Genomic DNA, 230,686 nt, shown 5'->3' with positions numbered 1-230,686 from the left:
CTGAGTAATGAATAATTCATCAGTGATATATATTTACCTTCTTTGATTTCACAATCTCGGCTGATGCCCTCTAAAGTAAAATGAAAGGCTTGCAATAGCTGCTGCGATTTTAAATTTTCTGTTTCTACTTCGGCGCTGATGCGGTGTAGCTTTAATTCATTAAAGGCATAGCTGAGTAAACCCTGCAATGCTTCCTGCATAATGCCTTTGCCCCAGTGTTGGGGTAATAACCAGTAGCCTAGTTCGGCGTTTTTGTGTTCCTGGCAGATATTATTCAGCCCTAATGCGCCAAGCGGCGTACCTGCCGATTCAATGGCCAGCCAACAGCCTGTGCCTTGCTCGGCAATGGATTGATACCAGCTCATTTGTTCCAGGCAAGCGCTTTCTGTTGAATATGAAATACCATAGTGTTTAATCACTACCGGGTTGGACAGGCCAGAAAAAACAAAGGCTAAATCATCGGGTCTGAATGTTCTTAAAGTAAGTGTATTTAGTTTTATATTCATTATGATTCCAATGTCATTGCGTGTTCGGCGCAGGCTGCATGAATGGCATTGCGTATATGCAGCCCGGTGGTATCAAATATCGGGATATCCACATCCTGCTGCTGAATCAGCATGGTAATTTCTGTGCAGCCCAGTATGACTCCTTCTGCACCTTGCTCAATTAATTGCTGGATGATGGCAATATATTCTTGTCTGGATGATTCTTTAACAAGACCATGGCACAGCTCCTGATAAATAATCTCGTGCACTCTGTTACGGCCCGCTTCATTTGGGGTGATCACTTCCAGCTGATGCAGGCTGGCTAATCTGCCACGGTAAAAATCTTGCTCCATGGTGAATTTTGTACCCAATAGAGCAATTTTTTTAATGCCTGCAGTTTTAATTGCCGCTGCAGTGGCATCTGCAATATGCAAAAATGGAATCTGGATTTTCGCTTCAATTTCAGCAGTTAATTTATGCATGGTATTGGTGCATAAGATCATCAAATCTGCTCCGGCTAATTGCAGGGAATAAGCAGCTTTAGCCATGATTTCGCCAGCTTTATCCCATTGCCCTGTGCTTTGCAGCGCTGCTATTTCTGCAAAATCCACACTCAGCAGAATGACTTTGGCAGAATGCAGGCCGCCCATTTTTTCTTTAATGAGCTGATTCGCTCTTTGATAGTAAATCTGGCTGGATTCCCAGCTCATGCCGCCTATCATGCCGATGGTTTTCATATTTCACCTTTAAGCCAACAAAGCCAATTCACCATGCAATAAAAAGAATGCCGTGATCGCCATCAGGCTGGCCATAATGCCGTTAAATAATTTTAATATTTTGGGGATCAGCAAATGCTGGCGTAAAGCATCGCCCAACCATGCCCAGATACAGATGCAGGGTAAATTAATCAGCGCACATAAAACGGCTAAGCCCGCTGCGGCGAGCATGCTATTTTGCTCAGCAGGCAAAAACAGAATCACGGTATTGATCACCATCACCCATGCTTTGGGGTTAATCCACTGAAATAGTGCTGCAGCTAAAAAGCTCATAGGTTTGGCGGCTTCTTTGCCTTCAGGCGATCCGGCTTTCCATATTTTCCACGACAGCCACAATAAATAAGCGCAGCCAAAGACGCCTAAAATTGGGCGTACTGTATTAATGCTGGCCATTACCCACGCAAGGAGTACGCCAACGATAAACACTTGAATGCCGTGGCCAATGCTAATACCTAATAAATGCGGAATGCTGCGGCGAAAACCAAAATTGCCGCCAGAAGCCGCCAGCATCAGATTATTGGGGCCGGGGGTGACGGACATCAGCGAGACATAGCTCAGTAAGGCAGGGTTAAACATAGGCTTGGCTCGTTATAGGTAAAAGGCAATTCATCATAAAAGCATCGTTATAAAGGTTACAGTGGCATTACTTGCTTATTTTTATGGGTACAATTTAGACATGACGGTCTTATCTGGTACTGATGATGCAAGTGGATACGCTTTACCAACAGCTGGCCGATGATTTTGCGCTGGCGATCAGCCACGGTTCTTTACCGCCAGGCTCCCGATTGCCATCGGTACGTAAAACAGCACAAAGCCGCAGGCTGTCTTTAAATACCGTCCTCACCGCTTACCGGATGCTGGAAGACCGTGGCCTTGTAGTGGTCAGGCCGCAATCTGGTTATTACGTGCGCAGCCATCTTCCTATGCTTCCGGCTGCAAAAGTTGCAGCAACACCCAGCCCGGCTCAAGGCCCGGCCGGTGAGGTGCTGGATTTAATCGGTGCCGCTTTATTGGCCCAGCAAACGCCGGGTTATATCAATCTGGCTTTAGCCTGCCCTAAGGGGGGCGATTTTTACCCCAGCAATAAGCTGGCGCGGATTATGGGGCAGGTGCTCAGGCAAAACCCGGGCATGGTCAGCAGCTATGCTTTGCCGCCGGGGTCGGAGCGATTACGCACCCAGATTGCCCGCCGCAGTGTGGAGCTGGGCATGTCTTTGCAAGCCGAAAACATCGTGCTTACCCATGGCTGTATGGAGGCCTTGCAATTGTCTTTGCGCGCCATCTGCGTGCGTGGAGACGCTGTTGGGATTGAATCGCCGACCTACTTTAATTTGTTGCCGCTGTTCAGCAGCCTGGGTTTAAAGGCGGTTGAAATACCGACTGATCCGCAAACGGGTCTGTCGCTTGATGCCTTGGAGCAATTACTGATTGATGGCCAGCTGCAGGCCATTGTGGCCATGCCTAATGTGCATAACCCTTTGGGCTGTAGCATGCCGCTGGAAAACAAACGGCGCTTGGCTGGCCTGTTAAAGCGTTATCAAATCCCCTTGATCGAAGACGCGCTCTATGCTGAACTGCAATTTGGTGAAGCCTTTGCGCCCGCTGTAAAAGCGTTTGACGAAGAGGGCTGGGTGGTCATTTGCGCCAGTTACACCAAAACGCTGGCCCCTGATTTCAGGATAGGCTGGGTAGAAGGCGGGCGTTTTACCGAGCAGATTCGTAAACTTAAATTCTCTTATTCTGTTGCCGAATCTTTGGTGCTGAGCGAAACGCTGGGCCTCTTTTTAGAATCAGGTGGTTACGATCATCATTTACGCCAGCTCAAACGCCGCTACGCGATTCAGGTGGATAAAGTACGCGCGCTGATTGCCGGGCATTTTCCGCAGGGCACCAGCGCCACCCAGCCTGCTGGCGGGTTTTTATTCTGGGTAGAGCTGCCTGCCAGCTGCGACAGCGTGAAATTGTTTCATCGCGCCATTGCCGAGAAGATCAGCATCTCGCCCGGCCCGCTGTATTCCCCCGGCGGCCGCCATACCTCGGCACTGCGTTTATCCTGTTGCCAGCCTTTGGATGAAAGCTATATCCGGGCTTTAGTGCGGCTGGGCGAAATGGCGCAGGACATCATGGATGAAGCGGCTGGCGCTTAAAATCAGATGCTTCTGTGAGTAAATCAGGATTAATTCATAGATTTTTGAAGTTCTATAAAAACCTGATCTGCTGCATCAACATTGATAAGGCCCAGCCGTGGGAATTCCAGATCGATGATGACATATAGGGCCAAAGACATAATAAAGGCAAAGGAAAAGGTGTGTAGCAGGCTGCGTTCCTTGTTATCCGACATATCGTAGCCCACCAAAAGTGCACCGGCAAAGCTTAGCCCCGCAAGCAGTAGGAACACGATAAAAGGAGGGTGGTTTTTTGTAGCCATTGCACGTGTGGTGGTGATATCGATCATGTCATTGAGTGCTGGTAAAAGCAGTGTGGCACTGGAAACAGGTTCGTTGGGTTTGCGGCTGGCAGTTAAAACTTTTTGCCATATTTTTGCCTGTAATGCGGCTGTTTCATCCATTTTTTGCTGGGTTTCGGCCTTGTTTTCCGCATTTTGGTAGCTGTTTGAGCGTAATTCAAGATAGCGTCGGAATAGTGCACGTATTTCGGGCTGAACATCGGCAGGCAACAGGTCTATACGCAAATAGGCCGTGCCGATGGCGTTGGCTTCTTGGGTTATTAAATGACGGCGCTCTTCAAATCGCGATGCTGCGCCTGAAAAAGTAAATGCAATGACCAGGCCAAGCAAGCCAAATACAGCACTTTCAGCAGCACCGACTCCGTTGGCTAGTCCGTTTGGGTCCCGTTTTAATTTGGCTAAACCCAGTCGTCGGCCAATTTCAGAGAAAATGAGGATGCCTGCAAAGATGCAAACCGTTGTCAATAAGGCGATGAGGGTGAAGGTCATTTTATTCCCCTTTAGATAGCGTTGCTATTGAGTGCAAAGGCAGCGAGTCTGTATGGATATCTATCGAATGATCATGAAGATAAAATCATCATATAATTGCTTACTTTACAATAACATATATTTTTGTTTTTGCACTTTTGTTTAATAGAGCTGCTGTCAGTTGTGAATTATTGTTTTCTTTGGAATTAATTGGTAAAAATAGATTTTTTTGATAAATAAATAATTTATTTAGTATTGATTGTAATTATTGTATGAATGATTTAATTTTCTTGGAGTATAAAGAACAAAATCTTTGCGAACCAAGTGCCAGGGAAAATCACATACTTTGCATTTAGTTTGTTTCTTGATTTTTTGTTATGTAGATATATTGGCTTTTACTTAAGTTTACAGGATGGTTAACACTCACGCTTCCTGCGTAAACGGACAGGAAGCGGTTGTGTGCCGATGTTTAATTCACGCTGTATTCCTTAATTTATTTTGGCAGTTTAAATAGCCAATGCTGGGAATGGGCTTGCGTTGGGTCGCCGCGGCTGATATTAAATTACACTGCGCCATCAATTTTGCAGCTATTTGCCCATGTTGCCAGCCTTTGGATGAAAGCTATATCCAGGCTTTAGTCCGGCTGGGCGAGATGGCGCAGGACATTATGGATGAAGCTGCAGGCGTTTAATCCACAGGATGCGTGGCGGCGGTAGAAAACCTCGCCTCGCGTGCATCCAGCTCTTTGCCGGTTGGCTGAGTCAGCAGGCCATATAGCTCCGGCCTGCGGCCACGTATCCAGCGCTGGCCTGTGCTCATATTGACGAGGTTTAAATCCAGCACTGCGGCCACCATGGCGTCCTGGGCCAACCAGGTTTCATGAATGATGCGGCCATAGGGATCAATAATCATGGCGTTGCCGGTGCGGATTTCCTCCTCATCCTGGCCTACACCATTGCTGAAAATAATAAACAGGCCGTTATCGTGCGCTCTGGCGGGCAGCCAGCGCAGCAACCATTCCCGGCCATTAGGGCCTTTGAATTCGGCTTCAATGGCGGCAGGATTAATGTGGCGTTGCTGCCATTTTTCCAGGGCTATGGGTTTCATGCCATGCGGGCTGCGCGAGTTTGTGCCACCGGTTTGATGCGGGGCAAGCAGCAGGCTGGCCCCAAGCAGCGCGCAGGCCCGCACGTTCTCAACTAAGTTGTTATCCCAGCAAATCAGGATGGCGATGCGTATTCCCCATGGCGTATTAAATACGGTGTATTGATTGCCGCGGTGAATAGATTCGTGCTCAAAAGCATGCAGCTTGCGGTGGCAATGTTGTGTGCCATCGGGCATGCACAGCACATAGCTATTATAAAAATGCCCATCCTCCCCCAGCTCTGTCAGCCCCGCGCCAATCGCCATTTGATACTGTTGCGCCAGCTTTGTGACCGATGTGATCGAAGGCCCATGCAGCGGCTCGGCTAAGCCCGCCACGCCTTCACGGCTCAGCTTTGTGACATGCCAGTAGCCCGTAATGCACATTTCAGGAAAAGCGAGCAGCTGCACACCCTGGCTGGCGGCTTGGGCGGCAAAATCGGCAATGCGGCTCAGGTTATAAGCCTTATCACCCGCACGATGCTGAAATTGAACAGAGGCAACATTTAAAGTGGTATTGGGCATGGTGGGCTGCGCCTTGGTGTGAATGAATAAAGCGATTTAACCGCGGTCTGTTTCATGCGTAAAATGAAATTTATGCCCATCATTGATAGAAAAATAGAATGGATATCAAATTACTGCGCTCCTTTATTACCCTTGCTGGGCTGGGGCATTTTGGCCGGGCGGCGGATGTGCTCTGTGTAACGCAGCCAACCCTGAGTAAGCAAATTGCGAATTTAGAAGCCGAGCTGGGTGCCAGATTATTTGAACGCGGCCGCCATGGCGCAGAGTTAACTGCGTTTGGAGCGCTGTTTTTGCCTGATGCTCAGCGCTTAATTCAGGATGCTGATCAAGTGTTGCTGCGTGCCAGAGAAGCCAGCCGGGGAGAGCGCGGGCGGCTGCGCATTGGTTTTGGTTTGTCTGCGCTCGAATTTGCCCCGCAAGCGATTGCTGCGTTTAGCCAGCGCTACCCTGATGTGGCGATTACGCTTAATGATTACTCCTCAGCAGAGCAGACGCAGCGCATTCTGGCTGGCGAACTGGAGCTGGGTTTTATTCGCTTGCCCTGCGATGCCGCTTTAGCCACGCTCCCGCTCTTTGCAGAGCAATTAGCCCTGGCGGTCCCTGCTATGGGCACATGGCAAGCGGTGCCGGATCAGCTGGCTGATTTAAACACGCTGGGTTTTATTGCACTCACTGCCACTCGCGGGCCAGGCCTTGCGGCGCACATTCAGCAGTGGTGCAATGCGCATCAATTTAATCCACGCATCACCCAATACAGCGAAGATATACAAACCATTCTGGCGATTGTAGCTGCCGGTTTAGGTGTGGCTTTATTGCCTTATCGGGCCGGACTGTTGCTGCCGCAGAATGTGCAGCTTTTACCCTTTAATGAGCCTGCGGCACACTGGCAAGTGGGTTTAGCCTGGCAAGCCGGGCGGGAAGACCCCGTTGTGAAGGGCTTTGTTGACCTGCTTGCCAAACCTTGAGTGGCTTATTTACGCGGCATCATCAGCCATAGTCCACAGAGGCTCAAACCCATGCCCAGCACGCGGGTGATTGAAAACGACTCGCGGAAAAACCACAGGCCTATGGGCAGCAGTAACAGCGTGCTGGCGGCATTGGTCATCAGGGAGGACATGCCTAAATGACCGCCAGCCCGGTAGAGCAATAAAAATCCCAGCTCAATACCCAGAATACCCAGCGCCACGCCACCGACGCTCCAGTTCAATACCTGCACACTGCGGCTGCCGCCATAGTAGTAAATACCGGGCAGGCATAATAAAAGCGCAATGCCGTAGCTGATCGATAAAGATAAAAAAGGGTTGATTTCATTCGGCACAAATTTAATTGAGAGGTGATAAATCACCGATCCGGCAATGGCCAGCAAAATGGCTAAAACATACATTTTTTTACTCCAGCGATATTGGATTTGCTTAGACTAGCTGAAGCATTAGTTGATAGGTAGACTGTAATAAACCATAGTGGCTATAAAATATTATTATGACTAATGATCTGGATACCGCATTGCTGCGTGCATTTGTGAGCGTGGTACGTAGTGGCAGCATCAACCGGGCCGCTATTTTGCAAGGCAAAACACAGCCTGCGCTCAGCCAGCAAATTCAGCGGCTAGAGCAGCAGCTTGGCCAGACTTTATTGCTGCGCTCGCCCAGAGGCATACGTTTAAGCCCGGAAGGTGAGGCTTTATTGCCCTATGCCGAGCGTATTTTAAGTTTAACCGACCAGCTTAGCCTCAAGCCGGTATTGCAAGGCGAGCAGCAGCGCAGTATTGGTCTGGCAGAGGATTTTGTCAGCGGCCACCTGAATCGGGTACTGGCCGATTTTGCCTGTGTCCACCCTCGTTTGCGGCTGCGGGTGGATGTGGCCGACAAACAAACACTGTTTGCGGCTTTTGAGCGCAAAGAGCTGGATGTATTGGTAAGCATGCCGCTTGCCGCAGCCGCAACGCCCGATCAGGCGCTAAGCATGCCCCTGAACTGGTTTGCGGCGCCTGGGTTTGATCTGCAGGCGGCCTCGATACCGCTGGTGATTTTTAGCCAGCCCTGTACTTGGCGTGATCGCATTTTAGAAACGCTGAATCGGGCCAATCAGCCATGGCATATTGTTTTTGAAAGCAGCAGCCTGGCGGCATTGCAGGCGGCAGCAGAAGCAGGCTTGGGGGTGACCGCCCTATTGGCAGATACCCCGCCACAGCATAGCCAGCTGATCACGGAACTCCCTCCATTGCCTGATGTAACTATCGCGGTGTATCGCCAGCAGGGCGATACAGACCCCATAAATCAGCAATTAGCGGGTTTGTTTTTACGGGAATTACAGAGGGGCTGAGGTTTTGAATTATAGTGATTTATTGGGCGAGGGGAATTTAAAAATGAAAACAGGCAAGTTAGGGAGGCGGGGCGGCCCAATGCCTGAAGCAATTGCGTCTTGCAAATGAATAAGGCGTATTGGGCCCGGGAAGGGCGCAATACGCACCGGCTGTAGATACGGCGCATTGAGAATGCGCCGTATGATGTTTAATTCACGCTGTATTCCTTAATATCCTTCGGCAGTTTAAACAGCCACAGGCGTGAAGGCGCTTGAGTTGGGTCGCCGCGGCTGATATTAAATTTCACCGCGTCGGCTGCAGCCGCTGCGCTATCAATTTTGCAGCCAGTTAGCTTGCCGTTGCTGATCACGCAATCGGTGGCGGTTTTGCCTTTGGCGTCTTGCAGGCTGGCTTTGATATCAAAGTCATTGTCATTCACGATGGCGATGGTTTTGCCGTCGATCATGGTTAAGCCTTCTGATTTCTCTGCCAGATAACCAAAGCCGCCAGCAAGGGCGTCGTAGTCAAACAGCTTGGTGCGTTTCACCATCTGGATACCAGCCAGATCGGCTGCCACGCCAAACTCCAGATCCCGCTTATCGCCCAAGGTTTTGCCGCTCAGATCGGTGGCGTTGCTGATATCGATCAGATAAACACTGCGGTGCATCAGGCCGTCTTTTTGAATGCCTTGTTCGATCAGCAGGAAGCGCGTGTCAGAAATCGCCAGCAGGTCGCCAATTTTCAGCTCTTTGCTTTTGCCATAGCTGGCGTCAATCGGGTAGGCAAACATGCGGGTGGCTTTGGTGGCCGGGTCGTATTCGGCAATCCGCGTAAACAGTGCCTTGGTCGATTTATTATTTTTGCTGTCGCTGATTTCTAAATTGCTTTGCACTGCGGCGTAGATTTTGCCGCTGGCAGGGGCAATGGCGATGCCTTCAAAGCCACGGTTTGCCTGGCGATTGGCCAGCACTGCAGGCAGGCCACCCGCACCAGGATAAAGCTTTTCTAAAATCTTGCCGGTTTTAGGATCAATGCGGATCAGGAAGGGGCCGTATTCATCGCAAATCCACAAGTCGCCATTTTTATCGACCACGATGCCTTCAGGATCGATGCCGTTTTTATCGGTGGCGAGCGTTTGCAGGGTATCAGACAGAGGCACTTCTTTACTGGAGCCGATTTCATTGGCAGCCGTTGGGCGACCTGTGGTTTTGCTGCCGTCGGTATTTAAAATATCAGTGACTGAAACAAGGCTGGCTACGCCGTCTTTTAAGCGCATTACGCCAAATTTAGGCGTGAAATCTGGGGCGGGGAATACTTTTGTGATATTGCCATCAGCCAGGTTTGGCGAATCGGCATTGGGGCCACGATCGCTCAATACATAAAATTCAATTGCGCCATCTTTGGTTTTTTCTTTAAAAGCCAGCGCCGAGCCCATGCTAAATGGAAAACCATTTGGGAAAGTGGCTTTCAGGCCCGCTAATGTGCCCGGATAGGCCACATTAAATTTAGGATCGACCACAATTTGATGCTTGGTTACGCTGATGTCGCCTACCTTGCTGGTATTGTCTTTGCCAAACTGACTGGCGAGTGTGGATTCAAAATGCTCGCTGGCCAAATTGCGGTCCCGCACCTTCAGGCCGAGCTTGGCCAGCTCTGTGCCAAATTCATTGCCATTTGCGGCTAATTTGATGCTGGATTCTGTTAATGATTTTAATAAATCGCGCTGGGTTGCTTCAAGCTTAATGCCATTAGCCGGATCGCCATCGCTATCCAGTGTTTGCAATAATTGGGCGATATTAATGGCTTTATCGTTAAAGCTACCGCTTAAATCAGCCGGGGATAATTTAGCGGTGGCAATGGCTTTACCTAATACCACGCCGCCAATTTTAAAGGTTATTTCGTCACCCACCTGATATAAATAAAAGCCATCGGCCTTGGTGTATTGCGTGCCTGGGTTGCTGGTGGTGCTGTATTCCAGGCCTTCTACTGCTGAGTCTTGAAATACGCCACTGATTATAAAGGGTTTGTTGTTTGTGCTGGTGGTGGTATCGGTACTGTCGCTATTGCATGCGGCTAATAGTGAGCTAAGCGCAATACTCAGCGCGATTGTGCTGCGTTTCATTGAATAACCCTTTTATTAAAATTAAATGGATAGTGCCATTTGATTATGACAAAGGGGTTAAAGTTAATTGTTTTAGTTGTGATATTTGAATTGATTCTAAATGAAAAATGAATGTGCTTTATATTTTTTAATACATTCTGGATTACTTATATATGTGGTGATTTTCAATAAAAAACGCCCTGCATAAATACAGGGCGTTTTGGCGGATTGCTTAATGCTTAATGTTTAGATGCGCCTTCTGCACCTACCCCTGTCATAGAGCGGATAAATTGTGGCAGGAATTGTGCACGTTCAGAATCTGCCTGTGCGCTCTTATCGGTCACAGAGAAAATCCATGTCATGAGAAACGCTAAAGTCATTGAGAAAATAGCCGGGTTTTTATAAGGGAATAATTCGCTGCCCTTAGCGTGGCCCAGAGTATCAACCCAAACGGCTGGCCCGAGAATAATCAATACCACGGCGCAGATCAGGCCGGAATAGCCGCCGATCACTGCCCCGCGGGTGCTTAAGCCTTTCCAGAACATCGACAAGAATAAAACCGGGAAGTTGGCCGAAGCGGCAATAGAGAACGCCAGACCCACCATAAAGGCGATGTTTTGCTTCTCGAACATAATACCCAGCAAGATGGCCACCACACCCAAAGCCACGGTTGCATATTTAGAAACACGGATTTCTGTGGCTTCATCCACGCGTCCATGACGCCATACACTGGCATAAAGATCGTGTGAAACCGCCGATGCGCCAGAAAGGGTAAGGCCGGATACAACGGCCAGGATGGTGGCAAAGGCTACGGCTGAAATAAATCCGAGGAATAAATCACCGCCTACAGCATGCGCAAGGTGCACCGCTGCCATATTAGAGCCACCCAGCAGCTTGCCTGCTGCGTCTTTATACGATGGATCGGTAGACACCAGCATAATCGCGCCAAAGCCGATAATGAAGGTCAGGATATAGAAGTAGCCAATAAAGCCTGTGGCTACAAACACGGATTTACGCGCAGCCTGAGCATCTTTTACGGTAAAGAAGCGCATCAGAATGTGCGGCAAGCCTGCTGTACCAAACATCAGGGCAAGGCCAAGAGAGATCGCATCAATCGGGTTAGAAACCAGGCCGCCGGGTGCCATGATGTTTTTGGCGGCTTTTGCTGCTGCTTTTGCTGCGTCAGATGCTTTTTCAAGTAAAGAAGCCGCATCGGGTGAGTGATTGGCTACCGCTTGTGCGGCTACATCAGATGCTGCCGTGGCTTTCACGGCAAGAAGCTGCGCGCCGGCTTCTTTTACGTGGACAGCCTGGGCAAACATGCCTTCAACACTGAAGTTCACATGTTTAAGCACCATAAAGGCCATAAAGCTGGCGCCGGATAAGAGCAGCACGGCTTTAATAATTTGTACCCATGTGGTGGCCAGCATGCCGCCAAAAATGACGTAAATCACCATCAGAATGCCAACCATAATGACGGCGGTGTTGTAATTCATGCCAAACAGCAGCTGAATCAGCTTACCTGCACCAACCATCTGGGCAATCAGATAGAGCGCCACCACAACCAGGGTGCCGGTGGCCGCAAAGGTGCGTACCGGGCCTTGCTGCAGGCGATAAGAGGCCACATCGGCAAAAGTGTATTTGCCTAAGTTACGCAGGCGCTCTGCTACGAGGAAGGTAATCACAGGCCAGCCTACCAAAAAGCCCAGCGAGTAAATCAGCCCGTCGTAACCAGTATCAAATACTAAAGCGGAAATCCCTAAAAATGATGCGGCCGACATATAGTCGCCCGCAATGGCTAAGCCATTTTGAAACCCGGTAATGCCACCGCCTGCAGAGTAAAAGTCTTTAGCAGAGCGGGTGCGGCTGGCTGCCCAGTAAGTGACACCCAGCGTAAACGCCACAAACAGAAAAAACATAATGATGGCGTGCCAGTTCATTGCTTGCTTGGTAACCGGCCCGTCAATACTGCCAGACGCCCATGCCGGCAAGCTGGCAAAGGCCAGCAATACTCCGCAGCCCAGCTGCTTTTGCAGTTTATGCATCATTGCTTTGCTTCCTCGATAATTTCACGGGTCAACTGATCAAATTCAGTGGCGCGGCGTACATAAATGCCGGTAAGTACAAAGGCCGATAAAATCACCAGGATACCAATCGGAATACCGATGGTGGTGACACTGCCTGCAGAAAGCGGGATCCCAAGTGTCTTGGGGGAAAATGCGATCACCAGAATAAAGCCGTAGTAAATCACCAGCATGACTGATGATAAAAGCCACGAGAGGCTGGTTTTCTTCTGGACTAATTCTGCAAATTTAGAATTTTGCTGAATGCGGTCGATGATAGTTTCACTCATGCTTAGACTCCTCCTTGAACAAGGTGGATCCCGGAAGGGACAACCGATACATAATGTAACGACAGCAACCCTTTGATGCTAATTGCAATTTTTGATGTACAAAATCAGCAAAACTGATGTTGCATTGCACTGGTATTGCTTGGGGCTTACTTTGTTTTGTGGATTTTATACAGGCAGACTACGGTATTTTTACCGGAATAAGCTGACAGGTCAGGCGTTTTTAAGCATACTTTCCGCATGGAAATCTACCAACTCCGCACTTTTATTGCCGTTGCACAGCAGGGGCATTTAACCCAGGCCGCAGAATTACTTCATCTCTCTCAGCCTGCCGTAACGGCGCAAATCAAGGCTTTAGAAGAGGAGTTTGGTCTTCCTTTATTTGAGCGCTTCCCAGGTGGCGTGCAATTAACCGAAGCGGGTAAGTTGCTGCAGCCCGATGCCGAGCACATTCTTGCCCTGGCAAGAGGCATGCAAAACCGCGCCAAAGCACTGGCAGGAGAGCCTAAAGGAAAAGTTAAAATTGGTACGATAGGCGTACCGGCGAGGCTGCGCTTAGGATCCTGGCTGGCTCATTTGCGCGAGAAATATCCGCTGATTTCGGCGCAAACCACGCATGGTATTTCTGTGAGTGTATTAAATGATGTGCGCAAAAAGGTGCTGGACGGTGGTTTTTATCTGGGGCGCAATCCCTATCAGAATGTCACAACTTTGCAGCTGACCGAAATAGGTTTCTGTGTTGCGCTGCCCCCCGGCATGGCTGGTGATCTGGCTAATGCGGATTGGAAAACCCTGGGTAAAGCACCCTGGCTGGGCTTGTCTCAATTTACCAGTCTGGCTGAAATCACTCTGGAGCTGTGGCGCAGTCAGAATATCGCACCAAAAATTGTGGGCGAGTTTGATGAAGAAGCAACTCTTGTCGAGTTGGTTAAAGCAGGAATGGGCGTGGCGATTCTGGCTGAGCGCACCGCAAAGCGCTTTGCCGCAGATGGCTCGATTGCCTTGTGGCGGGGAGGGGAGATTGCAGTACGGGTGCCCTTGCAGTTTATTTACTCGGCTGACAGAGAGCAGGATCCCTTAATTGCGATGCTGAAGGGCTCACTCAAAACAGAGTGGGATTTGCCCTGATAACTTTTAAATTTTTAAAATAAAAAAGCCAAACTGAGTTTGGCTTTTTTTGATGCTCTGGAAATACAAAAACCCCACCAAGGGCAGGGTTCGAGTATGAAGGCCACCGTACAAAAACTGAATTACTTCAGCTTGGTTTCCTTGTAGATCACGTGTTTACGAACCACGGGATCGTACTTCTTGATTTCCAGCTTTGTTGGCATTGTGCGCTTGTTCTTGGTCGTTGTGTAAAAGTGACCAGTACCTGCGCTGGATTCCAGCTTGATTTTTTCACGCATGATTTCTTACCTCAGCCTCAAACTTCGCCACGAGCGCGGAGATCCGCGAGGACGACTTCGATGCCTAGTTTATCGATAGTACGGAGTGCTGCGTTAGATACACGCAGACGAACGAAGCGGTTTTCGCTTTCTACCCAGAAACGACGGCTGTGCAGATTTGGAAGAAAACGACGCTTAGTCTTGTTATTGGCGTGGGAAACATTGTTCCCTGTCACTGGGCGCTTGCCGGTGACTTCACATACTCGTGCCATGGCGGGTAATTCCCTGACTTCTGAGAAAAACCGGATTTATAGCATAGATCCCCGCTTCGTTTCAAGAGCTATGTCACTTTACCCTTAGGGAATTGTATTTTTTTTGCTGCTGTTTTATCGCTTACAGCTAGGCTTTGCGCGGCTTGGCGGCAGGTTTGAGGGCTATTTGTAAATATGCAAAAATAATCGCGTAAATCAGGGGGCCTGAATTTGCATTTTGGCATTGAAAATCGTGCTTTTTCCCATGTCACTGGTTTTGGCTTCATCTTGTTCTATTTACTGAGAAAAATGCCTGTTGGCGGGGGCAAAAAAAGCCGCTTATCCAGGGAGAAGCGGCTCTTGTTGTGGCGGGCATTATTGCGCCGCACTGAGGGCGGGGGCGGTGATGGCCTTATTCGCTTGCAGGAGCCAGCACAGTGCGATTGCCATTGGTTTCCATACCACTGACCAGCCCTGCGGCTTCCATCTGCTCAATCAGCCTTGCAGCGCGGTTGTAACCGATGCGTAGCTGGCGTTGCACGGATGAGATGGATGCACGGCGGCTTTTGAGCACAAAGGCTACAGCTTCGTCGTAAAGCGGATCGCTTTCGTTGTTCGCATCGCTATTGCCGCCGCTTGCTGCAGCCTCGGCTTCAAAGCCACCATTTAAAATGCCATCAATGTAGTTGGGTTCGCCCTGCTGCTTGAGGTTTTCAACCACCTGATGCACTTCGTTATCGTCCACAAAGGCACCGTGCACGCGCAGTGGATAGCCGCTGCCTGGTGGCAGGAACAACATATCCCCCTGGCCCAGCAGGGCCTCTGCGCCCATTTGATCGAGAATGGTGCGGCTGTCGATCTTGCTCGATACCTGAAACGCAAGCCGGGTAGGGATATTGGCCTTGATCAGGCCGGTAATCACATCCACCGATGGGCGCTGGGTGGCCAGAATCAAATGAATACCCGCAGCACGGGCTTTTTGCGCAAGCCTTGCGATCAGCTCTTCAATCTTTTTGCCTGCCACCATAATCAGATCGGCAAATTCATCGACTACCACCACAATAAAGGGCAGGTGCTCAAGGCGTTCAGGATCTTCCGGTGTTAGCGTAAAGGGATTGGTGAGCGGTTTACCGGCTTTCTCGGCTTCGCGCACTTTTTGATTGAAGCCTGCTAAATTACGTACGCCAAAGGTACTCATCAGGCGATAACGTTTTTCCATTTCGGCCACACACCAGTTCAGCGCATTGGCCGCCAGCTTCATGTCAGTCACAACAGGGGCCAGGAGGTGCGGAATGCCTTCGTAAACCGATAGCTCGAGCATTTTCGGGTCGATCATAATAAAGCGCACTTCGTCTGCCGTGGCCTTGTAAACCAGGCTGAGAATCATGGCATTGACCCCCACGGATTTACCCGAGCCGGTGGTCCCTGCCACCAGCATATGCGGTGCCTTGCCCAGGTCGGTGACAATTGGCTTGCCGGTAATATCCTTACCCAGCGCAATGGTCAGCTTGCTGCTCATGGCGTGATAGGGCTCGGACGATAAAATCTCTGACAGGCGAATGATTTGCCGTGTAGGGTTGGGCAGCTCCAGCCCCATGCAGGTTTTATCCGGAATGGTTTCAACCACACGAATCGAAACAAGGCCCAGCGCGCGTGATAAATCCTTCATCAGATTAACAATCTGCGAGCCTTTTACGCCCACCGCAGGCTCAATTTCGTAACGCGTAATTACAGGGCCAGGGTAGGCCGCCACGACTTTGACTTCTACATTGAAGTCGGCCAGTTTTTTCTCAATCAGCCTTGATGTGAATTCCAGCGTGTCTTTGCTGATTGTTTCTTTAGCGGGTGGCGCTACCGTCAACAGCTTGATCGGTGGCAGTGCCTGGTTGCTGGCTATTACTGGTAAGTCTTCAGCATTAAACAGCGGCACTTGCGCGGCCTTTTGCTGCTCTTCCTGCGCTTTTTTGCTGAGTTTGGCGGCGATAGCAGGTGCTTCGGTATGGGCTGCTTCTATGCGGACCGGTGGCTTATCATCAAAGCGTTTTTTCTCTGAAGTGACCTTTTCGCTGCGCTGTACTTTGGCTTCACGGCCAATTTTCCGATCGCGTGATGCCTGAATGGCATCTTTTGCTTTCAGCGCGCTCAGCTCGATCAGGGTTCCCAGATTTTCCATCAAATACAGCCAGGATAAGCCGGTGAATAGCGAAATGCCGATGCAGATAGTGGCCAGTAAAAACAACGTTGCACCAGAAAAGCCAAAGCTGAGGTAAAGCCAGCTGCCCAGCGTTACACCTAATATTCCACCAGGGGCCTGTGGCAATACCGCATGGATACTGTGTAAGCGCAGCGCTTCAAAGCTTGAGCTGGCCAGAATAATCAGCAGAAAGCCGATACAGGCAAAGAGCACCGTAGGGCGGGCACCATCACTTACATGATCAATGCGGCGATAGCCCCATAAAATGGCGGCAAAGCAAAAGCCTACCCACCACCATGCTGAAAAGCCAAATAAGTAGAGCAGGATATCGGCAATCCACGCACCTACTGCTCCGCCGCGATTATGGATTTCGGGCCGGGTGGCGCTATGAGACCAGCCAGGGTCACCAGGGCTGTAGGTAGAAAGGACAAGGACGAGGTAAATAACCAAGACGACCAGAATAAACCACCATGATTCGCGTAAAAGAATGGCGATCTGCGGTGGCAAGGCGGCGCGGCTGGATACATTCGCGACGTTTTTTTTACGAAATATGGCCATGTTTGGCTTGGTTGCAATGAATATGCCACTAATTATAGCGGCAACATCCTGCAAACAGCAGTTGACAGTTTAATTTGGGTAATAAGCCATTCAATTGCTGCGAAGGATCACTCAAGAAAACGTTTTTGCCAGCCTGAATAGAGCGCATAGGTCTGGCTGGAGTAATCGTCTTTATCTTTAAACTGGCTGGCTTCCAGCGGGTCAAATACGTGGTAATGCGCCACATGATTGGGTGAGCGCATGATTTGCCATATTTTTTGAATGAGTGTGGTATTGGGGCCCCATTCAAAGGCTTCCTGCGCTTCGTAATATAAAAATACCGGCAGGATGGGGATCTTGGTTTCGATAGAAACGATAAATGCGCCATATAAAAACTTATCCCAGAGACGACGGCCTTTGCAACCGCCTTCAGGATAAAGCGCAATTGAATGCCCAGCTCTTACGGCGGCAATCATATTGAGCAGGGCGGCCTGCCGGGCATCTTTTTCTTCGCGTTTAACAAATAATGTACCGGCTGCTTCGGCGATTCTGCCGACAAACCACCAGTGACGCACCTCTTCTTTTGCGAGGTTTCTGACTGGAAAAAAGCCTGGAATGCCAACGTCTTCCAGGGCGGAAGGATGATTGGCAATTAAAATATACTGGGGTGGAAGCGGTTTTTTATGGTGCTGGTGTAAACGAAGCTCTACACCCAGAGCCCGGACAAAACAGCGGCACCATGCCTGAAATAATGAGGGGTACCAGGCTGACAAAAGCGCCATAGGCAGGCGTGCCAGTAAGAGCATCAGCAGGGTAAAGACACAGAGATCAAGCCAGGCAAGGGTAAGGCGCAGCCATTTGGCAAACCAAAGCATGGTGATGTCTCCGCAGGGCAATTGCGAATAAGGTTTTTCTTGTGTAGCTGAAGTCCAATCCTGTTGATTTAAGTGATGCTGTAAAGTTGTTGTTTGTGGCTAAGACAAAAAACCGGCCAGTTTGTTTTCCAGTACCCGCGGGTTTTCACCATTGGCAATGGTCACCAAACCTTCGACCAGCATTTCGCGGCGCCTGACTTCGGTCTGGATATGTTGTTTTAGCTTATGCGAAACAGGCAGAAAAATCAGGTTGGCCATGGCTACGCCGTAAATGGTGGCGACAAAAGCCACGGCAATCCCTGCACCCAGTTTGGATGGGTCGGTAAGGTTTTCCATAACATGGATCAGCCCCATCACCGCGCCGATAATCCCGATCGTAGGTGAGTAGCCGCCTGCGGCTTCCCAAATTTTGGCGGCAGAGCGGGCGCGGTCTTCAAATACATCGATATCCAGCTCTAAGGCGCGGCGAATAACTTCAGGCTCTGCGCCATCAACCACCATTTGCAGCCCGCGTTTTACAAAAGGATCTTTTTCGCTCTGAACATAGGCTTCAAGTGCTAAAAGGCCGCCACGGCGGGCTTGCTGGCCCCAGTTGACCAATACGCCCAGTTGTTTTTTGAAATCGTGCTGAGGGGGAAGAAAAACCCAGCGCACCATTTTTAAGCCAGCAATAAAGTGATCCTGCCTGGTTTGCAGCATCACCGCACCCAGCGTGCCGCCAGTGACAATCATAAAAGCAGTGGCTTGCATCAGGGAGGCCACATGCCCGCCCTCTAAAATTTGCCCGAGTACTATCGCCGTTAAGCCAAGTAAAATGCCAAATATACTGATTTTATCCATATCGCCTTATTGACCTGTCCAATCGCCTAAGCGCGCCCGCAGCCGGGCAATGGCCTGGCTGTGCAGCTGGCAAACCCGGGATTCGGTGACGCTGAGTACAGCACCAATTTCTTTGAGATTGAGTTCTTCGTCGTAGTAAAGCGCCATCACCAGCTTTTCCCGCTCGGGCAAAGCATCAATGGCTTCTATTAATTTTTGTTTGAAATGTGTTTCAGAGAGCTGATTGAGCGGATTGTGCGCCAGATCGGCTACATTATGTTCGCTATGATGATTTTCTTCATCATCTTCAAAATCATCTAAGTGGACAAGCTGATGGCCCCGCGCCTCGGTGAGCATATCCTGGTATTCTTCAAGGCTTAGCTGAAGATAGCTGGCCACTTCACTTTCCAGGGGCGCTCTGCCCAGGGTGTGGCCCAGCTTAACCAGTGCGGCTTCAATATCCCGCATATGTTTTCTGGCCTGGCGGGGCATCCAGTCTGCGCTTCTCAGTTCATCCAGCATGGCGCCGCGAATACGCTGAGAGGCAAAAGTTTCAAACAATACGCCTGCACTGGCGTCAAAGTTTTTGGCCGCTTCCATCAGGCCCATCATGCCAACCTGTATCAAATCGTCCACTTCCACGCTGGCAGGCAGGCGGCTCACCATGTGATAGGCGATCCGTTTGACCAGTGAGGCATGGCGAGCGACATAATCATCTTCGCTGCTGGCCTGTGTCTGACGATATAGAGAAAGTGCGCGTGGCGCTGGCATCTGTTTCTACTTTGAAGTGGCAAAATCAGTTTAGCTGAGAGCCTGGCGACTTGGGAGTAAAATCAGTTTGCTTTCTAATTGCTTAAAAGCACTTGCAAGAGCTCGGTCTAATCCTTCGGCAATATCATTTGCATTTGTGCCATTTATGGCTACATTTGCCGTAAGAATAGTATCGAGTATAACAGGGGAATTCGCTGAACTTAAGCGAATATGCAGTTTTGCTAATGAATAAGGCTGGGCCTGCAGATCGGTGTAGAGCGCAATTATTTCGCCGTTTAACTGATAATCTGCTGTTTGTTTTGAGGAAAGCGGTAAGACCTGGCCAAATAGCCCACTACTTGTAAGCCAGCTCTGGCTGCGTGCGGTGATCAGCTCAGCCGGGCTTGCCAGCCATTCGCGGTAAGGATCTTTTGCAAAACGCTGGGCGCTTTCTCTGTAAAAAAACTGACGTTCGCCAAAAGGTGCCTGGGCTGTCCAGGGCAGTATTTTCAGGCTGCCCTGAAAACGAAGCTGCTGTGCTGGCCCGCTGCGCTCTGTCTGTGGCAGGTAGTTTTCTTTGGGGGGGATGCTGCTGGCACAAGCACTTAACAGTGCGCAGCAGATCAGAGTGATCAATCGTTTCATTTTTTCTGCTCTTTTAAATGTAGGAGACATCAATTCGCTCAGGATGGGCTGTTATTTGTTTTTCTGAACGGGAAGCTGATACGGGGCGGGTGGTTTTCCCAGCAACAGGCCGGCAGGATTCGTGCGGGCAGATTCGCTGATCACCCGCAGATCTTCGCTGATTTGCTGCAGATTATTCATGGTGATATCAAGGCCGCCTTCGTGCTGAGCCAAAAGCTGATCAAGCCGGTTTAAGCTGCTTTCCATTTTTTGCAAACTGCCCGACAGGCTGGGGTTTTCCAGCAGGGTTCTTGCCTGCCTGGTGCTGGCGGCTAAATCAGCCGGCATACTGGCCCATGCCGGATCGGCCAGTAGTTTTTGAATGGACTGGTTGCTGACCCGCGCCTCTTGCATTAAACCGCTGGCCTCAGCGCTGAGCTCTGCAAAGGGTACTTTTTCCAGCTTTTCTAAAATGATGAGCATTTTCTGGGTGAGTGCCTGAACAGGCACATCATTCATTTTTTGATTGGCACTATCCAGAACGTGGTTCAAATTATTGATTAAGCCTTCAATGTCCAGCTTTTGCAGCTTAAGCGCCAGATTTTGAGTTGCGCTGACAAGCTGGGAAACGGTGCCGCGCGCAGAGGGGATATAGAGATTATCCGGCTTCCAGGTGATGGGCGCCGGGGGTGTGCCGGCAGGCTGATAATCAATTTCCAGATAGCTGGTGCCTGTTAAGCCTTGTGGATTGAGCCTGACGCGCAAGCCTTTTTCGATTTCCTTGTTTAAATAGGTTTGATCCGGGAAAGGCATATTTTTGCCGCCAAATAATTCCGGGCGCAGCTTTGCTTCAAGCAGCACATATTGCTGGCGCTCGCCAGGGGGCAGCTCTTGCTGATAGCGGGAATAAGTAAACCCAATATGACTGACCTCCCCGACAATTACGCCCCGGTATTTGACTTTGGAGCCAATATCAATGCCTTGCACCGATTCATTAAAATAGCTTTCCAATGTAATGGTTGTGCGGGTCCAGCGTCCTGCACCAAAGGCAATGGCCAGAATAATGCAGATACTTAGCGCGGCAAGGACAAAGACGCCCAGTCGGAAATGTTGTTTTTGAGCGCTCATGAATGAATATGCCGGTTAAAAAAATGACTGATACGTGGATCTGAGTGGCTGGCAAGTGTTAGGGGCGGGCCGATTGCTAATACGCCCTGAGTTTGCTTATCAAGCATGATGGCTCTGTCCGCAATGCTGAAAATACTCGCCAGCTCATGGCTTACCACAATAAAGGTGGTGTGCAGGCTGTGCGCTAATTGCAAAATTAAAGCGTCCAGTTCACCTGATGTAAACGGGTCGAGGCCCGCCGAGGGCTCGTCTAAAAATAACACCTGAGGGTCGAGCGCCAGGGCTCGGGCTATGGCCGCACGTTTTTGCATCCCGCCCGACAGGGCACTGGGCAAAAAATCGGCAAATGTTTCAAGCCCGACTAATCGAAGTTTTAAGCGGGCGATCGTTTCCCGGGCATCTGCATTGAGGGCTGTATATTCTGCCAGCGGCAGCATGACGTTCTCCAGCACTGTGAGCGAGCCAAACAGCGCTCCCGACTGGAACATCACCCCAATGCGGGCCAGAATACGCTGCCTTGTTTCTCCGCTGGCGTGGATCAGATCCTCGCCGCCGATCAGTACCTGGCCATGCGGGGCGGGCAGTAAACCAATCATATGTTTCAGCAGCGTTGATTTGCCGCAGCCTGATCCGCCCAAGATAGTGATGATTTCTCCCTTGGCAACGTCAAAGCTTACGTCACGTAAAATAATCCGGTCTCCATAACCGCATTGCAGTTGTTTTACCTGAATAATGGCTTCGCTCATTACCAGCCCACCAGGTAAAAAACAAAAGCAAATAAACCATCGCTGACCACAATCGCCACAATACTGCTGACAACGGCTTGTGTGGTGGCCGCACCTACAGCACTGGCACCGCTGCCTGCCTGTAAGCCGCGATAGCAACCAATCAGCGCGATTTCCATGCCGAACACAGCGGCTTTACACAACCCGCCAATAAAATCACCTAAATGCACAATGGTTGAAACCCGGCTGATATAAGTCTGGATGGGGATATTAAAACTGAGCATCACGACCGCAGCGCCCACAAGGCCGATGAAGACGGCACAGGCAGAAAGCAGTGGCGCCATCAGCGTGGTGGCAATCATTCTGGGCAGCACCAGATAGCGTACGGGGTTGAGCCCTAAAGTGATCAGGGCATTGAGTTCTTCGTTGACTTTCATACTGGCAAGCTCCGCAGCAAAAGCGGCGCCTGTGCGGCCTGCTAATAAAATGGCCATCATGAGCGGCGCCAGTTCACGCACGAGCGACAGGCCGACCAAATCGGCCACAAAGACTTCCGCGCCAAACTGACGCATGGGAATGGCCGACTGAAACGCCAGAATCATGCCCAATAAAATGGCGATCAGGGAGACAATCGGCAGTGCATCCGCGCCATTTTTGCTGGCGGTGGCCAGCACTTCTGTGATTCTCAGCTTTGAGGGTGAGCGCAGTATTTGCATCAGGGTGGCACTGAGCTCACCTGAATAGCTGATGGCATTCTTTAATGCCGTTTTGTGTTCTGCGGTGGCTTTTCCCAAGGCTGTGAGCCAGCCTGTTTCTGGCCGAGGCCCGGCTTTGTACAGTGGTTTTTCAACTTGGAAAACATCGAGCAACTCGGTAAAGGGTTGGGCCAGATGATGAATTTTGGCGCCTCCCTGAATCAGGGCATAAAAAAGGGCAACGCCCGCGCCATCACAATAAGTCACTCCACTTGCATCCACCTCATTGATGCCCGGCTGATGGATTTGTGGCCACAGCGGTGCCACCGTCTGCGCATCTAAGCGCCCGGACAGTTGCAGCATCTTGCCTTGGGGGGATGTTCGAATTTCCAGCTGAGCCATTGAATGGTCTTTTTGAGTTTTCTGCGGGGAAGGGCGGGCAGGCTATCGCAGCTTAAGTACGTTTAAATAGAATTTACATGGGCTGGCAGCTAATGAAAAGTTTAATTGTTGCAAACAGTGCCTGTTTTTAGCTTACAAAGTGTTCGGGTTTTTCTCATTATTGCTGTAAAAATGACCGTTCGGCTTACAGTTTGCGGCCACCAATTGACACTTATATCTTAATTGGCAACACTGAATAAAGCGCAAAAAGCCAACAGCACAAAGGCTGGGGACTATGCGTGAGGGGGCTTTGCTTTTCACGCTTGGGTATGGGGTTTTATATGGTAACTTTATCTTTTAGTAAGAAAAAAACCTTGGGTTTCCTTACTTTTATCTGCATTGGTTTGTGCGCAGGTCAGGCTCAGGCTAATTTGATTTCCGGTGGTTCGTTTAATGATCTGCCTGGATGTAATCCTTGTGCCAGCTCAGCCACGGGCGTTGAAGTAGGTAGCCGAGTGGGAGCTCCGGGTTACGGGGCATGGTCGGTGAACATGCCTGCTGGTGGTAATCCGGAAGGGTTCACATGGTCTTTTGTCACCAATGCTGCCGCTTCAAATAACCATACCATGTCTGCCTGGAATGGCGGCGGGCTTAATTCAGTTGTTTCATCCAGCCCGGATGGTGGTAATTTTTATATTGCTAATCCGATATGGGGTGCTTCTGTTCTTAGCCAGACTTTCTCTGGCCTGACTGTTGGGGCGGGCTATGATCTGAGCTTTTATCAGGCAGGTGCACAGCAGCAAAACTGGAGCTCAAGCACCACGCATGGCTGGCATGTCAGCTTTGGCAGCCAGTCGCAAGACTCGCAGACACTGACTACGGCCCCTGGTGTGTTCTCGGGCTGGAGCGCGGTCAATATGCACTTTATTGCGGGCAGTGCTAATCAGACGCTGTCGTTTTTGGTTACAGGCGGCCCGGTCGGGCAACCTCCATATTCATTATTGGACGGCGTAAATCTGGTTCCGACATCACCTGTGCCAGAGCCTGCTACGCTTATGTTAATGATAGCCGGAGCTGGCGGCCTCTTAGCCCGCCGCAAGCTGGCTGTTTCAGGCTAAGCTTTAAAATCAGGGTGTTGTTTTTAGAAAGGGCCTGTTTTTCAGGCCCTTTTTTGTTCTTTGTGGTGCTGAAGTGTGGATTTGCTTGTTGTTTTCGTTTTTTGCTTTAATTTTTGTCTGCAAAAGGAACTGAAAATGATCATGTCCTTGCAAAACGTGGCTTTGGAGTTACTTCGCCTGAGTGTGTGGTTTTTGCTGCTTTTGCTGCTGCTGGGAGGGGCAGAAATGCTGTTTGCCGCCCATAAAAGTAAAGGGCTCAGGCCTGCATACTGGCAGGATATTGGCTATTTCTTTGGCAATGGCTTGCTGTTCAAGCTGGCTGTTGTGCCTCTGTTGAGTATCAGCGCTTTGGCTTTGTCATTTCTGGTGCCGGGTAGTCTGCAAAACTGGGCGATTAGCTTGCCTGTGAGCATGCGCGCACTCTTGGGACTGTTTGTGGGCGATATTGCCTATTATTTTGTGCACCGGGCCATGCACCAGGTGCCGGGCTTGTGGCGCTTTCATGCGGTGCATCATAGTGCCGTGGTGCTGGATTGGCTGGTGAGCGCCCGCGCCCATCCTTTTGAAATTGTTTTTACGCGCTGGATCAGCTTTGTTGTGCTTTATGTGCTGGGCCTTGCCCGCCCGCAAGAGAGCGGGATGGCTGATTTATCAACCCTGCTGATTTTTGCTGCTGGCATCGTATGGGGGTTTTTTGTGCATGCCAATGTGCGCTGGCGTTTTGGGCCGCTGGAATGGCTGATTGCAACACCGGCTTTTCACCATTGGCATCATGCAAATGAAGCAGAGGGTCAGCGCGATCATAATTACGCCGCCATGTTTCCTTTGATTGATCGTGTATTTTCTACCTTGCATCTGCCATATACCCTGCCCAAGCGCTATGGTATTGATGAGGCGATGGAAGCGGATGTATCAGGCCAGCTGATGCATCCGTTTAAGCGTCACTAAGTTTGGGGTATTCAGGCATAAGCGGCAGGGGCACAGCTATACCGTTGCATTACGCTGTAATGGCTTAATGCTGAAGTTGCTCAGCCAGTAGCCGGCTGGATTCAACTAAGCGGTACAGAAAGCCTGTGCTGTCTGTGGTATTCAGCGGTTTTCGCCAGCGCAGCATGACATCGGCAAGCTGACGGAAAGCATGGCTGGAATCGGCATCCGGAAAAGCATCCAGCACGGTGCGGCCCAGGCGGGATGCACGTTTTAGTTTTTCGTCTTCAGGCACATAGCCGATCAGCTTCATTTGTACGGCATCGCCTAAGTACTGCCTGGCTACGCTTTTCAGGCGATTAAAAATCAGCCCGGCTTCCGTAATGGTATCGACACGATTAACCAGAATCCGAAAGTCCCGTCTTGCGTATTCAGTGCCGAGTAGTTTGATGGTGGCATAGGCATCGGTTAGCGATTCTGCGCTATTGGATACAATCACCATTACATCGTCGGCGGCAAGGCTGAGGCAGGGCACGCCATGGCTGGCGGACGGGCGGGTATCGAGCAGCAAAAATTCGGCATACTGGGTGAGCTGTTCAAATTCTGCGGACAGCCAGGTCAGCTCGCGCTCATTCAGGCTGCTTAAAACGCTTGCCCGCGCACTGATGGGCAGGATAGAAAAACCTGCTTCCGTGGTCAGTAGCGTATCTGCCAGTGTCACTTCACGGCGCAGTACATGATCCAGCTCGTGTTTTTGTTCCAGCCGCATGCGGTGGGCGGCATTACCCGAGCCGGTGAATTCATCTAATAAAATAACTTCCCGATTGCGCTCGGCCAGTGCTGCAGCCAGATTTATGGCAAGTGTGGTGGTGCCGCTGCCGCCGCGACCGCCATTGAGGCTGATGCTGCGGCAAGGCGTTGGGGCAATCATGGCCCGCAGGCCTGCGGCCTGATCAGACCAAAGACTAGCCACGGGAATGACTCGCATAGTTCATGCTGAAATCGAGCGGGCCATCCATGGTGCCGCCCTGTGCGCCCATAAAGAGCGGGAACTCATCAGGTTTCAGGGTAAAAGCGCTGTTTTGTGATTCCCCCCTAAAAGCGCGATCAACCAGGTAGGAGACATTGGCGCGGTGCAGATCTTCAGGCACGCGCTGGCCATTGGTTAAAAAGTGCAGGCGCAATTTATGCCGGATGGCCACATCCAGGCAGCCGCCCAGATTCATGGTTTCATCGAGTTTAGTCAGAATGCAGCCGGCTAAATGAGTATTGCGGTAGCGCCGTGCCACATCGTCCAGTGTGCCTGTTTGGGCATTGGCGGCGAGCAGCAGCAGGGTGGATACATTGTCTTCATCAAATAAAGCCAGTTGCTCGCTGATGCGCTGATCACGCTGCCCCATACCGACAGTATCGATCAGCACTAAATGCTTTTCGCTCAGATCTGCCAGGGTAAATTGCAAATCGGTTTCGTCTTTAACTTCGTGCACCGGCACACCGATGATGCGGCCGTAAATGCGCAGCTGATCGTGCGCACCAATCCGGTAGCTGTCGGTGGTGAGCAGGGCTACCGAATCTGGCCCGTGCAGGAGCGCGCAGCGTGCAGCCAGTTTGGCTACGGTGGTGGTTTTTCCCACACCTGTCGGGCCGATCAGGGCGTAGATTCCGCCCCGGTTGATCAGATCGTCATCCGTTGTGGCTGCGGCCAGATTATGCGTAAGCGCCGCTTTAACCCAGCGCATGCCTTGATCAAGGCTCATTTGCGCTGGCATTTTTTCGACAAGCTGGCGTGAAAGTGCAGGGCAAAATCCGGCGGATAAAAGCTGACGCAAGGCTTCGAGTTTTTCAGGGGCGTGGCGTGATAATTCGCCCCAGGCCATCCCTGCCAGCTGGCTCTCCAATAAGCCACGCAAGAGGCGGATTTCCCGGGCAATGCCATCCATTGCTTCTTTATCTGCCGGGCTTTGTGCAGGCGGTGCTTCATCGTCTTCAAAGCTGAAAGTAGGTAAAGCACGCTCTGGCGCAGGACGACGTGGTGGTGGCGCACTTGGCCTTGGCGCAGGACGGCTTGGTCTGGGCTGCTGGTACTCCGGATTGCTGTCGAGCGGTATCGGTGCGGCGGCAGGCTCTGGCTGGCGTGGCGCAGCAGCAGGGCGGTTGCTGCGTAAAACCATGGGCTCGTCGTGCATTATATGATCAGTGCCGGGCTCTTCATCGTCATCGTCGGGGATGGCGTAGGAGCGCGCGAGGGCCTTGCTGATGGGGGCTGCGGCCTGAGCGCTTTGTAATAGCTTGGCCCCATTTTGTGCGCCACGGCTGTTTTGCTGTGACGCAGGGCGTGGCTGTACGGCAACGTTATTCGTCAGGGCGGCCACATCGGCATCTGCGACGGCCATGATCTCTATGCCACCGCCAGACACCTGGCGGTTGGAAAGGATCAGCGCATCCGGGCCAAGCTCATCACGAACCTGACGCAGCGCGTCACGCGTAGTCGCTCCGTAGAACTTTTTTACGACCATATCCAGTTGCCGTCTGAAAACAAAAGATTATCCTCATGCAAGCTATTGTGCATAAAAGTGCAGTTTAGCGATGTGTATTTTAGTATGTTTTGTCAGTTTACTCTTAAGCATACTTGGCTCAATGAGGTATTTATTCTTAAATCTGTTTTGCGCTTTGTTTTTTGTATTTAATTTGCACCTAACATACCCACAATACGAATGGTTTTGCTGTCCGGAATCTCGGTATGCGCAATAACGCGTAATCCGGGAATAGAGCGGCGCAAAAAGCGGCTTAGCATGGGGCGTAGCTGTGCGGGCGCAATCAGCACGGTGCTCAGGCCCTGCTGCTCTAATTGCTCAGATAATTCAGAGGCTTGCTTGAGTACCCGCTCTGCTAAGCCCGGCTCTAAGCCTCCCTGCGAATTACCAGAGACTGCCGAGAGCAGAATGTTTTCGAGCTGTGGCTCCAGCGTCACAACTTGCAGCTCGTTCTCGCCAGGGAAAAGCTGATGCACAATAGCCCGGCCAAGCGCGACACGTACTGCCGCAGTCAGTTCGTCAATATTTTGGGTGCGGGTAATATGCTCAGCCAGTGTTTCCAGAATGCTGCGCAAATCACGGATATGCATGCCTTCTTCAAGTAAGTTTTGCAGAACTTTTTGCAAAGTACCTACAGGAATAATTTTAGGAACCAGGTCTTCCAGCAGCTTGGGTGCTTCTTTGCCAAAATGCTCAAGCAATTGCTGGACTTCTTCTCGGCCTAAAAGTTCGGCTGAATGGCTTTGTAGAATATTCGAAATATGGGTGGCCACTACGGTAGAGGCGTCCACCACGGTATAGCCAAAGGCCTGAGCCTGATCGCGCAAATTGGCATCAATCCAGACGGCTGGTAAACCAAAAGTAGGATCCTGGGTGGGCGTGCCAGGCAGCTGGCCAATGGCGTTGCCAGGATTGATCGCCAGCCACTGGGTGGCAAAGGCTTCACCCGTACCCACATCCACACCCTTGAGCTGGATGCGGTATTGATTGGGTTTGAGCTCCAAATTATCGCGAATATGCACAGAGGGCACCAAAAAGCCCAGCTCTTGCGCGATTTTCTTGCGGATGCCACGAATACGCCGCAGTAACTCGCCATCCTGATTCCGGTCGACCAGAGGAATCAGCCGGTAGCCTACTTCCAGCCCAACCGGATCAACAGGCTGCACATCGTTCCAGCTGACTTCCTGCAGTGGTGCTGCGGCGGCCGGAGCTCCCCCCGCAGCGGCTGGCCCTCCTGCTGCCCCCCTTTCTGCTGCTGCAGTTTGCAGTGCGCTGGTTTTATTGCGCTGATCCAGCTGCCATGCAATGCCGCCTAAGATGGATGCCATCAGTAAAAAAGCCGTATGGGGCATGCCAGGGATAATGCCCAGGACGCCTAAAACACCCGAAGTAACATACATGACCTGTGGCTGAGAAAACATCTGCCCCAGGATTTGTTCTGATAAATCTTCGCCGTCGCCTACGCGTGAAACCACAATACCGGCAGCTACAGAGATAATCAGTGAGGGGATTTGTGCGACTAAGCCATCACCAATAGTCAGCAGGGTGTAGGTTTTGCCCGCTTCTGCAAAAGGCAGACCGTGCTGCGCCATCCCGACGATCAAGCCGCCGATGATATTGATGACCATCACCATAATCCCGGCGACGGCATCACCCCTGACAAACTTGGACGCACCATCCATGGAGCCGAAAAAATTAGCTTCCTGCGAGATTTCTGAGCGGCGGCGTCTGGCTTCTTCTTCGCCAATCATGCCAGCGTTTAAATCGGCATCGATTGCCATTTGCTTACCGGGCATGGCATCCAGGGTAAAGCGTGCGGATACCTCGGCAATTCGCCCGGCACCTTTGGTAATGACCACAAAGTTAATAATGGTCAGAATAATAAAACCAACAACACCCACGGTTAAGTTATCGCCAATCAGTACGTGGCCGAAAGCTTCAATCACCTTACCGGCGGCATCTGCGCCATTGTGCCCTTCAGTCAGTACCAGCTTGGTTGAGGCAACATTTAAAGACAGCCTCAGCAGGGTGGTAAATAACAAAATGGTTGGGAAACTGGAAAACTCGAGAGGCTTACGGGTGTAAAGCGCCACCATCAGCACAATGATGGAAATCGCAATATTGAAGGTAAAGAAAAAATCGAGCACAAGCGCGGGCAGCGGCAGAACCATCATGCCGAGCACCATAAGCACCAGCGCAGGGCCGGCTAATTTGCTGTAATTAAAAGTACGCCACATGGGGCATTAAGCTCTGGGTAAATTAAGTAGACTCATGTTTTGCGTTTTTGTGCTGCTGTTTGAGCGCGGCGTTTTATGCTTCACCACCGGGGTCTAATTCGCTGGGTACAGGGAGTTCATCAGCCAGATTGGGCTCATCGCCACCATAATTTTGCCAATGTTTCAGCTGGTAGATATAAGCCAGCACCTCGGCTGCCGCAGTATACAGTGCAGCGGGGATCTCGGCCCCGAGTTCAGCGTGATGATAAAGCGCACGGGCAAAAGGCGGAGTGCGGATCACGGCCACTTTATGTTCTTTGCCCAGCTCGATAATCCGTTCAGCAAGTAAAAATGCCCCTTTAGCGACCACCTTGGGTGCACGCATGGCTTCGGTATATTGCAGGGCAACGGCGTAGTGGGTTGGATTGGTGACAATTACATTGGCTTTTGGAATCTCGCTCATCATCCGCTTTCTGGCCGCTTCGTGTTGCAACTGACGAATCTTGCCTTTTACTTCCGCCGAGCCTTCGGCGTCTTTACCTTCCTGCTTGACCTCTTCCTTGGTCATGCGCAGGCCTTTGTAATAATCCCAAAGCTGATAGGGGGCGTCAATTGCGGCCACAATAGCAAGCGAGCTGACGACCAGTAAAAGTGTGTGCTGCACCATGTCCCACATATAAGGCAGGCCAGCATCGAGTGGCATGGTGATCAGTTGCAGAAATTCTGCCCTCTCGTCCCATAGTACCCAGGCGGCTACACCGCCAATGAGGCTGGATTTAAGAATGGTTTTAACCATATTCACAATGCTTTTCAGTGTGAACATTCGTCCTAAGCCACCAATAGGATCCATTCTGGCAAAATTTGGGGCTAAAGCATCAAGAGTGAATAACCAGCCACCAACTAAAACAGGTGTAATGATGGCAATGAGTGCACAGGGCAAAATGATGGGCAGGCAGGCCATCAGCGCTTTATGGCTGGAGCTCATAAAATGCAGGAGCATCTGATTGGGATCCGCAATGGTGGCGCGGTTAAAAGTCAGCTCAGTAATAAAAATCATTTTTAAAGTTTGCAGCAGCTCAGGTCCCAGCTTGATGAGCGCAATAATGCCAACCATTAGAATGGAAAAAGTGGACAATTCTTGTGATCTGGGTACTTGCCCTTTATTTCGCGCCTCTTCAAGGCGCTTACCAGAGGCGGGCTCCGTGCGTTCTGCGTCTGAATCTTCAGCCATTCTTTCTCCTTAAAGCGCGATAAATACCTGCTTTATATGCTGATAAAAGCAGATCTGAATCCCGCTGGGCCTGAGTTTAGCATAGCGGTTTAATTGGGCTGGCACTGCAATTGCTTAAGTCTTGATTAACTTTATCGGGGAGCCAGGTCATGGCGAGCAATCTCACTGTTACAGCCAGTGCGCAAACGAGTCGTTCAACAGAATCACGTTCCTCCGTTTCTATGGGGGCAGATACCGCTGCTCAACCGTTTGCTAAAGTGCTGGAGCGTGAAGTGAATACCCGCCAGGAAGGCCAGTCAGCAGATTCGGGCGAGAAAAAAACAGTACAGGAAGAAAGCCATTCCCCGGTCGAAGAGCAACAGGCGGCTGCGAATGCCCAGCTGCTCCCTCCCTGGTTAGCCATGCTGCAGGCTCAGGCTGTAGCGCAAAATGCTCCCGTGCCTGAACTGCCGGAGGCGGATGTAAAACCGGATGGGCCAGAGCTGGATTTAACGGCTCTGGGCAAAGGCTTGCTGGTTAAAGGTGATACGAAGGAAGGGGCCGCAGATACGGCTGAAACGGGGTTAAATCCGCTTACTTCCTTAAGCACAGGGGCAGAGGCGGCAAAATTTGCCTCTTTACGGCAAAAAAACGCCGGAGCAGGCTCTGAATTGGCTTCGCCTGCGGAAGAGTTTTCAGCTTTACTTAACAGTGCTAAAGACAATACCGCACTTCCAAAAATAGATGCTGCTCCTCATATTGCATTCCGCACGCCAGTGGCTGAAGCAAAACCTGCCGTGCCGCAACACACAGTAGCGGAGCCTGTGGGCAGCTCGCGCTGGGGTGATGCGGTTGCGCAAAGGGTATCCATGATGCTGCAGGATCAGCATCAGCAAATTGATATGCAACTTAATCCGCCGCATTTGGGGCCGATGGAAGTACGGCTTACAATGTCAGGCGAGCAGGCGAGCGTGGTTTTTAGCTCGCAACACGCATCAGTGCGGGAGGCTTTAGCTGCCGCAACGCCAAGATTAACCATGCTGCTCGCTGACCAGGGTATTCAGCTGAGCAATGTACAAGTTGCTTCTGATTCCTTAAATCAGCATACACAGCAGCAACAGGCACAACAGCAAGCTCAGCAGCAGGCCAACAGTCAGTATATGGGGCAGCAACGCCAGCCCGGGTCGCAGCAGTTTGCCAAAGATTTGCCGGGAGTCTATGCCGATGGGCAAGCGCGGGTAATGACGGATGTTGCTCTGCCTGTGGCACGCAGTGGTTTAAATCTCTATGTTTAATTTGGAGCGGGTCTTGTTGTGTTACGACAAGACTCGCCGCTTACTACCTGTTTGTTAATGCTTTTTAAGCTATAATCAGCTCACTTAATTCCAAAGCCCGCGCCCCTCGCTTTTAATTGGGGCGCTTTGTTCTGGTCTGAATACTTCTTTTTTTATAAAATATTTCAATCCATTCAAGGTGATGTGATGTCCGATGCCAAAGTGGAAGCTGCGCCTAAAGCGAAGAAAAATATTCTTTTGTTCGCCGTAATCGGCTTATTAGTTGTGTTATTAATCATTGTGGGCGGTGTTGCTGCCTTTTTGCTTACTAAAAGCAGTGATCCTGCTGCGGATGAAGTTGCTGCAGAAGCCACCGCAAAAGATGAAGTTAAAAAGAAAAAGAAAGATCACAAAAAGAAAGAAGAGCATGCTGCTGTTTTTGAAAAGCTGCCGCAATTTACGGTTAATTTGCACTCAGAAGATGGCGATGGCATTTTACAGACCGATATTTCTTTAGAGTTGGGCGATGCGCATTTGGCCGAAAAAATAAAAGCAATGTCACCTAAGATTCAGGGGCAAATTAATAAGCTGTTACGCAGTAAAACGATTGCTGAAGTGAAAGCGCCGGATGGCACGGATAAGCTGGCAAAAGAAATTCGTGAAATTGTAAATAAAATTCTTGGCGCTGAAAGCGAAGATGAAGGCGTTATTTCAGTTAATTTCACTTCATTTATCGTGCAGTAAGCACAAATACTGCGCCTGTCTCTGTTTATTGCAGGGACAGGCGCTGTGGTTTTTTTTAAGATTATATTTAATTAACCGGTAATTCAGTTTATCCGGACTAAGGATTATGGCAGACGATATCCTTTCTCAGGAAGAGGTCGACGCGCTACTGCGCGGTGTGACCGGAGAAGAAGATTCTTCCGACGAAGAGGTCGATGCTTCTGCTGTCCGTGATTATGATATTGGCCGTCAGGAACGTATCGTTCGCGGGCGGATGCCCACGCTTGAAATTCTGAATGAGCGTTTTGCACGTAATTTGCGGGTGGCCTTATTTAACTTTATGCGCCGCAATGCTGAAATCTCCGTTGGCCCCGTCCGGGTGCAAAAGTACAGCGAATTCATTCGTAATCTGGTGGTTCCTACCAATTTAAATTTAATTCAAATGAAGCCGCTGCGCGGAACGGGTTTGTTCATTTTTGACCCCGATTTCGTTTTTCTGGTGGTGGATAATTTATTTGGTTCAGATGGCCGTTACCATGTGCGGGTTGAAGGGCGGGATTTTACTGCGACTGAACAACGAATTATTCAGCGGCTCTTAGAAGTTGTTTTTGAAGAATACGAAAAAGCATGGCAGCCCGTTTTCCCCTGTGAATTTGTTTATGTTCGCTCGGAAATGAATACGCAGTTTGCTAATATCGCTACCCCAACTGAAGTGGTGGTGGCCTACACCTTTAAAATTGAATTGGGTGCCGGGGGCGGTGATTTTCATATCTGCTTCCCCTATTCGATGATCGAGCCGATTCGGGATGTGCTTTACAGCACCATGCAGGCCGACCGGATTGAAGTCGATAACCGCTGGACCACGCTGATGCAAAAGCAAATTCAGCACGCTGAGGTTGATTTGGTTGCTACTTTAGGGAACGCCAAGGTCACTTTAGGTGAAATTCTGGAATTGCAGCTGGGCGATATTATTTCTTTAGAAATCCCCGAGGCCATTATTGCGGCTGTGGATAACGTGCCCGTACTTGAGTGCAAGTATGGCACCCTGAACGGGCAGTATGCCTTAAGAGTCAGCAAAGTACTTGGCTCTGCCGAAGCATTAACCGGCGCCGAGACAGAAAGTGAAGGAGAGACTGACAATGGCTGATGAAGATGAAATGGCAATGGACGATTGGGCCGCTGCCTTAGCCGAGCAGGAAGTAGCTGATGCTGCTGCCGCAGAAAAACCAGATATACAAGCCGCTGATATTTTTCAGCGCTTTGATGCCAGCACGCCGCTGAGCAATGCACCAAGCAATATCGATATGATTCTGGACATCCCTGTTTCCTTAACGGTGGAACTGGGGCGTACTAAAATTGCAATTCGCAGCCTTTTGCAATTGGCACAGGGTTCGGTTGTTGAGCTCGATGGTATGGCAGGCGAGCCGATGGATGTGCTGGTCAATGGCTGTTTAATTGCTCAGGGTGAAGTGGTGGTGGTGAATGATAAATTTGGTATTCGTCTCACCGATATTATTACGCCGGCTGAACGCATCCGCCGCTTACATAAGTAGTTTGAGAGTGTCGTTTTTTCTGCGCTTTTTCGCCTTGGCTTGCCTGCCTCTATGGGCCAGTGCCAATGCATCTTCCCCCGCTGCTGCCCCCTCTTCAAGCCTGATGTCCATTGCTCAGGTTACGCTGGCACTGGCTTTTGTCATTGGCCTGATTGTGTTTAGTGCCTGGCTGGTGCGGCGCTTGTCTTTGCTGCCCATGAGTAATGCACAAACGCTGAGAGTGGTGAGTGGCGTTATGGTGGGCAGCAAGGAGCGGGTTGTGGTGGTTGAAGTGGAAGGCCGCTGGCTGGTGCTGGGGGTAACATCCAGTGCGGTGAACCTGCTGCATACACTGGATGCACCTGAGCAAACAGAGCCTGCGCCTCATGCCTCGCCGTTCGCAGCCAGACTGGCCACAATATTACAAAGGAAAACGCCTTGAAGCGCTTGATGATCGTGGTGCCGGGCATATTGCTTGCCGGAGCTGTTTTTGCTGCAGATCCCGGTATTCCCTTTATGACGGCAAATGCGCAAACGGGTGGCACTCAATATAGTTTACCGATTCAAACCTTATTATTTTTAACTGCTCTGGGTTTTTTACCTGCGCTGTTATTAATGATGACGGCATTTACCCGCATTGTGATTGTATTGTCTTTATTGCGCCAGGCTTTAGGCACCATGCAGGCACCGCCTAACCAGGTCATTGTGGGAATGTCTTTATTCCTTACCTTTTTTGTGATGTCGCCTGTTTTTGATAAAATTTATCAGGTGGCTTATCAGCCTTATGCCGAGCAGAAAATAGGTTTTAATCAGGCGGTTGAAAAAGGGGTGGTGCCGTTAAAAGATTTTATGCTGAAACAAACACGGCAAAAAGATTTGGCGTTTTTTATTGATATTTCCGGAGCGCAAAAGCCCAATGGCCCGGAAGATGTGAGCCTGAGAACCTTAGTCCCTGCTTTTGTAACCAGTGAGCTTAAAACAGCATTTCAAATCGGCTTTATTGTTTTTATCCCTTTTATTATTATCGATTTTGTGGTGGCCAGTATTTTAATGGCCATGGGGATGATGATGGTTTCGCCGGTCATTATTTCTTTACCCTTTAAATTAATGTTATTTGTATTAGTGGATGGCTGGGCTTTACTGATGGGATCCTTAGTACAAAGCTTTTATATTGCAGGGTAGCAAATGACGCCTGAAACCGTTGTAACGGTGATTCAAAGAGCCATGGAAGTGATGGTGCTGCTGGGTGGGCCACTGCTGCTGACTGCACTGGTGGTGGGCCTTGTGGTGAGTATTTTTCAGGCAGCAACACAGATCAATGAAGCATCCCTTTCTTTTATTCCCAAGCTGCTGATTACCTTTTTAGTGTTTATTTTAATCGGGCCCTGGATGATTGAAACTGCTATGGATTACACGATCCGTTTATTTCAAAGTATTCCGCAGTTGATTGGCTGATGAACGATATCTGGACAGTCAGCCAGGCTCAGATTGATCTGTGGCTTGCTATTTTCTGGTGGCCATTTTGCCGTATCTTTGGCTTTTTATTAGCCGATCCGTTTTATTCCAGTAAAGCAATCAGTGTTAAAGTACGTGTCTGCGTTGCTATCTTTATTTCTTTGATTATTGCTCCTGTTTTACCTGCAATGCCCCAGGTGCCTGTGGTGTCGCCGGCTGGTATTCTGATTGTGATTAATCAGCTGCTGATTGGTATTGCAATTGGCTATATCGTGCGGATTATTTTTTCTGCTATGGAAATGGCCGGGCATTTAGCGGGTTTGCAAATGGGTTTAGGTTTTGCTTCGTTTTATGATCCGCTGCATGCTACCAGTGTACCAATTGTTGCTCAGTTTTTGAGTTTAATGACCATTCTGGTATTTCTGGCTTTAAATGGTCATTTAATGGTTTTACATACTTTGCTCGATAGTTTTACCAGCCTGCCTGTCCGGGCAGAACCCATCTCAGGTCTGGGTTTTAAATTGCTGGTTGATTATGGCGCGCTGATTTTTCGTGCAGGGGTTTTGCTTTCCTTGCCGGTGATTGGTTCTTTGCTGGTGACCAATCTGGCGGTTGGGATCATGACCCGCGCCGCGCCGCAACTGAATGTGTTTGCGGTGGGCTTTCCGCTGATGATGGGGATTGGTCTTCTTGCGATGTACTTATCTATGCCCTATATGCCTGCTCATATTGAGATGATGCTGAGCGACGGTTCAAAATTTGCTGCCAGAATGATGGCCGCTTTTGCCGGGAAGTAAGGGCTGTCAGAGGGCTGAAGTTTTTGCCTATCAGCAGCGTAGATTTTTACAATAATTCCCGAGCACTTTACTCGGGTATTCTCAGTGTTATAATCTGACTCATCAGAATCTATTTTCTTTGGAGCTATACCCCATGACCATGGCGATTGCCGACGTGCAAAACACGGTGGATACCCGCAATATTGCGATCAATAAAGTGGGCATTAAGTCCATTCGTCACCCAGTTAAAGTAGCGGATCGTACCGATGGCGTGCAGCACACTATCGCCATGTTTGATATGTATGTGTTTTTGCCTAAGCAATTCAAAGGCACGCATATGTCGCGCTTTGTGGAGATTCTGAACAGCCACGAGAAAGAAATCTCGGTGGATTCTTTTGAAACGATTCTGCGCGAAATGTGCGATCGTTTAGAAGCAGAATCCGGCTATCTGGAAATGCGTTTCCCGTATTTTATTAATAAAACAGCACCAGTTTCGGGCGTGCAAAGCCTGATGGATTACGATATCACTCTGGTTGGCGAGTTAAAAAATGGCGTGTTTGAGCAAAAGCTTAAAGTACTCGCGCCAGTGACCAGTCTTTGCCCATGTTCAAAGAAAATCTCTGCCTATGGTGCGCATAACCAGCGCTCACACGTTACTGTAACCGCAACGCTGGCTCAGAGCGTCTGGATTGAAGAAATCGTGACGCTGATCGAGCAGGAGGCTTCTTCAGAGTTATGGGGTTTACTCAAGCGTCCGGATGAGAAATTTGTGACCGAGCGTGCTTATGATAATCCGAAGTTTGTAGAAGATATGGTGCGTGATGTGGCGGCCCGTGTGCATGCAGACCCTCGTGTAAGCGCCTACGTGGTTGAATCAGAAAACTTTGAGTCTATCCATAATCACTCCGCCTATGCGCTGATTGAGCACGATAAACGCGAAGCCTGATTAGCAGGCAGGATATAAGCCAAGCCTCGGAAACGGGGCTTTTTTTGATTGGATGCACTATGTATATTATTTTGATTGGCTATTTATACGTGGTGATGATGTTTTCTATCGTGATGGGCAGCATCGCCAAAGGTTTGGTTGTTTTCTTTATCTTTGGCTTCATGCCTGCCGTGATTCTTATCTGGCTTAAACGTGGTAAGCAGATTGTGAAGGAGCGTAAGCGGGAAGAAGAGGAAGGCCTGTAGGGCGTACAAAATTCGCCATTTTTTTGCCTGTGGCCTGCACAGGCCTCGATCTGAATGTAAAAAAACCAGAGTCATCAGACTCTGGTTTTTTTTGTTTGCCCGCTCAAAAAACTAGCAAGGGCATTTACTGATTTTCCCAGCTCCCGGAAAGCGCGCTTCAAGACAGTATTGATAAAACTCTTTGCGCGTTTTAGCGGGTAATTCCGGGTGGTGGGCCTGCATATGTGCCAGATAATTTTCATAATCATGCACGCCCACCATCAAACGGCAGGTTTGCACCACCTTATAAGCATTGCTTCTGAAAGCGGAGCCGGGTTTTAGAAACTTAAGCATGGCTTGCCTCGCTGACTAATGGCCCGCCAGTTTCATGCACCGAGATATTTTTATTACTCAGTGCTTTGCGGATTTGAATAATGGCCGCCACCAGCATGGTCATGGCAACCAGCATAAAGAAGGCGCAAAGGGCCGTGTTGATCTGATTGTTAAACACAATCCTTTCCATGTCTGCAATGCTCTTGGCCGGAGCAAGCAGTGTGCCGTCGCTAATGGCGGTATTAAAGCGTTTTGCCTGTGCCAAAAAGCCGATTTTAGGGTTCTCATGAAAGATCTTTTGCCAGCCAGCCGTCATCGAGGTGATAAACAGCCAGATGGTTGGCAAAATGGTGACCCAGGCATAGCGCTGTTTTTTCATCTTAAAGATAACCACCGTACCAAGCAGCAGCGCCATCGTAGCGAGCATCTGGTTACCAATCCCAAACAGCGGCCACAGCGTGTTGATCCCACCCAGCGGATCAGTCACACCCTGATAAACAAAGAATCCCCAGCCTGAAACAGCTACAGCGGTGCCGATTAAATTACCAACCCAGGATTGGCTTTTTGCCATGGCAGGAATAAATACACCCACGGTATCCTGCACCATAAAGCGGCAAGCCCGCGTGCCGGCATCGACGGCAGTCAGAATAAAGAGCGCTTCAAACAAGATTGCAAAGTGATACCAAAAGCCCATCATGGCCGTGCTGCCGGTAATGGTACTGATGATATGCGCCATACCTACGGCAAAGGTTGGAGCGCCACCGGCGCGGGATAAAATCGAGTGCTCACCCACATCTTTGGCAATTTGTGCCAGATACTCCGGCGTAATGACAAAACCCCAGCCATTAATCACTTGCGATGCGCTTGCTGCCGTGGTGCCAATCAGTGCTGCAGGGGAGTTCATGGCGAAATACACGCCAGGCTCCAGCACCGAGGCACAAATCAGCGCCATCAGAGCCACAAACGATTCCATCAGCATCGAGCCATAGCCAATCATGCGGATATGGCTTTCTTTCTCGATCAGCTTAGGCGTGGTCCCTGATGCCACTAAGGCGTGAAAGCCCGAGATTGCACCGCAAGCGATGGTGATAAACAGAAATGGGAACAGGCTGCCGGCAAAAACCGGGCCGCTGCCATCAATAAAACGGCTGACAGCAGGCATTTTTAATTCTGGAGCAGCAAAGACAATCCCCACTGCAAGGCCCGCAATCACACCAATTTTTAAAAAAGTAGACAGGTAATCACGAGGCGCTAAGAGCAGCCACACCGGCAATACCGAGGCAATAAAGCCGTAAATAATCAGTGCCCAGGTCAGCTCCGTGCCACGCATGGTAAAGTGCGGTGCCCATTCCGGATTGGCTGCAATATCGCCACCAAATACAATCGCCGCCATCATCAGTACAAAGCCAATCAGCGAAATTTCGCCAATATGGCCCGGGCGCAGATAGCGCATATAGACGCCCATAAACAGCGCAATAGGAATGGTTGCGGCAATCGAGAATACGCCCCAAGGGCTTTCAGCAAGGGCTTTTACAACGACCAGAGCCAAGGCAGACAGAATAATAATCATCACGCCCAGAGCACCCAGCATCACAATCACACCAGCAAATGCACCTAATTCCTGCTTGGCCATTTCGCCTAAGGAGCGTCCGTCACGGCGGGTAGAAATAAATAAAACTAAGAAATCCTGCACTGCGCCTGCCAGCATTACGCCGACCAAAATCCAGATGGTGCCAGGCAAAAAGCCCATTTGAGCAGCCAGAATGGGCCCAACTAAAGGGCCCGCACCGGCAATGGCGGCAAAGTGATGGCCAAATAGCACCCATTTATTGGTGGGCACATAATCCAGACCATCATTGCGGCGCTGGGCCGGAGTAGGGCGGCTGTCATCCAGCTCGAAGATTTTTTCGGCGATAAATTTGGAGTAAAAGCGGTAAGCAATGCTGTAGCAGGAGATGGCGGCTAAGACCAGCCAGACTGCGTTAACATGCTCTCCACGGCTAAGCGCCAGCATGGCAAAGGAGAATGCACCGCCCAGTGCAACCAGCAGCCAGACCCCCCATTTTTTAAAATGATTCATCATCGTCCCTTGATTACTGTTCTTTTTGAATAACTTACGGCGTGGCCCATGATGGAACGATGCAAGTGATCGTCCCATAGGTGCTTTCCCTGGTTGTCAGTTAAAAATGGGGACTTTGCAGGAATATGCCAGAATTTTGTTTCAAACAGCTGTGAATGGAGTACTCAAACGCGATGCCATGACTTGAACGGGGCTGTTGTGATTTTGGAGGGTGTTGAAGTTGGGTATTGCTGATGGGCGTGGCTGAAGTATATTTATGCCCCAGCCACGCAATACGGCGGATTAGTGCGGAAATAAAAAGTGCGGCACAGCAATAAATCCTACCCCTGCAAGAATCAGTGTTACTTGCTGAGCGGTATCTTTTAGCTGAGGGCGTTTATGCAGGCCAGGGATGAGGTCGGCAATGGCGACATAAATCATGCTGGATGCGCCCAGCGCCAGCAGGTAAGGCTGCCAGTGAGTCACCGTTTGCAGCGACCAGTAAGCCAGGAGTGCACCGATCAGCGCGGCAAATGAGGACATGGCATTGAGCAGCAAAGCCTTGGTTTTGCTATAGCCAGAATGCAAAAGCACAATAAAATCGCCGACTTCTTGTGGCACTTCGTGCGCAATAATCGCCAGCGATGTAGCTATCCCCACGTTAATATCGGTCATAAAGGCCGCGGCAATCAGCGCGCCATCCAGAAAATTATGGAAGGTATCGCCAATGATTATCATCAGCCCGGCGCGGCCGTGGCCATGCCCGTGTGAGTGTTCGTGCGGCTCTAATTCTTCACATTCTTCGTGATGGCAGTGCCGCCAGATCACGAGTTTTTCCATAATAAAAAACGCCAGAATTCCTGCGAGCAGCGTTAAAGAAATGCTTGAGGCCGAGGGGCTGTGTGCATGTTCTTCGTGGGCTGGGCTTGCTGCATGCCCGTGTTCTTCATGGCTGAGCTCTGCAATGATCGGGCCGCCGTTGTTTGTCGTTTGGACAACTGCGGGCCGGTGATCATGTTCACCAAAGGCATGGGGAAGGATTTCCAGAAAAGATGCGGCCAGGAGGGACCCGACCGCAAAGCTGACTAATTTAGGAATCCAGCTGGGCCGCGCAGCGTAGGCAATGCACGCAGCAGCCAGCACACTCAGCAGGCTGCCCGCCACGCTGGCGGTCATAATCCAGGCAAGAACACTCATTTAAATGCTTTCAGAATATCTGTAGATGCAACAGTGTATCATTTCAGCATTCATCGGTCAGCCAAATTAAGCTGGCCATACGGCCTGTGCGCTGATCACGGCGGTAAGAAAAAAAGCGCTCAGAATCTGTGACCGTGCAAAAATTGCCACCATAAATTGCATTTACACCGCTGGCCTGTAGTCTTTGTCTGGCGAGCAGATAAATATCGGCCAGCCATTTTCCTGTGTTTTGGCTGGGTTTAAATGCGTCGGTTGAGCGATGATCGTGCGCTATAAATGCCGTACGGACTTCATCTCCCACTTCAAACGCATCTGGCCCAATGGCCGGGCCCAGCCATGCCATCAGTGTTTCAGCAGGCGTTTGCATTTGCCGGATCGTGGCTTCGATAACCCCGTTACAAAGGCCGCGCCAGCCTGCATGAGCCGCGCCAACTACCGTGCCTGCCTGATTACACAGTAAGACGGGCAGACAGTCTGCAGTCATCACAGCACATACTGCATTGGCCGTATGTGCTGTGATGGCGTCTGCTTCGGTGTTTTGATAGGCAGTAGCGGCATTTGCCACCTGCACACCGTGTACCTGCGTCAGCCAAACCGGGCTGGCAGGCAAATACTGGCGCACGATGGCCCGGTTGCGGGTAACGGCCTCAGGCGAGTCGTCAACATGGTTTCCCAGGTTGAGGCTCGCCCAGGGCGCGCTGCTGACACCTCCCTGGCGGCTGGTCGAAATAGCCTGCACCGTGGCAGGTGCAGGCCAGTCCGGCCTGATCCACATTGAGGGCAGAGTTTTATTCACGGACATACATGACTTCGCAATCACTGTCGTCAACATCCCAATCGTCGTCCCAGTCTTCTTCCAGCATGCCCGCGTCTAAGCGCAGTACATTCACCAGAATATCCATATCTTCTGGCAATGGTGCTTTCCAGGTCATGGTTTTGCCCGTTTCAGGGTGAATAAGCGACAGTTTGCGGGCATGTAATGCCTGACGTGCAAATTCACTCAGCGCAATACTGACTTCTGGCGAGTGTATTCTGGGTTTCCCGCCGTAAATCGGGTCGGCAGCAAGCGGGTGGTTGATGTGGGCCATGTGTACGCGAATCTGATGCGTGCGGCCAGTTTCAAGCTGGCATTCAACCAGGGTGTGCGCTGTAAAGTGCTCACGAATCTTGTAATGCGTTACAGCATGTTTGCCTGAGTAGACAACTGCCATTTTGATTCTTTCTTTAGGATGGCGGCCAATTGGAGCGTCTACTTTTCCGTCGTTAGAAAGCAAACCCTGGGCGATTGCCATATAGTGGCGCTTAACGGTACGTGCTTGTAATTGCTGTACAAGGCTGTTTTGTGCCATTAAGGTGCGTGCAATTACCATGAGCCCACTGGTATCCTTGTCCAGTCGGTGTACGATGCCTGCGCGGGGAATAGTTTTAAGCTCCGGGTAGCGGTGGAGTAAGCCGTTAAGTACAGTGCCTGTCCAATTGCCTGTGCCAGGATGCACAACCAGTCCCGGTGCTTTGTTCAGCACAAGTAAGGTAGCATCTTCATAAATAATATCTAATTCGATATCTTCAGGCTGAAAGGCACTTTCATCTGCTTCGGGTTGGGGTAAGACGCTAATCGTTTCACCACCCCATAATTTTGTTTTGGGGACGGCAGGGTTGCCGTTAAGAAAGACTAAGCCGTCTTTGATCCATGTTGAGAGTCGGTTACGGGAAAACTCGGGCAGCATCTTGGCTAAAGCAGCGTCCAAGCGCTCCCCTGCCAAATCGGATGGCACGGTCAGGACACGCGCCTGCTCGAAGTCGTTATAATCGTTTAATTCGTTTTCGGAATGCATCATGAATAAGATTCTACCGCGATTCATCGTCTCTGCAGTACTTGCCGGATTATTGGCAGCTTGCGCATCCACTCCTGATGAACAGGATGAAACCCGTGGCTGGACAGCCGAGAAGATTTTTACAGAGGCAAAAGCAGAGCAGGAAAGCCGCAATTTTGATCGTTCAAACAAGCTGTTTGAAAAGTTAGAAGCGCGTTTTCCCTATGGGCGGCATGCTCAGCAGGCACAAATAGAGACAGCTTATAACCATTATAAAAACCAGGAACCCCTCTTGGCTTTTGCGGCGATTGACCGTTTTATTAAGCAATATCCGGCGCATCCAAACATTGATTACGCTTACTATTTAAAGGGTTTGGTTAACTTTAATGAGGCGCAGGGCTTTTTGTCCAGCCTGATCAAGCAGGATATGTCAGAGCGCGATCCTAAGGCTGCCCGCGAATCATTCGATACCTTCCGCCAGCTTGTGACACGTTTCCCTGATAGCAAATATGCGGCCGATTCAACCGTGCGTATGGGCTATCTGGTTGGGGCTCTGGCCAGCCATGAATTACATGTAGCCAAGTACTACTACAACCGCGGTGCATTTTTGGCGGCAGCAAATCGTGGTAAATATTTACTGGAAACATATTCGGGCACTAAGCAGGTTGAGCCCGCTTTAGGCATTATGGCGCTGGCTTACGACAAGCTTGGTTTGGTCGAGCTGCGTGATGATGCAAAAAAAGTGTTGTTTAAAAATTATCCGCAAACCACCGTGCTGGACGAGAGTATTTTGTTCTCCGATGCTGACTGGTGGAAACCCTGGTAAGAAATATTTAATTTATTTTCGATCCGGGGGTTTACAGACTGAAATTTGCTCTGTAATATTCGGATCTCTTTCGGGGGGTATAGCTCAGTTGGTAGAGCGCTTGCATGGCATGCAAGAGGTCAGCGGTTCGATTCCGCTTACCTCCACCAGATTGAAGTAAGTCATAAAGCAGCATGGCTTACGATTAAAGAAGTATGTTCCCATCGTCTAGAGGCCTAGGACACTGCCCTTTCACGGCGGCGACCGGGGTTCGAATCCCCGTGGGAACGCCATGATTTAAAAGTTTTATCGTGCGGCTGTAGCTCAGTTGGATAGAGTATCTGGCTACGAACCAGAGGGTCAGGAGTTCGAATCTCTTCAGCCGCACCAATAGTTTATGTTCCCATAGTTTAGCGGTTAGAACACTGCCCTTTCACGGCGGCGGCCGGGGTTCGATTCCCCGTGGGAACGCCATCTAAAAAACCTGCCCATGTGGCAGGTTTTTTTTCGTCTGTAAAATTCAGCTTTAAGGTTTCCCGTGTAAGATTCTGGCGGGAAGCTCTCCTTTTTCAGGAACACAATCAATATGGCAGCGTTGGGTCGTTTTCTTTCGGTAGAAGGTATTGATGGCGCGGGTAAAAGCACTCAATTAGCCTGGATTGCGCAGTGGTTATCGCAAAAGGGTGTGGCGTTTGTTCAGACGCGTGAGCCTGGTGGTACTTCTTTGGGCGAAAAACTGCGTGAATTACTCCTGACTGAGCCCATGCATCTGGAGACTGAAACCCTGCTGATGTTTGCCGGGCGGCGTGAACACCTGGCTCAGGTGATTTTGCCTGCATTAGAGCGCGGCGAATGGGTGCTTTGCGATCGTTTCAGCGATGCAAGCTACGCCTATCAGGGCGGCGGGCGAGGTTTGCCGCGTGAGAAATTTCTGGCTCTGGAAGAATGGGTGCAGGGCAGCGGCCTACATAAAATCCAACCTGATTTAACCTTAATTTTTGATGTACCCTTGTCGGTCAGTCAGGAGCGTATGTCTGCCGGACGTGCACTGGATCGGTTTGAGCGCGAAGCGGCTGATTTTCACGCACGGGTACGTGCCGCATATTTAGAACGGGCGGCCAGTGAGCCTGAGCGGATTCGTGTGATTGATGCCAATCGCACCCTGGAGCAGATTCAAGCCGAGCTGGCAGAGATACTGAGCGCCATCCTTTAACGCGAGTGCCACGATGAAAACACTTTACCCATGGCAAGCCGCACCCTGGTCACAATTGATGCGCGAAATTGACCGCTTGCCTCATGCCTTGCTGATCACAGGTGAGGAAGGAATAGGGAAGAGGCGTTTTGCCGAATATCTGGCTCAGTTATTATTGTGTGAAGACAGCGCAAAAACGACAACACCATGTGGCGTATGTGATGGCTGCCGTTGGTATCTGGCAGGGAATCATCCGGATTTTCGCCTGGTTTCCCCCGCAGATACTGATGCAGAGGCGGGGGAAGATGCTAAACCCAAGCGTAAATCTCAGGTGATTGGTGTCGATGATATTCGTGATCTTGCTGATTTTGTCAATCTGACGGCGCATCGGCGCGGAATTCGTGTCACCCTGGTGTATCCGGCAGAGGCATTAAATATTGCAGCCGCAAATGCGCTTTTAAAAACACTTGAAGAACCCCCTTCTGGTGCGGTGTTTATTCTGGTTTCAAATCACTGGCGGCGATTATTGCCCACCATACGCAGCCGTTGCCGTGTGTTTCCTATGGCAACGCCTGATCAAACGGTGGCGACGGCATGGCTGGCGCAGCAGCAGGTAGTTAACCCCGCTCTGCATCTGGCGCATACTGGCGGTGCGCCCTTAGCCGCTTTAGAAGATGCCAGTGCTGAATGGCTGCCTAACCGGAAAACTTTTTTAGCCCATATTGCTAACCCGGCTGTTTTAGATGTACTGGCGGTGGCCGCAGAGCTTGAAAAAGCGAAGCTGGAGATGTCTTTAGTCGTGAGCTGGCTGCAAAAATGGGGTCACGATTTAATCAATATAAAAATGACTGGCAAACTTCGCTATTATCCAGATTGGGATAGCGATTTACGCCGTATTGCAACTCAATCGCCCGCCTTTTTTCATTACACTGACCGCTTAAACGAGGCGATGCGCCTGGCGCATCACCCCTTGAATCAGCGCTTAGTATTTGAATCTTTATTGTTTGCTTACTTAGATGCATTGCGTGGCAAAAGCAGCAGAGGAAGAAAATGAGTGAACCTATCAAAGCACCGGTTTCCCGTCCTGGTGTGTTATCGCTGAATATTAAAGAAAAAGCCGCTTTATATGCTTCTTATATGCCTTTTGTAAAAGGCGGCGGGATTTTCATTCCGACCAATAAAGCCTATGTACTGGGCGATGAAGTATTTATGCTGCTGTCGCTGCTGGATGATCCGGCCAAAATTGCGGTGTCGGGTAATGTGGTCTGGATTACCCCTCAGGGTGCGAATAATAATCACCAGCAGGGTATCGGCGTGAAATTCTCTGGCAATGAAGCAGGCAATCAGGCCAAAACCAAGATTGAAGGCTTGCTGGGCGGCTATTTGCAATCTGCCCGTACTACGCACACGATGTAATTCGGGTGCTTGTAAAAAGACCTGAGGTCTGCAGATACAGAGCGCACTGAGTCTGAAAGCAGAACACCGGGAAAAAACATCAAGGTTAAAAGCATTTGTCTGTAAAAGTTATGAAATACTTGAACAGATTAATGTTGCAGTTGTTTTTTCTTATGTTGTTCTGTGTTCGCTGTGATTTTAGAGTTGGCTTTTGTACCTGTGTCCTGATTTAAACCCCTGTTCATTTCTTTGAAGTTCTTATGTTTATTGATTCGCATTGCCATATTAATTTCCCGGATCTTGCCGCCAATATCGATCAGCACTTGGCTAAGATGGCTGAGAATAAAGTAACACACGCTTTGTGCGTGGCTGTAAATTTGCCAGAGCTGCCTTCTGTATTGGCTCTTGCTGATGCACATGCAAATATCTTTGCTTCGGTGGGAGTGCACCCGGATTATGAAGACACGCCAGAGCCAACGGTTGAGCAGCTTGTGGAGCTGGCTTTGCACAAAAAAGTAGTGGCGATTGGTGAGACTGGGCTGGATTACTACCGCTTGCAAGGCGATTTAGAATGGCAGCGTGAGCGTTTCAGAGTGCATATCCGCGCCGCAAAAATAGCGGGCCTGCCGCTGATTATCCATACCCGGTCCTCAAGTGAGGATACGATTCGTATCCTTAAAGAAGAAGGCGCGGCTGAAGCAGGCGGTGTATTACACTGCTTTACCGAGAGCTGGGAAGTGGCGCAGGCGGCGATGGAACTGGGGTTTTATATATCTTTCTCCGGCATCGTTTCATTCAAAAAAGCCGTTGAACTGCACGAAGTGGCGCGTTTAGTGCCATTAGACAGAATGCTGATTGAAACCGATTCGCCTTATTTAGCGCCAGTACCATTCCGTGGCAAGCAAAACCAGCCCGCCTGGGTGCGCCATGTTGCCGAATCGATTGCCGATTTGCGCGGCGTAAGCGTGAATCAAATTGCGGACGCGAGTACAGCTAATTTCTTTAAACTCTTTCACCGGGCCACTGTATGAAAGTAGAGGCGCTTTTACTGGGCACAGGTTCCAGCGGTGGCTCGCCAGCGCTGGGCTGCTCTTGCCCGACCTGCGCCTCGGCTAATCCTAAAAACAGCCGTACCCGAGCCTCTGCCGTGCTGCGTGCCGGGGGTAAAACATTTTTAATCGATACGGGGCCCGATCTGCGCCATCAGGCTCTGCGCGAGCAGCTTTTGCATGTGGATGCGGTGCTTTACACCCATCCACACGCCGATCATTTAAATGGTATCGACGATATTCGCGCGTTTTGCTGGTTGCAAAAAGCCGCCATTCCGGTGTTTGGTAACGAGTTTATGCTCGACCATATCCGCCAGCGCTTCCCCTATACCCTGTTTCCGCCAAATAATTTTTGGGATAAGCCAGTACTCACCTTGCATCCGGTAAACGACAGTACCTTTGAATTTGCGGGCATTGCTATCGAGCCGATTCCCCTGATGCATGGTAAATGGCCGATTTTGGGCTATCGCATCGGCAATGTGGCGTACTTAACTGATGTGTCAGAGATCCCCGAGTCCAGCATTACCAGGCTGCAAGGCTTAGACATCGTATTCTTAGATTGCCTGCGCCGCGTGCCTCACCCTACGCATTTTTCTGTTGATCAGGCCATTGCCGCCGCCAGGCAAATTGGTGCCAGGCAAACCGTGATGATCCACATGACCCATGAGCTGGAATACCAGGCACTCTCGCAAGAATTACCAGCGGGTATGGTGGTGGGGTATGACGGTATGCGTTTAGTCAGTGAAGCCATTTAACGATTAAAGCCGTATCCCCGCTGGAATTTTTACTGTGCTGCTTAATCATTGCAATCTGCTGTTAATTAAAGAGAAAAAGATGAAAAAGTTTTTATTGGCGGCCGCTGTTTTATTTAATTGTCAGGTTATTTACGCCGGTGATTCAGCAGATAATAAGCAAAGTGCTAAAAGTATTTTTAAGTCTGCGGATGAGTATTTTGCGAGCTTTGCCGGGCTGGAATGCAAAGGGCATTATATTAATGGTGCCAATAATGAGCAGTTGCTTTTAAGTTTGGCAATGGCAGAGGGAGGGCACGAGCTTGAAGGCGTGATTAAAGATGCTCGTTTTGAAAGCAAATTCTATGATTGCCGGGGCTTAACGGATAATGAGCTGTTGTGTATTGTTGATGCTGGAAGAATCAGTGTTCCTGTGTATTTTACATTTTCAAAAAACAGGCGTTCTGTTGAAGCTGATATAAGAACTAAAGAAGAGGGCGAGTTACATATCACCAAATATTTATCTGCAAAGTGTACAAAAGGAAATTAAAAGTTTTTATTTTTTGGTGCATGCTGTAGTTATTTATTTTTTAGAGTATCTGCATTAAATTTTAAGCGGGTTAGTATTGATTGGCGGGTGTAAGCTTGGCATTGTTTTACATGTTGCCGGGCATCACATCAGCCCGCCATAAAGCGGGCTGTGTTAAGGCGTATCAGAGGCCGGAATTTAAAGGTTTTATTTGACCAGCCTGGCAACGCCGGTTCAGCCATTCATCTGCCGACCATTTCCCCGCACCATAAATGGCTAATACGGCGAGCAATGCGCCCCAGAGATAATGATCTTTAAGGGCGATGGGCAGCAGGGCTGGGTAAGATATCACCGCCATTAGATTAAGTATAAATAAACCCGCCGCTGCAAATCGTCCTAAGCAGCCGCTAATCAGTAATACGGGCAGAATAAGCTCGCCCCCAGCGGCCATCATGGCGGCAATTTCTGGAGGGATAAATGGTACTTGATATTCAAAATTAAATAAAAATAAAGTACCATCCCAATTCCGTATTTTAGTCAGGCCAGACAGAAAGAATACCTGAGCCAGATAAATTCGTAATCCAAGATTAAATACCGGGCTTAAATATTGTATGCATAATGATTCGGCACAGCGATAGCCACTGTAGAGTTTGCAGAGTTGTTTTTTCATGGCGATCACCTGTCAAATAGACTTGAAATATAAGTACCGTTTTAATGCCTGAAATCAAATTAAAAATTATATATCTGCTTTTTTATTAAAGGCAGGTCCTGTTTTTGGGCAGAAATAACAGTATGCTTCGTACCTGCGGGAATGAAATACAGACACAGGTGGACTAATAAATTAATGAATCTGGCACACCAAACCACGGCTGAATAGCTGAATTAAAACTGGTCCGGCATCATATTCACCATCTTCAGTTGCAAGCATGGCACTTTCTATATTCTGGTTTTTTAACAGGCATTCTAAAAACAGCGTATCGCTGGCTGTGATTAATTGCCACTGATCACGCCATACCCATACCTGCTCGCCGCCTGCATTTAAATCGGCTGGTTTTTCGCCGTGGTGCATCATTAATATTTGGTAAATAGGCCATGCTGCCGATTTAATAATAGCGACGGCTGGATGCAGAGTAAGGCGTAATTGGCCAAATTGCTCCGGCGTATATAAGGCGAGCGTTTCAATGGCAATAAAATTGCAATCTTCACTGTAATGAGCCTGATGAATCGCCCAATCCAGCCTGGCCACATCGCTTAAATAGGGCAGATCGCTGACATGTGGAAAATCGCTTAAAAATTCGGGGAAGCTTTCACCATCCAGATGCAAATTACCTGCATGCGATTCGCTGTTTTCAACGAACACCCTTGCCATGGCGCTAAAGAATTCTGTACCGACTAATTCCACTACCGTAGGGTAGGTATTCGCAAGATTATTGCTGCGATTGGCCCATGTATTATTGCGATACACATCTAAAAAAGGCAGGCTGCGGGTCAATACTGATTGTGGCTGATAATCTGTGTTTTTATATATCTGGCTGAAGTCTTGTAATGCAGCAAGGTAATTCATACGATTGCCCCCATGCTGTGCGGATGGTGAGTAATTTGCGCTTTTAGTTTGCCATATTCATCCAGCAGGCCGGAGAGCGGCGGCAGATTTGTATCCCGCTCCAGCAGCACAGGTTTGGGGCCGGTGAGTTTAAGGGCGTCTTCCAGCAGCTTCCAAACCGCATCACAAACGGGCGCGCCGTGGGTGTCGATCACGAGGCCATCGCAATACTCAAAACCAGCCACATGGATCTCGGCCACGCGGTGCAAGGGCAGCCTTGCCAGCTCGGCCCTTGCATCAATGCCATGATTAAGCTGATTCACATGCATATTATTTACATCAAGCAGGAGACCGCAGCCGGTTCGGGCCACTAATTCGGCCAGCAGCTCTGCCTCGCTGAGCATTTCATCGCTAAAAGCAATATAACTGGAAACGTTTTCCAGCAAGATACTGCGTTTTAAGCGGCTTTGCACCAGATCGATATGGGCGCAAAGGTGATCAATCGCACCGGCATAACGTGGCACGGGCAAGAGATCGTTAAACCATACATCGCCATAACGGTTCCATGCCAGATGCTCCGAAATGGCGGCGGGCTGGATGCGCTCGGCTAATTCTGCCAGCTGTGTTAAATGCCGCGCTTCGGGCGGCTCGGCATTGCCAAGGCCCAAGCCTACGCCGTGCAGGCTGACGGGATAATCACGGCGTATTTTTTCTAAGGCGGCAGGCGCTGCACCGCCGCCAAAGTAGTTTTCACTATGCACTTCCCACCAGGCCACATTGGGCCGCGTGGCAAGCACTTCGGCCAGATGTGGAGACCGAAGCCCAAGGCCGGCCTGGATGGGAAGTGTTGTCATGATGCTTTCCTTAAGCCTTAGGGGCCATCAGGGAGCCTTGCATTTTTTCACAAGTGCCTTTTTTGACGGCTTTCCACTCGGCTTTATCCATGTCTTTAGTACCCTGGCCTGCACAAGCATGTCCGTTGGCAGCACAGTCGTTTTGGCCTGCTTTGGCTACGCCATAGCATTTTTCCATTTTTTTCATTTCTTCGGCGCTAGGCGAAGCATTTGCACTCATAGCGGCACAGCCGATTACGGCAGCCAAGGCGGAAGACAGCATCAGAGACGTTTTCATGGGTATTGCTCCTTGTGAGATAGGAAAACTCGTTCGCGGTGTTTTTCACCTGCTTACTGAGTCGGGGCAGCGTTTGAAATCTGACAAAATATTTTTAGCCTCAGCCGGGCAAACAAAAAAAAGACAGGCTGATGGCTATTCCCAGTGAGAAGGCGCACGTGCCGCTTCCCGCATAAAGTGTAGCTGACGATTAAAATTTCGACAGTTGTTGCATAACAAAAGGTGTAGCCGTAAGCGATAGCGCTGGTTGAGCGTCAGTGGGCCATCCTGTTGGGCGGATAATAAAATGGATGCCTGGCGGCAGTTCATCATGGCGCGTTTCCAACCCCATTTTTAAAGTAAATTTTCATACTTATACGTGCGTAATCATTCAGGCTGAGCATGAGCGGCTCAGGTAGTGCTGGTTATAAAATAGCGGCTTTGTGCTTATTCATCATGGCGTATTTCCAAACCAGTTTTTATCCAGGCAAATTCGCAAGCTCATACGGGCGCGATAGAGCATGGCTGAACAATTAGTCGCGGTAATCTCTAATTGCTGACAGATATGTTCAATCTCCAGGCCTAATTCTTCACGCATGGCGAACACCATGGCGGTGCGCTTTGGCATCAGCTGACTACAGCGTGTATACACCGCCCAAAATTGCTTGTCTTCCAGACTGGCCTCGGGTTTTTCCCAGCGCCTTGGCGCATCAGAGCCCCAATGGCCGGTTTTATTAAACAGCACATCAAAATCGCTGCTGTCTTCTTCACCTTCAATAGTGGATAACAGCAGCGGATCGCGGTAGATGCGGCGTTGGGTATCGATAATTTTGAATTTTAAAATACCCGTCAGCCAGGTTTTTAAAGACGATTGTCCATTAAAGGAATCGGGCTTTTCCAGTGCGGCCAGTAGTGTTTCCTGTACGGCATCTTCGGCGCTGCTGCTGTGCTGCAATTGGAAGAGCGCAAAACGGTAGAGATAATCTCTGAGTGGCTCCAGGTCTTCAATGCGAATAGCCATAAAGATTGCTCTGCAGGTTTGTGGGTTTGATTATATATTGCTTCTTAATCTTTTGTTATGATAATGATTCTTATTTGGTTTGTTTTTCCATGCTTTCTAAAGCCAGCAGCAGACTGGTTTTATGCTGCCTTGCCACTGTTTGCCAAGGCTGGCCAGAAACAGCGCCTTCCAGTGCGTAGAGTAAGTTCAGGCTTGCATGTGGATTTATTTGCTTAACTTGCAGATAGGCACGGACTGATCCCAAGTCATAAATGGCTTGTACCGAGCAAATGCCCGCAGCTTCAAGCATGGCTTGAGACTGAGGGCCAAGGTTCGCCAGATCGCTGATTTTTTGGCGCATGATGGCCTCGCATGGTGCTGGTTTCTGCAGGCAGCTAAGCCCCGGATGCTTATCTGCCTGCTTGTTTCAAGCGGCCCAATCAGGCGGTTTTCTCTTCCAAAATATACTTCGCGCCTTTGCCTTGTCCGAGGATTTTGACCAGATAGGGCATGGTTTCTCTGAGTGTTTTAGCCAGAGTCCAAGGCGGGTTTAAGATAAACATTCCACTGCCGTGCATACCAAAGCCATCTGCAGAAGGGCTTTGTACGCTCAGGGCCACATGCAGCCAGCTGTTGACACCCAGTTTTTTTAATTCTTCCGGCAGCTGTTTGGATTCTGCACGTTGCAGCTGCGGATACCAAACGGCATAGGTGCCAGTGGCAAAGCGGCTGAGCGCTTCGTGCAGCATATCGATCACATAATCGTAATCGTTTTTGTCTTCATAAGGCGGATCAATCAGCGTGACACCACGGCGTGGTGGCGGTGGCAGCACGGCTTTAATCCCTGCAAAGCCATCACCTGCAATCACTGCCACACGGCGGCCAGCCTCGGCGAAATTCTCTTTCAGGATTTTGCTGTCTGAGCTGTGCAATTCAAACAGGCGCAGGCGATCGGTCGGGCGCAGCAGCTGGTCGGCCACATAGGGCGAGCCAGGATAAAGCGTCAGCTTGCCATCAGGATTCAGGGCTTTTACTACATCCACATATTCGGCAATGGATTCAGGCAAATCGTCCCTCTCCCACAGGCGGGCGATGCCGCTTTCGAACTCGGCGTTTTTAGTGGCGTAGCCTTCCGTGAGCGAGTAAACCCCTGCGCCAGAATGCGTGTCGATATACCAGTAGGATTTATCTTTCTGATTAAAGTAAGACAAAATCTGCGTTTGAATATAGTGCTTCAGCACATCGGCATGGTTGCCTGCGTGAAAAGCGTGGCGGTAGCTAAGCATAACAATCTCTTTATTAACAAATCAGTAAAAGGGAGGGTGAAACCCACCCTACAGGTCGTTTTTTGGGGTTTTTCTGTCCAAGCAGAGGTTTATCCATTGTTGCAGGATCTGCCCGGATGAATAATGTTTTGCCCGCTGTTTCAGCCATATGGACAACTCAGGGCGGCGTTGTGTGGAAATGAGTTCTGCCAGTGCTTCCCCGCTTGCGGTTTCAACTACAAACTCGCTGCGTCTTTTGCCAAACAGCTCATACACGCCACCAGCATTGGTGGATGCCACGACCACACCCAGCGGCATGGCCTCCAGTACCACCAGCGGGCAGCCTTCAAAGCTGGAGGTCAGCAGCAGCACATCGGCGGCGGCGAGGTAATCACCCACATTGCTTTGGTGCCCTGCGAAGCTGATTTGCTGATCCAGCTGCATCGTTTTACTGGTGTTTTTCAGCCAGTCTTCCAGCGGGCCGTCGCCCACTACGGTAAGTCTGGCAGGGATGCCTTTTTTATTCAGGTACTCTAAAGTTTCCAGCCATAAATGGGGTTGTTTTTCTTCGGCAATGCGGCCTATGAAAAGGAGTTGCAGCGTGCGGCTGGCCATTTTCTCCGGATAAACTTTGGGCTGTTCTTCATCCACAAAATTAGGCAGAACTTGCCAGCCCTCAGTAATCGGCTGCTTTAACCAGCGTGCCAGCGAATCCCTTGCGTGTTCGGATACAAACACCAGTTCATTTAAGCGCCGGTAGATATATTGGCAAGCCCTGCGATGAATCGGGTTCATGGTGGCGAATTGGTCCAGCTCAAACAGCGGCCCGTGCACCCAGCCAATGACCCGCGTTTTTAAACCACGTGTAACGGCGTAGGCCATATACAGCGGCATTAAAAAAGTGGCGGGAATGAGGATATCGGCGTCTTTAATCTGCTGCCTTGCCGCGCGCCAGCCAGCCAGCCAGGTCCATGGTTTTTTGCCCTGCCAGGTGCCGGATAAATCGATCACCCTGGCCTGGCCGGTACGTGCAGCCCACAGATTGCGATTGCCGCCCAGCATCACAATGCTAACGTCCATGCCGCGCGCAATCAGCCCTTCAGACACCAGCGCCACACAACGCTCCACGCCACCCAGGCCCAGATCACGGACAAAAAATACAATTTTCATGACGGCCTCAAAAAAGGTCTGCAGACACAGAGCACACAGAGATAAAAAGCAGCACACAGAGAAAACATAAAACCAGGCTGCGATTTAATTTTTAGGTTTTCTCTGCATGCTTTGTGTTCTCATTTATCTCTGTGTCTACAGACCTTAGGTTCTTAATCCTAGGTTTTTAGTTTCTTAATCAGTTGCCAAGCCGTATCGCCGATCAAGCAGCGGATTTTCTGGCGTTTTAATTTGCCCAGTTCGCTGGCGGGTGGCGGCAGGGCTTTATTTAAGGCCTGTACCTTGCCCAGCAGAAACAGATTAACCCCAGAAGTGCGTTGCAGGGTATCGACCCATACTTCACCCAGCGGGCTGCGGCTTGCTGGCCAAGCCTCTGCCAGTTGCAGATAAAAATCACACATCCAGTCAAATTCAGCACGGCTGAGCTGGCGGGCGGGTTCGGCCAGCTCTACAAAGCGGCCTGCATGTTTTTGCATGGCAGCAGGCAGGGCGAAGCGGGCGTATTTGCTGCGGATAATTTGTGCGGTGGCACGCAGCTGATCCTTCTTACTTTGGGTGATTTGCCCGGCGTGGCAGCGGTAGCTCAGCAGCACTTCCGGTACCGTAGTAAAGGTTGCCCCTGCCTGCGCCAGCTCGCACCACAGCGCGTAATCTTCGGCATGCACCGCGTGTGGTGAATAAGGATGCGCTTTGAGCAGCGCCGTACGGGCAATCACGCTGGGGTGGGCAAAGGCCGGGTTAAACAGCAGCATGGCCTTGATTGCACCATCGGCAGATGGCGTCATCCACTCGCCACTTTTATCGCCAAAAAAACGAATCCAGCTGCCGCATATATCGGCTTGGGTGTCGTTCAGGCGCTGGAGTTGTTTTTCAATTCGCTGCGGATCGCAAATATCATCCGCATCCATGCGGGCAATCCATTCGCCCTGCGCCTGGGCTATTGCTTCGTTAAGCGTAGCAATCAGACCACGATTTTCTCTCGTGATAATAGAGAAGCGGGCATCTTTTGCCGCGTGCGCCTGCAAAATCGCCAGCGTGGCATCAATGGAGCCATCGTCTGTAGCGATACATTCAAAATCAGTAAAACTCTGGGCGCTGATTGAATCCAGCGTTTCTTGTAAATATGCAGCAGAGTTGTAGCAGGGCAAAACAAAGCTGACTTTTGGGGAAGAACTCATTTTTATCTCAATACATTTGATGTGTACATTGGTGGCCTAAGCTCTGGCTGTGGAAGATCCATCATCAGCATAAAACTCAAATCTTGAAACACTGAGGGGCACAAAGAACACGGAGTTTCACGGAGAAAACCTTTATGCTTTTCTCCGTGACCCTCTGTGTTCTCCTTTTCCTTCATGCTTAAAGGTTTGGGTTTTGCTCACGCAGTACTCGTTTTTATTCATTTTTACCAAGATTTAAACCATGCTCAGCATGGATTTTTCGTGCCCGCCACCAAAACGCCAGCACGATGAAGCCCTCTACGGTTAGCACGCTTTGTGCTGCACGCAAGCCGCCATGGGCAGAGCCTGGCACCCACAAGCACAATAAAGCCACATTTAGTAAGCCAGCTGCCACCAGTACACGGCTGAAATAGCGCTCAAAGCCAAATACCAGCAGGGTTTGCTGGCCATAAACCAGGGATAAAGCGCCGAGTAAAATCACGGGGGACAGCCAGACCATCACGTCTTGCGATTGCATGAGCAGGGCAAAAGTAGCTGTGATATTCGAGTCGGGCTTTAAAAACATGACGCTAAGCTGACTAAATAGCGGTAAAAACAGCATCAGCGCCAGCGTCATAACCAGCCCTGCACCACCTTGGATATACAAAGTTTTACGGATTAGCTGCAGGGCGGCAGGCTTGTCGTGCTTTGCTAGCTGGGCAATGCGTGGGTAAGTGGCTTGAAGCAGCGGACCAAGCAAACCTTGGGCGATATAAACCAATTTGCTGGCTGCGGTAAATAAGCCCACCTGTAAAGTTGCTGGGGCTGTAAACAGTCCTAGCAACACGGTGGTGGAATAGGTGTACAGACTTGTGGAAATGGCTGAGATAAAGAATGGCCAGCTGGAGCGTAAGGCATCTTTTAATTCGTGTAGCTCCACCCTTACCCACATCGGCTTGGGCGCTCCCCAGCCGCTAAACCACCAGATTAACCCTGCTAAAATTTGTGGTGCTGCTTGCAAAATAACCGCCAGCGCAACGTCTTGTGGCCCGCTTATCCAGTGCAGTAAAAAGCCCAGCATCACTACCCGTGTAAACACCGATAGTGCCGCACAGGCACGCAGTTTTTCCAGCCCTTGGAAATACCAATAGGGAAACAGCACCGAGCTAACGATATAGAGCTGGCTACATAGAAAAACATTGGCATGCTCTTTCCAGTTACCCAGCGTGTAAGTCAGTACCAGCAGGATCAGGCTGGATGCGATCATCAGCAGCGTTTTAGCCCACGTCACCCGCCAAAAGATGTGGGCCGCTGCTTGTGGATTATCTCGTACCTGCGCCAAATCCCTTACAGCGGACAGATTAAAGCCAAAATCAGTTAGCAAAACACCAAACTGAATAAAGGAAAAAGCCAGATTCATGATCCCAAACCCCTCTAGCCCCAGCTGCAAGGTGAGGAAGGGAAAGGTAAAGAAGGAAACAAAATAATTCAGCCCCTGCACCAAATACAGGGCAAAGATATTGGATTTAAGGCGGGAGTCTGGCGACATGATGCGTTTCTGGATGCGGGGGCAGAGATTGTACCGCAGACGTGTGGGCTTTATGGTGTTCATGCTTGGCAATACGACACTCACAATATTTAAAATCAGCAGGGTAGAACTTGGTGTAGGCTTTCATAAAAGCATCGAGTGGAAGCAGGTAATGCATTTATTACGCTTACAAATCACCAATTTCCGGGGCATCAGCCAGATTGATTTAAGCCTGGAGCGGGAACGCACCGCGCTGTTTGGCGAAAACAACTGGGGCAAGACCAGCCTGATTAGCGCGCTCACCCGCTGCTTAAGCGAGGCGGTGCCGCTGGATGCGCTGTTTACCCATGAAGATTTTCACCGCGTGGCCAATACGCGGGCGACGATTGCGCGGCGTTTAAATATCACGCTTTTTTTCTGTGGTGCAAGCGATGAGCCGCTGCCCGACCCTGCTTTGCAGGATTTAAGCTGGCAGGATGACGAAGGCAGGCCGTGGCTGGCTTTGCGTTTCTCTGCAGAGCGTTATGGCCATGGCGAGGTGCGCAGCCATCGCAGCTTTATTGATGCACAGGGCGCAGAGCGGCAACACGCGGCCAGCGATGAGCTGGCGGTATTGCTGATTCGCCATCATCCCGTGCTGCGTTTTCGCGATATGCAGCTCACCGATTGGTTAGAGCATCCGCGCCTCGCGCAAAAAAACCGCAGTGAAGATCCGCCTCAGCCTGCTTCCGCCGCAGTGCGCGCCGTATTCGAGCGCATCCTTACTCTGCCACATCAGCTGCACCCGCAGGAGCTGACTCAAGGCCTGGATGCCGTAGAGCAGTTTTTGTCAGAGCATGCCGAGCTGCTGCAAGCGCCCGTGCCCCTGCAGCGCCTCGCCAAGCAAATTGCCAGCACGCCATTTAATTTACGTGATGACGACAGCCTGCTGGATATTGCCGGGCGGGCCGGATCAAGCCAGCGGCGGGTAGCATTATTGATGCTGTTGGGGGCCTTGATTAATGCCCGTGGTGATTTGCCCTTACAGCAGGGGGCGCATCCGATTTTATTGATGGAAGACCCGGAAACGCATTTACACCCGATTCAGCTGGCAATGATGTGGGGGCTGATCGAGCAATTGCCGCTGCAAAAACTGATTACCACCAATCATGGCGATTTGCTGGCCAGTTTTCCCCATCAGGCCTTACGCCGTCTGGTGCGCCGGCATCAGCATGTGCACGTATATCAGGTGGGGGAGCAGGCTTTATCGGCCAGCGACGCGCGTAAGGTGGCGTTTCATATCCGTGCCAATCGCGCCAGCAGCATGTTTGCCCGGGTCTGGTTGTTGGTGGAAGGGGAAACCGAATTCTGGCTGATGCCGGAGCTGGCGCGGATTTACGGCGTTAATTTCCCGGTTGAAGGCATACGTTGTGTGGAATTTGCCCAAGCGGGTTTAACCCCGCTGATTAAATTTGCCGATCGCTTAGGGATAGTCTGGCATTTGATTGCAGATGGGGATGAGGCAGGGCAGCGTTATATTGCCAAGGCCAGAAGCCTGCTGAATGACCGGCCCGATGCCCTGCATATCACCGCACTGGCCAGCCGTGATATTGAGCATTATTTATGGGATAACGGCTTTGCCGATACTTACCGCAACGCCGCCAAACCCCGCGGCCCGCTGAATCACTGGCACCAGGCTGCAATGGACGCCGCACCGCCGCGCCCGGATGAAGAAATTATTCAGCGTGCGCTGCGCTTTCATTCCAAGCCAGGTATGGCACTGGAAATTGCTGAAGCAGCGGAAATTGCTGGGGCAGAAGCCATCCCGCAAGAGCTGCAGCAAATGTTTGATACTTTGCAGCAGTTGGCGAGCTATAGCGAATAAGGCTTAGTGGAGGTTTGGTTTTTAAACCTAAGTTTTGAAACAGGGAATGGCAGAGGTGCGGAAAAAATATTTGGATTGTGCCAAAGCCGCGGATTACTTTTTTTATATTGGCAATCGTCTTGAAAACAGTTGGATTTTGAGTTTTCCCAATTTTTATACATTTATTTACAAATTGATGACAAATTAATATTGACCGGTGTTTGTTAGCGTAATAACTTAGCAAGGATTGCTAAGGGTGATTGTTTTTTATAATTTAATTCTCTACATATCTTCATGATTTAGTAACAGATCTCATTTTTAAATTATGGCTTTTTATGTGCCATGGCCTTTATGCGGATTTTATATGGGAAATATCAATGAATATATTTTTAAAAATAATAATCGCTATATCGACACTATTATTATCTTCGGCTCTTTCTGCCTCAGAAACTGCCTCTGAGACGGAAGCCATTAAGCTGGATGCGGTGACGACAAGTGGAATAAAAGACGCCGATTGGAAGCCCTATGCCAGCATGCTGAAGGGAATGGATGCTTATGAAAAATTTAAATATCATGCGCCCACTGCGCCGTTAAAATTTATTATCAGGCCAGAAAACGGCAGGGCCCTTATTCCCGGGCTGGCTTTGCGGATTGAGGATGAGGGTAATTCAATCGCCGTGCCTATTGCTGAAGATGGTACTTTTGTCTTACCTAGAGACCAGGAATTAGCCGATAAAAAAGCAGAAATGGTACTGAATAAGCCTAAAGGTTATCAATGGACTGCACGCATTTTTAGTTCTAATTTGCCGGCTAATTCATGGCGTTTAGGCGATATGCGCTTGCAATGTGAGGTAATGATAGCGATTAATAAAGATGGATTACCATTTTATCAGCGGGCTGCTTTGCTGGCGATTAATCCTTGTCATTCCAGTGTAGTTAATTTTACCCGCGACTTACCACCTAAGGCTAATGAAATTATCGCCATCTATTCTGGAAAACGTGAAAAGGTGGAGCTATATGAAACAGATGGAAAACTAAGTTTTAGAATTCCTTTTGATGAGGAAAGATTTCCAGACGATACTTTATTTGAAGTTCAATATCCGGATCAAACGGCTATTAAATAAAGTATTTTATAAATTTATACAGGGCGGGGAAAACCTAATTTTATCAGCTTAAGATTAAAAATAGCCAAGGCCTGGTTTTGTATAGGGTGTGCAAGTCGTTTTTCTTGCGCACCGCTCTCTGTGTTCCAAAACTGGTCGTTGTACACCCTATAAAAGCCTACATGGCCTCTATTAACTCCGCTAATGCTTGTTTTAATAAAGCAGGCCGCAATGGTTTCGTTAAAAATAAATCCATCCCTGCATTAATACACAATTGTTTGTCTTCTTCTAAAGCATTTGCGGTGAGTGCCATAATAGGCAGGCGTTTGCCTGCAGGGTTGGCCTGTTCCTGGGCGCGGATAAAGCGGGTGGCTTCTAAGCCATCCATTTCCGGCATTTGCATATCCATTAAAACCAGATCTACTTGCTCTTTGGCAAGAAAGTCTAAAGCCAACTGGCCATTTTCTGCACTAAATACGGTATGTCCGTCATTTTCTAATAAGCGTGTTGCCACCAGCCGATTGGTCGGATTATCTTCTGCCAGTAATACACGCAATTTACGTGGCTGTGTTTGTGTATCAGTAGCTTGTGTATTAGCGTCAGGCATAATGCCTTGAGGAAGCGTCAGTGAAAACTTAAATTGTGAGCCAATACGTTGTTCACTATGGGCGATTAATTCCCCGCCCATGGCCTTCACTAAACGGCGTGCAATAGTCAGGCCCAGCCCTGTGCCCGTGTATTCCCGTGTAGAAGAGCCATCGGCTTGCACAAAAGCTTCAAATATATGGGGTAAGCGGTCTGCTGAAATACCGATTCCGCTGTCAATAACGGTGAAATCTATATGGTAATCAGATTGCTGTAATTGTGCTTTTACATGTAAAACCACTTGCCCGTGGTTGGTAAATTTAATGGCATTCCCAAGTAAATTGACTAATACCTGCCGCAGGCGTAAGCCATCCCCCAAGATCACAATATCGGGGTCTCCCTGGTAATCCAGTGTTAGTTTTAAACCTTTATTGCTGGCAGCCAGTTTGAACATTTGCTGCGTTTCTTGAAGCAGCACAGATAAATCAATTGGCCTTTTATGAATGGTGAGGCAATTGGCCTCCATTTTGGATAAGTCGAGCACGTCATTCACCAGCTCTAATAGTAAATCGGCTGAATTACAAATGACGCCTACGGTTTCTTTTTGCAGGGGGGACAGCGGGCTTTGTTCTAATAAGTGCGCCATACCTAAAATGCCATTCATGGGGGTGCGAATTTCGTGGCTTACATTGGCAATAAATTCGCTTTTTGCCCGATTGGCAAGCTCGGCATCATTTCTGGCTTTGGCTAAGTCTTCGGCCAGGCGTGTCTGATCTAATTCTAAAATAAGGCTTTCAACAATCGTATCGTGATAAGAGCGTGCGCTTTTCATCAGCGTGAATAAAAAGAATAAGCTCATTCCACCCAAGGTTAAATCCATTTGCGTAGGTTGCACACAGGCGTTAATGATAATGGGCAGCATCATCAGGCCTGCATAAATACGCATCGCAGGAATCATAGGGCCTAAGATGGGCAGGGAGCCCACGACTAAGCCTGAGAAAACAAAGGCGGTAAACATATTCAGTAAGATACTGCTGGTGAGCATGAAATAAATGCCACCAGAACACCAAATTACGCCTGTTGCAGCAACGCCCAGCAAGTGCACTTTGCGCCAATAAGTAAAATGGTGAGCTGCTGGGGTTTGCTGATATTTTTTAAAAATAGTGAGGCGATAAAGCGCAAGGCTGCAGCTTAGTACCAGCCAGCCCGATAAAATAAAAAGAGAGTGGTCGTTCCGGTGTGCAATAAATAATATGCAGGCCGCAATCATGCCGATAATTTGCCCGCTGTGAGCATTGCGGTAGCTAAGTGCTGTGGTTCGTTGCAATACGGCAGGATCGTTAATTTGCATGGATGCAGGCTTTAAAAGCGTTTTTGGGCCATCGTGTTTTACCGGCTACAGGCAGGTAACGATGCAATTTGTATCATTTTATGCTTAATTTAACACACGCATTAAATTACACAAGTTTTAAGCGTTTGCTGGGGCATGGCTGTCGCAGTTGCTGGCGGCCTCTTGGTTTGAATAAAACAAAGGCGCATAAAAATGCGCCTTTGTTTTATTTTGCAGAAAATTTTCCTGCCGTAATTTTCTGGCCCGGCTGTTTAATTAAATCCATTCGGGTTTTGGCTCTGCCATTTCCAGCTGTCCTGGCACATATCATCCAGGGTTTTTTCCGCTTTCCAGCCCAGTACGGCCAGTGCCGAAGCAGGGTTGGCGTAGCAGGCGGCGATATCCCCGGCCCGGCGCGGCACAATTTGATAGGGCACGGCTTTGCCTGAGGCTTTTTCAAAGGCTTTAACCATATCCAGTACAGAATAACCTGCGCCTGTGCCCAGGTTTACGGTGACTAAACCTGGCGCTGTTGCCAGCTTTTGCAGGGCTTTGACATGGCCCCGGGCCAGGTCAACTACGTGGATATAATCGCGCACGCCAGTGCCATCGGGCGTTGGGTAGTCGTTGCCAAACACGGATAGTTTTTCGCGTTTACCTACGGCGACCTGGGCTACAAAAGGCATGAGGTTGTTTGGAATACCCTGCGGGTCTTCACCGATCAGGCCAGAAATATGCGCGCCAACCGGGTTGAAATAACGCAGCAGGGCAAAATTCCAGCTGGTGTCCGCCCTGAAAATATCACGGACGATATCTTCAACCATCAGCTTGGAGCGGCCATAAGGATTGGTGGCTGACAGCGGGAAATCTTCGGTAATCGGCACAGCATGCGGGTCGCCATAAACGGTGGCGCTGGAAGAGAATACCAGGTTTTTAACGCCTGCATCCTGCATGGCTTCAAGCAGGCGCTGGGTGCCAACCACATTGTTGTCGTAATACATCAGTGGTTTTTCAACCGATTCGCCCACCGCTTTCAGGCCTGCAAAGTGGATGACGGCGCTAAAGTCATAGCGTTGAAACAGGGCTTTTAATGCAGCAGCATCACGCACATCGCCTTCCACATATTCGGCAGCTTGCCCGGTAATGGTGGCGATGCGGTTCAGGACTTCTGGCTTGGCATTGTAAAAATTATCAAAAATAACCGGTTTAAAGCCAGCTGCAAGCAATTCGATATAGGTGTGCGAGCCAATATAGCCCGCTCCGCCAGTCAGTAAAACATGCATGGAAAACTCCTGTTGATGTGCTGGTGCTTGCTATGAATCATGGGCAAGCACCCTTACAAATTGACTATTTCTTAGCGCCGTTCCTGCCGCCACAGCATAAAAGCCGCTGCAGACAGGAAAAGCAGGGTAGGGATAGAAACAACAATCGGCGGCGGCCAGTTATACAGATCGCCTAAATACACCACAATCTGATTGGCAAAGTGAAAGATCAGACCACAGGCGATGCCGATAAAAACACGTACACCCGCATTGCCGCTGCGGCGCTGGCTTTGGGCAAAGGGCAGGGCGATCAATACCATGGATAAACAGGCCAGCGGGTAAAATAATTTGCCCCACAGTGCAAGCTCGTAGCGTGATGTTTTTTGTTTATTGCGTTTTAAGTGATCGATATAGCTGAGCAAAGAAGTAGCAGACATCTGCGCAGGCTCTACCAGCAGCACGGCCAGCATGGCGGGGGAAATGGAGGTCTGCCAGTTAAATACAGCGGGTTTACTCAGTGCAATACCAGCGTGTTCGGGCAAAAACTGCGTCACCGTGGCTTTTTGCAGTGTCCAGTTGCCCTTGCTTTGAAAGCGGCCGTTATGTCCTTCGATCACTCTTTCCAGTGTCAGTGTTTTGCCAAACTCGTAAATGCGCGCATGCACAACGGTTAAGTCGGGCAGCATTTCGGCGATATTTACAATTTGCTTACCGTCTTTAATCCAGACGCCGGATCGAAAGTCACCCACAAGCATCGATTGCGTAGCGGCCAGCCGGTGCTGATTGGCCATGCGTTTACCCGCAGGTGCAATGTACTCGCCCAGCAGCAGGGTGATTGCGCCGTAAAATGCGCCAATCAGGCAAAGCCAGAGTAAAAGCCGTTTGAGCGATACGCCGGATGCGCGGATCACAGTCAGCTCGGATGAGCCGGATAAATGCGAAAGGCCAAAAATGCCACCTATCAGTACGGCAATGGGCAACAGCTCATAAGCATTAGCGGGTGCGCGCAGTGCCACAAAAATCAGTGCATCACTGAGGCGATAGCCGCCAACGCCCAGATCGGTCAGCTCGGCAATCAAATCAAAAAAGGTATAAAGACCCAGAAGGCCAATCAGGGCAAATAAAATAAACAGCGAGAGTTCGCGCATTAAATAGCGAGATAAGAGACTCATTTCAACTTCCCCGCAACTTGCCGCGCCAGGCAAACAGCCCCAGCGTAATCAACAGCGCTGCCGCATGCAGCGGCCACATCCCCAGCATAAGCGGGATTTTTCCATCGCTAAGCCAGGCCTGTGCAATATTGATGCAGTTGTAATAAAAGAAATAGGCAAAAACGGCGACCAATAAATTAGATGCGCGCCCGCCCCGTGGGTTAAAAAACGCCAGCGGAATCGCCGCGAGGCTAAGAATTAAGGCCGATACGGGGATCGCCAGCCGCCAGGCTAATTCTGCCTGGTGCTCTGGCAGCTTGCTGTTCCAGAGCGCCATCGTGCTGGTGGCCTGAGTAGACGGGCTGGAACGCGGGCTTTCACCTGCTTCGATACGCAGCCGTGCATTTTCAAATTCCAGTGTTTCATAAGCCGCAGTGCCGGGCAGGCCTTCATAGGATTTGCCTTTGGCGAGCCACAGCCAGCGGGAGCCATCACTATCCAGATAGAGGCCGCCTTTTTCTGCCAGAATCACGGTTAATTTTTCGTCGCGGCGCAATTGCACAAAGACATTATTGCCATTGCCGCCGGTGAAGTTTTCAACAAAATAAACGCGGTCTGCTGCGGGCGATTCTCTGAATACGCCGGGCGCTACCTGAGTGACTTCCTGGCGGGAAAGTGATTTTTCTTTGTACTCCTGGCCTTTTTCTAAGGCCCAGGGAGAGAGCACGGTAGATAACAGCGCAATAAGAATCACTACAGGTATGGTAAATTCGAGGACAGGCCGGATAAAGCTGAGGATAGAGCGGCCGCTGACAAACCAAATCACCATTTCATGGTCTTTCCAAAGCCGGGTCAGCACGGCCAGAATGGCAAAGAACAACATCAGTGATAAAAGGATGGGCAGATAGCGCACGGCAGCAAAGCCCATCATGGCCCAGACCGCAGAACTGGCGAGAGCACCAATGGCGGCCTGGCCGAGCAGGCGTACAATTTGCGTTGTCATGATTAACATGAGCAACACGAAGAAGGCCCCAAGGGCGACCCAGGACATTTCTTGAATTAGGCTTTTACGAAACAACATGGGCGTTTTTGACTTTGCGGGGGTACTAGGAAATAATCGAGCGAAATTTTCGCGGCCTTTAAACTTAGCAATAGGAAGCAATAATGGAATTTAGCATAAATCTATCTGTCCCCGAAAAAACAGCAGCGGATTGTCTGGTGCTGCCGGTATTTGGTACACAACTTTCTGCACTTGCAGCAGGTCTGGACAAAGACGGTTGGTTGGCAGAAACCTGCAATGAATTGGGCGATAGCGTTGGCTCCACTTTATATATTCCCTTGCCAGGCCGCCGTGTTTTATTAGTACAACTTGGCGACGAGCAAAAGCTTGATGCGGATGCGTTCCGCAAGGCAGCGCTTGCTGCTGCTAAAGCTTTAGTGGCTGGTAAATCCACTTCTGCAGATATTTTCCTGGCAATTGCCGCTGCCAAAGCACTGGGTCTGAAAGATGCGGCCGCTATTATCGCTCAAGCGCTGGTTTTTGAAAGCTACCGTTTTGTGCAGTTTAAATCTGAGCCTGAAGCGGCTCCGGTTTTAACTGCTGTAAATATTGCCGTAAGCAAAAAATCCGAAGTAGAAAAAGCCGGGAATGGCCTGCAAGCCGGTGTTGCTCTGGGCCACGGTATGAATTTAACCCGTGATTTAGGCAATCTGCCAGGCAATATTTGTACGCCTACCTACTTGGCTAATGCCGCGCACCTGTTGGCTGCCAGCTACAAAATGAAATGCACCGTGCTGGAAAAACCAGAAATGGAAGCGCTCGGCATGGGCTCATTCCTTTCTGTGGCCCAGGGCAGCATCGAGCCGCCTAAGCTGATTTGCCTGGAATACCAAGGCGGTAAAAAATCAGAGAAGCCAGTGGTGCTGGTGGGTAAAGGGATTACCTTTGATTCGGGTGGTATCTCGCTCAAGCCCGGCCCAGAAATGGACGAAATGAAGTTTGATATGTGCGGTGCTGCTACGGTAATGGGCGTGATTCGCGCCATCGCCGAGCAAGGCCTGCCGATCAATGTGGTTGGCGTGATCCCGACTTGCGAAAACATGCCTTCCAGCAATGCAGTTAAGCCGGGCGACATCGTGACTTCGATGAGCGGGCAGACGATTGAAATTCTGAATACTGATGCCGAAGGCCGCTTGATTCTGTGCGATGCGCTGACTTACGTCGCACGCTACGAGCCAGAGCTGGTGATTGATATCGCCACACTGACCGGCGCCATTATTATTGGTCTGGGCCATGTGGCCAGTGGTTTATTCACCACTAATGATCAGCTGGCCGATGATTTGATTAAAGCTTCCCGTGAAACGGGTGACAAAACATGGCGCATGCCGCTGTGGGATGATTACCAGGAGCAGCTGAAATCTAACTTTGCGGATATGGCCAATATCGGTGGCCGTGCTGCTGGCTCGATCACCGCCGCTGCTTTCCTTAGCCGCTTTACTAAGGAATATACATGGGCTCACCTGGATATCGCCGGTGTGGCGCATAAGTCTGGCGCGGCAAAAGGCGCAACAGGCCGTCCTGTGCCATTGCTGGTTGAGTTTTTAACTCAGCGTGCTGCAGCAAAAAAGAAATAATTCAGTTTGTTGTTTAACAGCCCGCTCAGAAGGATTTACTTCTGAGCGGGCTGTTGATTTATCGAATCTATCTTTTGTTCTGTCCAATGATGATTGTCTTCCGGGAATTCACCGATGAATATGCCGCTTAAGTGGAGCGCTGTATTGGCCTTCTGCGTGATGTCTTTTTCTGCCCGGGCAGAGCCTGCTGCTGCAATAGCCGCTCAGTTTCCCACTTATGCGCTGATTGGAAAATGTTCTGGCGATGATATGGGCATCAGGGGTGAATCGGCTTTTGCTATTCGTGATAAGAAAGCCAGATTGATTCGTGTTATCTGGCTGGATGGGAAGGATAAAATTCAGCTATTAGAAACCATGCAGGCAAAAGATTTTTATAATCGCGATGAGTTTGATGTGACGCGTTTTGAGCTTAATTGCTATGGGCCCAAAAAAGCGCAGGAAATAAAAAAGACTGCGATGACATCCGAAGGCATTTCGGCTGCTTTTAAGTTTCCTAAAGGCAGCGGCATTCTTTGTTACTTTGGGCCTTTACTTACTTCAAATTGCTGGTACTTTGACAAAAGAAAAGGTGCTCTTGCACAGGCAGGCGGCTGGTCTCTTTAAAATAAGTTAAAAATGAGTTGTTATACTTACTTGTAATGGCTGATCGCAACGATATTTCTTAGCATTTAAATTAATCCTCCGGGATTAAATACAAAACACGGTTTACTTAAGCTTAATGACTGAAATTTCTTTCTACTTCAATGTACCTAATCGTGAGCACGCACTTTGCCAGCTGGTAAGCAAAGCACTGGCCAAGCGTTTAAGTATCAATATCCTCGCAGACAGCCAGGCTGCTGCTGCTGCGCTGGATGGCTTGCTGTGGGAAGTACCGCAGACGGGGTTTTTACCTCATTGTGCTGCAGATGATGCCATTGTGGCAGACACCCCGATTGTGCTGGATTACCGCCCCGAGCTTTTGCCTGCCCGGCAGCTGCTTTTTAACTGGACCAATGGCCTGCCTCCAGGTTTTGAGCGCTATCAGCGGGTTGTTGAAGTGGTGCCGATTGATGAAGAGGCGCGCAACCTGGCGCGCGGGCGCTGGAAGGCCTATGTGGCTCAGGGCTTTAAACCTACTTCTTTCGATATGATGGATAGGGCAGGATGAGCCGCGTGTCTGAATCAAGCCCCTTATTTGATAAAATGGATGCCTTACTGGCGCGTCATCGTGGTGGCGCTGCGGCGGCTGAGGCTATTCCTGTATTGCTGGACGAGGCTGACGATATCCCGGTGCTGACCGAGGCCGTGAACGAAGTGGCTGTTTTTGACGATATTTTAATGTTTCCCCCCGAAGAATTTTTTGCGGCAGAGGAGATCGTTGAAGACGAAGAAGTGCAGATTTTTGAGCCCGAGCCTGTGGCAGCTCCTGTAGTGGAGTTTTTAGATCTGCCGCTGCTTGATTTAAATGCCTTATCGCAGGCCAACCCATGGGGCAGTGGCTGGGAAGTATCGCCTGTGGATCTGCCGGTTGCAGAAGAAATCCCTGAGGCAGAGAGCTTGTCTTCTATCCGGCTGGTGAGTGTTGCTGATGAGGCGGAGTGGGAAGACGAGCCACTTTTTGATGAGATTGAGTCAGAGCTGGCGCCAGCAGAGCCTGAAGCACTTGGGCTCAGTGATAAGGTCATTGCCGAATTAAGTGCAACGGTTGCAGCGCAGCTGGGCGTTGAAATTGCCACTGAGGTAGAGCAGCTTACCCGCCAGCATTTTGCCAGCCTGATGAGTACATTTTACGAAGATACGCTGCGCCGCTTAATGAGCGATATGACCATCGAAATTGAGCAAAAACTTTTGCCGCGTGTGGAAGAGCTGGTGAAAGAAGAGCTGCGTAAGCATGGTTAGAATTAAATGGCGGGTGTATTCCGCCATTTAATCAGCCGCCGCGCTGTTTAATTTGCCCCACATCCAGCCTGATAATCTGGTTATTTTCAATTTTAAAGTGCATATAGGTATTGAATTCCCCCCAGCGATCGGTGTGGAAATAGCCGTAAACACTCGTGCCTTTATTTTCTTCTTTATCAATGCGCTTAAAGTAGCCGCGGGATTTTCCCAGCACAATATAAGCACGCAGGCGGCCAAAGATTTCACTGTCTGACCATTGAATAAAATCTCTTTCTTTACCATCGTCGCTGATTACTGCCTTGGCTGAAAAGACCTTCATCCATGTGTCCCGGTCGTTATCCTGCATGGCTTTTACCGCTGTTTTGACCAGTGGGTTGCTGAGCTTATCCAGCCCTTCGGTCTGTGCCTGCACCACAGGGATACCCAGAGTGCTGATAAGCAAAAGTGTAATGAGTTGCATATGAGTATCCCTTTGGTGATGTGATGGTTTAGCGGGTAGTAAAGCCGCCATTTGCAAAAATGGTCTGCCCGTTTACCCACCAGCCTTCGGTGACGAGAAATTTAATCAAAGGCACGATGTCTTCGATTTCAGTTAAGCCTGATTGATTAAAGGCGCTTAAATCAGCTGATGCTTTTAAGTAAGCCACGGCTTCGGGTGTTTCCTGGGCATAAAAGAAAGGCGTATCCATGGGGCCAGGGCCGACTGCGGTGACAGAAATTCCACGAGCGCCAAATTCTTTGGCAGCAGCGCGGGTAAAGTGCTCAACGGCGGCCTTGGTGCCCGCATAGGTTGAGTAATAACCGGTATAGGCGGCCAGCAGTGAAGTGACAATGGTGCAGATTTTGCCGTTATCGTTTAAATGCCTGCCTGCTTCGCGGATAAAGAAAAACGCGGCTTTGCTGTTGATATGACTCATCTCGTCGAATTCTTCTTCGCTGACATCCACAATCGCCTTTTTGAGCACTTTGCCGACGGTATTGATGGCAATATCCACGCCGCCAAAGCGTTTTACGGCTTCATCAAACAGAGCCACGCAGTTGGCCGCCTTGCTTAAGTCGCCCTGAATGGCAAACGCTTTACCGCCCATGGCTTCAATTGCCGCCACGGTTTCTGCTGCCGCCGCTGCGGTGGCATCGCTGTTGTAGTGAACTACAATCGATGCACCTTCCGCGGCCAGGGTACGGCTGATCAGCCCGCCCAGATTTTTTGCGCCACCGCCGATAACAACGACTTTTCCTGCCAGTGTGTGTTTGGACATTTCTGCATTCCTTTGAATAAAGAGAGCGGGCTGAAATCAGCGCTCAGAAGAAGTGAATGCAGTATGCTGCGCGGCCTTATGGGGATAAATACGGCTAAAATGAAAACACTATTTTGTCTGGCAAAACAATGGGAGAGCTTGTGGATTTAATTCAGGCCATGCGTCTTTTTGTGCAAATCAGTGACAGCGGCAGTTTTACCCGCGCCGCAGAGCTGATGCAGTTGTCCCGTCCGGTGGCTTCAACCACTTTGCAGCAGCTGGAAAGCCATTTAGGTACACGATTACTCAGCAGAACCACCCGCCATTTAGAGCTGACCGGTGACGGGCGCAGCTACTATGCGCATTGCCAGCGCCTGCTTGCTGATCTGGATAAAACGGCACAATTGTTTCGTGAATCCGGCCTGCAGGGCGTATTGCGGATCGATGTGCCAACCCGCATGGCCCGCAGCCTGATTGCGCCCCATTTGCCCGCGTTTTTTCAGCGTTACCCTGATATCCATATCGAAATGGGCATGAGTGATCATGTGATTGATTTGTTGCGTGAAGGGGTGGATTGCGTACTGAGGGTAGGGGCATTGCAGGAGGAGCGCTTGGTTTCTAAGCGTTTGGGTTTATTGCCGCAGGGCAATTACGCCAGCCCTGCTTATATCCGGCAATGGGGCATGCCAGAGTCCCTGGATGAACTGGACAAGCACCATATGGTGGGCTACTGCCGGTCTTTATCCGGGCAATCAGCCTGTTGGGAATACACGGAAAACGGGGAAGACCGCAGCCTTGTGATGCTTAGCCAAATCACGGTAAACAATGCCGAAAGCTATCTTGCTTGCGGTCTGGCGGGGCTGGGCTTGATTCAGGTGCCCGCTTATGATGCGGCGCACTATCTTGCCAGCGGAGAGCTGGTTGAAGTCCTGCCACAATATCAGGCTGCTGCACTGCCGGTATCGGTGCTTTATCCCTATCAGCGGCACAGCTCGCAGCGCGTGCAGGTATTTGTAGCGTGGATGTCGGGCATATTGGCAGGTGAATTAGCCGCAGGGTGTTTTATTCCCGCTGTTTAATGGCGCTAGTGCTACATGAAGCTGGCCGGTTAAGGATATAATCGCGGGTTAATCTATGAACGACTGAGCCTTTTTCCCATGAGCACAACGCCTAAAGAACTCGCTAAAAGTTTCGAACCCGCTGAGATCGAAAGCCGCTACTACCCAGAGTGGGAGAAAGCCGGATACTTTCAGCCAAATATGCAAGCTGCAGATTCTTTCTGTATTCAGCTGCCGCCACCGAATGTGACAGGCACCTTGCATATGGGCCACGCCTTCAATCAAACGATTATGGATGGCTTAACACGCTACCACCGCATGAAGGGTGAAAATACTCTCTGGCAGCCTGGCACCGATCACGCCGGTATTGCCACGCAAATCGTGGTGGAGCGCCAGCTGGATGCGCAAGGCATCAGCCGCCATGAATTAGGCCGCGAAAAATTCGTAGAAAAAATCTGGGAATGGAAAAAAGAATCGGGAGCCACCATCACCCAACAAATGCGCCGCATGGGTGCATCGGTAGACTGGCAGCGCGAATATTTCACCATGGACGAGCAATGCTCGGGCTCGGTGACCGAAGTATTTGTCAGTCTGTTTGAGCAGGGCCTGATTTACCGTGGCAAGCGTTTGTCTAACTGGGATCCAAAATTGGGCACCGCCATCTCTGACCTCGAAGTGGTTTCTGAGGAAGAAGACGGCCATATGTGGCATATCAAATATCCGGTTGTGGGCAGCGATGAATTTATCGTGGTGGCTACCACCCGTCCTGAAACCCTGCTCGGCGATGTGGCCGTAGCGGTTAATCCGGAAGACGAGCGTTTCACCCATTTGATTGGCAAAACACTGTCTCTGCCATTGACCAACCGTGAAATCCCTGTGATCGCCGATGATTATGTGGATGCAGCTTTTGGTACCGGTTTTGTAAAAATCACTCCGGCGCATGACTTTAACGATTACCAGGTAGGTAAGCGTCATAACACCCAGCTGATCAATGTGATGAGCCTGGAAGCCACTATTCTGGCTAAGGCGCAGGTATTTAGCTTTGACGGCGATGCACTGGGCAGTATTGATTTACCAGCGGCTTACGCAGGTTTAACCGCGCCTGAAGCGCGTAAAGCCATGCTGGCCGATCTGGATGCGCAGGGTTTATTGCTCGAAACCAAAAAACACAAACTGATGGTGCCACGCGGCGATCGTACGGGCTCGGTGATTGAGCCTTTGTTGACCGACCAGTGGTTTATGGCCATGAGCAAAGCCGATGAAACCGGCCAGAGCATCACCGAAAAAGCACTGCAAGCCGTGGCGGATGGCGAAGTTAAGTTTGTGCCGGAAAACTGGGTCAACACATACAACCAGTGGCTGAATAATATTCAGGACTGGTGTATTAGCCGTCAGCTCTGGTGGGGGCATCAGATTCCGGCCTGGTACGATGAAGATGGAAAAGTTTATGTAGCACGCAATCAGGCCGAGGCAGAGGCACAAGCGCCGGGCAAAACACTGCGCCGCGATGTGGATGTGCTCGATACCTGGTTCAGCTCGGCACTGGTGCCTTTCTCTACGCTGGGCTGGAAGCCCGGCCAGAGTACGCCAGAGCTGGATGCCTTCTTGCCTTCATCGGTACTGGTGACCGGTTTTGACATTATTTTCTTCTGGGTAGCCCGGATGATTATGATGACCAAGCACTTCACCGGCAAAGTGCCGTTTAAGCATGTGTATATCCACGGCCTGGTGCGGGATGGTGAAGGCCAGAAGATGTCTAAATCGGAAGGCAATGTACTGGATCCGGTTGATCTGATCGACGGGATTGCACTGGATGCGCTGCTGGAAAAACGCACTTCCGGCCTGCGTCGCCCGGAAACAGCGCCTAAAGTGGCGGCTAAAACCAAGAAAGAATTCCCGGAAGGCATTCCGGCTTTTGGTACCGATGCGCTGCGTTTCACCTTTGCATCGCTGGCGACCTTGGGCCGCAGTATTAATTTTGATCAGCACCGCTGCGAAGGCTATCGCAACTTCTGCAATAAGCTGTGGAATGCCACCCGCTATGTATTGATGAATGTAGAAGGTAAAGATGTAGGTCAGGATGAATCCCTGCCACTGGAATACAGCTTTGCTGATCAGTGGATGATTGGCCGTTTGCAGCAGGCAGAGCACGATGTCAGCACTGCGCTGGATACCTTCCGCTTCGATTTGGCAGCACAAGGCATTTACGAATTTGTCTGGAACGATTACTGCGACTGGTATATCGAGCTGGCGAAGGTGCAATTGCAAACCGGCAACGAAGCGCAGCAACGTGCTACCCGCCGTATCCTGGTTCGCGTTTTAGAAACCACGCTGCGTATGGCTCACCCGATTATTCCGTTTATTACCGAAGAGCTGTGGCAGGTTGTGGCTCCCTTGGCTAATGCTAAAAAGACCGAGTCCATCATGGTGGCCGACTGGCCGGTAGCGGATTTAAGCAAGATTAACGAAGCCGCAAACGCACAAGTGGAAAGCTTAAAAGCGCTGGCCTTTGCTGTACGTAATCTGCGCGGCGAAATGGGCTTGCCGCCATCGCAAAAAACACCGCTGCTGCTGGAAGGCGGAGAAGAGCTGCAACAGTACGCCGCTTACTTGGTGCCATTAGCCAAGCTTGCCAGCGTGACCATCGTGGCGCAATTGCCTGAAGATGATGCGCCGGTGGCCGTTGCAGGCAGCACGCGCTTAATGCTGAAAGTAGAAATTGATAAAGCAGCAGAATCAGCGCGCTTAACGAAAGAAATCGGCAAGCTCACTGAAAATCTGGAAAGAATCAAAGCGAAGTTTGAAAAGCCGGGTTATCTGGATAAAGCCCCGGCTCATCTGGTAGAAAAAGATCAGGGCCTGATGGTTGAATTTGCCGAGAAACTGGCTAAATTGCAAAGCCAGCTGGCTAAATTGCAGTAGCATTAACTCACAGGCTGCCTTGTGCAGCCTGTTTTTATTTAAGAGATAGTGGACGTTGTGTTCATTCGTAAGGTTTAAGGAAATAAAATGATTAATAACGATATTTTACGCAGCGTGCGCTATATGCTTGATTTAAGCGATGCTCATATTGTGGCGATTGCTAAACTGGCTGATTATGATTTAGCGAAAGAAGATGTTGCGGCCTGTTTAAAAAAAGAAGATGAAGAAGGCTATTTGGAACTCGGCGATGAAGCAATGGCTTATTTCCTCGATGGCTTGGTATTTCATAAGCGCGGTAAAGATGAAAGCCGCCCGGCGCAGCCGATTGAATTGCCAATGAGCAATAATATGGCGCTTAAAAAACTGCGCGTGGCTTTTGAATTAAAAGAAGAAGATATGCACAGCATTCTGGCTGCGGCAGGCTTTGATGTATCTAAGCCAGAATTAAGCGCTTTATTCCGTAAAAAAGATCATAAGCACTATCGCAGCTGTGGCGATCAATTGCTGAGAAACTTTTTAAAAGGCTTAACCCTGCGTTTGCGCGGTTAATCGCTGCCAATTGTAGCTTGGGTTAGCAAGTTTTATCGCATAACTCAAGCTACAAAAGCATCATGTCCTGCGGGTGTTGCTTAAGTTGACAGGATTGGGGTGAAGCCCGCCAGATTTTGGCATGAAATGTGACGGAAAACGGCGGGTTTCATCCGCTCTGCAAATTCATAAAAGGGTTTGAGCGCAAAGCTAAGTCAGCCAGCATCCGCCAGCTTGCAAAGGTGTCTTTATGCTCACTCTTAATATTATCGGCCCTGGCCGTTTGGGCAAATCAATTGCCCGATTGGCAGCGCAGCATTATCAAATCGCCGGGGTTTGCGCCAGCTCACTGGCCAGCAGCAGAGAGGCGGTGGCCTTTATAGGGGCAGGGCAGGCCTGCGCTGAGTTAGCTGATTTACCTCGTGCTGATTTATTTCTGTTGTCCGTGCCGGATGGCCTGATTGCGGAGAAAGCGATCGGACTGGCTGCATGTGGTGTAGTGCAGGCTGGTAATGTGGTGTTCCATGCCAGCGGTGCTTCTGAAGCCTCTTTACTTCTTCCTTTAAAAGCTGCGGGCGCATCTATTGCCAGTTTGCATCCGGCTTTTTCTTTTGCTGATCCGGCCATAGCAGTGAGCACTTTTGCGGATACACTTTGTGCCCTGGAGGGCGATGCAAAAGCGTGTGATGTTTTGTATGATTTTGCGCGGGCTTTAGGCGGAAAGCCTTTTTATTTAGCAGAAGGAGGTAAAGCGGCTTATCACGCCTCATTAACCATGGCGGCTAATTATTTGGTTACCCTCGCTGATTTATCTGTTAAAACGGCCGGGCAGGCAGGAATCAGCGAAGAGATTGCTCAGTTATTGATTCATAATTTAATGCAGCAAACTTTAGGCAATATAAAAAAATTAGGGCCTGCTGCGGCATTAACAGGCCCGATTGTGCGTGGTGATCAGGGCACAGTAGATAAACACCTGAGCGTTTTGAACGATATCAATATCCGGCATTGCTATCAAAGCCTGGGGCTGGCGACAATTCATCTGGCCGGGGACAGGTTGTCTGATGTACAGCAACTTGCTCTTTCTCAAAGATTTTCATAATGTAAACGATGCGCTGGTTTAAAAGTTATTAAATCTTTTAAAAAAAGTGAATTGTAATTTTCTCGCCAGAATAAGGGCTAAAGTCGCTTTCTTCTTGCATTCCTTACGGACTCACCGTATATAAGCAGACGATGGTAAAGAAAAAATTCAGAAAGCTTTGGGGAGAATGATTGATGTCATTACGTAAAAAAGTATATCTGCTGGCGTTTAGTATATTGCTGGCTTTAATCGGCATCATGCTGGTTGGGCTATGGACGATGCGCCAGGCCAGTAATGACGATAATAGTGCCCGTATCAAACAATTAATGGGCAGCACCTATAACGGCATTGTGCAGCTGGAAAACTTAGCTGCTGCAGGCAAACTTCCCGAGGCTCAGGCTAAAGAGATTGCCACTCAATTGTTGCGGGAAAATAAATACCATAAGTCTGAATACGTTTATGTGGTGGACGATAAATTAAACTTTGTTGCCACGCCGCTCGATCCGCAATTGCACGGCACCAGCTTTAATGATTTTAAAGATGCGGCAGGCAATAGCGTGGGGGCGATTGCTCAGGCGGCACTGGATAAATCAGGCGGTGCACTCACTGAATACTGGTGGACATCCAAGCGCGATGGCAAAGTCGTTGATTTACTTTCTGTTGCTCAAAAAACACCACGCTGGGGCTGGATTGTAGGTAATGGAATCAGCTTTGCAGAGGCAGATGCGCGTTTTTGGGGCAATGCCCGCTGGCAGGTTTTGATCTGTCTGGGCGTTGCAGCGATAGTGGCTGCGATTATGCTGGCTGCCGTGCGTAATTTATTGCGTGATCTGGGCGGCGAGCCCAATGATGTAATGGCTTTGGTGCAGATTGTGGCGGATGGTAATTTGCAAGCCGACGATCGCCCGGCCAATGTATCTTCACAAAGTATCTACGGCTCGGTGCTGCGGATGCGTAAATCTTTGCGCGATGTAATTTCGCAGCTGTCATCTGTTGTGCATACCCTGCATGCATCCGGTGATGAAATTGTGGCTAAGGCGGAAAGCAGCAATCAGTACGTTGGCGCACAAAGTAAGGCGGCATCGAGAATTGCTCAGACAGCTGAGGAGTTTACTCATCAGACCCAGCAGGCTGAGCAACAGGCAAAAACAGCCAAAGGACAAAGTGAGGCCGCAACAGAGATTTCTGCACAGGGGCTTTCCGTTATTTCTGCGGCAGTTGACCGCTTCTCGGAAATTGAACATTCCGTGGGTGAAACTCAAAGCAGTATTGATGATTTGGCACAGCGGGTAGGCAGTATTTCTGCGGTTATTGCAGTGATCCGTGAGGTGGCTGATCAGACTAATCTGCTGGCCCTGAATGCTGCGATTGAAGCGGCAAGAGCGGGTGAGCAGGGGCGCGGGTTTGCTGTGGTTGCCGATGAAGTACGTAAGCTGGCAGAGCGTACCAGTACCGCTACACGTGAAATTGGCGATACCATTAACGCGGTGCAGGATAGTGGCCAGACAGCCAAATCACGTATGGATGGAATGGTTGTTCAGCTTAAAGAAGGGATAAGGCAGACCAAGGAAGGGGGCGAAGCAGTCAAAGCGATCCGGGCAGAATCGGCGGCTACGGCATTGGTTGTTGGTTTGATTGGCGATGCATTAGCGGCGCAGGTGCAGTCCAGCCAGGCGATCCGTAATGATGTTGATGAAGTCGCTAATTTTTCGTCTGGTACTTTAGATGCAGCGCAAAGCACCGTAGCGGTTGCTCAATCTATTAAACAGGTTTCAGATCAGCTGGAAGTTTTAATTAAACAATTCAGATTGTAAGCTTGTTTTTTTTCAGCAAAGGCCGTGTTGAGCACGGCCTTTTTTGTGTGCGGTAAAAAACAATCAGTAACAAGTACTTACAGTAATCATCAGGTGAAAAATACCTCCGTGTTAGTGTCGATTTTCACTGCATTTTTTATAAAAAAACGGCAGGATAGCGGCATAGGGCAGTTCTGACAGATACCTCAGTTTTTACGCAATGTGCGTGATCAGCCTGCCCACTATATTCTTTTGGAGATGCACGATGTCAGAGCCTAAAACTCATCCGCTATTTTTAGCTGCGGCCGCTTCGGTGATTTTGGCTTCAGGAGTAGGTATGGCCAATTGGCTGGGCTTTATTGGTAAACCTGCTGCAGAGCCACAGGCTGTTGTTGCATCGGCCCCAGCCGTTGCCAGTGCCCCTGTGCTGGCGCTGGTTGCTACGCCAGCGCCCACTGCATTACCCACTGCTGTGCCAACTGCGGCACCTGCGCCCGTCCCTGCGCCTGCAGCAAAGCCGCATCCAACCCCCAAACCTAAGCCGGTTGTGACCAAGCCTGTGGCTAAACCTGCTGAAGTGGCTCAACCCGATCCAACACTGCGCCCTTTGCCTCCTAAAGAAATTTGCCGAAGCTGCGGCCGCGTGATTTCGATCCGCTCCGTTGAGAAAAAAGGCGAGGCTTCTGGCGGTGGCGCTGTTGCTGGCGGCGTTTTGGGGGGAGTAATTGGCCATCAGATTGGTGGCGGTAATGGACGTACTGTGGCAGAAGTACTGGGGGCGATTGGCGGTGCAGTTGCCGGCCACCAGGTAGAAAAACAATATCGCAGTGTGACGGTTTATGAAGTACGTGTGTCGTTTGAAGATGAAAGCGAACGCACTTACAGCTTCCAGGAGCGTCCACCGTTTAATCAGGGCGATCGTGTACGTACGAGTGGTGACAGCATCGTGCAATCAGGTAATTAATTAACCCCGGGTTTCATTAAAAAGCCGCAGCAATGCGGCTTTTTAATGGCTGATTGTTTTATCTGTGAAGCTTAAATCTAATTATTCTCCATGCCGAGTTCCTGAATTTTTCGGGTGAGAGTATTTCTGCCCCAGCCCAGTAATTCTGCCGCTTCAATGCGTTTGCCCCCTGTAAAGGCAAGAGCACGCCCGATCACAATACGCTCGAAAGCGGGGGTCAGCTCGTCCAGAATACGGCTGTCGCCACGGCTGAGACGCTGGCTGATCTCAACGCCAAGGTGGCTCAGCCAGTCTCCGCTCTTGCTGAGTATTTCTCCGTTATTAAGCTCCGGTGGTAAATCGCCTGCCTGTACTAAGGCGCCGGGGGCCATTACGGTAATCCAGTGGCAAAGGTTTTCCAGCTGGCGCACATTGCCGGGAAAACTAAAAGCGGCCAGCTTTGCCATGGCATCATCGCTCAGGCGTTTTGCTTCGATACCCAGCTCTGCTGCAGATTTACTCAGAAAAAACCGCGCCAGCAGCGGGATATCTTCAGATCGCTCCCGCAGTGCGGGTAAGCGCAGGCGAATGACATTCAGGCGGTGAAACAGGTCCTCCCGGAATTGCCCTTGCTTAACGCGATCTTCTAAATGCTGATGGGTTGCCGCAATCACGCGCACATTGGCTTTAATGGGCTGGTGCCCGCCCACCCGATAATAAAAGCCATCAGATAAAACGCGCAGCAGGCGGGTTTGCAGCTCGGATGGCATATCGCCGATTTCATCTAAAAACAGCGTGCCGCTTTCGGCCTGCTCAAAGCGGCCCTGCCGTTTGGCATCCGCGCCGGTAAAAGCGCCTCTTTCGTGGCCGAATAATTCAGACTCAAGTAAATCTTTTGGGATTGCTGCAGTGTTGATGGCAACAAAGGGGCGGGCAGAGCGCGGGCTGTGCCGGTGCAGTGCACGGGCGACCAGCTCTTTACCGCTGCCTGATTCGCCTGTGATCAGTACGGTGGCCGCAGATTGGCTCAGGCGGCCAATGGCCCTGAATACATCCTGCATGGCAGGAGCCTGGCCCAGGATTTCTGGTACGGACGAGTTTGCTGGTACGGGGCCGCCTTCCTGCCGGGTAAAACGCTCGTTTTCTTCTATGGCACGTCTGACTAAAGCGGTGGCCTGGTCTACATCAAAAGGCTTGGGTAAATATTCAAAAGCACCCCCTTGAAAAGCAGATACGGCACTGTCTAAATCAGAATGAGCCGTCATGATAATCACGGGCAGGTCCGGCCAGTCTTGCTTCACAATTTCTAAAAACTGCAGGCCGGATTCGCCTGGCATACGGATATCGCAAACGATTGCCTGAGGTTGTTCCTGCGATAGTTTTGCCAGTGCTTCGGTGGCAGAGGCAAAACTGGAATGCGAGATGTTTTCTCGGGCAAGGGCTTTTTCAAAAACCCAACGAATAGAACGGTCGTCATCAATAATCCAGACTGCGCTCATACGGTCTCCTGATTCGGTTTATATTGCCAGCCATTGAGTGGAAGCAGCAGGCTAAAGCAGGTTTGGCCGGGACGGCTTTCAAATTCAATCGTACCGTGGTGCTGTACTACAAAAGTATGGGCCAGATGCAGGCCGATACCTGTACCGCCGGGACGGCCGGAAACTAAGGGATAGAACAGTGTTTCCTTGAGCGAATCAGGTATCCCCGGGCCGTTATCAATAATTTGAATTTGCAGCGCAAGCGGAAAACGACGCCGGTTCAGCGTAACCTGCCGTGCGATTCGGGTACGCAGGAAAATCTCTCCTACCCCCGCCATGGCTTGCACGGCGTTGCGCACAATATTGAGTACGGCCTGTATCAGTTGCTCCTGATCGGCAATCAGGCTGGGCAGGCTGGTGTCGTAATCCCGCTTTACAGATAAGCCATTGGGGGTTTCTGCCAATGCAAGGCTGCGTACGCGCTCTAATACTTCATGAATATTTAATTCGGTAAGCTTAGGCAGGCGGTGAGGCGTAAGCAGGCGGTCGAGCAGCCTTTGCAGGCGCTGCGATTCATCAATAATCACTTGGGTATATTCTTGCAGCTCGCGGCTGTGCAGCTCACTCGATAATAATTGCGCTGCGCCGCGTATGCCGCCAAGTGGATTTTTAATCTCGTGTGCCAGATTACGGATTAGCTCGCGGTTGGCTTGCTGCTGCGCTTGCAGCCTGGCTTCATTCACTATTTTACGTTGCTGATCCATCTGACGGATTTCAACAAGGGCTGCAGCAGCGCTGGTTTCGATGGGGCTGGCTGTGAGCGTAACGTAAACATCACCATGGTTGGTGGACAGCAGCAGCTCGTGCTCGGTGATGCTGATATTTTCTGTGCAGGCGGTGATGACGGCGCTCACAATGGGGCTGTGGGGCTCCAGACTGGCGGAGAGCGTCATTCCCACATCATCCTGGCGCAGGCCAAGCAGATCGGTTGCTGCCGGATTAACGTAAACCAGTGTACCGTCTGCAGCAACGGCAATTACGGCATCGTCCAGAAACTCAAGACCGGAAAAGGCAGAATGGCTCATGGCGGCTTGCCCTGTAAGATCGTTTATCTATGGGGTTCTAGCAATTTGTGGGCCAGCAGAAGAATGGCCTGTTTTGCTGCTTCAGACTGAAGCATACACGAGCAATGCACCATGGTGGTGCATTGCTTTAAGTTGATGGTGCGTCAGAAAGAAGAGTAAGCGATGGGAAATTGCTTAGCGCAGGCGGCTGATTTCGGATTGCAGTGCAGTGATGTTTTTTTCATGCAGCGTCATATTATTACGAATGCGGCCCATTTTTTCGACATACTTTTGTGGGCTGGCTTTTTCTTCTGCGCTTCTGCTGCTTTCCGCTTCTGCGAGTAAACGGCGAGCTTCGGCCAGATTTTTTTGCTCGCTGGCCAGCTCTTCGTTCAGGATCAGCTGGCGGTTACTGTCCCGGCTTTTTTGCGTTGCAGCGTCAACACGCGGGAAATTGCCTGGCGTAGCGGTTTGCGGGCTGCGCTCCTTAGGGGAGGAATTACCACGTGAGCGCGGGGCAGGAATCAGCGCACCCGGCTCTGCCAGAATACGCTGTGCATTACGCATGGGGATATTTGAAAATGTAACATTGCCGTGCTCGTCCACATATTTGTAGATATCAGCGTGGGCTAGCGGGGCAATACACAGGATAGAAATAAAAAGATACTTAAGCATGGGCGTAACTTAACACAGGACGGGTTTAAATCAACATAAGCAAGTTTGCTAGTGTTCGCTAAGCGCTTATTCAGCTGCAGCTGTATTTTTCAGTGTTTTGATGATTGGATCTGGCGTTTAGTCTGCTTGCTTTTCGCTATGGCCCAAAGGTTTTTCCGGAGCGATTAAATCTCTGACTCTTTGTTTCAGCTCTTTTGCTTCAGGGAATCGCCCTTCGATTTTTCTATCCCAGATCAGCGTATCCATACAGTGCACAACAAAAACACCCCCCGTACCAGGTTGTAAAGCGACTTCTCCCAGCTCTTGTGCAAAAGTGGAAAGCAGCTCTTGCGCAAGCCATGCCGAGCGAAGTAACCAGTTGCACTGTGTGCAGTACAAAATGCTTACACGGGGAGTGTGGTGGATCGTCATTAAAATTGCACGCCTAATTGATGGAGCTGTAATGCGGTTTCCTTGGCACTGGTATGGTGAATACCATGCCAGCCTGATTCTGTAGCCGCATTCACATTCTTTGCCACATCGTCGATAAAAACCAGCTCATCCGGTTGTAAATTTTGGATAGAAAGCGCAATTCTTTCAAACATGGCCTGATAAATGGCCGGATCAGGTTTAATTAAGCCGAGGCGGCCAGAAACCACAATGTCTTTAAAACGGTGAAGCAAAGGATAGTTTTCCCATGCATAGGGAAAGGTTTCATTCGACCAATTAGTTAAGCCATAGAGCGGAACATTGGCCGCTTCCAATTGTTCCATCAGCGCAACACCATCTGGCAAGGTGCCATTTAATGTTTCCGGCCAGCGGGCATAAAATGCGGCAATCCAATCGGCATATTCAGGAAATTCGGCTTGTTTGATCCGGATGGCATCGCTAATGCTGCGGCCACGGTCTTGTTCGATATTCCATTCGCCATTACACACATGGCTTAAGAAAAAGGCTCGCTCTTTTTCATCGCTAATTAATTTACGATAAAGATATTCAGGATTCCAATCAAATAAAACACCACCAAAATCAAAGACAACGGCGCGAATAGTCATGGTGAACAGGCTCAGGGAATGACAGACGAGCCATTGTACCCCCTGAGCTTTACTTATTAAATGACAGTCATACTTATTTAATATTCAGCAACTTATATTTTAATAAACAAACTGATGCGATCAATATTCCACAGATCAGTTTAAATTTCTAAGCTGTAATAGCGATAAGTCTGGTCAGGCTGGTAGCCCAGGGATTCATATAAAGCTTGGGCGCGCTGATTACTATGAGCAGTAGATAAATCAAGGCGCACTGCGCCGGTTTGTATGGCGTGAAGGCGGGCTTTTTCCATCAGCAGGCGCGAGATTCCCTGGCCTCTGGCTGCTTCATCAATAAATAAATCATATAAAACCCAGACTCTGGCTGCAGCAATAGAGCAAAAAGAAGGGTAGAGCTGGATAAAACCAAGCCCAATACCTTCCTGATCGCTGGCTAATAAAATAACGCTTTCATTTAATGCCAGCCTCTGCTGCAAGAAATCATGAGCAATTTGCAGATTGCTCTCTTGCTGATAAAAAATGCGATAAGCATTAAATAAAGGGGCTAATTGGTTTAAATCATCTAAATTGGCATAGCGGATAAAACACGGTTTAGTCATCAATACTTACCTTTTTAGATACAAGTGGTTCAAGTAATACTGCAAGTAATCGGGCCATACCCAGTGCAAGCGGAATAGCGCCAGCCCAGCATAAAACAGGTGAAAAACCACTGAAGTGGAAAAACACCATTAAACCTGCTCCTATCCCGATGAGGGTGCATGCCTCGTGTAATCGACGGCCTGGATGGTCTTTGGCACCTTTGTCTGCTTTGGCAGAAAATAAATTTTCTGCCCCTGCTTTAGATGGCGTATTAAACAGCTCGGGGGGAATGGGTAAGTCTTTCGCCAGCATTTTTTGAATGGTTTCATGCTGTAACTGAAGCTTTTGGTGGCGAAAGTAAAACACGATGGCCACAATAAACACCGGCATTAAAACAGAGACAACAGGAATAATAATTTCTGCGGAGAGGAGGGCTTGCAGGGCATTCATGTCATTTTCCTTAAGCAATCATAGTGTTTATTCTGACGTCATATCACTATATTTGGCAAGAAAATAACAGGGCTGCCTGCAAGGACACACTGCCGGGCGAATCAGCGTTAATTCCTTCCTTTCCAGCTTGCATTACAAATTGATTGCAAGTATTTGAGCGCTCTTTCCATATAAAAATCCGGGCGTTCGGGATCATCATTAGCCAGCTCGTAACTTGCTGTGTTTTTCAACTCGCTATTCCAATATCTGGTGAGCTCTTCCTGATAAGCCACAGGGATAATATGTTCAATAAATTGCCTGATGGCTTCAGCATTAAAACCGGATTCTCTGTATTTGCTAATCAGCTCTTTTGCTTCTCTTTTAAGCAGGGAAGATTTTAAAGGCAGCTCTGTTGCGGCTAATAAAAATAGCGTTGCCATGGATTGTTCATCATTATCATGGCTTAACTTGCGCCAGTTTTGGGCCAGCTGATGATCGTGATTGCTGATTTCGCTGATATCGGCATCAAGGAAATAGCAGGTTTCCGGCATAAATTGAGCCGCCTTGATTTTAGGAAGCTCAAAGGCAATAAATCCGGCCATTTCTGACTGCGCTGTGTTTTGTATTTGGGCAGGCGCGGCAGAAAAAAACTGATTAAATCGTTCTGTATCCAGCCCTGATTTTTTGGCTGTTTTAATCAGCTTATCCAGCTCTGCCCGGCTGGGAAGTTTTAATTTTGCATCTTTATTAAATAAGATCAGCATGGTTGTTTGAATCAGCGATTCTGCATCGCAAAACTCATTAGCGGCCAGCGATAATTTTTTTGCCAGCCAAAACCCAAGATCAATTTTTTGCTGGTACTGCTGTTTTTGTTTTAATTCTTCCAGATATTTAGCAAATGAAATACGCTCTTGTGCCGTTTGCTGATTCAGATAGCTGATTGCCTCTTCGCCTGATTTGCTTACCAGTAAAGTATCCTGCGGCATGGCGTGCAGTTTTCTGAGCATATCCGCACCCGCTTTAGAATGTGACAGCAGGGTGTTTTTGCTTAAAGACAGCGCGGCAAGCCGCAGATCACCTTTGGATATTTCTTCAAGATAGAGGCTGATTAAATTCACCATCCGGATCAGTGATAATTCAATATCCGGGCGCAGATAGGCTGTACCAAAATAATTGGCAATCTGCACCATACCTTTGGCTAAATCAGTTTGAATCTGTATTAATTTTTCTGCTGAAATAAGGCCCTCAGTAATGCCATAGCTGAGGGCCTTATCAAAAAATCTGCGGCTGTCAATGGTGGATAATGCGGTAGAGGCTGTACTCATACTTTCCCTTTAAATTGCAGATTCTTCAGCATCGCTTTCAAGATCAATCATTTTGAGCAGATCTTCAATCATGGCGTTGCTTGGTGCTTTGTTTTCAGCTTTCAGATATTTGGCCAGTACCCGGCCTTGCAGCTCAAGAATCAGGTGATCAAATGCATCGGGCAGCTCGTGAAACAGCACCCAAATGGTTTCTTTCCAGTCGCTGTCTGCAATTTCTGCGCGGGAGACATTCCATTTTAATTTATCAATGATGTGTTCTGCCGAATGAAAGACTTCAAAAAATTCTTTGATTTCATCCGTGCTGCTGCTGCCATCATCACTCATAAAAGGAAGTGTCGCGCTGGTATTGCTGGCGTGCAGTACAAAATTAAAGACATCTTCGTGAAAATCATGAAAGTAATCAGCAAGGGTTTCTATCCCGGCTGGTTTGTTTTCATAAATGGCTTCTAAATATTCTTCTGCAGAATCTGAATGCTTATAAATAACCACATTAACCATGGCGCGCAGTTTATCTTTTGTGCGGTCGCCATATTGCGAATCTAAAACAATGGCCCGGGCAAATTGCTCAGGCGTGACCAGCAGGCTGAGTACCGATTCTTTAGATGAATCGTATTCACGCATAATGGCTAATAAATCTTTGGCAGGTACATCTTCTAAAATTTCAGCCAGCGCATAATCGCCCTGCTGATCGGCAATATCCGACAGCGCTTTTTCTGCACCGCTGATATCTCCGGTCAGAATTAATTTTGATGCATTAATAATTGCTGGATGCATGCGAAATCCTTTATCTTTAATCGGGTAAATGACTAAGCCTTATTGAGCTTAGAACAAGCCGGTGTATTTACTTAATTGTTTTCAGCTTCTGTTGATTCAAAGCCTTGCTCACTCAGCCAGTCTGAACCTGATTCATCTAATTGCAGCGCTCCGTCTTCGTCATCATCTTCTTCTTCGTGCCCGCTTACTTCTTCCTGTACATAATGAGTGTGCGTGCCAATGCTGCGCATAAACTCTAATGCAGCGGCTATGACCATAAACTGATCACCACCCTCTGTATTTAAAGTGGCATCAATTAATTGATTTGCCCAACTGGCAATGCTTAAGTGGCTGCTTAGCTCATCCCATGAAATAAAGTCATCGCCATAGCCTTCGGGTTCACTGAAAATAATACTTTGCATGGCTTTGGGGTTATTAAAGCTGAAAGCATTATGAAAAATTACTGCAACCATTTCTGGTGCAAATTCAATCATCGGCAGGATATGTTCAATTTCCTGACGTTTTTCATTGAGCCGTTTTTTAAGGGCGGATTTTCCTTCGGAATCGCTGGATAAATCTTCTAACTCGGCTTCGTAATTGGCGTAAAGATCAGCAAAGTATGGGGAAATGCTCACTGGGTAATTCCTTTAATATATTTTTCGGCAATCTCTTGGGCAATCTCCAGCGGATTGTCAATCAGGCTGCGCTGCCGGTAATCGTCGTAAGCCTGGCGGCGTGTTGCATCGGCCAGCACTTCATATGCTTGTTGAATGGCTCTGAATTGTGCAACCGCAGCGGGGTCCGGGTTTTTATCCGGGTGGTAGCGGGCTGCATTTTTGCGGTATGCGGATTTAATTAAATCGATACTGGCTGTGGGTGAAACGCCTAATTTTGCATAATGATCTTGAATAACAGACATGTGGGCTTTCTTTCCTAAAGCGCAGATAGGGGCAGGTAATCGCTGCACCTTGCCGGGGCCAGGTGCCATCTGCCTGTATTTTAAACGAAAAACGGCAGCAACCCTTGCAATATCAACTGCTTATTGCAAGGGTTGCTGCTCTGCCGCTCAGATAACGGAGTATACGGTTGATTGATGGCCGTGCTTAAGGCGGCTTAATTCGCGCCATAATACGCTAGCAATCACCATGCCAATCAGCATATTGACTAATGGTAGTGCAATATACACGCCATTAACGCCCCACCATTGCGGCATAAGCCAGAGTGCCGGTATCAGGAGCAGCGTTTTGCCTAAGGTTCCCAGCATGGATAAGCGGGTGAGTGCCATGGCTTGTAAAGCGATTACCCCCACAATAATTGCGCCATCAAAGGGCAGCGCAAATAAGTGCAATTGCAGGGCGCGCGTTGCTGACTCGATGAGTGCCTGATCCTGGCCTGCGTAAAGCGTAGCAATGGTTTGCGGAAAAAACTGCACGATGGCCAGTAATGTAAGGCTGATGGCCAGGCTGACTTGTAAACCATAAGATAAAGTTTGCGCCAGTCTTTGTGCATGTTTTGCGCCTGTTGCGTGGCTTAAGAGTGGCTGCATGCCCAGCGCCAGCCCGTGTATCAGCAGGATAAACACGGCTTCGGTATAACCTGCAACTGCATATGCGGCGACATCACCGCCCTGGCCATATTCCAGCAGCTGGTAATTATGGGCAAAGAGCAGAAAAGCTAAATTAGCCTCCATCAGCAGGCTGGATATCCCGAGGCCCAGCATCGAAGGCATGCTTTGCCAGTGCGGGCGCAGCTCTTTTAGTGTCATGCGTAATCGTGCAAAGGGGCTGAAGAAATAGATCAGCCCTGCCAGAGTGATGATTGTTTCAACCAATAAGGTGGCCCCTGCCGAGCCTGCCAGCCCCCATCCCAGAACCACCACAAATAAGTAATTCAGCGCCATATTACTAAAGCCGCCAATCACCACCAGCCAGGTAATAAACTGCGGCCGACCATCATTTCTGACTAAATAGATGACTGCCATCTGGCCGATGGTCACCAGCCCGCCCCACAGCATTAAAGACAAATACGAGCGTGCCTCCTGCAGCACGGCCGGGTCATTGTCTGCATTGAGTAATGCCAGTAAATGATCCAGCTGGCTGATGCCAATAATGGGCAAAAGAATACCCAGAGCAGCGATAATCAGCACGGTGTTGGCGAGCGCCTGCTTTGCTTCCTGATTGCGGCCCGCGCCTTGCAAGATAGAGATTCGTGTAGCGGCCCCCATGCTGATCATCGCCCCCAAACCCACTTGCAGCAAAATAAGCGGATAGGCCAGATTAATCGCTGCCAGCGCATGAGCACCTACATAGCGCCCCACGAAGATGCCATCGACTACGGTATAGAGACCGATTACCAGCATGCCTGCAATAGAGGGAATGACATAACGCCAGAAGAGGGTTTTAACTGGAAGAGTATTCAGGTCCTGTACGTTTTGTTGATTCATAAAAGCTCACTTGCAGCACCGTGGCCACAGGATTAAAGAGCTGGCTAGATTAACATTTAATCAGTCACGCACGATTAATTAATGCTATGTAATAATTCCGGGAACTAAAAAGGATCGTCATGGCAAGAAAAACCAAAGAAGACGCGCAAAAAACGCGTGATGCCATCCTGAATGGGGCGGAGCAGGTATTTTTAGATAAAGGCGTGGCACAAGCCACGATGGCCGATATTGCCGATGCTGCGGGTGTATCCCGTGGGGCGGTTTATGGCCATTACCCTAATAAAATCGATGTATGCAAGGCCATGAGCGAGCGTATGTTTGCGCTTGAAGCGATGCACTTTATCCCTACCGGCAGCAGCGCAATGGAAGCACTGGTACAAACCGGGCTTTATTATTTAAACCTTTTTTGCCAGCCGGGAACGGCTCAGTCTGTGATTGCTATTTTGTATTTTAAATGCGAGCGCAGCCCGGAAAATATTGCGCTGATCAGGCACAGGGATTTGATTACAAAATTAGCGATGCATTACAGCCTGCGTCTTTTGCGCCGCGCGGTGCAAAATAAAGAGCTGCCTGATACCCTCGATTTACGTTTGAGTAATCTGTATTTGCATACGGTTTTCGACGGCACTTACGACATGCTGCAGGATTTTTACCCGGACCGCCCTCAGGCGGCTTTGCCCGATTGTGAGCGAATGTTGCGCACGGCCGTTTCCAGCCTGATTCATGCGCCATATTTTCAGCGGAATAATGAAGGGCAGGCTTAATTAGCCCAGTCACTGGCTCAGTTTGATGATTGCTGCGGCAGAGTGCAGCTTAAAAAACTAAGCTGAAGTGGGCAGCATCTTTGTAACGATGTTTCTTTTGCCTGGAGAGGCTGCATGAATCGTGTCGATCAGGCCAGCAGGCGCAAAGTTCTGGCGGCTTTGGCTGGTTTGGGTGTTTTAAGCGGGCTGGGGCCTGCTGCATGGGCTGCGGGAGGCGAAGGCAAATTTGCAGTGGGCTTTATTTATCTGGGCGCAGCAAATGATTTGGGCTACAACCAGGCTCATGCCGCGGGCGCTCACGCTGTGGCAGCACTGAGTGATGTGGAAATCCACGAGCTTTATTCTGTTCCCGAAGGTAAAGAGACATCGGCGGCGATTAAGATACTGGCCGGGCAAAAAAATTGCCGCATTATTTTTGCCACCTCGTATGGTTATTTCAATCCCTATGTACTGGAGGCCGCCCGGCAATATCCTGATGTCGTGTTTTTACATGCGGGCGCCGTATACCGGCAAGGCATCTATCCAGAAAATGTGGGTACCTATTTTGCGTATACCGACGAGGCTCAATTTATCAGTGGCCTTGTGGCCGGGCTGATGAGTGCAAGTGGCCGCATGGGTTTTATTGCCGCCAAGCCTATCCCGCAGGTATTACGCAATATTAATGCTTTTATGCTGGGCGCGCGGCGGGCTAATCCGCAGGCAGAAATGGTTTTGCAGTTTACGGGTGACTGGAGTAATCCCCAAAAAGAAATGACGGCATTTAAGGTATTAGCTGACAAAAAAGTGGATGTTATTTCCTGCCATATTGATTCGCCAATGAAACTGGCTGCGCTGTGCGAAGCGCAGGGCATTCATTTTTGTGGCTACCATTTTGATCAGAGCTCCATGGCCCCGAAATTTTTGCTGACGGGTGCAGAGTTTGACTGGACTCATCTTTACCCGGATTACGTAAAAAGAATCAGGTCTAGAAAAGACTGGCCACGTGCTGTAAGGGCGGGCTTTGCCGGTGGTTTGCTGCGCAACACCCCCTATGGCCCGCTTGTTCCTGTGGCTGTCCGGACGGAGGCTGACCGGGTGCGTGAAATGATTAAAAGCGGAAAAATGTTTGTTTTTTCCGGGCCGGTAAAAGATAACACCGGCAAACTGCAGATTACCGCCGGACAGAAATTTGCAAGCACAGCACAGGAGCTGGAAAAAATGTATTGGCTGGCTGAGGGAATAATCGGCAACTTACCCCGCTAGAGGCTCTGTTGGGGCAAGGCCCATGTGCGTTGTTATCGCTTCAGAGGTGTCGCACGATGAAGGTTTTGCTGCGTAAATTGATGCAGGCATTGGTTAATTTCCCCTTAACCATGAAATTTATGCTGCTGCCTTTTATTTTTACTGTGGCTCTGCTCATTGTGACCGTGGTGGGGCTTGGCCAGGGTGAAAGTGCGCGCCAGGCTGCGCGCTGGCTTGGCCAGGAAACATTGCCAAGTATTGCGGCGATCAATCGCTTTGCGCTGGAGTTATCCCATATTCAAATTGATTTACAAAGACTGGTGGTTTGGGAAACCAATTTTTTTGATAAAACGTCTGTTGCCCGGTTAAGGTCGAATTTACTGACTCAGATTGAAAACTTAAAAAAAGATACCCAGCATCTGAAGCAATACAAGCTGGATGCTCAATTGATTACAAGTATTGAGCATTTTTTAGATGATGCTGAGCGCAGTGCCAGTTTAGTCAGTATTGATATCGCAGCAGGGGGCCTCGCGGCAGAAGATGTGACCGGCCATTATGCTTTGATCCGCGAAAAGTTAAATCGCCATGTAAAGAATGCAGAGCTGCTGGCCAATCATCATATCTCGCAGGTGCTGGCAGAGGCGGAGCATGCCCGTGCACTGGCATGGTCCATTGTTGTTCTTGTGAGCCTTGGATCCATCATTATTTCTGTATTATTAGCCCGCCTGATTGCCCGCCCTATTTTGGATATGACGCAAGTCATGAAGCAACTGGCAGAAGGCAGCTCCTCTCTGGAGGTGATTGGTCTTGAGCGCAAGGATGAAGTAGGAGCCATGGCCGCTGCTCTGGCGGTTTTTCGCCGTAATGCAATTCAGCTTAATGCCACACAACAAGATTTACGTGATGCTCAGGCCAGGCTTAATGCGGCGGTGCAGTCGATGTCCAGTGGTTTTGTGGGCTTTGATGCCCGGCAGCAGCTGATTATGGTGAATGAAGCATTTGCCCGGCTGGTTGAGATTCCTCAGGATGAGCTTTTGGGGCTTGATCTGGAGGGCATGATGCAAAAGATTTCTGAAGTGCATCATTGCAGCCCGGATTGGACGATCAGAAAAGTAGACTGGCTGGGGGGCGGGCTGGGAAGTATTGAAATTCGTCTGGGTGACCGCTGGTTGCAGCTGGGCAGAAACTGTATACCCGGCGGCGGTGATGTTGTGGTGCTGACTGATATCACGGCGCGGCGCGAGCTGGCTGCGGCACAAAAAAGAGCCGTGGAGCAGGCAGAAGAAGCAAGCCGTGCCAAAGGTGATTTTTTAGCCAGAATGAGCCATGAAATTCGTACCCCTCTGAATGCCATTATCGGGATGAGCCGGCTGGCACTGCGTACGGTGCTGAATGCCCAGCAACGTAATTACGTTGAAAAAGCACTCACTGCAGGTGAGAACTTACTCGGGTTAATCAACGATATTCTCGATTTTTCAAAAATTGAAGCGGGTAAATTAAGCCTGGAAACGGTGCCATTTAGCCTTGAAACCGTTTTAGAAAACGCATCCAGTCTGATTGCCCATAAAACAGAAAATAAAGGCATTGAAGTGATTTTGCGCGTTGGCGCAGATGTGCCCCGTTATTTAATGGGTGATCCGCTGCGGCTGGGGCAGGTTCTGATTAATCTGGCTGGTAATGCAGCGAAATTCACCGCTCAGGGTGAAATTATGATTGCTGTGATGGTGAAAGAAATGAAGCCGGATCGCGTGCTGCTGCATTTTTCTGTAAGCGACACAGGTATTGGCATGAGCCCTGAGCAGCTGGATGGATTATTCCAGGCCTTTACGCAGGCAGATGGATCGATTACCCGTAAATATGGAGGTACAGGTCTTGGGTTGTCGATTGTGCGGCAGTTGCTTGAATTAATGGGCGGGCATATTTCGGTTCGCAGTGAAGCGGGGAAAGGCAGCTGTTTTGATTTTTGTATTGAGCTGGGTATTTGTGATGATTTCCCGGACAAAATGACGTATTCGGCAGATAACTTAGAAAAATTAAATTTATTGGTGGTGGATGATAATGCGGCCTCCCGCGAATTACTGGGGGATATGTTGTTATCGTTTGGGGTGCAATTTCAGGCGGTTGATTCGGGAGCCGCTGCGCTCTCAGTGCTGGAGCAGGGTAAAAAAAATGGCCGGCCATTTGATCTGGTGCTGATGGATTGGCATATGGCCGATATGGATGGAATTGAAACGGCACGGCGAATCCGTCAGCAATCGGATCAGCCCAAAATACCCGCTATTCTGATGGTAACGGCCTACTCTAAAGACGATTTAAAACAACAATCAGACGGCTTAAATATTGATGGTTTTTTAACTAAGCCGATTAATGCATCACAACTTTTTAATTGTATAAACGAGGCACTTTATGGCGGATTACCTGCTCAGATCCCGCCAGAGCACGTTTTTGCACTTGAGATGGCGAATGCGGTATTGCAATTAAAGGGGGCCCGAATTTTATTAGTCGAAGACAATGAGATTAACCGGGAAGTAGCGCTGGGTATTCTGGCCGATGTGCCCGTTACGATTGATATTGCCGTGAATGGCTATGAGGCGATTCGTAAAGTGAGCACAGGTCATTATGATTTAGTGCTGATGGATATCCAGATGCCTGAATTAGACGGGCTAAATGCGGCACAGCAAATTCGTGCTCTGGGGGTAAAGGAGTTGCCCATTATTGCTATGACGGCGCATGCCATGAGCGGTGATCGCCAGCTTAGCCTGCAAGCGGGGATGAATGATCACATCACCAAGCCCATTGATCCTGATGGTTTAATCGATATATTGCTGCGCTGGATTAAGCCGGCAAGCCTGGCTGGCCGGGCATCACCGGCCGGATTATTACCGGATCAAGGGGGCAGTGCATCTTTGCAATCCATAAAAAATAAGAATGATTATGTAGCTGCTTTGCCTGTGATTGCAGGCGTGGACTGGCAGGTGGCGCTGGCAAGATCGGCTGGCGATGTATTACGCCTGTCTAAAATAATTGAGTTATTTCGTAAGGATGCTGCCCAATTACTCATCAGCCTGGAGGCCGCATTTTCTGCTGTAAATCCGGATCAGCTGCAACAGCTGGCTCATGGCGTGAAATCTACTTCCGCTTATCTGGGGGCAGAAAACATCAGTGCCACAGCCGCCCTGATTGAAGATGCATTTCGGATGGGGAGTTCGGAAGCCGCACTGGCGCAGCTTCCTCATTTAATTACGGCCTTGCATCATTTACTGGACGGCTTATCTCTGCATGCTGAGTATGATGATTTGGATGCTTCGCTCTGCACCGTGCAAATTCCGGATTTAATCAATCAATTGCGTGCTTACCTGCAGGCTGATGATGTGAATGCCGAAGATGCGTTTCATCGCTTGCAGCAGGGTTTGCTTGCTCATAATAGTGATCTGGAGATTAAAGCTATGTTAGACGTGATTTATCAGGCTATTGTTGATTTGGAATACGCGGACGCACTGAATGAACTAAATCAATTCGTTTTGCAACGACCGGAAATCTTGAAAATAATAAATTGAGTGAGGATTTATGAGTGAAACCGCACCGCAAAAAATATTAATCGTTGATGATGCGCCCATTAATCGCAAGGTGCTTGGTGAGCTGCTCAAAAACGAGCATATGGTGATTATGGCAAAAAGCGGTGAGCAGGGGCTGGAAAAAGCAATTCAACATATTCCTGATCTGATCTTGCTGGATGTGATGATGCCGGATATGGACGGCTATGAAGTATTGCAGCGTTTAAAAGCAAATCCCGCCACGATGGGCATCGCCGTCATTTTTATTACCGGCCTGGACCGGCCTGAAGACGAGGCACGCGGGCTGGAAATGGGGGCTTCGGATTATATTACCAAGCCTTTTCACGCCACTGTGGTGCGTGCCAGAGTGGCGTTGCATTTACGATTAGCACGTCAGCATCGCCTGCTGGAGTCGCTGGCAAATATTGATGCGCTGACAGAAATTCCCAATCGCCGGCAGTTTGATCAAACCTTTATTTATGAATGCCGCCGCTGCGCCCGTGCTGCTTGTTCTTTATCCATTGCTTTGCTTGATGTTGATTTTTTTAAGCAATACAACGATCACTACGGCCATGCAATGGGGGACAAAGCGCTGCAAGGGGTAGCTTCAGTATTACGCTATGGATTAGGCAGAGGCGGGGATATGGGGGCCCGCTATGGCGGTGAAGAGTTTGTAGTGATCATGCCCGACACCGATCATATTGGTGCAGTGGCTGTGGCAGAGAAGCTGCGGCACGATATCGAGCTGCTCGCTTTTCCTCACGAAAAATCCTCTGTGGCAGGAGTGATTACCGTCAGTATCGGTGTTGCAACGGTGAGTGGCGAGCAGCTTGCTTGCCCTGAGGATATTTTAAAATTAGCAGATGAGCGTTTGTATCTGGCGAAGGCCAGCGGGCGGAATAAGGTGATTGGAGGGTAAGAAGTCTCAGTTTAGCCATGGCGTCTAAAAAAAAGCCCGCACGAGTCAATCCGTGCGGGCTTTTTACAGCGAATCAAATGATTACAGGCTGTAGTACATATCGAACTCAACGGGGTGAGTGCTCATGCGGATGCGGTTTACTTCCTGCATCTTCAGTTCGATATAGCTGTCGATCCATTCATTGCTGAATACGCCGCCACGAGTCAGGAACTCACGGTCTTTATCCAGCGCGTCCAGTGCTTCATCCAGAGATGCACAAACTGTAGGGATCAGCTTGTCTTCTTCTGGTGGCAGGTCATACAGATTTTTGTCTGCAGGATCGCCTGGGTGAATCTTGTTTTGCACGCCATCGAGGCCCGCCATCAACAGTGCAGAGAAGCACAGGTATGGGTTAGCCAATGGATCCGGGAAGCGCGCTTCAATACGACGGCCTTTATCTGACGATACGTGTGGAATACGGATCGAAGCAGAGCGGTTGCGTGCGGAGTAAGCCAGTTTAACCGGCGCTTCATAATGCGGAACCAGACGCTTGTAGCTGTTAGTACCTGGGTTGGTAATCGCATTCAAAGCTTTAGCGTGCTTGATGATACCGCCGATGTAGAACAGGGCGAATTCGGAGAGGCCAGCGTAGGCATTACCTGCAAACAGGTTTTTGCCGTCTTTCCAAACTGATTGGTGAACGTGCATACCGCTGCCGTTATCGCCAACGATAGGCTTAGGCATAAACGTTGCAGTCTTGCCGTATTGGTCAGCAACGTTGTGCACCACGTATTTCAGGATCTGAGTCCAGTCTGCGCGTTGTACCAGTGTGCTGAATTTAGTACCAATTTCGTTCTGGCCCGCATTGGCCACTTCGTGGTGGAACACTTCAACCGGTACACCCAGCTCTTCCAGAATCAGTACCATGGTGGCGCGGATATCCTGGTGGCTGTCAACAGGAGGCACTGGGAAGTAGCCGCCCTTCAGACGTGGACGGTGGCCTTTATTACCGCCTTCTACTTTATTTGCTGTTGCCCAGGCGCCTTCGTCGGATTCAATTTTGTAGAAGCAGCCGGATAAATCGGAGCCAAAACGGATGCCGTCAAAAATAAAGAATTCTGGTTCCGGACCAAAGTAAGCAGTGTCACCCAAGCCTGTGGCTTTCAGGTACTGCTCTGCACGCTTAGCAACCGAGCGTGGGTCACGATCGTAGCCCTTACCTGTATCTGGCTCTACCACATCACAAGTCATAAATACGGTAGGTTCGTCGTAGAAAGGATCCACATTGGCAGTGGATGCATCTGGCATCAGCAGCATGTCAGATGCCTGAATGCCTTTCCAGCCCGCAATCGAAGAGCCGTCAAAAGCATGGCCAGTTGTGAACCATTCTTCGTCAACAACGTGCGAAGGAACAGTAACGTGCTGCTCTTTGCCCATGGTGTCGGTGAAACGCAGGTCAACAAACTTGATGCCGTTTTCCTGAATAAGGTTGAGAACGTCGGCTACTGCCATCTTGGGATTCTCCAAAATTGTTGCGAGGGTAAAAGTGATCGGGCGCCGGTGTTGCCGGTATACGAAGTTCATTTAGCAATAACTATGCCAATTTTTAAAACGTTTGAATCCATTGTGCCATAAATGCTAAGCGGCGACCCAGGGGAACTACTTATGCACCATTATGGTGAGTAAAACGTATCTTGCGTGCTTTTTTGGTGCGATGCCAGCACTGTTTCGTGCCGATCTTATCTTAGGTTTTGATGCCTGCAGAAATCTATATGCTGATATGAAGTTTTTTTTAAAACCGCATAGATTGTAATCCGACTAACGCTTATTGGCTTAGTTTCCTTTCAGCTAAAACAAACTTATCTAACAGAGGTCGCGGCTGAGGGTAAAATATGCGGCTTGTGTCTTTTCAACAGGAGAAAGTGTAATGAGCGCTGTCGATACTATTTTGCAACAAGCCCATGAACGTGCCGTCGCATCAAATTTACCTTACCAGGGTGCGCTGACTCCTGCTGAAGCTGCTGCCTTATTGGCTGCGCATCCTGCTGCAAAACTTGTGGATGTTCGTACCCACGCAGAGTGGCAGTTTGTAGGCTTTGTGCCTGATTCTGAAATGAATGAGTGGAAGCAATACCCAAAAATGGAGCTTAACCCTGGTTTTCTGACTGCTTTGCAAGCAACGGTTGATCCGCAGGCGGTGGTGATGTTTCTTTGCCGCACTGGTGCACGCTCGCACGATGCTGCTGCGCTTGCTGCGGCGAACGGCTATAGCAATGCGTTCAATATTCTGGAAGGTTTTGAAGGGGATAAAAATGCTGCGGGGCAGCGTGGCCAGGTGAATGGCTGGAAAGCGGCCGGATTGGCCTGGACTCAGGGCTAAACAGTTATGCAGATGAAGCTCTGTTTCAAGCAAATTAAACGGCCGCTTACCTGAGTGCTGTTTCTTTCTGCGTGTAAAAGTGAATATTTGAATAGATCAGAGCCTTTTTGCATCCGTTATCCGGATTGATGCCAACTGGCTTTATATGGACGCTTTATGAAATATCTTGTGTTGGGTAATCCAATTGCACACAGCAAATCGCCGCAGATTCATCTCGCTTTTGCCGCTCAGTTTGGTTTAGAAAATTTTACTTACGAGCGCTGCCTCGTGCCACTTGATGGTTTTGTTGCGGCTGTAGCCGATTTCGCTGCGTCCGGCGTGCACGGCGCAAATATTACGGTGCCATTTAAAGAAGAAGCATTTCACATGTGCACCGCGCTGACTGAGCGCGCAGCCGCAGCGGGCGCTGTGAATACGCTGAAAGTTAATCCCGATGGCAGCTGGCTGGGTGATAACACGGATGGTGCAGGTTTAGTCAGTGATTTACTCAGATACGGGCCCTTAAAGGGAAAGCGGATTTTGGTGCTGGGCGCAGGCGGAGCCGCCGCGGGGGTATTGCAGCCATTATTGGCTGAGCAGCCTGCCAGCCTGAGTATTGCTAATCGCACGCCTGAGCGGGCAAATGCCCTGGCGCAGCGTTTTACGGGCGGGGCGCTGCAAATTCATGCCTCTGCATTTGCTGCAATTGAGGGCGTATTTGATGTGCTTATCAACGCAACTTCGGCCAGCTTATCCGGGCAGGCTCTGGCCTTGCCTGCAGGCATGTTTGCTGATGGTGCTTTGGCTTATGACATGATGTATGGCAAGGGAGAGACCCCATTTCTGGCCGATGCCCGTCTGGCCGGCGCCGCGCAATGCGTGGATGGCTTAGGCATGCTGGTGGGGCAGGCGGCAGAGGCCTTTTACTTGTGGACCGGGCTGCGTCCTGATGTGCTGCCTGTATTAAATAGCATGAGGGCGGAATTGTAATGGCACAACGCTCAATTGCTGGCTGGGCAGGCCGAATTTTGCTCGGCATTTTTGCTTTATTTTTATTGTGGAATCTGTGGATTTTTGCGCATGTTTTAGCATGGAAGTGGATTAATCCATCGGCGACCTCTTTTATGCGGGAGCAACTCAGCCAAATTCAAAAAGAAAACCCGGAGGCTGTATTACGCCATCAGTGGGTGGATTACGCACAAATCTCGCCCAATCTGAAGCGTGCTCTGGTGGCCAGTGAAGACGCTAAATTTCTGGATCATGAAGGGTTTGACTGGGAAGGTATGCAGATTGCATGGGAAAAAAATATTAAGAAGGGCCGCATCGTGGCTGGTGGTTCGACAATCAGCCAGCAGCTGGCTAAAAATTTGTTTTTATCCAGCGCCCGCAGCCCGTTTCGAAAAGCAGAAGAAGCCATTATCACGGTGATGCTCGAAGCAATTTTAGATAAGCAGCGAATTTTTGAGATTTATCTGAATGTAATCGAGTGGGGAAATGGCGTGTTTGGAGCCGAAGCCGCTGCTCGCTATTACTACAAAACATCTGCTGCCCGCTTAGGAGCCAGCCAATCGGCCAAGCTGGCCTCGATGGTGACTAACCCGCGCTACTTTGATAAAAATAGATCAGATCGTAAGTTAATGCGTAAAACAAGTATTGTATTACGACGTATGCCTTACGCAGATATTCCTTGATCTGATTGTTTAGCAAGCAAATAGTGTATTAATTTTTAATGATTTTGTCAGTTTTTGCTAAAGATTGTTGAGTCAGAGAATCAAACAGAATACTCTCACAGGCTTCTCTTCCTGCTGACTTCCATATGCCTCAACATGCTGAAATATTAAGATTATTAAGCGAATCTGACCGCTTAGCATCTCTTGATCCAGCCGCTGCACTGGCTTATGCGGAAGAGGCCTGGATTTTATTTTGTGCATGTAAGCTTTCGGATGTTGAATTGCTGGCTCGCCTTACGCTCAGTTATTCCCGCCTGCTATTTTCTTTTGGTCGTATTGACGAGTCTCTGTCTCTTTTATTTCAGGCCTTAACGCAGTCTGAGATAAGCGGTCAAAACTTAGTCATGGAATCTCTGCTGCAAGAAATTGCACTCATTTATTACTCTTTGGGTGATTATCCTCAAGCGGCTGAATATTGGTCTGATTGCTTAAAACAGGCATCGTTTTCTGAAATTGCCAAAATCAATGCTCATATTGGTATGGGTATGATTCAGTTTGCTCATGGTGAAATAGAGCTGTCTCTGGCACAGCATCAGCAAGCAATCGCTTTATTAAACCAGCAAATGCCGCCTCTTTTACATGCAAGAGCATGGATTAACCTTGCGTCCGCATTTTTTAAATTAAACCAATGGCATGAAAGCCAGCACGCCTTAGTGATGGCGTATCCCTATGCTCAGCAGGCCTGTGCGCCGGAATTGACTGGTGAAATTTATATCTATATGGCAAAAATTGCGCTGGAAACAAATAACCTGGATGCTGCCAGGCTCAGGCTGGCACAGGCAAAAGCAAGCTGCAAAGAATGGTGCTGGGGGGATGTTGTGCAATTGTTGCTGCAGGGCAGGATTTTCTTAGTCTGCGGGCAAATGGATGAAGCGATTTCCTGCTTTAAAAATGCAAAAGAGCTGGCGGCAGAAATGGGTTTTGCCAGCCAGGTTATGGACGCTCATCAATTACTTTCTATGGCCTATCAGCGTATCGGAAATAAAACACTGGCAGAGTATGAATACGGCTGCTATCAAACGGCCTGTATCCGGCTAAAAGCACCTGCTTTCGTGCATCACAGCGATGTAAAACCGCATGCTCATGGGAAGCCTTTGGCTGATCGCGTCATGCTGCACTGCGCATAGATTCAGTATTTTATAAGTGTTAAAATACGCTCGTAATAAATTCGTCAACTTGGTGTAAACAATGCTTGTGTCCTCGGTTGATCAGCTCATTCAGCAAGCTAAAAAGTTAATCTCTTCGCGCAGCGTTGATTCACTTGCTTTTGCGACGCAGGCCAGAGATTTGGCCGTTGAAATGGGTTGCCGTTTTAGTGAGGCCGCAGCACTGACTGTATATTCCAGCGTTTTACAACTTTTTGGCCGGCACCGGGAGGCGATCGATATCCTGGATAAAGTTCTGGATATTGCTGAAACCGATGAGCTGGGAGTGTGGCGTGGCGAGGCGCTGCAATTGATGGGCAGGCACGCTTATACTCTGGGTGAATACGAAAGCGCGGCAAGATACTGGTGCCGTTGCCTTGAGCTTTCTGCTCAGGCAATCGAAACAACTCAGCGGCTGTGCGCGCATATAGGATTGGGGCAGCTATATTATGCTCATGAGCAATTTGAAGTTGCGCTGATTCATCATAAAATAGCGCAGGATTTAGCTAAAACCGAACATGATGCTAATTACCAAAGTATTTGCCTGATCAATATCGCTGTTGATTTATTTCGTTTAAATCGCCTGGATGATGCAATGTCAATTGCCAGGCAAGCGCTGCCTCTGGTCAGAGCGGAAGGCAATTATGAGCTGGAGGCAGAAGTCTATAGTGTATTTGGTTTGATCCGGTTAGCGCGTGGCGATATAGAAAGAGCCAGAATGAATTTTCTGGTTGCACTTAAAATTAACCGTTTACATATTAATACCTGGAATGAGGCGGCTAATTTATTAGCGCTGGGCCGCTGCTCTTTAGCTAATGCAGAATATGAAGCAGCGCTGGATGAGCTGCAGCGTGCATTTATCCTGGCAGAGGCGATGGAATCGCAGTATTTATTGGCTGAAATTCATGAAGCCTTTGCGGCAGCCTATCAAAAAATGAATCAGCCGGACTTGCATGAAAAACATGACATCACGCATAAAAATTTACGCGCAGTACTTTTAGAGCAATCAGCATCGGCGCAGTTAAGATCAATGGAAATGAACTTGCTTGTACCTGGTTAATCCTTATTCAGTGAATATATTTATTTAAATATCTTTCATACAGATTTGTAAGATTTTATATTTGGCCCGTATATTTTTATTTTTCTTGATATTATCGATTAGAGTGTTCTAATTTGATGGTAAGCCAAAAAAAGAGTTTGATGCCTCTCATGCTTAGTTACGATGTGATTGATAATATCAATCTTCGCGCCCGACAGATGTGTTTGCATAATAAAGAAAGCGCACTCGGGCTGGCAGAGCAGGCATGTAAACTGGCTGTGCAAATTGAGTATCATTTGGGTTACGCTCAGGGTTTATTAAATCACGCGCGGGCATTAGCCAGAGATCCTTTTTTTGAAGAAAGCATTGCTTTAATGCGCCACAGCTTAATGCTGGGTGAAGAGCATGCTTTACATGCACATATTGTTGATTCTTTACTTGAAATAGCCGCGGCATATTATTGCCAGTGCGAATATGATTTGGCCCTGCAGTATTGGTCATATTGTCTGGATTTATCCCTTAATTTATCAGATGATCATGCTTATATTCAGGCTCAAATAGGGCTGGGCCAGATTTACTATGCACATGATGATTTTGCTGCTGCATTAGAACACCACAAACAGGCTGCGGAATTTGTTTCTAAAATAAATAATGATCAATTGTGCGCACTGCTTTATATCAATTTGGGTGGAGATTATCTAAGCCTGCTGGAGTATGACGAGGCCTTAACTTTTTTGCAGCAGGGTTTGTTTTATGCAAAAAAGGCCAGTCATCTGGAATACGTTTCCGAAGCGCTGTGCTTAATAGGGCAAGTGCAGTGGGGGCTGGGTAAATATCAAATTGCCCGGCGTAATTTGCTGGCCGCATTAAAGCTGAATTTGCAGCTTGAAAACCAATGGGGCATGGCTGCCAATTATTTAGCTTTAGGAAAAATCAGCCTTGCAAGGCGTGATGTTCAATCTGCTGAAGCTTATTTGGCTCAGGGCTTATTGCATGCCACTTTAAGAAGTGCTGCTAATTTAATTTTTCAATTTGAATTGCTGATGGCAGATTTAGCCGAATTAAAAGGTGATTTTAAGCTTGCCCTCGCTTATTTCAAGCGTTTTCATCATGGGCAGCAGGCAGTAAAAAGTCAGCTTTCTCCGCATAAATTGCAAGCCATGAAAATGCAGTTAGAGATTGAAAGTGCACGCCTGGAAAACGCCGATCTGCGCCGCCAGCGTGCCAGCCAGCATAAGGAAATACAGCGGGTGGAGCGGCTGGCCAGCTACGATGGCCTTACCGGCATTTTAAATCGTCGTGGTTTGGAAGAGCAGGGCAGTGAGCTGTTTCAAAGGCAGCGGCAGAATCAACAATCTTTATCTGTGTTAATGATCGATGTGGATCACTTTAAAAAGGTGAATGATGGCTGTGGCCATCCGGTAGGGGATAAAGTGTTAAGGCAAATTGCCGCGCTGCTTAAATCGGGCTGCCGGCAGGATGATTTGGTAGGGCGCTATGGAGGCGAGGAGTTTGTGGTGCTCCTGCCTAATCACGAAGGGGTTGCTGCAACAGAGGTGGGCGAGCGGCTTCGCAGCCTGGTAGATGCATGGATTTGGTCGAGAATTCACCCGGAGCTCAATATTACGATCAGCGTGGGAATTGCCAGCATTGTGGATGATCCTTCGCTTGAAGCCCTGCTCAGCCGCTCTGATCAGTGTTTATATCAGGCTAAGCAGCAGGGCAGAAATCGTGTGGTGGTGTAGGGAAAATGAATGTTCCCTACACGATTTTTTGGGGAAAAAAGGTAGTAAAAGTACGCCATTCTGTTGCATTCATGTGCAGGCTTTATGCTTTTTAAACAAGGCTAAGCCAGTGAAAATGGGTGTTTAAGGGCTGGGAGCGTATGCCCCCAAAAAAAATGGGGCTATAAGCATGGGGGTTTTCCGTTAAAATCAACGCTCCCATGACCCCGCAAGCCCTAAGAGTCCCCCATGGCCGAGCCTATTACTACTCCCCTCCCACCGCAGCTTGTGCATGATCGTGTGCGCGAAATTCCTTACAACTACACTTCGTTCTCTGATCGTGAGATTGTGATTCGCTTGCTGGGAGAAGACGCCTGGCAGGTGCTTGATGATTTACGGCAGCAGCGTAAAACCGGCCGGTCGGCACGGATGTTGTTTGAAGTATTGGGCGATATCTGGGTTGTGAAACGTAATCCCTATTTGCAGGACGATTTACTCGATAATCCTAAACGCCTGAATATGCTGGCCGAAGCCATGCATCATCGTGTGCACGAGATCGAGAAACGCCGTCAGGAAAACACGCAGGTTGCGCTATTAATTGACCGCACCCGCGAGGCGGTGGAGCGCTTTGAGCGAGAATTTATCGATGTGGCCCTGTTGCGCCGTAAAGTGCTCAAAAAAATGGGCCGCATTACCCGTAATGACAATATTTGTTTCGATGGCCTGGCACGGGTCAGCCATGTGACTGACGCCACCGACTGGCGCGTTGAATACCCCTTTGTGGTGCTGGCCCCTGATACCGAAGAAGAAATGGCCCCGCTGGTGGCGGCCTGTATCGAGCTTGGCCTGACGATTATCCCGCGTGGCGGTGGCACAGGTTACACCGGTGGCGCAGTGCCATTAACGGCACTTTCAGCCGTAATCAATACCGAAAAGCTGGATCAGCATAATGGCGTGGAATACCGTGAAATCCCAGGCGTGGCTGGCAAAGTGGCGACGATTCAGTGCGGCGCAGGCGTGGTCACCCGCCGGGTGATGGAAACAGCCGAAGCGGCAGGTTTAGCATTTGCGGTAGACCCAACCTCGGCCGATGCTTCCTGTATTGGCGGCAACGTGGCGATGAATGCCGGCGGTAAAAAAGCCGTGCTGTGGGGCACGGCGCTGGATAATCTGGTGAGCTGGAAGATGGTCGATCCGGACGGCAACTGGATGTTCATCGAGCGCATGGATCACAATATGGGCAAGATCCATGATGCCAAACAAGCCACATTCCGGATTCGCAAATTTAAGCCTGATGGCAAAACGCTGCTTAGCGATGAAAACCTGGTCATCCCGGGCAGCAAATTCCGTAAGGAAGGCTTGGGAAAAGACGTTACTGATAAATTCCTTTCTGGTCTGCCGGGTATTCAGAAAGAAGGCACCGACGGGCTGATTACCAGCGCCCGCTTTGTGCTGCACCGCATGCCAGCCCATGTGCGCACGGTGTGTCTGGAGTTCTTCGGCGAAGTCAGCCGTGCCGTGCCGTCGATTGTGGAAATCAAAGATTATCTGGATGCCCATGCCAGCGTGCAGCTGGCCGGTTTAGAGCATCTGGACTGGCGTTATGTACGCGCCGTAGGGTATGCCACCAAGGCTAAAAGCCGTGGCCGGCCCAAAATGGTGCTGATCGCAGATTTGGTGTCTGATGATGAAGACGCAGTGGGCCTGGCATCCAGCCATGTGGTGCAGCTTGCCAATATGCGCGGCGGCGAAGGCTTTGTGGCCGTTACACCGGAAGCGCGTAAAAAATTCTGGCTGGATCGCGCACGCACTGCAGCCATTGCCCGCCATACCAATGCCTTTAAAGTAAACGAAGACGTGGTGATTCCGCTGCCACGCCTTGGTGAATATTCCGACGCGATCGAGCGCATTAATATTGAGCTGTCGCTGACCAGCAAGCTGGAGCTGCTGGATAAGCTGCAAGACTTTTTTGCTCATGGCCGCTTGCCGGTGGATGCAGGGGATGCGCCGGTCAGCGCGGAAGAGTTTATCGGCGACAGGCGTGAAACTGCTCTTGATTTGATTGAAAAATCACGCCTGCACTGGCAGTGGATTTTTGATCATCTCGATGATTCATTTGAGCTGTATCGCGCTGCCTTCCCAACCATGCCCTTAGAAAAAGAGCTGATCGGCGATGATATTCCGCAAAGCGTCTTTTTAGCCCTGCGTGATTTTGTGCTGCGGGTGAGCTGGAAGCGTGAGTTATTGGGCGAGCTGGAAACACTGTTTTCTGGCCGCACCGATAAATCCATTATGGAGCTGGTCTTCGCTATTCAGCAAAAAGTGCTGAAAGGCCGCACTTGGGTGGCGCTGCATATGCATGCGGGGGACGGCAATGTGCACACCAATATCCCGGTGAACTCGGATGATTATGAAATGCTGCAACGCGCTCACCACGCCGTGGCGCGGATTATGGGCGTGGCCCGGAATCTGAATGGCGTGATTTCCGGTGAGCATGGCATTGGCATCACCAAGTATGAGTTTTTGACAAGCGCAGAGCTGGCCCCGTTTGAGGCGTATAAACAGCGGGTTGATCCGAACGGCCACTTTAATAAAGGCAAACTGATGCCGGGCGCAGATCTGGCCAATGCCTACACGCCATCATTCAGCCTGCTGGGGGCCGAATCGCTGATCCTGGAGGCATCTGATATCGGCGAGATCAGCAATAGCGTAAAAGACTGCCTGCGCTGCGGTAAATGCAAGCCGGTTTGCACCACCCATGTGCCGCGCGCTAATTTGCTGTACAGCCCGCGAAATAAAATTTTGGCTACGGGTTTACTCACCGAAGCATTTTTATACGAAGAGCAAACCCGCCGTGGCGTATCGCTCAAGCATTTTGACGAGCTGGGGGATGTGGCCGACCATTGCACGGTATGCCACCGTTGCGTGAATCCTTGCCCGGTGAATATCGATTTTGGCGATGTATCGATCGCCATGCGTAATTTCCTGCGCAAAGAAGGCAAAAAGAAATTTAACCCTGTTACCGCGATTGGTATGGGTTTCTTAACCATTAAAGACCCGGCGACTATCAAGCTGATTCGTAAAGTAACGATCGAGTGGGGCTATAAAGGCCAGCGTTTGGCGCATGCCGTGGCTAAACGTATGGGCTTACTCAAACCCGCCCTGAAAACGCCGCCCGCCACCGTGGGCAAGGCGACTGTCAAAACGCAGGTGATTCACTTTATTAATAAGCCTATGCCAGGTGGCTTGCCAAAGAAAACCGCCCGCGCCTTGCTGGATGTGGAAGATTCAACTGTCGTACCGGTAATTCGGGATCCGCAACGCCTTAACCGGCCAGAAGAGCAAGAGTCGGTGTTCTACTTCCCCGGTTGTGGTTCAGAGCGTTTATTCAGTCAGGTGGGTTTAGCCACGCAAGCTATGCTCTGGCATGTGGGCGCGACCACCGTGCTGCCGCCGGGCTATCTCTGCTGCGGCTACCCGCAAACATCGGGCGGCGAGAAAGACAAGGGCGATAAGATCACCATGGATAACCGAGTGTTATTCCACCGCCTGGCTACCACGCTCAATTACCTCGATATCAAAACGGTGATTGTGTCTTGCGGCACCTGTATGGATCAGCTGCAAAAGTATCAGTTTGAGCTGATTTTCCCTGGCTGCCGTCTTTTAGATATTCACGAATATCTGCTGGAAAAAGGCGTGAAGCTGGAAGGCGTAAGCGGTGATCGCTATATGTACCACGAGCCATGCCACACCCCGATGAAGACCTATAAAGGCATCGACGTGGCCAATGAACTTATGGGGCAGAAAGTAGAGCTGAATGACCGGTGCTGCGGCGAATCTGGCACTTTTGGCGTATCCAAGCCACAAATCGCCACGCAGGTTCGTTTCAGAAAAGAAGAGGAAATGAAAAAGGGGGCAGATAAGCTGCGTGCTGAATCTGGTACTGCAACGCCAGTCAAAATCCTCACCTCCTGCCCGTCTTGCCTGCAAGGTTTGAGCCGCTACAACGACGATTCAGGCACGACCGCTGATTACATCGTGGTAGAAATAGCCAAAACGGTATTAGGCGCAAACTGGATGCCGGAGTATGTAGAAAAAGCGCGTAACGGCGGGATTGAGCGGGTACTGCTGTAAGTCGCTGGATGCTTAAGCAGATTCGCCAGCACTATGAAAATGGGCACATATCGTGCCCATTTTTTTATGCTGGCTGATGAATCAGCAGCGGCCAGGCCATCTCTTCATAGAGCACTTCTGCGGCGAGTAAGCGAATTCCTGCAGGGCCGCTTTCAATGATTCGCTTTTCATCACGGGCAATAAACAGCTTAAATTGAAAGCCCTGCTCTGCAGGCAGGCGATGGTGCATATCTTGTATGGCAAATTTGGCCTGTGGGCCTTCGCTTTCAAAGCTGCCCCACAGGCGATCGTATTGCCAGATTTGCAGGCGGTATTTATTCATTGTGGAACCTGTTTTGGGGTAAAAGATTGAGCCATTGAGTAAACAGCAACCTGCAGGCGGAGCTAAGTGCTGCTCTATTCTCTGCCGCTTGCTTGCGCAATAGGCCGGGCTCTGCGCCAGCCATCGCCAGCTCCGCAGCATGGCCGATCAGCCATTGCTCGATTCGCTGGCAATCGGCTTCGGCGTGAAATTGCAGCGCCAGGGCATAATTATCCAGCGAGAAAGCCTGATGAGGGCATTGCGCTGAGGCGGCCAGCAGGGTTGCCCCCTGAGGAATAGCAAATTGATCGCCATGCCAGTGTAAAACCGGCTGATTTTGCAAGGCGTGCAGAGGCGACTTCTCTCCGGCTGCCGTCAGTGTGAGTGGGGCGAAGCCGATCTCCTGTTGCTGCATCGGTGCAACTGCTGCCCCTAAGGCACGCGCCATCAGCTGAGCGCCCAGGCAAATTCCCAGCGTTGCTTGTTTCAGGCTTAGCCTGTGCTTTATCACCGCCAGCTCATCCAGAATAAAGGGGTATTTATCCTCGTCGAATGCACCTATTGGGCCGCCCAAAACGATCAATAAATCGGCTTGCCTGGCTGGGGACAGATCATCCAGCCCTGCTTCCAAATAGCGAACAGCAAAATTTTGCTCCTGCAACAGGGGCGCAAGTAAGCCTAGGTCTTCAAATAAAACATGGCGGATAACGATAGCGGTTTTCATGCTTCCAGGCTCCTGTGCTGTTTTTTCTGGCCAATAATATTGGTCGCTTGTGGCTCTTATTCCAAAAATGGCCTGGCTGACCCGAATAATGGTGGCGCCTTCTTCAATGGCCAGCTCAAAATCGCCAGACATGCCCATGGAAAGCTTGCAGAGTTGCGGTGTATTTTCCTGCACTTTATTTTCACCCATTGCACGGCATCCCGCAGCGCAGGCCATTTGAATCCGCGAGCTTGCTATGGTTTTGCTGGCCGGAAGCAATTGAACCGCATCAGGGCTGCGGCCATTTCTAAGGCAGGCGGCCGTTATTTTATCTTTCACCACCGCCAGATTGGCGCTAATTTCAGCCTGGGTTTGCGCTTGTGGATATAGAATTTTAGCGAGTGGCTCAATGCTGGATTGTTTTGCATGGCGTCCTTTTTAGACCGCTGTGGTTTGCCCACTTCAAGAACCAAACTCTAGCCCGCTATTGGACCATTAAAAACCTCCAGATTTGATAATATGGATGGTCCAGTTTTTTCTGTGAGCAAGCCATGCTGCGCCCCTGGTCCTTATTACTGCAGATTGACCGGCAAGCGGGGCTTGCTGTGCATCTGCAAATTGCCCAATACATCGTGGATGAAATTCAAAGGGGGCGCTTAACTGGCGGCAGCGCACTGCCTGGCTCGCGGGAGGTCGCACGTCAGTTGGGGGTAAACCGCAAGACGGTGATCCAGGCGTTTGATGAGCTGATTGCCCAAGGCTGGCTTTGTACTCAGGGCAGGCGCGGCACTTTTGTGTTGCCCGCGCTTATTGCTGCAGAGCGGCCTGTGGCTAAGGCAAAAATCATCAGGGAAGCCGTGCAGGAGCTTGAGTCGTATCTTATTGATTTTACCGATGGCGTGCCGGATTCCAGGCTGATTCCTTTTGATGTGCTGGGGCGGGCTTACCGAAGGGCCTTAATCGCGACGGCGAGGGCAAATCGTTTGGCTTATGGCGATCCGCGTGGCGAGTTGCCCTTGCGCCAGGCGCTTTGCACTATGCTCAGCCAGGAGCGTGGCCTGAATGCTGGCGTCGATCAATTGTGCGTGGTGCGGGGCAGCCAGATGGGTATTTATCTTGCTGCGCGTGTTTTGTTAAAGCCCGGCGATGCGGTGGCTTTGGATGCGCTAAGCTACCCGCCGGCGAGGGCGGCATTTCAGGCTGCGGGCGCACAGACCTTTGCGATAGGCCAGGATGAATCAGGCATGCGGCCGGATGAACTGGAGCAGCTTTGCCAGCAGCGCCGCCTGAAAGCGATTTATCTGACGCCCCATCACCAGTTTCCCACCACCACAATGATGCCGCCAGAGCGCCGTATGCAGCTGTTAGCACTGGCGGACCGCTATGGTTTTGTGATGATTGAGGATGACTACGATCATGAGTTTCATTTTGCTCATCGCCCTGTTTTCCCCATGGCGAGCATTAGCACTGCAGATAATGTGATTTATATTTCTTCGCTTTCCAAAGTATTAGCGCCTGGTTTACGGCTGGGCTATGTCTTTGGGCCTCAGAATTTTATTGATCGCTGCACTGCTGAAGTGATGCTGATCGACAGGCAGGGTAATGCAGTGACCGAGCTGGCCGTGACAGATTTGATGCAAAGCGGAGAATTAAAACGCCACATTCGCCGTGCGCTGCGCATTTATGAAAGCCGGCGCAATATCATGGCTGAGGAAATTAAAACCCTGATAGGGGATAAGGTGAGTTTTGATTTGCCCAACGGCGGTTTGGCTTTGTGGTTAAAAATAAATATTCCGCTGGATATGCAGCGTTTGCAGAGCGATGCAGGCAGGCTGGGGGTGAAAGTCTTGCCTGGCAGTGATTTCGCAGCAGAAGGCCAGGCCATTCATGCATTACGCTTAGGTTATGGCAGCCTGGAGCCGGAGGAAATTAAGCAGGGAATTCAGCGCCTTGCTAAGGCAATGGAGCTGCAAATGAAAGCATGATCAAGCGGCCTTCAGAACTGCACCCAAGGAATACTTATTGCATTTGTTAACGTTTAAATAAGAATACTGGCCCACCAAAAGATAAGAACGATAGTGCTGGTTAGCAATATTTTCCCTGAATCTTTTTTGATATGAAATGCGCTGATAATCAGCATTCCAATGAGGGTAATACTTGTTATTGGCCCAAACACCGTAAATATCATTGGCACGATGCAAGTGATATTACAGTTGTAAAACATTACATTCTTATTCCTATGTGTAAAAACTATATTTGATCTGATTCTGGATTGCTTGTGCCCGGGGGGAGTGTTGCTGGCTCAGGGCGATCACTTAATGCTGCATAAATAATAAACAATACACTCAGGCCTGTATTGGCCATGGGAATAAGCACGGCGCCCAGCCCTGCGCCATAGCCGCCATCTGAGTTTGAAAATATAGCGATACCCATTAATGGTGATAAGAAAACACCGTTTATAATAAGCAGCCAAATTTCGGAAGATTTTTTTGTTTGCTTCTTTACACACCATTTGTGAATTACAAAGTTAATTGCTAAGCCCGGCATTACAATTATCATCCAAACAAATAGTAAGTTCATTTTTTCTTTCTCATGTTGATCACGGATTTTCACTAAGGCGGCGAAGCTGTATTTAAACAGACCAAGCTAAAACCACAATCAGGTGTTTATTTTTCAAAGTCATTTATAGAGTAGTGAGAAATTGCAGGCGGCCATTGTGGCCACCTGCTCAGGCATGCGGCTTAAATGTTCTTCACAATCCAGCCATCGGCTGTATCTTCCACCTCATAACCCAACGCTTTTAACTCGCCACGCATCTGATCAGCTGCCGCCCAGTTTTTTTCTTTGCGATATTGCTGGCGCCGGGCTGCTAAAGCCTCAATCTCAGCCGGAACAGCTGCTGCGATGGTAGGTTGCCAGGTGGCTAAACCCAGGCCTAATACTTCGTCAAATTTTCTCAGTGTGGCTTTTTTATGGCTTGGGCTGAGCTTGGATTTGAGCAGCTCCCACACCAGTGCAATGGCACGGGGGATATTCAGGTCCTGGTTTATTTCTTCGGTGAATCTCGCCAGATAATCACTATCGCATTCGCCACCATCGGGCAGGGCGAAGTAGCTGTCACGCAGCCGGGCAAGGGCGGTTTGAGCACCGCTTAGCGCATCCCAGTTAAAATTAAGCTGGCTGCGATAGTGTGCCGTCAGGCAAAGATAACGGTAGGCGATCGGATCAATGCCCTGGTCGATCAGCGTTTGCAGGCGCAGGAAATCGCCGCTGGATTTACTCATTTTGCTGGCGTCCAGCTGCAAGAAATAACCGTGCATCCAGAAATTAGCTAAGCGCGTGCCGTGGCAAGCCTGGTTTTGGGCAATTTCATTGCTGTGATGGATGGAAATATGGTCTTCGCCGCCGCAATGAATATCAAACCAAGGCTCCAGATATTTGGCCGACATCGCCGAGCATTCAATATGCCAGCCTGGAAAACCACGTCCCCATGGGCTTTCCCATTCCATTTGGCGGGTGCTGCCTGCAGGGCTGAATTTCCACAGCGCAAAATCGGTGATACTTTTCTTTTCGCCAAGTGCCACGCGGCTGCCGGCATTCAGGCCTTCGCGGTTTAAGCGGGCCAGATAGCCGTAATCGTCTTGTTTTGCGGTATCAAAATAAATACCGTCGCTGTTGGCGTAGGTATAGCCTTTTTCTTCCAGTACCTGGATAAAGGCAATTTGCTCTGCAATATGCTCGGTGGCTTTGCACCAGAGCGTGGGCTCCAGCATATTCAGCGTGGATAAATCATTTTTAAATACGGCGCTGAAATAATCGGCGATTTCCCATGCGGATTTACCCGATTTGCGGCTGCCGCGCTCCATTTTGTCTTCACCCTCATCGGCATCAGAAACCAGATGCCCTACGTCGGTAATGTTGACGATATGGCGTACGGTATAGCCATTAAATTGCAGGGTGCGGCGCAGAATATCTTCAAATAAATAAGTGCGTAAATTACCGATATGCGCGTAGTCATAGACAGTGGGGCCGCAACAGTACAAGCCAACCCAATCGGAGCGGATGGCTTGAAATGGCCTTAATTGGCGTTCCCAGTTGTCATATAAATAGAGTTGCATATTGGATTGGCTATTAATTTGGTTAAAAAAACGATTGTACTGAGATTCTGCAGGCTTTGGGCGGCCTTAGCCGGCGCGGTTTGTTACATTCTGTGCCAAATAAAATGTATTTTTTACGGTGTAAGGTTATGGTTGCTACCGATAGCGGCAGCCGGGGGGCGGCGTTAGAATAGCATCAGCTTATTTGGGCGAATGCTCAGCCTATAATGATGCAAATCAACAGGAATAATGTAATGAATTCAGATTGTGTGTTGTGCTCTGACAGCGGCGGAGAAATTCTCTGGCAGGATGATTTTTGTCGTGTTGTGTTGGCTGATGAGGCAGGATACCCGGGTTTTTGCCGCGTTATCCTAAAGCAGCATACGGCGGAATTCAGTGATCTAAATACCGAAGACAGGCAAAGATTAATGCAGCTGGTTTTTGCTGTGGAATCGGCCATGCGCAGCACATTGCAGCCTGATAAAGTCAATTTAGCCAGCCTTGGCAATATGGTGCCGCATTTACACTGGCATGTTATTCCACGCTTTAAAGATGATCGTCATTTTCCCGCCCCAATATGGGCTGAGGCAGTTAAGCCGGATGCAGAAACAAGAGTATCTGCTAAACAATTATTAGCGCTCCGAATCGCTTTGCAGGCCATACAACGATGAGCCAGGTTCCTTTTACCGATGCCCGAAGCACCAAAGACTGGCTGATTTTATTGCCGCTGATGAATACCCGCGTGGCGCATGCAGAATTATGCAGTGCAATGGAAACGCTGGCTGAAGGCAATATGCTACCGCTGGAGGCACTAAAATCATTAGAGATTTTGCGCAGCTCTGTACATGATGTGCAGTTTGCTTTAACGCATGAATATGCCGCAAAGCCGCTGCCTTTGAGCTCCTCCGAGCAGGCGCAGTGGCAGGCTGCCAGCAAGCTGTGGGAGGGCATGGCCGATGCTTACGCACGCTGCTGGAAAGATGCCCAGGCTGATGATTCGCCCATTGTTGAATTTTTGCCCCTGCTTGCCGAGCGTGCTGTGCGTTGCATGGGATTTGTGGTGCGTTGCCACTATATGGTTGGGCGAAAAGTATCTGATGCAATCTGGGTAAAAATATTCAGCTTTTATCAGCATGCCGAGCAATTGGCGATTACAGATAAAAAAGTTAAAGACAGCCTGCTCAGCGTAGGTGATTCAACCACAGTGCAAGCGGTTTTTATCCATACTCTGCTCCTTTCTGCCGCCAATTCAAATCAGCACACTTTGCGGCGTTTGTTGTGGATAGACCAAATGCTGGAGCTGTTTGCAACGCGCAGCCATATTGCGCCTAAAGCGCCAGCACTTCCGGGTAAAACCCCTTTGCAGATTGATCTGGCAGAGCCTGGCAGCCCGCAGCGTTTTGGTCAGCCCAAAGAAGGGCCGGACATCCGTGAGATTGATACCCTTGCATTGGCGCAGGTTTTATCCAAACGTATTAAGTTGCTGCGTCAGGGCGAATTACCAGAAAAGCTGGGTTTGGGGAACGAGCTTGGCTTGCAGGCAACGCTGGATATTTTGTCTGATCTTTACCGGCTTTGGTGCGAGCATGGCACAGAGCGGGCTCCACGCGAGCTTAAGCCGCGCACCGTGCCGCTGATCCTGGCTTTGCCCGCGCAGCATCTTTATGTGGTTGACGGCAATTACACCCCGCCGCCAGAAGAATCTGTAAAAGTAGGCAGCCGTGATTTAATCAATATTCACCTCTTTGGTGATTTATCGCCTTCACGGCAAAATAATGAGCCGCAGGCTTTGCCACCGATTGAGCTATGGGATGTGGTGAATGAAACGGCTCAAGGCTTGCGTTTAAGTCGTGTGGCATCTCAGGGTGAGCGTATCAGCCTGAATCAGCTGATGGTGGTGAAGTCTTCTGCCCGCTATTTGGCAGGCGTGGTGCGCTGGCTGGAAGAAAGCGAAGGCAATTTGCATCTGGGCCTGGTCTTGTTGCCCGGCCTGCCGAAAGCCGCCGCCATCCGGCCTTGCGAGCCAGCACGGGCAACGCCTGAATATACAAATATTGTCTGGCTGCCCGCCATGCCCGCCCTGAAAGCGCCGCAAACACTGCTTCTGCCCAATGGCTGGTTCCGAGCAGGCCGCCAGTGCGAGCTATGGAATGGCGAGCGAATCATCAAAGTAAAATTTATTAGTATTCTGGAATACGGCAGCAATTTTGAACGCGTGCATTTTGCAGAGCAAAAGCTGTGAAAATCAGATAAAAAAACGGCCAGCAAATTGCTGGCCATTTTTTTATCTGTTGATTAATCCCCTCCAGTGGCAATCCTCAATTATTCCTCATGATCTGCTTCATTAATTTTCAATGGTTCGTTGATAATTATTTTTTAATCGGCTGCGTGATAAATAAATGGCGTAAATTTTATTTATTTCTCTTGTTGTTTTTTATTTAATTTATTTAAATATTCAATAAAAAACGAAATAAGGATTAATATATATTCAGTATGAGGATTTTTGATTGAAAAAAATTATATGATTTCATTTTTTATCTGGTGTGGGCTTGGGGTTTCTGAGGTTATTTTCTTAATAAAATCAATGGTTTGCTTTTTAAACTTCTTAAGGTGTTATTGGTTGAATATTAATAACTAACTCGCTGATTTGATCATAAACCTGCAATAAGCGCATTTTTTACATTTTAATTAAATTTGTTTTTGATAATGAAGATGGTAAAGAATAAAACCTGCTTTTAATCTGCATGAGCTAATGCAGCGGTTATTCAATTATTCTGTTTACTGTAAGCAACGTGCATGTAGCTATTGGAATTTGCATTAATTACAAAGCTAGGGTAAGTCGAGGGAGCAGACAAAAAAATTAACTTTAACTGCAGGACTGCCAATCTGGCACTGATTCTTAGAAAATTTCTGATCTTACTAAATAATTTTGACTTGCCCCAGTGCCCTGATGAAGATTCTTTGATACCGGTTTTCATCGTCAAGTTTTTTTCATCGGTATCACCCTGAAAACATCCAAATTTAGATCGCTGCTTACAGAAAAAGTCGTTTGATCTGCTTACTACGCATTATAGATATCCCCCATTTTGCTCATATTAAATCTTATTTTACTTACGTAAAAATTACTAATCGCGTTAGCAAAGTACTTTTCAAGAACAAACAGTGAGTTCTATACAAGCTGAATTGATCTTGTTTGCTTGTTCTAAGCACTTACAAAAAACTTTTAATGTTGTGTTTTTTTCTTTCAATTTTTAAGTTTTTATCTTTCTGCTTTGTTTGAAAATACAACAAGTCTTACTAGGTATTTTTACTTATATGCAATTTTTTATTAGAATAATTTGTCAGGTTTCTGTCTGACTCGTTATTAATCATAAACTTTGAGGTTGAAAATAATGCGTTTTCTATCTGATGAAGAATTGAATTTAGTAGGCGGTGGGAGTGGTGAAGGTGGTAATGAGTCAGGCTACTGGACTCATAACCAGTATGGCGAGCCAGTTTGGGTAAGCAACTCTACAGGTCAGCCGTAAGCTAGTTTCCGGTCTTAGACCGGTTGCAGGTAGGGGCTGTTCCTTACCTGCAACTTATTTATTGGTTAAGTCGCCTTATTTTGGAATTTTGTATGCTATCTGCCATTCAGCGTAGTACTTTAGATGATCTTGTAAAAACTTACAAAGAAGTTACTACTGAGAACACTGTCTACTATGGCAAAGAGTTACCTGTGAGTAGTTTTGTTCCATTTAAAGCAAAGCGGCTTCGTAATGCCAGATTGTTGTGGGTAAATCACGCATTGTTGCGAGACTACGGGGTAGATACTTCATCAATTGAGTTGAGTGAGTTAGAGCCGATTATGCTGGAGGCATTTGCTTATGCGATACCAGCAGAAGGTGATGATCCAGCTCTTTATTGTGATGAAGAAAAAGAATTTGTTGGTGAGCGATACGGGGCACAAACAGAGACAGCGAATGGAGGGGGGGTGCGTTGTGGTTTAAATGGGCGCTTTCAGATAAAAGGCATAGGAAAAAACCCACTTGCAGCAACCAACGTTGATCACTGGCACACATATGGTGGGGCAACGTTGGACGAGGGGGTCCTTGAAGCATTGTGGGGGGAGATAACTCACCAAGAGCTTCCCTTCGGTGGTGTCAGAATTCTGGCCCTGATCGCAACAGGCAAAGTGGTGGAATCTAATTATGGTCGTGCTGATGGGATTGCGGAGCCTGCAGCAAGCGCCTTAATGATTCGCGAGCCAAACATCCGGCCTGCTCATTATGAGCGTTCAATTTATTACAAGCCACATGAGGCTACAAAAGCACTTTTAGTCCCGGACTTTATGCGGGTAGAAGATGCAATCCAGCGTATTGAACTGTCATTGCCACAATCACTTGAGGAGCCGGTCGGAGCAGGTGTTAAAACATTAGCTGAGAGATTAGCCCGGCAACTGGCTGCAGCCAGGGCAATGCGTATTGTTCATGGTGCACTTACAAGCTCAAATGTTTCTATAGATGGGCGCTATATTGATTTTGGGACAATTACAACGTTGCCTGATTATGGTAATCGTATTATCGCACGCGGATTTCCCCCTTTCTGGAATGACCATATTCAAATACTTGTCATGCTCCGCGAATTATATTTTTACTTAAGTAAGTACCGGCCCGATGTTGGCACAAATGAGCGTGAGCAAGTACAGCAATTCTTTAAAGATACCTTAGTTAATGAACAGGCAAGAACCTTTTTGCAGGTAGCTGGCATTCCACGGCTTGTGCTGGCCAATTTAGATACTCAGGTGTGTGTTAGTTTTTTTCAGGCATTGCAGCCTGTATTGTCTGCGCCTGAAAATGAAATACCCCCAGTTACAGATATAACTCAGCCGGGATTGTTGAGACAGTTATTACAAATAGCGTTATATGCAGGAAAGAATTTAAATTACAAAGATATTCAAATATTAGTTCCAAAATTTACACTTGGCACTTGCTATATTAATAGCTTTCTTCTGTTTTTACCAAAATTAGAAGACGCAGTAAATATGGCCGGGTTGACATGGAATAGTTTTATCAATGTATTTGAATTGCAATCAGCAAAGTTTGATGTGGATTTGACACCACTTTATAACTGGACTGTTGTGCTTAAAACTCAATTAATGCGGAAGAACTATTTGCAACAACCCGGGATGGTGATTGATGAGATTGGTGTTTATTTACGTGATTTAATTGATTTGCACGCCAGGGCTGATCACCTCTTGCCATTGGATGAAATGGTTCTTTCGCAGCACAGCCTGAATAAATCCACCGTACGAATTCAATTGGTTTATCGAATCACTGATTCTGACTTATTTATACGACTGGTTCCTTCTGAGCAAAGTAACTCTGATAAATGGCGGCTATTTATTTCAGATAGTGAATCGCATATGCAAAGTCTGAACGGCGTTTCATATTTTCCTGTTTGCATTTCAGATTGTGAAAAAGAAATTAAAGTAATATGTGATTCTGTTAGCCGGAAATGGTCAGTTAAGCTGAATATAAATAATAAAATTAAGGATGTTTTAATTCAATTTTTTAGTGTTGGATTACATAAAAAAACAGAAACAAGGCTTGCTGCTGAATCTATTTTCTGATGATATAAAGGTTATCGTGATGAGTTTACATGAATTGCCATTTGCCGGGCGAGTGGATCTTGCTGTCCAAATTGGGAGTGCAGCAGAGGTCATAGCATATAATTCTGAATATCGTAAATTTCAATTTGCTGCACTAGAGTTTTGGCTCATTCCTGCAGCATTACATGGGCAAGTTAAATGTTTCTTTGATGCGACAGGCCGCCCAACAGGCTTTATTACCTGGGCACTTGTTAATGCACACACTGAGCAGAAATTAATTAACGACCATAAATATATACTTCATCCTTCAGAATGGATAGAAGGCGATCATCTTATTGTAATGGATGCATGTACAAATAATGGACATTTTCGTGCAATGTTGCGTTTATTAAAGCAGCAATTTACCGGAGGTCTTTTATGGCCGGGAGTAAAGTCGATACGTGCCATCAGAAGGGAAAAATCTGGTGAGTTACGAAAGGTTGTTACCTGGTTTGAATTAAAAAGCGGTAGTGACAATAAACCTGCAAAGGGGGGAATTTAATGTATGTATGTATAAAACCCTATGTAGATTATGCTGTGTTACCAAATCAGGATGTATCTGTATGCTGCTCCGCCTGGCACAGTTTCGGCCCGATAGGCTCAGCTATGGAGACTACGATTGAAAAAATATGGCAATCAGAGCGCGCACAGATATTCAGACAAAGTGTGAGCGATGGCAGCTTTAAATACTGTCATGCCAATGCGTGCCCACATTTAAAAAATCATGATGGCCCGGTGATTCTGCTACAGGACGCTCCGGAGATTATTCGGAATATTATCTTAGATAATCGTTTTGACCAGGCCCCATTACCGAAAAACTTGCACCTTGCTTTTGATGAAACGTGCAATTTACGTTGTCCTTCTTGCAGAAACGAAATTATTGCCAGTGATCAGACTAAGGTGAGTGACATATTTAATATGGTGCGGGCTGATGCAGCTAAGGAGGTTGAGTATATCAATCTGGGGGGGGCAGGAGATGTGTTTGCTTCACCAGTATTACGTAATTGGCTGTATAAATTTAATCCTGCTGAATTTCCTTTATTACGCCATATTCATTTTCATACTAATTTACAATTATTTTCAGAGAAAGTTTGGGAAAAAATCCCTGATGCTGTTAAAAAAATGAAAATAACTTTTGATGTTTCTATGGATGGAGCAAGTGAAAAAACCTATGGGATTAACCGGCCGCCGGGCAATTGGGATAAATTAATAAACAGATTAAATATACTGGCAAGCCTGCGTAAGCAAGGGATTGTCGCTGATGTTTGCTGTAATTTTGTTGTTCAGAAAAATAATTTCCATGAGATTCCAGATTTCATTTCTTTAGTAAATGATCTTGGTTTTGATATGGCTAAATTTACAAAGCTGGATAATTGGGGGACATTTGAATCGGATGATTACTTGCAACGTGCTGTACATTTGCCAGATCATCCTCTTCATAAAGAATATCTGGAAATATTAAAAAATCCACTATTGCAGCATAAAATTGCATATTTAGCTAATTTAAACTGAAACAAAATAATGAGATAAGCCAATGTTTTCGATAATCTTTGGAATTATATTTTTCCCTTTAATATTGTCTTCGGTGACACTCTTTTTTCTCACTGCGACTTTAAATATCAGGCTTAGCCTGCGTCAAAAAGTACTGAATACCCCTGTTCAATATCCTAAGAGCGTTATCTTAGTCCCCTATTATAATGAAAACCCATCAACCATGGTGCGTGCACTTCAGTCTATTGAAGCTCAGGATTATCCTAATCCTCTGTATGTAATGTTGTTAAATGATGGTTCCACTAATACTACATTACAAGAAATTTCAATTTGGATACAAGAGCATGGGCGTCGCCATCATTATGAATTGATTAACTTGGATAAGAACTCAGGCGCCAAGGGTAAGGCTATGGATCAGGTTCTGCATTTAGTTCCTGAAGATGCTGAAGTTCTTGCTATTGTGGACAGTGATACCCGGCTTGAACCCGATGCTATGCGATTGAGTGTAAAGCAGTTAATGAGTGATGAACGATATGCTGCTGTGTCCGGATGCGTAATTGCTTCAGGTAAGAGTAATTCACTGCTGTCATATATTCAGTACTACGAACATATTGGCAGCTTTGCTGCGATTCGATTTGCACAATCATGGCTGGGTTTGGTGGATGTTTTATCCGGAGCATTTTCAATTCATCGAATGGCGGCAATTCGGGAATTGGGGGGGTGGAGTAATTGGCTGGTCGAAGATATTTCATGGACATGGAAGGCTATTGCCAGTGATTATAGAATTGGCTATTGTCCCGAAGCCATTGCTTATACAGAAGTGCCTCAGTCAGTCCGGGGGTTATTTCAACAGCGGCGACGCTGGGCAAGGGGGCGGCTTGAAGCATTAAAAGCTGCATGGGCAATATCAAAACCCCGGACTCTTTTACTGCTTCCATGGCTTTTGCTTTGGATTCAAGGGGCAATCATGCCTTCTTTGCTTGCCGTCGTCCTTGCCCTCTTTTTTCAACAATGGTGGGTGTTTGCCATTGTTGGACTAATTGGCGTTATGCAGCTTTGGATTAATGTTTTATTGCATTATAAGCACTTAGATTCAAAAGCTGTAAATATCCGGGATGTCATATTACAAGCAGTATATTTTCCTGTTTTCGAAATAGCAATTATGCCTGCCAGTATTTTCGGCTTTATGGATGAGCTATTTAATGTGAAAAAACACTGGTTAACACGATGAAAAAAAATTCGAATCTAGAAATAACATGTTCTGTTAATGATTTTGCCATGCAATCATCAAATTACAGCGAAGACTGGACCAGCATGCATGCCGCAAATTTTAAAGCTGCATTTGAAAATGTTTTAGGGCCGCTAAATAATGCCCTTGAAATTGGCTCTTTTGAAGGCCGCACTTCCTTGCATTTTTCTTCATTATATTTAAACGGTTCAGGTCAAGTACTTCATGCGGTTGATCCTCACCCAAAAGATGTATTTTGGGAAAATACAGCCGAGCGCCGGGCCAGTGGTCATATTTCTTTTAGTCAAATGAAGTCATTCGACTATTTGATTAGCAGGCCTGATTACTTTTTCGATTTTATTTACCTTGATGGCAGTCATATTGGAAAGCATGTTTTACAGGATTTAGTTGTTGGCTGGCGTAAATTGAGGGTTGGTGGAATCATGTTAATTGACGATTATCATTGGAAAAACCATTGGTATATTGAAAGATTATTCCCTGCTGAGTTATTAAATATGCCGGAAAAAAAATATGCGAATACATTTTATCCGAAAAAAGCAGTAGACAGTTTTTGTAAAGTTTTAGGGCCTGAGGTCGAGATAGTTTTTAATAATTATCAAGTTTGTTTACGCCGCCTTTGTGATTTGGACGAAATGGTTGTTAATGAGGAAAAAGACCGGTTGTTTTGTCCATGATGACTGAATATTAATCTGTTCTGATAATGGTGAATTAAGCTATGTACTCTCATTTGTTTTGCAGTAAACCTTTTAATTTTATTGATATTAAACGTAATAAGGCAGGGGTTTGTTGCTGGGTAAAGTTACCTATTTGGCAAGGTGAGAGCGCTGATTTTTCAATAGATTCGGCCTGGAATTCAGATAATGCACAAAAAATAAGGAAATCAATTCTTGATGGTTCGTTCAGCTATTGCAGCAAGGATTGTCCATTTTTACATGGGGCTGCTGCCCCTCCTGCGGTGCAAGAAAAACAAGATTCAGTAATACATGGCTTCTTGAGCGCGATTTCAAATCCTGTTCAGGGCCGTGATCAATTAAAAGACACCGGAATGCTTCAGATTATCAGGGATAACTTGTGCATCATGCCTGATCTCCCTGCATTTGTTGAATGTGGTTTTGATAATTCTTGCAATTTATCCTGCCCAAGTTGTCGTAATGAGCGACAAGTGGAAACAGAGCATCAAGAAAATATTCTGGTTATGCAAAATAAAGTAGAACAGCAGCTTTTTCCAGGATTGAAGAGTTTATATATCACAGGGTCGGGAGATCCATTTGGTAGTCCATATTTTAACCGCTGGCTCAGAAAAATGAGTGTGAGTCATTTTTCTGATGATGCGTTTATTCACTTACATACAAATGCTCAGCTTTGGGATGAGGCAATGTGGAATAAATTGCCGGAGTCTGTGCGTGAGCGTTGTAAAACTTGCGAAATTTCAATTGATGGCACTAGTGCTGCTACGTATGAATTAAACCGGCGAGGCGGGGACTTTAATCGGTTGTTAAATAATCTTGAGTTTATTGCTGGATTAAAAAGGGAAAGAAAACTTCTTTATTTGAAAATTCATATGGTTGTTCAGGAAAATAATTATCATGAAATGCCTGATTTTGTTGCCCTTGGCCGGCGTCTTTCTGCGGATGAAGTATATTTCAGCTATTTATCAGACTGGGGGACATTTTCAGTAACTGAGCTGGAAATGCGTCAAGTTCACTTGCCCACGCACGCTCGTTATCATTCTTTTTTGAAAGTACTAAAACACCCATATTTGCGGGAACCATGCGTTAATCTTGGGAATTTAAATGATATAGATTGTGCTCAATATCAGAAAACTCACCATCCCTTAATAAGGTTACGGGAGTTGGTTGCTACCGGCTCTTAATCATTATTAACAGGTTTTTAAATATAGTTATTTAGAATTGCGTGCTCATGTCCTCTTCACCTTTATTCCGTTCTGAAGTTGTTTTGTCACAACAAGTTTCTCTGGAAGGGCGGATTATTTTGCCGAGTCAGGCAAATCTGACATGGCTGGCTACTGCAGGAGTATTTTTGCTGATCGGTTTGATGGCTTATAGCTATTGGGGAGAATACACCCGAAAAGCAAAACTTGTTGGTGTCGTAATGCCTGCAGCAGGGCTGCTTAAGATTGTTTCGCCGCGTGATGCCAGTGTTTTAACCTTGCTTGTTAAGGAAGGACAAGAGGTTCAAGAAGGGACTCCTTTGTTTATTGTAAGTGGTGAGCGTTATAACCGTGAAGGGCAAGGGACCGTGTCAAGTTTGCGTGGTTCAATTAAGGAAGAAATTAATTTGCTAAGCCGTGAACGCATGCGTCGCAAGGAGCAAAATCAGCTTGCAAGCCGCGCGTTGCTGCAGCATCAACAAACGTTGTTTGCACAGCAGTCTGCTGCTCGTCGTGCACTTGCAATCACAGAACAACGAGCAAATTTGCAGAAGGGGATTTTGAGTCGGAATATGCAGTTATTAGCTAAGGGTTTTATTTCTGCTTCGGCGTTACAGCAGCACGAAATAGAGGTTGCAATGGCACAAGGTGATGTTGAACAACAGCAACAAAACTTGATTGGCTTGCAACAATCTTTACAAGAAGTGGTGAATGATCAAAAGCAATCCAGCTTGCAGGGGCAAAATGAGCTGGCAGAGCTTGAGCGTAGCATTAAAAAATTAGAGCAGCAGTTACTTGAATTGGGAAGCCAGGATGCCAGCATGATTCGCGCTCCGGCAAATGGAATCGTTACGGGCATATTAGCTAAACCCGGGCAGACACTGCGGCAGAATGAATTAATGCTGGCTTTAGTGCCGCGCGATGCAGAGCTTTTGGTTGAGCTATATGCAACGAGTCAGTCTGTTGGGTTTATTAAACCAGGGCAGCCGGTTGGGATTCGTTTCAATGCATTTCCATATGAAAAATATGGAATTCAAAAGGGCAGGGTTAAAGAAGTTGCCAGGGTCGCTCAGGTGCAATCAGAATTAATTCAGCGTACTTTATTTAGTGTGCAAGATAGTAAAGAGGTTTATTACCGTGTTTTAGTTGAATTATTGAGAACAAGTGTATCGGTCAATGGGAAGGAAGAGCCCTTAAAGGTTGGAATGAGTACTGAAGGTGATGTTTCCTTAGATACTCGTCGAATTTATGAATGGCTCTTTGAGCCAATTGCAAGTTTCCGAGGGCATTAAGTTATATGCATTTGTTAAAAAAATTGAATTGGGGATGGCATAAACGTTTGCGCTTAGTAAGGCAAACAGAGTCTGCTGAATGTGGCGTAGCTTGTTTAGTTATGGTTGCCGCCTGGCATGGTTTTCGTATTGACTTAATGACATTGCGTCAGCGTTTAGGGGTTACTCAGCATGGAATGAATCTTCAGCAATTAATTCATTGTGCTGAAATGATTGGATTAATGGGGCGTCCATTACGCTTAGATTTGGAAGAATTAAAGCAACTGGCTACTCCTTGTATTTTGCACTGGGATTTAAACCACTTTGTTGTATTAAAAAAAGTTTTCCGCAATCGGGCAGAAATTCTTGATCCTGCGAGAGGTCAGGTGCAGCTTTCTTTGCATGAAGTGAGTTTGCACTTTACAGGCGTTGCTTTGGAACTTAGCCCGTCTGATGAGTTTGAACAGAAAGATATGCATAAAACTGTTCGAATCAGAGATCTGATTGGCCGTACCCGGGGATTAGTTCCTGCATTACTTAGAATTTTAGTTTTTGCCGGTGTACTAGAAACTTTAGCTTTAGCAGTTCCTTTATTTAATCAGCTGATTATTGATGAAGTATTGGTAACTCGTGATACTCATTTGTTAGTAATGGTCGCAATAGGCTTAGGATTATTAACGCTGAGTCAGGCGATTATTAGCGTTGCACGTGAATGGGCCGTCGTGTCACTGACAATGGCTTTTGGATTGCAATGGACGGTTAATGTTTTCCGGCATCTTGTTCGCTTGCCTGTTGACTGGTTTGAAAAGCGCCATATTGGTGATGTTACTGCGAAATTTCGCTCTATTGAAGATATACAGAGAACATTAACGAATAGCACCTTAGAAACATTATTGAATGCCATTTTGTTAATTGGAACTTTGGCGATGATGATGGCTTATGATGCCAGTTTGGCTACAGTTGCGGTTGTAGCTGCTCTGATGTATGCCATCTTGCGTTTGGCTTGGTTTATCCCAATGAGGGATGCTGGTGTTGATGCCTGGGTTGCCAATACTAAAGAGGCTAGTCACTTCTTGGAAACGATGCGGGGAATTTTGAGCTTACGCATAAATGGTGCCATGCCTCATCGAGAGGTTGCCTGGCGTAATTTGGAAGTTGAATCGCGAAACGCAAAATTATTACAACATAAATTAGGAATTGCTTATCACGTGTGCATGTTGCTCTTAAGCAGGAGTGTACAGATTATTGTACTTTCTCTTGGAGCGAGAGCAGTCCTTGATGGACACTTTACTGTGGGAATGTTGGTCGCTTTTTTGGCATGGCAGGATCGTTTTACTTCAAGTGCAAATCAGCTTATTGACCGTTTTTTTGAATTTAAAATGCTCAGTGTTTATACCGAGCGGCTTGCTGATATTGTGCAAAGCCTTCCTGATAGGCGGGAAAAATTTAAGTTAAAAACATTTGGACCATTAAAGGCTCCATATAAAGGGACTGCGGTATTGGTTGTTGAGGGTTTAGATTTTTCTTATGGTAATAATGAGCCTTCTATTCTGAATAATTTAACTTTTAGTGTCGAACGGGGAGAAATTGTTGCCCTAACAGGCCGGTCCGGGTGCGGTAAAACTACTTTGCTTAAATTAGTTCTTGGCATTTATCAGCCTCAGCGTGGTTCAGTAATTATATTAGGGGCTAATACTAATCATGATGATTTTGCTAAAATTCGCAGTTGCGTTGGGACGGTATTGCAAGATGACCAGTTATTCAGCGGGTCTATTATAGAAAATATTACATTATTTTCTCATGAAGTTAATATGCTGCAGGTAGAGCAATCGGCTCAATTTGCAGAAGTGCATCAAGATATTTTAGAAATGCCAATGGGATATTATACTTTGGTCGGGGAAATGGGCTCCACTTTATCAGGAGGACAAAAGCAGCGTATTCTATTAGCTCGTGCATTATATAAAAAGCCTGAATTGCTTGTTCTTGATGAAGCGACCAGTCATTTAGATATAAATAATGAATTTAAAATTAACAAAACATTACGTGATCTGGGTATAAGTGCATTGGTAATAGCTCACAGACCAGAGACTATTGCGAGTGCTGATCGGGTCCTTGAATTAGAGCGGGGGCAGATAAAGTCTGAATATTATCCATTGCACTCAGCAAAAAGAAATAGCGAAATTTATATTTAAAATTCCGGAGTTTAGGATGATTTTAGCTGCTGCAGAGAAGTCCTTTCTAGCAAATGAGAGAAAAGATGATAATAGTGGGGCGTGGTTTCAAAAGCATAGCCATGTACTGACTTCATTGAATGAGTCATGTGCTGATTCTGAATTAGCTGCATTTGCTGAAGATGTGGGAGAGGCCAGGTTTGTTGTGCTTTGTGCGCAATCACATGGGGAGGGAAATGTATTTGGTCTGCAGGGGCGCTTAGTACAATATTTGCATCAACACTGTGGTTTTGAAGTGCTCGCTATGGGCAGTGGCATGTATGATTTGTTACAGGTTTGGGAGGATATTAAACTTGGACAGCATGCGGCAACAGCGGTATTAAATAATTTGTTTTATATGTATTCTCGTTGCCCTCAGCTCAGGTTTTTATTTGAGTATATCACTCAGTGCAGATATTCGGATTACCCTTTGATTTTGGCTGGTTGTGATGGCCCGCAAGGAGGTAGAAAGTCAACCGAGGATTTGTTGGCGCATTTAAGCCATTTTTTGGAGCAATATGGTTTTATTGAGCTAAAAGAGAAAGTTTGCTGGAGCGGCTTTGTTCGTGCAGCAGAACGAATTATTTCAAGATCGAAGCCATTAATTGACAGCATTAGTGATGTTCATGATTTTCAAAAAATGTTGAAATTGTTATTTCCTATACTTGGTAATAATGAATTACACCAATTAAGTAATGATGAAAGTCGGCTGCTTTATTTATCACTGGAAGGATTGCAGGCTCAGCTAGTCGAGTTACAAGTGGGGGAAAAACGTGACTGGCAAATGTTTTCAAATATAAAATGGCTTGCTGAGTCGGTCTATTCAGGCAAAAAGTTTATTATCTGGGTTCATAGTATGAGGGGGCTTCCTTCTGGTGGAAATTCTTTAGGTGATTTACTTCGTGACTATTACGGAATGAATGGCGTTTATATTGCACATTTTACAGCATTAGGTGGGTGTATCACTGATTATGAGGCAAGCCAGAATACGATTGCTTTGCCTCATTTAAGTGAAGGTAGTTGGGAGGCTGAATGGGAAAAAGCCAAAAATGAGAATGGATACATTACGTTCAGATCTTTGATTAAAGATGCTGTTCTGCAGCATGATTTATACAACAATTTAACTTTCCGGCGTTTTCGTTATTGTGACGAGCCTTTGAGTGTTCACAATGTGATTCTACCTGAAGGAACAAATTCCCAACCTATTGTTGATAGTCTGTTTTTTATACAGAAAGTGGAGCCTGTAAAGCTTTCCTCTATGGAGGGTATTTAGCTTTTGTTATTTAATAGTTTGGGGGCTTAATCCAGCCCCCTTGCAATCCTCAATAATTTCTCTTCATCCACTTCATCAATTTGCGATGGCCCCAGGAATAATTCTGCGTAGTTTTTCCAGACTTTTTCTTTGACAAAAATCTCAAATAAATCGCCATCAATATGCTGATCTTTGGCCATGCGGGCGAGGATGGTGAGGGATTGGGATATCTTCATGCCGTCTTTATAGGGCCGATCGCGCGCGGTGAGGGCTTCAAATACGTCGGCGATGCCCATGATGCGGGCCTGAATGCTCATTTGGTTTTTAGTCAGGCCGCGCGGATAGCCTTTGCCGTCCATTCTTTCGTGGTGGCCACCGGCAAATTCGGCGACGTTTTTTAAATGCTTGGGCCAGGGCAGGGATTCCAGCATTTCGATGGTAACTTCAATGTGGTGATTAATAATCTGGCGCTCGGCTGTGGTGAGGGTGCCTTTGGCAATAGACAGGTTTTCTATTTCTTCCGCCGATAAAAACGGGCTGATGACACCATCCGGGCTAAGCCAGCTTTGCTGGGCAATGGCTTTTACCCTATCACAGGCGCTATCTGGCATAAATTCACCGCCCGTATTGGCATGCCTTAAAAAAGTTCTGTCTGATTCGATTTGCGCCAGGCGGGTTTTCCATTCGGTTTCTGTGCATTTTCCGCGCAAAAAATCAATTTCTGCATCGCGTTTGAGTACTTCAAAGCGTGCATCTATTAAATGAATACGATCAAAAATAGTTTGTAATTTAGTGGCCTTGTCTACCACATGCACCGGAGTCGTGATTTTGCCGCAATCGTGAAGCAGACCCGCTATTTTTAATTCGTAGCGATCCCGGTTATCCATTGTAAAACCGGCCATGCTGCCGTAATTAGCGTTATTAACGGCTTCAGCAATCATTATGGTTAAAGCGGGAACGCGCTGGCAATGGCCTCCGGTATAGGGCGATTTATCGTCAATGGCCAAGTTGATTAAATTAATAAACGATTCAAACAATTCTTCTAATTGATGTATTAAGCGCCGGTTAGTGAGTGCAATGGCAGCTTGTGATGCCAGCGATTCGGCCATGCTCTGGCTGTCTTGGTCAAAATAACTCAGCTCGCCGTGCTCGTCTTTGGCGTTAATCAGCTGCAATACACCAATGATTTCACGTTCGTGGTTTTTCATCGGCACGGTGAGAAAAGATTTGGAGCGATAGCCCACGCTGGCGTCAAAACGCTTGGTGCCAGAAAAATCGTAGCCTTCGGCGGTATAAGCGTCTTCAATATTAATAGTGATGTCTTTATTTACCGCGCAGGCCACCACATTGTTCAGGTTGGGCGTGCCATCGGTGTGGCGCAGCATCACGGGGGGCAGGTTAGTGGGGTGGCCGGTGGTGCCGCCCATGGCGATGCCCAGTGATTCGGTAATGACAATTTCAAAGTACAAGGCCCCTTCTTTCACCAGATAAAGCGTGCCAGCATCGGCGTTAACCAGATGTTTGGCAGCAATCAGGATGGTTTCCATCAGTTTGTCGATATGGTTTTCGCAGGAGAGGGAAATCCCGATGGCATTGAGCTGCTCTAAACGATCATGAAGGATATCGTGGCTAAGCATATTGCTTCTCTGTTGGGTCCGTGCAAAGCAAATTGAACGCAAACTGCTGCGTTTTAATTATTCACATCCATTCTGATGGCGGGGTTTGCGTTTTTGGTCTTTTTTAGCTTTGCCGCTGCTCGGAATATATTGATGGTTTACTTGATACAAACGCTGCGAATCTGGGCCATATCGGTCAGGCCCTGCAGTACTTTTTCGATGCCGTCCTGCTTTAAAGTACGCATTCCTTCTTCCAGCGCGGTGGCGAGCAATTCGGCTACGCGTGCATGTTCCTGAATTTGTTTTTTTACTTTATCGCTGCCAACTAAGAGTTCATGCAGGCCTAAACGGCCTTTATAGCCGGTGTTATTACAAGCATCACAACCCTTGGCGCGGTAAAGCGTAAATTGCCCTTCTTTATTAGCAAACGATGTTACCCAATCTTTATATACGGTCTCTGAGGCCTGATCGGGGTTCTTCTGCCAGTCGGTCGTTTGCTTTAACTCTTCGCTGTATTCTTTCAGCATGGCCTTGATTTCTGCGGCTTCAGGCTGGTATGCCTCTTTGCATTTACACAGTCTTTTAGCAAGGCGCTGCGCCAGAATGCCGAGCAGGGCATCGGCAAAGTTAAAGGGATCCATACCCATATCTAAGAGGCGGATAATCGATTCTGGTGCACTGTTGGTGTGCAGTGTGGCCAGTACCAGATGCCCGGTGAGCGAGGCTTCAATCCCTGTGCTGGTGGTCTCTTTATCGCGCATTTCACCTACCATAATGATGTCGGGATCGGCGCGTAAAAAGGCTTTCATAATGGAGGCAAAAGTCAGGCCCGCTTTATTATTAACCTGAACCTGCCGCAGTCCTTTTTGGGTGATTTCAACCGGATCTTCGGCGGTCCATATCTTGGTATCGGGGGTGTTGAGGTGCTTAAGTATTGAGTGAAGGGTGGTGGTTTTACCTGAGCCGGTTGGCCCGCAAACAAAAAACAGGCCATAGGGTTTGGCGATCACCGATTTCAGGTTGGTGATGGTGCGCTCTGACAGCGCCAGTTTATCCAGCGGCAAGGGCTCGCCCGAGGCCAGAATCCGCATCACCACATCTTCAACGCCGCCCTGGGTAGGAATGGTAGCAACGCGCAGCTCGATATCGTAGCCGGGTACATATTTTTTAAATTTGATTTTGCCGTCTTGTGGTTTGCGTTTTTCTGAGATATCCAGATCGCACATGATTTTAATGCGCGTGACCAGCGGGTTACGGTAAGAGGCGGGCACTTCTTTATAAGCCACTAAAGAGCCATCGCGGCGAAAGCGGATACGGGTCTTTTCGTTGCCGGGGGAGGGCTCGATATGGATATCGGAAACGCCGGTTTTATAGGCTTCAACAATAATCTGATTGACGAGTTTGACCAGCTCATTGTCTTGCGCCGCAGAGATTTCTTCAGGTGAAACAGGCTCGGCGGCGTCTTCATCATCCATCGTAGAAAGAAGGGCGTCGATATTATTATCAAAGCTTTGTTCACCAAAAAACAGATCAAGGGTTTTTTGGAATTCAGTCCGGGTGCTTACCCGGTAAATGGCTTTTTTATTGGGGAAAACATGGGCAACGGTGTGGCTGGCACGAATACGTTCAGGATCGGTGGTGAGGATAATAATGCCTTCTTTTTCCTCATCAACAGGCAGCCATCCGTTTTCTGCCGCGTATTCCCGTTTGATATGTTTGAGTAAATCTAAGGGTTTTACTCTTTCGGGTTTAAAGGCTTCATAGGCCACGCCAAAATAGCCTGCCAGCGATTGCCCAAGGGCAGCAAGTGGTACCTGATATTTTTCGCTGAGCAATGTTTCTAAATCGGTTTTATCGCGGTGGCTTTCACGCAGGGCTACCTGAAGTGCAGCCTGGGTAATCACATTTGCGGCAACCAGCCCGCCATACTTATGCTGGGGTGAAAATGGAAAAGGCTGTTGCTGCCTCTGTTGCAAAGCAATGGCGAGGGTTTTTGCCAGTAAGCGAATGCCGTCTTCGGTCTGGTTCTCAAAGGGGTGCTGCTGCTTATTATTGATGAGCTGCACTACGCCAATCAGTGTGCCATCGTTTTCGGATAATAAAGGTGCAGCCAGCATTTCTCTGGCATGAAAGCCGGTTTGTTTATCCACGGCTTGTAAAAACTGCAGGGTGGGGCTGTATTTGGTGAGCTCTTCGGTGTTGTAGACATCGCGGATATTAACCAGCTGCTTATGGTTGGCCACAAAGCCGGCCACGCTGCGGTCATTTACCGGAATGCGCAGTTCTTTAAAGCCTTCCAAGCCTGTTTTAACCCTGGAAATAATTTCGTTGCCCGTATCATTGGCCACATAAATAGTCAGGCGTTCTGCGCCAAAAACAGCGCACGCTTCGCCGCTGATCTCCAGCAAAATCTCATCAATATGCCGTGTTGCATGAATGCGGTTCGTCAGACTTTGAAGCTCATGCATAAAGCGTAAGGCGCTGTCTTTTTGACTCATGATGATGACTCACGGATGGCTTGGGGCGATAAGGTTCAGGGGTTTAAAGTGTTATAGGGCATGCTCTGGGTGCTGATTAAAAATGGATCAGCTGGTTTTGTTCTAATCTGCTGATGCTTAAGCTCATATTGTCCCGCAGTATTTCTTGCATGGTCAGCTCTGAATCAGCGGGCTTCAGGTGGGTGACTAATACCTGGCATGGGCGGCTGAGGTGCTTGAGCTGCTCCAGTAGTGTGAACGGGCAAAAATGCTTGGCTGCATTGGCCAGCTCGTACTCCCGGTTACTGAATGCCGTTTCGATAATTAAATGGCTGAGATTTTCAGTGGCATTCACAATGTCCCAGAAAGCAGGGCTGCAGACTGAATCACCGCTGAAAATAAGCGAGTTTTTACCGCTGTCCAGCAGATAGCCCACAGCAGGCACGGTGTGTACTGCAGGAATAGCAGTAATGGTGCATTCTTCTATGCGGCAGGATTGCCCTGTATCAAGGGTGACATAGCGCAGAAAAGGCGCTTCACGGCTGGGAATCTGATTAAAGTCGGGCCAGACCGCCCAATTAAAAATATGCTTTTTTAATACTCCTAAAGTGGCTTCGCTGGCGTACACGGTAAGCGGGGCGCTGCGGCTGCCTAAAATAGTATCGGCCAGCATGGGCAGGCAGGCGATGTGGTCAAGATGGGCGTGGGTCAGAAAAATATGCTCAATACGGGTGAGCGCCGTAAAGCTCAGGTCACCCACGCCTGTGCCGGCATCGATCAGAATCGAATCATTGAGCAGAAATGAAGTGGTGCGGTTGGCACCTCCTATTCCACCACTACACCCCAGTATTCGTAAGTGCATCGAGAGGCCTGCTATTTGCTGTCAAATTGATGTACGCCATCCCAGTTACTGCCGGGTGGATTACGCCTGAAATTCTGGATTCTTTCTAAGTAAACACTGTAAAGATGATGCTCGTTTTCTGCGGTTATTTTCTGCAGATTAAGGAGCTGCATTTCGGCCAGATCCCACTCTTGCTTACGATAGAGTTTGAGGCTTTCATGAAAGAGGATGAGTGCGGCCTCATCGTGGCGGGTGAGTGGCAGAGGCTCGTAAAGGGTGACGGCCTCTGTTTTCCCCATCACGCGTACCCGGTCTATTTCGCGGTAAACCAGGTTGGGGGCGGCGTTGCGGGTGTTTTCGCTGACCAAAATACTCACTCCGTAATATTTGGTTAAGCTCTCCACCCTGGATGCCAGATTCACGGCATCGCCCATGACGGTGTAATTCATTCTGAATTGCGATCCCATATCACCAACCGTGACATTACCTGTATTGACACCCACGCCAACAGAAATGGCGGGCCAGTTGCGTGCGGCCAGCCTGGGGTTGAGCTGATGAATCGCTTCCTGAATCTCTAAAGAGGCCAGTACTGCATTCTGGGCGTGATCCGGGTCAAAAACCGGGGCTCCCCAAAAAGCCATTACGCAATCGCCGATGTATTTATCAATGGTTCCCAGGTGCTGATGTCTGATGACGGTTGAGATTTCGGTCAGAAACTCATTCATAAAACGGCTTAACTCATCGGCCGGCATGCCTTCGGATATTTTGGTAAAGCTTCTTACATCGGTAAATAGCACGGTAAGAGGGCGGTTCTGGCCTTCCATGGTGTATTTTTCCGGATCTTCGCTCATGCGTTCAACCAGCTCTGGCACAACGTACTGGCCGAATAATTGGGTGAGCTGGCGCTTACGGCGGCTTTCAAAGAAATAGCCATAGGCCATATTCAGGGTGTAGAGGCCCACAATGATCATTAAAGATGCGGCCAGTGGCATATCAAGATGGGCGTAGTGCCAGAGTGCTATATTGCCCGCAGTCAGAAAAAGCATCAGCAACAGGCAAAATACACTGGCAAAAAGCGGTGAGAAGCGGATCAGCACCCAAATCAGCAACGGGCCCAGAATCAGCAGCAGCAAAAATTCTGCGCCAAATAAATAGCCGGGGTGCTGGGGCAGAGACTGATCCAGAATCGCGGCAATTAAATTGGCATGAATCTCAACCCCTGCATAAGATTCGCCTACCGGGGTTGCGCGTAAGTCTTTTAAGCCTGGCGCGGTGGTGCCGAGTAAAACAATTTTATCTTTAAGTATTTCAGGGCTTACTTTGCCTGAAATAACATCTGCAGCTGAAACATAGGGAAAACTTCCCTGCGGGCCTTTAAAGGGGATCAGTGCCCAGCCGTTTTCATTAACAGGCAAGCGCCGGTTGCCTAAGCGAAATGCTTCCAGCGCGTAAACACCTTCTGTGCTTTCTTCAAGCACAGGGGAAAACACTTCCTGGCCTAATGCCATTCTGGCGAGTGCTAAACCGAGGGCAGGATAATAATCTTCGCCAATTTTTACGACTAATGACACACGCCTGGCAATGCCATCACTATCCAGAATGGGCACAAAATGGCCGCCATGCCCGGCGGCCTGCTGCAAGCCGGGCAAATTGCCCCCATAGTTTTTCCCTCCCACAATCTGCTTAGAGACAGGGGCTAAATCGCTTGCTTTAAGAATGGCAGGGGGGAGGGTTCCGCTGGAAACTGCTTTGGCTTCATTACTAAAATAAAAGCCGGTAATCACAGAGCGGTTACTCAGGGCTTTGGCAAAGCGTGCATCGGTGTCCAGCTCTGGGGTCAGCCTGTTTAATTCGTTTTTAAAGGCGGTGTTTGTGCTTAATTCATTGGCCGCCATTCTGCGTAAGACAGGAAGGCCGGAGCTTTCATCGGGCTCGGCAAAAACCACGTCAAAACCGATGGTTTTAATCTGATAGTGATCGAATAGCTGATCGATCAGTTTTGCCAGATGATCACGCCGCCATGGCCAGCGGCCAAGCTCGCCCAGACTTTTTTCATCAATATCAACAATCACAATCCTTGAATCAACGCCACCCGGCATTCCCAGCCTTAACCGTACATCGTAAAGATAAACATCTATCTGGCTGAGGGTGGGAAGGCGGGGAGTGCCAAGGACGTGCATCAGGGCCAGCAGCAGCAGCAGTGCACCGAGTAATACTTGTGGCCAGTGTTTGCGGAAGCTGGCTTTCATTTTCAGCTGCGATAAAAGAAAGTCATCTCGATCCCCAATAGCTCGATGATGTCTTTTTCTTGCAGTAAATGAGCGTGGACACCAATCTCTTTTTTATTAACCGTGGGATGGTGTTCGCCTTCTACATGGGTCAGGAAATAGCCTTGTGGCCGCTTTGTAATAACGGCCACTTGCACGCCTGTTTTGCCAAGTGTTGTGAGTTTTTTATTGAGCTCCAGCTCTTTTCCGGTATTGGCTCCAGAGAGCACTTTGATGACGCCAAGTTGCTGAGGAAGTACATCGGGCTGGGCTGGGGCCGCGGGGGCTGCCTGCGGCTGGGCCGCCAAAGGCTGTACAGGAGGCGCTGCCGGAGCAGGTGGCGGGATATCTGCAGCAGCGGCCGGGGAGGGCGGCGCAGGTTTGGCCATCACAGGCGGGCGGCCCATCATCATGGTTTTTTCAAAGTCTGTGTTGTCAGTTGGCTTTTCGCTGTAATAACGCAGAATATGTTTGCCTACTAAAATCTCATCACCTTCTTTCAACCGCTCTTTTTGAATATCGTGATGATTCACTTTAGTGCCATTGGTGCTGTTTAAATCTTCAATCAGTACATTTGAGCCTTGCATGATTAATACGGCGTGCTCTCCGGATACGGCAAGATTATCTATTTGTAAATCATTACCCGGACGGCGGCCAATGGTGAACCGCTCTTTATTGAGCTTGATTTCTTTAATTAAAACGCCGTCCAGACTAAGAACGATTTTGGCCATAATTGTTTCTCTTCTTGGATAAAAGACCTGTTTAGTGAGCCGTTTTTATAAATGCAGCGCTCTTAAAACAGAATCTGACTAAGTAAACCAGGCACTCATTTTTGACCACAAACCAGTATTGGCCGGGAAAGCTTCTTTTACTCTTACTAATATGGCAGAGATATTGTCTTTTCCCCCCATATCGTTGGCCAGCTGGATCAATTGCCTGCTGCCAAGCTCTATATTGCTGCTAAAAGCCGTAATTGTGTCTGCAATATCGCAATCATCCGCCATATCGCTGAGGCCATCTGAGCAAAATAAATAAATATCGCCGGGCAATACCGCGTGTTCGTGTAATTCGGCCTGTACGCCACTCTCTATTCCTACTGCGCGGGTGACTAAATTTTTATATGTGGAGTGCCGTGCGTCTTCAGCCGTAATGATGCCGCTGTCTATTTGTTCTTGTAAAAAAGAGTGATCTCTTGTGAGCTGGATGAATTCTTCTCCCCGCAGGCGATAGAGCCTGGAATCGCCCACATGGGCAACGGCCAGGCGTGAATCATAAAACAGCGCGCAAACCAGTGTGGTGCCCATTCCTGCACACTGTGGCTGGCTTTGTGCAGTGCCGTAAATAGACTGATTAGCATAATGCACCGCTGCCATCAGTACATCATGTGCTGCGGGCCAAAGGCTGTCCGGCCTTTGCAAGTGCAGGGGAAAGTTGGATTGCATTGCGTCATGCACCACATGGCACACCATTTCTACGGCGATTCCGCTGGCTACTTCTCCGGCGTTATAGCCGCCCATACCATCGGCCAGCACCACAAGGCCTTTTTCAGCATTAAAGTGAATGGTGTCTTCATTATGATCGCGATGCAGGCCGGAATCGGTTAAGCCCGCCATTTCCAGCGCTTGTGAGAGGTTAAGCATTAGCTTCTCTTGTGCGTAATCCGGCTTCAAGTTTAGCCATCGCGGCCGCAAAGTGTGCGCCAGTCTGGAAGCGGGTGGTTTCGTCTTTTTGTAAGGCTTTCATAATAATGGCGGCCAGCATGGGCGGTAATTGAGGGTTAATCAGCCGGGGGTCCTGCGGTGCATCATTGGCTATTTTGTACATAAGTTCGGCCATCGATTCACCGGTGAAAGGCAGACTGCCGGTACTGAGCTGGTAAAGCATGACCCCCAGGGAAAATAAATCAGAGCGGCCATCTATTTTTTTGCCTGAAAGCTGCTCGGGCGACATATAAGACGGCGTTCCCAAAACCATGCCGGTGCGGGTTTTGCTTGAATCAGTAATTCTGGCGATACCAAAATCGGTTACTTTTACGATTTTTTCGGTGGGCTCATACATAATATTGGCGGGCTTGATATCGCGGTGGACTACATGTTGCACATGGGCATACTGCAGGGCTTCTGCAACTTGCCGGACAATACTTGCACAATCAACCAATGGCAATAAATGGTCCACCTTGGTATAGGCCAGTAAGTCCTTACCTTTAAGGAATTCCATGGCGATATAACAGAGGTCGTGCTCTTCACCCGCATCAAAAATTGTGACGATATTGGGATGATTGAGCCGCCCTGCCGTTTCGGCCTCTCTGAAAAAACGCTGCCGGGCTTCATCCAGCTGATCTGCTTCAAATTCTTGCGAGAGCGACATGGTTTTGATTGCCACATCACGGCCAATTTTGGGGTCTTTGCCAAGGTAAACGATGCCCATCGCCCCTTTGCCCAGCTCTTTTTCGACCTGATAGCGCCCCAGCATGGGCTTTTCTACGCTGCCGTCTTCCAGCAGCATGCTGCCATTAACGCCGCCGCCTGAGCCACCACCCAGCATCACGGTTTCTGACATCTGATGGGCACGTTTTAATTTGGCTTCCAGATCACGGTATTTGGGGTTGTGGCCCGCCATATACTGGTAAACCGCTTCGGCCTTATTAAACTGACGCTTTCTTTCAAAATCCAGTGCCAGGTTATATAAAACCCCCATCATTCCATCGTCTAAAGGCACTTTGGACAGTTTTTCAAACGCCATATCCAGCTGGCCCTGCCCCTGAAAAGCCATGCCCAGCATCCGGTTGGATTCGGCAGATTCTGCTGTCGATTTTTCTTCTTTTTGCTCGCTGACTAAATAACGTTTGGTGGTGAGTAAACCATGGCCGAGCAGTAATAAGCTGGCTGGCCCCATTAAATGAATCCACAGCATGGATTGGCTCATCAGCACAAAGTGGCTGATTAAAAGCAGCAGAAAGAGGGCACTGGTCAGCATGGCTGCCGGGCCGGCTTTGAGCCTGGGCAACAACAAGGAAAGATAGAGGGTAATCAGAAGCGCCAGCGCCAGTGAAAACAGCGGGCTCCAGGATGGGGATACAAAATAATGCTGTTGCAGCAGGCTGGATAAGGTGTGGGCCGCAATGATCACGGGGGCTTCATTAGGGGAAATGGGCGTGACTAAAGATGAGCCGATGCCCAGTGCGGTTGCACCTATTAATACAATTTTGCCTTTGTATTTATCCAGCGGGATTTTCCCTGCCTGCACATCGTAAAAAGAATCAACAGGAAAGGCGGCCTTGCCATTTTGGTTGGGGTAGAAATAAGGGCGAAAAGCAGCATCGGCACTGACAGGCAGTTTTACCTTTGCAAGGCTGATTGATTCGCCAAGGCTGAGTTTAATTTGCTTAGGGCCAAGGTTCAGGCTTCTGGCCGCAGCGACAAGCGGGAAGGTTGGATAAATCTGATCGAAATAGCGCACTGCCAGCGGAATGCTGCGCACGACGCCGTCGTCATCCGGCACAATGCTTTCGCTGCCAATCCCTGCTGCACTGGCGGCAATCATGCTTAAAGGCTGAGTTGCACCTCTGGCCGAAGTGGGCCAGCCATTGGAGGGGTTGCCTGTGGCCTCCAGCTCCCATTTTCTGACGGCAGGCTGGAGCGGTTTATCTGGCTCGCCCTGCGCCTCGCCTAATTCAAACAGCATCGGCAGAATGACATTACCTGCCTTAGCTACGCTGCCAGCCAGCTGCTGATCCACATTGAGCTTAACAACTGCTTCGTTAAAAACCGACCCCATGGCCGCCCATGTCACGCTGTTGGGCGCTGAGGCGTCTTCTTTATACAGGCGATACAGTTTTTCGATATATACAAGGCCCCGGTCTTGCTGCGGCTCGGTAAAGAACACGCTTGTGGCAATGACTTTGGCCCCTGCACCTGCCAGCTTATCAATCAGCTGGGCATGAATTTCACGTGACCATGGCCAGCGCCCGATATTGTCGATACTGGTCTGATCAATGGCGATAACGGCAATCCGTGCATCAATATTGCGGGAAGTCAGCTTTACCCCGGCATCGTAAGCGCGCTGCTCAAGGTTGGATATCAAAGAGGTAAACAGCAAAGTAGCCAGATATACCAGCAGCACGGCGACACCGATTACCCCGTCTTTTTTTAAGAAGGCTGCTTTCATGGCGTGGTCGATATAGAAAGGTGTTGCATGCTGGGCATCTGTTTAATCTGTCGGCATTTCCTCAATTTAGTAGAAGAAGCTATTTATTGCCTTGTCTTGCCAATAAGTTTTTTGCAAGCAGGCAGGCGTAATGGCTTACCTTTGCCCGGTTTTATCAGGTTTGGTTTTGAAAAAAGGCTTGGGATAGCGGGGATGAACAAGGGAGAACCGCATTTGGGATGCGGAAAAAGCAAGGGGTGGCAGGCTGGATGCGGCGATTAATGCGGGCAGGCCGATGTGTTGCAGCGTGCTTATGCGCTTGTTGGGATGTTGTTCCTGAGCATCAATGAGCGGGCAATTTGCCCGCTCATTTGATTACAAGCTGATTTCGATATTATCAATCAGGCGGGTGTGGCCCAGGCGCGCGGCGATCAGGATCACAAGCTGGTGATCGTTTACCGCTGCAGGTTTGAGCGTCAGTGCATTACGCATTTCTACATAATCCACGCTGACCCAGCCGTGAGCCAGTAAGTCGCCGGTAGTTTCTGCGCTGAGGCGCTCGTAATCACGCTCCCCTGCTTCAATGGCGGCTTTCATGCGGCTCAGATGATGATAAATGCGGGTGGCTTCAAGCTTATGTGCCGCGCTGAGATAGCCGTTGCGGGAAGAAAGCGCCAAGCCATCTGCTGCACGGCCTGTGTCTACGGGCACAATCCTGACCGGCTGGTTTAAGTCTTCCACCATGCTTTTAATAACAAAAAGCTGCTGGTAATCTTTTTTGCCGAAACAGGCTACATTAGGCTGCACAATATTAAACAGCTTGGTAACTACCGTCGCTACGCCGCGGAAATGGCCCGGGCGGAATGCGCCGCACAGCTCATCTTGTATTGCTGGCGGTTCTACCTGATATTGCTGGATCACTTTGGGGTAGAGGACTTTTTCGTCTGGTGCAAAAATCACATCCACGCCACCCTGTGCTGCAATCAGCGCGGCATCCTGCTCTAAGGTACGCGGATAGATTTCAAAATCTTCGCCCTGGCCAAATTGCAGGCGGTTCACAAAAATACTGACCACAATATGCTCAGCTTCTTTGCGTGCAGCATCAATTAAGGTCATGTGGCCGGCGTGTAAATTGCCCATGGTGGGGACAAAGGCAACTGTGCCAACTGTGGCACGCCATGCGCGCAGCTCTTCAATGCTATGGATGATTTTCATAAATAACCGTAGTTAAAAGTACAGCGCCCAAGGCGGGTAAAACCGGCCCCGGGCGGCAGAGACAGTGGCTTAAAAGCTATGTTCATCAGCGGGGAAAGTCATGCCTTTCACCGCTTTTACATAGGCTTCAACGGCGGCTTGAATGCTGTGGCTGCCTGCCATAAAGTTTTTAACAAAGCGGGCTTTTTTGCCAGGGTAAACGGCCAGCATATCGTGCAGAACCAAGACCTGGCCATCAACATCTACGCCTGCGCCAATACCGATTGTTGGTACGGTAAGGGCTTCTGTAACGGCTTTTGCAACATGAGCCGGCACCATTTCCATCAGCACAAGGGCCGCGCCTGCAGCCTGGTGGGCAAGGGCGTCGCGTTTGAGCACTTCGGCGTCAAATTCGCTTTTTCCCTGAACTTTATAGCCGCCATATACATTCACTGATTGCGGTTGCAAGCCAATATGAGTACAGACCGGAATGCCGCGGTTAGCTAAGAAATCAACTGTCTCGGCCATAATCATGCCGCCTTCCAGCTTTACCATTTCAGCGCCTGCTGCCATCAGCTCGGCGGCACTGGCGTAGGCTTGCTGCGGGGAAACCTGATAGCTGCCAAAAGGAAGATCGGCCAGCACAAGCGCATCTTTGCTGCCGCGGGCCACACAGCGCGTGTGGTAAACCATATCGGCAAGGTTGACGGGAAGGGTGGAGGTGTGACCTTGAATGACGTTGCCTAAGGAATCGCCAACGAGCAGGATTTCTACTCCTGCATCATCCAGCAGGCTGGCAAAGCTGGCGTCATAGCAAGTGAGCATCGTGATTTTTTGCCCGGCTTGCTTCATGTTCTGCAAGGTACTAACAGTGGTTTTCATGGTAATGGGTAATCCATGGAAGTTTGGCGTTGGTGACGCAATGCAGCAAGTCTACATCAGGAGACTGCCGGATTTAAGACTGTTCTGCTGCGTAAAAGCAGTATTGGGTCAAATTCCATGCATTTTCTTTCAAAAAACAGCGTTTTTCTTCAGGCAAGCATGCGACGGCAGTGCGCGCTTAAATCTGCTGGCGCTCAGGTTTTTACTCTGCGGCAAGAACACTTAAGGCCTGATCTGCTACGGATGGCAGAAAATCTTTGGCGGCACCAAGGCCTGGAATAATCACTTCGGGGGCAATTTCGGTAAGGGGCCGGAGTACAAACGCCCTTTGATGCATACGCGGGTGCGGCACAATCAAATGATCTTGCCGGATCTGCTCATCGCCATACAGCAGCAGATCTAAATCCAGGGTGCGGGGCGCATCCTGAAAAGTACGCTGCCTTCCGCATTCGGCCTCGATGGCCAGCATGGCTTGCAGCAAGGCTGCTGCGCTGAGCGAGGTTTCCAGCCTGGCAACGGCATTGATAAAATCGGGCTGATCGGTGTAGCCGATGGCACTGCTGCTGTAAAAGCCCGATTGCTGCAGTAACTGGCTGTTTGGCAGTTTAGCGAGCAAATTTAAAGCGTGTTGCAATTGCAAAACAGGCTGGCCCAAATTGGCACCCAGCGCAATAAAAGCGACCGTACTCATTGGGGAATCCATTGCATACCGCTAAAAAAACAGAAACCCAAAACTTGAGACCGGCAGCCACAAAACACTGCGTCTAAAAGCAGAATACATGGCCATTATCAAGGCTAAATTCAATACCCTGCACGATGGCTTGTCTGTAAGACGCTGCGCTTGATAAGACAACAAAAAGCGCGTTTTTTACTGGCGTTGCTGTCTGTGTGCTTAAAGTGCTGCTCAAGGTTTGGGTTTTACTTAACTTATTCGCCCTTCGGGCCGGGTTTGCGGCGGCGGCGTTTTTTAGCTTGCGGGTTAGGCTTGCCATTGTCTGCAGCGGCAGCCATCAGGGCCATACGAGCGTCTTCGTCGGCATTCTGAAAACGTGTCCACCAATCACCCAGCGATTTTTCAACCATGCCGCATTCCGCACGCAGGATTAAAAAGTCATAAGCGGCGCGAAAGCGTTGCTGCTCCATTAAGCGCCATGGGCGGGTGCCCACACGCTGTTCAAAGCGGGGCTGCAATAACCAGATTTCTTTCATGGCCGCGCCATAGCGATTTGGAATCGCCATGCGCTTTTGCACCTTGCTCTCTACCGTATTCATGGCTTCAACCAGAGCGGGCACAGGGTATTCACCTGCAGCCTGGCGCTTAATCCAGTCGGCTTCTACTTCATGCCAGAGCAGGGCTGCAAAAATATAACCGGCAGAAACAGGTTTATCTTCGTTAATCCGCAGATCGGTGCTTTCCAGCGCTTTGCGCAAAAAGGCCGTGGTATCGGGCTTGGAGAGTTGTTTTTCCAAAAGCGGAAACAGCAGCTTATGCAGGCCATTTTCGCGCAGGGACATCAAACACGCCCATGCACTGCCTGATAAAAGCAGCTTCATCATTTCATCAAATAAACGCGCTGAAGGGATGTTTTCCAGAAGCTTGGCGTGAATCAGAATCGGTGTTTTGGTGGCAGGCGCAATGGAGAGGCCCAGCTTGGCCGAAAGACGAATAGCACGCAGCATACGCACCGGGTCTTCGCGGTAGCGTACATCCGGATCGCCAATAATGGTTAGGCGTTTGTTTTCCAGATCGGCCACGCCATGATGGAAATCCAGGATTTCTTCAGTGCGCGGGTTGTAGTACAGCGCGTTGACGGTGAAATCACGGCGGGAAGCATCTTCTTCAATATCGCCATAGGCATTGTCGCGCAGGATGCGGCCACTGGCGTCAGTCGGGGCTTCACTGGCGCCACGGAAGGTGGTGACTTCGATGATTTCTTCACCAAAGGGCACATGCACAATACGAAAGCGGCGGCCAATAATGCGCGAGCGGTGGAACACATGCCGTACTTGTTCTGGTGTGGCGCTGGTGGCCACATCAAAATCTTTGGGCGATTTATCCAGCATTAAATCTCGTACAGCGCCACCGACGATGTAGGCTTCAAAGCCCGCATCTTGCAGGCGGTCACACACTTTAAGTGCGCCAGAATGAAGTTGTTCCCGGCGGATGCCGTAGTGTTTGGCGTGCAGCACACGTTTGCCTGGGCGGCGTAAAACTTTGCCGATCAATTTGCGAATCATTTTTGAACCAGTTTTTGAACCAAGTAAGTGCGAAGTGCGGAGAGCTCCTGGCAGCCTGTCGGGCTTAGTATCAGCTGGCTGTAAAATCACCTGACCAGCCCATATTTCATCGTGTTATTAACCAATAACTCTTTATTGGCGCTGCAAACCCGGCAAAATCTGTACTTTGTCTTGTAATTTTTCTGCGAGCCGCCTGAGCACGGCATGCTACTACGCGTATCGACGGCATTATACAGACCTTGGCAGCGATGTCAGACGCGCTATGAATACTCTGGCAAAAGTTTTCACTTTCGCGGTGTATTTTTTTTCTGTTATATCAATTTAAGGGCAATCTGTAGCTACTGCTTTGCTCATCAATCGGTGATGCTAAGCGTATTTCACATCCTGAGAGCTGTGCATCATGCCTACTTATTCATACCGTCTTGTGAATGTGTTTGCCGAAAATATTTTTGCAGGTAATCCTCTGGCGGTGTTTACCGATGCCCGAGGGCTTGATGAGCAGACCATGCAATTATTGGCGGCTCAGCTTAATTTATCCGAAACCACCTTTGTCTTTCCCTCCGCCGTGGCCAGTGCAAAGGTCAGAATATTTACGCCTGTCAACGAAATGCCTTTTGCCGGCCACCCCAGCCTTGGCACTGCAGCGGTGATCCGGGGTGATCGTGATGAGGTGAGTTTAGAGCTTAAAGCGGGCGTGATTCCGGTGCGCTTTGATGGTGATGTTGCCACACTCACGGCAAATACGGCTTTATACCGGGAAGGCCCGCCAGCGGCCAGTCTGGCTCCGGCACTGGGCCTGCCTTTAAGTGCTTTTGCAGGGGATGCTTTATGCGTGGACAGTGGCACAGAGCAGTTGATTATTCCTCTGGCAACTGCGGCTGATGTGCTGGCTTGCCAGCCTGCACCGCATTTGTTTCGTGATGTGGTGCTGCTGGGGCGCAAGCGGGATGGCACGCTGGTATGGGCCTGGCAGGATGGTGAGATTATCGCGCGCTATTTTTGGTCGCAGCACGGGCAGATTGTGGAAGACAACGGCACCGGCTCGGCCTGCGCTAATTTAGGTGCTTATTTACTCAGGCAAGGCGTGGGTCTGCCTTTTGCCGCAACCATGATTCAGGGCCACAAAGCGGGGCGTCTTGCGCATCTGCGTTTAAGTATCAGAGAGGATGGCCGGGCAGAAGTGGGGGGCAGGGTGGTGGAATTGGGCGGAGGGGAGTTTAATCTTTAACCCGTTTAATCCTGATTAAGGCATGAAATCGCGCTGATTTCATGCCTCTGTAATGACCAGTACAAATATTGGCAAATTATTACCCTAAAGATAATGCTTATTATCTGTGAGTTTGGCGATATCCGCCGCTGCTTGCCTTTATAATCGTATTTTTCTAAGCCCTCACACACTGCCTGCCATGATCACCCGTCTTGCTACCCCCGCTCTTATTTTTTCCCTTTTAATTGCGACCTCTGCACAGGCTTTTGTACCGCCAGTGCCGGATATTGCTGCAAAGGCTTATTTACTCACTGATTATCAAAGCGGCATTCAACTTGCCGGCCGTGATCCGGAGATGCGTGTAGAGCCCGCTTCTTTAACCAAGCTGATGACGGCTTATCTCACTTTTAAATTTGTGAAAGAAGGCAAGTTAAAGCTGGATCAGCAGCTCACCGTTTCAGATAAAGGCTGGCGCACCGAAGGCTCGCGCATGTTTCTTGATCCTAAAACGCCCGTGACGGTAGATAACCTCATCAAGGGCATGATTGTACAAAGTGGTAACGATGCCTGCGTGACGCTGGCCGAAGCCATTGCCGGCAGCGAAGAAGTATTTGCTCAGCTGATGACCAAAGAAGCCAAGCGCCTTGGCATGAATGGCACTAACTTCAAAAACAGCACCGGCCTTCCTGATCCTGATCACTATATGACTGTGGGCGATTTAGCCAAGCTTGCCACTGCCATCATTCATGATTTCCCCGAGTTTTATCCCATCTACTCGATGAAAGAATTCGCTTACAACAATATCAAACAGCCTAACCGCAATCTGCTGCTTTACCGCGATCCATTTGTAGACGGTATGAAAACCGGCCACACCGCCAGCGCCGGATATAACCTGGTTGCTTCAACCAAGCGCGATGGCCGCCGTTTGATTTCGGTTGTTGTGGGTACGGCCAGCGATGAAGTTCGTGCAAGTGAATCAAGCAAATTACTGAACTGGGGTATTCAGTTCCAGGAAACCCCGCGCCTTTATGCGGCCAAACAAGCGGTATCCAATGTAGCAGTTTGGAAAGGCAAATCAGATAAGGTAAACGTGGGCTTTTTGGAAGACCGCTATATTACCGTGGGCCGTGGTGACGCTAAAAACCTGAAAATGGCTTTTACCAGCACCCAGCCACTGATTGCCCCGATTAAAGTGGGCCAGAATGTAGGTAAATTAACGGTCAGCTTAAACGATAAGCAGCTGGTGGAATTACCGGTAGTGGCTTTGGAAGAAGTACCAGAAGCCAATATCTTTGGCCGCGCATGGGATTCAATCCGTATGTGGTTTAAATCGATTTTTGGCTGATTTAAAAGATCTGCAGACACAGAGTATGGGGAGAACACAAAGCGCACAGAGGTAAACCAAGTGTAAGAATGAGAAAACTGAATACGCAGCTAAATATAATCTGCTGCCCTACTCATAAAAGGTTTCTTTCCGTTCTTTGTGTTCTGTGTGCCCCCGGTGTTTACAGAACTTTTTAAGTTTTTTTTGGAGATACTTTATGGATTTCCCCGCCCTGGTTGGTTTTTTAAATGGCCGTTTTGCGCCGTTGGCCGATTTGCAGATTTCTGTTTTAGACCGCGGATTTTTGTTTGGGGATGGGATCTATGAAGCGATACCCGTTTACAACCGGCACCCTTTAAGGCTGACCGAACATCTGCGCCGCTTGGCAGGCAGTTTGGCGGCGATTAATATGCCCAACCCTTACGGGGCAGAAGAGTGGGCCAGTTTGATTCAAAAGCTGATTGATCAGCAAAGCTTTGGCGACCAAAGCGTTTATATACAAATCACCCGTGGCCCTGCGTTTCCGCGCAATCATGCTTTTCCGGCTGTAACCGAGCCGACAGTCTTTATGTTTGCCGATGAATTATTACCGCCCACCAGCGAGGCGGTTGCCAATGGTGTGGCAGCGGTGTCGGGCGACGATATTCGCTGGCAGCGCTGCAATATCAAGGCGATTTCACTGCTGGCCAATGTTTTACTTAAGCAGCAGGCTGTGGATGCTGGCGTGGCCGAAACCATTCTTTTTAGGGATGGCCTCTTGATAGAAGGTGCATCCAGCAACATCTTAGTCGTGAAAGAGGGCGTGTTACTTGCCCCGCCTCCCAGCCATTTAATGCTGACAGGCATTACTTATGACTTGGTAATAGAGCTGGCCAGACAGCATAATATGCCGCTTGAGATTCGCCCGATTAGTGAGGCAACGGTCAGGCAGTCCGATGAAATCTGGTTGACCTCCTCTTCCAAAGAGGTGCTGGCCGTGGTGAGCCTGGATGGTCAAATCGTTGGATCGGGTAAGCCGGGGCCGCTGTATCAAGCCATGTATGGCTATTTTCAAGTATTTAAAAACGGGGCAATGCGCCTCGGTGCAGAGTAAAAAAGGTATCAATAATGAGTCAAGACGCGCCTAATCTGGCCGATTTAGTTGAGTTTCCGGCCGAGTTGCCAATGAAGGCGATCAGCCATAAAGATGTGCCGCATGATGAGTTTCATGCCGCAGTGAAAGAGCTGGCGGTATTACATATCACTGAGTTTAAAGAAGAATGGATTTCCGTTCGCACCAGCAGTGGCGGCAGCTTTATTTCGGTGACCTTATCGGCTACTTACCAATCCGCTGACGAAGTGAATGCGCTCGATTCCGCTTTACGCGCCCATCCGCTCGTGAAGATGGTGATGTGAGTGCCTGAACTCATTATTAAACAGCTGGGTATGCTTGAATACGAGCCAACATGGCGGGCTATGCAGGCATTCACCGAGAGCCGCGACGCTGATACTGCCGATGAAATCTGGCTGGTGGAGCATCCTCCGGTTTACACCCAGGGTCAGGCGGGCAAGCCTGAGCATCTGATTGCCGCCACCAGTATCCCTGTAGTGCAAATCGACCGGGGCGGGCAGGTTACTTACCACGGCCCGGGCCAGGTTGTGGCCTATGTGCTGCTGGATTTACGCCGCAATGGCTTGGGTGTGCGCGAGCTGGTCAGAAAACTAGAGCAGTCTGTTATTGATATCCTTGCTGATTTTGGTGTCACTGCTTACGGCAAAGTGGATGCCCCCGGCGTGTATGTAAACCCGGAGCTGGGCGAAGCAAAAATTGCTTCTCTTGGGTTACGGATTCGCAAGGGCTGCAGTTATCACGGTTTAGCTCTGAATGTGAATATGGATTTAACGCCATTTGACTGGATTAATCCCTGTGGCTACGCCGGTATGCGGGTCACTCAGCTCAGTGATTTCGCCAGTGATGCGACATCGGCCGCAATTGCCGGTAAACTTGCCGAAAAAATAGCCTTCCAGATCAAATCCTTAAACGATGTAGGGGTATTAGCGCTTTAAAAATGTGGCGAAGTGATGCCGCTTTTTTCAAATGCCTCTACCTTACTCAGCCAGCGATCAGCCATGACTCAAGACACTAAACAGCCATCGAAAGAAGTGGGCGTAAAGCTCAAAGGCGAAGCCAAAACAGCTCGCATCCCGATTAAGATTGTGCAGCTGGATGAGCGCATCAAAAAGCCGGATTGGATTCGCGTACAAGCGCCATCTTTAAATGGCCGCTTTGGTGAAATCAAGCAAATCCTGCGCAGCCAGAAGCTGCACACCGTGTGTGAAGAAGCCGCCTGTCCTAATATTGGCGAATGCTTCGGTAAGGGCACAGCTACCTTTATGATCATGGGTGACATCTGCACCCGTCGTTGCCCGTTTTGCGATGTAGGCCATGGCCGCCCCAATCCGCTGGATGCGCAAGAGCCTATCCATCTGGGTGAAACCATTGCCGCACTCAAGCTTAAATACGTGGTGATTACCTCGGTAGATCGCGATGATTTACGTGATGGTGGCGCACAGCACTTTGTGGATTGCATTACACAATCCCGCCTTCAATCACCGAATACCCAAGTAGAAGTACTGGTGCCGGATTTCCGTGGCCGTCTGGATATTGCTCTGGATCTTTTCAAACAGGCGCTGCCTGATGTCTTAAACCACAATCTGGAAACCGCACCGCGCCTGTATAAACAAGCGCGTCCCGGTTCCGATTACCAGCACTCTCTGGATCTGTTGAAGCGCTTTAAAGCCATGTACCCTGATGTGCGGACTAAATCCGGCATTATGGTGGGCCTTGGCGAAACCGATGAAGAAGTGATCCAGGTAATGCACGATTTACGTGCCCACGATGTAGACATGATCACCATCGGCCAATACCTGCAACCTACCGCCACCGGCCACCTGCCGGTGCTGCGTTATGTGCACCCGGATCAGTTTAAAGCCTTTGAAAAACTCGCTTACGAGATTGGCTTTAAACACGCTGCCGTAGGCGCCATGGTGCGATCGAGCTACCATGCAGATGAACAAGCGCATGGCGCCGGGGTTTAATCCCCGCCCCAGACAAAACGCCACCTGAGCAGGTGGCGTTTTTTTTGCCTCTGCTTCGGGCCGCAGAATATTCGGTTTAGCCTCTGGATAGCGTATGGATTTTCAGTGCGAGTTCTTCGCCCAGCCAGCTTGCGCCATTGGTATGGGCTTCCACATCGTCGCTCAGCTCCGGGTGGATCAGAACGGGCAGCTCGCCACGGCGGGCGTCAAGCAGGCTTTGTACTTCGCTCAGCAAGCTTTCATCAAAGTTAATTTCAAACATTGGCCGGGTATGTGGCCCTACCTCACGGTGGATTAAATCCCCCATCCAGCAATCCGCGCTTAATGCCGCACGCAGCTGGCCGTGCAGCTTTTCTGCGGCGCTGATTTGTTCGGGTAAAAAATAGACGTGGGCGTGATAGATAACAGACATGTAAAAATCCGGTGTGAGGGCTTAGCAAATCAGAGGGCGAATTATGCGGGATTTTGCCAGTTAAATGGCATATTTTGCTGCTTGAGGTCTTTAATACTGGCGCTATAGCTCGTTTTAGCCTGCTGAGTTGCCCCAGCACAATCTTTAATTGTAGCGATGCAGGCTTAGCGGATAGTGATCGGAGTCATTTAATGATTATTGTAAAAAGAGAAATAATATATTCAAAATAATGAGTATTCATTGATTTTTTGTACGGTGGCAAGATGCACTCACTCGCCAAGCAGCAGCGAATCGAGAACTCTCAGCCCAACTGCAAAAAGGAATTCAATCATGACCCGCTTAGCTATTTTGACCACCGAGCAATCGCCAGCTTCTTCTTTACCACTATTAGATGCAGTAAAAAAACAACTGGGTGTTGTGCCCAATTTAATGCGCTTGGCAGGCAATAGCCCTGCTGCGTTAGAGGGGTATCTGAGCTTAAGTGGCGCGCTGGCCAAGGGCGCACTGGGTGCAAAAACTGGGGAGCGAATTGCCTTGGCGATTGCCGAATTTAACCGCTGCGATTATTGCCTTTCGGCCCATACTTATTTGGCGAGCAATTTGGCTAAGCTGGATGCCGCCGAAATCGAGGCTAATCGTCACGGCAAATCTAATGACCTCAAAGCCGATGCTGCGGTAAAGTTTGCTATTAGCGTGGCGCAACTGCGTGGTCATGTAAGTAATGAAGCCGTTGCTGCGGTGAAAGAAGCTGGCTTTAGCGATGCTGAAATCATTGAAATCATCAGCCACGTTGCACTCAATACCCTGACTAACTATATCAACTCCACCGCGCAAACCACCATTGATTTTCCTGTGGTAACGGCTTACGCGGTGTAAATGAAATGCTGACACGGATGGCGAAGCGTTTAAAACGTTTCGCCATTTTTTTGGGGGATTTTAGGATCGCCAGCCCTGGCGGACGGTACGTTTTCAGTAGTAGTTTGCGTTCAGGCATGGCAGCAAGCTGGGCAGTAATCGGGTGGTCGTTTGGTGAAAATATTTCAGCGCGGGTTGATAAACTTAACCCGCCCTACATGGCTGATGATCTGTTAGCTTGCGAGCATGTGACGTCGGCGCGGTTACAGTGTTTTGCTCCATAGCGGAGCTAATTAGTTGATCGAAGTGGAACAGTAACTTTCGCCCGAGATATGGTTCGTTGTCGGGCGTAACGATAATCGGGATAGTCTCAACGGGCATTTGCACGGCTCCTTAAGACGCCCAACGTTGTAGGTAAGGGGCTGCTGCGGCGAAAATGACTAAGACGAAACCAAAAGCTGCCGATTCGCAGTCCCTCTTGACCGAAGGGTTAGCCATAGAGTCTCGCACTGCTACCGAAGTTGCTCATTCATTGGCGGCTGAAGATGCTGAATCAGCATTGCCTCCCATGTGTCCCGATTTTGCTGTGTGGGAACAACAAGGGCATGAATGTGGGTTGCCCCACGTTGGACAGCCTCGCTCAGTCTTTCATGAGACTGAAGACGAGCGGAAAAGTCGTTTGTCTGACCAACGTATAGCGCAGTCCAACGTCCGTTTGCTGCAAGGAAGCTAAAAATGTATAGGCCAGCGACTTTTTTCCAGCCTTCGTTTTTGTCGAAGACCGTGAATTCGAGAGTGCTGCCGTTACCGAGCGGCCAGTTGCAGGTTGCCATGTATTTCTCCGTGAGTGAAATGGCTAACGTCTGAATTCACCGGCCTGCGCAGCTTTTTGCGCAGGTCCGGTGGAATGAATTGTTAGCCTTTTTTGGGTAGCCATAACATTTCTGTTCCGAGGTGCTTTCGAACAAACGACGATAGGAGCGCTTGCGTTATCCATGCTTGGAAGCGACGAGGGGCTTGGTTGTCGCGCGCTTGGCTAATCTTTAGGAGATCGTTGTTCCATCCTTCGTCGTTGCCGCCAATTTCCTTGAGCGAACGTAGAAGAGCCTCTGAAGACGCATTCAGGGATGCAGTTTTGCTCTCCGAAAGCTTTTCAATGGCAGTGGCGAAGCTAACTTTGGAGGACTCCTCTTTCTCGCTATGCAACAGAAAGAATGTTGAGCTTGAAGTGAATGTGACATGCTTATGAAGCTCGGCTACTCCGCGAACATCTAGCAAAGGAATGTTATTCAAGAGGGTGCCGGCCTTTGACGCACTGCGTAAATCATCTTTACTTAGCGTGGCATTTGTTGCGTAGAACGTAGGGTAGTTTTGATTGGCAAGATCTTTTAGGCGATCCCACTGGTGATAATCATCAACGAATTTCCCAACTGCGTCTTTGGTGTTATGGGGAATCTTGAATCGAAAATACTCAGAGTTCCAGTGCTGCCATTCTTTCGCCCCTGCGCTTGTTAGCTCGCCAGATAGTTTGTACTGGATAAAAAAATTGCAGCCTTCATGATCAGGATGTGGAACATGCGGATACCAAGGAAAATGGAATGCGGAATCCCATCCAAGATCGAATTCGTCAATTAGAGACGGAACATTCGCAAAGACCCATACCCCGTGCTGTTCGAGAGCGTGTCGTATATAGGCTGTATTTACAGCCTGTTGCAGTTGGGATTCTGAAAAATTCGGTTCGCGCATAGAAGTGTGTGGCTAACGTGAGATATACACCTACGCAGGTGTATATCTGGTTTATTTATGTGTATAAAAAATCAATTTCTACAGTTTTTTGTTTATTTTCAATCGTTTGGAATCATGTATGCCGGATAGTACATATCACAATAGGATTACGGTATGTATGCAGTACATGAGCTGTAAATAAGTTATGTGTAATATATATGAAATTATATTAGAATTGTTTTATGTTTATTCAATATCATTTTTCTTACTATTTAAGTATTTATCCATTCCTGCGAGTTTGAGCGCAAAGCTGCTGTGTTTTTGATGTCGCTAATGGTTGATGGATAAATCTCTGCAGATATTGTAGATCCAATAATCTCAATCCCAGTGCTCCTCATCCCTCGTATTCCCTCCCCGCAGCTTTCTCTGTATTTGCGATTCTCCTTCCTCGCGCTATGCTGCAATAAATCTTACAAAGGAAGTGCGATATGTTGAATTTGCCCCGGCACCAAATGATGATGACGGTGTTGATGACGCCGGATATGGCTAATTTTTCTGGCAAGGTGCATGGCGGGGCTTTGCTGAAAGAATTGGATCAGGTGGCTTATGCCTGTGCCAGCCGCTATGCGGGGGCTTATGCGGTGACGCTTTCGGTAGATCAGGTGACGTTTAAGCAGCCGGTGTTTGTGGGGGAGCTGGTGCATTTTTTGGCGAGCGTTAATTACACTGGCCGCACTTCAATGGAAGTGGGTATTCGGGTGGTGGCAGAGAATATCCGCACCCAGACTGAGCGCCACACCAATAGTTGTTATTTCACTATGGTGGCGATGGGGGATGATGGCAAATCTGTTGTAGTACCGCCGCTTAAGCCTTCTTGCGAGGATGAAGAAGCACGCTGGGTGGCTGCCGAGGCCAGAAGGGATATCCGGCTGATGCTGGCAGAGAAAATGGCATTTAAGAAATAGCTGAGGCATAAAAAAACGCCACTTCCAAAGAAGTGGCGTTTTTGTCTAAGCGAGCCGTCTGGCTGTAAAGCCCGATGGCTAAGGCTTAATTACATGCCCATGCCGCCCATACCACCCATGCCGCCCATATCTGGCATGCCGCCTGTGCCTTCTTCTTTTGGCAGCTCAGCAATCATGCAGTCTGTGGTCAGCATCAGGCCAGCGATCGATGCTGCGTGTTGCAGTGCCGAGCGGGTTACTTTAGCCGGGTCCAGAACACCCATTTCTACCATATCGCCGTATACGCCAGTACCGGCGTTGTAACCGAAGTTACCTTTGCCTTCCAGTACTTTAGAAACAACAACACTAGGCTCGTCACCCGCGTTTTGTACGATCTGACGCAGTGGGGCTTCGATGGCTTTCAGTACGATCTTGATACCTGCATCCTGATCAACGTTAGCGCCTTTCAGGTCAATGATAGAAGAGCGTGCGCGCAGCAGAGCCACACCACCACCAGCCACAATGCCTTCTTCCACAGCTGCGCGTGTTGCGTGCAGTGCGTCTTCAACGCGGGCTTTCTTTTCTTTCATTTCAACTTCAGTTGCGGCACCCACCTTGATCACTGCAACGCCGCCAGCCAGTTTAGCCACGCGCTCTTGCAGTTTTTCACGATCGTAATCGCTGGTTGCATCTTCGATTTGCTTACGGATCAGGCCAACGCGTGTTTTGATGCTTTCTTCATTACCCGCGCCATCGATGATGATGGTGTTTTCTTTGGATACTTCGATGCGCTTAGCAGAACCCAGTTCAGCCAGTGTGGCTTTTTCTAAGGTCAGGCCTACTTCTTCAGCGATCACGGTTGCGCCAGTCAGGGTAGCGATGTCTTCCAGCATGGCTTTACGACGATCGCCAAAGCCAGGGGCTTTAACTGAAACAGTTTTCAGAATGCCGCGGATGTTGTTTACAACCAGAGTCGCCAGCGCTTCGCCGTCTACATCTTCAGCAATAATCAACAGTGGGCGGCCTGCTTTTGCCACTTGTTCCAGCACTGGCAACAGGTCACGGATGTTGCTGATTTTCTTGTCGAAAAGCAGAACAAACGGATTATCCAACAGGGCAATTTGTTTTTCAGGGTTGTTGATGAAGTACGGTGAGAGGTAGCCGCGGTCAAACTGCATACCTTCAACTACATCCAGCTCGTCTTCCAGGCCGCTACCGTCTTCAACGGTAATCACGCCTTCTTTACCTACTTTTTCCATCGCAGCAGCGATTTTTTCGCCGATGATTTCGTCGCTGTTAGCAGAGATAGAGCCAACTTGAGCGATTTCTTTAGTGGTAGAGCAGGGCTTAGCAATGTTTTTCAGCTCGCCAACCAGTGCTACCACGGCTTTGTCGATACCGCGCTTCAGATCCATTGGGTTCATGCCAGCGGCTACGTATTTCATGCCTTCTTGTACGATGGCTTGAGCCAGTACGGTCGCTGTTGTTGTACCGTCACCGGCGATGTCAGAAGTCTTGGATGCAACTTCTTTCACCATTTGCGCGCCCATATTTTCGAACTTGTCTTTCAGTTCGATTTCTTTGGCTACCGATACACCGTCTTTGGTGATGGTAGGCGCGCCGTAGCTGCGTTCCAGCACAACGTTACGGCCCTTAGGGCCCAGTGTTACTTTAACTGCATCAGCCAGAATATTTACACCAGCTACCATGCGGGCGCGGGCGGAATCACCGAATTTAACTTCTTTTGCTGCCATGTTGTTTAACTCCGTAATAGTTTGAGATCCAGCCGGGCATCAGCCCCGGCAATTAGGGGATGAGGCTTAGCCTTCGATCACGCCCATGATGTCTTCTTCACGCATTACAAGCAGTTCGTCGCCATCTACTTTCACGGTTTGGCCGCTGTACTTACCAAAAATAACCTTGTCGCCGGCTTTAACTGCCATTGGGCGTACAGAGCCGTTATCTAAAATCTTACCGTTACCGACGGCAACCACTTCGCCCATATCCGGCTTTTCAGCAGCGTTACCCGGCAACACGATGCCAGATGCAGTTTTTTCTTCAGCTTCAACGCGTTTGATTACTACACGGTCATGCAAAGGACGAATTTTCATGGTGTTCACTCTCCAGATAAAAAAGTGGCATTCAATGCTTGGCCAAACGGCCTACAGAACGCTGTTAGCACTCACTGCTAACGAGTGCTAGATGGTATGGGCGAGGCAAGGTCTTTTCAAGTGGGGAAGATGCGATATTTTTTTACTGTGGATTTTTGCTGATGCTGTGGGTGCAAAAACCTTCAGCACGAAAAGGATATTTTGTAAGAATCTATTTTAATGGGAATCATTATCATTTATAATAATGACACTGAGTTACATATTTCAGCTTCTGTCGATTTCCTTACATAAAGGACAAATTGAGTTATCAGTTTGTCCTTTGTGCTTATAAAAATGAGTTTGAGCAAAATGAAAATCCAAAATACAGCAATGGTGCTTGCACTTGCTGCCGCCTTTAGCGCCTCTGCTTTTGCCAGCCAGACCAAGGGCCAGGAAGCAAGCGAAGCCGCAGCAAAAAAGCCTGCTGAATCCACCTTGCCTGCGATCACTGTATTTGGCGAAAAAACAGGCAGCGCCACCGTGGGCCGCTCTTATTTAGATCACGAAGATATTGAACGCCAGCAGGCTGGCAATGTGGCCGCCCTGCTCGATACCCTGCCAGGGGTGGATTTAACCGGCACATCACGCCCCAGCGGGCAAACTTTGAATATCTGGGGCTTTAACAAGGTACAGGATGTCAAAGTGATTGTGGATGGCGCACCTAAGGGCTTTGAAAAATATCGCCAGGGGTCGATTTTTATTGAGCCGGAGCTGGTGAAGCAAATTGAAGTCAATAAAGGCCCGCACACCTCTATGTATGGCAATGGTGGCTTTGGCGGGGTGATTACCATTGAGACCAAAGACGCGAAAGATCTCTTGCAGGGCGATGCTAATCTGGGCGCTTTGCTCAAGTACTCGCACCAGACCAATAATCATGAGCAAGATACAACGGCGGCGGTGTATGGCCGCACTGAAGATGGCCGTTTTGATGCGCTGGTGTATTTTACCCAGCGCGAATCCGATGATTTGCGTAAACCCAATGGCGATCCTTTCCGTTTTTCTGCCATTGATGCGCCATCCAGCCTTGCAAAACTCAATATTCGCCTGACAGAAGATCAGTTACTCACGCTATCGGCGATGCAAGGCCGCAGCAGTGCATGGGCGCCTTTTGCTGCGCTGGGCGAGGATGCGCCAGTGCCTACCGATGCAGAAATTAAAAAATTTGGTCTGGATGAAGCATGGAAGCGCAAGGTGCTGTACCGGGATCAGGAAGACACTACCTATACGGCAAAATGGCGCTTTAGCCCAAGCGATAATCCGCTGATTAATGTGCTGGCAAGCTACGGCTACTCTAAAACCAATCAGCACGACCAGCGCTCCGCCTCGGCATCTGTGGGCTCATTTTTGGGATCGTTAGGCAACGAAAGCTGGGCAACTTACACCGATAAGCTGGCTGAATTACGCAATGAAAGCCAGTTTACAAATGGCCCATTTGCCCATGTGCTGAGTGTTGGTGCGCAGTGGCATGATCATCAGCGCGATACGCTGATGTATTACCCAAGCAGCACGGCCATCAAAGACCCAAGTTATAACTACGGCTATTTCCAGCCTTACTATATGCCTGCCGGCCAGCAAAGAGGCTTGGGCGTTTATCTGCAGGATGTCGTGAGCTATGGCGATGTGACGCTGACAGCAGCAGTACGCTATGACCACATCACCGCAGAAGGCGTACCGAACCGTGCCAGCCGTTATAACAGCCCGCTGCCTGCCGCAGGCCACGATTACAGCGAAGCCAGATTTGAAGGTTTTTCGCCCAGGTTAGGTCTGTTCTGGAAAGCCACTAACCATGCTTCATTCTTTGCTGATATCAGCCAGACATGGCGCGCCCCGACGACAGATGAGCTGTATTCCAGCGAGTATTACGTTTCAGCCGATAAAGGTTCATCCACTCCGGGCACCAGCCGTGGCCTTGATGTTGAGCGCATTACCGCCGTGCGCGCAGGTGCAATGTGGGATCAGCAGGGCTTGTTCACGGATAACGACAGCGCACAGCTGCGCTTTACCCTCTATCAAAACCGGGTAGCAGACAATATCGGCCCGCGTCTTGGCGTATTGGTGCCGGGCTATACCCCGGCCGGCCGGGATAAATTACCGCCCGCTCTCTCTAATTACCGAAATTTAAGCGGCTATAAAACCGAAGGGATGGAGATCGAAACCTTCTATAACACCCGCTATTTCTTTGCCAATGCCTCTTTATCGATGCAATACGGCAGAAGAAACGGTGGTCAGCGCGATCCATGGGGCAGCGATGAGCCGGTATCCAGTGTGGCACCGGATAAGCTGATGACCGGGCTGGGCTTTAAGCTGCCTGAGCAGGGCATTACCGCAGGCTGGCAGGGTAAATTTGTAGGCGAGCAGGATAAAGTCCTGCCACTTGGTAATGTGTATCGCCTGCCGCCATCCAAAGGCTATGGCTTGCATACGCTGTTTGCCAGCTGGATAGGGCGGGGCGATGGCTTAAATGGCTTAGAAGCAAGGCTGACGATTGATAATCTGTTTAACCGTGATTACCAGCCTTACCTCAGCGAAGGCGTAACCGGGGTGGGGCGCAATTACAAGCTCAGTATTTCTAAATCATTCTGATTTTCTTAACCGCATTTCTGCAGCAATTCAAGGATGCAAAGTGATGCCGGATCATTGACATGGAAGATGGTTTTAGCTGATTTTTTATTTTTGAATTGATTACCGGCGTCATCTTAAACTGGATGATTTCATCGGGGCGGGCCAGTTGGCCCGCCTTTTTTATTGCCCGTTTCCAGATTATTTTTATCGCCGCCAGTGCTTTTATCTGGGGGATTGAGCTGCCTGGGCTAAAATGGCTTATCCGAAGCTTTAAGTTTTAATATGAAAAACACTAATTTACTGGCACGAAGCTTGGCGGCAGTATGGCATCCATGTACGCAAATGAAGCGGCATGAAAGTTTTCCGCTGATTCCTGTTGCCCGTGCACAGGGTGCGTGGCTGTACGATGCAGATGGCAAACGTTATCTGGACGCGGTTTCCAGCTGGTGGGTCAATTTATTTGGCCACGGCGAGCCAAGGATTAAAGCGGCGATTTGTCAGCAAATGGATAGCCTGGAGCATGTAATGCTGGCGGGCTTTACACATCAGCCCGTAGTGGAGTTATCTGAGCGGCTGGCCACGCTGACAGGTTTGGGCCATGCTTTTTATGGCTCCGATGGTGCTTCGTCAATTGAAGTTTCATTGAAAATGTCGGTGCATTACTGGCGAAACTTGGGGCAAGCGGAAAAAAATCGTTTTATTTATTTAGAAAATAGTTACCACGGCGAAACAGCAGGGGCTTTATCGGTGACCGATGTGCCCATTTTTCGCAGCGCATACGCCCCAATGGTGAGAGAAAACTTCTGCGTGATGAATCCTGATGCCCGCCAGGCGCTGGCAGGCGAAACGGCTGCAGATGTGGCGGAGCGGGCGATTCAGGCTTTGGCTGCTACGCTGGATCAGCACCATCAGGAAATTGCCGCGCTGATTATTGAGCCTCTGGTGCAGGGCGCAGCCGGGATGGCGATGTATGACTTCAGCTATCTGCAAAAAGCGCGTGCGCTCTGTGACAGATACCATGTGCATTTAATTTGCGATGAGATAGCTGTGGGTTTTGGCCGAACAGGGTCTATGTTTGCTTATAAGCAGGCAAATATAAAACCAGATTTTTTATGCCTTTCTAAGGGGATTACCGGCGGCTTTTTACCGCTGGCCGTGGTGCTGAGCCGTGATGAAATTTACGCTGCTTTTTATCACGATGATATTCATCGGGCTTTTTTGCATTCGCATTCTTATACCGGCAACCCTCTGGCCTGTGCAGCGGCTCTGGCGGTTCTGGATATTTTTGAAAAAGATGATGTGATTACTGTAAATGCTGAAAAAGCACAGCACTGGGAGGCGATTTTTGCCCCGCTGGCGGCTCATCCCAGGGTTAAAAACTACCGGCGCTGCGGAATGATCTGGGCTTTTGATGTGCCTGATGCCGCGCCCGGCTTTGCTCAGCTTTTCTTTGCTGCGGCCCTGGAGCAGTCACTTTTACTCAGACCGATTGGTAATACCGTTTATTTTATGCCGCCCTATTGTCTGACGGATGCAGAGGCTGCGCATTTATTATCAGGCACACTGGCTGCTTTAGATGTTGTGGAAAATGTTATCCCGGAGTTTATTGATGCCGTTGTCGCTTAAATTACCGCCTTTTGAGCCTAACCTTGCCGCAAGCGTTGAAACCAACCCAAAGCGCTTAAGGGAATGGCTGATTGCTTTGCCCATGGCCAATCCTCTTGTGGCAGGCCGGCAGCTGTGCGATGCACTGGCTGCGTGTAACCGCGTTAAAATTAATGCAGATGACCGCATTAAACTGCTGGATGAATATAGCGCAATCCAGGGAATGCTGGCTTCTGAGCTGTCGGTGCTTTACCGCGTACCCGGTTTACCCTTAAAAGAGCAGGCACAGACCGCGGCACACCTGGCCCGCCGTCTGTGCATGGAACTGGCGGATGGCTACAAAATTGCGCTGACAGACCGTTTGGATAAAAGGCTTTCTTTTGGCAATAACAAGGTTGTTCCGGTTTTAATTCAAAAAATATTGTCCCAGTTCTACAGCCTTTTTCAGCTGAGCTGCCGTGTTTATTCTGCAATGCCGGAAGGCATCTGGCTGGAGGCGCATAAATTATTCAGATATGCGATTGAAGCGCATTTAATTGATCAGAGTTCAACTGAAACAGCGCCCAGCCTGGCCCGCACTTACAAATATATTTTGCTGCTGTCATTGGCCGAGCCGCAACGTTTTGCAGGGGCTGAGCTGGATAAAGTACTGGAGATTGTTGAAAACTATGCGGGATACGCACATTTTCAGCCCGTTTCTCAGCTTGGCAATGCGGCAGGCTTCTTTTTGGTCAATTTAGAAGAAGATAAACCGCCCCAGTACCTTGGAACCCGCACGCTGGAGGGGTATTCAGGCGGAGCTGTGCTGCTTGATACATCCGAGCTGGTGCGGCATTTACACAAATCCTTAGCGGCTTTAGAAGCCAAAGCGCCGCTGGCGCAAGACCGCAGCAAGGTGCTGATGTGGATAGAAATTTTGCGCCGGGTATCCCGCCAGTGGACGATTGCAGCAAAGCGAACTTTTCAAAGAATTGCCTCAAATACGCCGGTTGATTTGTGCCTGGGCTTAAGGGCAGCAGTGCTGTGCGTTAATGATGGCCATCGCTTATTACAGCCAGAAAATATTTTTGAAGAAGATTTGGAAGAAAACCAGGAAGCCTTACCGGTTACACATTGGAAAGTCATTAATGAAAGCCCCGGTGGCTATGCCCTGGTTTCTGAAAACATGCCGGCTGAGCGGGTAAGGGCGGGGGAAATTGTTGCTCTGCGTGCGCAGGGGCATGATCACTGGATGGTGGCCTCTGTGCGCTGGCTGCAGCAAATGGACAAGCAATGCCTGGAAATAGGTCTGCAAATTATGACTGTCCGCGCTTCTGCCGTGATGTTCAGGCCTACGATAGGACGTAAAGGTGAGCAGTATCAGCCCGCATTACTGATGCCCGAAATTCCTGCGCTTAAACAGGCTCCCATGCTGGCTGCGCCCAAGGGAACATACATTAGCCTGCGCGAATTATCCTTGCTTACCACTGAGGGCGAGGTACTAATCCGGGCGGGAAAATTAGTTGAGCAGCAAATGGGCTATGACTTATTTGAGTATCAGATAACGGAGGAATCCCTGTTGTAGTGCGGGCTGCAGCAGCCTCTGTGACTGGTGGATTTTGCATTCAAATCCTTTCATTAAGCTGTTATTCCACGTGGTATTAGCGACAACTCTGTGAGCCGCTTACCGTTTCAGGGTAAAATGGGCGGTTTTCTTCCGCCTGCCTTTGATGAATCCCTATGAATCTGCTTGTCCTCGGCGTTAATTACCACACTGCACCCGTTGCAGTCAGGGAGAGGCTCGCGTTTACTCCGGCAGAAGTGCCAACCGCTTTAGCGATGCTGAGCGCCGAGCATGGTGTGTCAGAAGCCGCTATTGTTTCTACCTGTAACCGCACCGAGCTGTACTGCAATGCCAGAGAGCCGCAGCAGGTACTGGCGTGGCTGGCGAATACACGCGGGCATAGCGTAGAAGATATCGAGCCGCATCTGTATTTGCTCAATGGTGGCGATGCGGCCAGCCATGCTTTCAGAGTGGCGAGTGGTCTGGATTCAATGGTGCTGGGTGAAACTCAGATTTTAGGCCAGCTTAAAGACGCAGAGCGTTTTGCCAGGGACGCCGGCACCATGGGCGTGCTGCTCAATGGCGTTTTTCAGCGCGCTTTTTCGGTGGCAAAAGAAGTCAGAACTCAAACACGGATTGGCGCAGCATCCGTCTCAATGGCGGCTGCATCCGTGCGTTTAGCCGAGCGGCTTTTCCCATCGGTATCATCCTGTAAGGTGCTCTTTATCGGCGCAGGAGAAATGATCGAACTCTGCGCCACGCATTTTCACGCCCGTGGCCCTAAGCAAATTACCGTTGCCAACCGCACGATAGAGCGGGGTGAGATTCTGGCGCAAAAATTTGGTGGTGAAGCGATTTTGCTGTCTGATTTGCCATCCAGATTGGCCGAGTTTGATATCGTGGTGACCTCTACCGCAGCCCCGTTGCCGATTGTGGGTAAGGGCATGGCCGAGCGGGCGCTGAAAGAGCGTAAACACCGCCCCATTTTTATGGTGGATCTGGCTGTGCCGCGAGATGTAGAGGAAGAGGTCGGTGATCTTGCGGATGTTTATCTGTATACCGTAGACGATCTGGCCGAAGTGGTGCGCCAGGGGCAGGAATCCAGAGCGGGTGAGGTGGAATCGGCTGAAGCGATTATTACCGAGCGCGTCGGGGATTTTCATCGCTGGGTATCCAGCCGGGCACTTGTCCCTACGATTCGCGATTTAAAAGATTATGCCGACCGCATTGCCCGGAATGAGCTGGAAAAAGCCCGGAAAAAGCTGGCTGCAGGCGAAAACGCAGAAGCTGTACTCGCAGAATTCTCACGTCAGATGGCCAATAAATTTATGCACGCCCCGCTTGCCGCCCTGAATAATGTATTGCCGGAAGAGCAGGAAAACACCCTCGCCACCGTGCGCCGCCTCTACCGCCTGCACGAGTAGCTGCCTTGCCAGCTAGCCATCATTATTATTAAAACAGTACCTAAAACCCAAATCTTGCACCACGGAGGACGCAGAGAGCACGGAGAAAACCTTGACGTGAATTAAGCACTTTTTTACCGCAGCTTAATTTTTCCCGGTTTTGTTTTTCTCCGTGAGACTCCGTGTTCTCCTTTTACTCCGTGGTCCAAGATTTGGGTTTTAAAGCCCTAAATACAAATACTTTGGAATTGAAATGAAACCTTCTATTGCTGCCAAACTGGCGCAACTTGCTGATCGCCTTGAAGAAGTCGACGCTTTACTGGCGACCGAAGAAGCTACCCGGGATATGGGCACCTATCGCAAGCTGACAAAAGAGCGCGCCGAGCTGGAGCCTGTAGTGGCTCTTTATCATCGCTTTATCCAGATTGAAGCCGATATGAGCGACGCCGCAGAAATGCTCAGCGATCCTGATATGAAGGATATGGCTGAAGAGGAAATCAAAGAAGGCAAAGTGCGCATCGAGGCTTTGGAAATCGAGCTGCAAAAAGCACTGCTGCCAAAAGACCCTAATGACGAGCGTAATATCTTTTTGGAAATCCGTGCCGGTACGGGGGGCGATGAAGCCGCGCTGTTTGCAGGGGATTTATTCCGCATGTACAGCCGCTTTGCCGAGCGTAATCGCTGGCAGGTAGAGGTGGTATCGGCCAGTGAATCTGATTTGGGCGGCTACCGGGAAATTATTGCCCGCATCGTGGGCTTTGGTGCTTATTCCTGGCTGAAATTTGAATCCGGCGCACACCGGGTGCAGCGCGTGCCAGCTACCGAAACACAGGGCCGGATTCACACCTCGGCGTGTACGGTGGCCGTAATGGCCGAAGCGGATGAGGCAGAAGAAATCACCATCAACCCTGCCGACTTACGTATCGACACTTTCCGCGCGAGCGGTGCCGGTGGTCAGCACATTAACAAAACCGATTCGGCTGTGCGGGTCACGCATATCCCAAGCGGCATTGTGGTGGAATGCCAGGACGATCGCAGCCAGCACAAAAACAAAGCCCGCGCCTTATCAGTGCTGGCCGCCCGTATTAAAGACGTACAAGACCGCGAACGCCACGCTGTAGAGGCAGCACAGCGCAAATCGCTGGTGGGCTCGGGCGATCGTTCAGAGCGGATCCGCACCTACAATTTCCCGCAGGGCCGCATGACCGATCACCGCATTAATCTGACGCTTTATAAGCTTGATTACATCATGGATGGCGATATGAACGACCTGACGCAAGCTCTGGTCAACGAGCATCAGACCGAGCTGCTGGCACAATTGGGCGGTGCGGAGTAATGAGGTAAGGCCATAAGTATCTGCTCAGTTTGAGGAGGCACTTCAGTGCTGCAGCTTCACTCTTTGTAATAGGGGGCAGAAGGTGGGCTTTTGAGTGGCTTTGCTTTGTGCCATTTTTAAAAGATATTTTATATTAAATCCCCCCTGGCCCCCTTTTTTAAAGGGGGGAGCAAGTGCATCAAACTTATACAGAGACTTATGCTGCAGGGTGGATTTCTCCCGCCCTACAAATCTGATCACCAGCAAGCGACACAGGGCGGACCTTGTTATAATGGCCGGCTAAATCAATAAATGAATGCTGGCGGCTTGAGAATGAATGTTTTTTTTGAGGAAGATGGTAATTTCAAGGTAGCCACGATCAAGGAAGAGCAGGCTGCAAGCCTGATGCTTGAAGATGCGCGTGGTAAACGTTTTAAAGTAAAAGCGGCCAATGTGCTGCTGCGCTTTGAGCGGATTAGCTTGGATGATTTCCTGAAAGCGGCACAGGCTGCGGCGGATGAAATTGATATCGATTTCCTTTGGGAATGCTGTGGCGCAGAGGAATTTGCATTTAATACGATTGCCGCCGAATACTTCGGAGCTAATCCTTCGGTACAGCAACAGGCTGCCGCGCTGATTCGTTTGCACGGCGCACCGATGTATTTCTACCGTAAAGGCCGCGGTCATTACAAAGCTGCGCCTGAAGAAAATCTGAAAGCCGCTTTAGCCGGGCTTGAGAAAAAGAAAAAAGAAGCCGAACAAATGGCGATCTGGCAAGCCGAGCTGCAGGCTGGCGTGTTGCCCGAGTCATTTATCCCCTTGGCCAGTAAATTGCTGCACCGCCCGGATAAAAACACCCTTGAGTGGAAAACACTGGCTGCCGCTGCAGACGCCATGCAGATGTCTGTCCTGCGTTTAATGGAAAAAATCGGCGCGATTCCCGATGTGGGCGATTATCTGCTCGATGGTTTCCTGGCTGAATCCTTTCCTAAGGGGCGTGGTTTTGCGCCAACCGAGCCTGTTACATGCCCTGGCGATTTACCGCTGGCCGATGTACAAGCTTTTAGTATTGATGATTCCACCACCACAGAAATTGACGATGCCTTCAGCCTGAAGCGTCTGCCCAATGGCAACTGGCAGGTAGGTATCCATATTGCCGCGCCTGCTCTGGGCATTGCGGCAGGGTCTGATGTCGATAAAATTATTCTGGACCGCTTGTCTACCGTGTATATGCCCGGCGACAAGATCACCATGTTGCCCAACGATGTGGTTGAAGTATTTACCCTGCAAGAAGGCAAAACCTGCCCGGCACTAAGTATGTATTTAGAGCTGTCGCAGGGCTTTGATGTGCTTTCGCATCGCAGTATCGTAGAAATGGTGCCGATTGCTGCCAACTTGCGTCATGAGCAGCTGGAGCCGGTGTTTAATGAAAACACGGCAGGTAAGGACGACGCCCCTGATTTCCCATGGAAAGAAGAAATCACTTTCTTATGGCACTTTGCAGGTGCATTAGAAGGCCGCCGTGGCAAGGCTGACCCGACTGCACCGCTGAAGATTGATTACAGCTTCTATATTGATCAGGTTGATGGTGAAAAACGTGTGCGTATTGTGCCGCGTAAACGTGGCGCACCGATGGATAAGCTGGTGGCCGAGCTGATGATTCTGGCTAACAGCACATGGGGCAAGGATTTGATGCAGGGCCAGGTGGCGGGTATTTATCGCGGCCAGAATGGCGGCCGTGTGCGTTTAACCACGCAGGCAGGCCCGCATATTGGTCTGGGTGTGGAATGCTATTCATGGGCTTCTTCGCCACTGCGCCGTGCGGTGGATTATGTGAACCAGCTGCAGTTACTGGCGCTGATTGGCAATACCAAACCACGCTTTCAAAAAAATGACGCTGAGCTGTATTCGATTATCGGAAGTTTCGACACTGCCTACGCAGCCTACGCTGAATTACAAGATAAGATGGAAAGGTACTGGTGCTTGCGCTGGTTGCTGCAGGAAAACAAACGCGAAATTACTGCGGTGGTGATCAAAGAAAATCTGGTTCGTGTGGATGGCATGCCCTTGGTGATGCGTGCAGGTATTCCGGAACTACCAGCCGGTACAACGGTCAGTCTGCAAGTGATGAAAATTGATTTGCTTGAGCTTGTGCTTGAAACACGGATGGCGACAATTTAAAAGGCCGGGAGCAGGGAATGGGAGACAGGGGTTTGCACCTTTGTGCGACTCCCAATCCCTCAATTATTTAACAAACAATGATGGATATAAATGCTGCCTAATCAACGCCTTAAGCAATGTCTGCCTTTGAAGTTTAAAAATGGCTCGCAGGTGCGCCAGTTCTCCAAGCCTTGTGTGAGCTGCGGGGAAATGCTGCAAGCCAATGATATGTATGGCATTGCGCGTTTGGTAGAAAATCATATTGCGATTGCTGCAAAGGCCCGGTGCCCTAAGTGCGATGCAGAATTTGGTGTCTGCTGCATTATTGATGACGAGAAAAAAGTTCGCCGCCTGATCCTGCCGCAGTTTGCATTTAATCTGTATTTACGTAATTTGCCGCTGCAAGCCGCTGAAATTGAAGCCGCCGCCGCACCTAAGGAGGCTGATATTGCTCCTGTGCAGCCCAGCCCGCCGCCGCTGGCCGTTAAAACCCCTGCAAATATTCAGCGTGCTGATGAAGTTATTGGCAGCTATCAGCAAAAACCGATCCCTGCATGGGTCGTGGTGGATGGTCAGCAGCTTAATTTTGACCGTGTATCGCCTGATGCCAGGGTGGCTGCGGGTGAGTTTTTGCTGGATGGCTGCTTTATTTACCGGGGCTGATAAAGCTTGATTTTGATAGCGCAGCAGGCAGATTTTTATTTGCTGCGCTGCGTCAAATGAGGGGCTCTTTGGCTTATTTATCCTGTCCAAGCATCGTTTCTGGGATTATAATCTGATCCCTTCTGAAATAGCCCTGCCCAGAAACGGGCTGGAGAAACACCATGCAACGTTCTCTGCTTAAATCGAAAATTCATCGCTGTACTACCACACATTCTGAGCTGCATTACGAAGGCTCGTGTGCCATTGATGAAAATCTGCTTGAAGCCGCTAATATCCTTGAACACGAACAGATTCATATCTGGAATGTGGATAACGGCGAGCGTTTCTCTACCTACGCCATTAAGGCCGAGCGTGGTTCGGGAATTATTTCGGTGAATGGCTCTGCAGCACGTCGTGCTGCGGTGGGTGATCTGCTGATTATTGCCACTTTCGCTAATTTTGAAGAAGCAGAAATCGCTGCTTTCCACCCCGCTTTGGTGTTTGTGGATGGCGATAACCGAATCAAAGAAATTAAGCACCACGCCCCTGTGCAAGCTGCTTAATGAACACCCTGCTGTAAATCACTCTATACAGGCTGCCTTTTTCGGCAGCCTTTTTCTTGACTAGGATTTTTAATGAATTCAACAGCCGTTAAAGATTACCTTCTGAGCCTGCAACAAAATATTGTCGCTACCTTAGAGCAGCTTGATGGATCTACTTTTCATACCGATCAGTGGGAAAGAGAGGGCGGTGGCGGTGGCATGACGCGGGTGATTGAAGGCGGTAATTTATTTGAGCGCGGCGGCGTGAATTTCTCCCATGTGATGGGCGATGCCCTGCCGCCGTCAGCAAGCGCCGGTCGCCCGGAGTTAGCCGGTCGCGCCTTTGAAGCAATGGGCGTATCGCTGGTACTGCATCCACGTAATCCTTATATCCCTACTGTGCATATGAATGTGCGCTTGTTCCGTGCCTATAAAGAAGGCGAGCAGGATGTCTGGTGGTTTGGCGGCGGCATGGATCTCACACCCTATTACGGCATGGAAGCAGATGCGGTGCATTTCCATCAAACCTGTAAAGATGCGCTCGATCCCTTTGGTGCGGCACTTTATCCGGAATTCAAAGCCTGGTGCGATCGCTATTTCCACCTGAAGCACCGCAACGAGCCGCGGGGTATCGGCGGTATTTTCTTTGATGATTATAACGCCGCCGGTTTTGAAGCCAGCTTTGCCTTGATGCAGAGCGTGGGTAATGCCTTTTTACCCGCCTATGTGCCGATTGTGGAACGCCACGAAGACGCCGAATACGGCGCACGCGAGCGCGACTGGCAAGCTTTCCGCCGTGGGCGTTATGTAGAATTTAATCTGGTATTTGACCGTGGCACGCTGTTTGGCCTGCAATCAGGTGGCCGTACAGAATCCATCCTGATGTCCATGCCACCCGTGGTGAACTGGCGCTACGATTACCACCCCGAAGCTGGTACGCCAGAGGCGCGCTTATATAGTGATTTCTTGTGCGACAGGGATTGGCTGGGTGTAATGGTTGCTGATTGATGCTGGCGGGGGTAAGCATCCAAACCTGATCAATTTAAGCAAAGGGCATGATGTTTTTCGCAGGAGCGGCTTTAGCCGCGAGAGCTCTGTTTGTAAAAACATTCGCGGCTAAACGCGCCTGCGTTACGGATTTTAAGTACTGCTTTGATCCATCAAGAGGAATCCCATGGCCGCTAGCCCGATTGGTTTTGATCTGAAAAGCCTGGAAGTATTTGCCGCCATTGTTGAGGCTGGCGGGATGACGGCTGCCGGGCAGCGCCTGGGCATGACGCAATCGTCGGTTTCGCAAAGCATCGCCAATTTAGAAGCGCAATTGCATGTGCAGCTGCTGGATCGCTCGCAACGCCCGCCCATGCTCACCCCTTTGGGGCGTAAGTTTTACGAGCAGGCCGATCGTTTATTGGGCGATGCCCGCCGTGTCAGCCTGGAGTTCCGCCGCCAGGAAGCCACGCCGCTGAAACATGTACGAATTGCCTTGGTCGATTCTCTGGCCATCAGCGTGGGTAAAGAATTGGTGGCTGCGATTAAGCGCCGAACCGCACACTGGTCTATGGTCACCGGCCAGTCTCATCAGCATGCCGATGCCCTGCTTAACCGCCGGGTGGATATTATTTTGTCTGATGATGCCGTACCCAATCACCCCGAGCTTTTCCGCCGCCGCCTGCTGCGAGAGCCCTTTATTTTAGTGCTGCCGCTGGATTTCAAAGGGCCGGTCAGCAGCCTGCGAACTCTTGCCGCAGCACTGGATTTTATCCGCTACAACCCCTCCACCGTGATTGGCCGCACCATAGAAAACAAGCTGCAGGAGTGGAGCATTCATCCGCCATTACGGATGGAGCTGGATAATTCCTACGCTATTTTACAGATGGTAAAAGCGGGCTTGGGCTGGGCGTTAACCACACCGCTTTGCCTGCTGCAAGGTGGAATTAAAACGGGCGAAGTGCAATGTTTGCCCGTACCTGAGGGCGAATTTACCCGTGAGTTAACACTGCTGGCCCGCAATGGGGAGCTGGGTAATCTGCCCGACTTACTTGCCGACGACAGTATTGCCCTGATGCAAGAGCGTTATCTGCCTGTGCTGGCTAAGGCTGCGCCTTGGCTATTGCCTCGTATCGTACTGGGTGATCTTGCGCTTTAATGTCTCAGGTAAGCACCTCAGTCTTATTGCGGGCAATGGATAAAGCTTTTAAGCGCAGCGCTGTTGTTAATTAACCCATTAATTCTTTCTGTAGCTAAACCCCAAAAGTGAGAGATGAACTCTGACTTTTGGGGGTTTTTTATATCTGTTTATATGGGGAAAAGTAATTATTCTGCTAACAACTTGATTTTGAAAGACTATTGCTGCATCGCGCAAAGATAAGTGTAAGCAATAGTAATAAATAAGCTAAAACGATAGTTGTTGTCGCAGTAAATTCCCGAGTCATAAACTGACATCCAGCCTTTCAATGTATGCGTGTGCTTTCACTTTTTAATAAAGGAAACATCATGGCAGAAGTTAAACGGGAGTTAAAACGCTCGCTCAAAACCATACACCTGTGGGGGATTGCGGTGGGCCTGGTGATTTCGGGCGAGTATTTTGGCTGGAGCTATGGTTGGGATAAGGCGGGCACGCTGGGCTTTATGATCACCTCGCTGGTGATTGCGGCCATGTATACCACTTTTATTTTTAGCTATACCGAGCTGACCACCTCGATTCCCCATGCGGGAGGCCCCTTTGCCTATGCAAGGCGTGCCTTTGGCCCGACCGGGGGCTATATCGCCGGCATGGCCACCCTGATCGAATTTGTGTTTGCCCCGCCTGCTATTGCACTGGCTATTGGCGCTTATCTGGGCGTGCAGTTTCCGGGGCTGGATCCCAAGCACGCGGCGCTGGGGGCGTATCTGGTGTTTATGTTTTTGAATGTTATTGGCGTCACCATTGCCGCCACGTTTGAGCTTTGCGTCACCATTCTGGCGATTGTGGAGTTGTTGGTATTTATGGGCGTGGTGGCTCCGGGCTTTTCTTGGGCCAATTTTACGGCGCATGGCTGGTCGGGGGCAGATCAATTTAGTAGCACTTCCTATAGCGGCATGTTTGCGGCGATTCCTTTTGCGATATGGTTTTTCCTCGCTATTGAAGGTGCGGCTATGGCGGCTGAAGAGGCAGAAGACCCGCGAAAAACCATTCCAAGGGCCTATATCAGCGGGATTTTAACCCTAGTGGTGCTGGCTATTGGTGTGATGGTTTTTGCAGGGGGCGTTGGCGATTGGCGGCAGCTGGCCAATATCAACGAGCCTTTGCCTAAAGCCATGCAAATGGTGGTGGGGGCGAATTCAGGCTGGCTGCATATGCTGGTGTGGATTGGCTTATTCGGGCTGATCGCGTCTTTTCACGGCATTATCATGGGCTATTCACGGCAGATTTATGCGCTGGGCCGTGCAGGCTATTTACCCAGCGTATTAGCCAGCGTGAATCAGCGTTTTCAAACCCCGCACTGGGCGATTCTGGCGGGAGGCGTGGTGGGCGTGGCGGCTATTTATGCCGATTCGGTGATCCAGCTGCAAGGCATGTCGCTGACTGCGGCGATTATCACCATGTCAGTGTTTGGTGCCATCGTGATGTACATCATCTCCATGGCCGCGCTATTTAAATTACGCAGCAGCGAGCCTGATCTGGACCGCCCTTACTCTGTGCCTTTTTACCCGCTATTTCCCTGTGTGGCTCTGGCTTTAGCCTTGGTGGCTTTAGTCGCCATGATTTATTTCAACCAAACTATTTTCGCCATCTTTATCGGCTTTATGGCGGGCGGCTACGCCTACTTCCTCGCCACCCGCCAGGCCAGAGAAGACGCACCCCATGACGAAATGCTGCAAACGATGGGGGATGTGGTGAAGTGATGCCAAAACGAAGGCCAAAACCCAAATTTTGAACTACGGAGGCCACAGAGGACACGGAGTTTCACGGAGAAAAGCGTTTTGAATTGAGTCATATGTTTTGGGCTTATGTATTTTCACACTCAATCAAAAGTATTTTTATCAACGCTCGTGGCTTGGGGCTTTAAATCTCCCCTTGAAACACGCCGAAGCGAGGAACAAGCGGGGCTGGGTTTCGGCCAGAGAGCGAGGCAGCGAGCCAATCTTGCCCGCCGCCGACTCGATTGGACCGCAGCAGGGGACTTCGTGTTTTTGAGGTTGTGGCTTGGCTTCGTTTCTTGGCTACACAAGAAAGGAAGGTCCAGCGGGACGCCCGCACTTAAATCAACGTGCCGAAGGCGCTAAAAAGGTCTTTTTGTTTTTTATTAGTAACCGCAGCGAAGTGTCATGGCGGGTTACGGCCGAAATGAATCCGCGCTCTAATGGGTATCAAGAGCGGCCTAACCCACCCTGCGGTGATCTTATTCAATTTACAAGAGTTGTATAGATACTTATGCACGCGGGGGCTCCCGCACCTGAACACTGTGCCGAAGGCACTTAAGATTTAAGTCAGTGGGTAAATACCCACTCTCACGCACACCGCATCAGGGGATCAATATGCAAGCTCGTGAAGTGAAAACAATCGAAGATGCCATCGCCGTGGTCGAAGCCAGCGGGCTTTCTCATATCAAAGTGGGCATGTCTGATATCGATGGCGTGATGCGGGGGAAGTATGTTTCTAAAGAGAAATTTATTTCCATTCTGAAAGGCGGCTTAAGCTTCTGTAATGTGGTGCTGGGCTGGGATTCCAACGATCAGCTTTACGACAATGTGCAATACACCGGCTGGCACACCGCTTACCCCGATGCTCAGGCGCATATTATTCCTGAGAGCTGTCGCGAGCTGCCACTGGAAATGGTCGATGGCAAGCCGATGTTGTTTTTTCTTGGCGAGTTTATTGGCGATGCCGAGGCGATTTGCCCGCGCCAGCTTTTAAGCCGCATCGTTAAAAAAGCCGCGGATATGGGCTACCTGGCTTATTCCGCACTGGAATACGAATTCTTTGTGTTTAAAGAAACCCCCGAATCGGTTCGGGCCAAGAACTATCAAAACCTGATCCCCTGGACGCCTGGCTATTTTGGTTATTCCATTTTGCGCAGCACGGTAAACGCCGATTTTTATCATCAGCTGCTCAAACTCAGCGAAACCATGGATATGGGCATCGAAGGGCTGCATACCGAAACCGGCCCCGGCGTGCTGGAAGCCGCGATCGGCGTAGATGAAGCCAGTAGCGCAGGCGATAAAGCTTTCCTGTTTAAAACATTCTGTAAGGTGCTGGCACAGCAAAATAATTTAATGGCCACCTTTATGGCCAAGTGGTCGCATGAATTGCCTGGGCAAAGCGGGCATATTCATCTGTCTTTAAATGATATTAATAGTGGTAAATCGGTATTTTACGACCCTACTCAGCCGCACAATATGAGTAAAACCCAGCGGCATTTTCTGGCGGGTGTGCAGCGTTTGCTGCCCGAATTTATGGCCATGTTTGCCCAAACCGTAAATAGCTATACTCGCTTAGTACCGGGCTATTGGGCACCGCTGGATGCTACATGGGGCCTGGAGAACCGCACCACAGCACTGCGCCTGATCCCCGGCTCGGCTAAATCGCAACGCATTGAAGTACGAATTGGCTCTGCCGATGCTAATCCATACTTGGCACTGGCCGCAGCCTTAGGCGCTGGCCTGTACGGGATTGAGCATGAGTGGGAGCCGGAAGAAATGGTGGCCGGCAATGCTTATACGCAAACCTTTCCCGACCGCTTGCACCTGCCTGACTCACTTGGGGAAGCGGCAAAACGCCTCAAAACATCCGAAGCCGCCCAGGCTTTATTTGGCACGCCCTTTGTAAATCACTTTGCTGCAACGCGGGAGTGGGAAGAAAGAGAATTCCGAAAACACGTAACGGATTGGGAATTAAAGCGCTATTTTGAAATTATCTAAGGTCGAAAAGATCTTTTTAAAAACCATTCCACCCACTTGGAGTAGCTATGCCTGAACTGATTACGATTAGTCCTATCGACGGTAGCGAAGTGGCGCGGCGGGCATATGCCGATGAGCACCATATCGTGGCCACTTTGCGCCGTGCCAAGATTGCACAGCGGGATTGGCGGCAGGTTTCTCTGGTCGAGCGCATGGCCGTGCTGAGCCGCGCGGTGGATGCTTTTTCCGCCAATAAAGAGGCGATTGCCGGGGCGATTACCCGTCAGATTGGCCGGCCGGTTCGCTACAGCCCCAATGAAGTGGCCGGTTTTGATACCCGTGCGCGGCATATGATGGCGATTGCGCCTGAGGCGCTGGCTGATATCCGCCCGGCGCCCATTGATGGTTTTAACCGTTTTATCCGCCGCGAGGCGCTGGGCGTGGTGCTGGTGGTCGCACCGTGGAACTACCCGCTGCTGACTGCGGTGAATGCAATTATTCCGGCCTTAATGGCGGGTAATACGGTGATCTTAAAACACTCGGCCCAAACCCCGCTGTGCGCCGAGCAAATCCACGCCGCTTTTGTGGCTGCCGGTTTGCCAGCCGGCGTATTCCAGTATTTGCATACCGATCACGCCAGCACGCAAAAGCTGATTCAGGCTAAAGAAATCAAACATGTTTGCTTTACCGGCTCGGTAGCGGGCGGCATCGCCGTGGAACAGGCTGCTGCAGGGCGCTTTATTGGCGTGGGCCTGGAGCTGGGCGGTAATGATGCGGCGCTGGTGCGTAGTGATGCCGATCTGGCCCATGCCGTGGATACGCTGGTTGATGGCGCGTTTTTTAACTCCGGGCAAAGCTGCTGCGGCACTCAGCGCATCTATGTGCACCAGTCGGTGTATCAGGAATTTGTCGACCGGGCACTGGCGCTGACCGAGCAATATGTGCTGGGCAATCCGCTGGATGCTGCCACTACCCTCGGCCCTGTGGTGCGGGTGGCCGCTGCCAATGCGGTGCGCGCGGTAGAGGCCGATGCGCTGGCCAAAGGCGCAAGCCAGATTGTCGATACCCGCCGCTTTGCGCTGGATGACGGTAAAGGCGCTTATCTGGCGCCGAGGATTTTTACCGGTGTGAATCACCAGATGCATCTCATGGCCGACGAATGCTTTGGCCCCGTGGTGGGCATCATGCCGGTGAAAAACGATGAAGAAGCCATCCGCCTCATGAACGACAGCCCTTATGGCCTGACTTCCGCCGTATTTAGCAGTGACGAAAACGCAGCACTTAGCCTGGGTGATCAGCTGGAATGCGGCACCTTTTTTATGAACCGCTGCGACTACCTGGACCCGGCTCTGCCCTGGACCGGCATTAAACAAACAGGGCGGGGAGCGACTTTATCGGTGCTGGGGTATGACTATCTGACAAGGCCGAAGTCGTTTCATTTGAAGCAAATGTAGTAGGAGTTTTTCTGTGTGTTAGAGGCGAGTTTTAAGTTTTTTCTTGGATGAGGGGTAATTTTCTGCGTGCTAAACAAAATCAAAAAGATCTTTTTAGTGCCTTCGGCACCTTGATTTTGGAGCGGTAGCCACCGCGGGGGCGTTCTTTTCTTGAACGGCCAAGAAAAGAACCAAAAGAAGGCCGCCCCACGAAACACGAAGGCCCCTCATCTGCGGACAATCGAGCGGCGGCTGCGGAACTCGCTTCGCTCAGACAGTCCTCGCCGAAACCCCGCCCGCTTGTTCCTCGCTTCGGCGTGTTTCAAGGGGACACTTACAGCCCTATGCAAAGAGCGTGGTTCTTACGTTTTTTTATTGTTTGCGGAAGTTGAAATCAACCCTACTTAATAGGTACTTAAATGAATCTCGACCACTACACCGTAAATTGGAATTACCCCACCAATGTGAAATGTGGCGTGGGGCGGGTGCAGGATTTGCCGCAGCTGGCGCGATCTTTGGGTATTAAAAAACCGCTGCTGATTACCGATCCGGGTTTGGCCACCTTATCGCCCGTACTCAGCACCCTGACTTTGCTGGATGGAGCTGATTTGCAGGCAGGCTTGTTTCACCAGATTAAGGGCAACCCAACCGGGCAGAATGTGGCCGATGGGGTGGCTGCTTATCGGGAGGGTGGTTTTGATGGCGTGATTGCGCTCGGTGGCGGATCGGCTTTGGATGCGGCCAAGGCGGTGGCGATGATGGTGGGCCAAAGCGGGCCGCTTTGGGATTATGTGGATGAAGGCGACAACTGGCTGAGGATTAAAACCGAAGGAATGGCGCCCCTGGTGGCGATTCCTACTACGGCAGGCACAGGCTCTGAAGTGGGCCGGGCTTCGGTGATTACCCATGAGGCGGAGCACGCTAAAAAGATTATTTTTCACCCGCGTATGCTGCCAGCGATTGTGATTTTAGACCCGGTACTCAGTACGGGCCTGCCCGCTAAACTGACTGCGGCTACCGGAATGGATGCACTTAGCCACAGTTTAGAGGCTTACTGCTCACCGTTTTATCACCCTATGGCCAGCGGGATAGCCCTTGAAGGTATGGCACTGGTGCGCGAATGGCTGCCGCGTGCCGTTGCCGATGGCACAGATCTGGAGGCGCGGATGCAAATGCTGGTGGCCTCCAGCATGGGGGCAACGGCGTTTCAGCGCGGACTGGGAGCGATGCACGCACTGGCCCATCCGCTGGGCGCACGTTTCGATGCCCATCACGGCATGCTCAACGCCATTCTGATGCCCTATGTTTTAAAAGCCAATCAGGCCGCAATTGATGAGCGCATCACCGCCGCCGCCCGCTACTTAGGCCTGCCCAATCCTTCATTTGCTGCGTTTTTAGACTGGGTGCTGCGCCTCAGAGAAGAAGTGGGCATTCCGCATACGCTTAAAAGCATAGGCATAGCCGAATCCTGTCTGGAAACCATTGGTACAGAAGCCGTGGCCGATGGCTCGCACGGCACCAACCCGATTCCGTTTACTCCGCAGCAATATCGCGGAATTTGCGCGGCGGCTTTAGATGGATTGTTGTAGAGGTTTGGGGTGTGCATTCAGATATTGCGTTGCCAAACCCAAATCTTTAAACACTGAGTTTCACGGAGAAAAACAAGCCTTGAATTATGTTGTTTTCTAGGTTTTAAGTATTTCAAAACCCAGTAATTAGGATTCGTATCGCCGCTAGTCGCACGGGGCTTAAATCTCCCCTTGAAACACGCCGGAGTGAGGAACAAGCGGGACGGGGTTTCGGCAAGGGAGCGAGGCAGCGAGCCAATCCCGCCCGCCGCCGACTCGATTGTCCGCAGCGAAGGGGCCTTCGTGTTTCGTGGGGTGGCCTTCTTTGGCTTCGTTTCTTGGCCACACAAGAAAGAAAGGTCCAGCGGGACGCCCGCACCTAAATCAATGTGCCGAAGGCACTAAAAAGATCTTGAGAATTTTCTTTATGCACTCTGCTCAGCCAGTTCGCGGACGTCCATATACAGATCTAAACATCACCCCACTGGAGCAGGTATGCAGCGTATTGCGGTAGCGGGTATTCAGCATGAAACCAATACCTTTTCCAGCATGCCCACCACGATGGCTCATTTTATTGAGGCCGATGCCTGGCCGGGCCTGACTCAGGGTGAGGCGGTTTTGGCTGCGGTGGCGGGGGCTAATTTGCCTTTGGCGGGGGCGGTTGCTGCGCTGGAGGCTGGAGGCTTACACGTTTTACCGCTGCTCTGGGCATCGGCCAACCCCAGCGGGCGGGTGGAGGATGCGGTGTTTGAAGCGCTGTGGGCGATGTTTGAGGCTGCGCTGTTAAGTGCCGGGCCTCTGGATGGGGTGTATTTAGATTTGCACGGTGCTTTGGTGACTGAGCGCTATGAAGATGGCGATGGCGAATGGCTACGCCGTACTCGTGCATTGCTGGGAGATCAAATCCCCATTGTCGCCTCGCTTGATTTTCATGCCAATGTCAGCCCATTAATGGTGAATTCGGCCAGTGCCTTGGTCGGCTATCGCAGCTATCCACATGTGGATATGGCCGAAACCGGGGCAAGGGCGGTGGGGTTGTTGCAGCAGCTGCTGGCCGGAGAGCCGCTGCATTCAGCTTTTGTACAACTCCCTTTTTTGATTTCCATGCCATGGCAATGTTCTTTAATTGAGCCGGTGGCCAGACTGATGTATGCGGCAGAGCAGGCTGAGACGGGCGATATTTTGAGCGTGAGTTTCTTTCCTGGTTTCCCTTTAGCCGATGTGGCTGATGGGGGGCCTAGTATTTTGGCCTATGCCAAAAACACCTGTCTTGCAGAGACGACCGCCCAAGCTTTGGCGCAAAAAGTGCTTGCGGCCGAGCCGGAGTTTGCGGGCCGCCTGTGGCAGGTGGATGAGGCGCTGAGCTACGCCAGGCAGTACACAGGCCAGGGTAAAACCATCATTTTGGCTGACACCTGTGATAACGCAGGCGGCGGGGCAGGCAGCGATGCGGCAGGGATCATTAGCGATGGCTTAAAGATGGGCATGCCCGCCATGGTGGTTGGCATACTTTGCGATCCAGCCACGGCGCAGGCCGCACATAGTGCAGGTGTTGGCGGGGTTTTATTGCGGGCGATAGGCCAGGGAAGAAAGGCCAGTGGGGAATGGCGGGTAATCAGTTTGGGCACTGGGCAGTTTGCGGCCACCGGGCCCTTTTATGCGGGCTGCCAAATGGATTTAGGCCCTATGGCCTGCCTGCAATACCAAGGGCTGACCGTATTAGTGAGCAGCCGCAAGCAGCAGGCGGCCGACCAGGCCATGTTTCGCCATCTGGGGGTAGAGCCTGATCAGGCGGAAGTTTTGGTATTAAAAAGCAGCGTGCATTTTCGGGCTGACTTTGGCGCAATTGCCTCAGAGATTTTAGTGGTTGAGGCAGAAGGCGATCATGTGGCCGACCTAAGCCGCTTGCAATATCGGGTATGCAAACGCCGGCCAGCGAGTCGGGATAAGTGAAGGCAAAAGATCTGCAGGCACAGAGATCGGGAAGAACACGGAGCACTCTGAGAAAACCAGACTATGGTTTTAGTTAATCTCAATACGTATATCACGTGGCCGTTTTGTCAGAGAGTTAAATCTTGAACCACAAAGAGCACAGAGAAAACCAATGATTTGATGGCTTTCTCCGTGTCTTTGTTTTACCCGGTGGTTCATGATTTTGGTGAATGATTAAGTGCTGGCATCTTGATAGTCAGAAAGCGGTTTTAGCTCGTTTTTTTGGTTTTCACAGTGATTTCTGTGTCTGCAGATCTTTTTGACCATCACCCATCAGTACTTCAAATAAAACCCTAAATGCCCGAAGCTTTCGCCGCGCTCAATCTTGGGTGAGCTGCTGCCGTCCACGATATAGCCCCAGTCTGCACTGATTAAGCCCCAGTCCTGAATTTGCCAGCGTAATCCAAGGCCCACGCTGCTGAGCGCTTCCTGGCTGCTTGATCCGGCATCGGGGGAGCGTCTGTGGATGGCGCCTGTATCGATAAAGCTGAGCAGGCGTAAGCCTTCATAAATTTTTGGCGTGCTGATTTCTATTGTGCCTTGCACACCGCTGTCCCCCGTTGCGCTGCGGTCGCTCACGCCGCGTAAAGAGTTATTGCCCCCTAATGCAAACTGCTCCCCCGCGATAAGGGCTTCATTTGAAAACTGGCCGCTTAGCTTCAGGCTGGCTTGCCAGTCGCCTGCAAAGCGATACAGGCCTTCTGCCTTAGCGTGCCATGACTGCCAGTTGCTGTATGCGTCTTTGCGGTTGGCCTGATAGGCTTCATCATCATTACCCACGCCTGATGGCAGATTGTGTGTGTAATCAAGACCAAAATTGATCTCGATGTCTTCACTTTGCCAGTGGCCGTTATAAGCCAGAGTCAGCGGGCGGCTTCGTACATCGGGGCTGAGCTGGCCAACACCGGATATATCTGTGCCCCTGAATAATTTATCGTCGATTGCGGCTTCGATTTGCGAGCGGTATTGCCCTTGCGGGGCCAGGTAGTGGGTATAGCGCAGCCCGCCGGATTCACCCTTCCCTGTAATGGTTAAGCCTTCGCCCAGACTGCCGGAATCCACTTTGGATTGCGCATAATAGGCAGACAGGCTGCCGCCCAGCTGATACAAGGGCCAGCGGTAGAAAACACCATACTGACTTACATTATCGGGCTGGCTGGGGGCGGTGGAGTAGCTGACTGTGGCAACATGATCGCTATTAAATAAGTTGGCGTGCTGTAAACCTAAAGAGAGGCGTAAGCGGCCGTTATCATCCGAGCCAGAGTTATTACCAGAAACAAAAACGCTCCAAGGCTTTTGCTGCTGGGTATCAAGAATGGCTTCAATGCTGTCTGCATCGCCTTCTTTAAAGGTGAGGGTGGTTTGTTTTGCCGGGTTTTCATTGGCAATAACCAGCTGTGTGGTCATGGCCTGAAAATTAGGTGAGCTGTCTTCCTTAAGGGCTGGCAGGCTGTTTCTCTGGTTTTCTTCATCAAAAAAAGTGTTGTTTTTGATGCTCACTTTACTGAGTTTAAAGCTCAGTACTTCCAGAGTAATCGTGCCGCTCACTTCCTGAGGCGGCAGGGTGACGCGTAAAAAGCCGTGCCCCCGATCTCTTAATACGGATTCAAAAGTGCTGGCAGCTTGCTGCAAATCACTGAGCGAGCGGTTTTTGCCCAAATAAGCTTGTAATAATTGCTGACTTTCATCATTAGAAAGTGGGTTTTCACCTCTTACATTAAAGGCACTCACATTAAAAAGAGGCTCTTCGGCCCATACAAAGCCTGAAATTATGCTGGCGAGTAAACAAAGGCGAAATTTCATAAGGTGAAGGAGCTCTTGTTTATTTGACCGCACCCGGTTTGCAGCCAAGGTTTGAGGGAATGCCGTTTTTGCTAAGAATGTCACGCAGTGGAATCTTTACAATGCCGATGGGTGTTTTATCAAACTCAATAAATACAGGTAGCTCGCGTAAGCGAATTGGGTTGTTCTTATTTGAAAACCCTGTTTCGTCTTTCCCTAAAAATAGCACTTGCTGGCTTGTGTTGTCAGTAAGACTAACATTGCCGTCACGAACGTGTACATAGAGCCCAGGCATATCATTACTGCCTTCGCTTTGACCAAATAAGAGCTGCAGATCAACAGGGATAGTATCTGGCCGTGGCACAGGCATATTGCCAAGTCCGGCTGGTGGTGTGGCAGGGCGGATAATGCCGGAGATGCGGATCAAAACCGTCTCACCAGGATTAAGCTGCTGAACAGGGCCATTTACAGGGCTGACAGTGATGCGGCCTTCCCATACATAAGCGCCAAAGCCATCCATGCCGGGTAAGGCGGGATCTGCACAAGCGGCTGTGCATTCAAAATCGACCCCTGTGCCGCGTATACCAATCGTGGCGCTTTTGGTGGTGTATTGCACTGCATCGGGTTTGGCTTTGCCAATTAAGCCCGTTAAAGCGCGTAACCCCCCCTTAAATAAAGAGAGGCCAAAGCTGCCTTCCGCGGGTGCTGTGGCTTTGTATTCAAAGCGATCAATCTGCATTTGTGTGTCGCTGCGCAAAGACACCTTGCCCCCGTCCCTGAAGGCCAGTACCAGCGCACCATCGGCGGTGGTTTCAACCCGCTCGCCCACATACACTGCGCCGCCCTGCACCAGCATGCGTAATACGCCTTCCTTGTTTCTGGCATTGGCTTTACCCGACAAGCTGACAACACGGGCAGCGGCAGCTACTTCAATAGCCTTGTTTTGCTGAGAGGGCGCCTCTTTTGCTTCTTGCGCGCAATCGCCTGTACAAAGCCTTGCATCAAAATCAGTACCGCGAATCCCGATCGTGGCGCTGGAGGTCTGAATCTTAGCGGCTGTTGCAGATTGCTTGGAAATTAAGCCGGTAACCGCTCGCAGGCCGCCTTTAAACAGGCCCAAAACCATGCCGTCTTCACGCCCTGCCTGACCAAAGGCAAAGCTGTCGATTTTCATTCTGGTATCCGGGCGCACCGTAATCTGGCCACCATCATTAAACTTCAGCACGGCGTGGCTATTGGGCGCGGTAATGATTTCATCGCCTTCATTTAAAATCGAGCCTTTACCAATCAGCTTAAGCCCGCCACTTTTACCCTGCGCCGAAGCTGCGCCCTGCACCGAAGCCACTTCGGCCACAATGGCCGCATAGCTTGGCACTTGCAGTAAAAAGATAAGAAAAAAGAGCTTAAGGGCAGTTGGCATCGTCTTCTCCGGCAACGCGTATGGTCTCTTTGGGAGGTTCAAGCTCTTCTGGTTTTTTGGCTTCAAAGGGTAATTGCCCGGTGCCAATAATTTGGAAATGGCTTTGCTGATCCTGGTTTTGCAACACAATAATTTTAACAATTTGCTCAACTTGCTCTGGGCTTGCAGTTAAGGGCAGATTATTCAGCAAAGGCGAATCCAGATTTTTGCCAATTTTATTAACAGCGCCCGTGGTTTGAATTTGATCGGGGCTGATATTATTGCTGATGGTTCTGGCGCTGCCATAGCTGATGGCACCCCCGCTGGCCGAAATCGCTTTCACACCTTTGGCGACCTGAATAACTGCCGCATCGACAGAAATCTCACCCGTTGTCCCTTTTACTCCCCGCTGAGCGCCTGCCCGTGCACCATTATTGCTGCCCGAATTTAATTGGGCCTGTGTGGCGCCTGCAATTAAGTTAGCATTTTGAATAAATGTATCATTTGCATTTACTTTGATGTCGCCTGCAGCAATCAGATCTGTATTCTGAATAATATTGTCATTATTCGCGCCGGTATCCCGGCTGGTGAGTTTTATTGTGCCTGTTGATTTAAATGAACCGCTGTTTATCCTTAAAACACCTTTACTCAGCAATGAAGTATCATCAGCAGAGAAGGGCGAAATAACGCTGAGCGTACCCTGGTTATCAATTAATACACTACCCTTGCCATTGATTGCCTGAACAGTAAGGTCAGTATTATTTAGCAATGAAATATCACCACTGCTGCTGGCTGAAAATTGGGAGATACTATGATTTCCCTTGTCTAAAGAAATTTGATTTAGTCCAATACTTTGCAAGGAATTTGTTTTTATTTTTGCCTGGCTGCTGTCTATAATCGAATTTGCTTTCAGAATAACAGTGCCGCCTTGCAGCTGATCATTTAATTTTAATGTATCTGCTGAATTAATATTTACGCTTTCACCGCTAACAACACCAGCCAGATCAATTGACTTGCTGTTGCTGAAGTTGATATTTCCCTTGCTTTTTAGTCCGGCTGTATCAAAGGTGTTATTGTTTTGTAAATCAATTCCCAGCTCAGCATCGGCAACGAATGTGGTGGCAGAAAGCTGCGCATCACTGGCCTCAGTCAGCTTGCCATTTAATATTTTAAATTGCAGTTGTTTGGCACTGATGTTTCCTTTTATATTTAAATCCCCTGTGTTGTTTATTTTTATATCGCCATTACTACTACTTCCTTCTAAAGCCAGTGCCTTATTATTAACCAGGCTGATATTTCCACTGTCGCTGATTAGTCTTGCCTGATCTATAACATTCTCTTTTTCAAGTGTGATATCGCCACTGGCTTTTGCATTAAGCGTTTTGCTGCTGATGACTCCTGCACCAGTCAGATTGCCTTTTGTGCTGATACGTAAATTAGCATTGCTGCTTGTTTCTCCTAAAGTGAGTGCCCTGGCATTATTAATTGAAATGTCGCCTGCTGCACTGCTTAAACTGGCTTGATTAATTGTATTTTCATTATCCAGCTTAATTCCTTTTCCGGCTGTGGCGCTTAAGTTATCTGTGCTGAGTATGCCACTTGCAAGACTGATGATTGTTCCGCTATTTGCTTTAAGGCTTATATTTTTCGCAATGATTCCATCGTTTATACCCAGATTGCCGTCTGTACTGATCTGCAGCTGGCCAGCTGTATTAATAGCACCTAAAGCAAGTGTTTTGGTGTTGGCAAAAACAATATCGCCGCTGCTGGTGGGGGAAAAAATATCAACAGTATTGGCCTCCCCAAGATTGATGCTGGCAGATTGCGCATTAAGGCTTTTTGCATTAATGACTCCTCCCGCGGTCTGGCGAATATCACCTGTACTATTTAAAGTTAAACTTCCATCCCCAATCGAAAATCCACTAATCAGCATATCACCCGTTTTATTACCTTTAGCGTCACCAATAATAATACTGGCAGATTTAATACGGCTTAAATCGCTGTTGTTTAACACAAACCCGGTATCTGACTGACTATTGCCGCCTAAAAATACTTTGACATTATTGTTGCTTAGCGGGGTATAAAAAAATTCACTGCCTTCTATTTGTGCCTGGGACCCCATTGCCAGCTTGTCGGAAACAAAACTGATATTTTTACTGTTAATTTTATTGTTAATTGTTATGCCGCCAGCAGCTTGTAACCTGGCCAGATCCGTGTTGCTTAATACACCATCGACTGCTATTTTTCCATCGCTGTTTATTTGCAGGTTTTTTGTACTGATCTCCTGCAGAGAAAGATCTGTTTTATTTTTTAATGAAAAAATGCCCGCCGCTGAAGCAGATACTTTATTTATAGTATGAGTGGCGTTATTTAAAATAATGTCACCTGCTGATTTTATGACGACATCGCCCATCAGCTGGGCCTTGCTATTGTCACTGACAGAGCTGCCACTGATCTCTGATTTATTAGCGTTGAGTGTCCCTCCTATAAGCAGAACCTCACTGTTTTTTATTTTAAGCTGGTTGGCAATTACATCACTTAAAAATAAAGCGCTATTGTTATTCAGCGAGATATCCCCAGTCTGGCTGGTTAAAATGGTCTGGCTTATTTTGTTGCTGTTTTCAAGTTTTATACCACTATCAGCATTGATCGCTAGTTGTTCTGTATTTATGGAGCCGTTTGCTATTTCGCTGACATTACCACTTGCATTAAAGGCAACAGACTGAGCGGAAATTTGCTCATTGACTCCAATATTTCCTTTGGAATTAATCGCTAATAATCCTGATGTTTTTATTGCGCCAAGGGCAAGTGTGGTACTGTTTGAAAAGAAAATATCCCCATTACTGACAGGTATAAACTGATCAACAGTATTTTCTTCAGTCAGTTTTATGCTTGCCGCCTGAACATTCAGTGTTTTGCTGATTAGTTTGCCGCCGTTGCTCTGGCTGAGTGCGCCGCTGCTATTAATAAATAAATCAGCACTTCCAGTGTTAAACCCTTTAATTTGAGTGTCGCCTACTTTATTTCCCTTTGTATCGCCAATGATGATTTTGCTGGCTTTTATTCTGTCAAAATCACTTTGCAAAAGCTCAATACCTGTATTAGTTTTTGTGCTGCCACCCAGGCTCACTTTTACCGTGTCTGCCGTTATAGGAGTATAAATAAAATCTGTAGTATCAATTTTTCCCTGTGAGCCCATATTAAACTGATCGGTTTTTAAATTTATATTTTTACCCGTAACCGTATTATTAATACTAATCCCTGTGCCTGATTGCAGCTGGCTGATGTCCGTGCTGCTAAAGCTGCCATCTGTGCTTAATTTACCTTCATTGCTAATATTTACACCATTAGCTTTTATTTCTAAAAGAGACAGTGCACCTTTATTTTTTAATATTAAATCGCCACTGGTTGATGCGGCCAGTGTGCTCAAAGTATGGGTGGAATTATTAAGAACAATGTCACCCGTGCTGCTGATTTTTGCATTACCGGTCAGCGTGGCTGTCGCACTATCGCTCATGCTTTTTGCTGTTATATCAATTTGGCTGGCGCTTAAGTTTCCTTTTAGTACTAATCCTTCGCTATTAATTAATTTAAATTGCTCAGCGCTTGATTGCTCTAAAGATAATACTTTGCCGTTGTTGAGTGAAACATTGCCTTTTGTTGTTTTGAGTGAAGCGCTGTCGATCGTATTGTTTTTTTCCAGAGTGATGCCTGTTGCTGCCGTTGCATTTAATTTATTGCTGTTTATTACTCCAGTGCTTAGCTCGCTGATGCTGCCTGCCGTGGCACTGATGGTACTTGTTTTGCTAAGGATCGATCCGCCTAAAGTAATATCGTTTTTATTTGCGCTAAGTGTTGCAGTGTCTGCATTTATTATGCCGTTTAATTCTAAGTTTCCTGCATTAATGGTGCTGGTGCTGCTGTTTATTTTTCCACTTTGGCTGAACTTATTTGTGGTATTGAATATGGCAGTGCTCACATTAATTGTATTGCTGGTATCAATATTATTATCGCTGCTTATATTTGCAGTGTTTGCTGTTAAGGTGTCATTCAGTAAAATGCTTCCTGCATTACTGACTTTTACGTCACCAGAGCCAGTATTAATTACGCCAAGTGTGAGTGCCTGATTATTATTTAAATTAAGGCTGCTGCCACTTATGGCGGCTTTACTGATTTGATTTGTTTTATCAAGTGCAACTGCGCCCGTTGCTGTGATATTTAAGTTGGCTGCGGTAATGCTGCCGCTGCTTCCCTCGCTTAAGTTTGCCGCTTTCAGATTGATTGTGCTGGTATTTGTTGCTGATAATTCCCCGTTGATAAGTAAATCACCAGCAATATTTAAATCAATGTTTCCGTTGCCCTTCAGGCTGCTTACTGTCAGCGCTTTACCATTTTTAATTGAAATATCGCCAGAATTATTACTGGCGCTCAGGGTGTCTGTTTTATTATCTTGCCCAAGGCTGATTGCATTTGCTGATGTGGCTGTTATTTTGTTTGCTGTAATAATGCCGCCGCTTTGGCTGATACTGCCCCCTGTTGTATTCAGGGTTAAATTTTTTGCTGAAATGTTTTTATTGATAACAATATTTCCGCTGGAGCTTGCATTTATATCATTACTGCTGACTAATCCATCCGTATATCCTACAAACCCAAGATTAAGTATGCCGGAGTAATCGATATTAATATCGCTGCTTGCATTCAGTGAAATACCATCGTTGAATACATTACCCGTATTAGTCAGAGTGATGCCGGATCCTTTGGCCATTAAGCCTTTGGCTTTTATGCGGCCGCTCTGATTAATGCTGCTCATTGAATATATTTCTAATACTGTATTCGGGCTGGATGTGAGTAAATCGAGGCTTGCTATATCAACGGCCCCCATCTGATATGAGGTACTGCCTACCTTAATGGTATTGGCCGTGATATTTTGAAATTCATTCTGAGTGATACCAAAACCACTGCGGCTGGTGCCGCCTATTTGTACTGATGTGCCCGATGTAACGGGCAGCAAAGTGACTGTGCCTCCGCTGGCGGCCAGGCTGCCATAGACGGCTCCTTCTGTATTGTCGGTAAGATTAATATGATCTGCTTGCAGGGTTATATTTCCCGCAGTTATTTTTTTGTCACCACTTAAGCTGGATGTAGGAATGGTGATTGATTTATTGGCTGCCGTGGTGATGATCCTGGCATTTGCGGTGCCGGCATTGACTTCTATGCCTGAAAAAGTAACTGACCCGGAATTTTCAATTGAAATTGCACCATTATTTGTACTTACACCTTTTAAGTCAGAGATATTACTTGTACTGTCGCCACCGCTGCGGCCGGTACTGCTGTCTGTAATAAGCGTTAAATCAGTATTGTTTTTAAGTGTAATACCTGCTCCGCTTGAGGCCGTTTTAGCAGTCAGCCTGGCAATGCTGTTATTGCTGTTATCTAAATTGATATTGCCACTGCTTGTGTAAAGAGACAGTGATGGAAAGTTAGCATTTGTTGAAAGAGTAATGGCTGCTGACTGGCTGATATTGCCATTGTTTTCAATCCAGCTTTGGTTGCCCATTTTGCTGCTGCTGGTCAGGTCCGGATGGGCTACTATTTCTAAAGGCTTATCATTTTTTAAATAGACCGGGCCTTCACTTTTGCTGCTGAATTGATCAATCCGGTTCGCTACTTTTCCTAAATCAATAATATATGCAGAGCCAGTAGGGGCAGGGCTTAGTGTTGATACGCTTAAATGGCTGGCTGTAATATAATTGGTGCCAGAGTGCGATGAAGACTGGCTTATTCCTGTTTTGCCATAGATGCTTAAATTTTTGCCTGTGCGATCGATGGCTTGCTTGATAGTAACCGTATTATCTGTTTTAAACTCCAGGTTGCTGGTACTCAGCTTAGCAAGTGCTGCAGTATTCAGCTGCATTTTGCTGTTATCTGTTCCATCGTCAAACTCTATTTCACCTAATGCTTTAATTGATATTTTTTTATTGCTGCCACTGGTAATGGTGCCGTTTAAAGTAAGGCTTAATGCCTCAAGGCTTATATTGCCATTTGTGGTGATGGCTCCTGTTTCAATTGCATTTTGCGCTGTTTTTAAAATAATATCGCCTGATCCATTATTTGTAATGGCGTTATATATTGCAGGCTCTGAAGCAACTGTTGTCGTAATGCCTTTGCTTTCCGGATAACCATTACTTGCATCCAGTGTTAATGAACGGCTTGAATTGTAGGTGTATGAGGTGGCAAGGGATATGGTGCCGCTTGATTTTACCGTTACATTATTATTAGCGAGTGCATTATCAATATCGCCCGTTAAAACATAGCTGCTGTTTTGCTCTGAACTATTGTCAAATACGCCCAGTGCATCACTACTGGTAACGGGCGTGCCGGTTGTGGCGATGGTGATATTGTTGGGGTCCAGCAGTAGTGTTCCGGCTTTTCCCGCTGGCGCAGAGGTATCTGCTTTGGCTTTAAAATCTAAATAGTCTTTTCCTGAAGTTTCAATCAGCCCGCCATCCCCGCCCAAAGCGCCGCCTTTGGCGCTGATCCTGCCGTTAACCCGGGTTGTTTTGTCAGCCCAAACGATGACTTTGCCGCCATCCCCATTTGCAAGGGCGTCTGCACGTAATGTACTGTCTGCGCTGGTGTAGCTGGCTTCTGAATTGGGGATGAGATTGTTTTTACCCTGGTAATCTCCGCCTACTAAAATACTGCCGCCTGCCTGCTGTCCGCTGGCGTCAATGTCTGCGTGGTCAAACACGCCTACATGTCTGCCAAGCAACTGCACCTCTCCACCCTTTAGCCCAGTTGCACTGATCTGGCCACTGGCAAGCAGAGTGCCTGCCGGCCCTGCATCGAGTGTCACTTGCCCGGCCACTGCGCCACTGGCATCGATGCGGCTGGCGGAGCTGGTTTCTATTTTATCGCTGGCGCGAAGTAAAACCTTGCCGCCAACCTGCTCGGCGCGAACAGCACGGATATCGCCGCTGTGTTTTAAGGTGCCCGCAAACAGGCCAACGGCATCGCCTTTTATTTGGCCCAGATTAATTACACTATCCATGGGGGCTTGTAAGGTAAAGCGCAGGCCTTCAAGGCTCAGGCTGACAATCTCAACCGACTTGCCAGCTGCAAGTACCACATTTCCGTTGCTGGCTTCGATCAGACCCGTGTTTTTAATATCGGGGGAGATCAGAAAAACATCGCCGTTCTGGCTGCGTATCATGCCTTCAACGGCGATTTTTCCACCCTCGCCATTGAAGCGATAACGGCCATTGATAAAGTCGTCATTCTTCATATCGAGCGTGGATGCCACAAAGCCAGCGGTATCAATTCGGGCGTCTTTGCCGACCAGTAGGCCGTTGCGGTTAATCAGAAACACGCGGCCATTTGAGCTGAGCTGGCCCAGAATTTGCGATGGATCGATGCCGCTAACGCGATTCAGCACGATGCTTTTGGCGGATTCCTGCTGGAATCGTGTTGCCTCGTCTTTGGCAATATTAAATTTTTGCCACTCGATAATTGCGTTGGGCGTGTTCTTAATGGTGAGCATTTTGCCCACCTGCTGAATATCTGCCGAGCCATGAATGATTTTTGCATTCTCAGGATTAGCGAAGGCCGGCGCACCCATCAGCAGCGGTAAGGCGCTTGCAATTGCAAGTACTAAGGGGCGTAAAGGAAATTGCGGCTTCATTTTAGCCTCCGCTGTTATGGGGAAATGTAATCGCTTAATTCTAGTTTGTGATATGCCTTTTACCAGTGGCATCTGATGAAGTTAAAACAGTATTACTGTTTTTCTTTCTTTATGCTTTTTATTGTCTTTTGTAATTTGTCAGTAACAATGGTAAGTAAAAACCCTTATTTATTTAATCTGTGCATATAAGGGATTTCCTGCTTGAAAACATTGCTACCTTTTGGGTTTGGCATATAGAATCAAGGCCATTTCGCCGAAAATTTCTGCTTCCCCTAAGGGTTTTGTGATGGATCGACAAGGCTGGTTAAAGGGCACTTTGTATAGCCCGACGTTCGAACAAGATAGTTGTGGCTTCGGCCTGATTGCTCAAATGGATGACAAGCCATCGCATTGGCTGGTTTCTACCGCAATTAGCTCTCTTGCATGTCTGACACACCGTGGAGCTGTTGCCGCTGATGGAAAATCAGGCGATGGCTGTGGTCTGCTGTTTCGAAAACCGGATAGTTTTTTGCGCGCCGTGGCCGCAGAAAATCAATTTACGGTGGCCGATGAATACGCTGTAGGGATTATTTTCTACAACGCGCAAGCATCATTAACAAAGCTCTTTGCCGCAATGGAGGAGCAGGGATTATCAGTTGCTGGTGTACGCAGTGTGCCGGTTAATATCGAAGCCTGTGGCGAATACGCCTTACAAACACTGCCGACCATTGGCCAGCTGTTTGTGAACGCGCCTGCAGGGATGACAAGCCAGGTTTTTGAAAGAAAGCTTTATCAGGCACGACGTGTGGCAGAAAAAGCCTGTACTGACGATGCTGCTTTCTATATGCCAACCTTAAGCCCGCATGTGCTGTCTTATAAGGGCCTGGTTACACCGGATAATTTGCCAGAATTTTATCTGGATCTGAAAGATCCGCGTTTTGAATCATCGCTTGCCGTATATCACCAGCGCTTTTCGACCAATACCTGGCCGCAGTGGAAGCTGGCTCAGCCTTTCCGCTATCTGGCGCATAACGGCGAAATTAATACTTTGCACGGTAATCGTTTATGGGCCAAAGCCCGTGAAGCGATTATGGACAGCGAGCATCTGGATATGAACACGGTGCGCCCGATTGTTCAAACCAATGGCTCTGACTCCATGTCCATGGACAATATGCTTGAAGGCCTGCTGATGGGCGGCATGGATGTATTCCGTGCTTTCCGCATGCTGGTGCCGCCTGCATGGCAAAATGTCGATAGCAACGACCGCGACTTACGTGCATTTTACGAATACAACTCCATGCATATGGAGCCGTGGGATGGCCCGGCCGGTATCGTTTGGACCAACGGCCGCTATGCGGGCTGTGCCCTCGATCGCAATGGCTTGCGCCCGGCGCGTTATGTCATTACCAAAGATCGCCACCTGACTATTGCTTCCGAAATCGGCGTGTGGGGCTATAAGCCCGAAGATGTGGTGAAGAAAGGCCGTGTTAAACCGGGCCAGATTGTGGCTGTCGATTTAAGTAATGGCGAATTCCTCGATACCGAAACCATTGATAACCGCTTGAAAACCGCCCAGCCATACCGTGCATGGGTGAAGAAGCACGCCCAGCATTTAGAGTTGGCAGAAGACAACTCACCGCTGGAAGCGATGAGCCGTGAAGCGTTGCTGACTTACCAGAAGCAATTCCAGCTGACTTTTGAAGAGCGCGATCAAATCTTGCGCGTACTTGCAGCGGACGGCCAGGAAGCCATCGGCTCGATGGGGGACGACACGCCAATGGCGGTGTTATCCGGGAAAGTGCGCTCGCCCTATGATTATTTGCGTCAGCAATTTGCACAGGTGACCAACCCGCCGATTGATCCAATCCGCGAAGCGATCGTGATGTCGCTGAACACCTGTTTTGGGCCAGAGCGTAATCTGTTTAAAGAAACAGAATTTAACGCCAGCCGCCTGGAAGTACGCTCGCCGGTACTGTCGTCAGATAAATTTGATTCGCTGACGACCATGACCGATCCGGATTACAAACCGGCTTTCTTTGATATTACGTTCGACCCGGCTCAAACCACTTTAAAAGCGGCGATTGAAGCGCTGCGTGCTGATGTACTGGCCAGCGTGCGCGATGAAAAAACCGTGGTGGTGGTATTAAGCGACAAGAATATTCAAAAGGGCCGCTTGCCGATTCCAGCACTGTTTGCTGTGGGCGCAGTGCACCATGAGCTGGTTAATTCAGGCCTTCGTTGCCTGAGTAATATCATTGTTGAAACGGCCACCACACGCGATCCGCATCACTTTGCCTGCCTGATTGGCTATGGCGCAACAGCGGTGTTCCCGTATTTGGCTTACCAAACGATTAAAGAATTGGTAGAAATTGGCCAGATTGATTTGCCGCTCGAGAAAGCCGCTAATAATTTCCGTAAGGGGATTAATAAAGGCCTCTTGAAGATTCTCTCCAAAATGGGCATTTCAACCGTTGCTTCTTATCGCGGCTCGCAATTGTTTGAAGCCGTTGGCGTGAATGAAGAAGTGGTTGATCTGTGCTTAAACGGCACAGTTTCACGGATTTCTGGCGCTAATTTTGCGGATTTCCAGGAAGACCAGGGCAAGCTGAATAAGCTGGCTTTCAACACCATGCGTCCGATTGCGCAGGGTGGCTTACTGAAATATGTGTTTGGCGAGGAATACCACGCTTACAACCCTGATGTAGTGATGCAGCTGCAAAAAGCCGTGCAAAACGGCGATTACAAGGAATACCGCAAGTACGCCGATCTGGTGAACAAGCGTCCTGTTGCCATGTTGCGCGATTTGATGGGCTTGAAGCTCGATGCCACCAAGGCGATTTCGATTGATGAAGTCGAATCCGTTGAATCGATTCTGAAGCGTTTTGATTCCGCAGGGATGAGCTTGGGCGCATTGAGCCCGGAAGCGCATGAAGCCTTGGCCGAGGGGATGAACCGCCTGGGCGGCAGATCAAACTCGGGCGAGGGCGGTGAAGATCCTGCGCGTTATGGCACGGTGAAGATGTCCAAGATCAAGCAGGTGGCTTCTGGCCGCTTTGGCGTGACCCCGCATTATCTGGTCAATGCCGAAGTCTTGCAGATTAAGGTGGCGCAAGGTGCAAAACCGGGTGAAGGCGGCCAGTTGCCGGGGGATAAAGTCAGCCCGCTGATTGCTAAGCTGCGCTGCTCTAAGCCAGGGATCTCTTTGATTTCCCCGCCACCGCATCACGATATTTATTCAATTGAAGATTTGGCTCAGCTGATTTTTGATTTGAAACAGGTCAATCCGGAAGCCTTGGTATCGGTGAAACTGGTAGCCGAGCCGGGTGTGGGCACGATTGCTGCCGGTGTGGCCAAGGCTTATGCCGATCTGATCACTATTTCGGGTTACGACGGCGGTACCGGTGCCTCGCCTCTGGCCTCGGTGAAATACGCCGGTACGCCGTTTGAGCTGGGCCTCACTGAAGCGCAGCAAGTATTGCGTGCCAATGGCTTGCGTGGCCGCGTGCGCATGCAGGCCGATGGTGGCTTGAAAACCGGTCTGGATGTGGTGAAAGCCGCGATGATGGGCGCGGAAAGTTTTGGTTTTGGTACCGGGCCGATGGTGGCTTTGGGCTGCAAATTCTTGAGAATTTGCCACCTGAATAACTGCGCTACCGGCGTGGCAACGCAGGAAATTAAGCTGCGTTCTAAATACTTTATTGGCCTGCCAGAAATGGTAGTGAATTACTTTACCTTTATCGCGCAAGAAACCCGTGAATGGATGGCGGCGCTTGGGGTTCGTCAGTTATCCGATCTGATCGGCCATAGCGAAATGCTGGAGCTGGCAGCAGGCGCAACCGAACGTCAGGGCCGTCTGAATCTGGGTGTGTTGCTCAGCCAGGGTTCGATTCCGGAATCGCAACCGCGTTTCTGCGTGGAAGAGCGCAACCCGTCCTTTGATAAGGGCGAGCTGGCAGAACAAATGGTGAAAGACGCCATTGCCGGTATTAAGAGCCAAACGCCGCAAAAGTTTGAATACGCAGTGCGTAATATTCATCGCTCCATCGGTGCGCGTTTGTCGGGCGAAATCGCCAAGGCACACGGTGCAGATGGCTTGCCAAGTGATTGTCTGCATATCAAATTGCATGGCTCGGCCGGGCAGTCCCTGGGCGTGTGGAATGCCAGGGGCCTGACGATTGAGCTGGAAGGCGACGCTAACGATTACGTCGGTAAGGGCATGAGCGGCGGGCGTTTGGTGGTTTATCCGCCAAAGGCTTCAGAATTTGAATCGCACGCTGGCGTGATTGTGGGTAATACCTGCCTTTACGGTGCAACGGGTGGTGAGCTGTTTGCTGCAGGTACGGCGGGTGAGCGCTTTGCTGTGCGTAACTCCGGTGCGACGGCCATTGTTGAAGGCATTGGCGATCACGGCTGCGAATACATGACCGGTGGTTGTGTGATTGTGCTGGGTGAAACAGGCTACAACTTTGGTGCGGGGATGACCGGTGGTTTTGCGCTGGTTTACGATCCAAAAGAGCGTTTTGCTTACCGTATTAATAATGAGCTGGTGGATATTAATCTGATTAATGGCGAATCGTATGGTGCAGTGCGGGCCTTCTTGCGCGGTAAATTGCGTGATCATGCCAAGCTGACCGGATCGACCCGCGCCATTGATATTCTGGCCGATTTTGATGAAGCGCAGGATAACTTCTGGCTGGTGAAACCAAAGGCGGCCAAGTTGGATGATCTGTTAAAAGATTGATGAGAATAGGGGAGTGGTGAGCAGGGAGTAGTGAGTGGGTTTCGGCTCGCGACTCCCTGAATCCTGACTCCCTCAACTCCTAAGCCCCTTATTCACTACCCTCAGATTCAAATACCGAGGTTTAGATCATGTCAGATGTATTCCAGTTTATGAAGGTTGCCCGGAATCCGGGCGAGAAGGTTGACGCTGCCGCGCGCAAGATTGTATTTAAAGAAATTTATGCCCCATTAAGTAAACCCGATGCCGGCGAGCAGGCTGCCCGCTGCCTGGGTTGCGGTAATCCCTATTGCGAGTGGGAATGCCCCGTGCATAACTACATCCCGAACTGGTTGCAGTTAGTGGATGAAGGCCGTTTGTTTGAAGCGGCCGAGCTGTCGCATAAAACCAATTCGCTGCCAGAAATCTGTGGCCGTGTCTGCCCGCAAGATCGCCTGTGCGAAGGGGCCTGTACCCTGAATCAGGGCGGCTTTGGTGCGGTATCAATCGGCTCGGTAGAGAAATACATTACCGATGAAGCCTTTAAACAAGGCTGGCGCCCGGATATGTCCGGCGTGGTTAAAACCGATAAAAAAGTAGCTGTGATTGGCGCTGGCCCGGCAGGTTTGGCTTGCGCGGATGTGCTGGTGCGTAATGGCGTGCAGCCGGTGGTGTTTGATCGCTACGAGCAAATTGGTGGCCTGCTGACCTATGGTATTCCGGAATTCAAGCTGGAAAAATCCGTGATGCAAACCCGCCGTGAAATCATGGAAGGAATGGGCATCGAGTTCTGCCTGAATACCGAAATTGGCAAAGACATCACGATTGAAGATTTGCTGCGTGACTACGACGCCGTATTTATGGGCATGGGCGCTTACAAATACATGAAGGGCGGCTTTGAAGGTGAAGACTTGCCTGGCGTGATGGAAGCGCTGCCGTTTCTGATTAATAACGTCAGAAACAGTATGGATACTTTACCAGCGGGTGAAGATTACATCAGCATGGCTGGTAAGCGCGTGGTGGTCTTGGGCGGTGGCGATACGGCAATGGATTGCAACCGCACCTCGATTCGCCAGCAGGCAAAATCAGTGATCTGCGCTTATCGCCGTGATGAAGCCAATATGCCTGGCTCCAAGCGTGAAGTATTAAACGCCAGGGAAGAAGGCGTTGAGTTTCTGTGGAATCGTCAGCCGGTGGGCATTATCCAAAACAGCGACGGCAGCTTGGGCTTAAAACTAGTTACAACTGAGCTGGGCGCGCCAGACGCAAATGGTCGTCAAGCTGCAGTCGAAGTGGCAGGCTCTGAACAAATCATCGAATGTGATCATGTGATCGTGGCCTTTGGTTTCCAGGCTGAAGCGGCATCATGGTTTGAAGCTCAGGGTATCAAGGTGGATAGCCGTGGCCGCACCATTGCGCCAGAGAAACAAGCTTTGAAACACCAAACCAGCAACCCAAAAGTGTTTGCCGGTGGCGATCAGGTGCGCGGTGCAGATTTGGTGGTGCGTGCCGTATTTGAAGGCCGCCAGGCTGCGGAAGGCATGCTGGAGTTTTTGGGCGTTTGGTAATCAGCGTCTGATATGAGTAGAAAAAAGGGGAGGGCCATGGCCCTCCCCTTTGCGCGTTTATGGCATGGATTTGCTGCTATTTCTGTAGGGTGGGTGCAAGCCGCGAGCAATGTTGAAAAGTACGCGGCTTGTGCACCGCATACGCGCTAACTAAAATCAAAAAGACCTTTTTTTAGTGCCTTCGGCACGTTGAGTTAGGTACGGGAGTCCCCCGTGTGGGACTCACTTTCTTGAATGGCCAGAAATCATAGTACGCAAAGAGGCCGCCCCGACCAGCACGAAAGCCCCTCACTGCGGATAATCGGCTCGGCGAAAAAGGCTGCTCGGGAGCAAGCCCGCTACCCCTTTTCCGAAACCCCGAGCCGCTTATTCCTCGCTTCGGCACGCTTCAAGGGGGAGATTTAAGCCCTGTTTTGAGAGTGTGGTTACTACGTTTTTTCGTTGTTTGCTGAGATAAAACCAAATTGCTTAGTGCGTATGGTGTTTCACCCGCCCTGCAAATGCCATTCTAATTAATGAAACTTATTTGAATGATGGGTATGGGCGCAAAAACTCTTATTTAGCTTTACACAATGCCTCTTTCAACTCCCGCTTCTCCCCTGTGCTTGCCCTCTCTAACCAGCAGCTTTTACCAAGCAGGCTCAGCCTGAATACTTCTGGTTTTTCCAGGCTTAAACCTTGCTGTTTCGAGCGCTCGATCAGTAGCTGGCTGTCGTCCATCAGGGCATTCTTTGCCAGCGTCACTTCAGAAATACCCAGCATCCGGGCTACGGTGCGGGGTATTTCTTCGCTTGGTTTTTGCAAAACAGCGTCAATGGGCGTTTGGGCAAACGCCTGACAGCCGCTTAAAAGCAGGCAGAGGGAGAGGCGCTTCATCGTCTGGCTTTCTCCAGTGTCATAATTTCCCGCAAGGCTGGGCGTAATGGTGTGCTGCTTTCGCTGCGTGACTGCCCCAAAGTCTGCCCGTTTGCCGGGCATTGGCCTGTGGCGTTGTAGCTGAGTGCGGCAGAAATAAGGCGTTCGTTCTTATCGCCCAGCGCGGTTTTAAAATCTTCATCCACCTTACATGTCGGGCTGAAGCCATCGGCATAATCGCCAAAGCCTTTATGATTTTCACCTTGAAATTGCACGGTAAAGTAAGTGGTGCCGCAGTTATCCTGAGGGATAAATCCATAGGGCTTACCGCAGGTTTGCCCGCCAATTAAATTGACTTTCACATCCGCGCCACGCAGGCCGTTAATAATGGCTTCGCTGGCCGAGCAAGTGCCGCTGCCAGCCAGGATGGTGACTTGCTTTAAATTAAGCGTGGGCAATAATGCACCGGAAGAGCCGGAGGTTGAATAAAAAGGCCATGTGTTATTGGGATCAACTGGCGTTTTATCGTTATATTTTAATTTAAAAAAAGTCTTGCCCAGTGTTTGCGCTGGCCCGGCGATCATATAGCTTAACTCGTCTGCAATATAAAGCGCACCGCCGCCGTTATAACGTAAGTCCAGAATTAAATCAGATACATTATCGTTTTTTAATTGAGTAACGGCATTGATTAACTGTGCTTCTGAAATAGCGTTATGGCTGTTAAATGTTAAATATCCTACTTTTCCTTTTGCGCTAAGGAAGCTTTTTACATTTTGAACAGGTGTTGTCTGAACTTCGAGTGCCGTTAATGATTTATTAAGTTTTTTACCATTTAAATCTTTGAAAACAAACTGGTGGCGTTGGTTTGCAATCGTTGGAAACAGCCCTGAATTAAGTGCATCAGTATTATTACTTGTGCTTAAATCATAGTTATCCACGCTTTCGATTTCCATTCCACGGCTGATGCCTGCAATTTCAGCCAGCGAATTGGGTTCTACATAGGCAACCACTAATCTGCGCGGAACATCTGTAGAAACAAAGGAATAGGCCATACCATAGCCAAGCTCCAGCCCGGACTGGCTTTGTTTATTGTATTCAGCAGTATTTTCTGTAAAGTGATAGTGATCTTTTTCTTTACCGGAGGCCGTGATTAAAGGGGTTTTTAAATCGGCAAAATAATCTGCGGCACTGGCGTACTTATCCGGGTTTAAGTTTTTTGGAACCTCTCTGTACCAGAGATAGGTTTCATCCACCCATGCCCGCAACCAGTTTTTTTCATCTTTTAAACTACCCTGCCGGTCTGGGTAGGCGCGGTTATTGTTATAGGGATCGGCTCCTGTTCTTGGGCTGGCACACATATCCTTGTAAGCGCCGGAGCTTAAAACTGCGCCTGGGCTGCTGTCTTCTTCAGAGCCGCCACAGGCACTTAATGCACAAATCAGAACAAGATAACTGTATTTCAGGCTTTGTTTTAAAACGGTTGTTGGGTTTAAAAACATGGTTTCACTCTACTCATATATGGTTTTTTGAAATATTGTTTTAAGTTTTAGCTTGTATTTCAGAAAGTATTCTACATGAGCTTATTTGCTAATAATTACATACACCTTAAATATATTTGCATGGCATGGGCGCGTCATTGGCTGTTTACCTATTATGCAGTGCCACGCTGTGCTTTGATCATTTCACAGGCCAGAGTGGTATAGGTTGCTGCCCATGCGCTTTTCACATCGCTGGTAAATGCATCGGCCAGTCCTTGTTCCAGTGTCCAGAGCAGCGCTTGCCCTACCGTGGTGTAGTGCTCTTCCTGTACGTGATAATGAGCGTGGCGCTCGCCCAGTTTTTGTATGGCTGGCAGTAAGATTTCCGGTTTATTAATATTATCGACAGCCAGTTTGATACTGGTCATCAGCATGGCTCCTTGTTTTTTGATATCGCCTTTAAAAAGGGGTTTTACTTCAGGTGCGATTTCAAACAAGTGCTGATAAAACATTTCTGCAGCCGTGTCTGCAATGGGTAAAACCAGGGCCAGTGTTTCTTTCACAAGTGAAATATCTTTATCGCTTAAAGGCATGTTAATGCTCCTTTGTAAGTAAAAGGCGAGTTTTACTGATGATTTATATCAGCTGAGTATTGAGTGCTGCTTTGCTTTGTCTACTATGGTCTGTCACTGTTTGTCATGCAGGCTGGGCCGACTAATGGATATGCGCTGGTTTGCGGATATTCAGCGGCTTAACACCCTGTTTTTCCCAATGGGTTTTTAATGCTGTACGCGTTAGAATCGGGTTTATGGAAACTTCTTCTTTTGCTTCGGCTTTTATTCTTTTGCTCCTTGTGACTGATCCACTTGGCGGCATCCCTTTATTTGTATCTTTGCTAAAACAAGTGCCCAAAGCGCGCCGTACCCGCATGATTTTGCGCGAGGTTTCGGTGGCTTTTTGCGTGCTGGTGATTTTTATGCTGTTCGGGCAGCAGTTTTTGCAATTGATGCATCTTTCTGAAACATCTTTAGGCATTGCTGGCGGGGTGATCTTGTTTTTGATTGCCTTGCGGATGGTTTTTCCTCACCCGGAAGGTGTCTTTGGTGATGCGGCCGAGGGGGAGCCTTTTATTGTGCCGCTGGCGATTCCCCTGCTGGCCGGGCCTTCTGCGCTGGCGACTGTTTTATTGCTGGTATCGCGGGAGCCTGCCAGGCTTTGGGAGTGGATAGGCGCTTTGGCGCTGACCATGTTAGTTTGTGGGCTGACGCTGGCTTTTTCTGAAAAAATCAGTCTATTGCTGGGTGAGCGTGTCACCACGGCATTCGAGCGTTTAATGGGGCTGATCTTAACGGCGATTGCGGTAGAAATGCTGCTTTCAGGAATTCGTCATTATTTGGCTACGTTGCCTTGATACGGCACAAATGCCTGTATTTTTACCGGGCTACAATAGATTTAATCATTTATGACCAAACTGGAAATCAATAATGAATCAAGATGAATTGAAACAAGCCGTCGGCCGCGCAGCACTTGATTATGTGCCGGACAATTGCATTGTGGGCGTAGGCACAGGCTCGACTGCTAATTGTTTTATCGATGCATTAGCCACAATAAAAGGCCGTATTCAAGGGGCAGTTTCTTCGTCGGAAGCCAGTGTGGCCCGATTAAAATCGCATGGCATCCCGGTGTTTGAGTTAAATGCGGTTGATCATTTACCTGTTTATGTGGATGGCGCGGATGAAATTAACCGCCAATTGCAAATGATTAAAGGCGGCGGTGCCGCATTAACGCGTGAAAAAATTGTGGCTGCGGTAGCAGAGCAATTTATTTGTATTGCCGATGAAAGCAAACTGGTGGATGTGCTGGGTAAATTCCCATTACCAGTGGAAGTGATTCCAATGGCGCGCTCTTATGTGGCAAGGCAATTGGTTAAATTAGGCGGCCATCCTGCTTATCGCGAAGGGGTGATTACAGATAATGGCAATATCATTTTAGATGTGCATGGGCTACAAATTAGTGAAGCCAATAAATTAGAAAGCCAGATTAATGAGATTGTAGGCGTGGTTACTAATGGTTTATTTGCACACCGCCGTGCAGATGTTTTGTTATTAGGCACCAGCAAGGGTGTGCAAACACTGAAGTAAATACGGTATTGCCAGCCATTTCCAAAATACTTGCAATAAAATAGTCATATACTTGTGCTATTTTGTAATCTATATACTGCAGGAGCATTTCTCTGATGTCTGAACACATTTCAAAACAATTTGATGCTGAGCTGGAAGAAATTCGCTCCCAGGTGATGGGGATGGCTGGTCTGGTGGAGGAGCAAGTACGCCAGTCTATGCAGGCTTTGGCTTCTGGCGATATGGGCACAATTAATCATGTGCTGGAAGAAGAAAATCGCGTCAATGAAATGCATGTATTGCTTGATGATATGTGTATTCATATGATTGCACGCCGTCAGCCCGCGGCTTCTGATTTACGCATGGTGATGACCGTGATTAAAGCGGTTGAAGATCTGGAAAGAATTGGCGATAAGGCAACGCGTATTTGCAAGCGGGCTAAGAACATTTATGAAGCAGGCCGTTTGCAAGTGCCCCGTTTTAATGAATTAAACCATATTGCAGAGCATGCTCTGGATATGTTATCCCGCGCATTAGATGCATTTGCCCGTATGGATGCCGTAACTGCAACCGATGTAAAACGTGCAGATGAGCGCCTTGATGACGAATATCGCGCATTGCAGCGTCAATTGATTACAGTGATGATGGAAGACCCTCGCGCAATTACAATTACCCTTGAAATTCAATGGATTGCAAAAGCAATTGAGCGTATTGGTGATTTAGCCGTGAGCATTGCCGAGCAGGTGATTTATCTGGTTAAAGGACAGGATGTTCGTCATAAAAACCAGGAAGAAGTCGATCGCGTCGCTTTAGGCTAAGACTCTTTTAAATGAAATTTTTAGCAGTTTAAGGGCAAAGGCGGCACAAACCGCCTTTGCCCTTTTTATCATCTGGGGATTTTCCTGTTTGCCAGCAAGGCGGGCGCACGTTATCTTAACGCCCATGCTCTCATCTTGAAGCCATATATGCCTGATTATCCTATCATTGCCGCAGTCGACCTTGGTTCAAACAGCTTTCGCTTACAAATCGCCCGCGTGGTTGAAGGCGCACTGTTTCCCCTTGATTCCTTGAAAGAGACCGTAAGGCTGGGGGCTGGTCTGGATGCCTCAGGCTCGCTTACGCCAGATGCGCAGCAACAGGCGATTGAAGCCTTGTCGCGTTTTGGTGAACGTTTGCGCGGCTTGCCCGTGGAATGTGTGCGTGCGGTGGCGACCAATACATTTCGCGTTGCAAAAAATGCCAGCGTTTTTCTGCCTCAGGCCGAAGCCGCTCTGGGCTTTCCTATTGAGGTAATTGCAGGGCGGGAAGAGGCGAGGCTGATTTATATTGGAGCGGCGCACAGCTTGCCCGCCACTCGTGACAAACGACTGGTTGTGGATATTGGCGGAGGTTCTACAGAGCTGATTACCGGCAGCCATTTCAGGATTTTCCGTACTGAAAGCGTGCCGATGGGCTGTGTGAGCTGGAGCTTACGTTTTTTTCCTGATGGCGTGATTACTTCAGAACGTCTGGCTGAGGCCGAGCTTGCAGCGCGCGGTATGTTGCTTTCACTGGTGCCGGATTTTAATCATGAGCAGTGGCAGCGTGCGGTGGGTACCTCCGGAACCGCCCGCTCGATTGCCGATATTTTAGAGCTGAATGACTTTTCTGCACTGGGCATCACCCGCGAGGGGATGGATAAGCTGCGCCAGCATATTCTGGCAGCAGGGCATGTGGATAAAGTACAGCTCAATGGCCTGCGGGCCGATCGCCGCCCGGTATTGCCTGGTGGCTTTGCCATTATGATGGCCGTGTTCGATATGCTGCGCGTCGAGCGTATGGGCGTGACCTTTGGTGCGCTGCGTGATGGCGTTTTATACGATTTAGTCGGGCGGCAGTCCGAGCATGATATTCGTCATCGCTCGGTGGAGCAGTTTCAGCGCCGCTATCATGTAGACCCTTATCAGGCAGAACGGGTCGCCATACTGGCGGGTAAATTATTTACCCGTATGGTGGCTGATGATGCTGTAGGGGCGCATCGGCTGAGCATGGCCGCGGCTTTGCATGAAGTAGGGCGCTCTATTGCCCATGCCAGCTATCACAAACATTCTGCCTATATATTGCTGCATGCGGATATGCCGGGGTTTTCCAAGCGCGAGCAGGCATTGCTGGCGCGGCTTGTGCTGGCACACCGGGGGGGCTTGGGCAAGCTGGGTGACGATATGATCGATCTGGTGGAATGGTCGGCTATTTTAGCACTGAGGCTGGCGACGATTTTTTGCCGCTCACGTACAGATATTGATCTGCCATTACTGCGTTGCGAAGCCAATAGTAAGCAGTTTTTGTTAGAACTGGACAGTGCATGGCTGGAAGCAAACCCGCTGACCGCTTATGCGCTTACGGAGGAGGTGAACGCATGGCAAAACATCGGCATGAAGCTCGTCGTAAGCTAAGAACGGTCCCCACTGCCAGTAAAGTTGGAATGGCACCAGGCAGCCTGCATTATGTGGGTCCGCGTGATGCTGATCCAACGCTGGCCACCCTGATTGAATATGGCCATGGGGCTGAAGCATTTCAGGAAACCCACTTCACTTCTTTGACGGATGGCGAAGATTATCAGCCTCGCCATCCCTTGCTTTGGCTTAATCTGCACGGCCTTGCCAATATTGATTTACTAAAAGTAGTAGGCCGGCGTTTTGGCTTGCATCCCTTGGTGCTGGAAGACATTCTCAATACCGAGCAAAGACCCAAAGTTGAAGTATTTAATGGCTATGTGTTTATTTGCCTGCGTCTTGTTAGTGTGAACGAGCAGGGGGAGATCTGCAGCGAGCACGTCAGTATTGTTTTGGGCCGTAATTACGTCCTGACATTTCAGGAGCAGCCAAGCGGCACATTTAATCAAATCCGCGAGGGCCTGAAATCCAGCCAGTCTCAGTTGCGCCGGTTTGGCTCAGATTATCTGGTTTATACCCTGCTGGATAAGCTGGTTGATCGCTATTTCTTAGTGCTCGAAGCCCTAAGCGAGCGTTGTGAAGATCTGGACGATGCTATTTCCAGTGGCCCTAATCCTGCACAGCTGCAAGAAATTCAGGCGCTGCGCCGCACCATGCAATATGTAAAACGGGGCCTTTGGCCGCTGCGGGAAGTGATGAATACTTTGCAGCGCGATGAAGCAGATTTTTTCCGTGATGAAACACAGCTCTATTTGCGCGATGTCTATGACCATGTGGTACAAATGATTGAAAGCGGTGAAGCCTTGCGCGATCTGGTTAATTCACTGCAAGACAACTATATGTCTTTGCAATCTAACCGTATGAATATAGAAATGCGCCGGCTTACTGTACTGACGACCATCTTCATGCCGCTCACATTAATTGCTGGCATTTATGGTATGAATTTTGAAGTGATGCCAGAGCTGCACTGGCGTTGGGGGTACTTTGCCGTATTGGGCGGCATGGCTGTGATTGGCCTGAGTTTAACGCTATATTTCAGGGCCAAACGCTGGTTCTGAATCTGCTGGCTGAGCACGCCGCTCTTTGCCTTCCCGGCGCTCCGCCAGCACCAGCCCTTCTTCGGTACAGCAGGGAAAGCGGTGGTTAAGCAAGGTGCGTCTGTCTTGCTTTCTTTGCATGCTAAAAAAATAAAGTGCTGAAAATTCGTGTTCTCTGGGGCGATTCAATGACTGAACTCCGGTTACATCTTTAGGTGATACTTTCATTACTGATAAGTCTTATAAATATATTTAGAATTATTTATATAAACAAAGAAAGCTTGGTGAAATATTGAATATACATATATTTAATAAATGCCACAATCATTAATCATATAGATGTAATATTTCAGAGAGAATAATCTGGCTGGCTCCTTCTGTATTGCCGACGAACGGTAGCTAATATGCTTATTTTATAAAAAGGGCAAGGCGTTATTTTATGGCTTTGTGAAAGTGTTAGATCATATAACTTATTTTTTGAATGATTATGCATTTGGCATTTTTGCCGATTAATAAATCTTAATCACCGTGTAAGAGCTGATCTGTTTCATTTGATCCGCGCAAAAAAAAATCCAGCATCTGCTGCTGGATTGTGGGTAAAAGCATTTGGGGGGAGATGATTTAATCAGATAATATCGGGCTGGAAATCGCCCTGATTAAAGTGATTTGCTCAATAAGCGTTGCAGAAGGCCATGAAAGCAGCAAGGTTGAATGATGCTGCTGGGCAAATATTTAAACCCACCATGCAAAAGCAAAGACAGCAAACATGGATAAGCCGATTGCAATTTTGGCAACCGCGCCAATCAGCATGCCAACAAGGGTGGCAACGCCCACTTTGCCTGCTTGCAGCACATCTTGTCTTGCCCAGAATTCGCCAATTGCGGCGCCAATAAATGGCCCTAAAAGCAGGCCGGGCAGGCCGGCAAAAATCCCTAAAATGCCCCCAATTAAGGCCCCCCAGACTGCTGCCGGGCTGGCCCCTGCTTTTTTAGCCCCCAATGCCCCGGCAATATAATCCAGCACCATGGACAAAATAAGCAGCAGGGCCAGCACGGTTAGCCAGCCGTAGCCTACATGTGCAAACTGATCTAAATAAGCAGCCAGCAGCATGCCGCCAAAAATAAAAGGGGTAGAGGGTAAAAACGGCAGCAATGTGCCAAGGAGGCCAGAAATCATTAAAACCCAGGCCAGTGCCCACCAGGCGGTTTCTGCACTTAATAAGTCGGGCATATTATTCCTGAATGAGTTATCTGAAGTGTTCAGAGTGCAAAGGGGCTGAAAGGTTCTTACTCAGGATTGATAAAAAAATTGAGCATGGCAACCAGGCCGATGCGTGCTTTAAAAAACATCGCAGTTTGATAATGCCAGGCAGAAAGATGAGCGTGGGCAAGCTTTGCCTGCTTATAAGGCTAAGGCGCAAAAATTGCGCCTTAGCCTGTTGCAAATGAAATGGCTCCCCGCTAAGCCTCTATTAAATATGGCGGGGCTTTTTGCTGCTCCACCAAAACAGATGTATGCCAATCAGAATCATGGGCAGGCTGAGTAATTGCCCCATCGATAAATGCAGCGCCAGATAGCCAAGGAAATCATCGGGTTCGCGGGCATATTCGGCGATAAAGCGGAATATGCCATAGCCTGATAAAAATAAGGCAGAAACCTGGCCAGTGCGGCGCGGTTTGCCAGAATAAAGCCAGAGAATAATAAACAGGCTAATCCCTTCCAGAGCAAACTGATACAACTGCGAAGGATGGCGGGGCAGCCCGTCGTGTGCCTGTGGGAAAATCATCGCAAAGGGCATCTCGGCCGAGGTGACCCGCCCCCATAGTTCGCCATTAATAAAGTTACCCAGGCGGCCCGCGGCGAGGCCCAGTGGTACCAGCGGGGCGATAAAATCGGTGACCTGAAAAAAGCTGCGGCCGGTTTTGCGGCCAAATACCCACATCGCCACCAATACACCCAGAAAGCCGCCATGAAACGCCATGCCACCTTCCCAAACTTTCAGAATATCCAGCGGGTGCGAGAAGTAAAAGTCAGGTTTATAAAACAGTACATAGCCTAGCCGCCCACCCAGAATTACCCCCAGCACGCCATAAAACAGCAGATCGTCCAGCTCTTCAGGTTTCCAGCTATTGGATTTTTTGGCGCGCATGCGGCCTAAAAACAAAAACAGCATAAAGCCAATGAGATACATCAGCCCGTACCAGTGGATACCCACAGGGCCAAGTTGGATGGCTATGGGATTAAATTGCGGATGAATTAGCATGCAAACCAGCCTTCCGATAAAATGGGCCGATTATACCCTAAGCACTTAGTCTGAATATTTCCTTTAGGCTTGCCAGCCCTGTATGTTGGAGTGACAAAATCACTTTTAACTACGCAGAGTCGATCAGCCGTTTTTATGACTGCCGTCCCGCTTTTACCCAAGCTTTGATGCGCCAAACCATAGAAGCGGCTATTCAGATATTTGAAGTTTTTTTCCTGATTGATTACTTCGCTGCAAGGATCTAAAAAATGCCTGTTTATCGTTCCCGCACTACCACGCATGGCCGCAATATGGCCGGTGCCCGCGCCCTGTGGCGTGCAACTGGCATGAAAGATGGCGATTTTGATAAGCCCATCATTGCCATTGCTAATTCGTTTACCCAGTTTGTGCCCGGCCATGTGCACTTACACAATTTAGGCCAGCTGGTTGCCAGAGAAATTGAAAAAGCGGGCGGTATCGCTAAAGAATTCAATACCATTGCCGTGGATGATGGCATTGCCATGGGGCATTCGGGCATGCTCTACAGCCTGCCCAGCCGTGATCTGATCGCCGATTCGGTTGAATATATGGTCAATGCCCATTGTGCCGATGCGATTGTGTGTATCTCCAATTGCGACAAAATCACTCCCGGTATGCTGATGGCCGCGCTGCGCCTGAATATTCCGGTGATTTTTGTTTCCGGCGGGCCGATGGAAGCGGGCAAGGTGGATTGGAATGGCGGTGTGCGTAAGCTGGATCTGGTCGATGCCATGGTGGAAGCCGCCGACAGTCGCGTGAGCGATGAAGAAGTGGCAGCGGTTGAGCGCTCCGCCTGCCCAACCTGTGGCTCCTGCTCGGGCATGTTTACAGCAAATTCGATGAATTGCTTAACCGAAGCATTGGGTTTGTCCCTGCCAGGCAATGGCTCGATGCTGGCCACGCATGCTGATCGCAAAGCTTTATTTTTGCAAGCGGGCCGCACTATTGTTGAAATTGCCAAGCGCTATTACGAGCAGGATGATGATTCGGTCTTGCCACGCAGCATTGCCACCAAGGCCGCTTTTGAAAACGCTATGAGTCTGGATGTGGCAATGGGAGGCTCGACCAATACCGTCTTGCATCTGCTGGCTGCGGCGTTTGAAGCGGAAGTGGATTTCACTATGCAGGATATCGACCGCGTTTCCCGTGGCGTGCCGTGCCTCTCTAAAGTTGCGCCTGCAACGCAAAAATATCATATGGAAGACGTGCACCGCGCAGGGGGCGTGATGGCGCTGTTGGCCGAGCTGGATCGCGCTGGCTTGATTCACCGCGATGCCAAAACCGTGCATGCAGCCACCATGGGCGAAGCGCTGGCCAAGTGGGATATCGTGGTCAACGATAAGGAAAGTGAAGCGCATCGTTTTTACAGTGCAGCGCCTGGCGGCGTGGCCACCACCATCGCCTTCAGCCAATCCATGCGCTGGCCAGAGCTGGATCTGGACCGTGCCAATGGCTGCATCCGTAATAAAGAAAATGCTTACAGCCAGGATGGCGGTCTTGCCGTGTTATCCGGCAATATCGCACCGCTTGGCTGTATTGTGAAAACCGCTGGCGTGGATGATTCCATCCTTAAGTTTACAGGCCGCGCCCGTGTGTTTGAATCGCAAGACGATGCGGTCGCCAGCATTCTGGCCGACCAGATTGTAGCGGGTGATATCGTGGTGATTCGCTACGAAGGCCCGAAAGGCGGTCCCGGCATGCAGGAAATGCTTTACCCAACCAGCTATTTAAAATCTAAGGGTCTGGGCAAAGCGTGCGCGCTGCTCACCGACGGGCGTTTTTCTGGCGGCACTTCCGGCTTATCCATTGGCCATGTCAGCCCGGAAGCGGCCGATGGCGGCTTGATTGGCCTTGTGCACGAGGGCGACACTATCGAGATCGACATCCCTCAGCGCAGCATCCGCTTGGCCGTCGATGAAGCAACACTGGAAAACCGCCGTGCAGAAATGGAAGCGCGTGGCAAAAACGCGTGGAAGCCGGTTGATCGTCAGCGCTATATCTCCCCGGCGCTGCGGGCCTACGCCGCCATGACCACCTCTGCTCACACTGGCGCGGTGCGTGATGTCAGCCAGGTTGAGCGCAAGGGCTAATACTCAGGATTCAGTCCTTACTGAGCGCCTAAAGAAAAGAGCGCTGAAAGAAAAAAACCAAGCTGCAATGGCTTGGTTTTTTTCCGTGTGCGTAATTTTTTAGCAATTTATTTATTTTGAAAGGCCACTATGAGCGCCATTGCTACCGCCATCCGCCGCGTCGTCACCCGCATCCCCTACGGCAAAGTCGCCACCTATGGCCAGATCGCCAGGCTGGCGGGCTATCCAAACCATTCCCGCTTTGTTGGCCGCTGCCTGGATGCATCCGTTCCCTGGCAGCGCGTCATCAACGGCCAGGGCAAAGTCAGCCCCCGCGGGTTGGATGGAAATGATGATGAGCAGCGGTTTTTACTGCAGTGCGAAGGCGTGGAGTTTGGAGAGGGCGGGAAGATTGAATTAAAGATTTTCTTGTGGGATGGGGAATGAAAAACCCCCACCTGATTCAGGAGGGGGTAATGATTGGCTGTATTAGTTTGGGTTAGTGCAAACAGAAGCAATACCAAATGGGCTTGATACTCCCGGTGGTGGGACTTTGATATCGTTGTAGTCTTTAGCTACGCCAGGCAAACTAAATACTGCTGCATTTGAATACTCACTTCCTTCTACTCTGATAGTGGCCTGAAGTTTTACAACGGCCCAGGTAGAGTAGTTTTTTCCATAGAGTACCTTGATGAAAGCGCTGCCTGTTTCATCTGTCTTGACTGTGTTGCTGGATGGGTTAAGCGCATCGTAGACTGTTGCAACAAAACCTGGCTCCAGGGTGCTATTACCATTCCCATTGCCATCTGAAGGATCATCTTCACCCGGGTCAAGAATACCGTCATTATTCTTATCTTCACTCAGGCAGCTTGCTGATGGGTGTTGTAACCAGAAATCAGGTTTACCATCGCCATCGCTATCGCCATCCGGTTTGTAAATCCCTTTTAAGTACTTTGTCGGAATAACCGCGAGCGTCACTTGTACGCCTGCAACCGGGTTACCAGCTGCGTCTGTGACAATTACGCTATAAGGAGTAATGTTTTGAGTTGTGTTTTTATCCTCAATTTGGTTACCAGTACCTAAACGGATAAATAATGACTTACCGCCAACGGTCACCTGAGTTTTTGCAGTAACTGAAGGGTTGTTTGCCAGTGTGGCTGTAATGGTTACACCATCTTTGGCGCTGCTGCTATTGCCTGCCGTGTAATTGGTGCTGGTTTGGCCTGAGCTATTGGTTACGCCGCTACCAATGCTAAGTCTGCCGCCTGTTGGGTCAACCAAGTTGAAATTGACGATTTGGTTTTTTACTAAGTTACTGGAGGCATCCCGGACAATGGCGTTGATGGCTGTGCTTGCGCCTGCACGAACAACTGTTGTATCTGGCTGAACGACAACTTTACTTGGAGCAGTGGCAACAAACTCAACATCATAGTTATTGCTTATACCGCTGGCCGTTGCTGTGATTTGTGATGCACCAGCCGTAGTGCTGGTGATTGTGACTGATACTTTACCATTTGCATCTGTCTTACTTGAGGATGCCACTAAATTGCCACGGGTTGCTGTGAACGATACAGGTACATTGCTTTGCGGGACGCCAGCAATTGAATACAGCAAGTCAAGTTTAACAAAACTATCCAGATTCACTTCCGCGGGGATTTTGCCAAAATTTACGGCACCTTGTGAGGCAGAGCTGGGTGTTAAATCAAAAGTATTATTGCTAATTGAAATATCTAATGTTGCTGATTCACCAAGAGCGGTAGTTTTAACAACATCAGCACCCGCTTTAACTGCTTGATAAGTGATTGTGGCTTGTCCGTTATCCCCAGTTGTTGCTTCAGTTGCCGCAACGCCATTTACTTTGAATGTATTTCCCAAGGCAGAAGCTAATGCTACTTTTTGCCCTGCAACGCCTTTACCTGCAGCATCTTTCAAACTAATTGTCAGCGAGCTTTCTTTATTAAGAACAAGAGAATTACTGCCGTTAAGCGTGATTTTTGTTCCGCTTACAGTAATTGTTACTTTCTCAGATATGGCACCAGCTGTTGCTTTGACTGTAATACTTCGGCTGGATTGATCACTACCTGTGGTGACATTGGCTGTTGCACTGCCTGTCTTATCGGTGAGGCCAGCATTCAGTACTGCAATTTGTGCACTGTCCTGAGTGCTAAAAACGACTGTTTGCCCTTCCAGTACAACATTATTAGCGTCTTTTACTCTGGCTGTGATAACTACAGGGGTGTTGCCATCAGATGCAAGGTTAGGTGTACTAGCCAACACTTCCATTTTTGCAGCAACACCCGATGCGTTAGGTACTGGCGTTGGCGTAGGTGTTGTGGATGAACTATCGCCACCGGATGATCCATTGCAAGCCGTCAACATAATTGTTGCCAGCAGCAGTAGTCCGCCGGCGACTTTTCTCGCGGCTTTGCTGTTGAAGTTGATTCTTTCCACTTCGTACTCCTTTACTTTTTTGAAAGGCTGTTTGGCCCGATAGACTGAAATATTTAAATCAATATGGCAGATTAAACGATATTGATTGCAATATAGCAATCTTCTCAGCAAGTTTTATTTATAGCGTGGAAATAAATTACTTTACTTAACTGCAGGAATAATTTTTTTTGAAAGATTTTATTGATTTTATTCTGGGCGGGAGGGGCGTGCGGGGCTATAAAAAATGCAATTGTGTCTAAGACCTGGCAAATTCCCTAAGTGCGCGTAAGGGTTTTTTATTATTTGAATGAATCTTTAATGAAAGAGCGCTCAATTACATATTGATGAAAGCATTCTGTTGTTTTTATGTTGAAAGGGGTGTGTATATCCGATGCACACCCCTTAGGTTTTAAATTATTAGTTCACTATCTCTGTCCAAGCTGAGCGGCGGCCTCTTAAGTCAGGTCTGAGCAGCGCTTTCCCGTGTTCTGGTGTGCCATCTGGTTTGATGTCGAGGCTATCATCTTTTTCAGTGATTACACTCGGGATTTGCTTTTGATCATCAAGCATAATGCCGTTTACATCGCTGCCTGTATTGATAGACCGGTCAAATTTCGGATTAGCACACATCCAATTGCTGCTGATTTCCATCGGCAATAAATACTCTCTGCTGATTCCGCCCGCTTCACATGCATCTCCACCCGGAACAGAGGTAAAGAAGCGTGCTTTTTCTCCTCGTGGCAGCGGGTCATTCGCCAGGCGTTCTTTGTTGATGAACATATTGGCGCGCCAGCCCCTGGTTCTTTTATTGCATTCCAGCAGCGCCGCAGGTGTATCAAGCGCTCTGCTGTCGCCTTTGCGGGTTAACTGGATGTCATTCCCATTTTTTTCAAATTGCAGCTCGTTCAATGCCGCAGAGCTGCGTAAGGCAGTAAATGCGGGGTCGATAATGCTGGCACTTGGATCAACTAACAGGCCATAAAACGTATGGGTATCGCTGTTGGCAATATCGGCCTGATTTAAATAGCGCCCGGTTCCAAAGGTTACATAGTGCATGGCTTCGTTAGAAGTGTTTTTGTATTCTGTAGCTTTAACCACAGGGGCTGTGGTGATCGCTTGTGGCGCCTGATCAAACCCGGTTTTAGCAACTAAGGCACCGCTGCCATCTTTGGGATTAAAGCGCCATAAATTGCCCGCTAAATCACCTGCGTAGGCCATTAAAATGGTGTCATCAACGTTTCTGTTTTCAAATAAAACGCCAATTTTAGATAAACCACACAGGCCGGTATTGTTGCTGCAGCTGCTGGTGAAGGTGTTATCCAGCACCCCGGTTGCAGCATTTAAGGCAAAAATATAGCCTTTATTATCTGCATTGTCGTAGCCGCTGCTGAGTAAGACTTTCCAGGTGTTGTTAACCTTTCCTACAACAGGAAAGCCATAGGTATTGCCAAGACGTGTGTCACTGAAGCTCCATAAAAGGACTGGAGTGGTCGGGTTGGTGATATCCAGCGCATAGTATTCACCGCCACCACCACGCAAGCCGCCAATCAGAATGGTTTTCCATGCATTGCCTACTTTGATGTCGGCAATGGTGGGGGCACCATCAACAAAGTATTTGAAATCATTAGTGTAGGCACGCTCTGCCTGTTGCCAGAGGCGTGGAATAACGGTTGGAGGAACAAAAGCCCATTTTTCATCCCCGGTTACCGCGTCAAAGGCATGCAACATGCCATCATTGGCCGGGGCGTAAACCATGGCCTTTCTATTGGTATTGTTGCGTACAAAATCGGCATAGCCTGCATCGCTGTAAGCTTTGTTTGGTTTTTTTACATAGCTGACGCCACCATGAATGACAGAGCCTAAAAAGCCTGTACGTACACGGTATAAGGAGTTTGGATCTTTTGCATCCGGCTTGATCTCATTGCTTTTATCGCCACGCAAATAATTAATCAGAGCACTGGCCGTATTTTGGTTAAGTTGTGCGGAATTAAGTGTGCCATTGCTGGTTTTAAGCGCATTAACGCCTGCGGCCATGGCACTGCGAAGCGCACTGTTTTGGTCGTTAAAATCTGTAAGAGTGGTGCAGGCTCCGGGCGTGCAGGTATAAATTTTCCGGTTCGCATGGCCCAGCACCCCTAGTTTGGAGTTTGCAGACCAGGTAACGGCTTCTAATGCACTGGTTTCCAGGTTGAGGGTGCGTGCTTGTACATCTCCGGTCCAGCTGATGGTTTTAAAAGAGCTGGAGTAAATAGAATTATCCCCCTCGCTCATAAACGAGCTGGATACATCGGAAGATCCCACCGAGGCAGTTTTAGCCTCAATATCGCTGAGCGCTTTAGAGATTCCTGCCGCTACGGCATTGGGGTCTTTGGCGCTGAAGTACTCACCGCCGCCATTTACGGCTGCATGCCATAAATCATCGATCGTAGTCAGAGTGTCACCCACTACCTGGGGCCAGGGCACGCGTTTATTCGTTAGTGGCTCGTAGTCGCTTCTTTTCAGCTGGCCATCCATACCCAGACCCAGCGTATAGGTGCGCATAAGCTGACGCCCTTTGGCTCCATCCGCAAAGGCCTCTACCCCTGGTACGTTATTGGCCATATTGGGACGATTATCATTTTTAAAGTAATACATGGCCACGTCTGCCAGTGTTTCGCTTGTATTGGTGTCATCCCTCATTGGGTAAGGGATATTGCTGGCGTTGTCTTGTTTTCCAATACCCGCATTATTGCCCCTGTTCCAATAACCATCGGTAGTGAGGATGGTGAAATTTTGCTGGCAAGTATATTGCATCGGGTCTGTTACATTTCCCGAAGGGAGCTGGCCGGAATAAATCCTGCCAACTGCATTGAGCGCGCTTTTTAGCGGGGTGCCACCGCCAGGGTAGGTGCCATAGAGCATGGCATACCAGGCCGCTTTTTGAGAGGAGGCATAGTTATCAATATTAAGATAGCGGTCGTTGCTGTAGTAACCACTGGTTAGATTATTGATGGAAGAAAACCCAACGCGATAGCGGTCGCCAATGCTGGAAAAAGCCGCGCCAGCACTGGATTTCATCATCAGAATACGTGTGCGGTAGTAGCTGAACCAGTTGGCAAAATTTTGTCTTTCTGCGGCTGATTTTGCGCTGTTATCCTGGGGGATAACGACTTTTTCCCAGTCTGAGCCGGGCCTTGTTAATGATTGAGCGCATTGGCTGTCTGATGGCATGGTTGCAGGTGCTGGCTTGTAGTTCCAATAAAATGCAGCTTCCTGTCGTGAATTACCATTGTTGGCACTGCCTGTATTATCGTAGGCAAAAAAACCGTTACTAAGGTTGTAAGTTCTGGTGCTGCCGCTGCTAAAGCCATCATACCAGGCCGCTGTAAAGCTGGCATTCGGCATGTCTGTACCATTGGCGTTTTTAGGTGCCAGGTAGGTGGTCTTGGGGTTGTAATATACGCCATTGCAATAGGCATTGTGGTAGCCAACATTATTGCGCCAATTAATAACGCTGTCGGGCATAAAGCTCCATGCCATAGAGCCAGAATCATCAATGATAAACATAACATTGGGTTTGATATCACCCACGCTGAGTGTAGAGAGCGGTTTGTCTGCCGTTTGGGCTGCCCAGCTATTGAGGCTGATGCTTAGAATACTGAGTGCAATAATTTTCATGGTTTTACCTCAAATCGCTTAGAACAGCGTGGCCTGATAAAAAGTAACCGTGTCTTTAGGGCCTTCGATTCGTACGGTTATTTTGTAAATCATTTGATATTCGGAATTTCCCTCGGGCTCATTCGGCGACATTTTTTGCAAGTCGCAAGCGCTTCGGTTTGGGGTTTTTTGCCCCGCCGTGCTGCAACTGCGCTGAATAAAATAGGCTGCTCTGTAGCCATTGGCATTGAGCGCTTCATTTCTTTTTGCCTGAGCCAGTGGGGCGTTTCCGGTTTTGGGATTAGCCCAAACCCAATTAATGCCGCCTGCCCATGCATTGCCGGCAATGGGGTTGGCGGTGTTGGTCGGGCTGTAGCCATTGGTGTCGGATGCACTGTTTAGCTCTGTTGGCGCGACCCGGGATCTGTCTACCAGCCAGAAGCGCGCCTTTTCCAGTGCTACATCCGCTGCTGCGGTTGTGCCCTGGCGCAGGGCCAGATTATTTGCAATCTGGTTGCTGCCTATCATTGATCGGACAAGGGCAATGGCTGCTAATGTCATCACCACCAGTACGATCAGTGAAATCAGCAGTACCAGCCCTTTTTGTCTGTTTTTCAGAGCTTGAGATGGCATATATGCTCGTTTATTAATGGGTTTCACAATATTGGGCACCTGTTTTACGGCGCTGCCGTGCTGATTAAATTAGGCTGATTGGCAAACTTCTGATTGCGCAGCGGCACCACGGTTTCGTGCACGGTGTAGCGGTAGCACTGCCAGTTGGTATCGCTGGGCTGAGCATTACCGGGCTGGTTGAAATTTCCGCCTGCCCATGAGAATGTGGCGTTGCTTGCCGTTGTACTGCAGCTGCCATCCCGTTTGGGTTTTTCGGGATAGTTACTACGCACCAGTACGCCATAGCGAATCGCGATCAGCTGTTGCCATCCCAGAAGGGTTGTGGGGGTTGTATTACTCCAGCTGCTGACGTTATTAGGAATATTGTCGCCATCTGTATTGGTATCAAAGCCATATTCTGCTTTGAGCTGGATGACATTTTCTGTGGTGATGCCCCAGCTGCTTTCATCGATGGTTTTATCTTTAGGCACATCCATGCTGATCAGGCTGCCATCCGTTTTATTATCTGCCTGGCTGCATTGGTTGGGGTTGCCTGCTAAATACACGCAATAGGTGCGGCGAACCATCGTGCCAAAGTTAAATAAGCGCGTGGTGTTCATTGGCAGCGATGCCGGGAAAGGCTTGTTTAATGCAGTGCCATTCCAAAGCGCATTGGCGGTATGGCGCAATAAAAAATCTTTACCGGTTGAGGCGGGCGTACCTGTGCCGGTGCAATCGGCATTGGTGCAAGTCACCTGGAATAAAGGGCAGGCGGTTTGTGCCTGCTTACCCGGATCAGGCCAAACCACAACTAAATCGCCGGCCCGGTACTGGCTTGCCAGTAAGATATTGACGAATTGATCATCATTATTGGTGTGTGTCGTTCCATCACCAAACAGGGCAGGCATACCAGCAGCTTGCGATGTGCTGTACAGCATAGAAATCTGATCGGAGCCACCGGCTACAGTCGTGATGCTTACAGGCACAAGCGGAAAGTTGGTGTAATTAGTATTTTGCGATACTACATTACAGTTCAGTGCGCGGTTTGAGCCAATGCCGTAGCCTGCACGCTCCAGTTCTTTCTGGATTTGCATAATGGCAATCCCGCCGCTGCTTTGAGCATTGCCGTTGCCTAAGGTGGAGCGGCGAAAACCTTCACTGGTATTAAAGGTCTGGTAAATAGCAAGAGAAGCCAGTAGTGAAATCACAATGGCAACCATGATTTCGATCAGGCCAAAGCCATAAGAGGGGCGCATTTTATAATCCACAGCGTATATGCTCCGTGTCCAAAGGGTCTCTGGTTTCTAAAATGGTGGGAATATCAATCACAGTGGTGGCTTCATTCATGCCCTCGTTTTTACCGGCAGCTACCCCGGTTTTGGCACCATTTGGTGTTGGCCAGTTAATGCTGATCGTTACCTGGCGTGAGCAAGGGGTGCTGGTGGCGGGGACGTTTTTTTGCACAACTACTGTGCAAATGGCATTGTTCAGGTTTTTGTCGACCGCGCTCGCCCATTTTTTGGCGTGATCAGAGCCAGGTGCTGCGCTCTTGCATTCGGTTCTTGCCATGGCAAAGTTGTCCAGGTTTGATACCTGGCTGCGCATCTCACCGTCTAATCTCTGGATTAACTGTGTGGCGGTTGTTCGGGAGCTGCTGCTTACCGAGTGCCGCATGGCATTGGCTTGGAGCGCGCTGACGGCCAAAATGCCAAATGAAAAAATACTGATGCCAATTAAACACTCAAGCAGCATCGATCCCCGCTGGGAATAAAGAATAGTCATGGGGCTTACCTCGAGCAGCTGGCTGGATTTTTTTTCGGGGCATCAGGCAGGCAAAGCTGCGTATTGCCGCCCTCATCAACCCGCATGCAAATTCTTGCCGGGTTTTTTACGGTGCTGCCATCGGCAGGCTTTTTATTACAGTCTGCTACGGCCGATTTATCTGCACTGACAATCAGCAGCAAAGACTGATCAGCCCGGCCAAGTGCATCAAAGCGGATCATGGATTGATCTGCAGTGAGCTTAAATTGGGCTGAGTTTCCTTCTGCGACCGTTTTGCCTTCAATAAAGGGGTAGCGGCTTCCGGCAGGCGCAGCTGTGGTGAGGTTGACACAGGCAGGGCAGGCACGAATCAGCCAGGCCGTGCCATCCACGCTGGGGCTTACATTATTGGCATTGCGATTGGTGGCGGCAACGGCGTCATTTGTAAGAATCAGCTCAACATAGCCATTGCGTTTAATCGCCTCTGCACGGGCTAGCTGCACGGCGCTCTGGAATGATTCGGCATAGGTTCTAAGCTGCGTGCTGCGTACCCAGCCCTGAAAAGGCGGGCCAGCCAGCGATAATAAAATGCCAAAGATAAGCAGCGTGATCAGAATTTCGACCAGCGTAAAACCCTGCTGATTACGTTGAGGAAAATGTAAATCCATGATCAGCAGCCAGACTTTTTGCTGACCCAGCAGTTATCAGATTTCGCCCAGCCGCTGGGTGCTGCTGTGGTCGCTCTGATGCCCTGATCATCCAGTGTAAAGGTAAAGCCCGCTGTTTTTCCGCTGCCTGTGGCGATAATGGTAAAGCTTTCTGCTTCCTGGGGATTGCAACTGATGCTGAAGCTTTCTGAGGGTTTGGCGTCTCTTTTGCAATCAAAGGTTTTATATGTGTGATTGTTCATATAAAACTGCTCAAGCTGTGCCCGTATATCGCTCAGCTTGCTCTGGGGCTCTACCAGGCGGCTGCGGGTGACGTAATCGTTGTAGCTGGGGATGGCGATAGACGCCAAAATGCCGATAATCGCTACGGTGATCATGACTTCGATAAGGGTAAAACCGGCTGAAACTCGCATTATTGCTCCTACTGTATTTGAGGGCATAATGCTTACAAGTTGACCATTTATCCAGTAGGCTAAAATGCCTATGGATTTTGATCATCGGTCAATATTTATGGACGAACGGTAGTTGTGGTTTTGAATTGCAGGTTTTAAACGATTATTTGATGAATATGGCTGCAAAACAGGGAAATATATGCGGGGCACAGCTTTGGGAATATTAGGCTTTACATGATAAATATCATTAAATTCTAATGTTTGTTGCTTAAAAACCACGTATAAAAAAATAATTCGTTGTTGAATTCTTGCAGCTAACGGCCTGATAAATCAGGGTTCCTTATGACTTAGAATATCAAACCGCCGTACCGGCCCTGATGTAAGGGGCCGGTGCGGCGGGCTTGGCTTAGCGCAGAATTTCACTCCATGAAGAGCGTTTTCCTTTCACCTGAGTATTGAGCCTTGCCGAGTCAACAGAGCCTGTGCCATCTGCATTGACTTTAATACTGTCAAATTTAGACGTTGTAATTGAAACCCGGCGTGATGGGTCATCGGATAATTTGCCATCCGAATTTTTGCCTACGCTGATAAATACATTGGTCGAAGGGTTGGCGCACAGCCAGTCTTTACTTAAATTAAGCGGCATTTTGTATTCGCGGCTGATCCCGCCTGGTGTGCAGGAATCTGCGCCAGGAACAATCGAGCTGAATACGCCATAGGTATCAAAAGGAAATGGGTCATTAGGAATTCGTTCTTTACTAATGGGCAAATCAGCCCGCCATCCTTTTGTGCTGTTTTTGCAGCTTGTTAAATCAGTACCCAAGGCCGTGTTGGCGGCTCTTTTTAGGGTAATGGTATCAAAATTGCCATCGCCATTACTAAAGTCACCCGCTACTGAATTAGGGCAGTTATTAGATAAGCTGGTGCCATCAATACCATCCAGCGTGCTGACTGTGCCACCCAGATTGTCTTTAATGGTTTTGTCGCAGGTTTTATCAATTACTAATTCAATTAAAGAGCCGGATGTACCTAAATTATTAAAGGCAGAGTCAATGGCGCCTAAGCTGGGGTCTATTAATAAGCCATAAATGGTTTGGGTATCGCTGTTGCTCATATCGTTTTGGTTTAAAAAACGCCCCGTTCCAAAGTTCACATAATGGGCGGGAATACCGCTGCTGTTTTTATAGGCGGGCATTTCTTTAATCAGCGGAGCAGAGCTGATGGGCTGGCGCAGTGCGCTGGTGCCTGTGGTTGCGGCTAAGACGCCATTGCCCTGTGCGCCTGCCACATCAAAGCGCCATAAATTACCGGCTAAATCACCCGCATAGACCATTTTGATGGTGTCATCAACATCCGGCTCAGTAAATAAAGCGCCAATTTTGGATAGCCCACAGGTGCCATCGGTGGCGGTGCAGGTGGTGGTAAAGGTTTTCTCTAAAGCGCCGGTATCAGCGTTTAAGACAAAAAGGTAGCCCTTGTTATCGCTATTGTCATAGCCCGCTGTGAGCAAAACTTTCCACTGGCCTGCTATTTTACCCACTACCGGGAAACCGTAGGTTTTACCGAGGCGGCTGTCTGTAAAGCTCCATAAAGGAGCGGCAGGCACCGTGGCCGAAGGGTTGGTAATATCAAGGGCGTAGTACTCACCGCCACCGCCACGCAATCCGCCCACCAAAATGGTTTTCCAGCTGCTGCCATTATTGATATCGGCAATGGTGGGCGATCCGTCTACAAAATACTGGAAATTGCTGTCGTAGTTTCTGTCGGCTTGTTTCCACAGGCTGGGCAGCAGGCTGGGGGGAATAAACGCCCATACTTCCTGCCCTGTTGCGGCATCAAAGGCATGCAGCATGCCATCATTGCCCGGGGCGTAAAGCATAGCCCGGCGGCTTAAGTTGGTTCGCGAAAATGCGCCATAGCCGGAATCCGGATAAGCTTTTTCGGATTTTTTAACATAGGTCACACCGCCATGGATAATCGCACCAAGGATTTTGGTACGCTGGCGAAAAAGCGCCGTAGTGGCTGCTAAATCAGGGGCTGAAGTGGTGGGCTCATTGCTTTGATCGCCCCGCAGGAAATCAACCAGTTTACTGCCCGTAATGGCTGTCTGCTGGGCTGCGTTCAGTGAGTTTGCTGTTTTTAAGCTGGTTACTCCTGCCGTAATGGATGCATTGCTGCCATAGGTTGCGGCGTCAAAAGTAGTGAAGCTGGTGCAGCTGCCTGCGCAGGAGTAAATCACCCGAGGGTTACTGCTTAAATTGCGGGTGGCGAGTAAATCTTGGGCAGACCAAAGAGCTGTGGTGGTAAAAGTTGCACTGTTTACATCCACTGTTCGGGCCGCTACATCGCCGGTCCAGTCGCGCGTTTTATAGCTGCTGTTGTAAACCTTATTGTCTGCTGCCGTCATAAACGCGTTGGATACATCGGGCGCGCCCACCGATCCCAGCCTGGAGCTGATATCGTTCAGTGCACTTTTCAGGCTGGCTGCCACGGCATTAGGGTCTTTGGCGCTAAAATATTTACCTCCGCCATTCACCCCCGCATGCCATAAATCATCAATGGTGGTTAATTGATCCCCAACCACCGTTGGCCAGTTTTTTGTGCCATTTTTAATGCCCACAAAATCATTGACGCTGCTGTTTGTATTGGTTTCGTAGTCATCCACATAATTGAGCGTGCCATCCATCCCCAGGCCTAAGGTATAGGTACGCATCATTTGCCTGCCTTCAGGGCCGGTATCAAATGCAGGAATGCCTGGCGCATTATTGGCCATGCCCGTGCGTAAGTCGGTTTTAAAGTATTTCATTGCCACATCGGCCAGATTATTAGATTGGCCTGCTCCGTCGTACATGGGCCTTGGTACGCCGGAACCGGTGTCCTGATTGCCTACAGAGACGCTGTCGCCACTGGCATTCCAGTAGCCGTCGGTGGTTAAAATTTCAAAGTTTTGCTGGCAGGTGTACTGGATAGGATCGGTTACCGCGCTTTTATTGCCTGCGTATATCTCCCCTACAGCCTGTAATGCTGTTTTTAAAGGCGTACCACCGCTGGGAGGAACGCCAAAAAGCATGGTGTACCAGGCACTTTTCTGTGTGCCGTCGAAATCAGAAATATTTAAAAATCCTGAGCTGGCAAAGTTATTCGAAGACAGTCTGCCTATCCGTGAAAAGCCAATGCGATAGCGGCTGTCCATATCCGCAAAAGCAAGGCTGGCACTGGATTTCATCATCATGATACGGGTGCGGTAATAGCTAAACCAGTTGGCAAAATTTTGTCGTGCAGCCACCGATGCCGCGCTGCCATCACTGGGAATTTTTGTTTTTGTCCAGGAGCCGGTTGTGAGTGTGCTGGTTGATGAGGGCAGCGATGTATTGCATTCTGTATCCGGTGGTGTGCTGGTGGAATAAGTCCAATAAAAAGCCGTTTGTAGCGGTGCGTTGGCACCGCCGGTTACATTGTCATAAGCAAAAAAATTGCTGGATAAATTATATGTGCTGCTGTTATTTGGGCCGCCCGAGGTGCCTGTATTAAATCCGTCATACCATGCAGCCGTGTAGCTGGCATTGGCTTTACTTGTGCCGTCGGCATTTTTTGGGGGGAGGTAAGTGGTGGCCGGGTTGTAATACACCCCATTACAATAGGAATTGTGATAACCCACTCTTGTTCGCCAGTTGCTCACGCTATCTGGCATATGGCTCCAGGCCATCGAGCCGGAATCATCAATTGTAAACATAATATTGGGCTTTACATCGCCGGTGGTTAAGGTTGACAGCGGTTTATCAGCCGTTTGCGCGGCGAAGGTGCTGACGCTAAGGCCAAGCCATCCCAGGGTAAACAGATTGAGTTTCATGATGCTTGGTCCTTAATAAAAACGGCTTGAGTGCCGGGCTGCCGGGTGAAACTTGTTGGCTTAATAAATAGAGGCCTGATAAAAGCTGACGGTGTTTTTAGGGCCTTGAATTCTTACCGTAATCAGGTAATTCACATTAAAAGATGTTTTTTCTTTCAGGCAATTGGGGCAGGCTTTCACCAGATTGCAAGGGTTGCCCGTAGCCGCAACGGTATCAATCACCAGCGTGGGGGCAGCGGCGTTGCTGCAGCTGCGCTGTATTAAATAAGATGCACTAAAGCCATTCGGGTTTGTGACTGTGGCCGTACTGGTGGCTTGTGGCATAGCGGCAGGCGTGCAGGGTTTGGGGGTGCAGGTGGTGGCTACCCAAACCCAGTTGCTGCCTGCCCGCCACTGCGTGCCGTCATTCGGGTTAATCGGGCTGACGGTATTGGTGGCGCTATAGCCATTGGCTGCAGAATCTGCATTTAATGTGGCGGGTGATGTGCCGGAGATGGCAATCAGCCATTGGCGCGCTGTTTCAAGCGCCACATCGGCAGCGGCGGTGGTGCCCTGGCGCAGCGACAGATTATTGGCAACCTGGGTGCTGGTGGTGATGGATCTGATCATGGCGATACCTGCCAGGGTCATAATCACCAGCACAATTAAAGAGATAAACAGCACCAGACCTTGCTGGTGGTTTTGGGCAGGAATACGTGGCGTGCTCATGCTGTCGTCTTCCTTAGAGATTAGTGGTGGGCTGATTGAGCAAAATCTGATTGCGAAGCGGTACTACGGTTTCATGCACGCTGTAGCGGTAGCATTGCCAGTCGGCATTGGTGGGCTGGGTAAACACATCTGCGCCTGACCAGCCTAAGTAGTAGGCTGCTGTCGTGAGGGTAAATGCATCACTGGGCGTGGCGGCGGTGTAGTTATTTGCACTGTCGTCAACGCAGGTGCCAGCCCGGTTGGGTTTTTGCGGATTACTTGCGCGTACCAGCACGGCATAGCGGACGGCCAATACTTGAGCCCATTGTGCCGGGGCGGCTTTTTGCCATGTATCAACGTTATTTGGAATCGCATCGCCATCTGCATTGGTATCTAAACCGTATTCGGCTTTCATTTGAATCACATTTTCTGTTACTACTTGCCATGCGCCATCGGCTGCAGCTGTTGCATCCAGTGCATCCGCGCTCAGCAGCGAGCCGTGGATTTGGGGGCCGGCCCCCGCGCAACCATTGCTGTTGCCACTGAGATAAACACAGTAAGTGCGCCGGGTGAGCTGGCCAAAATTATATAAACGCGTGATTTTGCTTAAAGCCGCCGGGAAGGGGGAGTTAAGTGTTGCAGAGTTCCAGGCATTTGCTGCATTGCCAATGGCAAAACCATCGGTTGAAGCGGGTGTGCCGGCGCACGGCGTGGCATTGGTGCAGGTCACCTGAAACACCGGGCAATTGGCCAGCCCCGATTGCCATGCAATCACCAGATCATTAACGGCCATGCTTTGCCCGCCTAAAACATTGGCAAATTGAGTATCGGCATTTCCATGCTCAATATCGGCCAGCTGGGCCACCTGCCCTCCGCCAATAATGCTGCTGCCATATAGAAACGTGAGGCTGTCTGATGTGCCAGCGCTCTGGATTAACACCGGAATAAGCGGAACATTATTCAGCGCGGCTACCCTGGAAACCACATTGCAATTAAGTGCGCCCGCATCTCCAATACCCAAGCCAGATCGTTCTGCATCTTTTTGTATCTGCATCACGGCAATCCCGCCATTGATTTGCGCGCCTGAGCCGCCCATGCTGTTGCGCCTGTAGGCCTCATTTACACCAAATATTTGATAGATAGAAATCATGGATACCAGTGCAACAACCACTGAAACCATGAGTTCTACTAAGCCAAAACCGCTGGACTGGCGCATAGCATGTCTCTTTAGTTATTGCACAGAGTGCCGTTAGGGGTGTCGCTCCACACTGTCTGGATATCCGACACATTGGTGGCAACATTCATTTGCCCGCCGCTGCTGTCTGTAATGCCGCTGGCACCGGTCAGATCGCCACGCCGTACCGGCCAGGAAATGGTTACGGTGGCCCGGCGAAAGCACCGGATCGTGCGCCCGGCTGCGTTATCGTTATCAATGACTATGGTGCAGGTGGCGCCTGGCAGCTGCGCGGCAACGGCTCTGGACCAAATTCCTGCTGTGGACGTTGCGGAGGCTGATGTGCAGCTGGTCATCCGGAAACTGTCTAAATTGGCGGTGGCTGGATTCACCCTCATCAGGCCATCTATCCTTTGCATCAATTGCATGGCGGATGTGCGTGAAGAGGTGCTCGATACATGGCGCATGGCGTTGCCTTGCAGGGCCAGAACAGACAGCACGCCAAATGAAAAGATCGTGATGCCTACCATGGCTTCCAGCAGCATAGAGCCGCCTTGCTTAATGCGGGAATGCTTATAAATCATGGCCTCTAGCTCCTGGCACAAGAACTGGGGTGGGTTGCCGGTGCGTCGGGCAGGCACATTCTGGCGTTACCACCCCGGTCTAAAACAACACAAACTCTGGCGGGGTCAGTCACCGGCCCGGTGCCTGCAAGGCTGCACGATGCGGGGGTTGCCGCTGCTGCGGTATCAGCCACAATTAAGTTAAATGCCGCATCGGCCCTGCCTAAGCCGTCAAAGCGGATTAAGCCCGCGCTGGCATTGAGTGCAGGGGGATTACTGCTGCCACCTTCTGCCAGCACTTTTCCACCAATAAAGGGGTAGGTTTCTGCTGCTGTGGCTGCGGTTGTGATATTGGCGCAGGTTGTACATTCGCGGATCAGCCAGGCCGTGCCTGTTGCGCTGACCGTTACAGCATTTGCATTTCTGGCCGCATCCGCCCCAACTGCACTATTAGTTAAAACAAGCTCTATATAGGCATTGCGATTAATGGCTTCTGATCTGGCGGTCTGAACTGCCGTTTGAAAAGATTCGGCAAAGCTGCGCAATTTAGCGCTGCGTACCCAGCCTTGAAACCCGGGCATGGCAATCGCGGCCAGTAAGCCAAAGATAACAAGCACAACCATAACTTCTATCAGGCTGAAACCATGGTGCTTTTGTGGGAAGGAGTTCATTTTGCAGGCTCGCCTAACAAATATTCGGTTTTCTGCTGACCCAGCAATTATTGGGAGAAGGGTTAGACCAGCCTGCTGCCGTAATTGCCGAAGTCTTTTGGTTAAGGTCATCCAGCGTGAAGCTGAACCCGGTCATTTTATTGGTGCCCGTTGCGGTAATCGTGAAGGTATTGGCCGTTTGCGTGGTACACGTGATGCCAAAGTTTTCATTCCCCACTGCGGCCTGTGTGCAGGTGAAGCCCACGTAAGTTCTGTTGTTTACAAAAAACTGCTCCAGCCGCACCCGGGTATCACTGAGCTTGCTTTGTGCCTCTACCAGGCGGCTGCGGGTTACATAGTCGGTGTATTGAGGAATGGCGATTGCGGCCAGGATGCCGACGATGGCAATGGTGACCATGACTTCAATCAGGGTAAATCCGTGTGGGTTTCGCATATCCGCCTCGTTTGCCTTAGTCGATTTGCTTTATTTGTTTGTCATTCCTATGGAATATTAATCAGCATTTAATGATTTAGCGAAAGCATGCGAGCAGCGGGGGATTTTTGAGGTTGAATGGTTGGCTTTGCCGTTAATCGGCAGTGAATGGCAAATAAAAAAGCCCCCTGCGGCTGAAGGCAGGGGGCTTGTGATGGCAAACTAAAAACAAATGGCTTCGTTGATAAAACGGCTTTTCTCCGTGAAACACCAAGCTCTCTGGGGCGAAGTGTTTCAAGATCCGGGTTTTGATGCGTAATAGCCTTGATTAAGGCAAAAACCGCTCCAGCAGCGTATTTAAAAACCGCTGGCCGCGTAAGGTAGGCTGGATATGATTAAGCTGGCGTTCTAATAATCCATCGGTAACAGCGCGTTCAATCTGGTGAATGACTTTAGTCAGCGGCAAGCCGGTGCGCTCTTCAAACAGGCTTAAATCAAAACCACCCGTGAGGCGCAGGGCGTTGAGCATAAATTCAAACGGCAACTGCTCTAAAGTAATGTGCTCTTCGGTTTGGATGGCCGACCCCGCCGCCATTTTTTGCAAATATTCGGCCGGCTGTTTATAGCGCATCTGGCGGATGATTTTGTCCGGGAAACTGATCTTGGCATGCGCTCCCGCGCCAATCCCCAGGTAATCACCAAACTGCCAGTAATTGAGATTGTGTTTAGCCTGGCGCTTAGGCTGGGCAAAGGCGCTGGTTTCGTAATGCTCAAAGCCTGCGGCGGCCAGCTCTGCTTCGATGGCATCGGACATATCGGCGCTGCAATCTTCATCCGGCAGTGCAGGCGGATAGCGGTGGAACAGGGTATTAGGCTCCAGCGTCAGGTGGTAGGCCGATAGATGCGTGGATTTGCAGGCAATGGCGGTGCGAATATCCAGCAGCGCCTCGGCCAGTGTTTGCTTGGGCAGGGCATACATAATATCCAGATTAAAATTATCAAAATGCTGATGGGCAATTTCGATAGCGCGATGGGCCTCTTTATCATCGTGCACACGGCCCAGTGCTTTAAGGTGCTCTGCGTTAAAGCTCTGAATTCCAATGGATAAGCGCGTGACGCCTGCGGCGCGGTAGCCGGCAAATTTTTCGCTCTCGAAGGTGCCGGGGTTGGCTTCCAGCGTGATTTCGGCATCGGGGTGTAAGCGCACGCGGGCCCGAATCCCTTCCAGCAATTGATTAATCGCCTCAGCAGAAAACAGGCTTGGCGTGCCGCCGCCCATAAAAATACTGCTAATCGGCCTGCCCCACATCAGCGGCAAACAGGATTCTAAATCCGCCAGCAGGGCGGCAATATACTGCTGCTCAGGCAGAGCGCCTTTTTGCGCGTGCGAGTTGAAATCGCAGTAGGGGCATTTTTTAATGCACCAGGGAAAGTGAATATACAGCGCCAAAGGCGGTAAGGCAGAAAGCGCCCAGTTAGCTTTGCCGATGGGCATGGAAATCGATTGCATGGTGTTCACTTCTTATGTGGGGCGGGGGTATATCTTGATTAAGCTAAACCTTGCACCACAGAGAGTGCTGAGGGCACAGAGTTTCACAGAGAGAGCATAGGAAACTGAGGTAAATAATGTTTAGCTTCTTTATCAAAACGTGAAGAGTGGTTTTCTCTGTGTAACTCTGTGCTCTCTGTGGCATCGCGGGTTCAAGATTTGGGTTTTTTGCGTACTAACAATTTATCAATCGTTATTTCTGATAAGGGTTATGCAGCTCATCCACCAGCCTGTGCAGCACGGCTTTGATCTGGGCTTCTGATACTTCCATCAGCAGCCCGTCTTCCAGTAAATCCTGAGCCATTTGTTTTAGCTCATCCAAATTCTCATTCATCACTTTTACTTTTTCGGTGCAGGACACCACCGATTCATCGTCCCGCAGCCATGTGGCCCAGCGGGTTTCACCCTGATTCACCGTAGTGCTCATAAGCCGGTTTCCTTGAGTTTAGCGATCAATTCACGTAAAGCTTTACCGCGATGCGAGATCTGGCTTTTTTCGTCTGCGCTGATTTCAGCTGCGGTTTTGCCAAACTGCGCCAGCAAAAACAGCGGATCATAGCCAAAACCTCCCTCACCCCGGCTGGTTTCAAGGATTTCTCCCTGGCAAATCCCATCGCTAATCAGCGGCTGCGGGTCATCCGCATGGCGCACCAGCACCAGCGCGGCGTAGTAATAGGCACTACGATCCGCTTGCCCAGCTAAAGATTCGACCAATTTCTGATTATTACGCGCATCCGATTTTGGCTCGCCCGCAAAGCGGGCCGAGTGCACACCCGGTGCTCCGCCCAGTGCATGCACACAAAGGCCAGAATCATCGGCAAGCGCAGGCAGGCCGGTAATCCGGCTGGCGTGGCGGGCCTTTTCCAGCGCGTTTTCAATGAATGTGTGGTGCGGCTCTTCGCACTCGGCCACACCCAGCTCGCCCTGCGGAACTATCTGAATATCCAGCGCGGCAAACAGGCGGTTAAATTCTTTCACCTTACCAGCGTTATTGCTGGCTAAAACGATGCGTTTCGTCATTGGTAATTCTTCTTTTGTAAGATAAGCAGCTCTTGTTCGCGCTTCATTTGAAAGCGATTCAAAACACTATTGCCAATTAATAAAGGGCCGTTGTCCTGATCGCGCACACTGGCTTGCACATTATTCAGCAGCAGGGAGCCAATGCGAATCTGCGCAATCGTAATTTGCCAGGATTTAATGATGCCATTGGCTGTTTGTGTGCGGGCCTCGATACCTTGCTTGTAATCCACGCCCATATTGCTGGCCAGATTACGCGACATAGATAAAAGGCTGGCCCCGGTATCAATAATGCCGCGCTGGCTGATGCCACGCACGGCAATATCGGCATAATAATGGCCTTGTGCATCCGGGCTTAGCGTAAGGCTGCCCGCACTGTCACTTTCTGCCCTGGTGCTGGCGATATAACCCTGGCCCAATAAAAGCTGACGCTGGCGTGTGCCTATCATTACAGTCGCTTGCTCGCTGCTCACTGCCAGTAATTTCACCTCGCCCATTTGCTCACCAATTGCCAAAGTCTTTTTTTGCCCATCAATCAGCAAAATGCCCTTATTGCCCATCGCCGCCAGCAGTGTCACTTCGGTGGCGAATGCAGGCGGGATCATCAATGTCAGTAAAAGGGCGAGTCGCTTCATTTAAGGGTGGCCTTTAGTTACTTCACGCAGCGCGCTTTCAATCAGCTGGAAGTCAGCATCTTTAAGTAATTTGGAATCAGACAACATCCGTCGCCAGGTTCTGGCACCCGGCTGATGTTGGAATAAGCCCAGAATATGGCGGGTCATTAAGCGAATCGGTAAGCCCTGCGCCATTTCTGCCTCTATAAAGCGGCGCATGGCGTGCATTACCTGCACGCGGGAGGCCGTATGCGCTGCGCCACCATAAAACAACTCGTCCACCTGCGTCAGAATCCACGGGTTATGGTAAGCCTCGCGCCCCACCATCACGCCATCCAGATGCTTTAAATGCTCTGCCGCCTGCTCATGCGTAGTAATACCGCCATTCACAATGATTTCCAGATTCGGGAAATCCTGTTTCAGCTGATAAGCATAATGATATTTAAGCGGTGGAATCTCGCGGTTTTCTTTAGGCGACAAGCCTTTTAAAATCGCATTACGTGCATGCACAATAAAGGTATTACAGCCCGCATCAGCTACAGTGCCCACAAAATCGCGCACAAAGTCGTAGCTTTCTTCATTATCAATGCCGATACGATGTTTGATGGTGACATCAATATCCACCACATCTTTCATCGCCTTTACACAATCGGCCACCAAACGCGGCTCCGCCATCAGGCAAGCACCAAACGCGCCGTTCTGCACCCGCTCGGAAGGGCAACCCACATTCAGATTAATCTCGTCGTAGCCCCAGCTCTCGCCAATTTTGGCGCAAGTGGCTAAAGCTATCGGGTCAGAGCCACCCAGCTGCAGCGCAATCGGGTTTTCAATCTGATCAAAATTAAGATGTCGCTGCTTATCCCCATGAATAATCGCCCCGGTCGTCACCATCTCGGTATACAGCCAGGTGTGCTTACTCAGCAGCCGGGCGAAGTACCTATAGTGGCGGTCCGTCCAGTCGAGCATGGGTGCAATGGAGTAACGACGGCTGGGTTTTATGTCTGTAACTGCTTGATGTTCTTGCATAATTTACTTCTACTTTTGTGTGCTGATTAATCATGGAGCATTTTTCTCTTAGCATACAGTTGCTGTTGCTACACAAGAGCGGTAAAGCGCAGCACTGTGGTGCTGGTTTAGCGCCAGGAAAAAATGAAAACCACGATTTAAAGAAAGGCTGTTGGCCGCATTGTCCTATTGGGGGAGGGGTGGGGTCAAACTTGGTGGTCTGATAGGTCTGTTTGTAAATGGCACTGGCAGGGGAAAAGCTTCATAAGTCAGTAACACACACAGCGCATAGAGTGTGAATACCGGATGAGAGGAGGGGCTATTGGACTGTGTGCTTTGCAGTATGTTGTTTTGGCAGATGAAGTATTGATCTGGATTGCTGGTGATTATTACTTGGGTAATGTGCTCATATTCTGTACGGTTTACGTTTCTATTTCTGTGCATTGGCCTGTTATGTCTTTGTATAAACTCTGCTTTTTTTGGGGCCTTGCTTCTTCTCAAGCCTTGGCCGCGCATTATCAAATCTCGGTTTTTCCTGATACTCCCACGCAATTACAGGCCACTTTGACTGATTTTCCAGCCAGCACTCAGGATAGGGTGTTGCGTTTGCATGGGGTGGGCAGGGGCTTGGTTTCGCAGTTGCTGGTGCCTCAGTGTGCAAATCAGCCGCTGCTTTCGCCAAAGCCTGGCGAGTGGGTGTTGCCTGCGGGATGTAACAAAGTGAGCTGGGGGATTGATGTTCAGCCTGTCCCTGGTGCCGGGGTGGATTCTTCCGAGCAAAAGAGCGTTTATTTTCAGGATAAAAAATGGTGGTTGTTATCCGAGCCGACTTCTTTATTACGTTTGGATGGGCAGGCAGAAGATACGCTCCGTATTGTGGGGCCGGGTTTACAGCAGGGGGCGATGGCGGCCTCTGCCGGGCAATGGCGTGTGCCGTCTGAAGGTGCGCCAGAATATTATGCCTTTGGCAATCTGGCTTTAAGCCATCAGCAGCTCGGGCCGTTTAGTGTGGATTATGTGGCCGATGATGCCGCCGGGGTGGCCAGGCTGCAGCTGCCCGTGTTGCATGCAAAGGCGCTGCGTTATCTGGCGGCAATTCTGCCCCCGGCGAAGAGCATCTCAGCAAAAGATCGCCATCTTTTTGTGCTGTGGCTGGGCATTGATCATCAAAAAGGCCGTGCCGGTGGTGCTGCGGGGCATCGCTCGTTTTTGGCCAATTATATAAAAGGGGCTGAAAACACGGAGGCCAGCACTGCGCTCACTTTGATGATTCTGGCTCACGAGCAGTTTCACCAGCTGGCGGCGATGTCGCTTACGCATAAAGTGAAATCGCCAACCTGGGCTGGCGAGAGTCTGGCGCATTACTATGGTTTAAAAACACTGGCCCAAAGCCAGCTGCCAGAGAATGTGCTCGCCAGGTTGCGCGGGCATTTTATCCAGCCCGGCAAAGTGCCTGAACAGGGTCTGCTTGCCTTAGAGCGCCAATATCAGCAGGGCGATCGTAGTGTTTATTCGCTGTTTTATGCTCAGGGTGCGACGTTTTGGGCTGAAGTAGACAGGCTTTTGCAATCGGCTAGCCAGAATAAACGCAGCCTGGATGATTTTTTACCCCTCTTGCTCGCCCATGATTTTACTCAGGCAGGGCAATTGCCCCCTTCGTTTGTATCGGCGCTGCGCCAGGTGCTGGGAGGGGATTTGGATACCGTGCTGGTGAAATACCTTGGCCAGTAAAACGTGGCGATTGGGTTTATTTAGCCAGCTCCAGCTCGTCCAAACCAAAAAAGCGTTGCCTGCGTTTGATTAAGTCCATTGCCAGATGCAGCGTTTCAGTGCTGTGCATCAGTTCTAATGTGTGATGGAACATCTCGGTTTTGTGCATATTAAGCAGGCCATCCACGCAGCGATATACGCGGCGGCGGGATTCTTCTGCTTCGTCAAATTGATGCACCCAGTCGCAGCCTTGCTGCGTGGCGTATTTATCGCCAATGGCCAGAGCCAGCAGCGTTTTCAATTCACCTATATATAGCGTCTCCCATGCCGATCCTGCTGTGGCGGTCAGGCCGGTGATTTCCAATACAGATTTGTCATCGGCTAGATTAAGGTGTTGCAGGCTGGTGAGCAGCGTGGTGCATTCGGTCTCATCCAGCAGCTGGAGTCTTAATATAGCGGTGCGGATTTCATTGCAAATGCGCTGAGTGTGCTTCTGCTTAGGCATAGGGTGCTCTGTTTGAGGGGAAATTGATAAACCGGCAGCTAATTTACAGGGTGCTTCTAAAGGCTGCTTCAGGAATTTTCTGGCAGTGCAGCATGCTGGCGCTTGTGACTGTATTTTCTTACTATTTAAAATCATATACTTACCGCATTGCCTTGGCTTTATTGCAAGCAAGGTGTTGACCAAGTTAGCTAAGCCCCGTATATTTCGCTTCCTCGCTGCAGCACACACGGAAACGAAGTGATGCAGAAGCAGCGAAACGATCTTTAAAAAAATACAGTCGATGAGTGTGAGTGCTTGATTCGGAAGCGAAACAAGTGCTTGCATTAGTAAGGAGTAACCAGCGATGGTTGCTCTGAATAAAGTAAGCCAGTAAGTACTAGCTTAGCGATTAAACTAAAGAGTTTGATCCTGGCTCAGATTGAACGCTGGCGGCATGCTTTACACATGCAAGTC

At 49.2% G+C, this 230,686-nt stretch carries 198 protein-coding genes, 4 tRNA genes and 1 rRNA gene (1 of these 203 cut by a window edge); 98 read left to right on the top strand and 105 right to left on the bottom strand.

What is annotated here, in order from left to right; translation table 11 throughout:
- The 3 genes in view from HA050_RS07175 to HA050_RS07165 are tightly spaced (at most 9 nt apart) and all read right to left on the bottom strand, a layout consistent with a single transcriptional unit that may run on beyond the window.
- A protein-coding gene (locus tag HA050_RS07175) for a GNAT family N-acetyltransferase (RefSeq protein ID WP_166823955.1) crosses the window boundary here: on the bottom strand, positions 1 to 506 show its 5' portion. The gene continues 28 nt to the left of window position 1, outside the view; only the first 506 of its 534 coding nucleotides appear in the window; it begins with the start codon at positions 504 to 506; its stop codon lies off the left edge, out of view.
- The gene (locus HA050_RS07170) at positions 506 to 1,222 is read right to left on the bottom strand and encodes an aspartate/glutamate racemase family protein (RefSeq protein ID WP_166823952.1); all 717 of its coding nucleotides are present in this window, start codon (positions 1,220 to 1,222) and stop codon (positions 506 to 508) included. Before HA050_RS07170 ends, HA050_RS07175 begins: the two co-directional genes overlap by 1 nt.
- A gap of 9 nt (positions 1,223 to 1,231) precedes the next feature.
- Positions 1,232 to 1,837 (bottom strand): LysE family translocator, encoded by a 606-nt coding sequence (locus HA050_RS07165; RefSeq protein ID WP_099398793.1) that lies wholly within the window; start codon positions 1,835 to 1,837, stop codon positions 1,232 to 1,234.
- Positions 1,838 to 1,959: 122 nt separating this feature from the next.
- On the opposite strand from HA050_RS07165, the gene HA050_RS07160 reads away from it, so the two are divergent.
- Positions 1,960 to 3,408, top strand: coding sequence for an aminotransferase-like domain-containing protein (locus HA050_RS07160; RefSeq protein ID WP_240929009.1), 1,449 nt, complete (start codon positions 1,960 to 1,962; stop codon positions 3,406 to 3,408).
- Positions 3,409 to 3,437: 29 nt separating this feature from the next.
- On the opposite strand, the gene HA050_RS07155 is transcribed toward HA050_RS07160, so the two are convergent.
- Complete coding sequence (locus tag HA050_RS07155) at positions 3,438 to 4,217, bottom strand: bestrophin-like domain (protein ID WP_166823949.1); 780 nt, start codon at positions 4,215 to 4,217, stop codon at positions 3,438 to 3,440.
- A 511-nt stretch (positions 4,218 to 4,728) separates the two neighbouring features.
- On the opposite strand from HA050_RS07155, the gene HA050_RS07150 reads away from it, so the two are divergent.
- The gene (locus HA050_RS07150; RefSeq protein WP_166823946.1) at positions 4,729 to 4,887 is read left to right on the top strand and encodes a hypothetical protein; all 159 of its coding nucleotides are present in this window, start codon (positions 4,729 to 4,731) and stop codon (positions 4,885 to 4,887) included.
- Here the strand turns inward: HA050_RS07150 and HA050_RS07145 are convergent.
- Positions 4,884 to 5,864 (bottom strand): nitrilase family protein, encoded by a 981-nt coding sequence (locus HA050_RS07145; protein ID WP_166823943.1) that lies wholly within the window; start codon positions 5,862 to 5,864, stop codon positions 4,884 to 4,886. The genes HA050_RS07150 and HA050_RS07145 overlap by 4 nt on opposite strands.
- A 98-nt stretch (positions 5,865 to 5,962) precedes the next feature.
- Here HA050_RS07145 and HA050_RS07140 point away from each other — a divergent pair, with 98 nt between their 5' ends.
- Entirely contained in the window at positions 5,963 to 6,829 is an 867-nt protein-coding gene (locus HA050_RS07140; protein WP_166823941.1) for a LysR family transcriptional regulator, read from the top strand.
- 5 nt (positions 6,830 to 6,834) lie between these two features.
- Here the strand turns inward: HA050_RS07140 and HA050_RS07135 are convergent, their stop codons facing one another.
- Positions 6,835 to 7,248: an EamA family transporter gene (locus tag HA050_RS07135; RefSeq protein ID WP_166823938.1), complete on the bottom strand. Its 414-nt coding sequence runs from the start codon at positions 7,246 to 7,248 to the stop codon at positions 6,835 to 6,837.
- 95 nt (positions 7,249 to 7,343) lie between these two features.
- Here HA050_RS07135 and HA050_RS07130 point away from each other — a divergent pair, with 95 nt between their 5' ends.
- On the top strand, positions 7,344 to 8,186 hold the full coding sequence (locus HA050_RS07130; RefSeq protein WP_166823935.1) for a LysR family transcriptional regulator: 843 nt from the start codon (positions 7,344 to 7,346) through the stop codon (positions 8,184 to 8,186).
- Between the two features lie 188 nt (positions 8,187 to 8,374).
- Here HA050_RS07130 and HA050_RS07125 read toward each other — a convergent pair whose 3' ends face one another.
- From HA050_RS07125 to HA050_RS07115, 3 genes are all read right to left on the bottom strand, one after another.
- Complete coding sequence (locus HA050_RS07125; RefSeq protein ID WP_166823932.1) at positions 8,375 to 10,288, bottom strand: esterase-like activity of phytase family protein; 1,914 nt, start codon at positions 10,286 to 10,288, stop codon at positions 8,375 to 8,377.
- Positions 10,289 to 10,506: 218 nt separating this feature from the next.
- The gene (locus HA050_RS07120; RefSeq protein WP_205836352.1) at positions 10,507 to 12,312 is read right to left on the bottom strand and encodes a cation acetate symporter; all 1,806 of its coding nucleotides are present in this window, start codon (positions 12,310 to 12,312) and stop codon (positions 10,507 to 10,509) included.
- Positions 12,312 to 12,620, bottom strand: a complete 309-nt coding sequence (locus tag HA050_RS07115) for a DUF485 domain-containing protein (RefSeq protein WP_166823926.1) — start codon at positions 12,618 to 12,620, stop codon at positions 12,312 to 12,314. Before HA050_RS07115 ends, HA050_RS07120 begins: the two co-directional genes overlap by 1 nt.
- 237 nt (positions 12,621 to 12,857) lie before the next feature.
- Between HA050_RS07115 and HA050_RS07110 the strand changes: the two genes are divergently transcribed.
- On the top strand, positions 12,858 to 13,745 hold the full coding sequence (locus HA050_RS07110) for a LysR family transcriptional regulator (RefSeq protein ID WP_099398806.1): 888 nt from the start codon (positions 12,858 to 12,860) through the stop codon (positions 13,743 to 13,745).
- Positions 13,746 to 13,867: 122 nt separating this feature from the next.
- Here the strand turns inward: HA050_RS07110 and rpmG are convergent, their stop codons facing one another.
- The 10 genes from rpmG to HA050_RS07060 form a co-directional block, all read right to left on the bottom strand.
- Positions 13,868 to 14,023: a 50S ribosomal protein L33 gene (rpmG, locus tag HA050_RS07105; RefSeq protein ID WP_046350383.1), complete on the bottom strand. Its 156-nt coding sequence runs from the start codon at positions 14,021 to 14,023 to the stop codon at positions 13,868 to 13,870.
- A gap of 17 nt (positions 14,024 to 14,040) precedes the next feature.
- Entirely contained in the window at positions 14,041 to 14,274 is a 234-nt protein-coding gene (gene rpmB, locus HA050_RS07100; RefSeq protein WP_082752868.1) for a 50S ribosomal protein L28, read from the bottom strand.
- Between the two features lie 391 nt (positions 14,275 to 14,665).
- A complete protein-coding gene (locus HA050_RS07095) occupies positions 14,666 to 17,005 on the bottom strand; it encodes a DNA translocase FtsK (protein ID WP_166823923.1) in 2,340 nt (779 codons plus the stop codon).
- Positions 17,006 to 17,112: 107 nt separating this feature from the next.
- Positions 17,113 to 17,859 carry a lysophospholipid acyltransferase family protein gene (locus HA050_RS07090; RefSeq protein WP_166823920.1) on the bottom strand — a complete coding sequence of 249 codons (747 nt, stop codon included), beginning with the start codon at positions 17,857 to 17,859 and terminating at the stop codon, positions 17,113 to 17,115.
- A gap of 99 nt (positions 17,860 to 17,958) precedes the next feature.
- Positions 17,959 to 18,699, bottom strand: a complete 741-nt coding sequence (locus HA050_RS07085; protein WP_099398809.1) for a flagellar motor protein — start codon at positions 18,697 to 18,699, stop codon at positions 17,959 to 17,961.
- Between the two features lie 6 nt (positions 18,700 to 18,705).
- A complete protein-coding gene (locus HA050_RS07080) occupies positions 18,706 to 19,449 on the bottom strand; it encodes an RNA polymerase sigma factor FliA (RefSeq protein ID WP_166823917.1) in 744 nt (247 codons plus the stop codon).
- Between the two features lie 30 nt (positions 19,450 to 19,479).
- Entirely contained in the window at positions 19,480 to 20,073 is a 594-nt protein-coding gene (locus HA050_RS07075) for an ABC-type transport auxiliary lipoprotein family protein (protein ID WP_166823914.1), read from the bottom strand.
- 51 nt (positions 20,074 to 20,124) lie between these two features.
- Entirely contained in the window at positions 20,125 to 21,180 is a 1,056-nt protein-coding gene (locus HA050_RS07070; RefSeq protein ID WP_166823911.1) for an MlaD family protein, read from the bottom strand.
- Positions 21,177 to 21,926 carry an ABC transporter ATP-binding protein gene (locus tag HA050_RS07065; protein WP_166823908.1) on the bottom strand — a complete coding sequence of 250 codons (750 nt, stop codon included), beginning with the start codon at positions 21,924 to 21,926 and terminating at the stop codon, positions 21,177 to 21,179. Before HA050_RS07065 ends, HA050_RS07070 begins: the two co-directional genes overlap by 4 nt.
- Entirely contained in the window at positions 21,926 to 23,002 is a 1,077-nt protein-coding gene (locus HA050_RS07060) for an ABC transporter permease (protein ID WP_205836334.1), read from the bottom strand. The genes HA050_RS07065 and HA050_RS07060 overlap by 1 nt, the downstream gene beginning before the upstream one ends.
- A 320-nt stretch (positions 23,003 to 23,322) precedes the next feature.
- Here HA050_RS07060 and HA050_RS07055 point away from each other — a divergent pair, with 320 nt between their 5' ends.
- Both HA050_RS07055 and HA050_RS07050 read left to right on the top strand, forming a co-directional pair.
- Complete coding sequence (locus tag HA050_RS07055; protein WP_166823905.1) at positions 23,323 to 24,099, top strand: PEP-CTERM sorting domain-containing protein; 777 nt, start codon at positions 23,323 to 23,325, stop codon at positions 24,097 to 24,099.
- Between the two features lie 135 nt (positions 24,100 to 24,234).
- Positions 24,235 to 25,047, top strand: coding sequence for a sterol desaturase family protein (locus HA050_RS07050; RefSeq protein WP_166823902.1), 813 nt, complete (start codon positions 24,235 to 24,237; stop codon positions 25,045 to 25,047).
- Positions 25,048 to 25,111: 64 nt separating this feature from the next.
- Here the strand turns inward: HA050_RS07050 and HA050_RS07045 are convergent, their stop codons facing one another.
- The 4 genes from HA050_RS07045 to flhB form a co-directional block, all read right to left on the bottom strand.
- Positions 25,112 to 26,014, bottom strand: coding sequence for a MinD/ParA family ATP-binding protein (locus HA050_RS07045; protein WP_166823900.1), 903 nt, complete (start codon positions 26,012 to 26,014; stop codon positions 25,112 to 25,114).
- A complete protein-coding gene (flhF, locus tag HA050_RS07040) occupies positions 25,992 to 27,542 on the bottom strand; it encodes a flagellar biosynthesis GTPase FlhF (RefSeq protein WP_166823897.1) in 1,551 nt (516 codons plus the stop codon). Before flhF ends, HA050_RS07045 begins: the two co-directional genes overlap by 23 nt.
- A gap of 167 nt (positions 27,543 to 27,709) precedes the next feature.
- The gene (gene flhA, locus HA050_RS07035) at positions 27,710 to 29,797 is read right to left on the bottom strand and encodes a flagellar biosynthesis protein FlhA (RefSeq protein ID WP_166823894.1); all 2,088 of its coding nucleotides are present in this window, start codon (positions 29,795 to 29,797) and stop codon (positions 27,710 to 27,712) included.
- Between the two features lie 73 nt (positions 29,798 to 29,870).
- Positions 29,871 to 31,007, bottom strand: coding sequence for a flagellar biosynthesis protein FlhB (gene flhB / locus HA050_RS07030; protein WP_166823891.1), 1,137 nt, complete (start codon positions 31,005 to 31,007; stop codon positions 29,871 to 29,873).
- A 149-nt stretch (positions 31,008 to 31,156) separates the two neighbouring features.
- Between flhB and HA050_RS07025 the strand changes: the two genes are divergently transcribed.
- The 10 genes from HA050_RS07025 (at position 31,157) to HA050_RS06980 (ending at position 37,937) form a co-directional block, all read left to right on the top strand.
- Positions 31,157 to 32,281, top strand: a complete 1,125-nt coding sequence (locus HA050_RS07025; RefSeq protein ID WP_166823888.1) for a flagellar hook-length control protein FliK — start codon at positions 31,157 to 31,159, stop codon at positions 32,279 to 32,281.
- Positions 32,282 to 32,467: 186 nt separating this feature from the next.
- Positions 32,468 to 33,004 (top strand): flagellar basal body-associated FliL family protein, encoded by a 537-nt coding sequence (locus tag HA050_RS07020; protein ID WP_099398817.1) that lies wholly within the window; start codon positions 32,468 to 32,470, stop codon positions 33,002 to 33,004.
- 106 nt (positions 33,005 to 33,110) lie between these two features.
- Positions 33,111 to 34,130, top strand: a complete 1,020-nt coding sequence (gene fliM / locus HA050_RS07015) for a flagellar motor switch protein FliM (RefSeq protein WP_099398818.1) — start codon at positions 33,111 to 33,113, stop codon at positions 34,128 to 34,130.
- Positions 34,123 to 34,536, top strand: a complete 414-nt coding sequence (fliN, locus tag HA050_RS07010; protein ID WP_166823885.1) for a flagellar motor switch protein FliN — start codon at positions 34,123 to 34,125, stop codon at positions 34,534 to 34,536. The genes fliM and fliN overlap by 8 nt, the downstream gene beginning before the upstream one ends.
- Before the next feature lie 7 nt (positions 34,537 to 34,543).
- Entirely contained in the window at positions 34,544 to 34,957 is a 414-nt protein-coding gene (gene fliO / locus HA050_RS07005; protein WP_205836333.1) for a flagellar biosynthetic protein FliO, read from the top strand.
- A complete protein-coding gene (gene fliP / locus HA050_RS07000; protein ID WP_240929008.1) occupies positions 34,954 to 35,697 on the top strand; it encodes a flagellar type III secretion system pore protein FliP in 744 nt (247 codons plus the stop codon). Before fliO ends, fliP begins: the two co-directional genes overlap by 4 nt.
- 3 nt (positions 35,698 to 35,700) lie before the next feature.
- Positions 35,701 to 35,970 carry a flagellar biosynthesis protein FliQ gene (gene fliQ / locus HA050_RS06995; protein WP_099398820.1) on the top strand — a complete coding sequence of 90 codons (270 nt, stop codon included), beginning with the start codon at positions 35,701 to 35,703 and terminating at the stop codon, positions 35,968 to 35,970.
- Positions 35,970 to 36,767 (top strand): flagellar biosynthetic protein FliR, encoded by a 798-nt coding sequence (gene fliR / locus HA050_RS06990; protein WP_166823882.1) that lies wholly within the window; start codon positions 35,970 to 35,972, stop codon positions 36,765 to 36,767. The genes fliQ and fliR overlap by 1 nt, the downstream gene beginning before the upstream one ends.
- Positions 36,768 to 36,900: 133 nt before the next feature.
- A complete protein-coding gene (folE2, locus tag HA050_RS06985) occupies positions 36,901 to 37,692 on the top strand; it encodes a GTP cyclohydrolase FolE2 (protein ID WP_166823879.1) in 792 nt (263 codons plus the stop codon).
- A gap of 59 nt (positions 37,693 to 37,751) precedes the next feature.
- Entirely contained in the window at positions 37,752 to 37,937 is a 186-nt protein-coding gene (locus HA050_RS06980; RefSeq protein ID WP_166823876.1) for a hypothetical protein, read from the top strand.
- Between the two features lie 111 nt (positions 37,938 to 38,048).
- On the opposite strand, the gene HA050_RS06975 is transcribed toward HA050_RS06980, so the two are convergent.
- The 5 genes from HA050_RS06975 to rluD form a co-directional block, all read right to left on the bottom strand.
- Positions 38,049 to 38,270 (bottom strand): YbdD/YjiX family protein, encoded by a 222-nt coding sequence (locus tag HA050_RS06975; RefSeq protein ID WP_099398687.1) that lies wholly within the window; start codon positions 38,268 to 38,270, stop codon positions 38,049 to 38,051.
- Complete coding sequence (locus HA050_RS06970; protein ID WP_166823873.1) at positions 38,263 to 40,329, bottom strand: carbon starvation CstA family protein; 2,067 nt, start codon at positions 40,327 to 40,329, stop codon at positions 38,263 to 38,265. Before HA050_RS06970 ends, HA050_RS06975 begins: the two co-directional genes overlap by 8 nt.
- Positions 40,330 to 40,611: 282 nt before the next feature.
- Entirely contained in the window at positions 40,612 to 41,505 is an 894-nt protein-coding gene (locus HA050_RS06965) for a ZIP family metal transporter (RefSeq protein WP_166823870.1), read from the bottom strand.
- Between the two features lie 43 nt (positions 41,506 to 41,548).
- Complete coding sequence (gene pgeF / locus HA050_RS06960; RefSeq protein WP_166823867.1) at positions 41,549 to 42,307, bottom strand: peptidoglycan editing factor PgeF; 759 nt, start codon at positions 42,305 to 42,307, stop codon at positions 41,549 to 41,551.
- Positions 42,294 to 43,343 carry a 23S rRNA pseudouridine(1911/1915/1917) synthase RluD gene (gene rluD / locus HA050_RS06955; protein ID WP_099398691.1) on the bottom strand — a complete coding sequence of 350 codons (1,050 nt, stop codon included), beginning with the start codon at positions 43,341 to 43,343 and terminating at the stop codon, positions 42,294 to 42,296. Before rluD ends, pgeF begins: the two co-directional genes overlap by 14 nt.
- On the opposite strand from rluD, the gene HA050_RS06950 reads away from it, so the two are divergent.
- The 11 genes from HA050_RS06950 to HA050_RS06900 all read left to right on the top strand — a co-directional run bounded on the left by HA050_RS06950 (position 43,342) and on the right by HA050_RS06900 (position 49,041).
- Positions 43,342 to 44,145, top strand: a complete 804-nt coding sequence (locus tag HA050_RS06950; RefSeq protein ID WP_099398692.1) for an outer membrane protein assembly factor BamD — start codon at positions 43,342 to 43,344, stop codon at positions 44,143 to 44,145. The two genes, rluD and HA050_RS06950, sit on opposite strands and share 2 nt — an antisense overlap.
- 73 nt (positions 44,146 to 44,218) lie before the next feature.
- Positions 44,219 to 44,294, top strand: a tRNA-Ala gene (locus HA050_RS06945).
- A gap of 47 nt (positions 44,295 to 44,341) precedes the next feature.
- Positions 44,342 to 44,417 (top strand) — tRNA-Glu (locus HA050_RS06940).
- Positions 44,418 to 44,437: 20 nt separating this feature from the next.
- Positions 44,438 to 44,514, top strand: a tRNA-Arg gene (locus HA050_RS06935).
- A gap of 9 nt (positions 44,515 to 44,523) precedes the next feature.
- Positions 44,524 to 44,598: transfer RNA gene (locus HA050_RS06930), tRNA-Glu, on the top strand.
- Between the two features lie 112 nt (positions 44,599 to 44,710).
- Positions 44,711 to 45,337 (top strand): dTMP kinase, encoded by a 627-nt coding sequence (gene tmk / locus HA050_RS06925; protein WP_166823864.1) that lies wholly within the window; start codon positions 44,711 to 44,713, stop codon positions 45,335 to 45,337.
- Between the two features lie 13 nt (positions 45,338 to 45,350).
- Positions 45,351 to 46,370, top strand: coding sequence for a DNA polymerase III subunit delta' (gene holB / locus HA050_RS06920; protein WP_205836332.1), 1,020 nt, complete (start codon positions 45,351 to 45,353; stop codon positions 46,368 to 46,370).
- Positions 46,367 to 46,732, top strand: a complete 366-nt coding sequence (locus HA050_RS06915) for a PilZ domain-containing protein (protein WP_099398694.1) — start codon at positions 46,367 to 46,369, stop codon at positions 46,730 to 46,732. The genes holB and HA050_RS06915 overlap by 4 nt, the downstream gene beginning before the upstream one ends.
- A 239-nt stretch (positions 46,733 to 46,971) precedes the next feature.
- Positions 46,972 to 47,742, top strand: coding sequence for a TatD family hydrolase (locus HA050_RS06910; protein WP_166823861.1), 771 nt, complete (start codon positions 46,972 to 46,974; stop codon positions 47,740 to 47,742).
- Positions 47,739 to 48,515 carry an MBL fold metallo-hydrolase gene (locus HA050_RS06905; protein ID WP_166823858.1) on the top strand — a complete coding sequence of 259 codons (777 nt, stop codon included), beginning with the start codon at positions 47,739 to 47,741 and terminating at the stop codon, positions 48,513 to 48,515. The genes HA050_RS06910 and HA050_RS06905 overlap by 4 nt, the downstream gene beginning before the upstream one ends.
- A 79-nt stretch (positions 48,516 to 48,594) precedes the next feature.
- On the top strand, positions 48,595 to 49,041 hold the full coding sequence (locus HA050_RS06900) for a hypothetical protein (protein WP_166823856.1): 447 nt from the start codon (positions 48,595 to 48,597) through the stop codon (positions 49,039 to 49,041).
- 163 nt (positions 49,042 to 49,204) lie between these two features.
- Here the strand turns inward: HA050_RS06900 and HA050_RS06895 are convergent, their stop codons facing one another.
- The 11 genes from HA050_RS06895 to HA050_RS06845 form a co-directional block, all read right to left on the bottom strand.
- Positions 49,205 to 49,690 carry a DoxX family protein gene (locus HA050_RS06895; RefSeq protein WP_166823853.1) on the bottom strand — a complete coding sequence of 162 codons (486 nt, stop codon included), beginning with the start codon at positions 49,688 to 49,690 and terminating at the stop codon, positions 49,205 to 49,207.
- A 171-nt stretch (positions 49,691 to 49,861) separates the two neighbouring features.
- Positions 49,862 to 50,584, bottom strand: a complete 723-nt coding sequence (locus tag HA050_RS06890) for an HvfC/BufC N-terminal domain-containing protein (RefSeq protein ID WP_166823850.1) — start codon at positions 50,582 to 50,584, stop codon at positions 49,862 to 49,864.
- Positions 50,581 to 51,417, bottom strand: coding sequence for an MNIO family bufferin maturase (gene bufB, locus HA050_RS06885; protein WP_166823847.1), 837 nt, complete (start codon positions 51,415 to 51,417; stop codon positions 50,581 to 50,583). Before bufB ends, HA050_RS06890 begins: the two co-directional genes overlap by 4 nt.
- Before the next feature lie 10 nt (positions 51,418 to 51,427).
- Complete coding sequence (locus HA050_RS06880; RefSeq protein ID WP_115229851.1) at positions 51,428 to 51,694, bottom strand: BufA1 family periplasmic bufferin-type metallophore; 267 nt, start codon at positions 51,692 to 51,694, stop codon at positions 51,428 to 51,430.
- A gap of 135 nt (positions 51,695 to 51,829) precedes the next feature.
- Complete coding sequence (locus HA050_RS06875; RefSeq protein WP_240929014.1) at positions 51,830 to 52,003, bottom strand: anti-sigma factor family protein; 174 nt, start codon at positions 52,001 to 52,003, stop codon at positions 51,830 to 51,832.
- Between the two features lie 124 nt (positions 52,004 to 52,127).
- A complete protein-coding gene (locus HA050_RS06870) occupies positions 52,128 to 52,694 on the bottom strand; it encodes a sigma-70 family RNA polymerase sigma factor (protein WP_166823844.1) in 567 nt (188 codons plus the stop codon).
- Positions 52,695 to 52,764: 70 nt separating this feature from the next.
- Positions 52,765 to 53,034, bottom strand: coding sequence for a TfoX/Sxy family protein (locus HA050_RS06865; protein WP_166823841.1), 270 nt, complete (start codon positions 53,032 to 53,034; stop codon positions 52,765 to 52,767).
- A gap of 79 nt (positions 53,035 to 53,113) precedes the next feature.
- Entirely contained in the window at positions 53,114 to 53,959 is an 846-nt protein-coding gene (locus HA050_RS06860) for a 23S rRNA (adenine(2030)-N(6))-methyltransferase RlmJ (RefSeq protein WP_166823838.1), read from the bottom strand.
- A gap of 48 nt (positions 53,960 to 54,007) precedes the next feature.
- Complete coding sequence (locus tag HA050_RS06855) at positions 54,008 to 55,108, bottom strand: glycosyltransferase (protein ID WP_166823835.1); 1,101 nt, start codon at positions 55,106 to 55,108, stop codon at positions 54,008 to 54,010.
- A gap of 158 nt (positions 55,109 to 55,266) precedes the next feature.
- Positions 55,267 to 56,286 carry a glycosyltransferase family 2 protein gene (locus tag HA050_RS06850; RefSeq protein WP_166823832.1) on the bottom strand — a complete coding sequence of 340 codons (1,020 nt, stop codon included), beginning with the start codon at positions 56,284 to 56,286 and terminating at the stop codon, positions 55,267 to 55,269.
- Positions 56,287 to 56,500: 214 nt separating this feature from the next.
- Positions 56,501 to 57,814, bottom strand: coding sequence for an oligosaccharide flippase family protein (locus HA050_RS06845; protein ID WP_166823829.1), 1,314 nt, complete (start codon positions 57,812 to 57,814; stop codon positions 56,501 to 56,503).
- 28 nt (positions 57,815 to 57,842) lie between these two features.
- On the opposite strand from HA050_RS06845, the gene HA050_RS06840 reads away from it, so the two are divergent.
- Together HA050_RS06840 and HA050_RS06835 are read left to right on the top strand one after the other, a co-directional pair.
- Positions 57,843 to 59,657 carry a DUF2813 domain-containing protein gene (locus HA050_RS06840; RefSeq protein ID WP_166823826.1) on the top strand — a complete coding sequence of 605 codons (1,815 nt, stop codon included), beginning with the start codon at positions 57,843 to 57,845 and terminating at the stop codon, positions 59,655 to 59,657.
- Positions 59,658 to 60,013: 356 nt separating this feature from the next.
- Entirely contained in the window at positions 60,014 to 60,760 is a 747-nt protein-coding gene (locus tag HA050_RS06835; RefSeq protein ID WP_166823823.1) for a hypothetical protein, read from the top strand.
- A gap of 157 nt (positions 60,761 to 60,917) precedes the next feature.
- Here HA050_RS06835 and HA050_RS06830 read toward each other — a convergent pair whose 3' ends face one another.
- The 4 genes from HA050_RS06830 to lptF all read right to left on the bottom strand — a co-directional run bounded on the left by HA050_RS06830 (position 60,918) and on the right by lptF (position 66,148).
- Positions 60,918 to 62,675: an ATP-binding protein gene (locus HA050_RS06830; protein ID WP_166823820.1), complete on the bottom strand. Its 1,758-nt coding sequence runs from the start codon at positions 62,673 to 62,675 to the stop codon at positions 60,918 to 60,920.
- 251 nt (positions 62,676 to 62,926) lie between these two features.
- On the bottom strand, positions 62,927 to 63,937 hold the full coding sequence (gene galE / locus HA050_RS06825) for a UDP-glucose 4-epimerase GalE (protein ID WP_166823817.1): 1,011 nt from the start codon (positions 63,935 to 63,937) through the stop codon (positions 62,927 to 62,929).
- A 71-nt stretch (positions 63,938 to 64,008) separates the two neighbouring features.
- Positions 64,009 to 65,088, bottom strand: a complete 1,080-nt coding sequence (gene lptG, locus HA050_RS06820; RefSeq protein WP_166823815.1) for an LPS export ABC transporter permease LptG — start codon at positions 65,086 to 65,088, stop codon at positions 64,009 to 64,011.
- Position 65,089: 1 nt separating this feature from the next.
- Entirely contained in the window at positions 65,090 to 66,148 is a 1,059-nt protein-coding gene (gene lptF, locus HA050_RS06815) for an LPS export ABC transporter permease LptF (RefSeq protein ID WP_277344374.1), read from the bottom strand.
- 83 nt (positions 66,149 to 66,231) lie between these two features.
- On the opposite strand from lptF, the gene HA050_RS06810 reads away from it, so the two are divergent.
- From HA050_RS06810 to HA050_RS06795, 4 genes are all read left to right on the top strand, one after another.
- Positions 66,232 to 67,701 (top strand): leucyl aminopeptidase, encoded by a 1,470-nt coding sequence (locus HA050_RS06810; RefSeq protein ID WP_166823809.1) that lies wholly within the window; start codon positions 66,232 to 66,234, stop codon positions 67,699 to 67,701.
- Between the two features lie 114 nt (positions 67,702 to 67,815).
- Complete coding sequence (locus tag HA050_RS06805; protein ID WP_166823806.1) at positions 67,816 to 68,304, top strand: hypothetical protein; 489 nt, start codon at positions 67,816 to 67,818, stop codon at positions 68,302 to 68,304.
- Between the two features lie 115 nt (positions 68,305 to 68,419).
- Positions 68,420 to 68,848: a DNA polymerase III subunit chi gene (locus HA050_RS06800; protein ID WP_166823803.1), complete on the top strand. Its 429-nt coding sequence runs from the start codon at positions 68,420 to 68,422 to the stop codon at positions 68,846 to 68,848.
- 5 nt (positions 68,849 to 68,853) lie between these two features.
- Positions 68,854 to 69,579: a hypothetical protein gene (locus HA050_RS06795; RefSeq protein WP_166823800.1), complete on the top strand. Its 726-nt coding sequence runs from the start codon at positions 68,854 to 68,856 to the stop codon at positions 69,577 to 69,579.
- Between the two features lie 31 nt (positions 69,580 to 69,610).
- Here the strand turns inward: HA050_RS06795 and HA050_RS06790 are convergent, their stop codons facing one another.
- A complete protein-coding gene (locus HA050_RS06790; RefSeq protein ID WP_166823797.1) occupies positions 69,611 to 70,039 on the bottom strand; it encodes a hypothetical protein in 429 nt (142 codons plus the stop codon).
- Positions 70,040 to 70,067: 28 nt separating this feature from the next.
- Complete coding sequence (locus HA050_RS06785; protein WP_166823793.1) at positions 70,068 to 70,838, bottom strand: SDR family oxidoreductase; 771 nt, start codon at positions 70,836 to 70,838, stop codon at positions 70,068 to 70,070.
- 128 nt (positions 70,839 to 70,966) lie between these two features.
- Between HA050_RS06785 and HA050_RS06780 the strand changes: the two genes are divergently transcribed.
- The 6 genes from HA050_RS06780 to HA050_RS22650 all read left to right on the top strand — a co-directional run bounded on the left by HA050_RS06780 (position 70,967) and on the right by HA050_RS22650 (position 79,160).
- Positions 70,967 to 71,896 (top strand): LysR family transcriptional regulator, encoded by a 930-nt coding sequence (locus HA050_RS06780; RefSeq protein WP_205836331.1) that lies wholly within the window; start codon positions 70,967 to 70,969, stop codon positions 71,894 to 71,896.
- A gap of 78 nt (positions 71,897 to 71,974) precedes the next feature.
- On the top strand, positions 71,975 to 74,797 hold the full coding sequence (locus HA050_RS06775; RefSeq protein ID WP_166823790.1) for a valine--tRNA ligase: 2,823 nt from the start codon (positions 71,975 to 71,977) through the stop codon (positions 74,795 to 74,797).
- 87 nt (positions 74,798 to 74,884) lie between these two features.
- Entirely contained in the window at positions 74,885 to 75,346 is a 462-nt protein-coding gene (locus HA050_RS06770; RefSeq protein WP_166823787.1) for a YehS family protein, read from the top strand.
- Positions 75,347 to 75,575: 229 nt separating this feature from the next.
- Entirely contained in the window at positions 75,576 to 76,424 is an 849-nt protein-coding gene (locus HA050_RS06765; RefSeq protein ID WP_166823784.1) for a Rossmann-like and DUF2520 domain-containing protein, read from the top strand.
- A gap of 173 nt (positions 76,425 to 76,597) precedes the next feature.
- Positions 76,598 to 78,217 (top strand): methyl-accepting chemotaxis protein, encoded by a 1,620-nt coding sequence (locus HA050_RS06760; RefSeq protein WP_166823781.1) that lies wholly within the window; start codon positions 76,598 to 76,600, stop codon positions 78,215 to 78,217.
- Positions 78,218 to 78,461: 244 nt separating this feature from the next.
- The gene (locus HA050_RS22650) at positions 78,462 to 79,160 is read left to right on the top strand and encodes an outer membrane lipoprotein (RefSeq protein ID WP_166823778.1); all 699 of its coding nucleotides are present in this window, start codon (positions 78,462 to 78,464) and stop codon (positions 79,158 to 79,160) included.
- Between the two features lie 77 nt (positions 79,161 to 79,237).
- Here the strand turns inward: HA050_RS22650 and ntrC are convergent, their stop codons facing one another.
- The 12 genes from ntrC to HA050_RS06695 form a co-directional block, all read right to left on the bottom strand.
- A complete protein-coding gene (gene ntrC, locus HA050_RS06750; RefSeq protein ID WP_166823775.1) occupies positions 79,238 to 80,638 on the bottom strand; it encodes a nitrogen regulation protein NR(I) in 1,401 nt (466 codons plus the stop codon).
- The gene (glnL, locus tag HA050_RS06745; protein ID WP_166823772.1) at positions 80,635 to 81,702 is read right to left on the bottom strand and encodes a nitrogen regulation protein NR(II); all 1,068 of its coding nucleotides are present in this window, start codon (positions 81,700 to 81,702) and stop codon (positions 80,635 to 80,637) included. Before glnL ends, ntrC begins: the two co-directional genes overlap by 4 nt.
- Positions 81,703 to 81,876: 174 nt before the next feature.
- Positions 81,877 to 82,356, bottom strand: coding sequence for a DUF4124 domain-containing protein (locus HA050_RS06740; RefSeq protein WP_166823769.1), 480 nt, complete (start codon positions 82,354 to 82,356; stop codon positions 81,877 to 81,879).
- 117 nt (positions 82,357 to 82,473) lie between these two features.
- Positions 82,474 to 82,767 carry an Rdx family protein gene (locus HA050_RS06735; RefSeq protein ID WP_115229879.1) on the bottom strand — a complete coding sequence of 98 codons (294 nt, stop codon included), beginning with the start codon at positions 82,765 to 82,767 and terminating at the stop codon, positions 82,474 to 82,476.
- On the bottom strand, positions 82,767 to 83,390 hold the full coding sequence (locus HA050_RS06730; protein WP_166823767.1) for an HAD family hydrolase: 624 nt from the start codon (positions 83,388 to 83,390) through the stop codon (positions 82,767 to 82,769). Before HA050_RS06730 ends, HA050_RS06735 begins: the two co-directional genes overlap by 1 nt.
- A 140-nt stretch (positions 83,391 to 83,530) precedes the next feature.
- Positions 83,531 to 83,986, bottom strand: a complete 456-nt coding sequence (locus tag HA050_RS06725; protein ID WP_166823764.1) for a GNAT family N-acetyltransferase — start codon at positions 83,984 to 83,986, stop codon at positions 83,531 to 83,533.
- Positions 83,979 to 84,416 (bottom strand): DUF6249 domain-containing protein, encoded by a 438-nt coding sequence (locus HA050_RS06720; RefSeq protein ID WP_166823762.1) that lies wholly within the window; start codon positions 84,414 to 84,416, stop codon positions 83,979 to 83,981. The genes HA050_RS06725 and HA050_RS06720 overlap by 8 nt, the downstream gene beginning before the upstream one ends.
- Positions 84,417 to 84,523: 107 nt before the next feature.
- A complete protein-coding gene (locus HA050_RS06715; RefSeq protein ID WP_166823759.1) occupies positions 84,524 to 85,720 on the bottom strand; it encodes a hypothetical protein in 1,197 nt (398 codons plus the stop codon).
- Positions 85,721 to 85,729: 9 nt separating this feature from the next.
- Positions 85,730 to 86,494: a hypothetical protein gene (locus HA050_RS06710; RefSeq protein ID WP_166823756.1), complete on the bottom strand. Its 765-nt coding sequence runs from the start codon at positions 86,492 to 86,494 to the stop codon at positions 85,730 to 85,732.
- A gap of 71 nt (positions 86,495 to 86,565) precedes the next feature.
- Entirely contained in the window at positions 86,566 to 87,108 is a 543-nt protein-coding gene (locus tag HA050_RS06705) for a hypothetical protein (RefSeq protein WP_166823753.1), read from the bottom strand.
- On the bottom strand, positions 87,105 to 87,392 hold the full coding sequence (locus HA050_RS06700; protein ID WP_205836330.1) for a DnaJ domain-containing protein: 288 nt from the start codon (positions 87,390 to 87,392) through the stop codon (positions 87,105 to 87,107). The genes HA050_RS06705 and HA050_RS06700 overlap by 4 nt, the downstream gene beginning before the upstream one ends.
- 147 nt (positions 87,393 to 87,539) lie before the next feature.
- Complete coding sequence (locus HA050_RS06695; protein WP_166823750.1) at positions 87,540 to 88,916, bottom strand: MATE family efflux transporter; 1,377 nt, start codon at positions 88,914 to 88,916, stop codon at positions 87,540 to 87,542.
- 119 nt (positions 88,917 to 89,035) lie between these two features.
- Here HA050_RS06695 and HA050_RS06690 point away from each other — a divergent pair, with 119 nt between their 5' ends.
- The 4 genes from HA050_RS06690 (at position 89,036) to HA050_RS06675 (ending at position 95,374) form a co-directional block, all read left to right on the top strand.
- Positions 89,036 to 89,680 (top strand): TetR family transcriptional regulator, encoded by a 645-nt coding sequence (locus HA050_RS06690; RefSeq protein WP_166823747.1) that lies wholly within the window; start codon positions 89,036 to 89,038, stop codon positions 89,678 to 89,680.
- Positions 89,681 to 89,794: 114 nt separating this feature from the next.
- Positions 89,795 to 90,922, top strand: coding sequence for a BMP family ABC transporter substrate-binding protein (locus HA050_RS06685; protein WP_166823744.1), 1,128 nt, complete (start codon positions 89,795 to 89,797; stop codon positions 90,920 to 90,922).
- 56 nt (positions 90,923 to 90,978) lie between these two features.
- Positions 90,979 to 94,458 carry a hybrid sensor histidine kinase/response regulator gene (locus HA050_RS06680; protein WP_166823741.1) on the top strand — a complete coding sequence of 1,160 codons (3,480 nt, stop codon included), beginning with the start codon at positions 90,979 to 90,981 and terminating at the stop codon, positions 94,456 to 94,458.
- A gap of 10 nt (positions 94,459 to 94,468) precedes the next feature.
- The gene (locus HA050_RS06675; RefSeq protein WP_166823738.1) at positions 94,469 to 95,374 is read left to right on the top strand and encodes a diguanylate cyclase; all 906 of its coding nucleotides are present in this window, start codon (positions 94,469 to 94,471) and stop codon (positions 95,372 to 95,374) included.
- An 81-nt stretch (positions 95,375 to 95,455) separates the two neighbouring features.
- Here the strand turns inward: HA050_RS06675 and glnA are convergent, their stop codons facing one another.
- Complete coding sequence (glnA, locus tag HA050_RS06670) at positions 95,456 to 96,865, bottom strand: type I glutamate--ammonia ligase (RefSeq protein ID WP_099396879.1); 1,410 nt, start codon at positions 96,863 to 96,865, stop codon at positions 95,456 to 95,458.
- Between the two features lie 415 nt (positions 96,866 to 97,280).
- Here glnA and HA050_RS06665 point away from each other — a divergent pair, with 415 nt between their 5' ends.
- From HA050_RS06665 to HA050_RS06635, 7 genes are all read left to right on the top strand, one after another.
- A complete protein-coding gene (locus HA050_RS06665; RefSeq protein ID WP_166823735.1) occupies positions 97,281 to 97,733 on the top strand; it encodes a rhodanese-like domain-containing protein in 453 nt (150 codons plus the stop codon).
- A gap of 156 nt (positions 97,734 to 97,889) precedes the next feature.
- Positions 97,890 to 98,702 (top strand): shikimate dehydrogenase, encoded by an 813-nt coding sequence (gene aroE, locus HA050_RS06660; RefSeq protein ID WP_166823732.1) that lies wholly within the window; start codon positions 97,890 to 97,892, stop codon positions 98,700 to 98,702.
- Positions 98,702 to 99,403 carry a monofunctional biosynthetic peptidoglycan transglycosylase gene (gene mtgA, locus HA050_RS06655; RefSeq protein ID WP_166823729.1) on the top strand — a complete coding sequence of 234 codons (702 nt, stop codon included), beginning with the start codon at positions 98,702 to 98,704 and terminating at the stop codon, positions 99,401 to 99,403. Before aroE ends, mtgA begins: the two co-directional genes overlap by 1 nt.
- Before the next feature lie 125 nt (positions 99,404 to 99,528).
- A complete protein-coding gene (locus HA050_RS06650; RefSeq protein ID WP_166823725.1) occupies positions 99,529 to 100,569 on the top strand; it encodes a tetratricopeptide repeat protein in 1,041 nt (346 codons plus the stop codon).
- A 61-nt stretch (positions 100,570 to 100,630) separates the two neighbouring features.
- Entirely contained in the window at positions 100,631 to 101,647 is a 1,017-nt protein-coding gene (locus tag HA050_RS06645; RefSeq protein ID WP_166823722.1) for a tetratricopeptide repeat protein, read from the top strand.
- Between the two features lie 140 nt (positions 101,648 to 101,787).
- Positions 101,788 to 103,371: a tetratricopeptide repeat-containing diguanylate cyclase gene (locus tag HA050_RS06640; RefSeq protein WP_166823720.1), complete on the top strand. Its 1,584-nt coding sequence runs from the start codon at positions 101,788 to 101,790 to the stop codon at positions 103,369 to 103,371.
- A 228-nt stretch (positions 103,372 to 103,599) separates the two neighbouring features.
- On the top strand, positions 103,600 to 107,484 hold the full coding sequence (locus tag HA050_RS06635; protein ID WP_166823717.1) for a DUF3683 domain-containing protein: 3,885 nt from the start codon (positions 103,600 to 103,602) through the stop codon (positions 107,482 to 107,484).
- A gap of 64 nt (positions 107,485 to 107,548) precedes the next feature.
- Here the strand turns inward: HA050_RS06635 and HA050_RS06630 are convergent, their stop codons facing one another.
- A complete protein-coding gene (locus HA050_RS06630) occupies positions 107,549 to 107,806 on the bottom strand; it encodes a hypothetical protein (RefSeq protein WP_046350309.1) in 258 nt (85 codons plus the stop codon).
- Complete coding sequence (locus HA050_RS06625; RefSeq protein WP_308418892.1) at positions 107,799 to 108,827, bottom strand: glutamine amidotransferase; 1,029 nt, start codon at positions 108,825 to 108,827, stop codon at positions 107,799 to 107,801. Before HA050_RS06625 ends, HA050_RS06630 begins: the two co-directional genes overlap by 8 nt.
- A gap of 212 nt (positions 108,828 to 109,039) precedes the next feature.
- Between HA050_RS06625 and pdxR the strand changes: the two genes are divergently transcribed.
- Positions 109,040 to 110,473 (top strand): MocR-like pyridoxine biosynthesis transcription factor PdxR, encoded by a 1,434-nt coding sequence (gene pdxR, locus HA050_RS06615; protein ID WP_166823714.1) that lies wholly within the window; start codon positions 109,040 to 109,042, stop codon positions 110,471 to 110,473.
- Between the two features lie 265 nt (positions 110,474 to 110,738).
- Here pdxR and HA050_RS06610 read toward each other — a convergent pair whose 3' ends face one another.
- Together HA050_RS06610 and cysS are read right to left on the bottom strand one after the other, a co-directional pair.
- Positions 110,739 to 111,101 carry a hypothetical protein gene (locus tag HA050_RS06610; protein WP_166823711.1) on the bottom strand — a complete coding sequence of 121 codons (363 nt, stop codon included), beginning with the start codon at positions 111,099 to 111,101 and terminating at the stop codon, positions 110,739 to 110,741.
- 128 nt (positions 111,102 to 111,229) lie between these two features.
- Positions 111,230 to 112,552 carry a cysteine--tRNA ligase gene (gene cysS, locus HA050_RS06605; protein WP_439898215.1) on the bottom strand — a complete coding sequence of 441 codons (1,323 nt, stop codon included), beginning with the start codon at positions 112,550 to 112,552 and terminating at the stop codon, positions 111,230 to 111,232.
- A gap of 287 nt (positions 112,553 to 112,839) precedes the next feature.
- Here cysS and HA050_RS06600 point away from each other — a divergent pair, with 287 nt between their 5' ends.
- The 11 genes from HA050_RS06600 (at position 112,840) to HA050_RS06550 (ending at position 127,599) form a co-directional block, all read left to right on the top strand.
- Positions 112,840 to 113,256, top strand: coding sequence for an HIT family protein (locus HA050_RS06600; RefSeq protein ID WP_166823705.1), 417 nt, complete (start codon positions 112,840 to 112,842; stop codon positions 113,254 to 113,256).
- Entirely contained in the window at positions 113,253 to 114,827 is a 1,575-nt protein-coding gene (locus HA050_RS06595) for a cyclic-di-GMP receptor FimW-related protein (RefSeq protein ID WP_166823701.1), read from the top strand. The genes HA050_RS06600 and HA050_RS06595 overlap by 4 nt, the downstream gene beginning before the upstream one ends.
- A gap of 1,377 nt (positions 114,828 to 116,204) precedes the next feature.
- Entirely contained in the window at positions 116,205 to 118,196 is a 1,992-nt protein-coding gene (locus HA050_RS06590) for a protein adenylyltransferase SelO family protein (protein WP_166823698.1), read from the top strand.
- A gap of 19 nt (positions 118,197 to 118,215) precedes the next feature.
- Positions 118,216 to 118,716 carry a toxin-activating lysine-acyltransferase gene (locus HA050_RS06585; RefSeq protein ID WP_166823696.1) on the top strand — a complete coding sequence of 167 codons (501 nt, stop codon included), beginning with the start codon at positions 118,216 to 118,218 and terminating at the stop codon, positions 118,714 to 118,716.
- On the top strand, positions 118,716 to 119,726 hold the full coding sequence (locus tag HA050_RS06580) for a radical SAM/SPASM domain-containing protein (protein ID WP_166823689.1): 1,011 nt from the start codon (positions 118,716 to 118,718) through the stop codon (positions 119,724 to 119,726). The genes HA050_RS06585 and HA050_RS06580 overlap by 1 nt, the downstream gene beginning before the upstream one ends.
- A 22-nt stretch (positions 119,727 to 119,748) precedes the next feature.
- Positions 119,749 to 120,936, top strand: coding sequence for a glycosyltransferase family 2 protein (locus HA050_RS06575; RefSeq protein WP_166823686.1), 1,188 nt, complete (start codon positions 119,749 to 119,751; stop codon positions 120,934 to 120,936).
- Complete coding sequence (locus HA050_RS06570) at positions 120,933 to 121,628, top strand: class I SAM-dependent methyltransferase (protein WP_166823683.1); 696 nt, start codon at positions 120,933 to 120,935, stop codon at positions 121,626 to 121,628. Before HA050_RS06575 ends, HA050_RS06570 begins: the two co-directional genes overlap by 4 nt.
- Positions 121,629 to 121,669: 41 nt before the next feature.
- A complete protein-coding gene (locus tag HA050_RS06565) occupies positions 121,670 to 122,827 on the top strand; it encodes a radical SAM/SPASM domain-containing protein (protein WP_166823680.1) in 1,158 nt (385 codons plus the stop codon).
- A gap of 47 nt (positions 122,828 to 122,874) precedes the next feature.
- Positions 122,875 to 124,137, top strand: a complete 1,263-nt coding sequence (locus HA050_RS06560; RefSeq protein ID WP_166823678.1) for an HlyD family secretion protein — start codon at positions 122,875 to 122,877, stop codon at positions 124,135 to 124,137.
- Between the two features lie 5 nt (positions 124,138 to 124,142).
- On the top strand, positions 124,143 to 126,308 hold the full coding sequence (locus HA050_RS06555) for a peptidase domain-containing ABC transporter (protein WP_166823675.1): 2,166 nt from the start codon (positions 124,143 to 124,145) through the stop codon (positions 126,306 to 126,308).
- A 16-nt stretch (positions 126,309 to 126,324) separates the two neighbouring features.
- A complete protein-coding gene (locus tag HA050_RS06550; protein WP_166823672.1) occupies positions 126,325 to 127,599 on the top strand; it encodes an erythromycin esterase family protein in 1,275 nt (424 codons plus the stop codon).
- 26 nt (positions 127,600 to 127,625) lie between these two features.
- Here the strand turns inward: HA050_RS06550 and HA050_RS06545 are convergent, their stop codons facing one another.
- From HA050_RS06545 to HA050_RS06515, 7 genes are all read right to left on the bottom strand, one after another.
- Complete coding sequence (locus tag HA050_RS06545; protein ID WP_166823670.1) at positions 127,626 to 129,215, bottom strand: HD family phosphohydrolase; 1,590 nt, start codon at positions 129,213 to 129,215, stop codon at positions 127,626 to 127,628.
- Positions 129,216 to 129,352: 137 nt separating this feature from the next.
- Positions 129,353 to 131,692 (bottom strand): GspE/PulE family protein, encoded by a 2,340-nt coding sequence (locus tag HA050_RS06540; protein WP_166823667.1) that lies wholly within the window; start codon positions 131,690 to 131,692, stop codon positions 129,353 to 129,355.
- Between the two features lie 76 nt (positions 131,693 to 131,768).
- The gene (locus HA050_RS06535) at positions 131,769 to 132,533 is read right to left on the bottom strand and encodes an MBL fold metallo-hydrolase (RefSeq protein WP_115229908.1); all 765 of its coding nucleotides are present in this window, start codon (positions 132,531 to 132,533) and stop codon (positions 131,769 to 131,771) included.
- An 11-nt stretch (positions 132,534 to 132,544) separates the two neighbouring features.
- The gene (locus HA050_RS06530; RefSeq protein WP_166823664.1) at positions 132,545 to 134,761 is read right to left on the bottom strand and encodes a CHASE2 domain-containing protein; all 2,217 of its coding nucleotides are present in this window, start codon (positions 134,759 to 134,761) and stop codon (positions 132,545 to 132,547) included.
- A 2-nt stretch (positions 134,762 to 134,763) separates the two neighbouring features.
- Entirely contained in the window at positions 134,764 to 135,510 is a 747-nt protein-coding gene (locus HA050_RS06525; protein ID WP_166823661.1) for an FHA domain-containing protein, read from the bottom strand.
- A 78-nt stretch (positions 135,511 to 135,588) separates the two neighbouring features.
- Entirely contained in the window at positions 135,589 to 136,419 is an 831-nt protein-coding gene (locus HA050_RS06520; RefSeq protein WP_205836329.1) for a Stp1/IreP family PP2C-type Ser/Thr phosphatase, read from the bottom strand.
- Positions 136,412 to 138,946, bottom strand: a complete 2,535-nt coding sequence (locus HA050_RS06515) for a CHASE2 domain-containing serine/threonine-protein kinase (RefSeq protein ID WP_166823658.1) — start codon at positions 138,944 to 138,946, stop codon at positions 136,412 to 136,414. The genes HA050_RS06520 and HA050_RS06515 overlap by 8 nt, the downstream gene beginning before the upstream one ends.
- 27 nt (positions 138,947 to 138,973) lie before the next feature.
- On the opposite strand from HA050_RS06515, the gene HA050_RS06510 reads away from it, so the two are divergent.
- The gene (locus HA050_RS06510; RefSeq protein WP_166823655.1) at positions 138,974 to 139,207 is read left to right on the top strand and encodes a hypothetical protein; all 234 of its coding nucleotides are present in this window, start codon (positions 138,974 to 138,976) and stop codon (positions 139,205 to 139,207) included.
- Between the two features lie 93 nt (positions 139,208 to 139,300).
- On the opposite strand, the gene panC is transcribed toward HA050_RS06510, so the two are convergent.
- The 4 genes from panC to pcnB form a co-directional block, all read right to left on the bottom strand.
- A complete protein-coding gene (panC, locus tag HA050_RS06505; protein WP_166823652.1) occupies positions 139,301 to 140,140 on the bottom strand; it encodes a pantoate--beta-alanine ligase in 840 nt (279 codons plus the stop codon).
- Between the two features lie 69 nt (positions 140,141 to 140,209).
- Positions 140,210 to 141,001 (bottom strand): 3-methyl-2-oxobutanoate hydroxymethyltransferase, encoded by a 792-nt coding sequence (gene panB, locus HA050_RS06500; protein WP_166823649.1) that lies wholly within the window; start codon positions 140,999 to 141,001, stop codon positions 140,210 to 140,212.
- A 202-nt stretch (positions 141,002 to 141,203) separates the two neighbouring features.
- Positions 141,204 to 141,692: a 2-amino-4-hydroxy-6-hydroxymethyldihydropteridine diphosphokinase gene (gene folK / locus HA050_RS06495; protein ID WP_166823646.1), complete on the bottom strand. Its 489-nt coding sequence runs from the start codon at positions 141,690 to 141,692 to the stop codon at positions 141,204 to 141,206.
- 236 nt (positions 141,693 to 141,928) lie between these two features.
- Positions 141,929 to 143,239 carry a polynucleotide adenylyltransferase PcnB gene (gene pcnB, locus HA050_RS06490; protein ID WP_099396887.1) on the bottom strand — a complete coding sequence of 437 codons (1,311 nt, stop codon included), beginning with the start codon at positions 143,237 to 143,239 and terminating at the stop codon, positions 141,929 to 141,931.
- Positions 143,240 to 143,639: 400 nt separating this feature from the next.
- Here pcnB and HA050_RS06485 point away from each other — a divergent pair, with 400 nt between their 5' ends.
- The 6 genes from HA050_RS06485 to lipA all read left to right on the top strand — a co-directional run bounded on the left by HA050_RS06485 (position 143,640) and on the right by lipA (position 148,848).
- A complete protein-coding gene (locus HA050_RS06485) occupies positions 143,640 to 144,467 on the top strand; it encodes a PhzF family phenazine biosynthesis protein (protein WP_166823643.1) in 828 nt (275 codons plus the stop codon).
- 178 nt (positions 144,468 to 144,645) lie between these two features.
- Positions 144,646 to 145,791 carry a D-alanyl-D-alanine carboxypeptidase family protein gene (locus HA050_RS06480; RefSeq protein ID WP_166823640.1) on the top strand — a complete coding sequence of 382 codons (1,146 nt, stop codon included), beginning with the start codon at positions 144,646 to 144,648 and terminating at the stop codon, positions 145,789 to 145,791.
- 196 nt (positions 145,792 to 145,987) lie between these two features.
- Positions 145,988 to 146,863: a D-amino acid aminotransferase gene (locus HA050_RS06475; RefSeq protein ID WP_166823637.1), complete on the top strand. Its 876-nt coding sequence runs from the start codon at positions 145,988 to 145,990 to the stop codon at positions 146,861 to 146,863.
- A gap of 14 nt (positions 146,864 to 146,877) precedes the next feature.
- Entirely contained in the window at positions 146,878 to 147,165 is a 288-nt protein-coding gene (locus HA050_RS21925; RefSeq protein WP_099396857.1) for a YbeD family protein, read from the top strand.
- Positions 147,166 to 147,816 (top strand): lipoyl(octanoyl) transferase LipB, encoded by a 651-nt coding sequence (gene lipB / locus HA050_RS06470; protein ID WP_308418891.1) that lies wholly within the window; start codon positions 147,166 to 147,168, stop codon positions 147,814 to 147,816.
- Between the two features lie 63 nt (positions 147,817 to 147,879).
- On the top strand, positions 147,880 to 148,848 hold the full coding sequence (gene lipA, locus HA050_RS06465) for a lipoyl synthase (protein ID WP_166823634.1): 969 nt from the start codon (positions 147,880 to 147,882) through the stop codon (positions 148,846 to 148,848).
- A gap of 76 nt (positions 148,849 to 148,924) precedes the next feature.
- Here lipA and HA050_RS06460 read toward each other — a convergent pair whose 3' ends face one another.
- Entirely contained in the window at positions 148,925 to 149,260 is a 336-nt protein-coding gene (locus tag HA050_RS06460; RefSeq protein WP_166823631.1) for a DOPA 4,5-dioxygenase family protein, read from the bottom strand.
- A gap of 330 nt (positions 149,261 to 149,590) precedes the next feature.
- Here HA050_RS06460 and HA050_RS06455 point away from each other — a divergent pair, with 330 nt between their 5' ends.
- On the top strand, positions 149,591 to 150,136 hold the full coding sequence (locus HA050_RS06455; protein ID WP_166823628.1) for a carboxymuconolactone decarboxylase family protein: 546 nt from the start codon (positions 149,591 to 149,593) through the stop codon (positions 150,134 to 150,136).
- Positions 150,137 to 150,627: 491 nt separating this feature from the next.
- Here the strand turns inward: HA050_RS06455 and HA050_RS06450 are convergent, their stop codons facing one another.
- Both HA050_RS06450 and HA050_RS06445 read right to left on the bottom strand, forming a co-directional pair.
- On the bottom strand, positions 150,628 to 150,948 hold the full coding sequence (locus HA050_RS06450; protein ID WP_166823625.1) for a GIY-YIG nuclease family protein: 321 nt from the start codon (positions 150,946 to 150,948) through the stop codon (positions 150,628 to 150,630).
- A gap of 82 nt (positions 150,949 to 151,030) precedes the next feature.
- Positions 151,031 to 151,861 carry a hypothetical protein gene (locus tag HA050_RS06445; protein WP_166823622.1) on the bottom strand — a complete coding sequence of 277 codons (831 nt, stop codon included), beginning with the start codon at positions 151,859 to 151,861 and terminating at the stop codon, positions 151,031 to 151,033.
- A gap of 467 nt (positions 151,862 to 152,328) precedes the next feature.
- Here HA050_RS06445 and HA050_RS06440 point away from each other — a divergent pair, with 467 nt between their 5' ends.
- Positions 152,329 to 152,805 (top strand): acyl-CoA thioesterase, encoded by a 477-nt coding sequence (locus HA050_RS06440; RefSeq protein WP_205836328.1) that lies wholly within the window; start codon positions 152,329 to 152,331, stop codon positions 152,803 to 152,805.
- A gap of 89 nt (positions 152,806 to 152,894) precedes the next feature.
- Here HA050_RS06440 and groL read toward each other — a convergent pair whose 3' ends face one another.
- Both groL and groES read right to left on the bottom strand, forming a co-directional pair.
- Positions 152,895 to 154,538 carry a chaperonin GroEL gene (gene groL / locus HA050_RS06435; RefSeq protein WP_166823619.1) on the bottom strand — a complete coding sequence of 548 codons (1,644 nt, stop codon included), beginning with the start codon at positions 154,536 to 154,538 and terminating at the stop codon, positions 152,895 to 152,897.
- A 66-nt stretch (positions 154,539 to 154,604) separates the two neighbouring features.
- Entirely contained in the window at positions 154,605 to 154,895 is a 291-nt protein-coding gene (gene groES, locus HA050_RS06430) for a co-chaperone GroES (RefSeq protein WP_166823616.1), read from the bottom strand.
- A gap of 348 nt (positions 154,896 to 155,243) precedes the next feature.
- Between groES and HA050_RS06425 the strand changes: the two genes are divergently transcribed.
- The 15 genes from HA050_RS06425 (at position 155,244) to HA050_RS06355 (ending at position 177,540) form a co-directional block, all read left to right on the top strand.
- On the top strand, positions 155,244 to 157,517 hold the full coding sequence (locus tag HA050_RS06425; protein WP_166823613.1) for a TonB-dependent hemoglobin/transferrin/lactoferrin family receptor: 2,274 nt from the start codon (positions 155,244 to 155,246) through the stop codon (positions 157,515 to 157,517).
- Between the two features lie 261 nt (positions 157,518 to 157,778).
- Entirely contained in the window at positions 157,779 to 159,122 is a 1,344-nt protein-coding gene (locus tag HA050_RS06420; protein ID WP_166823610.1) for an adenosylmethionine--8-amino-7-oxononanoate transaminase, read from the top strand.
- The gene (locus HA050_RS06415) at positions 159,106 to 160,665 is read left to right on the top strand and encodes a cyclic-di-GMP receptor FimW-related protein (RefSeq protein ID WP_166823608.1); all 1,560 of its coding nucleotides are present in this window, start codon (positions 159,106 to 159,108) and stop codon (positions 160,663 to 160,665) included. Before HA050_RS06420 ends, HA050_RS06415 begins: the two co-directional genes overlap by 17 nt.
- A 155-nt stretch (positions 160,666 to 160,820) precedes the next feature.
- Positions 160,821 to 162,068, top strand: a complete 1,248-nt coding sequence (gene hemA, locus HA050_RS06410) for a glutamyl-tRNA reductase (protein WP_166823606.1) — start codon at positions 160,821 to 160,823, stop codon at positions 162,066 to 162,068.
- A 232-nt stretch (positions 162,069 to 162,300) separates the two neighbouring features.
- On the top strand, positions 162,301 to 163,383 hold the full coding sequence (gene prfA, locus HA050_RS06405; RefSeq protein ID WP_166823603.1) for a peptide chain release factor 1: 1,083 nt from the start codon (positions 162,301 to 162,303) through the stop codon (positions 163,381 to 163,383).
- Between the two features lie 312 nt (positions 163,384 to 163,695).
- Positions 163,696 to 165,543, top strand: a complete 1,848-nt coding sequence (locus HA050_RS06400) for a ribonuclease catalytic domain-containing protein (protein WP_166823601.1) — start codon at positions 163,696 to 163,698, stop codon at positions 165,541 to 165,543.
- A gap of 90 nt (positions 165,544 to 165,633) precedes the next feature.
- Positions 165,634 to 166,185, top strand: coding sequence for a hypothetical protein (locus HA050_RS06395; protein WP_166823599.1), 552 nt, complete (start codon positions 165,634 to 165,636; stop codon positions 166,183 to 166,185).
- Between the two features lie 161 nt (positions 166,186 to 166,346).
- Positions 166,347 to 166,727, top strand: coding sequence for an aspartate 1-decarboxylase (panD, locus tag HA050_RS06390; RefSeq protein WP_099396840.1), 381 nt, complete (start codon positions 166,347 to 166,349; stop codon positions 166,725 to 166,727).
- 72 nt (positions 166,728 to 166,799) lie between these two features.
- Positions 166,800 to 167,714 carry an oxygen-dependent coproporphyrinogen oxidase gene (gene hemF / locus HA050_RS06385; RefSeq protein ID WP_166823596.1) on the top strand — a complete coding sequence of 305 codons (915 nt, stop codon included), beginning with the start codon at positions 166,800 to 166,802 and terminating at the stop codon, positions 167,712 to 167,714.
- A gap of 166 nt (positions 167,715 to 167,880) precedes the next feature.
- Entirely contained in the window at positions 167,881 to 168,852 is a 972-nt protein-coding gene (locus HA050_RS06380) for a LysR family transcriptional regulator (protein ID WP_166823594.1), read from the top strand.
- 347 nt (positions 168,853 to 169,199) lie between these two features.
- Entirely contained in the window at positions 169,200 to 170,591 is a 1,392-nt protein-coding gene (gene eat, locus HA050_RS06375) for an ethanolamine permease (RefSeq protein WP_205836327.1), read from the top strand.
- Positions 170,592 to 171,224: 633 nt separating this feature from the next.
- Entirely contained in the window at positions 171,225 to 172,607 is a 1,383-nt protein-coding gene (locus HA050_RS06370; RefSeq protein ID WP_166823589.1) for a glutamine synthetase family protein, read from the top strand.
- Positions 172,608 to 172,654: 47 nt separating this feature from the next.
- Positions 172,655 to 174,040: an aldehyde dehydrogenase family protein gene (locus tag HA050_RS06365; protein ID WP_166823586.1), complete on the top strand. Its 1,386-nt coding sequence runs from the start codon at positions 172,655 to 172,657 to the stop codon at positions 174,038 to 174,040.
- 398 nt (positions 174,041 to 174,438) lie between these two features.
- Complete coding sequence (locus HA050_RS06360; RefSeq protein WP_166823584.1) at positions 174,439 to 175,608, top strand: iron-containing alcohol dehydrogenase; 1,170 nt, start codon at positions 174,439 to 174,441, stop codon at positions 175,606 to 175,608.
- Positions 175,609 to 176,082: 474 nt separating this feature from the next.
- A complete protein-coding gene (locus tag HA050_RS06355) occupies positions 176,083 to 177,540 on the top strand; it encodes a M81 family metallopeptidase (protein WP_166823581.1) in 1,458 nt (485 codons plus the stop codon).
- Between the two features lie 312 nt (positions 177,541 to 177,852).
- Here HA050_RS06355 and HA050_RS06350 read toward each other — a convergent pair whose 3' ends face one another.
- From HA050_RS06350 to HA050_RS06340, 3 genes are read right to left on the bottom strand one after another with little or no spacing between them, the layout of a single operon-like run.
- A complete protein-coding gene (locus tag HA050_RS06350; protein WP_166823579.1) occupies positions 177,853 to 179,382 on the bottom strand; it encodes a ShlB/FhaC/HecB family hemolysin secretion/activation protein in 1,530 nt (509 codons plus the stop codon).
- Positions 179,383 to 179,401: 19 nt separating this feature from the next.
- Entirely contained in the window at positions 179,402 to 180,781 is a 1,380-nt protein-coding gene (locus HA050_RS06345) for a FecR family protein (RefSeq protein WP_166823576.1), read from the bottom strand.
- Complete coding sequence (locus HA050_RS06340; RefSeq protein ID WP_166823574.1) at positions 180,765 to 188,441, bottom strand: two-partner secretion domain-containing protein; 7,677 nt, start codon at positions 188,439 to 188,441, stop codon at positions 180,765 to 180,767. The genes HA050_RS06345 and HA050_RS06340 overlap by 17 nt, the downstream gene beginning before the upstream one ends.
- 286 nt (positions 188,442 to 188,727) lie before the next feature.
- Here HA050_RS06340 and gltB point away from each other — a divergent pair, with 286 nt between their 5' ends.
- Positions 188,728 to 193,161, top strand: a complete 4,434-nt coding sequence (gene gltB / locus HA050_RS06335; protein WP_166823571.1) for a glutamate synthase large subunit — start codon at positions 188,728 to 188,730, stop codon at positions 193,159 to 193,161.
- A gap of 128 nt (positions 193,162 to 193,289) precedes the next feature.
- Complete coding sequence (locus tag HA050_RS06330) at positions 193,290 to 194,705, top strand: FAD-dependent oxidoreductase (RefSeq protein ID WP_166823569.1); 1,416 nt, start codon at positions 193,290 to 193,292, stop codon at positions 194,703 to 194,705.
- A 555-nt stretch (positions 194,706 to 195,260) separates the two neighbouring features.
- On the opposite strand, the gene HA050_RS06325 is transcribed toward HA050_RS06330, so the two are convergent.
- The 3 genes from HA050_RS06325 to HA050_RS06315 all read right to left on the bottom strand — a co-directional run bounded on the left by HA050_RS06325 (position 195,261) and on the right by HA050_RS06315 (position 197,631).
- Positions 195,261 to 195,581, bottom strand: coding sequence for a hypothetical protein (locus HA050_RS06325; protein ID WP_166823566.1), 321 nt, complete (start codon positions 195,579 to 195,581; stop codon positions 195,261 to 195,263).
- Positions 195,578 to 197,059, bottom strand: coding sequence for a S41 family peptidase (locus HA050_RS06320; RefSeq protein ID WP_166823564.1), 1,482 nt, complete (start codon positions 197,057 to 197,059; stop codon positions 195,578 to 195,580). Before HA050_RS06320 ends, HA050_RS06325 begins: the two co-directional genes overlap by 4 nt.
- A 152-nt stretch (positions 197,060 to 197,211) precedes the next feature.
- Positions 197,212 to 197,631: a globin family protein gene (locus HA050_RS06315; protein WP_099396825.1), complete on the bottom strand. Its 420-nt coding sequence runs from the start codon at positions 197,629 to 197,631 to the stop codon at positions 197,212 to 197,214.
- 215 nt (positions 197,632 to 197,846) lie between these two features.
- On the opposite strand from HA050_RS06315, the gene HA050_RS06310 reads away from it, so the two are divergent.
- From HA050_RS06310 to corA, 5 genes are all read left to right on the top strand, one after another.
- Complete coding sequence (locus tag HA050_RS06310; RefSeq protein WP_099396824.1) at positions 197,847 to 198,449, top strand: MarC family protein; 603 nt, start codon at positions 197,847 to 197,849, stop codon at positions 198,447 to 198,449.
- Between the two features lie 73 nt (positions 198,450 to 198,522).
- Positions 198,523 to 199,179 (top strand): ribose-5-phosphate isomerase RpiA, encoded by a 657-nt coding sequence (gene rpiA, locus HA050_RS06305; protein ID WP_099396823.1) that lies wholly within the window; start codon positions 198,523 to 198,525, stop codon positions 199,177 to 199,179.
- 95 nt (positions 199,180 to 199,274) lie between these two features.
- Complete coding sequence (gene phoU, locus HA050_RS06300; protein ID WP_099396822.1) at positions 199,275 to 199,976, top strand: phosphate signaling complex protein PhoU; 702 nt, start codon at positions 199,275 to 199,277, stop codon at positions 199,974 to 199,976.
- Positions 199,977 to 200,123: 147 nt separating this feature from the next.
- Positions 200,124 to 201,590: an exopolyphosphatase gene (ppx, locus tag HA050_RS06295; RefSeq protein ID WP_205836326.1), complete on the top strand. Its 1,467-nt coding sequence runs from the start codon at positions 200,124 to 200,126 to the stop codon at positions 201,588 to 201,590.
- Positions 201,554 to 202,648: a magnesium/cobalt transporter CorA gene (gene corA / locus HA050_RS06290; RefSeq protein ID WP_240929006.1), complete on the top strand. Its 1,095-nt coding sequence runs from the start codon at positions 201,554 to 201,556 to the stop codon at positions 202,646 to 202,648. Before ppx ends, corA begins: the two co-directional genes overlap by 37 nt.
- Positions 202,649 to 203,359: 711 nt before the next feature.
- On the opposite strand, the gene HA050_RS06285 is transcribed toward corA, so the two are convergent.
- Positions 203,360 to 203,857, bottom strand: a complete 498-nt coding sequence (locus tag HA050_RS06285) for a DUF456 domain-containing protein (protein WP_166823561.1) — start codon at positions 203,855 to 203,857, stop codon at positions 203,360 to 203,362.
- Positions 203,858 to 204,098: 241 nt separating this feature from the next.
- Entirely contained in the window at positions 204,099 to 204,890 is a 792-nt protein-coding gene (lgt, locus tag HA050_RS06280) for a prolipoprotein diacylglyceryl transferase (protein ID WP_166823558.1), read from the bottom strand.
- A gap of 248 nt (positions 204,891 to 205,138) precedes the next feature.
- Between lgt and ilvD the strand changes: the two genes are divergently transcribed.
- Together ilvD and HA050_RS06270 are read left to right on the top strand one after the other, a co-directional pair.
- A complete protein-coding gene (ilvD, locus tag HA050_RS06275; RefSeq protein WP_166823556.1) occupies positions 205,139 to 206,998 on the top strand; it encodes a dihydroxy-acid dehydratase in 1,860 nt (619 codons plus the stop codon).
- A 129-nt stretch (positions 206,999 to 207,127) separates the two neighbouring features.
- Positions 207,128 to 207,424, top strand: a complete 297-nt coding sequence (locus HA050_RS06270; RefSeq protein ID WP_166823553.1) for an MGMT family protein — start codon at positions 207,128 to 207,130, stop codon at positions 207,422 to 207,424.
- A 42-nt stretch (positions 207,425 to 207,466) separates the two neighbouring features.
- Here HA050_RS06270 and HA050_RS06265 read toward each other — a convergent pair whose 3' ends face one another.
- From HA050_RS06265 to dusA, 18 genes are all read right to left on the bottom strand, one after another.
- Positions 207,467 to 209,539 (bottom strand): Ig-like domain-containing protein, encoded by a 2,073-nt coding sequence (locus HA050_RS06265; RefSeq protein ID WP_166823551.1) that lies wholly within the window; start codon positions 209,537 to 209,539, stop codon positions 207,467 to 207,469.
- A 285-nt stretch (positions 209,540 to 209,824) separates the two neighbouring features.
- Positions 209,825 to 213,064 (bottom strand): pilus assembly protein, encoded by a 3,240-nt coding sequence (locus HA050_RS06260; RefSeq protein WP_166823548.1) that lies wholly within the window; start codon positions 213,062 to 213,064, stop codon positions 209,825 to 209,827.
- An 18-nt stretch (positions 213,065 to 213,082) separates the two neighbouring features.
- Complete coding sequence (locus tag HA050_RS06255; RefSeq protein WP_166823546.1) at positions 213,083 to 213,676, bottom strand: hypothetical protein; 594 nt, start codon at positions 213,674 to 213,676, stop codon at positions 213,083 to 213,085.
- Positions 213,677 to 213,720: 44 nt separating this feature from the next.
- A complete protein-coding gene (locus tag HA050_RS06250; protein ID WP_166824496.1) occupies positions 213,721 to 214,911 on the bottom strand; it encodes a PilW family protein in 1,191 nt (396 codons plus the stop codon).
- A 1-nt stretch (position 214,912) separates the two neighbouring features.
- On the bottom strand, positions 214,913 to 215,437 hold the full coding sequence (locus tag HA050_RS06245; protein WP_166823544.1) for a type IV pilus modification PilV family protein: 525 nt from the start codon (positions 215,435 to 215,437) through the stop codon (positions 214,913 to 214,915).
- Positions 215,438 to 215,442: 5 nt separating this feature from the next.
- Positions 215,443 to 216,084 carry a GspH/FimT family pseudopilin gene (locus tag HA050_RS06240; RefSeq protein WP_166824495.1) on the bottom strand — a complete coding sequence of 214 codons (642 nt, stop codon included), beginning with the start codon at positions 216,082 to 216,084 and terminating at the stop codon, positions 215,443 to 215,445.
- 2 nt (positions 216,085 to 216,086) lie between these two features.
- Positions 216,087 to 216,497 (bottom strand): type IV pilin protein, encoded by a 411-nt coding sequence (locus HA050_RS06235; protein WP_205836325.1) that lies wholly within the window; start codon positions 216,495 to 216,497, stop codon positions 216,087 to 216,089.
- Between the two features lie 385 nt (positions 216,498 to 216,882).
- Complete coding sequence (locus HA050_RS06230; protein ID WP_166823538.1) at positions 216,883 to 220,326, bottom strand: pilus assembly protein; 3,444 nt, start codon at positions 220,324 to 220,326, stop codon at positions 216,883 to 216,885.
- A gap of 60 nt (positions 220,327 to 220,386) precedes the next feature.
- On the bottom strand, positions 220,387 to 221,034 hold the full coding sequence (locus tag HA050_RS06225; RefSeq protein WP_166823535.1) for a pilus assembly PilX family protein: 648 nt from the start codon (positions 221,032 to 221,034) through the stop codon (positions 220,387 to 220,389).
- Between the two features lie 13 nt (positions 221,035 to 221,047).
- Positions 221,048 to 222,229 carry a PilW family protein gene (locus HA050_RS06220; protein WP_166824493.1) on the bottom strand — a complete coding sequence of 394 codons (1,182 nt, stop codon included), beginning with the start codon at positions 222,227 to 222,229 and terminating at the stop codon, positions 221,048 to 221,050.
- Positions 222,230 to 222,240: 11 nt separating this feature from the next.
- Positions 222,241 to 222,771 (bottom strand): type IV pilus modification PilV family protein, encoded by a 531-nt coding sequence (locus HA050_RS06215; RefSeq protein WP_166823533.1) that lies wholly within the window; start codon positions 222,769 to 222,771, stop codon positions 222,241 to 222,243.
- 5 nt (positions 222,772 to 222,776) lie between these two features.
- A complete protein-coding gene (locus HA050_RS06210; RefSeq protein WP_166824491.1) occupies positions 222,777 to 223,421 on the bottom strand; it encodes a GspH/FimT family pseudopilin in 645 nt (214 codons plus the stop codon).
- Between the two features lie 13 nt (positions 223,422 to 223,434).
- Positions 223,435 to 223,854 (bottom strand): type IV pilin protein, encoded by a 420-nt coding sequence (locus HA050_RS06205; protein ID WP_166823531.1) that lies wholly within the window; start codon positions 223,852 to 223,854, stop codon positions 223,435 to 223,437.
- A 307-nt stretch (positions 223,855 to 224,161) separates the two neighbouring features.
- The gene (hemW, locus tag HA050_RS06200; protein WP_439898214.1) at positions 224,162 to 225,343 is read right to left on the bottom strand and encodes a radical SAM family heme chaperone HemW; all 1,182 of its coding nucleotides are present in this window, start codon (positions 225,341 to 225,343) and stop codon (positions 224,162 to 224,164) included.
- Positions 225,344 to 225,575: 232 nt separating this feature from the next.
- Positions 225,576 to 225,809 (bottom strand): hypothetical protein, encoded by a 234-nt coding sequence (locus HA050_RS06195; RefSeq protein WP_166823529.1) that lies wholly within the window; start codon positions 225,807 to 225,809, stop codon positions 225,576 to 225,578.
- Entirely contained in the window at positions 225,806 to 226,402 is a 597-nt protein-coding gene (gene rdgB / locus HA050_RS06190; protein ID WP_166823528.1) for an RdgB/HAM1 family non-canonical purine NTP pyrophosphatase, read from the bottom strand. The genes HA050_RS06195 and rdgB overlap by 4 nt, the downstream gene beginning before the upstream one ends.
- On the bottom strand, positions 226,399 to 227,034 hold the full coding sequence (locus tag HA050_RS06185; RefSeq protein ID WP_166823526.1) for a retropepsin-like aspartic protease family protein: 636 nt from the start codon (positions 227,032 to 227,034) through the stop codon (positions 226,399 to 226,401). The genes rdgB and HA050_RS06185 overlap by 4 nt, the downstream gene beginning before the upstream one ends.
- A complete protein-coding gene (dusA, locus tag HA050_RS06180) occupies positions 227,035 to 228,039 on the bottom strand; it encodes a tRNA dihydrouridine(20/20a) synthase DusA (protein WP_166823524.1) in 1,005 nt (334 codons plus the stop codon). It lies immediately after the preceding gene.
- A 543-nt stretch (positions 228,040 to 228,582) separates the two neighbouring features.
- Between dusA and HA050_RS06175 the strand changes: the two genes are divergently transcribed.
- Positions 228,583 to 229,749 (top strand): M61 metallopeptidase family protein, encoded by a 1,167-nt coding sequence (locus HA050_RS06175; RefSeq protein ID WP_166823522.1) that lies wholly within the window; start codon positions 228,583 to 228,585, stop codon positions 229,747 to 229,749.
- A gap of 16 nt (positions 229,750 to 229,765) precedes the next feature.
- Here HA050_RS06175 and HA050_RS06170 read toward each other — a convergent pair whose 3' ends face one another.
- Entirely contained in the window at positions 229,766 to 230,233 is a 468-nt protein-coding gene (locus HA050_RS06170; RefSeq protein ID WP_166823520.1) for a hypothetical protein, read from the bottom strand.
- Positions 230,234 to 230,623: 390 nt separating this feature from the next.
- Between HA050_RS06170 and HA050_RS06165 the strand changes: the two genes are divergently transcribed.
- Positions 230,624 to 230,686, top strand: a 16S ribosomal RNA gene (locus HA050_RS06165); the annotation flags it as partial.

Source organism: Iodobacter violaceini (assembly GCF_011601265.1).
Taxonomy (GTDB): domain Bacteria; phylum Pseudomonadota; class Gammaproteobacteria; order Burkholderiales; family Chitinibacteraceae; genus Iodobacter; species Iodobacter violaceini.
Note: the sequence above shows the minus strand (reverse complement) of the source record. Positions and strands in the feature narration are given on the sequence as shown.

Coding starts and splice junctions, on each gene's coding strand:
- HA050_RS06950 (WP_099398692.1), top strand. CDS start 43,342: ATGAATAAGATTCTACCGCGATTCATCGTCTCTGCAGTACTTGCCGGA.
- HA050_RS07140 (WP_166823941.1), top strand. CDS start 5,963: ATGGATATCAAATTACTGCGCTCCTTTATTACCCTTGCTGGGCTGGGG.
- HA050_RS06565 (WP_166823680.1), top strand. CDS start 121,670: ATGTACTCTCATTTGTTTTGCAGTAAACCTTTTAATTTTATTGATATT.
- HA050_RS06910 (WP_166823861.1), top strand. CDS start 46,972: ATGTTTATTGATTCGCATTGCCATATTAATTTCCCGGATCTTGCCGCC.
- HA050_RS06970 (WP_166823873.1), bottom strand. CDS start 40,329: ATGAATCATTTTAAAAAATGGGGGGTCTGGCTGCTGGTTGCACTGGGC.
- tmk (WP_166823864.1), top strand. CDS start 44,711: ATGGCAGCGTTGGGTCGTTTTCTTTCGGTAGAAGGTATTGATGGCGCG.
- fliN (WP_166823885.1), top strand. CDS start 34,123: ATGGCTGATGAAGATGAAATGGCAATGGACGATTGGGCCGCTGCCTTA.
- HA050_RS06600 (WP_166823705.1), top strand. CDS start 112,840: ATGAATTCAGATTGTGTGTTGTGCTCTGACAGCGGCGGAGAAATTCTC.
- galE (WP_166823817.1), bottom strand. CDS start 63,937: ATGCATGTTTTACTGACTGGCGGAGCGGGCTATATTGGCTCGCACACC.
- corA (WP_240929006.1), top strand. CDS start 201,554: ATGGCAAAACATCGGCATGAAGCTCGTCGTAAGCTAAGAACGGTCCCC.
- HA050_RS07060 (WP_205836334.1), bottom strand. CDS start 23,002: ATGGCTCAGCTGGAAATTCGAACATCCCCCCAAGGCAAGATGCTGCAA.
- HA050_RS06580 (WP_166823689.1), top strand. CDS start 118,716: ATGTATGTATGTATAAAACCCTATGTAGATTATGCTGTGTTACCAAAT.
- HA050_RS06715 (WP_166823759.1), bottom strand. CDS start 85,720: ATGAGTACAGCCTCTACCGCATTATCCACCATTGACAGCCGCAGATTT.
- rpiA (WP_099396823.1), top strand. CDS start 198,523: ATGAATCAAGATGAATTGAAACAAGCCGTCGGCCGCGCAGCACTTGAT.
- HA050_RS06355 (WP_166823581.1), top strand. CDS start 176,083: ATGCAGCGTATTGCGGTAGCGGGTATTCAGCATGAAACCAATACCTTT.
- HA050_RS06530 (WP_166823664.1), bottom strand. CDS start 134,761: ATGAAAGCCAGCTTCCGCAAACACTGGCCACAAGTATTACTCGGTGCA.
- HA050_RS06845 (WP_166823829.1), bottom strand. CDS start 57,814: ATGTCGCCAGACTCCCGCCTTAAATCCAATATCTTTGCCCTGTATTTG.
- HA050_RS06425 (WP_166823613.1), top strand. CDS start 155,244: ATGAAAATCCAAAATACAGCAATGGTGCTTGCACTTGCTGCCGCCTTT.
- glnA (WP_099396879.1), bottom strand. CDS start 96,865: ATGGCAGTAGCCGACGTTCTCAACCTTATTCAGGAAAACGGCATCAAG.
- HA050_RS06270 (WP_166823553.1), top strand. CDS start 207,128: ATGAGCGCCATTGCTACCGCCATCCGCCGCGTCGTCACCCGCATCCCC.
- HA050_RS06765 (WP_166823784.1), top strand. CDS start 75,576: ATGCTCACTCTTAATATTATCGGCCCTGGCCGTTTGGGCAAATCAATT.
- eat (WP_205836327.1), top strand. CDS start 169,200: ATGGCAGAAGTTAAACGGGAGTTAAAACGCTCGCTCAAAACCATACAC.
- HA050_RS06365 (WP_166823586.1), top strand. CDS start 172,655: ATGCCTGAACTGATTACGATTAGTCCTATCGACGGTAGCGAAGTGGCG.
- HA050_RS07120 (WP_205836352.1), bottom strand. CDS start 12,312: ATGCATAAACTGCAAAAGCAGCTGGGCTGCGGAGTATTGCTGGCCTTT.
- HA050_RS07110 (WP_099398806.1), top strand. CDS start 12,858: ATGGAAATCTACCAACTCCGCACTTTTATTGCCGTTGCACAGCAGGGG.
- rpmG (WP_046350383.1), bottom strand. CDS start 14,023: ATGCGTGAAAAAATCAAGCTGGAATCCAGCGCAGGTACTGGTCACTTT.
- panC (WP_166823652.1), bottom strand. CDS start 140,140: ATGAAAATCATCCATAGCATTGAAGAGCTGCGCGCATGGCGTGCCACA.
- HA050_RS07135 (WP_166823938.1), bottom strand. CDS start 7,248: ATGTATGTTTTAGCCATTTTGCTGGCCATTGCCGGATCGGTGATTTAT.
- flhB (WP_166823891.1), bottom strand. CDS start 31,007: ATGGCTGAAGATTCAGACGCAGAACGCACGGAGCCCGCCTCTGGTAAG.
- HA050_RS06380 (WP_166823594.1), top strand. CDS start 167,881: ATGGCCGCTAGCCCGATTGGTTTTGATCTGAAAAGCCTGGAAGTATTT.
- HA050_RS06630 (WP_046350309.1), bottom strand. CDS start 107,806: ATGAATAAATACCGCCTGCAAATCTGGCAATACGATCGCCTGTGGGGC.
- HA050_RS06240 (WP_166824495.1), bottom strand. CDS start 216,084: ATGGATTTACATTTTCCTCAACGTAATCAGCAGGGTTTTACGCTGGTC.
- HA050_RS06915 (WP_099398694.1), top strand. CDS start 46,367: ATGAGTGAACCTATCAAAGCACCGGTTTCCCGTCCTGGTGTGTTATCG.
- HA050_RS06345 (WP_166823576.1), bottom strand. CDS start 180,781: ATGCCAACTGCCCTTAAGCTCTTTTTTCTTATCTTTTTACTGCAAGTG.
- HA050_RS07075 (WP_166823914.1), bottom strand. CDS start 20,073: ATGAAACGATTGATCACTCTGATCTGCTGCGCACTGTTAAGTGCTTGT.
- HA050_RS07065 (WP_166823908.1), bottom strand. CDS start 21,926: ATGAGCGAAGCCATTATTCAGGTAAAACAACTGCAATGCGGTTATGGA.
- HA050_RS07130 (WP_166823935.1), top strand. CDS start 7,344: ATGACTAATGATCTGGATACCGCATTGCTGCGTGCATTTGTGAGCGTG.
- rdgB (WP_166823528.1), bottom strand. CDS start 226,402: ATGACGAAACGCATCGTTTTAGCCAGCAATAACGCTGGTAAGGTGAAA.
- gltB (WP_166823571.1), top strand. CDS start 188,728: ATGGATCGACAAGGCTGGTTAAAGGGCACTTTGTATAGCCCGACGTTC.
- HA050_RS06310 (WP_099396824.1), top strand. CDS start 197,847: ATGGAAACTTCTTCTTTTGCTTCGGCTTTTATTCTTTTGCTCCTTGTG.
- HA050_RS06315 (WP_099396825.1), bottom strand. CDS start 197,631: ATGCCTTTAAGCGATAAAGATATTTCACTTGTGAAAGAAACACTGGCC.
- HA050_RS06420 (WP_166823610.1), top strand. CDS start 157,779: ATGAAAAACACTAATTTACTGGCACGAAGCTTGGCGGCAGTATGGCAT.
- HA050_RS06515 (WP_166823658.1), bottom strand. CDS start 138,946: ATGAAAGCAGCCTTCTTAAAAAAAGACGGGGTAATCGGTGTCGCCGTG.
- HA050_RS06510 (WP_166823655.1), top strand. CDS start 138,974: ATGCTGGGCATCTGTTTAATCTGTCGGCATTTCCTCAATTTAGTAGAA.
- HA050_RS06480 (WP_166823640.1), top strand. CDS start 144,646: ATGATCACCCGTCTTGCTACCCCCGCTCTTATTTTTTCCCTTTTAATT.
- HA050_RS07020 (WP_099398817.1), top strand. CDS start 32,468: ATGTCCGATGCCAAAGTGGAAGCTGCGCCTAAAGCGAAGAAAAATATT.
- HA050_RS06475 (WP_166823637.1), top strand. CDS start 145,988: ATGGATTTCCCCGCCCTGGTTGGTTTTTTAAATGGCCGTTTTGCGCCG.
- HA050_RS06225 (WP_166823535.1), bottom strand. CDS start 221,034: ATGAGCACGCCACGTATTCCTGCCCAAAACCACCAGCAAGGTCTGGTG.
- folE2 (WP_166823879.1), top strand. CDS start 36,901: ATGACCATGGCGATTGCCGACGTGCAAAACACGGTGGATACCCGCAAT.
- HA050_RS06330 (WP_166823569.1), top strand. CDS start 193,290: ATGTCAGATGTATTCCAGTTTATGAAGGTTGCCCGGAATCCGGGCGAG.
- holB (WP_205836332.1), top strand. CDS start 45,351: ATGAAAACACTTTACCCATGGCAAGCCGCACCCTGGTCACAATTGATG.
- HA050_RS07050 (WP_166823902.1), top strand. CDS start 24,235: ATGATCATGTCCTTGCAAAACGTGGCTTTGGAGTTACTTCGCCTGAGT.
- dusA (WP_166823524.1), bottom strand. CDS start 228,039: ATGCAAGAACATCAAGCAGTTACAGACATAAAACCCAGCCGTCGTTAC.
- HA050_RS06395 (WP_166823599.1), top strand. CDS start 165,634: ATGCTGCCTAATCAACGCCTTAAGCAATGTCTGCCTTTGAAGTTTAAA.
- folK (WP_166823646.1), bottom strand. CDS start 141,692: ATGAGTACGGTCGCTTTTATTGCGCTGGGTGCCAATTTGGGCCAGCCT.
- HA050_RS06525 (WP_166823661.1), bottom strand. CDS start 135,510: ATGGCCAAAATCGTTCTTAGTCTGGACGGCGTTTTAATTAAAGAAATC.
- HA050_RS06880 (WP_115229851.1), bottom strand. CDS start 51,694: ATGAAAACGTCTCTGATGCTGTCTTCCGCCTTGGCTGCCGTAATCGGC.
- HA050_RS21925 (WP_099396857.1), top strand. CDS start 146,878: ATGAGTCAAGACGCGCCTAATCTGGCCGATTTAGTTGAGTTTCCGGCC.
- HA050_RS06770 (WP_166823787.1), top strand. CDS start 74,885: ATGATTAATAACGATATTTTACGCAGCGTGCGCTATATGCTTGATTTA.
- HA050_RS06320 (WP_166823564.1), bottom strand. CDS start 197,059: ATGTTTTTAAACCCAACAACCGTTTTAAAACAAAGCCTGAAATACAGT.
- HA050_RS07085 (WP_099398809.1), bottom strand. CDS start 18,699: ATGGATAAAATCAGTATATTTGGCATTTTACTTGGCTTAACGGCGATA.
- HA050_RS06560 (WP_166823678.1), top strand. CDS start 122,875: ATGTCCTCTTCACCTTTATTCCGTTCTGAAGTTGTTTTGTCACAACAA.
- panD (WP_099396840.1), top strand. CDS start 166,347: ATGCAACGTTCTCTGCTTAAATCGAAAATTCATCGCTGTACTACCACA.
- HA050_RS06520 (WP_205836329.1), bottom strand. CDS start 136,419: ATGCTTAACCTCTCACAAGCGCTGGAAATGGCGGGCTTAACCGATTCC.
- HA050_RS06570 (WP_166823683.1), top strand. CDS start 120,933: ATGAAAAAAAATTCGAATCTAGAAATAACATGTTCTGTTAATGATTTT.
- pdxR (WP_166823714.1), top strand. CDS start 109,040: ATGCTGCGCCCCTGGTCCTTATTACTGCAGATTGACCGGCAAGCGGGG.
- HA050_RS06255 (WP_166823546.1), bottom strand. CDS start 213,676: ATGCCATCTCAAGCTCTGAAAAACAGACAAAAAGGGCTGGTACTGCTG.
- HA050_RS06370 (WP_166823589.1), top strand. CDS start 171,225: ATGCAAGCTCGTGAAGTGAAAACAATCGAAGATGCCATCGCCGTGGTC.
- HA050_RS06775 (WP_166823790.1), top strand. CDS start 71,975: ATGAGCACAACGCCTAAAGAACTCGCTAAAAGTTTCGAACCCGCTGAG.
- HA050_RS06450 (WP_166823625.1), bottom strand. CDS start 150,948: ATGGCAACCTGCAACTGGCCGCTCGGTAACGGCAGCACTCTCGAATTC.
- HA050_RS07045 (WP_166823900.1), bottom strand. CDS start 26,014: ATGCGAGTCATTCCCGTGGCTAGTCTTTGGTCTGATCAGGCCGCAGGC.
- pcnB (WP_099396887.1), bottom strand. CDS start 143,239: ATGATTCGCAAATTGATCGGCAAAGTTTTACGCCGCCCAGGCAAACGT.
- HA050_RS07025 (WP_166823888.1), top strand. CDS start 31,157: ATGGCGAGCAATCTCACTGTTACAGCCAGTGCGCAAACGAGTCGTTCA.
- HA050_RS07155 (WP_166823949.1), bottom strand. CDS start 4,217: ATGACCTTCACCCTCATCGCCTTATTGACAACGGTTTGCATCTTTGCA.
- HA050_RS06585 (WP_166823696.1), top strand. CDS start 118,216: ATGAGTTTACATGAATTGCCATTTGCCGGGCGAGTGGATCTTGCTGTC.
- ppx (WP_205836326.1), top strand. CDS start 200,124: ATGCCTGATTATCCTATCATTGCCGCAGTCGACCTTGGTTCAAACAGC.
- HA050_RS06780 (WP_205836331.1), top strand. CDS start 70,967: ATGGGAGAGCTTGTGGATTTAATTCAGGCCATGCGTCTTTTTGTGCAA.
- HA050_RS06545 (WP_166823670.1), bottom strand. CDS start 129,215: ATGCTTAGCCACGATATCCTTCATGATCGTTTAGAGCAGCTCAATGCC.
- HA050_RS06680 (WP_166823741.1), top strand. CDS start 90,979: ATGAAGGTTTTGCTGCGTAAATTGATGCAGGCATTGGTTAATTTCCCC.
- HA050_RS06870 (WP_166823844.1), bottom strand. CDS start 52,694: ATGGCTATTCGCATTGAAGACCTGGAGCCACTCAGAGATTATCTCTAC.
- HA050_RS06855 (WP_166823835.1), bottom strand. CDS start 55,108: ATGAAAATTGTATTTTTTGTCCGTGATCTGGGCCTGGGTGGCGTGGAG.
- fliQ (WP_099398820.1), top strand. CDS start 35,701: ATGACGCCTGAAACCGTTGTAACGGTGATTCAAAGAGCCATGGAAGTG.
- HA050_RS06245 (WP_166823544.1), bottom strand. CDS start 215,437: ATGACTATTCTTTATTCCCAGCGGGGATCGATGCTGCTTGAGTGTTTA.
- HA050_RS07115 (WP_166823926.1), bottom strand. CDS start 12,620: ATGAGTGAAACTATCATCGACCGCATTCAGCAAAATTCTAAATTTGCA.
- HA050_RS06860 (WP_166823838.1), bottom strand. CDS start 53,959: ATGCTTAGCTACCGCCACGCTTTTCACGCAGGCAACCATGCCGATGTG.
- groES (WP_166823616.1), bottom strand. CDS start 154,895: ATGAAAATTCGTCCTTTGCATGACCGTGTAGTAATCAAACGCGTTGAA.
- HA050_RS06895 (WP_166823853.1), bottom strand. CDS start 49,690: ATGAAAAAACAACTCTGCAAACTCTACAGTGGCTATCGCTGTGCCGAA.
- fliM (WP_099398818.1), top strand. CDS start 33,111: ATGGCAGACGATATCCTTTCTCAGGAAGAGGTCGACGCGCTACTGCGC.
- HA050_RS06205 (WP_166823531.1), bottom strand. CDS start 223,854: ATGCGAAACCCACACGGATTTACCCTGATTGAAGTCATGGTCACCATT.
- HA050_RS06260 (WP_166823548.1), bottom strand. CDS start 213,064: ATGAAAATTATTGCACTCAGTATTCTAAGCATCAGCCTCAATAGCTGG.
- HA050_RS06640 (WP_166823720.1), top strand. CDS start 101,788: ATGCCTCTCATGCTTAGTTACGATGTGATTGATAATATCAATCTTCGC.
- HA050_RS06340 (WP_166823574.1), bottom strand. CDS start 188,441: ATGAAGCCGCAATTTCCTTTACGCCCCTTAGTACTTGCAATTGCAAGC.
- phoU (WP_099396822.1), top strand. CDS start 199,275: ATGTCTGAACACATTTCAAAACAATTTGATGCTGAGCTGGAAGAAATT.
- lptF (WP_277344374.1), bottom strand. CDS start 66,148: ATGTTGTTTCGTAAAAGCCTAATTCAAGAAATGTCCTGGGTCGCCCTT.
- pgeF (WP_166823867.1), bottom strand. CDS start 42,307: ATGTCCGTGAATAAAACTCTGCCCTCAATGTGGATCAGGCCGGACTGG.
- HA050_RS06215 (WP_166823533.1), bottom strand. CDS start 222,771: ATGATTTATAAGCATTCCCGCATTAAGCAAGGCGGCTCTATGCTGCTG.
- HA050_RS06865 (WP_166823841.1), bottom strand. CDS start 53,034: ATGCGCCAAAAAATCAGCGATCTGGCGAACCTTGGCCCTCAGTCTCAA.
- HA050_RS06905 (WP_166823858.1), top strand. CDS start 47,739: ATGAAAGTAGAGGCGCTTTTACTGGGCACAGGTTCCAGCGGTGGCTCG.
- HA050_RS06555 (WP_166823675.1), top strand. CDS start 124,143: ATGCATTTGTTAAAAAAATTGAATTGGGGATGGCATAAACGTTTGCGC.
- HA050_RS06550 (WP_166823672.1), top strand. CDS start 126,325: ATGATTTTAGCTGCTGCAGAGAAGTCCTTTCTAGCAAATGAGAGAAAA.
- HA050_RS06725 (WP_166823764.1), bottom strand. CDS start 83,986: ATGACTAAACCGTGTTTTATCCGCTATGCCAATTTAGATGATTTAAAC.
- HA050_RS06415 (WP_166823608.1), top strand. CDS start 159,106: ATGCCGTTGTCGCTTAAATTACCGCCTTTTGAGCCTAACCTTGCCGCA.
- HA050_RS06710 (WP_166823756.1), bottom strand. CDS start 86,494: ATGCATCCAGCAATTATTAATGCATCAAAATTAATTCTGACCGGAGAT.
- HA050_RS06650 (WP_166823725.1), top strand. CDS start 99,529: ATGCCTCAACATGCTGAAATATTAAGATTATTAAGCGAATCTGACCGC.
- HA050_RS06700 (WP_205836330.1), bottom strand. CDS start 87,392: ATGTCTGTTATTCAAGATCATTATGCAAAATTAGGCGTTTCACCCACA.
- HA050_RS06675 (WP_166823738.1), top strand. CDS start 94,469: ATGAGTGAAACCGCACCGCAAAAAATATTAATCGTTGATGATGCGCCC.
- HA050_RS06690 (WP_166823747.1), top strand. CDS start 89,036: ATGGCAAGAAAAACCAAAGAAGACGCGCAAAAAACGCGTGATGCCATC.
- HA050_RS06455 (WP_166823628.1), top strand. CDS start 149,591: ATGACCCGCTTAGCTATTTTGACCACCGAGCAATCGCCAGCTTCTTCT.
- lptG (WP_166823815.1), bottom strand. CDS start 65,088: ATGAGTCTCTTATCTCGCTATTTAATGCGCGAACTCTCGCTGTTTATT.
- glnL (WP_166823772.1), bottom strand. CDS start 81,702: ATGAGCCATTCTGCCTTTTCCGGTCTTGAGTTTCTGGACGATGCCGTA.
- HA050_RS06875 (WP_240929014.1), bottom strand. CDS start 52,003: ATGAACTGCCGCCAGGCATCCATTTTATTATCCGCCCAACAGGATGGC.
- HA050_RS06900 (WP_166823856.1), top strand. CDS start 48,595: ATGAAAAAGTTTTTATTGGCGGCCGCTGTTTTATTTAATTGTCAGGTT.
- HA050_RS06230 (WP_166823538.1), bottom strand. CDS start 220,326: ATGAAACTCAATCTGTTTACCCTGGGATGGCTTGGCCTTAGCGTCAGC.
- HA050_RS06235 (WP_205836325.1), bottom strand. CDS start 216,497: ATGCGAGTTTCAGCCGGTTTTACCCTTATCGAAGTCATGATCACCGTA.
- HA050_RS06210 (WP_166824491.1), bottom strand. CDS start 223,421: ATGAACTCCTTCCCACAAAAGCACCATGGTTTCAGCCTGATAGAAGTT.
- HA050_RS06400 (WP_166823601.1), top strand. CDS start 163,696: ATGAATGTTTTTTTTGAGGAAGATGGTAATTTCAAGGTAGCCACGATC.
- HA050_RS06350 (WP_166823579.1), bottom strand. CDS start 179,382: ATGAAATTTCGCCTTTGTTTACTCGCCAGCATAATTTCAGGCTTTGTA.
- aroE (WP_166823732.1), top strand. CDS start 97,890: ATGAAATATCTTGTGTTGGGTAATCCAATTGCACACAGCAAATCGCCG.
- HA050_RS07125 (WP_166823932.1), bottom strand. CDS start 10,288: ATGAAACGCAGCACAATCGCGCTGAGTATTGCGCTTAGCTCACTATTA.
- HA050_RS06830 (WP_166823820.1), bottom strand. CDS start 62,675: ATGCAAATTAACGATCCTGCCGTATTGCAACGAACCACAGCACTTAGC.
- HA050_RS07055 (WP_166823905.1), top strand. CDS start 23,323: ATGGTAACTTTATCTTTTAGTAAGAAAAAAACCTTGGGTTTCCTTACT.
- HA050_RS06485 (WP_166823643.1), top strand. CDS start 143,640: ATGCCTACTTATTCATACCGTCTTGTGAATGTGTTTGCCGAAAATATT.
- hemW (WP_439898214.1), bottom strand. CDS start 225,343: ATGCAATCGATTTCCATGCCCATCGGCAAAGCTAACTGGGCGCTTTCT.
- mtgA (WP_166823729.1), top strand. CDS start 98,702: ATGGCACAACGCTCAATTGCTGGCTGGGCAGGCCGAATTTTGCTCGGC.
- HA050_RS07165 (WP_099398793.1), bottom strand. CDS start 1,837: ATGTTTAACCCTGCCTTACTGAGCTATGTCTCGCTGATGTCCGTCACC.
- bufB (WP_166823847.1), bottom strand. CDS start 51,417: ATGACAACACTTCCCATCCAGGCCGGCCTTGGGCTTCGGTCTCCACAT.
- HA050_RS06635 (WP_166823717.1), top strand. CDS start 103,600: ATGGCCGAGCCTATTACTACTCCCCTCCCACCGCAGCTTGTGCATGAT.
- HA050_RS06195 (WP_166823529.1), bottom strand. CDS start 225,809: ATGAGCACTACGGTGAATCAGGGTGAAACCCGCTGGGCCACATGGCTG.
- lgt (WP_166823558.1), bottom strand. CDS start 204,890: ATGCTAATTCATCCGCAATTTAATCCCATAGCCATCCAACTTGGCCCT.
- HA050_RS06445 (WP_166823622.1), bottom strand. CDS start 151,861: ATGCGCGAACCGAATTTTTCAGAATCCCAACTGCAACAGGCTGTAAAT.
- rluD (WP_099398691.1), bottom strand. CDS start 43,343: ATGATGCATTCCGAAAACGAATTAAACGATTATAACGACTTCGAGCAG.
- HA050_RS06835 (WP_166823823.1), top strand. CDS start 60,014: ATGAATATATTTTTAAAAATAATAATCGCTATATCGACACTATTATTA.
- HA050_RS06730 (WP_166823767.1), bottom strand. CDS start 83,390: ATGACTATTCGCGCCGTTGTCTTTGATTTTGGTGGTGTTTTATTTGAT.
- HA050_RS06250 (WP_166824496.1), bottom strand. CDS start 214,911: ATGCGCCCCTCTTATGGCTTTGGCCTGATCGAAATCATGGTTGCCATT.
- HA050_RS06595 (WP_166823701.1), top strand. CDS start 113,253: ATGAGCCAGGTTCCTTTTACCGATGCCCGAAGCACCAAAGACTGGCTG.
- ntrC (WP_166823775.1), bottom strand. CDS start 80,638: ATGAGCGCAGTCTGGATTATTGATGACGACCGTTCTATTCGTTGGGTT.
- HA050_RS06790 (WP_166823797.1), bottom strand. CDS start 70,039: ATGCAACTCATTACACTTTTGCTTATCAGCACTCTGGGTATCCCTGTG.
- HA050_RS06360 (WP_166823584.1), top strand. CDS start 174,439: ATGAATCTCGACCACTACACCGTAAATTGGAATTACCCCACCAATGTG.
- HA050_RS06575 (WP_166823686.1), top strand. CDS start 119,749: ATGTTTTCGATAATCTTTGGAATTATATTTTTCCCTTTAATATTGTCT.
- HA050_RS06695 (WP_166823750.1), bottom strand. CDS start 88,916: ATGAATCAACAAAACGTACAGGACCTGAATACTCTTCCAGTTAAAACC.
- HA050_RS07095 (WP_166823923.1), bottom strand. CDS start 17,005: ATGGCCATATTTCGTAAAAAAAACGTCGCGAATGTATCCAGCCGCGCC.
- HA050_RS06535 (WP_115229908.1), bottom strand. CDS start 132,533: ATGCACTTACGAATACTGGGGTGTAGTGGTGGAATAGGAGGTGCCAAC.
- HA050_RS06890 (WP_166823850.1), bottom strand. CDS start 50,584: ATGAATTACCTTGCTGCATTACAAGACTTCAGCCAGATATATAAAAAC.
- HA050_RS06800 (WP_166823803.1), top strand. CDS start 68,420: ATGACTGAAATTTCTTTCTACTTCAATGTACCTAATCGTGAGCACGCA.
- HA050_RS06170 (WP_166823520.1), bottom strand. CDS start 230,233: ATGCCTAAGCAGAAGCACACTCAGCGCATTTGCAATGAAATCCGCACC.
- HA050_RS06440 (WP_205836328.1), top strand. CDS start 152,329: ATGTTGAATTTGCCCCGGCACCAAATGATGATGACGGTGTTGATGACG.
- groL (WP_166823619.1), bottom strand. CDS start 154,538: ATGGCAGCAAAAGAAGTTAAATTCGGTGATTCCGCCCGCGCCCGCATG.
- panB (WP_166823649.1), bottom strand. CDS start 141,001: ATGAAAACCACTGTTAGTACCTTGCAGAACATGAAGCAAGCCGGGCAA.
- HA050_RS06285 (WP_166823561.1), bottom strand. CDS start 203,857: ATGCCCGACTTATTAAGTGCAGAAACCGCCTGGTGGGCACTGGCCTGG.
- HA050_RS06665 (WP_166823735.1), top strand. CDS start 97,281: ATGAGCGCTGTCGATACTATTTTGCAACAAGCCCATGAACGTGCCGTC.
- flhA (WP_166823894.1), bottom strand. CDS start 29,797: ATGTGGCGTACTTTTAATTACAGCAAATTAGCCGGCCCTGCGCTGGTG.
- HA050_RS06685 (WP_166823744.1), top strand. CDS start 89,795: ATGAATCGTGTCGATCAGGCCAGCAGGCGCAAAGTTCTGGCGGCTTTG.
- lipA (WP_166823634.1), top strand. CDS start 147,880: ATGACTCAAGACACTAAACAGCCATCGAAAGAAGTGGGCGTAAAGCTC.
- HA050_RS07170 (WP_166823952.1), bottom strand. CDS start 1,222: ATGAAAACCATCGGCATGATAGGCGGCATGAGCTGGGAATCCAGCCAG.
- HA050_RS06740 (WP_166823769.1), bottom strand. CDS start 82,356: ATGCTTAAGTATCTTTTTATTTCTATCCTGTGTATTGCCCCGCTAGCC.
- HA050_RS06760 (WP_166823781.1), top strand. CDS start 76,598: ATGTCATTACGTAAAAAAGTATATCTGCTGGCGTTTAGTATATTGCTG.
- HA050_RS06460 (WP_166823631.1), bottom strand. CDS start 149,260: ATGTCTGTTATCTATCACGCCCACGTCTATTTTTTACCCGAACAAATC.
- hemA (WP_166823606.1), top strand. CDS start 160,821: ATGAATCTGCTTGTCCTCGGCGTTAATTACCACACTGCACCCGTTGCA.
- prfA (WP_166823603.1), top strand. CDS start 162,301: ATGAAACCTTCTATTGCTGCCAAACTGGCGCAACTTGCTGATCGCCTT.
- HA050_RS06185 (WP_166823526.1), bottom strand. CDS start 227,034: ATGAAGCGACTCGCCCTTTTACTGACATTGATGATCCCGCCTGCATTC.
- HA050_RS06325 (WP_166823566.1), bottom strand. CDS start 195,581: ATGAAGCGCCTCTCCCTCTGCCTGCTTTTAAGCGGCTGTCAGGCGTTT.
- HA050_RS07145 (WP_166823943.1), bottom strand. CDS start 5,864: ATGCCCAATACCACTTTAAATGTTGCCTCTGTTCAATTTCAGCATCGT.
- HA050_RS06980 (WP_166823876.1), top strand. CDS start 37,752: ATGTATATTATTTTGATTGGCTATTTATACGTGGTGATGATGTTTTCT.
- HA050_RS06645 (WP_166823722.1), top strand. CDS start 100,631: ATGCTTGTGTCCTCGGTTGATCAGCTCATTCAGCAAGCTAAAAAGTTA.
- HA050_RS22650 (WP_166823778.1), top strand. CDS start 78,462: ATGTCAGAGCCTAAAACTCATCCGCTATTTTTAGCTGCGGCCGCTTCG.
- HA050_RS06590 (WP_166823698.1), top strand. CDS start 116,205: ATGCTATCTGCCATTCAGCGTAGTACTTTAGATGATCTTGTAAAAACT.
- HA050_RS06975 (WP_099398687.1), bottom strand. CDS start 38,270: ATGCTTAAGTTTCTAAAACCCGGCTCCGCTTTCAGAAGCAATGCTTAT.
- HA050_RS07070 (WP_166823911.1), bottom strand. CDS start 21,180: ATGAGCGCTCAAAAACAACATTTCCGACTGGGCGTCTTTGTCCTTGCC.
- HA050_RS06735 (WP_115229879.1), bottom strand. CDS start 82,767: ATGACGATCCACCACACTCCCCGTGTAAGCATTTTGTACTGCACACAG.
- HA050_RS06810 (WP_166823809.1), top strand. CDS start 66,232: ATGGAATTTAGCATAAATCTATCTGTCCCCGAAAAAACAGCAGCGGAT.
- HA050_RS07090 (WP_166823920.1), bottom strand. CDS start 17,859: ATGCTTTGGTTTGCCAAATGGCTGCGCCTTACCCTTGCCTGGCTTGAT.
- HA050_RS06965 (WP_166823870.1), bottom strand. CDS start 41,505: ATGAGTGTTCTTGCCTGGATTATGACCGCCAGCGTGGCGGGCAGCCTG.
- HA050_RS07160 (WP_240929009.1), top strand. CDS start 1,960: ATGATGCAAGTGGATACGCTTTACCAACAGCTGGCCGATGATTTTGCG.
- HA050_RS06220 (WP_166824493.1), bottom strand. CDS start 222,229: ATGCGCCAGTCCAGCGGTTTTGGCTTAGTAGAACTCATGGTTTCAGTG.
- hemF (WP_166823596.1), top strand. CDS start 166,800: ATGAATTCAACAGCCGTTAAAGATTACCTTCTGAGCCTGCAACAAAAT.
- HA050_RS07080 (WP_166823917.1), bottom strand. CDS start 19,449: ATGCCAGCGCCACGCGCACTTTCTCTATATCGTCAGACACAGGCCAGC.
- ilvD (WP_166823556.1), top strand. CDS start 205,139: ATGCCTGTTTATCGTTCCCGCACTACCACGCATGGCCGCAATATGGCC.
- flhF (WP_166823897.1), bottom strand. CDS start 27,542: ATGGTCGTAAAAAAGTTCTACGGAGCGACTACGCGTGACGCGCTGCGT.
- HA050_RS06540 (WP_166823667.1), bottom strand. CDS start 131,692: ATGAGTCAAAAAGACAGCGCCTTACGCTTTATGCATGAGCTTCAAAGT.
- fliR (WP_166823882.1), top strand. CDS start 35,970: ATGAACGATATCTGGACAGTCAGCCAGGCTCAGATTGATCTGTGGCTT.
- HA050_RS06785 (WP_166823793.1), bottom strand. CDS start 70,838: ATGTCCAAACACACACTGGCAGGAAAAGTCGTTGTTATCGGCGGTGGC.
- HA050_RS06805 (WP_166823806.1), top strand. CDS start 67,816: ATGAATATGCCGCTTAAGTGGAGCGCTGTATTGGCCTTCTGCGTGATG.
- rpmB (WP_082752868.1), bottom strand. CDS start 14,274: ATGGCACGAGTATGTGAAGTCACCGGCAAGCGCCCAGTGACAGGGAAC.
- HA050_RS06850 (WP_166823832.1), bottom strand. CDS start 56,286: ATGAGTTCTTCCCCAAAAGTCAGCTTTGTTTTGCCCTGCTACAACTCT.
- HA050_RS06720 (WP_166823762.1), bottom strand. CDS start 84,416: ATGAATGCCCTGCAAGCCCTCCTCTCCGCAGAAATTATTATTCCTGTT.